Below are 230686 nucleotides of genomic sequence, written 5' to 3' on the forward strand. Positions count from 1 at the left end.
TCAGGCCTTCTAACTGAACGCTCAACGGCTCAGTATCATTGAACGGATTGGGGAACAGTAACAGGGGGATGGTTCCCGGATCAACTGCCAGTGGACCAAGTGATTTGGCAATGGTTGATGCCCGGTCGAAATTAGGAATGCCATAGCCCAACTCATTGTTGGGACTGCTGAACTGACTGCCCGACCGACGTAGCACGTCAGTTACCTGAGCGGCCGTTAAGGTTGGATTTGCCTGCCAGAAGCCTGCCACTAAACCGGCTATCAGAGGAGAGGCAATCGACGTACCGTTCTCCAGCCCAATCGTGCCGTTCGGTTTCCCAACTACGTCTCCCTGGCCACGTGCCGCTAAATCGGGTTTTACGCGCCCATCCGCCGAGGGGCCAAACGAACTGAACGAGGCCCGCTGACCCGTCTGCGTAACGGCTCCGATGGCCAGCACCGACGCTGCATCGGCTGGCGCATCGATGTAACGCCAGGCTGAACTTCCCTCGTTGCCGGCTGCAACAACCACAATCATACCCGTTTCGGTGGCGATCTGAGCGGCTCGCGTGCAGAGGGCTGTTTTCCCATCCATGTTTTGATACGTGTAATTGGTCGACGCATCGTCAAATTCAAAATAACCCAGCGACGAGTTGATGACATCTACGCCAGCACTATCGGCATATTCTGCTCCGAAAAGCCAGTTGGCTTCCTCAATCTGTTTTTCCGTCGGTGCGTCTTCGGTACGTAGCAGAATGAACGAAGATTTGTAGGCCGTGCCGTAAAGCTGCTTATCAGTCGTGGCCGCTATGGCTGAAAGGACTTCCAGGCCGTGACTATCGTCTTCGTATACACTGGTTTCTTTATTGACGAAATCGTAGGTAGACAGTATGCGTTTTTCGTCAAAGAGCGGTTTTAGAAAGCTTACTTTATCGGCGTTCAGAAAGCCGGCATCCAGCACGCCAATCAATATGTTTTCACCGTGGTAGCCTTGCTGGTGCATCTTGTCGACACCAATCTGCGTGATCTGGTCAACGGAAACGCCATAATCCAATGGCGGATCGGCAGCCACCGTTTTTTGCGTACTGTAGGTCTTAACAGAATTAACCCGTGGCTCTGAAACAGCCTGGGTTTTGCTGAGTGCCCGGTTGAACTCAAGCCCTTTAACAAACGACAGTTTCTGTACAGCCGACAGGGTTGCATCGCTGGCTTCGATCAATACGGCGTTCAGCCAGCGTGACGTATACCAGATTTTAGCGCCAGCCTGCTGAAGTTGCGTTACGTAGGAAGGGTTTACGGGTAGGTCGCGTTCCAAAACAGCGATATTCTGCTTTTGGCGACGCTGTATTGACCGCGTTGATAAAAATTGATCGGGCTTACTGACGCTATAGGGAGAATTTGCCTTGTCACGTAGTAAAACCAGGTACTTCCCGACCTGACTGAATCCGGTCGTTTGAACGCATAAAAATACGATCAACAGCCAGCCTATTTTATTCTTTCCCATACGTATTGATGCGATAAACTTGTCGAATGCCATACTCAATTTGTGAACGTCCTGTACAGGCGGGTGTTGCCTTGCAAAACTGGAGTTGAGTTCGTTCTTTATAAATCAATCCAATTTGTCGGGCGTAGACGTCAATGCGTTTGTCCTGCCCGATAAGGGTTGAATCATCCTGCTCGACTACCGTTACCGTTTGGTCGAACTGCCTTCCCTGTACGTAATAAACCTGCCCGACGTTGCACATTTTATAGTCATCTGAATCGGCTGCGTTACGTTGGTTCCCATCCCAGGTAAGCAAATTCTGTACGGGGAATAACAACTTAACGAAATCCAGGCCATTTTCAGCGCGGATAGCTTCGTTATTAACCAGGCGGGCTGACCAACTGGAATCGGCCTGCCAGGGCTGGTTTACGGCTGACCGGCGGTAGCGCATAAGCCGAAAAGCCGTTTGACCCGTTACGTCGGTGTAGGCTTTTCCTGCAACTTCCTTAAGTTGATACGTTCGCTGAATCGGAGATGTGTTAATTAGGTACTGCTGCTCCTGTACGTCATAAACAACGTAACGGCCGGTTTCCAGAGGAAAGTAATCGTAGCCAGATGCCATGGGTTCCGTTGTTGCCGATTGACAACCCAATAGCAGAAACAGATTTACCAGACCAACACTAAGCGAGTACAAACGTAGCGGCATACGAGAACTAAAATAGCCTTGACAATAAAGGGCTTATACTACAAGGTTAATTGAGTTTCTTCAACGGAGCAAGCGTAACCGTCCAGATCTTTCATGTAGCACGCCAGTTGCTTGATGAAAGCGGTTGTATACGGTTGTTGTTCTTTACTCTTCAGGGTTGCCGCAAACCAGGTCCGTAAGATTCGTTTTTCCGTAATACGTACCGTTGCCAGTTGACCTGTCTGAAGATACGGTCGAACCACCCATGTAGGCATTACGGCTACTCCCAAGCCTGCCTTTACCATCTCCAGAATAGCTTCGGTTAATGTGATTTTATAGACTTTTGATGGACGACGGTTTTTGAAAATCATCATGAAATTTTCGCTTTCCTCATCAGGAATATTGTACATGATGTAATTGTGGGCAGTAAACTCCTCCAGTTCCACCCAGCAACGACCAACCCAGGGATGATCGGGCGCGACAATGGCCACAAACTCATCCTGGAAAAGGGGTGTATACGAAAACTTCGGATTTTCGTCGCCTTCTGTAATCGCTACATCGATGGTATTGGTTAACAGATGTTTATCGGCGTCATGCGTAGCGGCTTCCAATTCGACCTTAACATCTACTTTAGGGTAAAGTCCCTGGAACTCCCGCAGAAAACCAGCCAGCCAGTGATACGAGGTGTAGCACTGGGTACAAAGTCGGACTTCGCCCGCTTCCTTATCCGTAAGGCATCGGACTTTGGCCCGCGTTTCGGCTACTTCCTGAAGAATCTTCTCAGCCGCCTGTAGGACCACTTCACCCGCCTGGGTCAGCAGCATCTGCTTTTTATCACGAATGAAGAGTTGTGTATTGAAATAACTTTCTATTTCTTTCAACTGATGGCTCAGTGCGGATTGAGTCAAAAATAGCTGGTCGGCGGCTCTAGTCAGATTACCACTGTTTGCGACCTCTCTCACCATTTGAAGATGCCGAATTTCCATGATGAATAATTTTCATGATTTTGACAAAAATAATTCGCTTTACTAATATATCAAAATGCGCCACCTTTGTCTCGGTCATAAACAACACATACTATGAAAACACTAGCACACCAAGTAATGAACGTATTGCTCATGGGACTGCTGCTGTCAGCTCCGGCCGTGAACGCGCAATCTACCACTCCTGAATCCACCGACTTGCAGGCGAACACACGCTCGTTTGAAGTAGGTACGTATATGGGGAATAACTGGACGATGAATCTGATGCTGGCTGTCCATCAGCCACAGGGCGCTACGATTACCATTAGAGACGCAAATAAAGAGATATTACTGACACGATATCTGAAAAAATCGCCGACCGTTTACCATCAGAAGCTAAAGTTTGACGAGTGTAAACCAGGCGTTTACCAGGTGGAAATCAGCGATGGCCAACAGACCATTGTTCGTCGGGTAGAGGTAGTAACCATTCCGGCTATTGAATCCCAACGATACATTACATACAGTTTACCAACCAGCCTATAACTGTGTTTGGCTACCTTTACCAGCGATTACCCGATTACACCTGAAAAACAAAAATCTTATGGACCAGATCAACAAAAAAGCGGCTTCACCGATACTGGTTATCAGTGCGTTTGCTGTAGTTTATATTGTATGGGGCTCTACGTATTTCTTTATACAGATGGCCATTCAGGACTTTCCGCCAATGCTATTGGGTGCCATGCGTTTTTTTGCAGCGGGTATGCTCATGCTGGTCTGGGCCCTCTTAAAAGGCGAGTCTATCTTCAATAAAAGCAGTATCATCACGTCGGCCGTAGTAGGCATCTTGCTATTGGTCGTAGGGAACGGCGTAGTGATCTGGGCTGAACAAACGCTGCCCAGTGCGCTGGTGGCCATCTTAGTATCGTCGGCGCCGATCTGGTTTGTGCTGCTCGATAAGCCCAATTGGGGGGTCAACTTTAAAAGCAAATCGACGCTGGCCGGACTGGCCATTGGTTTTATTGGTGTGGTTCTCCTGTTTGGCGAGCAGTTAAGCAGTATGCTGGCAGACAATGCCGACCGGTCAAAAATTGTAGGCATGTTGTTGTTAATTGTGGGCGCAATGGCCTGGTCGTCAGGTTCGCTGTATTCAAAACACCACCCGTCCGAAGGGTCGCCCACGGCCAACGTAGCTTGGCAAATGATTATCGCCAGTCTGGTATTTTTGCCGGGCAGTTTGCTCAATCATGAATTTGACAAAATTCAATGGGCACAAATTTCGGTTCAGGCGTGGCTGGCGCTGGCTTACCTTATTTTGTTTGGGTCAATACTAGCTTACAGCGCTTATGTCTGGCTGCTTCAGGTACGTCCGGCCACGCAGGTTAGTACGTATGCGTATGTAAATCCCGTCATTGCGGTACTGCTTGGAATTCTATTTGCCCATGAACACATTTCGGCTTTACAGATCACCGGACTGGTTGTTATATTGGGAAGTGTGTTGCTCATCAATCTCTCAAAATACCGTGGCGAAAAAGCGCCGGAGCCACAAGAGGATGAGAATCCAGTGGCTAAGCCAGAAAAGAGACTGTTTAGTAAAGCGCGGGCCGCTGTTTAGCCGATACGTATTAAAACCCCTAAATCCACTGAAGGGGACTTTGTTTATTCGTAGACAAAGTCCCCTTCAGTGGATTTAGGGGTTCTAAGTGCTAATCCCGTAGGGATGAAATCATTGTAGAAATAAGCAGGGTAACCCCTACCAAAACCCCGTAGGGGTGAAATGATGTCACCCCTACGGGGTTCTAGCTCTATTGGCGGTTACTTTCTCTACAAAGATTACACCCTTTCAGGGTTAAAAATCAGAACTTAACAGCCCTGCCCTTCAGGGGATTTAGGGGTTTTTAAACGGGATAACTGTAAAATCTAAAGCCCCAATTCTTTTAAAAAATCGTCGCGATAATTACTGCCGATTGGAATTTCCTGTTTGTCGATAAAAATCCGATTCCCTTCAATGTGGGTGATTTTTGATTTATTGACGATAAACGAACGGTGTACGCGTAAGAAAAGGGCTTTAGGTAGCAAATCGGCAAATCCCGAAAACGTAATGCTGGGCATTAATCTACCGTGAGTCGTATGGATTTTTGTATAGTTGCCATTTGCCTCTGCGAAAAACAAATCTTCATGTAAGATTTTATAGATTTTTCCATCGGCTTTCACGAAGGTATACGCGTCTGATTTAGCGTCGGTATTTGGTTGAGTTGGCGCTGGAACGGGCTGTAATCGTTCCAGCGCTTTGTCTACGGCGACGATGAAGCGTTCCAGCGAAAACGGTTTTAATAAATAATCACAGGCCGATAAATCAAAAGCATCTAACGCGTATTCTTTGTAGGCGGTTGTGAAAATAACCTGTGGCTGATTTTTGAGTGTTTTCAAAAACGCAATACCGTTCAGCACAGGCATATTAATGTCTAAAAAAAGAATATCAACGGGCTGTTTTTGTAGTGCTGTTTTCGCGTCCAACGCATTATCGCAGGAAGCAACGACCGTCAATACCGGTAAATGCCTGCAATACGTTTGGATAATTTCCCGGGCAATGGGTTCATCATCGACAATCAGGCACGTAACGTTTCGCATATCACTTTATTCGGAGCTGTAATTGTACACTGTAAAACCCATCCGCATCCTGAATCGCCAGATCATACGCGTTTGGATATAGTAAATCAAGCCGCTTCTGAACATTTGCCAGACCCAGGCCGCTGCTTTTTTCCAGCGTGTTACGTTTATCTTCGAGTGTTGTGTACGAGTTTTTTACGGAAAACAGAATTGAATTTCCCCAGAGTTTCAACGTAATGTCAATGGCTATTTTGTGATCGGTTGTATTCTTCGAATGCTTGAAGGCATTTTCAATAAAAACAATTAACAGCATCGGTGCAATCTTAACATCAGTATTGATTACGTTTTCAATCGACGTTGTTAACCCCAGTTTATTACCGATACGTATCGTCTCGAATTCAATATAATTATCGATATACGCCAACTCGTCTTTTAACGGAACAAACAATTCTTTTGCCTCATACACCGAATAGCGTAACAAATCGGAAAGCTTCAGCAAAAGCGCGGGCGTTTTTTCGGGTTGAGAAATCGATAGTCCGTACAGATTATTCAACGTATTGAACAGAAAATGGGGGCTTAATTGTGATTGAAGCAGATGCAATTCGCTTTGACTTTGCTCGGTCAGTGCTTTTGCTTCCTGCAATTGATTTTGTACGGATAACCGACTCAGTTTAATCAGCATACCTGTCGTTACACTCAGAATAAAAACGGGTAATTCAAACAGAAGCAGGTTCAGATAGACTCGATCACGTAACGGAAATTCAGCATGCACGAAAAGCCAGACTAAAGCCGACACATTAATGATTGACAGCAGCGCTATAAGCCAGCTCGGGATAGGTTTCGACTGCCAGACCTGAGAAAAATACCGACCGATGTAAATGCCCCCCAGGCAGAGAACCGTTGCTATCAGGGCTGCTTCTTCATCATCTTTTGTTGTCACGGTTTTCGTATACGTAACCGAAAGAATATAGATTGGAAGCGCAGCAAGCAGGCAAATAAGAATATACTTTCTGGGGCCAGCTAGTTCGGAGGGTGCGTTTTGTTGTTTTTTCACGAGCACTGTTTTGATTGTGATTCACAAAACTGAGCAGTCAAATCTACACCGATAAACTTTCAGGATGAACAGTTAGAAAGGGATGACAAAATCCCGCTGAACGCTTACGAACGCGTTCGACACGCCGAACCCTCATTCTGTCAGGCAGATTAACCGGTATGGCACAATTCCTTTAAGGGCCCATCCACCCCATCAATATTTGCTCAGAAGTATTGATTCGGACTCTTAATCGACATGCCATGCGCCCTGTTTTCTTATTTATTCTCCTGATTCTTGCCACACCCTCAACCTTCGCTCAGGAGTCGGCGAAGAGCATTACTGGATTGGTCAAAGACGCACGGAACGAACCGTTGCCCGGCGCTACGGTTCGTTTGTTCAGAGCAGTCGACTCAACGCTGGTTCGGGGCGAACTAACAAACAGTACCGGGACATTTGACTTTAAAAATCTCAGAAATGATATGTACCGTCTCTACGTAACGAGTGTTGGAAACGCCGATTACCGAAGCGGAACGATAACAATTGATGACCAGCATACCGTGTTGATATTGCCCGTATTCATTGTAAAACCGTCAAAAACGACGCTGAACGAAGTCACGGTTGTAGCCAAAAAGCCGTTGATCGAGCAGGATATTAACAAAACCATCGTAAACGTAGACGCGATGATTGGTAGTGAGGGCAGTAATACGCTGGAAGTGCTGGAAAAAACGCCCGGCGTCAGTGTCAGTACGGAGGGCGAGATCAGTTTGAACGGTAAAGCGGGCGTACTGGTCCTGATCGACGGGCGGCAAACGTACATGTCGGGGCCGGATTTGGCGGCTTACTTGAAATCGTTGCCGGGTGGCTCGTTGGATAAACTTGAATTAATGACCAATCCGCCCGCCAAATACGATGCGGCTGGCAGCTCGATCATCAATATCCGGCTAAAACGTACGACGATTCAGGGGTTTACCGGAAACGTAACGGCGAGTTACAGCCAGGGCGTAACGAGCCGGAGCAACGATGTGGTTAACGTGAACTACAATCACAAAAAGATAAACCTGTTCGGGAGCCTGGGGTATAACAAGGATGGCAATTATTCAGATGATTTTTCGGACCGCAGGTTTTATGATGCCAATTCATCCCTGGTTTCATCCGTGCAGTTGCAAAATCATTACCAGTATACCAGTCATGGCGTAATGGGCAGGCTAGGCATGGATTTCGCGGCTTCGCCAAATACGGTTTATGGGTTTGTTATAAACATCCAAAGTCGACCCCGCCAGGATCGGCTCGATTACATTAGCAGGCGTTTTAACGAACGCTACGTAGTCGATTCCGTAGGAACTGGTTATACGGATGGTCAGTATCAGTGGCTGAATACAGGCGTGAATGTTAACATTCAGCATAAGTTCGGGAATACGAGTCGTGAACTAACGGCTGATTTGAATTACCTCAACTACACTTCCAGGGGTGAGCAGGCGCTGCAAAATAGAGTAAACCTGCCTGATGGCACACTCTTTAATAGGCATCAGTTTCTGTACAGGCTGCCTTCCGATATAACGATTTATACGGCCAAAGCGGATTATTCACACCCACTCGGCAATAAAGCAAAGTTTGACGCTGGTTTTAAATCGAGCGTCGTGTCGAATGATAATGACTCGCAGTATTTTACGCAGACGGGATTGAGTCAAACGCCCGATTACGGCAGGTCCAATCATTTTCTATACCGGGAAAGTATTCATGCAGCTTATATCAACACGCGGAAAGAATGGAAGCGACTAGCCGCGCAAGGTGGTTTTCAAGTAGAAAATACGCAGATAAACGGACGTCAGTTGGGCAATTCGGACGTAGCAGAAACGTCATTCAATAGAACCTATACGAGTCTGTTTCCCACGGTGTTTGTCAGTTACAAATTAGATAGCACCGGTAGCAATACCCTGACTGCCAGTATTGCCCGTCGAATTAACAGACCCAACTATCAACTGCTGAATCCCTTTTTGTTCTATCAGGATCAGTATTCCTTTACGACCGGAAATCCATACCTCAGACCCCAGTATCATTATCAGTATGAGTTGAAATATCAGCACAAGCAGTACGTAGGGATCGGCATTCAATACAATCGATTTACGGACGTGATTTTCCAGATGACCGAGGCTAGAGACGATGTTTTTATTACCCGCCCCGATAACGTTGCCCGTGGATACATTCTGGCCTTAGTGAGTAACGTATCGTTCTCGCCCGCGAAATGGTGGACGGTTAATGCCAACGTAACGGCTGCACGTATGGCGCTCAACGGAACGGTCTACTCCGAAGCGTTGAATCCGGGTATATACCACGCGCGAGTGAACCTACTTAACCAATTCAAATTCAACAAGGGCTGGAATGGCGAGTTGAATGGCTTCTATGCTACCAAAGATCTGGCCGGACAACGAATAACAAACCCGCGCTACCGGGTTGCCGCTGCTGTACAAAAGAAAGTTTTTCAGGATAAAGCCAGCATCCGACTCACGTTTGAGGATATTTTTCATTCCTGGCAAACAAACGACAGATTCGTAAGCCTGAAACAAGCCGAATCGGTTCGCACCAATGAATCCGATACGCAAAGGATTGGTTTAGCATTCACGTATCGCTTTGGAAAAGAGACCTTCGCGCGTAAACGCACACATACCGATAATGCCGCCGATGCCGAGAAGGGGAGAGTTGATTGAGAAAAAGGACAACGTCAAACCGGGTAGGCGTGGGGGAAAAAGGAGGAGGGGGACGAAGGGGATATAAATGATCGAAACCATTCTCCCTTTCGTCCCCCTCCTTCCTATTCTCCTCTTATTTCAACGTCAGCAAATAGCCAATTGTGAAGTTCGCATCCCAGTCGAAAACGAACTGATTACAGCCGGTTGCTTCGGCGATGGCTTTGTAGATGTTCAGACCGGCTTTCGACTTGGCATTTTCAAGTTTGTAAGCCGATGGCGCATCAAGAACTGTATACCGTTCTTTACCTTTTCGAACTGATTTAGCCAATTCGAACGGAACACCACCGATAATAAAGCACGTATTGCGATGATCGGAAGGCACTTGTTTGGCTTTCGCTTTCACCTCAGTGGCAACGGTCTCATCGCTGGTGTTATTCTGGAAATACTTGGCGCCGTAGGTTTCCAGTGCTTTCGTGGAGCCGCCTTCTTTCCACGAAATTTTGGTGTTTCCTGACCCAATATCAACCACAAATGAATTGTCGTAGAAATCAGCAGGAAGAACGGACCGCAAACCCAATGAACCTTCCTGTTCGGGCGTAACGGTATTCACTACGTAGTTCAGCGATTTCAGCGCTTTTATAATCTTCAGCGTACCCTCGGCTTTTACTGCCCCGGAGCTAACCACAAACTGAATATCACGACCACCCACGCCAAAGTCGAGCATTTTGCCAATGTAGCTTTTCAGACCCGACCGGATGTCGTCGTCACTGGCCATGTTTTCCATAACAAGGCTGTTGCCAAATTCAGCTTTTTCGAGTTTCCAGCGTTTCTGATCGTCAATCCGAACGATGAACGAATTAAATCCACTGGCTCCCATTTCCACGACGCCCTTAAGCTTCCCGTTTTGGGGTTCAGGTGCCGTATACGTGAATGGTTTCTGAGGTCCATTGCTCGTTGCTTCATTCGACGTAGTACCGCCATCCGATGCACTGGATTCTTCTACGGCGGCTTCAGCGGTTTTGTCGTCCGCGCGGGGTAACGTTTGCGACTCCGAGTATTCTTTGTCTTTCGGCTGGAGTTTACGTAACGCTTCGTTGCCACCGAAGTAGCGGAAAGCGAAGAAGATAGCGGCCAGCACCAGGGCCGTGATGAGCAGCCGACCGGCCACGGTTAAACGTTGCATAGTGTTTAAAGAGTGAAAGAGTGAATGAGCGAAAGAGTAAAGAAAAGAGCTTGAGTCAGCTTTACGCTCTTTCGCTCTTTAAAAATTTAATCGAGCAAATTCTTATACCCGGCGTCTTTCGCCGGAGCAGGACCGAGATTGACAGGTTGAGCCGGTGCATCTAACTGTACCATTTTGAACTCACCTTTATTATAGGCGTCAAGTAACGCTTCACCTTTATCGGACAGGATTCCGTTCTGGATATCGACACCGTTGATAAAGTCCATCGAGAGATCCATAGCCCGTTTCATTTCACCGAGTTTCATACTCATGTCATCCTGGATATATTCCATCGACTGATCGAAGTAAAACTTCTTGTCAGGATCACCTTTGAAGATGCTGACCGCCGTTTTGAGGGCGTTCGAGCTGTCTTTAACAATCTGATATTCCGTTTCTTTCAGCCGAACTTTAATTTCAGTTTCCTTGATGATGTAGTCGGCGCTCTGATTTACTTTTTCCATGAAAGCCAGTACGTTTTTCATGTTTCGTTGAAGCGGCAGTAGCTTTTCGTTCATTTCCTGTAAGCCCGCGCCCTCAATGGTCGCCAACTGAGCCGTTTCGCGCATACCGGGCTTATCGCTCAGTGAATTGGCTTTATTGGCTTCCGCGAATTTTTGCTTGATGGATTCGTTGTTCTCATTGATTTTTTTGTTCAGTTTCACCAACTGTCCAGCCAGAATATTGATCTGCCCCTGCATTTTTTCGCGCTTCTCTTTCAAATCCTGAATGTAGATTTTCATGATCGCGATCGGGTTCAGCTGAATCACCGTTCCGGTAATGCTCCGCATCAGCGATTTGAACAGGAAGAATACGGCGGTGCGAACATCTTTACTCGTGAACAGGAAGATCAGAACGCCTAACGCGCCCAGCAACAACGCTAGTTCGAGAATATTCGACGTAGCACGAATCAGGAATTCAACGATTCGGTTGAAGTAGACTAAGCCAAAGCCAGCTACACCGGCCAGCACAACCATGCCCAGAACACCTTCGGGGCGGCTCCAGAACGAACGCTTCTCAGGTTCTGAACCACTGCCAAGTTGAGAAAAATCAGGAGTTGCCATTTGTTTAGTTTAAGATTTTGGAAGTCAATTTATGATTTGGTAATGCTGGTCGATAAGTCTAAATCAGCCTTTGTCCATCATTTCAGGTACTGTGCCATTTTAGCGAGATCGCCCTTGATCTGGTCGGTAAAGTGCGCGAACGTAGTATCGTAATTTTGTCGATTCTGCGTGATCTTCGTGCTTTGTTCGTTGATGTCGCCCGTAATGGCCGCAAGTCGGTTTTTATTGGCGTCGATCTGCTTTTGTATCTCAACCAACTGGTTTGCCAGCGAATCGTTTTCAGTCTGCAGGCGTTTCTGCTCGGTCTGCAAACCGCCAACTCGTTCAGCCAAAGCGGCTTCAACACTTTTTCCGAAGGCATCGCGGTCTTTGTTCAGCGCGGCAAGATACCCATTTGCGGTATTGGTCAGCGTCGCTACGTCACCCGGACCACCTAGTGCTTTAAAGCTGGCCCAGGCCGCCTGAAACTGTTTGTCTTCGGGCAGTCCCAGATTCGTCAAACTACGTAGCGTTTCCCTAAACTCAAAGTAATCGGGACCGGGCGGATTATTCTGAGCCAGTACGTTCGCGAAATGTTCGGCAAACTTTTGATCGACTGCCCCCGACGATGCCACGGGTTGTGGAGTTGAAGACGGAGCAGATACGTTCGCGTCGGACGGATTAGCAGCCGGACGGGGCGTAGAAACCGGTGTTGCCGGGGGCGTACCCGTAGAGACAGTTGCCGAAGGGTCTTCGTCTTTCACGAAGAAACTCAGGATTTTGCGACCAAGCGATTTGTCTGTTTCTGGCATAGTTGTCAGTCATTTTGAAAGACTAAGCAATGTTACGAGGTTCTGGCCGATCCCACAATATGCGTTTAAGCCGAACGGTTACGGGACTTGACAAAATGTCGCAGGACGTGCCGAACTATTTCAGCTTACCCTCCATCCGATCCCGAAATTTGTCCACTTTGGGCTCCGAAACCAGGTGGATATACATATTGTAAGGATTGTGGCGATAATAATCCTGATGATACATCTCGGCTGGATAGAAAGCGCTGAACGGGACAAGCTGCGTAACAACAGGCGCTTTGTGCTCAGTTTGATTACGTTTTAGAGCTGCTTCAGCGCGCGCTTTTTCGTCGGGTGTCCGATAAAAAATAGCTGAGCGATAATGCTTTCCAACATCGGGTCCCTGCCGGTTAAGCTGCGTTGCATCGTGACCGGAAAAAAAAGCGTCCATCAGTACGTCGTACGAAATGACCTTCGGGTCATAATAGATCTGTACCGTTTCAGCATGACCCGTCTGGTCTGTTCCGACCTGTTCATACGTTGGAAATTCCAGATCACCGCCCGCATACCCCGAAACCGCTTCCCGAACGCCTTTTAATGATTTCATTTCTTCCTGTACAGCCCAGAAACAACCGCCCGCTACTGTGGCCACGGCCTCGCCGGAACGTAGCACGGGCAGTTTTGCGGGATTGATATCAATAGTAGTAGCAGTCGGTTTATCGGATGGCTGCTGGTTGCAACGCATCAACAACCCGATGGAAAGACATGAGAAGAAAATGTAAGCAATTAATTTCATAGGGTGACCGCTACGTTCAGATAACACAAAATCGGACCGAGAGGTTATAAAACAGCCAATGAGCAAGTATATGGCTAACTTTGCCTTCGACTATTGCCTTACGACTCCATACTATGTCGCTTACTACGTTAGGCCTCGAACTACCGACCGATCCACGATGGGTCAATATTGCTGAAATGAACATCGGTGCGATTCTGATCGACCATGCGTGGTGTGAACAGAAAGCAGCATCGTCGTGCATCTCGCTCATTGTCATGTATACCGATAAAGTAAAACTGGTGGAAGTATTAACTCCCATCGTGGCCGAAGAGTGGGGCCATTTTCAACGGGTGCTAAAAGAACTCCGCAAACGTAATATCCCACTGGGTCGTCAGCGGAAGGACGAATACGTGAATCAGCTTCGCACCCGGATTCGCCGGACAAGTGGCGATCATCAGGGGCAGATGCTGGACAACCTGCTGATAAACGCCCTGATCGAAGCCCGAAGCTGCGAACGCTTCAAGCTCCTCTCCGAACATCTCGCCGACGAAAGCCTGCGGAAATTCTACCATGAGCTAATGATTTCAGAAGCAGGTCATTATCGCACGTTTATCGAACTCGCCGAAGCGTATTTGCCCCCTGAGCGTGTTCGGGCCCGGTGGAAGGAGTTTCTGGCCATCGAAGCCGACATTATGGCCAGTCTGGACGTTCGTGGCGACCGGATGCACTGATCGTCGGGGTGACTCTTTTCGTTACATTTGAGTTAGGGTACTACACAAAATATAGTATGGAAATGCAGTTGCTTCCCTGGATAGAAGATGATATTGTGATTGAAATTATTGGTAAGATGATTTCATTTCAAATGCGGGCACTACATCATATAACAGATGCTTACAGAAATGCCGGTTTGGGTGAAAATAGCCAGGAGGTTCAAGCCAACACTGATTATAAATATCATTGCCAACGCATTTCAGAATTACAAGCTGAAATACAGCGGATATATAATGGAGAGAACAGAAGTGCTGTCATTGAAAAAGCATACAATGAATATGCTCCTTATGTAAAAGGTAAATACCAGGCTATGCGGGACGAACGTGAGTCCCTTTAAGTTACTCCAGCTTTGCTACGTCTTTTTACCGTGCGCAATGGCTTGTTCTTGGCGAATTAGCTCGGCAACGTAGCGAATCCAATGAAACCTATCCGAATTAGATTGACGAATTTATCCAATCGTTTAGCCCGGATTGACTGAGGAGAAGGTTAACTTTACTGATCGGCTGAACAACAGTCCGACTGATTAAGTGTTTAATGACTTTTCTTCAACAAACGGCCCAACGTATTTTCGAGGCTCACGGTCCTAGCCTGAGCGACGTTTGGGTAATTTTGCCGACGCGCCGGGCCGTATCCGTTTTTCTGGACGAACTGGCTGCCCTCTCTGATCGACCTTTCCTGGCTCCGCACACGATGGCGGTTGACGACTTTATAACGCAGGCCGCTGGTGTACAATTGATTGACTCCGTTAGTTTGCTGTTCGAGCTTTACGATGTTTTCCGGGAAATTGATCCGCTGGTTGAGTTCGAGCAGTTCATCGGCTGGGCGTCGGTGCTACTGACTGATTTTGATCGTATTGATCAGTATCTGGTGAATACGAGTGAACTGTTTAGCTACCTGACAGCCGCTAAAGCGCTCGAGCGCTGGCAGGTCGATAGGCCCTCATCGGCCAAACCGATTACTGAGACAGCCGGTACCTTGCGTTATTTCAAACTGTTCGAGAATCTGCATACAACGTATGATGCCCTGCATCAACGCCTGACTGAGCAGGGACTAGCGTATCGGGGTATGGCGTACCGACTGCTGGCCCAAAATGTTGAATCCCTCATTCGGGATAATCTGGCCTATGAACGTGTCTATTTTGTGGGATTCAATGCCCTTAGCCGCGCCGAAGAGCAAATTATTCGGGTATTGGTTGATGCGCAGAAAGCAGAATTGATTTGGGATGCCGACCAGTATTACATCAACGACTGGCGACAGGAGGCTGGTGAGTTCCTACGCCGATACCGGGATAACGGCTGGTTTTTCTCGAAACAAAATCATGAAGACCTGGCGCAGATGTCTAATAATCTGCTGGGCACTGAAAAAAATATCCGCGTTGTGGGCGTGCCGAACGCCAGTATGCAGGCGAAGGTAGCCGGAAAGATTTATAGTGAATGGCAGCGGGAAGCGGGTAGGGGGCAGGAAGTGAATAGGAAAGAAGAACGAGGCCAACTATCCCTGTTCTCGCAACCATCATCCCCACGCCCAAAAACGGCTATCGTTCTCGCCGACGAAACGCTACTCGTACCTGTGCTCTACGCACTTGATGAGAACGTAACAGATTTGAACGTAACGATGGGTTTATCGTTACGGTCGTCGTTGCTGTTTACGCTGGTTGATACGTTGTTTGAGATGCAGCGAACCGTTCACGAATTTCGGACAAAGGATGGCCGCGATCTGAAGATTCCGAAGTTCCACCATCGGCACGTAGCGAAGGTTCTCAATCACCCGTTCGTAAAACAGTACGAGCGTATTCGGGAATTACAATGGCCCGGAGAGATGCTGCCATCAGGCGAGATTTTGCCGCCGGAACCGCTATTTCAGTGGATTGCCAAAGTAATCGTGCAGGAGCAGCGTGTTTATCTGACTGAGCTGGAAATCCAGGAACTAGGGCAGAATGATCCACTGGTTCGGGTGTTGTTTTCGCGCTGGCCCGATGAATCTCCCATGAAGGCCATTCGTACATTCTACGACCTGATTGACTTGCTACGTGATGTGTACCGAACCAGTCAGGATGCCATTGAGATCGAGTATCTCTATCTGTTCTATACGCTACTCCGGCAACTCGAAGCAACGTTAGAGCGGCAGGAAAGCACGGAGCAAGGGACACCGAGCAGGGATGGAAGAGCGCAGGGAGTAAGCCAGACGAATGAGCTATTTGCGGACGACCCCCAGGCACCACGCACCACGCACCATGCCAACGTTACGGTACGTAGTTTTCGGCAGTTTTTGTACGAGCTGATTCGGCAGACGAGTATTCCGTTTACGAGTGAAGGAAAGAGTCAGTTACAGATTATGGGGATGCTTGAAACGCGGGCATTAGACTTTGATCGCGTTATTATTCTGTCGGTTAATGAAGGTGTTTTGCCGCAGTCGAGAAAATTGAACTCCCTGATTCCCTTTGATATAGCTTCAGAACTAAACCTACCAACGTATCGCGATCAGGAAGCTGTAATGGCTTACCACTTCTACCGACTGTTGCAACGCGCCAGCGACATTGTGTTGCTGCACACTACGTCGACAGATGCGTATGGTAACAGCAAAGGTGAGCCGAGTCGATTCGTTCGCCAAATTGAGCATGAACTAGTACCGCGCGCTAAAGGACTCATCCGAATAAGTTATCCAACCGTGCGATTTGGTCAGTCCAGAACTGACAAATTTGCTGACCTGACTGGCTTAACGGTGCCAAAAACTCAGGAGATACGTAGCAAACTGATTACCCTGCTAACCACTCGGGGGTTGTATCCATCGTATCTGAACCAGTTTGTCAGTTGCTCCATGCGGTTTTATTTCAGCCGGATTGTCAACATCAGCGAAGAAGAGGATATTGAGGAAAAAATGGGCGCGGCTGAGTTCGGGAGCTGGTTACACAAAGTAATGGAGCGCCTGGATGTCGATTATCGGTTAAAAAACGCACCGATTGATGAAACCATTATCAAAAACTTACTGGAAGAAGAATTTGCCAAATCAATGAAGGGGCGGGTCATTGAATCGGGTATGAACCTGCTGCTCTATGAACTGGCTCAAAAACTGATGCTTGACTTTCAGCAACAGCAAAATGCGCTCGTTGGATTGACCGTGATCGGCTCTGAACAAACGCTTGAAACTACACTAGACGTACCATTAGACGGAAATAAAACGATTCACGTACGTATTGCCGGGAAGATTGATCGTATCGAAAAATTTGGCGATCAAATACGTATCGTCGATTATAAGACCGGTAAGGTCGATCTGTCGGATAAAACGCCTAAAGATTTACCGGAAAAGCTACTGAGAGACGGTCGGGAAGACAAGATGCGGCAACTGTGGCTTTACCGATACCTGACCATTAAAAACATTCGTGATTACGGCGGCCTCCCTCGTGATAAAGCCAAGCAGGATATTTTCCCAGCGAAAGGACTTCCGGTAGAAGCAGGCTTTTATTCGTTTCGTGATATTTCGGGGGGCTTCAAAACCAACCCTGTACGCTTCGGTGACGACGACGATCCAGAGCAATACATCGCCAATTCAGAAGAATTATTACGCCAGTTAATACGTCAAATTCTTGATCCAGATGTACCCTTTAAGAAGACAGAACAGATAGAAATCTGCCAATACTGCGATTTTAAAGGAATTTGTGGGCGGTAATGTGGCAGAGGGTATGGAGGTAAGGGCAGAGGGAAAGTTAATTTACCCTCTGCCCTTTCAAATAAAAAAGGCTGGTCGTAGCGCGACCAGCCTTTCCTGTTTGAATACAACCTGAATTGAAAAAAGCAATGATAGATGTTTCTCTGCCTGAGTAACAAGTGAGTCAAAATTGGTAAATAAAAAGAATTAATACAACTTTTTTGCTAAATATTAATCGCCAAAGGCCAAATAATTTGATAGACGGATTATTTGAAAATGAAGTTATAGGCTAATGACACGATGGGCGCTGCGAAAATCTGTAGCTTATACGCATTCGTCTTACCGTTTTCAGTCTTAAAAAAGATAGAGTACGCGTTTTTTTGCCCGTAGAGATTGTAAATCGTGAAAGCCCACCGGCCTTCCCACCGTCGGTTACGCATGCCCGGATTGTAAATGTTCCAGGTAAAATCGAATCGATGGTAGTCGGGTAGGCGTTCGTTATTTCGTACACCATAGTAAGGATATTGAGCGCCGTCGATAGTTACGTAACCCGTTGGAGCCGAATAGGGACGCCCAGTGCTGTAAGCAAATGTGAAGCCAAAACTGTTATGGCGATCGACGTCAATGGTCATATTGGCGTTAACCGTGTGTGGACGATCATAATTTGCCCGGTACCATGCACCATTATTTACGCTTTGCTCAATAGTTGAGCCCTCGTAAACCTGATTAAGGGTTCGGGCATAGGTGTAATTAATCCAGCCGGTCAGTTCGCCTTTCTTTTTCGAAATCATCGTTTCGATGCCGTACGCTTTACTACGTCCCTGCAATAATTGTGTTTCGGGGTAGGGCTGTAGCAGAAAATCAGCACCGGGTCGGTAATCAATGATATGTTCTGTTAATCGCCAATAGCCTTCAACGGTTAGCTCGTAGATATTATCTTTAAAATTTAGAAAATAGCCCGCTGTTACTAACTGACTGACCTGCGGCTTTATGTTGATATCGGACGTTTTCCAGCGCGAAGTGGGCAGTGGCGTTGTTGTGTTTGTAACGACCTGTAAATACTGCCGCATGAGGTTATACCCAAACTTAAGCGACGAATTTTGGCCAAGTGTATAACGAATGCCCAGTCGGGGTTCAGGGCCGCCATACTGCTGAATAATCTGACCGTTTCCGTAGCGGGTAGAGTCAATTACCGAGAAATCATCGCGGGTTTCGCCGGAAGCATAGCGCCTGATCAGCGCTGGCCCTAACGACAGAAACTGCGAATACCGTAGTCCAACTGAAACGGCCAGCTTATCGCCCAGGCTCCGTTCATAATCGCCGTGGAGGGCCAGTTCGAGGGCATTTTCAGTAGGCGTTGTTACGGGATTAACACTGTCGCTCTGGCCAGGGAGCAGGGATCCGGGCTCGATGCGATAGTGGGTTCCACTAATGCCAATCTCCAGTTTCTGATTCGTCAGCTGAAAGTTTAGATTTGACTTGATCTGCCGTTGTAGTACCGACGAACGTAACGTGACTAGGTTCCCACTTAATTCCGGTGACAGAATGCGCGGAACGTAGTGAACATACACGCCTGTGGTTTGCAGATTAACCCGGGACGACAGGGTTCGGAACCAGCGGGCCATGACATTGACTGTTTGATGATCGTACCGCGTGCTTACGCCATTCACGTTTGGTAGATTCGCTAACAGATCGGTCTGAAATAAGTCTTTGCTGAAATAACCCGTCGCCGTCAGCGTATTCCGGTTGTCGATGCGCCAGAACGCCTTCAGCACGGCGTCGCCAAATTTGGCTTTGATATTAGCCAGCCGGTCTGAAACAATCGGCAGGAGAAAATCATTAAAAGCCCCACGTCCGGCAACTACAATACCGAACTTCCCTTTTACAATGGGAATGTCGGCCGTGAGTTTGTTGGAAACGACGCTGACGCCCCCCGATAGACTGAACTTGTCGAGGTTCGGATTACGTAGCGTTACGTCCAGTACGGACGCGGCCCGGCCTCCGAACCGCGCTGGTACGTTGCCTTTGTAAAGGTCGACCGTATTGAGCACATCGGGCAGAAACACCGAAAAGAGACCGAACATATGCGTTGGATTAAAGATCGGCGTATCGTCCAGCAGAATTAAATTCTGGTCAGTAGTACCTCCGCGAATGTTGACACCATTACTGGCCTCACCTACGCTCGACACGCCCGGAAGCATCTGTAAACCACGTAGTAAATCCACTTCACCAAGTGCGGCCGGTAATTTTTTTAATGCATTCACATTTAACTGGTTGACGCCCAGCAATGGTTGACGTACTGTTTGATCGAATCCTTTGGTTGTTACAACAACTTCTTCTAACTGGCTTTCGACAGTAACCATTTTAATATTTACCGTTAGATCGTCAGTCAGGCGAAAGGCTTTTCTGACTGGCGTATAACCAACTAAGCGAGCAATTAAAATGTGGTCGCCGGTGGGGAGGTCAATAGCGTAATGTCCCTGCTCATTTGTATTGGTGCCTGTAATATTTTTGCGGTAATCAATTACAATGGCGACGCCTGCTAATGGACGACCTGTGGCAGAATCGCGAACTACACCACTCAGGTGAAGCAAGAGCCCTGAATTTGTGAGTGGGGTTTTTCGAATGCTGATTCGCTCTTCTTTAGGCTGGGCGGGTGGTAACGATTTACGGGTAACTTCATTTTGTGCTGGCTTGGTTTCACCGATCTGTGGTGAGTCAGTACGTTGAACAACTGTAACAGCACTGTCTTTTCGGACGGATAAGCTTGGTAGGCTAACAGATTGCTTAGTCAGGTAGCCCTGAGCGTTCATCCAATTCTTTAATTGCTCCATCCATCCGTCGGCAGGAAACCCTTGTTGTACTGGGAAGTCGTTTCGTTTATTTGCGTATAGGTGGAATTCGACAGACTTACCAGCCGCTAGCCAATTGGTGTATAACTGAGCAAACTGAGCTGCCGATTGAAGTGAGCTATCTTTAGCTGAATAAATAAACAAAGGCGGAGCGTCAGCGGGTACATTTTTTGTAACTACAGCGCCAGGATATGGATAAATTGAAACCAGAAAATCGGGCCGGCTGGCTTCGGTATAACTCTGGCCAACTGCCAGGGCAAGCGCCCCGCCCGTTGATAAGCCCATTAAGCCGATCCGATCCTGCTGAATTCCCAACACGGATGCTCGTTGTCGAACGTATTCTATGGCTTTTCTACCATCAGCAATGGCCATGGGTAAACTGATTGCTAGATCAGTTTGACTAACTTCTGCCCGGCGATCCGTCAAAGATGATCCGGCGCTATGGACCAGCCTATATGTTAGTACAAAAGCAGCTATGCCTTTGTCACGAAGTTGTTTGGCTATGTCAATTCCTTCCTTATCAAGTAAAAGCGTATTCCAGCCTCCACCTGGGCAGATGACAATTGCTGTACCAAGAGCTACGTCTGGAGATGGTAGAAAAGCTGTTAGTGTGGGCGTAGTTACGTCATAAATAATACGCTCTTTTGTTAAGCTATCTGTGAGCACAACTTCATTCCATGTCCAGTTTTCAGAGCCGGGGGCTTTTCCTGCATATAGTTGGCTAACTGCCTGCCCAAAAGCTATCCGATAACTTAGCAGACCCAGAAAAATGAAGAATAGAAATCGGTTCATCAGTTCATGAATTAGAAATCGCGTATTTAGAAAAGGACTCGGCCAGAGCCGGTTATAAACCCTCTGGCGGTATATCTGTACGCGTCCGGCTGGGAATACAGATAGCTGAGGGCACTGTATAACCAAAAATGCCACCTCGGTTGATGCGCTCATCTTTTGACTCCGGTCTGGGGCGTCGGTGAGATAGTCCCCGAAACAGGCCAATAAATTTATTGAATGGCAGATTATCCCGGGTGATTTTATGCCGATAAGTGGCTACCGAGGCTGCCGAAAAATAGCCCACTACATTCTCCTGGGGGTTGGCCAGATTTTTGATATTTCCCGAAATAGGAGCGGGGGGCGAGTCGGCCAGCGTACCCGTATTCTGGGTCTGTTCGGCAAACAGTTTATAATACCGATAAGCGTTAGCCGATAAAGACAGTTGCTCAATCACAATAAGGGCCGGATTGCGCTGGTAGATAGGCAAAAAGGCTATTTTATGACCAAACTGAGGTTTACCATTGGTATAGACGTCAGAAAACACATTGATCGATGTACTATAAAGAATATCCCAGCATTGAGTTCGGCAAACATAATCATACAACGAATAACTCCTCATGGCCGTGTCGTTTACACAGCCCAGCACCTTAATTTCTCCATTGCCAACCGGGCCAACATCCTGTACGACGTAACGACCATGCAGACAACTGGCACACCAGTCCTGGGGTTCATATTCGCGCCATCGCCACAGGTAAAAATTAGCCTGCCCTGGTGGGTCCTGGTAGTCAATGTATACCTCACTTGCCGGAACAGTGGTGTCGCCGATGTCAACAGCGAGCGTGGCTGACTTCGTGCTAAGCTGATCGTATGCCCTGCTAATGGGTGGAACTGCCACCATTGTTTCGACGGACGATTCGTAGGTGATCCCATCAGATGTCTGGAAGCGAAGCTGATACGTGTTACCAATCTGGCCTTTAAAATCTCCAGGAAGCTGGTAGGTCCCCGATTGTGTCTCACTCAGTGGAATTGTTGTGGTCCCATTAACGATCAGGTTAACAGAAGCTTTCGTAACGGGCGTGGTGGCACTGGAGTCCGCGTTGGGTCGACTCCGACTAATAGTAATGGTCTGTGGTTCAGCTAAATCGGTAATAATCCCATTCATAACCATCAGGTTAGAGTTAAGTTGTAGGTGGGCGTCATAGGTATCTACGCAGGCATAGAGACCCACTACAAACAGCAGTAAAATCCTATAGTGAAGATGTCGTTCCATGTATATTGATAGTGGATAAGCATCAAATAAACGTCAGATTCGTCATGCTTACTGATTCCATCCTGGCGGCAATTGATCGGTTCGGGTACGACCTGGAACACAGACAGACGAAGCAGAACTGGTACCAAATGGACTGGGATTACCGGGTAATGAGGACTCCAGCCTTGGCGTTCGACCATTAATAGCGTAAAAGAGTCCCTGAAAAATACCCGTTGTTACGTCCTGCCGATTAATTTTATGACTACTGGCGGCCACGGATGCGGCTGAAAAGTACCCCACTACGTTCTCCGAACTATTGGCGGTATTCTTTACATTCCCTGAGATAGGCGCCGGGGGTGAATCCGCTAATGTACCCGTATTCTGAACCTGATCGGCGAATAATTTATAGTATCGATAAGCATTGGCTGATAAAGCCAGCTGCTCAACAACAATCAAGGCTGGATCGCGCTGGTAAATCGGAATGCTGGCTATTTTATGACCGATCTGCGTCTGCCCGTTCGTATAAACATCCGAGAAAATCGTAACATCGGTATTGTAGAAGATATCCCAGCAGAGACCACGGCAAGGATAATCAAGCAGTAAGGTTGAACTCAAGGTTGTATCCCGAACACAACCCAACACATCGAGCGGGCCGCTTCCGACGGGCCCCACATCAACAACAACGTAGCGCCCCTGCTGGCACGTAGCACACCATACCTGCTGCTCGTAAAGACGCCAGCGCCAGAGGTAGAAATTACGTTCGCCGACGGGGTCCTGAAAGTCTACGTAGATATCGTTCGCCGGTACGTTTGTTCCATTGGCGGTTTTCTTTGGACCTTGTGGATTGAACTGATCATACGTTTTTAGAATGGCTGGGACGGAGGCCATTGTTTCAACGGATGACTCATAGCTGACACCTTCCTGCGTCTGGAAACGAAGTTGATACGTATTGCCTGTTTTCCCCCGAAAATCAGCGGGACAGCTATAGACGCCGGGCTGGGTTTCCAGCAGGGAAATCGGTGTTGTTCCATTGACAACGATTGATACGCTGGCGCGCTGAATCGGTGTGCTTACATTCGCACTATCGGCAGAGGAACGGGAACGACTCAGACTAACCGTTTGTGTTTCATTGAGATCGGTTATGATACTACTGACGACAACTAAATTTGCGTTTAGAGAAAGGCTTGGATCATAGGCGTCAATACACTGTTGGCAACCAATCAGTATGCCGAGAAGAACACACCAGCGAATGGATCGCGAAAAAAAGAATTTGTGCATTACGTTCATCAGGGTTATTTATTTACGGCCTCCACTAACGGTTGGGTAAATGCCCGTTATAACACTTCGCTGAGCCACAACAGGACTGGCCACTATAACGCCCCCCGTCTGAAAACTCCAGCGTTGCCGGCCTGTAGCGGCATTAATTGCGTAAAGATTGTTGTCGTTACTACCAATATAGACTGTTCCATTCGCGACCATCGGGGTTGAATAAATATCATAATTCGTCCGAAATCCCCAGCGTTGTTGCCCCGTGGCCGCATCAACGGCGTAGAGCGTATGATCCCGGCTTCCCACATAAACGACCCCATTCGCCACAACAGGGCTTCCATACACAACCCCGTTTGTTTTAAACGCCCAGCGTTGCTGCCCCGATGTTGCGTCGATGGCATACAATCGGGTGTCGGCGCTTCCCACATAAACGATCCCATTCGCCACAACAGGGCTTGAATCAATAGCGCTACCGGCTTTGAATAACCACTTCAGCTTGCCCGTCAGGGCATCGATCGCGTAGAGATTGGCATCCTGACTGCCTATGTACAGCACGCCATTGGCAACGACAGGACTGGATAAAACAAAATACTGGGTTTTAAAACGCCAGCGCAGACGACCAGTAGCCGCATCTAATCCATAAACCTGATTGTCCTGCCCACCAATATAAACCATGTCATTGGAAACCGCCGGACTGGAATAAAGGCCGAACGAGGAACTGAAAAGCCAAAGAAGTCCACCCGTCGTTGCATCAAGGGCATAAAGTTTACCGTCTTGACTTCCTACATAGATAACGCCATTGTTGATCACCGGGCTGGAGTAAACGACTCCTCCAGTCTTAAAAGCCCAGCGTTTGGTGCCTGTCGTTGCATCAATGGCGTAGAGATTGTAATCACTACTTCCTACGTAGACCATTCCATAAGCAACAAGGGGGCTGGACTGAATGGACGTATCGGCTCGGAACGCCCAGCGTTTGGTCCCTGTAGCCGTATCAAGTGCGTAAAGATTGTTGTCGAAACTTGCTGCGTAGACAACAGGTGTGGTAACAGTAACGGATGGGGGCGTAGTGACCGTACCCGCAGTGGGAATGGTAGTAATTGGGGTCGTATCCGTCACAGAGGATCGATCACAGCCCGATAACATAATGACCAGCAGGCCAATCCAAACGCTGGAGATACCGACCAGACATATACGTAGCCATAACCAATTATAATAGCTTTCCATGCGAAGAGTAATCACTTTTCGCGGAAAAGATACTAGAAAAAGTGGATAAAGTGATATAGTCTACGCACTCAATGGTACGAAATGCTTTTGATTCAATGGTAAGTTCTCCGCCGTCCATTCTACATCGTGAATGAAGGCCGAACCACGTACGGGGCAATCAGCAACCCGGCAGTAATGGCAGCAGGCTTTCTCGCAGGGGTCGGTATGAACGAAGATTTCGACTTCAGCCTGAAACCCTTCTTTCAGCGTATCCTCGAAATGGTGGACCTCATCATGCACCTTGTTCAGTTCCCAGTAATAGGGCAGAGTCAAATGGCAATCGACGTGCAGATCAGCACCGTATTTCTGGACGCGCAAATTATGGACGTCAATCCAGTTACGGTCTTTGCGGGCATTTAATAAATCGACCACCCGGTGAAGCGTCGGGATATCGGCTTCATCCATTAGTCGGGCCACCGACTGGCGGGTAATGGTAAATCCGTTGTAAATAATAACGAGCGCTATTCCCAGTGATAACGCACTGTCGATCCAATGCTTACCCGTCAACCAAACCAGGGCAACGCCGATCATGACAACGATACTGCTGAACGTATCGGTGAGCAAATGTTTGCCGTCGGCAGTCAGCGCGGCCGAATCTGCCTGGCGACCGGTGCGTATAAGCATCCAGCCCACAAAGGCATTGGCCACAGCCGTTAGACCAACCAGCGCAAAACCCCAGTCGAGGTTGCTTAATTGGGCGGGTTCAAAAAAACTTAGAATAGCTTGCCAGATAATGACCAGGCCAGCCGACAGAATCATCGCTCCTTCGAATCCAGACGACAGAAATTCGATTTTGCCGTGTCCATACGGGTGGTTCAGATCGGCGGGCTGCCCAGCTAAATAAATACTGTAGAATGCGAAACCACTGGCGATTACGTTCACAATGGATTCAACGGCATCGGAAAGGATGGCGGTTGAATAGGTTAAAAAATAAGCTGTGAATTTGAGAATCAGCAGGACAATGCTCAGGCCCAGTGAGATGCCCATCCAGCGGTACTTCGTTTGTTGACTGGCACTCATGTGGCCCTTTGGAAAGCGTTACGAGTCGCAAAGGTAAGAATTCATGAGGGGATTGTTGGCCTGTCACTGCGTTGAATATGTTTTTCCTATAGCTCATTATCGATTATGGAGTCATGTATTCCCACGTAGCAGTGGTGTAATGAAAGGCTGCGTTTCTGGCTGGACTCCAGGTGCCAGCTAACTCGCCTTTTTTATTCTTTTTGACGGCCAGGCGCGTCCAGGAATACGTACTGCGCTCGTAATCAAATGTTTCGCCATCGTCATCGTATAAAGCCCAGCTTGTTTCCGACTTCCCATAATGGCGGATCGTTAACGGGAGTTTTTCCTCGTTGACGGGCGTATGCAACACAGGAGGAATCATGGGTATAATGCCCCCTTCTTTGACGAACAACGGAATTTTAGACAGTCCGGGTGTAATCTCGATCACTTTAGCCTCGCCTACCAGCTTGCCCGTGTAAAAATCATACCATTTGCCGGGAGGGAGTACCACCTTCCGCGTCGTTGAGCCAGCGAACATGGGCGCTACCAACAAAAAATCACCGACCATAAACTGATCACTCAGATCCTTTCGAGCGGCTATCGCATACGGGTTTTCGGTTGAATTCAGCTGACCTTCCGTTGTTTTTGTATCAAAAGAAAAGCCCTCAACCAGATTCATAGCTCGGATAGGTGGCTTGCCTTCGAAATGATATTGTGCGAAGGTTGTATACAGGTAGGGCAGTAGTTGCATCCTCAGCAACATTACGTCTTTAACGTCCTGGGCAACGTCAGGAAATGTCCAGGGTTTGGTCCCATCCGCCCAGGCATTCAGCATCGCCATTGGCGAAAAACAAACCGATTGCATCCGACGTAACCATTCTTCCGACGTTTTGGACGAACGCGCTTCCGGCGTCCATAATACGCCAATAAAGCTGCTGGTACAGAGGGCCGTTATAAAATCCCGGTGATCGTAGTAATCGTTATAAATCACATATGGTAAAGCAGATGAACCGGCATTAGAACCGCGCACCAGACCGTAGGTTCGCTGGTTACGTTGCCGGAACCACGTATCGGTCATTTTCTGAACTTGTAGCCCGTAAATCTGCCGCATCTGCTCGGCACTCAATCCCGACGGGAACGTTGCTACGTCCGGCCAGAGCCAGTTGTCGTAACCGTCCACTTCATCCACTTTGTAGCCAGAAATCCCAATAGAAAGGTGCTGTTTGGTAAAGAGGTCTTTATATAAATTCCGGGCCGGGGCCATCGTGAAATCGGGGACGCGGCCAACCCAAACCAGGTGCGAACCTGTGTAGGGTAAAACATCCTTGAAAATGGGTGAATGCGACGACACATACGGATTGATCCACAGATTCGCCCGTATATTTTTCTGCAAAAGCCTGTCGAGAAACAGCTTTGGCTTCGGAAACCGGGTACTGTCCCAAACAAAGCTGTTCGGGTAGGCGTGTGACTGCCAGCCGGGTTCCAGGCCCACAAAACTCAACGGATACCCCTTGGCTTCAAAATCAGCGACCTCGGTCAAAACCTGTTCATCCGTAAATAACGTTGGTGTACGGTGCGTAAAACCCAGACCCCATTTTGGCGGTAACGTACCTCCTCCGCAATACAGATTGTAGCGCTGTACGACTTCCATTGGGTTATTTCCCGCGAATACGTAAACCTCCGTACCTGGAGCTGGCACAACCATTTCGACGGCATCGGAATACGGTTGTGCGCTCCAGTCGCGCTGCGTATTGCGGTTTTGTTCCGGGGGCATGTCTTTGCTGTCTGTTCGAACACCCGTACCGGCATACACCGTTATGTACCGTGCCGAATTGATCAGTACGCCATAACCCCGACTGGAAACGTAGAACGGAACGGGTGCGTGCGTACGACCGTTATCTTTGCCATTGTAGTGATCGACATGAAGCGTTTTGATCGATCCCCGCTGTTGAACAGATTTGAAATTAAGCCCCAGGCCAAAGAGTTGTTCGCCTTTTTGGAGGGGAAAGTGCAGGTACGTTTTTCCATCCGTTTGCTGATAAGTGCTTCCGGTCAATACGTTAGGAAAAGTGGGTTCGCCTAATTTTTTCAAACCGTCCAGACGTGGATTTATTTCAGCTACGGCCAGAGGTGTGATTTTGTCAGACGCACCCACCACGGATTTCCAGACACCCGGCGCAATTAATTCCCAGCGAAAACCCGTTTGTTGGGCCAAAGCAGAGGTCGAGAGGGAGAGTATCAACCCGATAAAAGCTGGTATTCGATAAAAACGATCAGTCATATTGGCGAGGTAAATGAGCGGCATTTAATCGCAATAATCCGATTTTATTTGACAGCTTTTGCGCCCAGCCAGTTATCCCGAAATTTCTGCATCTCCGGTGTAAGCGAAAGTCCCGCGTTTTCGTACAACTGAACCGATAAGGCTGGATTTTCAATTAACGTTACCGGCACCGTTTTGGCTTCGCCCCGATGGGTATACCCGACTTGAATGACATCACCAGGTTTGTGTTGCCCCAGCCGTGTCTGTAGAGACGTAACGGACGTAACGGTCTGACTGTCAATAGTTGTGACAATATCGTCAATATCTAATCCGGCTTTGTACATGGGGGTTTCCCGAATTGTGTTTCCTGTAATTGTCAGCCCTTTATCGGTTTCTGAGTAGCGAACGGTGCCCATCCAGGCTTTACCTTCCTGTACTTTTTTGAGGGTAAGTCCAGCCTTCGTCAGCAACGTAGCGTAGTCGATTAGCTCATGACCGTAGATATACTTGCTGAAGAAAGAACGGGCAAAGTCGGGTGTAGTGACCTGAGCCAGCACGGTTTGCAAGCCGTCAACCGTATAGGGCTGTTCCGTTTTGCCAAAGCGTTTCCAGACCGCCTGCATATACGTATCGAGCGATTGATTCCGTTGCCGTAATTCCAGATCTAACGCCAGGGCTACCGCTGCTCCATACGTATAATAGGAGGTGAACATATTGACGTAATTAGACCGGTCGATGGATACGCCCGCGTCGACAAAAACCGCATGGCAACTCGCATCAATGGGGGAGTAGTAGGTTCCTCCCGGCGTCGATTGTTTGGCCGATACGATCCCCGTTAGTGTATTCATGTAATCGGGAACGGCAGTAAAACCAGCTCGCGTCAGGAGAAGCTCACCATAATATTGCGTAAACCCTTCGGCAAACCAGAGCTCGTAACTCATGTTGCTTTTCTCGAAATTGAACGGTTCCAGTGTTTTCGGACGAATCCGTTCAACGTTCCAGCAGTGAAAAAATTCATGCGCAAATACACCCAATACGCGCTCCGGACCCGTAAATGCAATCGGTACGGCTATCATCGTCGAGTTCCGGTGTTCCATACCGTCGCCCCGAACGTATGGATTTAGACTGGCCAGAAATGTATAACTGCCGTAATCATAAGTCGGAAATTCGCCATAGACGGCTTTGGCCTGATCAACAATCCGCTCAATTTTCTTTGCAAAACCATCGGCGCTCGAATCGGCAACATCCGCTTCGAGCGCTACCCGGAACGTAACGGGCTTGCCATCGGTATTAGTCCGTTTCCATTCCTTAATGTTCAGCTTCCCGATCTTTGTGGGAGAATCCATGAAGTACTGCAAGCCGGGAGCCGTATACGTAAACCGGTCGGCTGTAGGTACCAACTGCGTAGCAACAACGCCCATATTTTCACTCGGCAAATTAAACCGGACTTCAATAGGCCGTTGGTCGAATCCTTTGATCCACATGAACGTAGCGGGCATGTTCAGGTGAATACTCTGCGGATCGATGCCCATGTACGTACCGTCGGGATAGTTTCCGAACAGTGTATAACTAAGCTTGATCGTACCCTTGTGCGCAGGCACCGTATAGACATCGCCATCCGTCCGGTTAAGTAGCAGCGGTTTGTTCTGGCCATCATACGCCTTTACATCATACACATTCTTCCCGAACTCATGCGTAGCGTAGCGTCCCGGAGACGAACGACTCATCCGAAAAACAGCCGCTTGATTCGGTAACTGCGAAACGGTTAGGCTGATCTGCGCTTCATGATGAATGGCATTCGGGAACGACATCTCGTACCGAATAGTCTGCGCACCTACTGACTGAGGTATCAGAAAGGAAAGGTAAAGGAGAACGGTGTTTTTCATAGTGGTAATCGAACAGTACTTTAAGACGCTATCGGCTAGTACTTGGCCATTTTACTGGTTGGAGAAAAAGGTACCACGGGTTTTAACCCGTTCGGGAATTGGCTCAAAAAACGAGTCAAAACCCGTGGTACCGGCAATTAAGAATTAAATTGGAGTAATTTTAATGCTCTTTGAAACGCTCAAATGCTTTATACACAGCCAGGTGAAAAATAGTGGCGTGGTTTTCATCGGCAAAGTAATGGAAATCAGAACGTACTGTGGCAGGACTAGCTTTTTTCACTACGTCCCGCAAATGCCTGGCATCGGTTTCCATGATCTTACCTTCTTTGCCAACGGCGATGAAGACGTCTGTTTTCTGATTAAAACCGGACTCTAAAAACACTGGCTTTAGCGCGAGCAACGATTCATTATCCCACCATAAGCTTAAACTCACAATAACGTACTGACTAAATAAGGTAGGCTTTTTAATCAGAATTTCGGTAGCCAGGAGTCCACCCAGCGATTGCCCAATGATCATTTTCCTGGGATTGGTGCTGTACGTTTTTTGAATATAGGGTTGCAGCTCCTTCTCAAGAAACCGGATGAATTTTTCTGAATGACCGGTAGTTGGATAGTCTCTTTTATCCTTCTCAATCGTGGTCGGGTACGTAAAGTCCCGCCTTCGATCGACGTTGGCAATGCCGACAACAATTGACTTTGGCAGTAGATTAATCCAGGAAAAATTAGCAAACTGGATTAAACCAGCGATGTGAATAAAGTCTTCATCGGCTGAACCATCCAGTAGGTAAATAACCGGATACCTGGCAATTGAGTCTCTCGAATAGCCTTCTGGTAAGTAGATATTCAGGGTTCTGGTTTCACCCAGTTCTTTGGAAGGAATGGAATCAATAAGCCCTAAGACAAAGGGCCTGGTGGCCAAGGTAGTTTGGCTAAACGAAGTGACAGACAAACAGGTCAAAAACCAGAGACTAGAAAAAAAAGTAACGTACGTTGTTCTTACCATGTCAATCAACATGTAACGATGGCTCGTGCCACTAACCAAATTTTAGTAACACGAGCCATGCGTCAATGAAATAATCTTAACGGGCGGCCTGCGCCACGGCGGTCTTTCGCGGTAGTTTCTGATCCCGCATAGCGGCATTGTAGACGAAGCTGGCAACAACCGTGGCGGCCTGTTTCAAATCGTCGGGTTGCAGGTGGTCGTAGGTGTCCATGTTCGTATGGTGCGTCCGAGAACCGTACTCGATTGGGTCCTGGATAAACTGGAAACCGGCCAAACCGACCCGGTCGAACGAGAGGTGGTCGGTTCCCCCCGTGTTTCTGGGCGTTACGGTCGTTGCACCCAGATCGTTGAACGGTTTCAGCCATTGCGAAAAAATGGAGCCGACGGCCTGATTTTCCTGTAAATAAACGCCCCGGATTTTGCCCGTTCCGTTATCGACATTGAAATACGCGGCTATGTTGTCGCCCTCCTTGTTCAGTTTCTGAGTAGCCGCATCGACCAAGTGGTTATTGACGTAATTTTTGGACCCATGCAAACCTTGCTCCTCGCCACTCCAAAGCGCGATACGTATGGTACGACGTGGTTTTGCGCCAATCGTTTTCAGAATCCGCACCGCTTCCATCATGACCGAACTACCCGCTGCATTATCCGTAGCGCCGGTAGCGGCATGCCAGGAGTCGAAGTGAGCGCCCAGCATAACGACTTCATCTTTCAGCTTAGGATCAGTACCCGGAATTTCGGCCAGTACGTTGTAGCCTTTGATATCGTCCGTATAGAATTTAGTTTTTACGTTCAGCTCTAACTTAACCGGCACGCCCGCTTTCATGAGTCGGCATAAAGTCAAATAGTCTTCCACCGCGATCGCCAGATCAGCCAGGTCGTCCGGGGTAGAACCCAGGGACGCATTGGCGTAGTCGCCACTCACGAACAACGTACCATCGACGCTGTTCTGGGTCGTATTGAGAATGCCCAACGCGCCTTCCTGCTTCGCCAGTTTCCGCATTTTCTGATTAAACGCATTCCGGGTACGCATGGCCTGAATCATGCTCCGATACGTAGTGTCACGCCCTGACTGCGGATTTGGCGCTTCGCTGGCCATTTTTTGTAAGGCTTCGTCGGTGTAGCGGGTAGCATCCGCTTTGAACGTAGGCGTAATCTTATCGAACGATTGATCCAGCAAAATTACCTTATTTTTGAGCTGGCTCCGGTAATTTTCCAACGCGGTTGTATCCGACGCGCTGATGTAAAGAATGTCGGCGGCTTGTAGTTTACCTGTGCTGCCGCTCCAGGCTCTGGGAACGGCGATAATCGTTTTGTAGTAAGGAGCCGTCATGGCCAGATAACACTGCTCTACCTGCCAGCCTTTGCCCCACTCGCCCCAGGATTCTAGCCGGGAATTCTGCAAGCCCCAGCTAGTCAGTTTGTTTTTAGCCCAATTGGCGGCTTTCGTGAAACCAGGTCCCTGTAGGCGAGGACCGTTTACGTCAGTCAGGTAGAAAGCCGTTTCCATGACCTGCGAATGTTGTAAACCTTCCTCGCGAATTTTCTGGATCGTGGCCATATCCAGTTTTTCATCTTGTCCATACGTTAGGAGAGCGCCACCGAGGAACAGGCTGGTTAATAGAAGTTTTTTATGCATGAGCTTGACGTGATTGGGTAGTAGCCCGAAGTTACCGATTTATAAAAACGTTACTGGTTACCACCGCGTATCTTTTGGCTTGGTGACTATAAATTCTTGACATTGTACCACGTTGCTTTTGTCGAACACTTGTCTGTAAGAATATACGGAAACTGAAATGCCACTCGCACTCACAAAGGATAAACGAAAGGTGATAACTTAGCGGCTTTTCTGAAGGACTTTACCCCACATGGATACAACTGAAAATCCCTGGCAGACACTTAATTCGTCGGTCAAATATGAAAACCCCTGGCTTTCCATTCGACACGAAGACGTAGTGACCCCTGCCGGTACGCCCGGAATTTATGGTGTCGTTAGTTTCAAAAACAAAGCGGTTGGCGTGATTCCGATCGATGCCGATGGCAACACGTATCTCGTTGGTCAATATCGCTATCCGCTGAACGAATACTCGTGGGAAATCCCGGAAGGTGGCTCCCCGTTGGGTATTGAACCACTCGAATCGGCACGGCGTGAACTGAAAGAAGAAACGGGTCTGGAAGCGCGTACATGGACGAAGATCGCCCGCATTCATACGTCCAATTCGGCGACCGACGAAGAAGGGTTTCTGTACATCGCTGAAGACCTGGTTCAGGGAGAACATGCTCCCGAAGAAACCGAAGACCTGCGGGTTTGGAAGCTGCCCCTGGCCGAAGCCGTTGAGATGGCCATGACCAGCCGAATCACGGATTCCCTAAGCGTCAGTGGCCTTTTGATCGTAGCTCGGCTCCGGGGAATTTAAACTTAGTTTTATAGTTTGTAGTTGTCATTTGTAGTTTGCTGGCTGGCGTTCTGCAACGCATCGGCGAACAACAGACTTTACTCCACAAATCGCAAACGGTAACTGCTTGTGTTCTTACCCATTCTGTTTGGTTTTTTATTAGGCGTGGGCCTTTGTTTGACGTTTGGAACCGTGTTTTTTGCACTGATTCAGAACAGCGTTGACAACGGCTTTCGCTCAGGATTTAAAATGGTGCTAGGCGTTATTGCCGGCGATATCATCTTCGTGATTGCGGCTTTGGTTGGTACGTCGTTTATTCCTAAGGTTCAGGGGTTTGAGAATATTATGGCCTTGATTGGCGTGATCTTTCTGGTGGCCTTAGGTATTGTGAATATCGTCAAAGGAACGCCTAAACTGGCCTACCCCAAAACACGCTTTGGCAATTTCGTCTATTACTTTACGACAGGTTTTTTTCTGAATGCGCTTAACCCGGTCAATTTTGTTGCGTGGGTAGCTATCGTCGCCTATATTCGTTCGCACCTGCATTATTCAAATCCTCAGCAGTATGGATTTATGATTGCTGCATTGGTAGGCATATTCGTCACGGAGAACGCGCTGGCCTATTACGCCAATCGGCTCAAACGTCTGTTTACCCCTCGCGTCGTCAAGATTTTCAACCGCACAACGGGCGTCGTCTTCCTGATCGGAGCTGCTAACATCGCCTACAATCGCCTGCTGGAGCCACTATCAAAAGCGATAGACTGGTGATAATTGAATGAAGAGTGAAGAATAGAAAGTCACTCAGACTTATTCTTCACTCTTCACTTAGAAAGAAAGGCTTCCCACTCTTGAATCAGGCCCTTCTTCAGTACTCTTGGGAATTTGTGCTGACCGCCCATTTTTCCCCTTGACTCCATCCAGTTGTAGAACGTTTTAGTAGGGAGTACGGTAACCGTAATGTCTTTCAGCGCGTGGCGCCGTTCGACGGCGTAATCATCATTGAGTTCTTTAAGCCTGGCATCGATCCGATCGCGGAGGTCGTCGGCATCTACCTTGTCATCCGTACCAACGTACCAGTGGTGCGCAAATAGCGTACCGTGCGTAACCCCTGCAACGGTGAACTCACGTATCGAAATGCCCAGCTCTTCAGAGACCATCTCGATGGCCTTGTTCATGTTATCGACGGAAAGGTGTTCGCCACATAGGCTCAGAAAATGCTTGGTACGACCTGTAATTACGATTTCAGCCCGTTTTATGTCGACAAATCGGACTGTATCGCCAATGAGATAGCGCCAGGCACCCGAGCAGGTTGATAGCAGCAGCGCATATTCTTTGCCTTCTTCTACTTCGTCAATCATGAGCGTTTGCGGCTTCTCGACCAGCTCACCATCGGGCGAAAAATTCTGTTCGTTAAACGGGATAAATTCGAAAAACAGGCCGTTGTTCAGCACTAACTGCATGCCTTCCGCATTCGGATGAGTCTGGTAAGCGATAAACCCTTCGGAGGCCAGATAGGTCTCAATATACGTAATGGGGTGGGCGAGGAGCTTCTCAAAACCCGCCCGATACGGCTCGAAGGACACGCCCCCATGCCCGAAGACCATCAGATTGGGCCAGACATCATGAATGGTTTTGACCTGATAGCGGGCAATGATTTTTTCCATCAGCAACTGAATCCAGGCTGGCACGCCCACGATGTAGCCAATATCCCAGTTGCCCGCCTGTTCCGTAATTTCGTCCAGTTTCACCGCCCAGTCGCGCTCCTGAGCAATATCTCGACCGGGCTTATAAAACCGCTGAAACCAGAATGGAATCTGGCTGGCAGTAATGCCGCTCAAATCGCCTTCGTAATGTCCCTGACGAGCATTCAGATTGGTACTACCCCCCAGCATCAGAAACCCTTTTTCATACAGCGTACCTGGTAAATTCTGGTATTTTCCGAGGGTCAGAATCTGCCGGATACTAGTGCGCCGAATGGCTTTCGACATTGATTTCGTCACGGGAATGTATTTCGTGGCCGCTTCCGACGTACCGGAACTCAGCGCGAAATACTTCACCCGGCCGGGCCAGGTTATGTTCTTTTCGCCCGCCAGGGTTTGTTTCCACCAGCCATCGAACATCTTGTTGTAGTCGTGGATGGGGACGTACTGTTTGAACTTTTCGTAGAATTCGCGGTCGTTACCAAACTCAACCGCCCGAAGTAATTCGTTGAAATGATACGTAGTGCCAAACCTGGTAAACTGCGCTTTTTGGATCAGCTTACGGAAAGCTTTACGTTGCTGCCGAAGGGCGTTAAACTTCCGTAACCGAACGGCGTTCGTCAGGCGAATCCCACTTTTGAGCAAACTTCCTAAAAGAGCCATAGTTTCTTAATGAAGAGTGAAGCGTGTGGAGTGAAAAATAAATAGTGTACATTTTTCACTCCACACGCTTCATTTATAATTACAACCGCCAATTCTTCAATTCGTCAATCATGCTGTAAGCGGTCAGGTCGAATTGACAGGGCACAACGGAGGTGTAATTGTTGGTCAGCGCATATTCGTCGGTATCTTCGGCGTGGGTGTCAAAGTTGACAAAATCGCCCGCCAGCCAGAAATACCGGCGACCGTGCGGATCGCGTCGTTCGTCGAACACCTCCTGCCATTTCGCATTGGCCTGACGGCAGATACGGATGCCTTTCAACGGCTCGGCGGCACGGGCGGGAAAGTTGACGTTCAGAGCTGTTCCGCGCTTCACACCTTTTTCCAGTACGTTGCGGGTGATGGCCAGAATGTGTTCGTGAGTATGCGAAAAATCGGCTTGTCGGGTAAAGTCGCCGAGGGAGAAACCAATCGCCGGAATCCCTTCAATAGCCGCTTCGATAGCCGCCGACATGGTGCCCGAATACAAAATGCTGATGGACGAGTTACTGCCGTGATTGATCCCACTTACGACCAAATCCGGAGCACGATCTTTCAACACGTGATGCTTGGCTAATTTGACACAGTCGGCTGGGGTGCCGGAGCATTCATAAGCCGGAATGTCGCCGTAAATATCAGATGGGTACAGTCGAATCGGGTTGGCAATCGTAATCGCGTGACCCATACCCGATTGCGGGCTATTTGGCGCTACGACCACAACTGATCCGAGTTGGTTCATTAACTCAACGAGCGTCCGAATGCCGGGGGCCGTGATGCCATCATCATTCGTTACTAAAATCAGAGGTTTCTGCTCAGACATAAAAAGTCGTCAGTTGACAGTCGATCGTCAGGAAGGTATCGTACCGAAAATTACAATCGTTTCCTGGCTAATGACAGTCGTCTTTTTTCTGCAATACTACACAAATACGGTGGCTGTAGGCTGATTTGCCAGTCAGACATACGTAAAATTCACAAAACCCTAATCCTGACAAAAGCTTATGAATACGTACTGATCAATGGATTAATGCAGAAAGGTAGGGTATTTACGTCCTATAGTTAACAGACTTGAATTACGGCAACACCCAGCAACTGCCCGAGCTTTTTTAGCCTACGTCCAATATGGCCAACCCCAACGGCGCAATGGTGGGCGGGGCCGTGACTGTTCCAGTCGTTTACAAACTGGCGGGCGCCAATCGGGAAACGATACCGACTGTTGGTATTGCCGATTTCCAGAATTGGCCCTGCTATGGATTCCCCCTCTGCCATCAGCAACTGAATCGCACCGTCGACCGTTTCGACTACTGACAGCAACGTAACGGGTCCGTGTTTCACCGACATCTCTACCGACAATCCGCTACCCACTTTACCATGGTACACGTAGAGCGGACGTACTTTGGTTTTGCCCTCAGCGATAGCAATATGGCCGGGGCCGTCGTGCCCCATCAGTACGACGTCGTCCGTAAAATCCATGGCGTAATATTCCGTGAAGGAGCCGCCTACGCCGAACGAATCCATGATTTTCATGGCCTGTACGTTCTTCACTTCGTATTCACCAGCGACTGGTACACCCCTGGCGGTCAATAAAGAATTGCCCAGAATCACCGAACTCATTGTGTCTTCGTTGGGGGTTGGACCGGCGTTTGGGTTGCCTGTGCCTTTGTAGTAATAGGCCAGCGATCCCAGGTTCAGCTCCGACACCAGCCGATCCAGCGCAACCGACGTGCGAGCGGCCCGTTCAAGTTCCGCTACGGTGCAGTCGGCCTGAATGTCGAAGGTTTCGGCAAACAGGGCTACCCGCTGTTGAATTTCCTCAGCCGTTACGTCCTGCCGAATAGCCGAAAGCTGATCCACTTCAACCATCTCAATGTGTCCACCGAACGTAGCGCTATGGAGCGTCAGGTTGGAATAGATGTCGAGCATACCCCCGTAGTAATTGCCCATAACGCCCAGTCGGTTGTGAGCCATGATATTAGCTACGCGTGCTGCTTCGATCCACTCGTCAATGTCGGTCCAGGCTACCGGGTCGTTGGTCAGCATACCTGTCACCTGATAAAAAGGAATATTGGATCGCTTGAAAACGGACGCAATTTCGGGTACCGGACACGCTGAACAGTAAGCAAGCCACTCACCGGTCATGCGCGTTCGGTCGCCGAGGTTGTTAAACCAGGTGTAGTTGAGGGCTGGTTCGGGTGCCAGATTCAGTACAATAACCGGCACTTTCGCCCGGCGAACCACAGGCAGGACCGTTGAGGAAAGGGCGTAAGTCGTTACGTATAAAAAGATAATGTCAACGTCGGCCTGGCGAAATTGGTGTCCGGCCAGCGTGGCTTTCTCGGGCGTGTCGATCAGGCCAAGGTTTGTAATCTCGATACCAGGCCGTTGCATAGTAGCTGATAGCTCGCCGAGATAGCCTTCCAGTCGGGCCTGTAATCCGTCGAACTGAGTCCAGTAGGCTTCGAGTCCAATCCCAAATAAGCCGAGCTTCAGCGGGAAGGAATTTGACGAACGGTTCGCATTGAATGAATCAGTCGATAACATATCGAAATTGGCTTGCATACTAGGAAAGAAGAGTACTAAACAGTAAAAGAAAGCTTGGGCTAGTAAGTACTTTTCTAAGCGGATTTAACCACAAAGCACAAAGACACGAAGAAGTATTGGTTCAGTTGTTAGGTGATTGTGTCGGCATGTTCTCTGTACTTCTGTCGTCAACTAATACAATGGGCCTTCGTCTACCGATAAAAATGCGTAACTCGTGCAGCTAAGTCGTTATACGTTATTCGTTATGCTTTCGTTTCGGCATCAGATCTTTATGGAAGTGGCTCGTTTGCTAAGCTTTACCAAAGCCAGCCACACGTTGTTTCTGAGTCAGTCAGCGATTAGTAAGCACATTAAATCCCTGGAATATTTTTACAAAACTGGTCTTTTTGAACGACATGGTACCAGCATAAGCTTAACGCATACCGGGCAAACGCTATACAACAAACTGCTGGAAGCGAACCAATTACAGGACGAACTTCATCAGGAACTTCAGCAGATTAACGAGAATTTTCTACCGCCAACCCGATTGGCTATGGGCGCTAGTACTACCATTAGTTTATACGTTCTGCCGCCGGTTTTATCGGCTTATCTGCAACGTTACCCGACGATTCAGATCAATGTACTGAACCGCAATTCGAATAATATTCAGAATGCCTTACTCGCTCATGAGATCGATCTGGGTATTGTTGAGGAGTTACCCCGACTCAATACGCTGACTTACACGCCGTTTATAACCGATGATGTGCTGGCGGTTTGTTCGGCAAAAAGCTCTTTAGGCGATCGGTCACTTAGCCTTACGGATTTGCCTGCTATTCCGCTGGCTCTACGGGAAAATGGCTCAGGAACGCTGGCGGTGGTTGAGGAGGGCCTGCGTCAGAAAGGAATCAGTATGGCATCGTTACGTGTCCTGATACGTCTGGGCGGTACCGAAGCGCTGAAAAATTTTGTTCTGGCTGATACGTGTTTAGCGTTTCTGCCGAAGCGGGCGATTCTGAAAGAATTAGCTACCGGCGAGTTGGTCGAAGTGCCGATTCATGATTTGGTTCTTCAGCGCACCTTCTATTTTATCCAGCGAAAAGGAACCGAAAACAACCGGTTGGTAAGCACGTTTATTCGGTTTACGCAACAGCAATATTCCCAAATGGAATAACTCATCTCAAAACGGTATTTGCTTCGTGGACGGTTAACCGGGACTTTTCGGAAAAATACAACCATGAGCTTAACCATCACTTCATCACGTTTAACCGATCTGCACTGTTCACGGTGTGGCTCGATATATAATCCGCTTATTCGGCAGACGTTGTCAGATTGCTGTCAGGCTCCGTTACTTTGCCAGTACGTTCTTGAGCCGGGGAGTGTTCGGAAAGAAGACCTGCTGACACGCGCTAAGTCGCTATGGCGATACGAAGCGCTTTTGCCCGTTATTCAGCCTGAAAATCAGATCAGCTTAGGCGAAGGCTATACACCGATTCTTTCCCTCAAACGATTAGCCGACCACAATGATTTGCGCCATCTTAGCGTAAAAGATGAAGGGCTCAATCCGACTGGATCGTTTAAAGCGAGAGGACTATGCATGGCCATTTCGAAGGCTAAAGAAAACGGCGAGCAGGCTTGTATTATTCCAACGGCCGGGAATGCGGGCGTAGCGATGGCTGCGTACTGCGCCAGGGCCGGGCTGGAAGCTGTAGTCGTTATGCCGCGTCACACACCGGATGCGTTTAAGGAAGAATGCATTGGCTACAACGCTCAACTAATTGAGGTCGATGGCTTAATTAACGACTGTGCCGCTAAAGTGCAGGCGTTGAATCAGAACGGAACGTATTTCGACGTATCGACGCTGAAGGAACCGTATCGGCTGGAAGGCAAGAAAACGATGGGGTTTGAAATTGCCGAACAGTTGAACTGGCAATTGCCCGATGTGATTATGTACCCAACCGGCGGAGGAACCGGGTTGATTGGGATCTGGAAGGCTTTTCACGAAATGAAAGCGCTGGGTTGGTTGTCAAAACAGCAACCGCTCCCTCGCATGGTGGCTGTACAGGCAGAGAATTGCGCACCCATTGTCGATACGTATCTGGGTAAACAAGCCAACAGTAAATACTACGTTGGTAAACCGACACTCGCGAATGGGTTAGCCGTACCTCGACCCATTGGCGAGCCGCTGATGCTGAATGTACTACGTGAATCGAACGGTACTGCCATTGCCGTTTCAGAGAATGAAATGCTGGAAGGCTTAAGCGAATTAGCTAGGTACGAAGGTATTTTTGCGGCCCCTGAAGGCGGGGCTATCTGGGTTGCTACCAAAAAACTGCTACGTCAGGGCTGGATTCAGCCACACGAACACGTACTTCTGCTGAATACAGGCTCGGGCCAGAAATATCTGGATAATATAAAAGGCAAGTGGCACCGGAAGTAGTTACCGGAGAGCTAGCCTTCAAACGTTATCAATGGTCAGATCCAGCCGTTGCCCTTTACGACTTTTAAAGCCCTGATCAGGCGAGTAGCTCAGTGTTTGCTTCCCGTAATAGCCTGTACCGTTGTACTCGCGAAGATTTGGGTCGTTCTTGCAGTCGTCCGTGCAGGTGCCCTGATGCTCGAAGCCGCATGCTTCACACATGGTAACATGGTTGTTGCAGACTGGGCTGGCGCAGTTCACCATTCGGCTGGTTGGCGTACCGCAACGGTAACAGGTCGAGATAACAGCTGGGTTGACGTGGTTGACAGGTACCGTAACGCGATTGTCGAATACGTAGCATTCCCCATCAAAATCTTCGCCACCCGCTTCCATACCGTATTTAATAATGCCGCCGTGAAGCTGATAAACATTATCAAAACCCTGCGCGAGTAAATACGCGGATGCTTTTTCACACTTGATACCGCCCGTACAATACGTAATGATTTTCTTCCCGGAATTTTTCAGGTGTTCAATTTCGGCCACATGATCCGGCAATTCACGCAGGTTTTCCATATCAAACGTAATGGCGCCTTTGAACCGGCCAACTTCGTGTTCGTAATTGGAACGCATATCGACCAACACAACATCCGGATCGTTTTTTAGCTGCCGAAACTCGTCTGGTTCAAGGTGAATACCGGTTTGCTGGAGCGGATCGACGGGTAAATCAGAATGAACAATTTCAGGTTTTACACGGACATGCAATTTCTGGAATGTATGCCCCTCGGCTTCATCTACCTTGAACTCAATATCCGTAAACCGTGGGTCGGCATGGAGGGCGGCCATGTACGCTTCGCAGTCTGCCGTTAGGCCCGAAACAGTTCCGTTCAAGCCTTCTGGAGCCACAATGATACGTCCCAGCAGATTCAGGCGTAGGCAGAGCAGATGGTGCTCCTGACGATACTGCTCCGGACTTTCAATAGGAGAATAAATGTAGTATAAAAGAACGCGGTACGGTTTCATACGACAAAATTAAACCAAAACAGTCATTAGTCGATAGTCGTTAGTCAATAGTCGTTCATTGCGAACCTGTTCACTATTGATTTACGATTATCGACTGAAAAATGCACATTGCTATTACTGGGAATATTGGGGCCGGTAAGACAACACTGGCCGAAATGCTGGCCGCTCATTACGGCTGGGAAGTTCTATACGAAGCGGTAGATGGAAATCCGTATCTGGCTGATTTTTACGAGAATATGCCCCGCTGGTCGTTCAATCTGCAAATCTATTTCCTGAACAGCCGTTTCGTGCAGATGAAAAAAATCATGGACAGTCAACTGACCGATCCTGGAAAGTCTGCTCATTCTCATACGATGGTGCAGGATCGAACGATTTACGAAGATGCCGCCATTTTTGCCCGAAACCTCTACAAGCGCGGGGACATGGCAGAACGGGATTATTTCACCTATCGGCAGGTATTTGAAAACATGATGACCCTCGTTCGTCCACCCGATCTGATGATTTACCTTCGTGCCGATCTGTCAAAACTACGCAGACAGATACAGAAGCGGGGTCGATCGTTCGAGCAGGCCATTAGCGATGATTATCTGAGCAGCCTGAATCAGCTATATGAAGAATTTGTGGGATCGTACAAACTAGGACCATTACTGATTCTGAACGTTAACGAATTGGACTATGCAACACGCCCCGAGAATTTTGAGGACGTAGTGCTCCAGATTGATTCACTGCTGACTACCAAGAAGCCATAAATTCTCATGGCCGCTGCTAGTATGGATAAACGTAACTGCTCCTGCTAAGCTTTTTAAAAAGAAAATTTAGCTAAAATTATATCTGCGTACAACAGGGGATAACGTATACTGACTCAGTTAGTATACGTTATCCCCTGTTGTACGTATTGGAGAATGTTGGTAGGCTTTTCGCTTAGAACGGGTAGCGAGTTGTCGTGGCCGGCTATGGCAACCAACTAGGTATCGTATTTGTTTATATTTATTTTGAAAATTTTCTGAATCAGTAAATAAAAAGTTTATATGATACAATTGTATGTATTTATAATATACTCATTATCAGTAGAAAAGAGATAGTTTAATGTCATATTTTTTAAGTAATAACTGTAGAGTTATCCCGAAAATAAATGATAGCTCTTGTCAATATTTAATTTGATACTAATTTATGATAGTTGTTAATGTTATTTATAAAAAATTATATTTGTGAATAAAGTTAGTTAAAGTATGAACAGATTAAGATTGTTTCATCCTTATTCAAGGTCATCTTTTCGCTAACCAATAACTATTATCCAACTATATTTTATGAGAAAACGATTTCTTCAACGACACCCGTTGTACGGGTGTGCAGCACGTCTTTGTGCTTTTGCGGATCTAGTCGCTGGAAGTGTGTTAATGGTGACGTTGTTAGGCGCACAACCTGCACTTGCACAGATCAAAATTACCTTTCCCGTCAGTCGCCAGATTGTCCAGCGCGATAACAGTAACCAGGCAACCGTGCAGATCGCCGGGAGCTACGGGCAAGCGCTGGATGTAGTTGAAGCTCGTGTTGTGGCCCGTGCTGTTGGGCAGGGCACCACATCAGATTGGTTTACCATTCAAACCCGACCAACGAATGGACAATTCAGTGGCACAATGGTCGTAAAAGGCGGATGGTATAACGTTGAAGTGCGGGGACGTAGCGGTGGCGTTATCGTAGCTACCGATGTGCTGGATCGTTTCGGCGTAGGAGAAGTATTTGCCATTATGGGGCACTCAAACGCGCAGGGATCAGGCTGTACCATTAACGGAGAGAACAAATGCCCAACTCTTGAGGGACCTGGTGACGATCGGATAAACATTGTCACTATTGATCAGAACAGTGCCAGCTTTAATCAATACCTGTCCACACCTGACGGTTCGAATACAGCCGATTCAAGATATTTACCTGGCCTGGCCTTTAGTAAATTGACAACCACTAGCGGGATGTCGCCATTTGCCAAAATGCCCTGGTTGTGGGGACCCATGGGGGACAGGCTGGTCTCGCGTATCAATGTACCTATACTGCTGTATAACGCTGGTTTCGGGGGAACAAACATGCAGCAAACGTATTGGGCTGCCTATAACATTCCTTTTGAGCACTCGTTTGTCCGTTATGATTTACGAATGCCATACGCAAACGTACGTAACCTGATGAACCTCTACGTACCGACAACCGGCCTGCGGGCGGTGCTTGTTCAGCATGGCGCCAATGACCGGAACAATCCAACTGACTCCACAAAAAAGTATTATATCGGCGTTATCGATAAAATGCGAACGGAGTTCAATAAACCCAATCTGGGCTTTATCATTGCGTTGGATTCCTACCTGTTTGGGCCAAATCAGGAAACTCGTTCAGCTCAGTTTCAGGTAATCAATCCGGGGTATAAAACCTTTCAGGGGCCTGACTTGGATCAAATTTCCGGCGTAGATGTAAGCACATTTGAGTTATACCGTCCCGATGATACCCACTTTTCTCAATCAGGTCAGCGACGGGCCGGGCAAATGTGGGCAGACGCCATCACCGACGCTTATTTAGGAGCGATTACACCTTATCCGGCAGAGATGCAACCCTTGACGAGCCTGAACTGTGCGGGTAATAATAGACTAACGATCACGCAACCCGATGGATACCAGCCTATCTGGAGTTCGGGGAGTACTGAAAATAGTTTAACCGTAGGCACGGGTACGTATTCTGCCCGGATCAAAAACCCACAAAACAAGGTTCTGTTTCCGCCAGCCGTTGTTGTGCCAGACTCCGTTCAGCCCGCAACACCGTTCATTAGTAGCAATACCGGAAAGTTTACGATCTGTCAGAGTGGGGGTGTTAGACTTACGTCGTCCTACGCTGGAATAAACAACTGGACAACAGCGAATAATGCTACGTCTGGTATTGGTAGAACGATTCCGGCTACAAAGACAGGCGTTTATACATTACAGGCTAAAAACCCCGTTTATGGTTGTCTGTCTGACGTTGTTAGCAGGAACATTAGTCTGGGGGCTACTGATGTGAGTCTATATATTCAGCCTGGCCGTAAAGTGGTTGCCCTCGGTGATACGGTTAGCTATCAATTGATCGTGCAAAATAACAGCAGCTGCGACGCCGGACGAATCACATTACAGAATCGGCTGCCAGCCAATCTGACAGTTGAATCAGTCGGCAATAATCTGAGCCTGGTAGATGCCGATCCGTCTGGAATGAGTAAGATGATCAACGGAGTGGTTGATCAGATACCAGCCTGGCAGTCGGTTAGTTACAAATACGTAGCCCGTCCAACGGCTGCCGGTAAGTATATTAATGCGGCTGAAGTCATGACGATGACTAATCCTGACGTAAATGCAACGCCGGGCAATGGTACGGCGAGTGGGGAGAAGGATGAAGCGCGCACCGAATTGCAGACAAGCACAAGTTCATCGAACGTGTTCATATCACCGAATCCGAATGATGTGCCACCGAAGTCGAATGAAGCCGATCTGAGTCTGATAATGACGCCCAGCAGTCGGACAGCCACAATTGGTCAAATTATATCCTTTACGCTTACGGTAACCAACCGGGGTGCGTTAACGGTCAACTATGTCGGGCTTCGTAATTTGTTACCGGCTGGTCTCCAGTTTGTTAATTCAGCTTCAGGAATGAATCCTAATCAGAGTCTGGTTAGTGTCGGAATCGGCAGAATTTCACCGGGTCAGTCGGTTAGCGCAGAGTTTACGGCTAAAGTAATCAGCCAGGTTGATCTATTCAACAAAGCCCAGATCGACTTCTCGGGTCAGCCTGATTTTGACTCAAAACCAAACAATGGTTATTTGAACGGAGAAGATGATCAGGCGAGTAACGAGCTACGCTGGATGGAAAACCGATGACCAGCTCTGCAAATTGACTGAACGAATTATTTCAAAAAAGACTATAATCATGAAAAATCTTATCATTTTCTTAGGTTGGGTGTTGCTGACTTCGTGCAGTCAGGCTCAATCAATCGACGTACCAACCCCGGATATGCCAACTGGTTATCTGTATAAAATAGAGCCTGGGATTCCGGGTAAAGAGATTTATATATGTGGCGAGCATCCATTTAATAAAAAAGGAGAGGTGGTAGCAAGCGGTGATCTGAACGGACAGACACGGCAGGTGTTCGAAAATATAAAAACGTCGCTGGCAACGGTCAATATGACCTTTAAAGACGTAACGCAGATTACCTATTCAATTAAGGGCACCTCCACCAAAGTTCGGGAGGATACGGCAGCGCTGCTTAGCAACGTGGGTGCGTTGTACTTTACACAACCGCCTAAGCTGGTTGAATTAAAAAGTGTTCCTAAGATTGTGCGAGACGAGGTGCTGATCGAAGTAGAGGTGATTGCCATGAAATAGGGACTGCACGTCCTCCTTATAAAACAAAAACGCCCATTGATCAGTGGGCGTTTTTGTTGGTAAAACTTCTGGACTGATAGTTCTAAGTTTTACCCACTGAAAGTCTTTTTTTGACAATCCTTTTTATTTGGGCAAGTTCTCGGCTAGCTTATGATAATACGTTACCATAGCTGCTTCCTTAGTATCTCCTTCATCAGCAAGGCAGGTTAAGGTGATAGCATGCGATGGATGTTTTGCCGTCTAGTTTCACGTTGGCTGTTGTCCTGTTGATGAAACGATAAGCACTAACACCTATAAGAAAGCCCCGCTAACTTTTTAGCGGGGCTTTCTTATAGATAGTATATGTATAGGCTGTAACTATGGCCATGAGATTTGTAGTGGACCATTGACTATGCAGGTAACCATAAGCCAAGCAGCAGCAAGTAAAGCAACACTAACAGCCACAACAAAGGCAGGTAAAGCGATATAGAGGGCAGTGTTCGAAACTCGTCGCATAGTTGTAAACTTTAAAAAATGGTGTGGAAAAGTTAAATGGATGTCTCTAACATCCGTATTGTTATTGGCATCTATTTACTTACCAGGTACTGACAGCAACGCTAGCTGGTTTGATCGACAACTGGACTGTGGGCGAATCGATCGCTAATTGGTTCAACGCTTTGTAGATCACCTTAACTGCTTCTTCGATACGTTGCCAGCCATCTTCACTACGTAAGTCAAGACCGATCATAGGACGGTTGATCTGAGCCTGTATCGTTAAGTAGGACAAAGCACCAAGAATGATCGCTGAAGTGGCCTGGTGATCACCGCCTTTAATAAAGGCTAACTGATTAACCAGATTAGTGAGTTCGGCATCCTGTGCTTTGCTAACTGCGTCGGCTAAGGGGTCATTGTCTTTAACCGTTGCTTTGAGGACTTCACGTGCTGCACGTGAGGTGCGGAACTGACGGAAGAGTTGTAGGGCCTGGCCTGACCAAATGGAAGCAAGGTCACGGGGTTGAGTTGGTTGAATTTGCTTCAGCCAGGCGGGTGTATAATGAGGAATAAGCCGACCCATACTTACGTAATGTTCTAATAAGCCCTCTAATCCTCCGAAGTAACGATAAATGAGGACCTTACTGACGGCGGCTCTTTCGGCAATTGCATTAATACCAGTTCCCTCCAATCCGCGTTCAGTTAGTATTTCTTCCAGAGCATCTATAATGCGCTCGATAGTGGCCGCTCGATTACGTTTATTCTTTTCCATAATTGGTTTCAGGATATCGTTAACATTTTACAGTTAGACGAATTAATAACCATAAAGTCACTTTGAATGATAGTTGATTTTAGAAAATCTGTTATTTGTCAACACGCAGCTTATGGAAATGCTATATAGTCTACCAATATGAACCCTACCAATCCGGAACAGTCAGATTCCCGATTGTTACTATACTTATTGTTTCTGACGGATTATAGTGAGATCGTAGTGCGTATCATCAAAGGGTAAAAAATAAACCCCGCCTATGCTGACGGGGTTTTTGATGCTTGACATTTCAATTCGTCATAGGTTTCAATTCACCTTGTTACGCTTCGCCTTCCGCTCCTTTCGTTTAGACGAGTTTGGTTGATTTGCCTTATTAGCCGGATCATCATTTTGCATACCATAGGACGTACCATTCGCCGATCCGACTGCTCCTGTAAGCGAGTCGGAGGTACCCTTTGAAGCAGGTGATCCATTACTGGCGTTACCCGTGCCACTGTTCTTTGTCGTGCCATCGGTTGTTGGGGTTGTATTTTGCGTACTGTTTGTGGTCTGGGCATACGTGCTACCAAGCGTGGCAAGAAGCATACCACCCATCATGATTAGTTTTTTCATAACCTGAAAAGAATTTACATACGTACTAGTCTATTAAACTCATAGCTAAATAAAAGGTTAACAAAATGTTGACCTGCCAAAGTGCGTATTTCCACCGTTTCTGCTCAAGAACAGAAACGGTGGAAATAGACGCCTTCGAGTAGCCTACTGCTGAAAGTAGTCGATCTGATCAGCACCGGTATTATTGGTCAACTTGATCTGCCCAGGACCACCCAGCAACACCGAGCTGTGGTCAGTTGCCCCCAGTATCAATTGACCTGTTAAGCCCACCGGGGTATGGTGCATGGATTATTCATTATCTCCAGGATTCAAGTTGTCGATTAGATCTTAATTATTACCGCTCAGTAAATATAGAGCGTACTGCTAGTAACTGCCTGATAGTATGCTCCTGTGAAAATGCGTTTATTTGTTGGCAATCCATTTTTACGACTGATAGGCTGCTATCGGTTCATTTGTCTTGGGATCAACATTATTCATTGCCCTAACAATATTGGTTCAACTATTCGTGGCCAGCACCTTTGTTCGGGAGGCAGTTAAAATAGGACCGATCTACTTACGGATAAAGGCTATACTAGGCGCATTACTATTTAGTAGCGTAGCATTGCTAGTACTCTGGCTTTATACCACGGACTAATAGAAATCGACATGATTCTTAGAAGAAGCCTACCTGGAGTCAGTTAGATGAATAGCCTTGTAACTAGTGAAACAGCCTATTTGAAAACAGGTCATTGATGGTAGCAATTGGATCGGCGCTGGCTAATGGGTAATATCCCAGCACCCGCCTAGCACCCACATTGGCTGCTCTTGGCTATTGGATTTGACAACCCCTTTGATTTTAATAATAGCCTCGTCTCCGTATCGCCTGATTCGTAGCGTTTCCTCAAAAGGTAGAGTTTCCCGTTGCAGCTTGTCTACAAACCGCAAGGCTACTGGCTGGTCGGCTTCAAGGACATTATTTACATACGTCTGAAGGGAGATAGGCGTACCTAACTCAAGGCCAAACAAGCGGTACATACCCTCCGACCAGAAGAATTGATCCGTAGACCGGTCATAGTCCCAACTGCCCATTGAGGCCAGTTCTTCAGTGTGCTGAAGCAGGGTGAGGTTCTTGATCAGTTCCTGCTCAGCGAGAACCCGATCAGTAATGTTGGTAAAGAAACAAAGTAGGGTTTCCTGGACTTGCTCAGTAATAAATACCTCGAACCATCGTCCATCTGTGGGTAATTGATATTCCACGCGCAGGTTCTGACCACTAACGGCCACTTGTTGGTAATACATACGCAGCTCGTCCCCTTGAGGGAACACTTCCTTACAACTCTTGCCGTGTAAATCTTCTGGGCAGGCACCCAACAGGATAGCGGCAGCGGGGTTAACCAATTGATAGAGAAAATCAATTGGTTTTCCAGCTTCGTTACGGACAACTTGGTAAAGAATCAAGCCATTGAGTGAATCTTTTAACAGCGCCTGTAATAAGGCATCTTCGGATAAAATAGGGGAATACGTCATATAACTTAAGAGGAAGATAGTAACGAAGAGTAACGGTTTGCTTACTCATGCTTATATAAAATTGCATATTTTTATTAGGTCCAGCGTTCCAGATCAGATTAAAAGTGAAGAAACAAAATCAAGAAGATAACCCCCGTCATGTAGAAGCTGACCTTAAGCTACAGGTTAAGTTGCGTCTGGCTTCTCAGCTATACTATCTAACGGATTGGCTTACGATGCAGCTTTCTTATTAATTTCCATGCAACAAAGCCCATGAAGATCAGGACCAACAATGGTAGATTAATGATGCCTTTGTAAATCACTCCATAATAATCTCTGTTCTCGTTTGTCTTGCTCTTCCTATTTACGGTAAATGGTCATTATTGCCAATATCTAGCCCCAGGGCTAATATGAGTAGTATTATTCGAAGCACACATCTACTCATAGTTTGGTAGCTCGGACGCTTTTATCAGCCGCTGCCAGGAAGTGCCATCATACTAATAAAATCCTTTAGGCTCGGATGTTTGGCAAATAATTAATCTTTCAGTTAAGGTGCCGATACAGATGTGGTACTGGTAACTTAGGGAATGAGTATTTCTTTGTCAGTCGATTACACTTCAAGCTGAGCCGATGGCGCGAATCCTACCTGAGCCAAGATTACGATGCTAAATGAAAATATGAGGCAGACAGACGTAGGAAACGGGTTAAATGAAGAGAGAAAGTCAATCCAGTAATTTTACTGGTATTTCCCCAATCTAGAAACGTAAGTTAGTAATCAGTAGATAGAAAGGGAGAGAATAGGCTGTTTTCTCAAGCTTAACCTTCGGATCAAAACAAGTATATCGTTTACTTTACTAGTTGCTCACAAAATATAGTAAGCTGCGGTAATACACAAAACAAGGCTGCTAAAAGTATGGAGTTCAACTCGTACTTGGCAATTAACTGCCTCAAGTTTGTTTTTATTTGGCTGGCCAGTCAGCTACAGGCGTAGACGAGTCCACCGGTGACCAACAATACGACGGTTACGCCGATAAGCCAATACGTACGTTTGAATTTATAGAGCTCCTGGTCCAATGATTTTAAGTAAGTATAGGTTGCTCGCAGGCCGGATCGCTTGAAGATGAACCGGGCTTCCTTGGGTACAAGCCGCCGGGCCTGGCTCAAATGGCCCGCTTCTACTTCGGTATAAAACGATTCTTTTCGTTTGTCAAAATCCAGCGCATCCGCCTGGGCTTGATCCTCCAAAGCCTGCTCGATTTGATCAACCGGTTTCCAGACGTTACCGCAGCTAAGGCATTCGACATTCCCATCCAGGGCGATGAGCAGGCTTTCGCTTCCAGTTGTTGTAGGTAATACATCGCTAGTACCTACCGGTTGGAGCGCTACCTGCTGGGAGCCGCATTTGGGACATTGTAAGGCATTGGCCATAGGTATGTTGGATAGAGGTTCTACCAATCAATGCTTTTTTAAGGGAAGATGTTTAAACAGCAACGATTAAGCCATTAGCATCAACGCTTTATAAGCAACTATCTGTTAAACCTTGCCTTCTAATCTGTTTGTGTCGTATACTCATGCTGATGGCCATCTGATTAAGCCAGTTGTCCATATCCTTAGGCTTACTAGCAAATTTGTCTTTCCTGATGTAGACAGCATTCAGCCTGGAAAAAGTGGTAAGGAGAAATTAATAATGGACTAACGAATGCAAACTGAGTCGTGTTCACTGTTGAAAAAAACGACCAAAATGGTCGCGGAAAGGGGTTAGTTCCGTGGAGGAGCTTTAGAGCATTGCAATTGCCGTTGTACTCAGGCTTACATACTAGCTAATATGTTTACATGTTGATTGAAATATGAGCCATTACGCTATTAACCTACTTGTGCACCGTCTGCTTCAATGCCCGTAGCCCAAAAGTGACCCTGGTGGCATTATCCGGACTGTTAGAAATGAATGTTCCCGACGCTATTTGGGATTGCAACCAAACCAAATTGGTTGTCAGTGTATAATACCCATCATTGGTCCTGCTCAACTGCCAGGGAGATAGGGGCTTTCCCGGTGGATGCTGGATCTGAACTAAGTGGATGATTACAGCGTATGTCAATCCTCAATATTTACCTTATCGGCTATAAACAAAAACTGTTTCCCTAAGATCCACCACACAAAAGGCATCGATAGATAGAGTTTTACGAGTAATGGATGGACTGGCAAGCCGCCCCGGAAAGATAACGGCAGAAAGCGGGGATGCGACTTAACGACTTTAAAGCCAGCCCCGTATAGATGTTCAGCAACCCCTAGTTCCGACAGAACAACCGTATGATCAGCAAAATCAAAATACTCTCGGTAACAATACTTGAAGTTAGGGCCAATCACTCCAAGTTTACCCCCTGGTTTTAGACAACGGTGCATTCGCTCCAAAAAAAACGCGACCTCTTCCTGACTGCGAAGGTGCTCCAGAAAATTAGAAATAAATACTGCATCAAAATAATTATCGGGTAGTTTAACCGTCAGTACATCGCCAATAACCAGGTTGACTTCGGGGGAAGCAAACGTCTTCACCTCCTCTACAATATCAACTGTCCAGCGCTCCTCACTGGGAACAGCATTAATAAACTCACACATCCCACCAGCGGAGTCGAGTATGCGTTTGGGGCGACCAAGCAGTTGGTAGAAATAATTGGCAATAATAGTCCAGATCAGTTGTTTTTTTTCATGCGAAACTTGCTGAAAACGGTACTGATAAATTCGGTCGTATCTCATGATGAACTTTGTAAGTAAGTTTTGATTACTAGGATACTATGCTATTGCTTGCAAAGTAATCAAGTTTTGGATAGAGTATATCCCGCTTGTTTAAATTCAATTGGTCTGGATCTGATAGTGCAGTTCATGCAGGTAATAGAAGATGGCAGGCTATAACTGCAGCTAAAGCCTGGTTGATTACGCTCAACAAATACCTGAATAGGTTTGCCATTAATTAAAGGGTACCTTTGGCTATGAGCCAACCCATATATACCGCTATTCCTGATACGTCTGATACCAATTACTGGACTACAAAGCCTGAGACTGGCAATGTTCGCAGCACAACATTTGTGCCTAAGGACAAGGAATTACACCAGCAACTACGAGTTAAAGCCTGGGCTGTTATTCAAGCTTCTCTTACGCGAAAAAATAGAAAAGGGCACTATTAATCTGAGCTTTTGCTTTGTTGTCTGTAACCTTGTCTGTAACCTTATAGACCAGATACTTTCGAAATAAATTAAACCAGTAACTTAAGACCGAACGGCAGTATCAGGCTCTGGTGCGAAAGCAACTGGTCCAGTTAGATGATCTGCAGCAAAGTAACCAGGAACTGAGCGAGGAGAATGTAGCCGTGCGTGGGCAGTACCTCTGCATTCGGATTCAGCGGAAAAAAACTACTAGCTAGCCTGAATGAACGAATCTTACTCTATACCTTGTTACGTAACGCCATCTAAACCGACGCTAACCATCGAGTACGGCACGGCTACGTAAAGCCTCTGACGACTTACCATACCGATGAACTGCTCACTCGCTACTGGGGGTATTCGACATATAATATTTCAATAATGTAAGTACCTAGGAATGTGCATACTTACACTGTGCAACATGTAGCGGTTTTAGCCGTTGGGATGTTGCAGTTATAAAACGGCTAGGTTTTGAACCATTCCTTTCTATGTAGTGCTAAGCTTATTGAGAAATATCTTTCTTATTGCAGTAACTAAACTAATGATCCCTTTACCATGAGACAATATGAAGTTTGCGAAGGTAATACAGCCGATGAGCTGGAGCGTGCTGTACGAGGAAGATTAAGCGCAGGCTTTGTTCTACATGGCAGTATGGTGGTCGTTTATGACCATTCAACTGGTACACTTCGGTTCTTTCAGTCGCTGGTTAAATTATAACCTTATCGGAATTGATCCTTAGTCCCCCAGCCTAGAACCAATTTTAAAGCAAAAACGGGTACCGTTGAGGTACCCGTTTTTGCTTTAATTTACCACATATAGGTTGTTCCTGCATTATCTAACTTTTTCAAGTCCATCTGCCAATTTTCCTGCCTTAGTTCGACTAAATCTCAATCTATGGAAGCTATAAATTTATATTTGTAAAAGTAAATATAACCCATGATCCAGGGCCTGCATTTGGAATAATACTTACCGCTGCATCTTCAACAAAAGCACCCTAAAATGATTGATTCTGATTCACCCCCTTCATCCATATTTATTTGACTAAAACCGGTTTCAGTTCAAATTACTTGAATACGGAGCTACGGCCCTTATCTCATGATACGTATTCTGCATCACATACTGGTAATTGCGCAACCTATGGATTGAAGCCGAACGAGAGTAGAACTTCGTGTGTAGTTTCCATATTAGTGTAGATTGGGGGCAGCTAATCAATACAGACATACAGCTGTTAACAGAGGTTGCCTTGAACAGAAAACAAATAACAGTTTCAGTGCTGTTTCAGCATAGAAAAATAAGTCTCAGTAATCTATTGATTTACTGAGACTTATAGTATTGCCTTTGTGACCACGGGGAGACTCGAACTCCCATGCCGTGAAGCACCACCCCCTCAAGATGGCGTGTCTACCAGTTTCACCACGTGGCCAATTCGCTCATTGAGGGTGCAAATATAGCCGGTTAGGTTTTTTCTGCCAAACGGAGTTATAAATCTTTCGCTTTTTAAGGGAAAACGGCCCAAAAATGAAGATAATTTCGTACTTTTATCTTTCTAAATTAACAGAAAAAGACCACATAAAATGGCACTTGAATTAGTCGGAAAACTCATAAAAGTCTTACCTGAGGTAACAGGTCAGGGCAAAAATGGTCCCTGGAATAAACAGGAATTTGTTATCGAAACCGCTGATAGCCAGTTTCCTAAAAAAGTATGCATGACAGCCTGGGGAGACAAAGCCAATGATTTGAAGCAGTTTGCCGATGGCGATACGTTGAAAGCCACGTTCAGTGCTGAGTCACGTGAATACAACGAACGCTGGTATACTGAATTACGGGCCTTTCGTATCGAATTAGTTGACGGTGACAGTGGTGTAGGAACGCCCGCTCCGGCTCGTCCAGCTGGAGCGCAACAAGCGCAGGCGCGCCCAGCTCAGCAGAACCAACCCGCTGCCGTGACGTTTAATTCGGCGTTTGACGAAGAGAGCAACGATTTGCCTTTTTAAATAACCGGGGCCACGCTCGGGAGAAAGAAGGGAAGAAAGAGAGAATGGATGAAACCACTGACTCGCTTTCTTCCCTTCTTTCTTATCATGTAACAAGCCTGTATTCGCTCGTTGAGAAACCTTCGTTTTAAAATTAGCTTCTTGCTTTGGTTTGTATCGATGGCTACATTGGCACAGACTATGTCAACGGATTCGATTCGGCGGGCCGATTCGCTGTTTGCTAGTGGCGATCAACTAAATGCTGTCCGTTTGTACGAAACCGCCTTGGCTGAAGGACATACAGCCACTGACCCCATGCTGTTGAAGCTGGCGAGTGCCTACGAACAGCAAAATGACGTACCTAGACAACTGTATTATTTAGACGTTTATTTTGAACGCCACCCCGACGATGCTGTACTACGTCGGATGAATGACATTGCCCGTGCTAATAACCTGAGTGGTTACGAAACCGACGATCTCAATTATTTTTATCTTTTCTATCGCAAGTATGGGATTTACTTCCTGCTGTTTCTGCTTATTCCGGCTGGTTACGTTTTCAGCGTACTTATGCTCAAGCGGCTTCGAAAAGAGGATGTTCCCCAACGACAGAAATGGATTGTATTTGTCTATTTATTGCTTCTGCTGGTTTTTACAAACTTACCCGAAGGAGTAGAGTCAGGGATCACGAGCCAGGACCGTGTGCTGCTACGTACTGATCCATCAGCGGCCGCGCCTGTTGTTGAAGTCATCGGTCGCGGTCATAAAGTGAATATTCTGGGGGCCAAAGACATTTATCTCCGGGTGCTGTGGCACAACGAACTATATTTCATTCGCCGGGATAATGTTTGGATAATTTAAGTAGCCAACGAGTTGATCAGTAATTCGATCGTTCTGTCATTCCCTCTGGCGCTCATTTTTTCAGTGGCGAATCTTTCTCTTTGGCTAGTGTATTGTAAACCAGTCTATCAGCTAAACTTGAAAGCCATTTATTGATAAATACCGTTAATTTCCCCTGCGCTGTTAATATAAGTTCACGTTTGCGGTCTTTTACGGCCTGCAGAATATACCCGGCGCATTCGTCAGCACTCATCATATTAGTTTCATCACGCATGGTTTCGCCCTTCGCCTGCCCGTGCGCATCCAGCGCGGATACACGGATATTAGAGGTTGTAAAACCTGGGCAGGCCGTTAGCACATGCACACCCGTATGAAGTAACTCCGTCCGTACTGCTTCCAGAAAACCGTTCATGGCAAACTTTGAGGCCGAATAGCCGCTACGTACTGGTAACCCCCGATAACCCGCGATGGAGGAAATACCCACAATAGAACCTTTCGTTTGCTGAATATAGGGAAGGGCGTACCGGGTGGCATACACGGTCCCCATGAAGTTGATATCCATGACTTTCTGAATAACAGCCGGATCAGTATCAATCAGCATGGATCGCATGGAAATACCGGCATTGTTAATGAGAATATCCAGTCGCCCGAAGTGCTCTACCGTTTGTTCGATAAACTGTTTAACATCCTGTTCAATGCTAACGTCAGCAGTCAGCGCGAAAACGTCGATACCTGCCTGACTGAGTTCATCGCTAACAACGTTCATCGCATCGGCTTTACGACCACAGATCGCAATTCGAGCCCCTTCGCGACCGAAAGCGAAGGCCAGCGCCCGACCAATGCCCGATGAGGCACCGGTAATGAGTACAACTTTATCTTTCATGAGAAAGCGCAAAGGTAGCGCAATTTAACGACAGTGCTTTGTCGGTGTAGAAGGAGAAACGTAGCAGGTTAGTCATCAACAGTCAAAAATGACCAGTAAACAAGGGCGCTCCATCTGGCCAGTTGATTCATTACCTCTACCTTACCGCATAATAGTTACCGGGCCCTTGAAGGTTCGTGCCGTTGTTAAGATAAGATAATAATAGGTGCCTACGGGTGAGTTATTACCATACCAGCGAAACCTCGGATCGGTTGACTTAAAAATCGGCTGACCCCATCGGTTTGAAATCTCAACGGATTTAAACTGCTCGGCACAGGAGTTTTCCGGCATGTCTTTTATGGCAAAATAGTCGTTGAGGCCATCGCCATTGGGCGTAAACACATTTGGAACTTTGATGTCGTATTCTGTTGTCGGGTTTTTAACGTGGAACGTAACGGTAGTTGTATCCAAATGATTGGGTTGGCAGGAACGGTCGTCCACTAAAAAATCAACAACGAAGGTGGCTTCTGCTCGTCCGGCCATCAATTCACAGGTTGGCCGCCAGCTAAACAGCGATTGAAGACTTGGCAACCCAGCTTTGTTGGTGAATTCCATCCCTACTGCTCCAACATCGAAGTCCCGGCCCACGCCTGTGAGCCGGATTGTATCGCGGTCGGGATCATTACCAAGGACATCGAACGTAGTATGACCCGTTGAGTCACTCGGACTGACAGTTAGTTCAACGACCGGCTGAGTAAGTGTAGTTCGCACTGTTGGAGGCTGGCTGGGCTTACCTAATGCCGCCAGATTTACCGTGACCGTATCGCGGAGATTTCGATTGCAGCGCGTGTCGGTCACAATGAAATCGACCAAATATTCTGACTGTGTCGCCTGCGTACAGGATGGCTTCCACGTAAACGTCGATGATACTTTGCCCACACCCGAAGCCGATCCGAAACTCATCCCTGCCTGCGCCAGGGAGAACCCCCGCCCAACAGCCTGAATCGTTACGTTATCATTATCGGGATCGACGCCAATGCCTGTAAAGGTTAGCGAAGAACCTACGGAGACAATGGCTTTATTATTGGCTAAATCAGTACTGGCTTTCGGTTTATTATTAGCTGAGGGAATGATGTTTAAACGAACGTTGAGGGTGTCGCTAAGACCTTGCGGACAACCATCGTCGGTGGCCCGGATAATCAATGTAAAGGGTTTACCATCACCGACGCATCGGCCGAAGCAGAACCTGGCCTGTAACGTATCCCGACCTGTACGGCTCGATAATTCGCCTGGTGTAAGGGTCAGGCCTGGTAACGAACCACTCATGTTGGTGATGGTGATTCGCTGGTTGGGATTGATATCGGTGATGTACAAATTCAGACAGTTCGTATCTTTTTCGGCAATAGTCAGCACGGTATTTTCCTGATAAAAGCCTTTCTGACCTTCAGGACGGAACAACAGCTGGGGTGCGTTATTGTTGGGGCAGTCAACCACTAAAACCTGGTAGTCGCGCCGGACGCGGCCAATCACTTTTCCTGCCCGATATTCACTTACTTCGACCGAAAACACAAATAACCCCGCCCGATCGGGCGTTACGCTAAGCAGGCCTGACGTAGGATTTACGCGTAAAGGCACCTTGCCGGGAATTTCATTCGCTTCAGAAATACCACTGGCCCAGCGAATGGGTTGATAAGGACCAGAATAAAAAACAGGTTGCACCGGGCGATTTATAGCGCCTGGATTCGGAACCAACGACGTACTAAAGCCATTAAAAGGGGTTACTAAGGCATACGATAAGCTATCGCCATCGCTATCTTTTGCACTGAAATCGAGTGTAAAGGGCTGCCCGATGCAGGCATAATCGCCTTTGGGAATTGTAAACACCGGCGACGAGTTATTAAACCGGGTCTGACCAGTAGCTACAGCCGGAAATTCCAGATAGAAGGTTGAGCCAGCTGCTCCCGGATTAATGATATTGGTGATCGTTCCGTTCCGGCAGCAGCGCTCCCAGGATAGGTAATAGCCACCGGGATCGTTGAATATGTTTGGGTCGAGGGTTAGGTCGACACTATGTCGAATAAGGCGGGTACTTAGGTTGGCGTTTGTACAGGCTGGCCGTGTATACGGTACAACTTCACTGCTGATCCGGTTAAGCGGTACGAAGCCAACATACTGGTTTGTACGTTTTGAAAAAATACCCACGCTAACCAGCCCGTCGTCGGCCCCGTTATCACCATTGACGACGTCGAAATAAAGATTCAGATTGATGCGGTGGGAATAGGGGCTCTGGGGGCCTAAATAACGAAGTTCCAATTCGCCCCCGACAATGTGAGTGGCTTTAGCTAAATGGCTTATAACCAGTAACAGACTGATTGAAATTATTGAAAGATACTTTTTACGGTACAAGTTTAACATACGCAGAAACGGTTCGATATTGGGTCCGTCCGAAAACGGATGCTTAAATTAGCAGTTTTTTAGGACTTATGCGTAGGAAGATTCATAAAACACCCGAACGGTTGGCAAGCGTTCGAATTGATGCGGTAGCTGCCGAGGGAAAGTGCATCGTTCGCACAGACGAGGGTGTCATTTTTGTAGAAAATCCCACTGGTGGACCAGGTGTGGCACCGGGCGACGTAGTGGATCTGCGCATTACAAATCGCAAAAAGCAATACCGTGAGGCCGTAGCCGAACACATACATGAGTGGTCCCCCGTGCGAACGGAGCCTTTCTGTGAGCATTTCGGTACGTGTGGCGGCTGTAAGTGGCAACACATTCAATATAGCGAACAGCTGGGTTTCAAACACCAGCAGGTGATCGATCATCTGACCCGTATCGGTAAAATTGCGCTGCCCGTTATTCAGCCGATCATGGCTGCTCATCCTACGCAATATTATCGGAATAAACTGGAGTTTACCTGTGCCGAAGGGCGATGGCTGACCTCGGCCGAAGTACGCACCGATCAGCCAATGGACCCGCGAGCAGTCGGTTTTCACGTGCCCGGTCGGTTCGATAAAGTATTGCCTATTCATCATTGCTATCTCCAACCCGACCCCTCCAACGCGATCCGACTGGTCGTTGATGAGTACGTTTTCCGGCACGATCTGACCCTTTATAACCTGAAAATGCATACGGGTTTTCTGCGGACGCTGATTATCCGTACTGCTGACACTACGCAGCAGGTGATGGTAACGTTGCAGGTAGCCCAGGATAACCCCGACCTATTGAATGGGCTACTGAATGAGTTGCAGCAACAGTTTCCGCAGATAACATCGTTGAATTACATTCTGAACACGAAGAAGAACGACAGCTATCAGGATCAGGAAGTCATTAATTGGGGTGGTAAGCCGTACATTGAAGAGCAGATGGAAGATTTGACGTTCCGTATTGGTCCCAAATCGTTCTACCAAACCAATGCGCAACAGGCGTATAATCTGTACAAAGTTGCCCGCGACTGGGCTGGGCTTACAGGCCAAGAACGGGTTTATGATCTGTATACCGGCACAGGAACAATTGCTCTTTTTGTCGCCCGGCAAGCGCAACAGGTCGTTGGTGTAGAGTACGTCGAAGCATCGGTGGCCGATGCACGCATCAACGCCGACGTGAACGGCATCACAAATACATCTTTCGTTGCCGGTGATATGAAAGATATTTTAACCGACGGCTTTTTCGATCAGCATGGACGCCCGGATGTCGTAATCACCGATCCACCCCGTGCGGGCATGGATGAGGCCGTAACGCGCCAACTTCTCAAAGCCTCTCCTGAACGTATTGTGTATGTAAGTTGTAACACAGCAACGCAAGCCCGTGATCTGGGAATTTTAGATGAAGATTATACGGTAGCCGACGTACAACCCGTCGATATGTTTCCCCACACGCATCACGTCGAGAATGTGGTTCTGTTAAAGAGAAGGTAAGAAAGGGAGTAGAAGGAGGAAGGGGGAGAAAAAAAAGTGTCGAGTTCTTTCTTCGCTCTTTCTCAAAACTCCAGATACGGCGCAATCTTTTCAATGGTCTTCGCATCGAGAATACGAATCGGCTTGAGCGATTCAACAGACGTATAGGCGCCGTGTTGCTGGCGATAATTCACGATAATCTGAGCTTGCCGACGCGATAAAAATGGATGCCGATCCAGCTCTTCAGCCGTGGCTGTATTAACCGCAATCTTACGTACCGCCGACCGAATCTTGCCGAACTTCTCCAACTCTTCTCGGGCAGTCGAGTCCAGCCCATAAATATCCCGAAACTGATCGGTTGAGACGAAGCCTCCGAGTGCATCGCGAAACTTCACGATACGTCCAGCCAACGTAGCGCCAATACCGCGTAGCGCAATCAACTGCGACGTATCAGCGGTGTTAATATCGAAGGGTTGAAGAACTGCTTTCGCTGGACGTTCAGATATTGAATGTTCGTTACGGTCCTCATACACTGGTCGCTTGCTATTGGTATAAGATTCCTGAGAAGGGTAGGGCTTGCCCGAAAATCGATCAGATGGTGATGACGCTTTCAGCGTAATGTAGGGTTCAAGCTGCTCATATAGCTCGGGAGGAAAGTCGTAGATACGTAGTAAATCTTCTTTCTTGCGAAACTGTCCGCCTTTGTTCCGGTATTTTTTGATACGTTCAGCCAGCCAAGGTGGGAGCCCCAATTGCTGCCATCCAGCCACGCTAACTGTATTGGGATCAAAGTTGAACAGTTTGGGTTCGCTGAATCGCTCGGCGGTGGTTTTGTCTTTATTAGATCGATCACCGAACCGGGGCTGTTTGGCTTCCTCCGCCTGCATCAGCGCCACAAGGCTATCAAGTTTGTGCTGATCAGCAGCAGACGTATCAACGGGTTTTCGATCAGATAAAAAGCGATAGACAAACGGAATAAGTAAACAAAGCAGCGTCAGAAAAATCAGAATGATAAATCCTCTGGCTTCTTTATGAGAAATACCAAAATAGTCGCGAACGAGGGCATGGAAGCGTTTGAACATGCTTCCTTAGACGCGTGAAGCATCACTTGAGTAACTAAAGTTGGATGAATCGTATAATTGTGGACGTGAAAGTGATGAATTAGAATTGGTAAGTAGGCACTTGCGCATAAAAACGTATTTTTGCGCCCACGTATGAACACTACACAAGCACCGGCGACCTCTTTGCAGGATATCATCGCCCACGCCAAAGAATATGGTTTCGTTTTTCCATCGTCTGAGATTTACGATGGGCTACAGGCTGTTTATGATTACGGTCAGAACGGCGTTGAACTGAAAAATAACCTCAAAACGCTGTGGTGGAAGGCTATGACGCAACTCCACGACAACGTAGTGGGGATCGATGCGTCGATCTTTATGCATCCGCTAACCTGGAAAGCGTCGGGCCACGTCGACTCGTTTAACGACCCGATGATCGACAACAAAGACTCGAAAAAACGCTACCGGGCCGATCAACTTCTCGAACTAAAAGCGGAAGCCTACGCCAATGCGGGCGATGAAGAAAAAAGTACGGCCTTGTTGCAGGAAATGGGACGTTTACTGGGCAATAACGATCTTGAAGGCGTTCGTAACCTCATCATTGCTGAGGGCATCAAAGACCCCGTATCGGGCACCGATAACTGGACGGAAGTTCGGCAGTTTAATCTGATGTTTTCGACGCAGGTGGGTTCACTGGCCGAAGACGCCAGCCTGATTTACCTTCGTCCCGAAACGGCGCAGGGCATTTTCGTGAACTTTCTGAACGTCCAGAAAACGGGCCGGATGAAGATTCCGTTTGGCATCGCCCAGATCGGGAAAGCGTTCCGGAATGAGATTGTTGCCCGTCAGTTTACGTTCCGGATGCGCGAGTTCGAGCAGATGGAAATGCAGTTTTTCGTACGTCCCGGTACTGAAATGGAATGGTACGAACGCTGGCGCGATACGCGAATGAAATTTCACCAGGCGGCTGGATTGCCCGCCGAGAAACTTAAATTTCATATTCATGAAAAACTGGCGCACTACGCTAACGCTGCCGTGGATATTGAATATAAGTTTCCGTTTGGTTTCCGTGAGATGGAAGGCATTCACTCACGTACCGATTTCGACCTAAAATCACACCAGGAACTGAGCCGCAAAAAACAACAGTATTTTGATAACGACATTGACGAAGCAACCGGCAAACCCTACGGAAATTATATTCCATACGTAGTAGAAACGTCAGTGGGCGCCGACCGTTTGTTTCTAGCCGTGTTCTGCAACGCATTTACGAAAGAGACAGTAGGCGAAGGCGATCAGCAGAAAGAACGGACGTATTTGAAACTACATCCCGCACTGGCTCCCGTTAAAGCAGCGGTGTTCCCACTGGTACGCAAAGACGGCCTGCCTGAGAAAGCGGAAGAAATCGTAAAAAGCCTTCGCTCAGAGTTTCGGGTGGTTTACGAAGAGCGCGATGCTATCGGTAAACGGTATACCCGACAGGATTTGATTGGTACACCGTTCTGTATCGCCGTCGATTACCAGACACTCGAAGACGACACTGTCACGATCCGTTACCGCGATACGACTGAGCAGATCCGTGTTCCGATTGGTGAATTAAAAGCACGTATTGGCCAAGAGGTGTCGATGGAGCGTATATTAGAGCAATTGTAAGCGATTCGTTCATTACGAGAATAAAAAAGACCCGGAGAGTTATTTCCGGGTCTTTTTTATTATACGGCTGTTTACAGCTAACTATCTTAATCCCGGATTAATCTGTTACTCACTGTGGATCAGTAGTTTTATTGTTGAATTTCTGTTCGCAGAAATAATTTATCTTTTTCAAATCCATAACCAGCTTTTAGTATGAAACGAAATGCACTTCTAGTAGTCTACCTTTTATTTACTATGTCTACCGCCTTTGGCCAAACGAAACCAGCCTCACGCCTGATGGCTAAAACCGGCGAGGAAGTGTGGGTGTGGACCTATCCCGTAAAGGCCGACAAACGTAAACAGTACGAACATTTTGTACACGACATATTCTGGCCTGGTGCCAGCAAACTGTCGCCAGCCGAGCAGCGTGTATTTCGTCTGACGCGTGTGATGCACCCCGCTCAAGCCAACCCGAATGGCTCATACACTTATATGTTCATCATGGACCCGTTAATCAAAGGAGCTGATTACGATATTCAATCACTTACCCGGAAGATGTATGGAACAAAGCAGGGGAACGAATATTTAAAACTGTTTGATGGATCGCTTGCTGGAAAAGATGTTGGCTATAAAGTGATACAGTCAAAGGATTAATCGATACGTAAAAGATTAGAGATGAATAGGTTAAAGTCTTTTTGGTAAATAAAAAAATAGTCTACCGTAACTTACGATAGACTATTTTTTATAGGTAGATAAATCAGGTTCGACTACGCTTCGCCCACAAGCATTAGGGCACCTACCGTTACATTCGATGTTTCGTCAATCAGAATGGCTCCGCCGGTTGCGCGGTTTTTCTGATACGGGTCGAAACTGATGGGTTGGGCGGTGCGTAGTACGACTTTAGCCAGATCGTTTAACCGCAGGCTGTCAACATCTTCAATTTCTTCGTACGTATTGACGTTCAGTTGATAAGCAATTTCCCGCACAGAGCAGCGCGTTCGGAACGTACCAACCTGTAGCACGTACTTATTGCCTACTTTAAACTCTTTCGTGTCCATCCAGCAAAGCATCGCTTCAACGGTCTGACTACTAACTGGCTGGCTATTAGAACGCACAATCAAATCGCCCCGGCTAATGTCGACATCAGTCGCTAAGTGCAAAACAACCGACATTGGCGTGGCCGCTACGTCTAACTGTGTCTCAGCAATTTCGATAGCGTCGATAGTTGAGGTTTCGCCAGAGGGAAGGACTGTAATCGCATCGCCTTTACGAAATAGACCACTGGTGATTTTACCCGCGTATCCTCGATAATCGTGTAGTTCAGCCGTTTGGGGTCGGATTACATATTGCACCGGAAAACGAGCCGGATGATGGTCTTCCGTCTCGCCATTCACGTCATCGTCAATCGTTACCGTTTCCAGATGCTCCAACAACGTAGGCCCTTCGTACCACGGCATTGCTGCTGATCGATCCACTACGTTATCGCCATTAAGCGCACTCATTGGAATATAAGAAACCTGATGAACGTTCAGCTTCTTGGCTAACTCCGCGTAGTGAATGCAGATATCAGAAAACACATCCTGCGAATAATTTATAAGGTCCATTTTGTTGATAGCCACCACGATGTGTGGAATCCCCAGTAGCGACGCAATCAGCGAATGCCGACGTGTCTGTTCCGCTACGCCATGTCGGGCATCGACCAGAACAATCGCCAGCTGGCAGTTTGACGCGCCCGTAACCATGTTACGTGTATACTGAATATGCCCCGGCGCATCGACAATGATAAACTTGCGCTTTGGCGTCTGGAAATAGCGATAGGCTACGTCGATGGTAATACCCTGTTCGCGTTCGGAACGTAGGCCGTCGGTCAGAAGGGCAAGGTCGATTTCACCGTCGTCGCGACTTTTGCTGGCCCGTTCAATCGCTTCGAGCTGATCGGCCAGAATGGATTTGGAATCGTAGAGGAGCCGCCCAATAAGCGTGCTTTTGCCGTCGTCAACCGAACCGGCGGTAATAAAACGTAAGAGATCCATCAATCAAATTATGACCGGGTCGCCGGTACGATGATGAATGATAAATGATAAATGATGGATCAGAGAGCTAATTCACCATTCATCATTATCGCTCATAATTTTAAAAGTATCTACCGAACTGAATTAGTGAACGGGTTCTTTAGCTACTTTGACAATTAAACTACTTTCTGCAAACAAAACATCAGGATCTAAATCTAATGGTTGCAATCCCATATCGCCTGTATCTACCAATATACCTGCAAAAGCAATCGTACCACTCTGAGCAAATGCCGTTTTAAACTTGGCTGGATCGGCAAGCTGAGCCAATTCCTGATTGCGACTTTTCTGCCAACGCCTTACTTCCTGAGTCAGATCGTTGACACGTATCTCACCATTTGACCAACGGCATGTTAGCTGAAAATTCTGAATATCAAGCAACTCTCGAATTCTTATCAATTCTGGTTGTATTGTTCCCATCGTGATAGAAGTTTATTCTGATGAGTACTAACGTACTGCTGCACCTGTTTTAGTTGTTTCGCTGGTAGATAGCCAGCATATACTCTTATTTCCTGAATCGTTATCAGCACTTCATGCTCAGCATATTTGGCGTGAACATGAGGAGGGGCATGGTCGTTAAAATACATTTCAAGTTTAATACCATCGAATAAAGAAATAACGGGCATGTGATTCGGTACTGTTACGGCAGGTAAAACCGTAAATATACACAATATCAAAAATAGCCGCCTTTCTTGCGGTCTTCCATAGCAGCTTCGGAGAGCTGATCATCCATGCGGGTTTCGCCCCGTTCGGAGATACGCGTGGCCTGAATTTCGTCGATAACGGCATCTAACGTATCGGCTTGGGATTCAGAAGCTGCCGTGCAGGAAATATCGCCAACGGTGCGGAAACGTACCCGACGCGTTACGAGCTGGTCGTCGGCTTCGGGTTTGATAACACCACCGGCTGTCGCCATTAGTTTACCGTCGCGGATAATCAGATCGCGTTCATGCGCGAAGTAAATGCTGGGTAATTCGATTTTTTCCCGGCGGATGTAATTCCAAACGTCGAGTTCGGTCCAGTTCGAAATCGGGAATACGCGAACGTTTTCGCCTTTGTGAATCCGGCCGTTATAGAGATTCCAGAGTTCAGGACGCTGGCGTTTGGGGTCCCAGGAACCAAATTCGTCACGAACTGAAAAGACACGTTCTTTCGCGCGTGCTTTCTCCTCATCCCGACGGGCGCCACCGATGCAGGCGTCGAATTCGAATTCTTCGATAGCATCTAATAACGTGAAAGTTTGCAGGCCGTTACGGGTTGCGTTACGTCCGGTTGGTTCTTTTAGTTTCTTTTCCCGAATGGTGTCTTCAACGTAGCGGACAATGAGTTTCTCGCCAATACGTTCGGCCAGATTATCCCGATAATCAAGTGCCTCCTGAAAGTTGTGACCGGTATCAATGTGTACCAGTGGGAATGGAAATTTGCCCGGACGAAAGGCTTTCAGGGCGAGATGTACCAACGTAATGGAATCTTTTCCGCCCGAAAACAGCAGTGCGGGGCGCTCAAATTGCCCAGCCACCTCCCGCATAATGTGGATGGCTTCGGATTCGAGCTGGTCTAAATAATCTAACTTCATTGTAATGAGTGAAAGAGCGAAAGAGTGATTAGCTACCAACGGTCTATCACTCTTTCGCTCATTATGGTTTAAAAGCTTCCTCATGCGTGTGTAGTCCGCACTCTTTCTTCGAGTTGTCCTCCCACCACCAACGACCGGCGCGGAAATCTTCACCCTCCTGAATGGCGCGGGTGCAAGGCTGGCAACCGATACTAACGAAGCCCCGGTCATGAAGCGGATTATACGGTACGTTGTTATCTTTTACGTACTGTTTTACCTCTTCAAACGTCCAGTCCATCAGTGGATGGAATTTGAAAAGGGTATGCGCTTCGTCCCACTCAAGTTGGGGCATCGACTGGCGGTTGGCTGATTGCTCGGCACGGATACCCGTTACCCAGATTTTCTGCCCCTTCAAGGCCCGGTTTAAGGGAACCACTTTACGGATACCACAGCATTCTTTCCGATTCTCAACCGAGTCGTAAAAGCTATAGGGCCCTTTCGTGGTCATTAGTTGCTCAACAGCTTCAGCGTCCGGAAAATACGTTTCGATTTTGGTAGCGTAGCGGTCGTTGGTCTTCTTCCAGACCGAATACGTTTCCGAAAACATCCGGCCCGTATCGAGCGTAAAAATCTTGATCGGAATATCGTTCGCGAGAATCAGGTCGGTAATCACCTGATCTTCGTAGCCCAGACTAGTGGAGAAAACAACTTCGCCGGGAAACAATTCGGCCAGTGTACGTAGCGCTTCTACGTTGCTCAGACCATGCAGTTGCTCGGTCAAACTTTCGAGCGTGTGTGAGGTAGGTTCGGCAATCATAATTTCTGTTTTAATAAAACTGCCTTCCCAGTTTTAGCCGACTGGCGGGCAGCGTCCAGAATTTCCATGACGATTACGTTATTTTCTAATGACGTTAATTCGTCGGGTTTAGTTTCGCCGTGAATGAGTTTTGCCAGATAGGCAAACGGGTCAGCAGCAGGCGCATCGGCTTGCGTGGCTTCAGCGTTACGTTCACTTTTCTCATCCTTAAGTCGGATGCGCATCCGGGTTCCATCTACGGTAAAAACGTAGCCTGTCTGCCCATACACTTCCATATCTTTTCGAGCGAAGGGCCAATTCCAGGAAGCCTGGATAATCGTCTGGGTTTTTGGGTACGTCAGAATAATCGTTCCTTCGTCGTCAACCTTAGGGTAGATGTCCGGCTTGATCTGCTGCGTAACGGCCATCACCGACAACGGACGTTGGTTGTGCATGAGCCAGGTCGACAGATTGGCACCGTAACAACCGAAATCGAACAACGCACCTGCGCCATTTGTAACGGGGTCAGTCAGCCAATCCAGAAATTCTTTGTTGACACCAATTTCTTTCGGTCCCTGATGCCCGTCGTGCACCACAATCTTGCGCAAATCGCCAATGGCTTTTTCTTTATCGGCCATAGCGTACGCTTTGTGGTTACTGCCGTACCAGGTGGTTTCGTAGTTTGTCAGTAGCTGGATATTGTTCTTTTTCGCGAGCGCTTCCATCTGCTTCGCGTCAGCGAAACTAGTTGCCAATGGTTTCTCAACCATAACATGAATACCGCGTGGTGCACAAGCCTCAACCGTTTTCTTATGATCGACAATCCGGCCAAAATCCGTAGCAGCTTCGGGCTTGGTTTTGTCCAGCATCTCCGCTATGGTCGGATACACCAGACTCATAGGATAGCCGTATTGCTTCGAGAAGCGCTCGGCCAACTCACGGTTCGGCTCAGCAATGCCTACAATTTCAATATCAGTTTGCCCCGTTTGTCTGAACGCTTTATTCAGAATGCCATGAACATGCGAATGGACCAATCCAACGACACCGACACGTAGTGGTTTTTTAGCACTCTGAGCATTTGCCAACTGAGTCAGAAAAAGTAGAGCGGTACAAAAAGCGATACGTATCATAAGGCGGATTCTGAGTTAGCGGGGCCTATTCGATTTAGCTTATTGTAATAGAATTTCTCTTTGTAAATCAACTCATTACGCCAGTGCTGTACAGAGACTTCTGTCACAGAGAATCGTTTTCCTGACAAATATGTGGCTTCCATGTACCACTCACTGAACACAACACCCGTTGTCTCATTAATGGCCTGATGTAGAAGCTTCGCTTTCAGTTCTATTAAGCCTGACAGATTATAGCGTTCATGCTGAAGGCAAATGGCTTTCCCAATTCGAAGCGGATCTTCGTTCTCTTGCATGGTTACATCGTCGGCGTAGAAACGCTCCATTGCTTTAATCGTTTGATTGGCTTCAATTAGCTCAGCTAACGTAACAGCTAACTCGGATAGGCTAGCCATACGCTAGGCTACTTTCTCTTTAACGACTTCGGCCGATTTTTCTACTGCTTGCGTGAAGTCTTCGATCAGATCTTCGATGGCTTCCAGACCAACCGAAATACGTATCAGGCCCGGTGTGATACCCAGGGCGGCTTTCTCATCGGGTTTCAGTTTCGCGTGAGTCGTTGTGTTCGGGTTGGTTACGATGGTACGAGAATCGCCGAGATTAGAGGAAAGGGTAGGAATCGTCAAGGCATCGAAAAAAGCTTTTACGCGCTCGAAACCACCTTCCAGTTCAATCGTTACGATGGCTCCGCCCGCACTCATTTGCCGCTTAGCCAGATCATACTGCGGATGGGAGGGAAGAAACGGATACAGCACGCGCTCAACGTCTGTGTGCGTATCTAATGCTTCGGCGAGTTGTAAGGCGTTGCGGCAATGGCGTTCCATGCGCAAATCCAGCGTCTCCAGGCTTTTTGATAAAACCCAGGCATTGAAGGGCGATAACGATGGCCCCGTATGCCGGGCAAAAAACCGGATGGGCTGAATCAAATCGGCCCGGCCTACGACAATGCCGCCCAATACACGTCCCTGCCCATCCATGTATTTCGTGGCTGAGTGCACAGACAAATCAGCGCCAAAATCAAGTGGTGTTTGCAGAATGGGCGTAGCAAAACAATTATCTACGTTCAGAATAAAACCGTATTTCTGTTTCAAACGCACCAGCATGTCCAGGTCAACCAGTTCCAGACCGGGGTTAGATGGCGTTTCGAGATACACCATTTTGGCGGCCGGCCGGTCCGCCGATGCGGTTCCGGTGTTCGGCTGTATAGCCGCTTCCCACTCAGCTTCGGTAGCGGTAGCGTCTACATACGTATGCGTGATGCCCCACTTGCTCAGAATCTGCGTAATAATCTGGTGCGCCGATCCGAACAATGCCCGGCAAGCCACAATATGATCCCCCGATTTTAACAAAGCGGCCATACTGGCAAACACCGCAGCCATTCCTGTTCCCGTCGCAATACCATCTTCGGCATTTTCCAGCATGCAAACCTTCTCGACGAACTCCGATACGTTAGGGTTTGAAAAGCGGGAGTAGATGTTGCCTTCCTCGGTTTCATCAAACAGCGCTTTGCCTTGCTCGGCGCTTTCAAACGCAAAACTTGAAGTCAGATAGAGCGGTACAGAGTGTTCGCGATTTTGCGATTTCTCTGTTTGGATGCGAATGGCTTTGGTTTGTTTCTTCATATTGTCTGTGGTGTCGGTTTCTCAAAAGCGACACTATTGCTGACGCGAAATGTCGGTTTCTCAAAACCGACACCACATCATAGCTTAAAAGAACTTAATAATCTTCCGCAAACTTACGATGATGATGACAATACTGACTAAAATCATCATGGTTTTAATGGGTAGTTTTTGTGCCAGGCGGGCGGCAATGGGTGCCGCAATCATTCCCCCCAGAATCAAGCCCAGAATGACCATCCCATAATTATCCAGACCCGCAAAAAGGGCAAAGACCACTGATGAAGCAAAGGACACAAAAAACTCAGCCAGATTGACCGAACCGATTGTATACCGTGGATGCCGTCCGGCAGCAATTAAGGTCGAGTTGACAATAGGTCCCCAGCCACCTCCCCCAATGGCATCAACAAAACCGCCAAACCAGGCAAGTAATCCAATTTGACGGACGGGCTTCTTCTTCTGATGTTTTACTAACGCTTTTTTGAGAATTAACACACCTAATATAGCCGTATATACTGATATGGCAGGACTTAAGTAGTTGGCAACCACTTCCATATCCGCAAGTTTTGTGATCAGAAAAGCGCCTAGCGCAGCTCCAATAACGCCCGGAATCAGAACCACTTTAAACAGCCGACTGTTAACATTACCAAATTTAAGGTGCATATACCCCGATACACCCGACGTAAAAATCTCTGAACTGTGAACGCTCGCCGTTGCAAACACGGGACTAATACCTACGCTTGTCAGGAACGTAGTGGCCGTTACGCCATAGGCCATTCCTAAAGCTCCATCAATCATTTGCGCCACGAACCCAGCCATGATAAAGTAAAAAATGTCTGGTGTAATGTCGACCGTGCTGGCAATGAGCGTCAGGCGATCCAGGGTAAAGTAACTGAACAGCAGATGCCCAACAACCATTAGAGCCAGAGCTGCAAAGATGTAAATGGCAATCTCGGTGCGGGTCCGACGGCGAAGTATGGGCCGGGATACAAGAGTTCGTACAGTTGCCGTTGGAAAAGCTGCGCGTATGGCATCAGCCTGTTCGGCTGCTTTTGCTCCCTGAATGTTGATCGTAAGTCCGCTAAGATCGATCTCCGGTTGTGAAGGAGTCAATGTAGGAGTAGCCGGGTTGGTGGATGGGGCTATCGGTTCTTGCACAAGGTTTAATGTCTATCGACTTAATGGATTATTTCTTTCATGAAAAACGGCACATTGGTGTGCCGCTTGCCTGTAGGCCATTTTAGACCAGTAACGTCTGTACCAGACCAAAAGTGCAACAAAGATAAGCTTCGTAAGCGAAAAGATGCAAGGCAAGCACCAAACTACTTTTCAAAACACGTTGCTAACTCTCTGTGAATAACGTGAATTCGGGATTACATTGCTCCGCAAACTGCCAAATACCAAACTCCAGATAACTCAATAAAAAACGGACGACATATGCTGTGTCGTCCGTTTTTTATTGAGTTATCTGGAGGCTTATAAAAAGCAGAGTATCGGATTAATTAACTTCACTATCAACCAATTGCGACTGGCCAACAGTTACCTGCTTTTTCTCTTCGGCAATTTTGACCGGACTACCGAAAATGAAAAACAGCTTACGACGAAGTCCTTTTGCCGATCGTACATCGTGGAAAATGTCGATGAACTCGTGGAAGTTGATAATTAAAGGATTCGCCTTGTTTTCAATATTTGTCGTAATCCCGTAGATAACCTGCTCTTCCTCTGGCTGAAACGTACCAAACAACCGATCCCAGAAAATGAATGTAGCGCCGAAGTTTTTATCGATGTATTTTTCCTGAGAGCCATGATGCACCCGATGATTCGAGGGGGTTGCAAAAACGTATTCAACCCAGGCGGGCATCCGACGGATGTATTCGGTATGTACCCAGAACTGGAACAACACGGCGATTTGATTGGTCACAAAAAAGATGATGGGGTGAAAGCCGATTAAGGCCACGGGCATAAAGAAGATAAGCTTCAAATGCTGTACCCAGCTCAGTCGGTACGAAACCGTCAGGTTATAGTGTTCTCCCGTATGATGCACTACGTGGGTTGCCCACCAGAACCGTTGTTCGTGCGACACCCGGTGTGCCCAGTAACTGAAAAAATCATAAATAACGTAGCAGGGCAGGAGCGTCCACCAGGTAAATTCCATCCGCCAGGGTAACTGATTATAGACCCAGATAAACAGATAAACCAGACTAAGTTTAAGAATTGCATTCACGATCAGACTCCCGATACCCACAAGAATCGAGCCTATCGTTTCTTTTTTCTCGTAATAATCTCTTTCCTGATAATAGGTCACCACCATCTCAATGACCGTGAAAAACAACATGACCGGTACTGCCCAAAGGATAATGTTGGGTATGTCTTTTTCGAGTAAATGAAGGTTATGAAGCGGAATTTCTGGGGCACCAAATAGGGAGTCTAGCATAAGTTGAGGCAGTCGCAGAAAGCGTATTATGGATAAAACTAATAGGTTTTTACTTTTCCAGTTTGATAATCTGAAATGAATACAGAAAAATCAAGGAGTTATTCTATAAGGAAAGCTTGAACTAGTCACTTTCTCATTACTAGCTCGTCCTTCAGCCTAAAGCCGCATACCAGATCCAGAGTATATAGACCGGCTGAAACAAAAGTCTCGACCATACGTACCAGGGTTTGGCTGGTAGGCCACCGGGGGGGGGAAGGTTGTTAACCGCTACGTTAATGTTCGCCGGGAAGATCGCAATCAACAGTAAAATAAGTCCCCAGGCGGCCCAGAACCGGGTTACCAGAAACAATAAGCCGATGCCCAAACCAATTTCCGCTACGCCCGAAAGCAGAACGAGTAGCCGCGCATTCGGCATAAATTTGGGAACCATATACGTCAGTTGTTCAGGTTTGCGGAGGTGTGACACGCCAATCAGTACGAACATCGTTGTGGCCGCTAAAAGCGCGTCCTGATGCAGATCAAGTAGATAAGGCGTCTGGGTGAACCAACCAATTCCATACAACAGCGCCCCAATTGATAGTAAGCCAAAAAAGAAAGCCATGTCAGTAATACCCGTTGATTGATAGGCCAAAGTTCCGGCAACGCCAATCCCTATCCACTAACATTTGTTAGGAAATCAAACCTCCCGGCGAATGCGGCTCAAACTTTCCGGTTCAATACCCAGATACGAAGCCAGGTGGCGAATCGAAATTTTCTGAACCAGAATGGGGTTTTGTTCCAGTAACTGAACGTAACGCTGTTTGGCGTTACTGGTCAGAAATTGGACTTCCCGCCTGGTTTTTCGCAGAAATGCCTGCTCGGCAATCATCCGGCCGATACGTTCCGCTTTGTGCGACTGCTCGTATAAAGTCAGCAGGTTCGTGCGGCTGAACCGTAATGTCTGAACGTCCGTCAGCGCCTGAACGGTAAACACGGTCGGCTGGCTACTCAGAAAGGATGAGTATGCGGAAACGAAGTCGTCGCTAAAAACAAAATCGAGCGAAATGTCTTTTCCATCATCATTCAGAAAAAGCCGCACCACGCCCTCAACGACGTAGTAAATGTAGTTTTCAACCTGACCTGCCTGAAGTAGAAAATCATTCTTCTCATAGTCCACAGACTCGACAACAGGCACAAATTGGCTCCATTCTTCGTCAGTTTGTGACGCTAATGTATCGAATCGCTGACGTAGTCGGTCGAGGTTGTTCATGCGGTAAATAAACAAAAAAACGGGCGTCAGGACCAATGCTGACGCCCGTTTGCCTGCCAATGATAAGTTGAACTACTCGCCCGCCATTGGGTCAGGCGTACCGTCGGGATCGCCGGTTACCGTGCCGTGTTTAGGAAACGTATTGCCCCGGATGAAGAGTAAACCCGCTACGTGAGGAGCGGCCATCGACGTGCCGCTTAACGTAGCGTACCTGCCATCTTTGTAGGTCGACGTAATGCGAACGCCATAGGCACAGACGTCTACGCTACTGCCAAAATTCGAAAAGGACGCAAACGCATTCTGGCTGTTCATCGCCGAAACCGTAAACACATTGGCATGATTCACCCGCGCTGGCGAGATGTTATCACTGCTGACGCCTTCGTTGCCCGCGGCAATGGCGAATAAAATACCGGCATTAGCGGCCTGGGTAATGGCGCGGTCGAGGGTAGTCGACGTGCCTTCGCCACCCAAGCTCAGGTTGACAACATCGCCTGTCTTCCCGTTTTGTGTTACGTAATTTACCGCCTGAATAATCCCCGACAGCTTGCCTTCACCATCTTCGTCCAGCACTCTCAGTGCGACTAACGTAGCGCCAGAAGCAATGCCGGTTAAGCCGACATTATTGTTTTTTGCCCCGATGATGCCCGCTACGTGTGTACCATGTCCATTTTGATCATCGGCTGACGTTTCTCCACTAACGAATGATTTACTGCGCTGGGTGTCTACGTTCAAATCAGGATGATCCAGATCAATGCCCGTGTCAATAATCCAGGCCGTTTTGGTGGTCTGTAAATCGCCCCGGCCGTAACCTGTCTGCTTTACGTTCCAGGTGAGCGTTGAGGTAGTCGTTACGTCGACGCAATTGCACATAGACATAATCCGGTCGGGCTCGATTAAGGCAACGGATGGGTCCTGTTGTAATGTTGCCGATTCGCTTTCGGTCAGGTGCGCCAGAAAGCTGGTTTGTTCGCCCGCTACCAGAACCTCTGCTTTGGGATCCGCAACGGCATAATCTGTCAGCAATTGCTCCACAAGCACTTCGGCGGCAGCCACACGTGCACCAGACGCTACGGGAAGCGACTGCGTTGGCTGATACGTAACGATATAGGAACCCGCAATAGCTACGCCTGTATTGCTGGAGGCTTTCACTAAACAGTCGGTTTCAATACTGGTCGGTTCGATACTGCTGTCAGACTGACAACCCAGCAATCCAAAACCGATTAAAGCGACATTGGTAAGCGTCGCGAACGGGAGAAAACGTCGCATAAACTACGTACGAAAACGATATGTGGAGAAAGAATAAATCGTACAGGTTATGCCATGCGCCCTCTCAAATTTGGTATCTACTTAGCTGTACGCTATAAACGAATTAGACGTTGCATTTCGTAGACGTAGCAGTTACTTTTTGAGTGGAATAAAGACAACTCGCCCCGCGGCTGGAAAGCGGGTTTCGGCAATTGGCGAACCGTAGCGTTGGTAAAATTCAGATACCTGTTGAGGAGATAACAAATCGGGGTACAGGTTGATGCCCGCGAAGTTATTTTTGCGTAAAAACGCATCCATGAATTGCCAGTCCTGTTCCGTGAACGGGCGATTGGGTGTTAACAGCTGAGGCCATCCATCGCGTAGAAACGGCTTGATCTGGTCGGGATGCAGGCGCCCAAAATACTGCCCAACGCCACTTTTGTCGTAAAAGCGTCGGAACGTAAAGACGGCATTCTGCTGATCATAGTATGGGCAAAGTCCTTCAGCTTTGCCTACACCATCGCCCCCAACGGTGCAGAACGGCCAGTCGAGCACGGCCTCGCCGGGTTGCTGACGGATCACGGCGCAATACCGTAACACGCTATCCGACGCTACGCTGGTTCCCTGAAATAACCGTAACGAATAGCCTGTATGCCATTCTTTTAACATCAGTCCCAACAGAAGAAGTATCCCAATCTGGCTTATCCATTGCCGGGGCCATTTAATAGGTAAAGCAAGCAGACAGAACAGCACCGGATACACTAGACTGGACCGGCCACCGTGACGGTTGAAACTAAACCAGGGAAACAGTTTCAGCGTCGGAAACGCCACGGGATGATAAAACAGACAAAACGCCAGCGTCAGAACAATCGGTAGCCAGATGGCCACCCGACGTCGGGTTTGCCAAAGTCCAATGACGGCCAACAAGACCAAATATAATCCTGGGCTCGTCTGCCCATATCCTTCGAACGTATCGTGCAGCCAGCGTTCATAGTGGATGGCATAGCCATCCAGACCAGGCCAGAACGGAATCAACAACCGCGCCGGATGCGACCAGGCCCGTATCTCCGGTACTGCGCCAAAATCAAATTCCCAGGCCGTTAAGGCGACTTGCAGCGTTAGCGGTAGATACAGATACAGGCTAACCAGCAGCAACAGCAAACAGAACAGAATGGCGGGCTTGTGCTGATTCCATTCATCCTTCAGATAGTCAGTTGATTGCTGCACCGGGTTTAAACCCGGTGCAGCCACAGCAGAGAAATATTGGCGGTATAAAACGACCGCTAAAACGGGTAAGGTTAACGTAGTAAACGTCAGCGCGAAACCGGCAACGTAACCCAGTTCCTGCCCAAGTATCTGTATGTGCAGCCATATCCACAGCAGTACGTACGCCAGTGAAACCGTTTTTTTTTCGACTATATCATACAGCAATCGATACGTAGCAACGATGCACAGCGTTGTCCAATGACCAATGCAGACGTTCATGTGTACGGGAAATTTCCACAAGCCGTAGAAATTGAAAACAGAAACGATCAGACCAGCGGTTAGCGCTTTTGCGACGCCAAATCGTGGTTGCAGCAGGACATATGTACCGACTGCGGCAACGACCAGCGTATACACGTAATAATACTGGAGATAGGGGCCGGGACCGTCGAGCAGGTGATAGCAAAGTCGGTACCAGTAGTCACGCTCGAATCCCCAGTCCAGAAATACCTGATTGAGTCCATACGGATAAAACGTCTGCGTATTAACCAGGTTAAGGTGTGGGAACGGGTTGAACGAGAGGTTTTTAGTGAAGAAGTATCCTACGTATTCAAACTGGTCGGTATCGTTGCCGTCGGAGAGCGGATGGCTAAAATTATGCACGACGCGGCTGCCTAGAAACCCCGTCACAAGCGCTAAAATAAGTGGCCATAGCCAGTTTATCCGACGGTTATTCGCTTGAAAATCATTTGTTAGAGAGAAGTTGGCAGGCGGACTAAGCTGGCTCATTCGCGGAGTTTACCGGTTGATCGATGGTGCGGATAGGCAAAAGTCTTTGTAAACGGCTATTTTTGCAAGAAATTAAGTAATGCGGCTGGAATCGGATCACCGAACCGGCCGAAAAGAATATCGGCGACTTCTCCGTCGCGCTAAAATTATGGCTGACTACAACCACCGCGAAACCGAAAAATACTGGCAACAGTTTTGGGACGATCATGATACGTACAAACCTGAAACGCAAACGGATAAACCTAAATACTACGTACTGGACATGTTTCCGTATCCGTCGGGAGCAGGGCTACACGTGGGACATCCGCTGGGATACATTGCGTCGGACATCGTTGCGCGGTACAAGCGTCTGAAAGGATACAACGTACTGCATCCAATGGGTTTCGATTCATTTGGCTTACCTGCCGAGCAGTACGCGATCCAGACGGGACAACACCCGGCCATCACGACGGAACAGAATCGCGAACGGTACATCGAGCAGCTAAAAAATATCGGCTTTAGTTTCGACTGGACCCGCGAAGTCCGCACGTCCGACCCGAATTATTACAAATGGACGCAGTGGATTTTCATGGAACTGTTCCGTTCATGGTACAACAAGGATACCGACCGGGCCGAACCCATCGAAACACTGCTGGATAAATTTGCCAGGAACGGCACAACCGATGCTAATGCTGTCTGTGACGAAGATGCGCCTACATTCACGGCTGCTGAGTGGAACGCGATGTCGGCGCGGGAGTCGTATGAAATCACGCTAAAATACCGACTGACGTATTTGGCTGATGCGGTCGTGAACTGGTGTCCGGCGCTCGGTACGGTGTTGGCCAACGACGAAGTGAAAGATGGCGTATCAGAGCGGGGTGGCTATCCGGTTGAGCAAAAGCTGATGCGTCAATGGATGATGCGTATCACCGCTTACGCTGATCGTTTATTAACGGGTTTAGACACCATCGACTGGACCGAATCGCTAAAAGAGCAGCAACGGAACTGGATCGGAAAATCAGTGGGAGCGAGTGTGAAGTTTCCAATATTGGAGAAAGAACAGGAAGTAGGGAAGGGATATAATCCTTCCTCCCCCTCGTCCCTTTCCTCCCCTTCTTCCTTCATCGAAGTCTTCACTACCCGCGTCGATACCATTTACGGTGTTACGTTCATGGTGTTGGCACCCGAACATGAACTGGTGTCGCAGTTGACGACACCCGAACAGCGGGAAGCCGTAGAAGCCTACGTGAGCGCAGCTAAAATGCGATCCGAGCGCGACCGCATGGCCGATACGAAAGCTGTGTCGGGTGTGTTTACGGGAAGCTACTGCATCAATCCGCTCAACAACGAGAAGGTACCCATCTATCTGGCTGATTACGTATTGGCGGGTTATGGTACGGGTGCCGTCATGGCCGTTCCCTCGGGTGACCAACGTGACTGGAATTTTGCTACCCATTTCGGATTGCCGATTATTCCGATTCTGGATGCGCAGAAGGATATCGATCAGCAAGCTGATAATACGAAAGAAGGGCGGTATATCAATTCAGGCATCATCGATGGCATGACGTATCAGCAAGCTACGCCAGCGCTGATTGATTGGCTGGAGGGAGGTGGCTTGGGTCGGGGCAAAATCAACTACCGCATGCGCGATGCCGTGTTCAGTCGCCAGCGGTATTGGGGTGAGCCCGTACCGGTGTATTTCAAAGACGGCCTGCCTTATCTGATTGACGAAAGTGATCTGCCACTCGAGTTGCCCGCCATTGACAAATATTTGCCCACCGAAACCGGCGAACCGCCATTAGGCCGCGCTGAGGACTGGAAATACAAAGGCCAGAGCGACGGCTCCCGATATGAGTACGAACTCTCCACCATGCCCGGCTGGGCGGGTTCCTCGTGGTATTGGTACCGGTACATGGACCCAAACAACGACGCAGCGTTTGCGAGCAAAGACGCCATTAACTACTGGCAAAATGTAGACCTCTACATCGGCGGTACAGAACACGCGACGGGCCACTTGCTCTACAGCCGTTTCTGGAATAAGTTCATGAAAGATCGGGGCTACGTACCGCAGGAGGAACCCTTCAAAAAGCTCATCAACCAGGGCATGATTCAGGGTCGGTCGAATTTCGTATATCGTGTAAAAGGAACAGGAACCGAAAGCATTGCTCCAGTCCTTGTCTCTCTGAATCAAATCAATGAGAGGGAAGTAACGCCACTACATGTTGATGTCAATATTGTTGAAAATGACGTATTAGATATTGAAGCGTTCAAAGTATCACGACCTGATCTGACGGAAAATGCTGAGTTTATTGTTGAATCAGATGGCCGCTACGTAGTCGGAACGGAAGTTGAGAAGATGTCGAAGTCGAAGTTCAACGTCGTAAATCCCGATATGATCGTGGAAAAATACGGCGCGGACGTACTGCGGCTTTATGAAATGTTCCTGGGACCACTGGAACAGGCGAAACCCTGGAACACCAATGGCATCGACGGCGTATATCGTTTCATTCGCAAGTTCTGGCGGTTATTTTATAAGGATAACGTTGACGGAACCAGCACATGGATTGTGACGGACGACGAACTAACACCCGCTGAACTGAAAATTTTGCACAAAACTATTCAGAAAGCAGAGAGCGATATTGAAGCCTATTCATTTAATACGTCGGTGAGTTCATTCATGATCTGCGTGAACGAACTGGCTACGCTGAATTGCCACAAGCGGGCCATTTTGCAGGATCTGGTGCTGATTCTGTCGCCCTACGCGCCACATATTACGGAAGAATTATGGGCGGCTCTGGGTAACGAAGCGGGTTCAATCTCAAAAGCGCAATTTCCGACATTCAACCCAGCGTATCTGGTCGAAGATGCGTTCGAATACCCGATTCAGATCAACGGGAAAGTACGTACCACCATCAGCTTCGCCATAGACCGCGCCCCGACCGAAATTGAGCGCGAAGTACTGGCTGACGAAATCGTTCAGAAGTGGCTGGATGGCAAATCGCCGAAGAAGGTCGTGGTCGTGCCGAAACGGATTGTGAACGTAGTGATTTAGGATGTCGGAAAAACGGTAAATTTGAAATAAACCAAGAGATGCTGTTATGTATACCGCTGTAAATGGCATTTACGAAAATGGCCAATTAACCCTGACGGAACGTCCACCAACAACCCGTCGGACAAAAGTTGTGATATTATTCCTGGATGAATCAGCGCCTGATAATGCTGCTTCAAGTTCGTCAGCAGGTGTGCGTTTAGGGAGTTTGGAAGGTAAATACAATATACCCTATGATTTCAATGCACCTTTAGATGATCTTAAAGAGTATATGTGATGGAGCAAATCTATTTGGCTGATACGCAGATTGTTATCTGGAGTATTATTAGCCCATCGAAGATTACTCCTTCTGTGCAGACGATTTTACGGGATAATCCGATATTGGTAAGCGAAGTAAGCTTACTGGAAATTACGATCAAACAAAAAATTGGTCGTCTTCCTGAGTTTTCTTTATCCGTTGAGAATCTGACTACTCAACTGATTAACGATGGCTTTCAGCTATTACCTATTGAGAGAAAATATATCGCGGCATACGAACAAATTCCTCTGTTCGACAACCACCGCGACCCTTTTGATCGGTTGCTGTTAGCTACGGCTTTTTCTGAAAATATTCCGATTATTTCAGCAGATAAAAATTTTCGGCTTTACGTTCCAACAATTCGTTTAGTTGAAGTCTAAATCCTAGCCACTGAATATGTGTCTGAGCGATTTTAGACTTCGGGTTGGGCAAACAACGTATTGACACTGATCGTAAAATTCGGCAAAACGGGTGTTGCAGAGCAAATGTCATCTTCGAGGCAGATCGTTACGTGTTTGCGCGATGTATACACGTACACGACTTGTTGTTCTGGGTTAATGTTCCAGATTATCTGAACACCAGCCTTAAAGTACTCAGTGATTTTCTCTTCAATTCGATAGGCCTGGTCCGTTTCCGACAAAATCTCAATTACAAAGGCGGGAATGACGTCCTCGCCCTTCCGACCACGTTCAGCTTGCTCATACGTGAAATAGGCTATGTCAGGTCGGCGCATTTGTATAGGCGTGAGCATCACGTCTGGCTCAGCCATAAGCATTCCCTGTTCATAATATCCTTTTTTACTAAATAACCGGTTTAGAATACCATAAATAAAGTACTGCTTTTTCTTCATGCCTGAAAACCGTATGATTTCCCCACCGTTCCACTCGTATTTGAACCCATCTGTGGGCTCCCAATCAATAAATGCTTCGAGCGTTTGAGGAAGTATAAGGCCGGACGCTTGTACCATGGCGTTTGTTGTTTGGGTGAATATACGACCAGGACATTAAGAAATTGTCACACGTTGTGAATCAAATTGGCATCCGATTCCTGAGCCGCCAGCGCGTTACGTACCTGGGTGGTAAGTGTGAGCGAATACTTGCGGGCTTCGTGATCGAAAATAGGCGCAGAGACAATCAGTTCATCGGCCTGCGTTTGCTCGATAATAGTTGCCAGTTTACGCTGTACCGTTTTGGGTGAACCGACAGCGGAGAAACGTAGCGCCTGATCGACACCAGCCAGCTCATACTCTGACCAGTTTGAACGGATGTCATCGATGGGGGGCTGCATTTGCCGGGCCCGGCCGCTTCGAATGTAAAGAAACTGTTGTTGTACGGAAGTGAACAGGCGTTCGGCTTCTTGATCGGTGTCAGCAGCGATTACGTTGACGGCTACCATGGCGTAGGGTTTTTCTAATTGCTCCGACGGTTTGAATCTAGCTCTGTACACCGCCAGCGCCTGCATCAGATCGTTTGGCGCAAAGTGCGATGCAAACGCATACGGAAGCCCAAGCATCGCGGCTAATTGCGCACCGAATAAACTTGACCCCAGAATCCAGATCGGAATATTTAGCCCAGTACCCGGCACCGCCTGAATAAATTGGTTTGTCTCATCGGGTTGAAAATACTGCTGCAACTCAACCACATCCTGCGGGAACGTATCGGGTCCGGTCGTGTTCCGATGTAACGCCCGCGCCGTTGCCTGATCGGAGCCGGGGGCACGGCCTAAACCCAGGTCAATCCGGCCAGGATAGAGCGATTCCAGCGTACCGAACTGCTCGGCAATGACCAACGGCGAATGGTTCGGCAACATAATTCCGCCCGATCCAACCCGAATTGTTTTTGTGCCACCTGCGACGTACCCAATCACTACCGACGTAGCGGCACTGGCCACGCCCGGCATGTTGTGGTGTTCGGCCAGCCAGTATCGATTATAGCCCAATTGTTCAGCGTGTTGCGCCAGATTGAGTGTATTACGTAGCGCCTGGGTAGCGGTATTCCCGGCTACAATAGGCGATAAATCCAGAATTGAAAAGGGAATCATAATCTAGTATTTTTACTGCTTAGTCAACAAAAGGACTTGCCAGATCGGTTCCTGCCTGAAAATTACTTCCAACTACACAGTTGGTACATACTCCTCGTTATGCGCCTGAAAACGTTTATTTTAGTCGGTTTAAGTCTTTGCTTTGCTGCTTGTTCCCCCAAAACGTACACGAATCGCTCGGCTGTCAGGGCAACGGAGTACTTCCGGTATTCACCGAATCAGCAACCGAAAATTTCGTTTCACCGGGGCGGGGGCGACCTGAAAGGGTATCCCGAAAATTGCATCGAGTCGTTTGCCTACGCAGCCAAACAGATTGGTACGCCAACGCGGCCCATTATCATTGAGTGCGACATTGACCTGACGAAAGACAGCGTGATGGTGATGATGCACGACGTCACCCTCGACCGCACGACCACCGGAACCGGCAAACTCATCGATAAAACCTACGCCGAACTGGCCCCGTATCGGCTGGAAGATAACCTGGGGGACGTAACGCCCTACAAAATTCCGACCTTGGAAGACGTACTGCGCTGGGGTAAAAACCGGGTAACGTTTACCCTCGACGTGAAACGGAACGTATCGTTTGCGAAGGTGGTAGACATGGTTCACAAAACCGGTGCCGACGACTACGTAGTGGTGATTACGTACAACGCCCAGGATGCGGCCAAAGTCAATCAACTCGACCCGAACCTGATGATTTCCGTGACAATTCGTAACCACGCCGAGTACGACCGTCTGCATGAGCTGGGCGTTCCCGACAACCGCATGGTGGCGTTTGTGGGTGTGAAAGAACCCGACGCCGAACTATACCAGTTTTTGCATCAGAAAGGCATTGCCACCATCCTCGGTACGTTGGGGAACCTGGACAAACAGGCAGCCGCCAAAGGTGATCAGATCTATAAAACCTTTGCCCAAAATGGCGCCGACATCATGAGCACCGACCGACCGCTGGAAATGGCGAAGGTACTGTATAAATAAAAGATGCATGGCGTCGGCTTCCTTGATTCGACGCCATACTAATAAATCAATACCCCACTGTAAACCGCTTCTGAATGAATTGCGGTTGCTCGATTTCGTTCAGAATGGCAACGGCCAGGTCGGATACGGAAATTTTGCTTTCGCCTTTTTCGTCAAAAACGGGCTGCTCGGTGCCGATGCGGAACGTACCGGTACGTTCGCCGGGCTCCAGCATGATGGCCGGGCTCAGGAAGGTCCAGTCCAGCGTCGTGTTCTTACGTAAAACGTTAAGGTAATCCCGCGCCGATGTAGCGCCTTCTTTCCACTCCGCTGGAAACTGGGGCGTATCGACCAACTGAACACCCGGAGCCGCTTCCAGACTACCCGCTCCACCAACAACTAAGAGCCGCTTAACACCCGCCTGTTCGGTTCCTTTTTCGATAGACTCGCAGCCCTTCAGGAAATCTGTATACAGGTTAGGGTTTGCCCAGCCAGCGTTGAAAGCGCTCAGAACGGCATCTTGACCCGCTACGAGTTCCGCTACTGCCTCGGCATCCTGCGCATCACCTTGTTTGATTGTTAAGTTGGGATTCGTGATCGTTATTTTTTCGGGATGGCGAACAATCGCCGTTACGTTATGTCCGCGTTGTAATGCTTCATCCAGGAGGGCCGATCCTACAAAACCCGAGGCTCCAATAATTGCCAGTTTCATATGCGTATTTGGTTGATTAAAAAAATATTGTAATAAAATTTGTTACAGTTTTGGGTAAAAAAATTAGTCAAACCGTCGGCTAAACTCATCAAGCGTGCTATCGCCCAATTTTTGGATGAGTGCTACTTCGGCTTCCTGGTACAGATTGTCTAAGTGCTTGTTAATTTGGCGACCAACCGGGCAGGCAGGATTGGGCGTATTGCGGGATGATCCCAGAAACGGTCCCTGACGCGTTGCCAGAAATACATCCGATACCTGAATCTGGCTGGCTGGTTTGGCTAATGCGCTGCCGCCGTTCTTCCCTTCTCGACTAACTACCAGGCCCCTGTTACGTAGGTTACTGATTTCTTTCCGTACCAATACCGGGTTAATGTTGATACTACCCGCAATGAACTCAGACGTCAGCCATTCACCGTTGGCTTTCGCCAGCAGTGTAAGAATGTGCATCGATATAGCGAATCGTCCGTTCATACTGTAGTATTTATTGTTACAGATTAAAAGCAAAAAAGATTCCCGGATTGAAAAAAGTTTAAGTTTTTGACAATAGATCTTTCGCACGTCGCGCAGTTTTTGTGTACGACTATAAATTCAGGATTACATTCGCTTTTGTAAGAGGGAAGATAAATTGCCATAACCTAACAAAATGCTTGTATTTAATCGAAGCCGAATTGTTTATGGACTACTGATGATCAGTGTCGTACTGATGGGGTTAGCGTCCAGGTCTTTTTTCGGAGAAATCGCATTTATCAAAACTTATGTCGGGGATGCACTATGGTCGCTGATGGTCTTTTTCGGTTTCGCTGCTACCTTCAGGCAGTGGTCTACGAAAACCGTTACATTGGCAGCTATGCTGTTCTCATTTGGCATTGAGATCAGCCAATTGTACCACGCTCCCTGGATCGATAGCTTGCGGGCAACGCGGTTGGGTGGCTTGGTTCTGGGTTTTTCGTTTGTATGGAGCGATTTACTTTGTTACAGCCTGGGCATTGCAGTTGGCGTGTTCGTTGAAACGTATCTGATTCCCGGTCGTTATAAGAGCAGACCGAAACCGAGTCTTCAGATAAGCAAGGTGGACAGCTAAAGGCTTTCGAACACAATTAACGGAAGGAAGTTAAGCGAAAAGGACATAAAAAAATGCCACAGTTTTGAGGCTGTGGCATCGAATAAAGTACCCAACTAATCCGCTACTACAATCACAGGAGCTACTTCTTCTGGATCGTTATCGGGCGATGCTTTCTTTTGTTTCAGGGCTTTTTTAGCCGCTTTTTTCAGCGTTACGTCGTACAGGTCTGTTCGGCGATCTTTCAATACCTGCACCGAGCCATGCTCGTGTAATTCTTTGAGTAAGCTCAAATCAACGTCGGCAATGAGCACCATTTCGGTGTTGGCGGTGGCTTCGGCTTTCACGGCATTGGTGGGGAACTGGAAGTCGGAGGGCGTAAATACCGCCGACTGTGCGTAGTTGATGTCCATATTCTGAACGCGCGGCAAGTTGCCGACACAGCCCGAAATCGCTACGTAACACTCGTTCTCGATAGCCCGCGCTTGTGCACAATGGCGCACCCGTGAGTAGCCATTCTGCGTATCGGTCAGGAATGGAACAAACAGAATTTGCATGCCCTGCTGCGCCAGAATCCGGCCTAGTTCCGGAAACTCGACGTCGTAGCAGATCAGCATCCCGATTTTTCCGCAGTCCGTATCGAACGCCCGAATCTCATAGCCGCCGACCATACCGTAGTGTTTTACTTCGTTCGGCGTGATGTGGATCTTGCGGTATTCTTCAAACGAACCGTCGCGTCGACAGAGGTAGGCTACGTTGTAAAGCTTCCCATCTTCATCAACGAGGGGCATGCTGCCACCCACAATATTGACGTTGTAGGCAATGGCCAGTTCGCAGAGTTTATCACGTACTGGTTCGGTAAAGTCGGCCAGTTTTCGGATGGCAACTGGCTCTGGCAGATCGTTGAAATCGGCCATTAGGGGTGTATTGAAAAACTCCGGCAGCACCATAAAGTCGGCCCGGTAATCGCTGACGGCGTTCACGAAAAATTCGACCTGTTCCAGAAACGCGTTGAGGTTTTTGAACAACCGCATCTGCCACTGAATTACGCCCAGCCGGATAATGGAGTCCGTGTGCGGTTTTTTATCTTTCTCCGCTACGTAGTAAATGTTGATCCACTCCAGTAACGTAGCGTATTCCTTCGATTCCGAGTCGCCGGGCAAATAACCACGTAACACTTTGCGAACGTGGAAATCATTCGAGAGCTGGAAAGTCAGCGTCGAATCATAGATTTCCTTCTGTTTTACTTTCGAGATATACTCACGAGGGGTCAGTTCGTCGGCGTATTTGTTGTAGCTTGGAATACGTCCTCCGGCCAGAATACCCTTCAGGTTCAATTGCTCGCAGAGTTCCTTACGGGCGTCGTATAGCCGCCGACCCAACCGCAGATCTCGGTAGTCGGGATGGACAAAAACCTCAATTCCGTAGAGATAATCGCCTTCGTCGTTGTGCGTTTTGAAGGTGTAGCCGCCCGTAATTTCGTAGTACGTATGGTTGTCGCCAAAATCATCGTATTTCACCCGAATAGCTAGGGCAATGGCCACCGCCTTGCCGTCTACTTCGACGCAAAACTGACCTTCGGGGAAGATGTTAAGCAGTTTTGTTATTGAGCTTTTGGGCCAGTAATCGCCACCAATGCCGCTATATACCTCGATCATGGTCTCTTTCAGATCATGATAGTCGGATTTCTGTAAAGTTCTCGTTTGTATATGCATAATTATTCTTTTTTGTCACGCCGTTGTCTATAATACATAAAAAGAAAAGCAGCGCCGACGCCAGTAAAGGCGATCATTCCTTTTAGCAGGAAGCCAAACATCACGAAGAAAATCCCCAGAATTAAATAAACGTATGACGTAGGTTGGTCTGGTGTTTTTTCCATCAAATCAGGTCGTTAACAGCGAGGCCATTTTTTCGACGTGTTCGTCAGTGAAGTCTAAGTGCGTAACAAACCGCACCAGGTGCTTGCCAAATGAGATGCCGCGAATGCCCTTGGCGTCTAATTGAGTAACATAATCCGCAGCCAGTATTGTTTCAGGAAGTCGAAAAATGACAATATTGGTATCAATCGGGTAGATTTCCTGCACTTCAGGCAGTTGGTTAAGAATAGCTCCGATTTTGCGGGCACGGGAGTGATCCTGTTTCAGCCGGTCAACGTGATGATCGAGGGCATAAATGCCCGCAGCGGCCAGAAAACCCGCCTGACGCCAGCCGCCACCCATCAGTTTCCGGAATCGTCGCGCTTGCCGAATGAAATCAGCTTTACCAAGCAGGAGAGATCCTACCGGACAGCCCAGTCCTTTCGACAGACAAATGCTGATTGAATTGAAGAGTTTTCCGTATGCTTCGGTTGGTTCGCCGGTTTCGACAAGGGCATTGAACAATCGGGCGCCGTCTAAGTGAAGAATTAAGCCCTGTTCGTTGCAAAGCTGTCGAATGGCCGAGATTTCGGGAATCGTATAATAACAACCTCCACCTTTGTTAACGGTGTTTTCAAGTACAACCAATCGCGAGACGGGTTTGTGGCTGTCGTTCGGATTATAAATATGTTCGCGTATCAGGTCGGGTGTGAGTTTACCACGTTCGCCGTGGGCCAGACTGACCGACGCCAGTGCATTCACCGAAATACCCCCGCCTTCGTATTGATAGACATGGGAAAGGTAGTCGCAGATCACATCATTGCCGGGACGGGTATGGGTACGTATCGCAAGCTGGTTTGTCATCGTACCCGACGCGCAAAATAAGGCGGCCTCCATGCCAAACATCGCTGCTGCTTTCGCTTCAAGTGCATTAACGGTCGGGTCGTCGCCTAATACGTCATCGCCGAGCGGGGCAGAAAACATAGCCTCGCGCATAGCGGGCGTGGGTTGCGTGATGGTATCACTGCGCAGATCAATAATCATTGAGTAGTACGGACGGGCCGCTGTTACGTGGAAAGCCACGGGTTGTATCTACTGGCAAGTTAGCGAGAGACGATCCTTATACGTGAAATAACGTGTATTTTTTGAGCGATTAACGTAATGAATTACTTTGTGGATTCTCTTCCTGCAATCATATAATGAGACAACTAGTGGTTATCGAAGCGCCTAGTAATCTGGGTTTGAAAGCGTCCAGCCATCATCGGGAGCCGGGTGTCAACAGGCTACCTGACTGGGTACGACAACAAGGTTTGTACACTCATCTGGGAGAAGACACGCAGACAATTACTGTATTACCAGCCTCATACTCTGGTAAACTCGATTCGAAAACAGGAATTCGTCAGGCAGATGATATTGCGTTGTATTCTCAACAACTAGCTCGAACTGTTAAACAGACTATTGATCAACAGTCTGTTACGTTGGTGATAGGAGGAGATTGTAGTATTTTACTAGGTTGTCTACTGGGTTTATCGCAACGCGGACGATACGGATTGTTCTTCCTGGATGGTCACACAGATTTTGCCTGGCCAGGATTATCACAGACCGGTGGCGCTGCGGGGATGGACCTGGCTCTTGTTACAGGACATGGGCCGTTGAAATTGACTAATATCAATGGGCGTAAGCCATACGTTCGTGAAGAACATGTCTGGAGCGTTGGAAATCGGGACGAAGACCCTGACTACGTAGCAGCAATCCGGTCCTCGCAAATTCAATATCGGGATTTGAATCGATTACGTGATGATGGCCCGGAAACGTGTGTAAGTGGTTTTTTACAGATGAGTGATCAGCACAAGCTAGATGGTTTCTGGATTCATCTGGATGTTGATGTCCTGAATGATGAACTGATGCCCGCTGTTGATTCCCGTCAATCGGGTGGATTAACGTACGCAGAATTGCTATCCTTACTAATTCCTTTGCTGGACTCAGGTAAGGCCATTGGCCTGGATATTACCATTCTCGACCCTGATCTGGACCCCACAGGTTTGTATACGTACCAATTTATCGCCCAACTGGACGAGGTTTGGGGTTTATTGAAGCGAAAATGACGTAGACGAGGTTATTGTCAAGGCGAATTAAGCAGACAAAACGTAGTTAAAACGGTTATATGAACTAAAGCGATCTATCAGGAGCGGATTCCTCCTGATAAGATAAACTGATTTACAGGGATAAATCATGAAATTACTTGGTCGAACTATTGATAATCTTGGATTTATACAGCTTGCCCGTAATTTTGAGCAACCTTTTCAGGCAAGTCCCTCTTACTTAAAGAATCCATTATAAGGTTAGTTAAAACCGCAAGCCCCTCCTATGACAAGTAAAACTCCCTGGATTATTCTGCTCATTCTCTGGATGATCGGATCGACCTGGTGGCATGTCTGCAAAATCAAACATCTGTGTCCCGATGCTTCTCAATCGAACGTAACGTCGGGTGATACGACCTTCTTGACAACGCCAGCTGGTGCCGATGGGTATACCATTGCCGACGGAAACCGTTTCCGACTCGAATTGCCGGGACATTTCAGTTTTTCTACGTCGGGTGCCAATGCGAACATGAATACATTGGGCCCATCCAGGCGGGGCGGTTCATTGGAGCCGATGATCAAATACCTTAAAAACAACTCAGGACGTACACTTGAAGTCGTTGGCTATTATTCACCGGCTGAAGTCAACAAAACTGATTTCCCGAATTTGGGCTTGGCACGTGCTGAAGGAATCAAGCAGTATTTAGTGCAGCAAGGTCTTTCGGCCGAGTCGATCACAACGAAAGGAGAGGAGCGAAATTTGCCGTTTGCAGCCAAAGGCGATTCCCTCTACGGAGGAATTGATTTTGCTTTCGGCGGTAACGAATCAACGGAGACAGAGCTTACCACCACACCTTCCACTACGTCATTAGTGGTTATGGATGAACCCATTACGGAAAAAGAGCTGGCCGAAACACAAAAGTACACGTCCGTATTCGAACCGATTGATCTGTATTTTCCACTGGGCGAGGCTAACTACATCAAAACTGACGAGACGAAGAAGTTTTTTGACGAAGCGGTTAAATACTTGTCTTCTCATAAAGACAAAAAACTTTTACTCACTGGTCATACGGATAATACTGGCCCTGAAGAGGCCAACATGCGCCTGTCGCGTGATCGGGCTAACGACGTAAAAAGCAAATTGCGCAAGTCCGGAATTGAATCGGATCAGATTGAGGTCAGCGCTAAAGGTGAAAGCGAACCTAAGGCTGATAATAAAACAATGTCGGGTCGTAAAGCCAATCGGCGCGTAACAGTTGTCGTTCGATAAAAAACAGTTGTCAGATTCACATTTCAGGCTGAATCACAGGGAGTTGAAACAGTGAACGTACCAATAGTAACCATTAATAATCATGTTTGAACTGAACCCGCTTAACTTACCCGATGCGCAAATGCAGCATGTACTGATGCTGGTTGTGGCTGGCGTGTTGGGTTTTATAATCGGTTATGTTTCCCGCCAGAACGTAATCAGCCAGCTCGAGAGCGAACTGACCAGCGTTGGTCATGCCGTCGATGATTGTCAGCGGGCTCGGCTTGTTCCGGATGCATCCAATGAAGAAACGATTATTCTAAATCGCATTCGTGCACGGGCTGGCGAAGTCAATTTTACACGTATCGGTCTGGCATCCGTTGACGAAGCCGACGACCTGAAAGACATTGTCGGTATTGGTCCCTTTCTGGAGCGGAAACTGCATGCGATTGATATTTATACCTTCCGTCAGATTGCCAACTTCAATCAGGATGATATCGAGAAAGTGAACGATATTATTGAGTTCTTCCCCGGACGTATCGAACGCGACCGCTGGGTGAGTCAGGCAAAAGAATTAGCGAAAAAGAAATAAACTGTAAGGTTCAGAGCTTCTCTTGCGTTCTGAAATCTGGAACGTAAAAACTTTAATAACACATGTTTGGATTAGATCCTTTTAGTCGCCCGGTGGCCATTGCCGAAATCCTGCTGTTGCTGGGATTGGCAGCTTTTATTGGCTGGTTGCTGGGACGGTTGGTCCGGTCGGGTCGCGTCAGTACGTTACGTTCAGCAGTGGCCGATAAAAAAGCTGAGCTCGAAAACTGCCGTGCTGAATTAGGGAGTGGTCGTTCGTCGGTTGACGTAGTAATAACTAAGCCTGACACTACGTTCGTTTCGGAAGAAACTCAGCCCGAACCCGTTATCGAAACGCCCCAGTTCTTCGTATCCACCGATCCTCTTTTGCCCGCGTATTCACATGATGATACGCCCGCGCCTATCATTGCTGAACCACTACCTTCGCTGGATGAACCCGTAACGCCAATTGATGAGACAATACCATCCATTAGTTCAACCCTTGAATTCCCATTAATTGAAGAAGCCTTACTCGGCAAAGAGTCGCCGGTCATCGTAACACCGGCTGCGACTACACCGGCCCAGGATCGCGAAACAGAAGTGTTGAATCGGATTGCCGCTCGCGCATCAGAACTCAATTTCGACCGTATTGGTCTGGCTGTCGCTTCGGAAGCCGATGATCTGAAGGATATTGTCGGTGTAGGACCTTTTCTGGAACGAAAGCTGCATAGCCTGGGCATCTACACGTTCCGGCAGATCGCGAACTTCACGAAGGAAGATGTTCACAAGGTTAATGAGATTGTCGAATTCTTTCCCGGACGTATCGAACGCGACAATTGGGTTGGTCAAGCGAAGAGCTTTTATGAACGGAAATATGGTAAAAAGAGCTAACAATCCTTAGTCAACCTTGTAAAAAAATCCCCACTGATACGTTAGTTAGCGGGGATTTTTCTTTGATAATTATGCTCGGAAAGAAGAAGGAGTCATGTTGGTATGCTTCTTAAAAAAATGGTTGAAGTGAGCCGGATCTTCAAACCCCAGCGAGTAACTGATTTCGGAAACGTTCCAGGATGTGTGTTTCAGCAACGCTTTGGCTTCGTTCGACAGTCGTTCGAAAATATGATCGGTGGTGGTTCGGCCAGTGGTCAGACGTATGGCGCGGTTCAGGTGGTTGACATGTACAGCCAGTTGCTCAGCAAAATCCCGGGCAGAACGTAGCGAAAAACGCTGAGTAGGCGACTCAATCGGGAACTGTCTCTCAAGAAGTTCCGTAAAAACGGCCGTGATTCGCGCGTTGGCGTCTATGTGCTGATAGAGCGTTTCAGTAGGTTTGCTTTTTAAGGCGTAGTGGATCAGTTCCGTAATGTAATTGCGGAGGAGATCGTATTTATAAACATAGTCCGAACCAATCTCCTCCAGCATTTTCTCAAATATCCCACTTACGTGCTTATCCTGGCTTTCGGTCAGTACGTAACCGGGCTTACCACCGGGCGCAAACATGGGTAATTCCCGAATTCCACCCCGAACATGATTGGTGAAAAAGGCTTCCTTAAAAATGCAGAAACAGCCCGATGAATCGTCGGATAGGGGTTCAAACGCATAAGGAACATCCGGATTGAAGAACAACAACGTAGCGCCGGACACTTCGATGCTTTTATCCGCGTAGTGATAGGCATGCCGTCCCCGCATGAGGGTAATTTTATAAAACTCCCGGCGACTATACTGCACGGGCGTTTTTCCGGCTCCCATACAATCTTCCAGCCTGAAGACGTTGAAATGCCCGATATCCTTTTTTAAATTCTCCGGCATCCAGTTGAGTTTTTCCCGGTAGAAATCTTCCAGTGTTTGCTGCCCAAGCATTATCGTGTAAGCTAAATCAAAATAGACATAAAGAAGGAATAACGCAATCTACATCGTTAATCCCATTTTTTCAACATTGATTACGCTTGTGGGATTCAAACAATGGAGCTGTTTAGGATTGACAAAAACACCTTAAAAACGAAATCCTAAACAGCTTCAATGAGGAAAATACGTTTTTCTGGAGGAAGCGTTGCCAGGAACTATTTACTGGCAACGCTTTTCTTTCGGTTATCTATTCAGTGAACCCCGTTGCTGTAGCCTTATCCCGTACGTCGTTCATGTCGCTTTGTACAGATTTAATTTTTGCCTCAGCCAGCTCATACGCATCCTGTCCCAGAAATAAATGCAGGGGAGGTTCGGGCTGTTCCGCGATGTCAATTAACAGTTCGGCTGCTTTTTCCGGGTCGCCCGGCTGGTTGCCATTGTAGCTATTTTGGTGAGTGGCCTGCGTATCCCGCACGTTCTGGTATGCGTCGATTGGATTTTTAGGAACGCTCAGCGAGCTATCCTTCAGGAAGTTCGTACGGAAATAGCCCGGGTAAACAACGGTAGCCTTAATGCCAAATGGTTTCACTTCGTCAGACAACGATTCTGTGAAGCCTTGCATGGCAAACTTGGTGGCGCAATAAATACCAAATCCGGCGAATGCCCCTGTAAAGCCACCAATCGAAGAAATGTTAAAAATATGTCCCGACTGCTGTTGCCGTAAATGAGGCAATACGTGGCGAATTACGTTTAACGAACCAAATACGTTGATGTCAAAATTTTGTCGGGCTTCGGCATCGCTGAGTTCCTCCAGAGCGCCAACCAATCCATAACCAGCGTTGTTGACGACGACATCAATTCTGCCAAAATGTTCTATAGTCTGACGAATGGCCTGCCCGACGCTTACTTCATCAGTTAGATTCATCGTCAGCGGTAGAAATACGTCGGAGCCAGCGTTTACGGCTTGGCTCAGTTCATTCCCATTGCGGGAGGTTGCTGCCACTTTATAGCCTGCTGATACTAATTTTTTTACTAAGGTGAGTCCTAAACCTTGCGATGCCCCGGTTACAAACCATACTTGGGTTTTCATTGTGTTTGTGTTTTTAAACGGATATTTCTGTTAGTTGTCGACGGGACAAAGGTAGAGGCACAGCAAATTTTGTTTCGTGTGCGTTTCAAACGAATCCTTGTCAAATTCAAACAATGAAGAAGGAGAGGGAAAGCAAGAGTAGTTGTTAAGGTCGGTTTTGAGAAACCGACCTCACATCAAAAAACTGTTATCTGGACTGCTTTCGACTAGGTGTACTGCTCAAGACAGTTGTGCGACCTGATTCGTAAAAATCACACATGGAACGTAGCACGCATTCACCGCACTTCGGGTAATACCACGTACAGACTCGCTGGCCGTGCCAGTAAAAATGCTTGTGGAAGTTGAACAGTGCCGTAGCATCCTGCGGTAAGTAGGCCAGTAATAGACCATGCGCTTTCTCAGCACTGACTTTTGGCCCAATCAATCCTAATCGCTGCGTAACGCGGAAAACATGCGTATCGACTGGTAAAACGGGCTTACGAAAATTGAAAAGCAGCAGGAGCGTAGCCGTTTTTAGACCGATACCAGGGAGATCAGTCAGCCACTTCATGGCGTCTTCGGTAGAAAGATCAGCCAGAAAATCAACGTTTGCTTTGCCCGTTTCCCGGAAAAGATGTGCCAGCAGATTCTGAATATACGGCGCTTTAACTTCGGGGTAATTCGCCGTTTTGATGGCGTCAATCAACTCGGTGAGTGGCGCGTCGCGAACCTGTTCCCAAGTCGGAAATCGTTCACGCATGGTACGATAAGCCGTCACCTCATTGTCGTGCGTTGTCCGGTGCGACAGAATCGTGCCGACTAATTCATGCATGGGATCGGCCCGTCCGTAAACGTCCTGAACGCCGTAGTACTCGTTAAGGCGTTCGTGGGCCTCAAGGGTTTTAGTCGCTAAAGAGGAAGCTGATTCCATAGAAAAACAAAGGCAACTGAAATGTCAGCCGCCTTTGTTTGTACTTGAACCCGTGTTCAATAGTAATGTTTATGACGAGGCAACTTAGGGCTCTGTTGTTACAGCACCATCTGTTGCGAAGGAGCATAGTATTTTAAGTCAATACAGTCGCTTGGAATCGGATGCTCGTTCCAGTGGCGATGGATGGCCAGGGCCGCTCCTAAAGCGGTAGCCTGCGCGACGGAAGCGGCAAACACTTCCATTTCGGGAAAAGCAGCAGCCAGCAGATTCATGTAGATCGGGTTTTTGCTGAAACCGCCATCCACAAAAATTCGCTTCACGGCATGCTGGCTATTCGATGAATTGGCCAGGACTAGATTCGTAGAAATAAGCTGCTGGGCAATAATGTCGAGTATCAACTGGTGATACGCTTCTTCATACGTAGTGAAATCCGCCAGATTGCGGTGCCCAAACAACGATTCCTGTAGGGGAGGAGCCTTTACCTCGTGAAAGTCACCTCCTGATCGATAATTACGTAGTTGCTGGATAATCTCGGGGTCGAACGCAACGGTCCGATAGTAGTTTAAGTCGGTCTGAAAATGCTCGGCCAGACGTTTGGTCTGTTGTTCATGTTCGTAACCCGCAAACAAACGCGACGCTTTGACGGGCTTTCCTTTGTAGTGCAAAAAGCAGAGAGAATCGTACTGTAATTCCTCCACCGTCAATGGATTTTCATTAAACGGATTCAAGCTTATACACCAGGTTCCGGTGGAGATCAGCACAAACGGTTCCCGGAACGAAGCCAGATACGGAATCAAAGCCGCTGAACTATCGTGTAATCCTCCGCCAACTTTCAGCGAATGCCCTTGCCACGTAACATCCGTAACACTATCGGACGGGGAGAGCGGCCCTAATACCTGATCAAGCCCTTCTGACGTAACCCAGGAATGGTATTGATTTCTGGAAAAGTCCCACAACATGGTATGGCACCCAATGCTCGTTACGTCGGAAACGACCTGGCGCGTAATCAGAAAACTTACGTATTGGGGTAAATGTAGGGCATAACGGATTTGCTCAAATAACTGCGGTTTATCGTACTTGATCCGGTACAACATCAACCCTGAATTGAGACTATCCAGAGCAGGCGATGATGTTTCCAGGCACATCGTCGCTTCTGTACCGTATTGCTCATAAAACTGCGTTCGGACTGACGTAGGAAACGGTTTCAGGTAATTATACAGAAAACCAACGGGCTGGTTGGCTTCATTGAGATAAACCAGGCTGGCACCGTAGGTGGAAAAATTCAGCGCCCGGACGTCATAATTAGGGTGCGTTACTACCTGTTCCAGCGAAGTCGTAATCCACCGAGTCAGTTTTGTTAAATCTTCGCAGGGATAACCGTCATCGTCGATACTCTCGTCGAACTGCTCTGTTTTCTCCCAGACAATCTCGTATCGCTCATTAAAGAGAAACAACTTTTTATTCGTCTTCCCAATATCGAAGATGGCAATGACAGGCGTCATATGGTGAAAGAGTGAATGGGCGAAAGAGCGAAAGAGTGGTTGGTGTATCAACTTTCACTCATTCACTCTTTTGCTCTTTAATTATAGTCCCGTTGCTATGGTTTTGGCACCCCGTTCGCCGATGAGTTGCTGGCGAACATTTAATTGACGATACAAGGCCAGTGGTTGTAAGGCACCGCCCGCCCGCCGACGTGCTTCGGCAACCAATGGTCGAACATCCGTGCGGAAGGCATCCTGCAGAATTTCCTGTGCCTGCGCTACGTCGTTGGCTTCGCGGGCTTCTTCCAGCGCCTGCCGATCAACTAATAAGGCCTGAGCATAAGCCAATTGAATGGCTTCGACGGATTGCAATAAATCTTCCAGCGGATCTTTTACGTTATGGCTGGCATCAATCATCCAGCCTAAACTTGTCGCGTGATTCATGCCGCGCGCATCCATGCCATCAACCAGTTCGTTGAAGATCAGGAATAATTGATAAGGCTTGATGCTACCCGCCGTTAGGTCATCATCGCCATATTTAGAGTCGTTGAAGTGGAAACCGCCGAGTTTACCTTCGTTCAGCAGAATGGATACAATCTGTTCGATGTTGGCATTCGGTAGGTGGTGACCCAGATCGACGAGTGTATACGCTTTTGGGCCGAGTTTGCTGGCGTAGAGGAAGCTGCTGCCCCAGTCGCCAACGGTCATCGAATAGAAATTAGGTTCGAACGCTTTGTACTCCACAAATAACTTCCAGTCTTCCGGAAGGGCGGCATAAATTTCACCCAGACTGTCGAGGGTACGTCCGAACGCTTTGCGGAAATTCAGTTGACCGGGGAAACAGGAACCGTCGGACAGCCAGACTGTCAGCGCTTTGGAGCCAAGCGCTTCGCCATGACGTATCACATCGATGTTATGATCAATCGCCTGCTGACGTACCGCTGCGTCAACGTGTTGCAACGAGCCGAATTTATAGCTTAGTTCCTGCTCAGGCTGATCCTGGAACGTATTGGAATTAACCGCATCGAAGGCAAGGCTATAACTCGCAGCCAATCCTTTAATCGCATCGTAATCCGTTGGGATATCCCAGGGAATGTGCAGGGAAATAGCTCCGCTGGCCTGGTTCAGAGCATGAAGTAAACCTACGTCGGCCATTTTCTCTTCCAGACTTCGGGGTTCACCGCCACCAGCGAAACGGCCAAAGCGCGTCCCCCCCGTGCCCAGTGCCCAGCTCGGAATGGCAATCTGAAAATCAATTAATTTTCGAATAATAGGTTCGGCCGTGGCTACCTCCTGCGTCCAGTAAGATAGTTTGCGCTGATGTCCTTCCAATTGGCTCTGGTTGTAATCAGCTATAGCGTTTGGGTCGAGTTGCATAAGAAGTAAGGGAAGTAAGGAGGAGAGGGAGGAAGGGGACGAGAGGGAAGAAAAGAACTGACGCGAAAGCAATACCTTTACTCCCTCTCGTCCCTTCCCTCCTTCCTGCCTCTTAAATTTTTTATCGAACAAACGCCATGGCTACACCGCCGTCTACGTTCAATACGTTGCCGGTTGATTTATTGAGGAGACCACCGACGAAAGCGAAACAGGCATTCGCAATATCGTCGGGAAGAATGATTTCATTCAATAAGGTACGTTTAGCGTAGTAAGCAGGAAGTTCTGCTACCGTAATGCCATAAGCTTTCGCACGGCCTTCAGCCCAGCCACCAGCCCAAATGTTTGAGTCAGAGATAACCGCATCCGGATTGACCGTATTGACCCGGATATGATCACCGCCAAGTTCGGCTGCATTCAGACGGCTTAAGTGCAGTTGAGCCGCTTTCGCTGAGCCATAACCGGCATTGTTTGGTCCGGCAACAAGTGCATTTTTCGAGACGATGTTAATGATGTCGCCCCCCATATCTTGCTTACGCATTACGTCTACGGCCGCTTTCGTGACCATAAACTGACCTTTCACCAGGATGTCGTACAGGCGGTCCCATTCTTCAATCGAATGCTCGGCGATGGGTTTGGAAATGCTGATACCGGCATTATTGATAACGATATCGACTCCACCGAAGGCTAACGCGGTTGCTTTGTAGGCGTCCTCAATACTGGCCCAATCTGTTACGTTCAGAATCGTTGTCGCTACAGAATCTTTTCCGAACGCGCTAACGAACCCTTCTTTGGCTCCATCCAGCCGTTCCTGATTGATGTCGTTCAGAATAACGCAGGCGCCTTCCTCCACGAATTTCTTAGCAATGGCTTTGCCAATACCTCCGGCACTACCCGTGATGAGGGCAATCTTGCCCGTTAGTGGTTTTGGCTTCGGCATCCGCTGAAGCTTTGCTTCTTCCAGCAGCCAGTATTCAATGTTGAACGCTTCCTGACGAGGTAATGAGGTATACTCTGAAATGGCTTCAGAGCCTTTCATGACGTTGATGGCGTTGATATAAAACTCAGCCGCTACCCGCGCCGTTTGCTTATCCTTGGCAAAAGTGAACATACCAACGCCGGGATACAGAATCACGACCGGATTAGAGTCACGGATAGCCGGGCTGTTCGGATGCTTACAGGTCTCGTAGTACGCTTTGTACATATCCCGGTAGTCTTCAAACGCCGGATTGAGTTTGGCTTTCAGCGCTGCTACGTCGGTCAGGTCTTCGTCAGGAGTTAATTCCAGAACCAGCGGGCTGATTTTAGTACGTAAGAAGTGATCAGGGCAGGAGGTGCCGAGGGGAGCCAACCGTTCAAGATCATTGGAATTGATGTATTCCAGTACGCGGGCGTCATCCGTGAAATGGCCAATCATACGGTTCTGACCCGAGGCTAAACCACGTAGCACCGGAGCCAGTTTAGCCGCCTGAGACAATCGGTCATTTTGGGGTAAACTTTCCAGTTTCGCCCCACCGAAAGCCGGGCCTTTTTTGCCGTAATTTTCTTCCAGGTATTCAGCGCACCGTTCGATTACTTCCAGCGTATTAACGTAGCTCTCGTAAGCCGTGTCGCCCCAGGTAAACAAACCGTGTGAGCCAAGCATGATTCCACGAATACCCGGATTTTCGTTCAGGCACTGCTCCAGCTGGAGGCCAAGATCAAACCCTGGTTTCTGCCAGTCGACCCAGCCTAACTGCCCATCAAATAATTCCTGTGTAATACGTTTCCCGTCTTTGGCCGCGGCAATGGCAATAGCCGCATCGGGGTGTAAATGGTCAATGTGTTTGAAGGGAAGGAAGCCGTGCAGAGGTGTATCGATCGATGGGGCTTTTGATGCTAGATCATAAATGGAGTGGTTAAATAATTCTACCATTTCGTCCTCAAAGGCCAGACCCCGGTAGCGTTTCTTGAGCGCCCGCAGCCTATCGACGTACAGTGCCGCCAAACCACTACGTTTGAGCGTACCGATGTCGCCCCCGGAACCTTTCACCCACATTACTTCGGTTAGTTCGCCTGTAATTGGATCTTCGGCCATAGCCTTACAGGACGTGTTGCCACCGCCGTAATTAGTCAGTCGCAAATCAGCTCCTAATAGGTTCGAGCGGTAGATCAAAAGACCTACTTCATCGCCCTCTAACTGAGCGGCTTTGGCGTCGTCCCAGAGATAGCTAACGTGCCGAAATGATTCTGCCTTGGGTGTGTTGGTCGTACTAAGCATATGATTTAGTCTAGTTGAAATCTTGATTTAATACCATTATTCTTTTAATTCTTAACAAAAATAAGTAGACAAGTTCAGATTACTTTCCTCTACTTACCCTGTCAGGATAACTATTGTGCACTTTTCTAATATAGAAACGCTAAGTTAATCGTCTACTTTTCTCTCAAATCGCTACCAGTTGAAAAAAGAGAGAAAAACGCAGCATTGCCTGAGGTCTTTAAATACAGCGGATAAAAGGACAGACTCAACCTAGCCGGCACCAGAAGTTTAGAATCGCTTTATGAAATCCGTTTGCGAGTAAATGAAAATGTCCCGAGTTGATCAACTCGGGACATTGGCGTATCAGAAAAATTTGTAAATGAATTTTAATTCAGTTGGGATTTGTGGCTTGATAACTGACGACGGACCATGCTCCAGCGCCGACGCGAAACAGGTAGTGTCTCACCCGTCGACAGATGAACCAATCCACCAGCGTCCGTACGTTCCAGGCGTTCCACGAACTTACGATTAACGACGCAGTTGCGATGAAGCCGGATAAACAATTCGGTTGGTAACTTGGGTGCGTAATATTTTAGGGTGCGTGGCATGAGCATGCGCCGACCATCTACCCAGTTAAGCCAACTATAATTTGCAAGCGCCTGTAAATAAACCAAGTCATCTACGGCAAAAACCTGACGTCCAGATTCGCGTAGATAGAGTTTAAGAGGAGGCCATTCTGTAGGCGCGGTGCGGACTGAAAAAGAGAGGAATGACATGAGCTTGTTGTAGTTGGTTAAGTCTTGATGGTACAATACTAACCTGACTAGTTGCTCATGCCTTGTTCATTCGTAACAAGGACTATAAAATTTGTAACATGAGGACTATTTATCGACTGAGAAAATCAATAAGTAGGCAAATTCTAGAAAAAAGTAAAGTAAACTATTGGATTTTTTATGTTTGAAAGTAGTATAAGATAAAAAGTATGCCGTTGCTAACCGTATAATACAATATGGTCAGACCATCTCATGACGGTTTTTCTCAATGTATTCAGACGGTGTAAGACGGTATTGATCCTTAAAAACCTTTGAAAAATAAGCGGGTGTATCAAAGCCTACACGGTCTGCAACTTCAGAAATAGAGGCACCTGTAAGGAGCAACTCAGCTGCTCGTTTTAGTCGGATCATACGAATCAGTTCATTGGGAGTAAGGCCTGTCATGGCCTTCGTTTTTCGACTTAAATGCATGCGGCTCATACCAACGGCGTCGGCCAGCGGCTCAACCCCAAAGGTTTGATCGTCTAATCGCGCTTCGAGTATGGTATAGATCTTATTCATGAACTCATCTTCGGGGGCCTGACTGGTTTGGGGAAGATGGCCTTCGCGCAAAAACTGTGTTCGGTAGTATTGCCGGATCCGTTGTTGATGCTCAAGACGATTCCGAATGCGTGCACGTAATTCATCGACCTGAAAAGGCTTGGCTAAATAATCATCAGCGCCAGCTGTTAAGCCTTCCAAACGACTTTCGATCGCTACTTTAGCTGTCAGCAGTAAAATTGGAATATGATTCGTGATCGAATTTGTCTTGAGCTGGCGGCAAAGTTCGAATCCGTTCATTTCTGGCATCAATACGTCACTGATAATCAGGTCTGGCCCATTCGCAATAGCCGCTTCTACACCTGACCGACCATTATTGACTCGCTGAACATGCCATTCTGTGCTAAGAACACTGGTGACGTATTCGGCTATATCATTATCATCTTCCACAAGCAGAATACGGGGAACACTTTCATCAACAGATGAATTCTTTGCTATGGTCTGACTTGGGTCTGTAGTCGAAGGAAATAAGTTTATGGCTGTGTCTGCCGTGGACGTAGCACGGGCCTGATGGCAAGGGAGTGTGACCGTAAAGATGGTACCCAGGCTAGAATTGCTTTCCACCGAGATCGTCCCCTGCATCATTTCAACTAATTCTTTAACTAAGGAGAGCCCAATACCAGAACCATTTACCGATGTTTCGCTCAGGGGAGTAGCCTGATAAAATCGATCGAATACGTACGGAAGATTTTGTACGGGAATACCTGCCCCCGTGTTATGCACCGACATACGAATGAGGTCGGTCGGAACAGGATTCTCTGGGTTAGGGGCAATAGGTTCAGCCTGAAGCGCAACCGTTATCGAACCATTTGGATCCGTGAACTTGAGGGCATTGGACAAGAGGTTGGTCAGTATTTTTTCGACCTTATCCGAATCGAACCAATACGTATGCTGACTGATCTGGTTTATGAGTTGCAACTGAATTTGCCTGCGTTCAGCCTCTTCGGTGAACACCAGGACTGTGCGATGAATAAACTCCGGCAGATTAGCAGGCGTAGGCGTAACCGTAAGGCTTCCAGCTTCCAGCTTTGCCAGATCGAGCAACTCGTTGATCAGCCGTAGGAGTCGATTCGCATTCCGATAGACCAGGCCCAGACGCTTATGATAAGGAGATTCCGTGGTCTCTTTCAGTAGCTGCTCCAGTGGGCTTATGATCAGGGTTAATGGCGTGCGGAATTCATGGGTGATATTGGCGAAGAATCGAGACTTCACTTCGTCGAGATGTTTTAGCTGTATGGCTTCCTGCTCTCGTAATTCCATCTGGCTTTTCTGATGCATACGCCGGAAACGCACCCGAATGTAGCCGATAAGCATACCCAGCAGGAGTAAGGCATAAGCCGAATAAGCCCACCACGTTGCCCACAGAGGAGGAGCTATTGTCAGTTGAAGCTGGTGAACATAGGGACTCCAGATACCGGACGTATTGGAGGCATTGACAACGAATGTATACGTTTTTGGTGGAAGGTTCGTGTACGTCGCTGTCGCCTGATTTCCGCTATAAATCCAGTCGTTATCTAAACCAATTAGTTTATACCGATACTGATTTTTACGGCTTTGATTGAATTGAAGAGCGGCAAAGTCAATGGACAGGAAGTTTTGTTCATGGGTTAATTCGATGTTGCTGGTTTCGTTAATATCCCGCTGAATGGGTGAGTCTGGAGTTAAAGCGCTAACGAGCTGGTTATTGATACGTAGTGCTGTAAGCGCTACGACCGGCTTATACGGATCTTCCCGAATTCGCTGCGGATCAAAAATGGTGTAGCCGTTGATTCCTCCGAAAATCAATCGCCCATCAGGTAGTGCTACGTCATGAAACAGATTGAATTCATCGCTGGGCAGGCCATCGTCGGCAGTGTAGTTTCTGACTTCGCTCGTTCGGGTATCAAAGCGGCAGAGTCCTCGATTCGTGCTGAGCCACAGGTGACCATTTTTGTCGGGGCGGATGGCGTAGATAACGTTATTGGGCAGCCCCTGACTCATGGTAAACTGCTGAATCTTACCCGTTAGTTTATCGAGCCGACATAACCCACGGCCGAAAGTGCCGATCCAGAGGTGATTGTAATGAATCGGGTCCTGTGCCAAGGATAAAAGCGCATCATCGGGCAACATGCCTGGTTCAGTACCTCCACTTTGCCAGCGAATCAGTCGTTTGGTCGATAAGTCAGCCTGAAGTAGCCCCTGGTTTTTAGTAGCCAGATAAATCCGCCCTCCATCGACGAGCATGGCCCGAATGACGAACGAGTTATTTTTGGGTAAAGGCAACGGAAAGGCAGTAAAGTTTTTTAGGCTGGCATTATACCGAACAACCGCCTGATTATGAGGGGCTAGTAATCCCCAAATGTCGCCCTGAGCGCCGATCGCTATGGTAGTCAGACGAAACGGCTCGCCGGGTGGTAACCAGTGCGCTTCAATACCTGTTGGCTGGACGGCTATAAATGTTCGCTGACTGGCATCATATCGGTACGGCACGGCTCTGGCGCTGCTGATCCATAACGCATTTGTCCCATCGAATTGATGATGCATCTCATAATCCGTTTGTTGTCGGAGTGAGGCTGGAATCGCATCGAGTGGTACGTTAAACTGTTGCGTTAACCAATCCGTCTGAAACGTATTAACGTAAGGCCAGGTCTGGAATAGCTTTTTGTTTAAGTCGTACTTGATGACACCATTCCCATTCAGACCAAGCCAGAGCACGTTTGTTCGATCGACCAGAAGTGATATAGCTGAGAACTGGCCCAACTTTGAGCCAGTAAGGCTGGAGTTGCCGATAGGTAATACGGAAACTAACCCCTCTTTGTCCGTGTACCGATTTTGGTTAACGTAGTCAATTTGCCTGGAGTCGCGCGTGAACAGCGGTAGTTCAGTCGGGTTACCCGGGACAGTAACTACTTTTCGAACGCGACCATCAGCAGGATTGAATAGGGCAAATCGGCCAGGGAATCCAAGCATCAACTCACCGTTTGCCCGTTCATGCAGGCTATGCACGTCATTTTGTGGCAACCCCTGCGCTGTACGATAGCCTGAAAACTTACCGGATGCGATATCGTAGCTGAATAATCCGTCGTGGGCAGCCAGCCAGAGCCGGTTATGCTGATCGAGCAGCATGGTATGGAACGCTCGCTGAACGGTATCGCCCCGCATCTCCCAATGCCGATGTGAAATAGACCCATTGGCATTCAGCCGAAAAAAACCGTTAGTTTGGGTAATTACCCATACATTGCCCAGCCGATCGGGGTAGATACCGGCAAGCTGGTCGCGGCCAAGTGCCTGTCGGAACTGGTTTGTGTTAGAAAGACGCTTTGATTGTTCGGTAACCGGATCGAAACAGTCTACATTGTTGTTCTCCGTGCGGACCCAGATATTGCCCCGGTTATCTTCCCGAATTTCGTAAAGGCTGCTGAAGGATAGCGATTTTTTCTGCTGCGGATCGTGTGAGTAAATCCGGAATCGAATGCCATCGTACCGACAGAGTCCGTCTCGTGTAGACAACCAGATAAAACCATGCTGGTCCTGAAGCATGGAATTAACAAAACCTTGTGGCAGACCATTACGTACCGTAAGGTACTCCGGTTCAGGGGGATTGGCCAACGAAGGTAGGCTTACGCTGAGCAAGCCGCCAAGTAACCCAAGAGCTAACCACCTGGTAAATCGATGCATAAGCCTAGAGGAAGTTTGCCCAATCCAGCCCGCATGAAGCTGAAAACGGGGAGTTAAATTCGCCCTCTTTCCTGAATTTATCAATTTTACGGTAGTTTTTTTTCGCAAAAGGTAAAAATCCCGCTCGTTTCATCATTCTCCTGCTTATTTATCTGCCATGCGTCTTTGCCTTAAAACACGTGTTGACCAATCCTTACCGGCTGTCTGGGCGGGTTTCGACCAAGACTTATTTGAGCGGCTCAGTCCGCCCTTTCCGCCGGTTCAGGTGATCCGTTTCGACGGCTGTCGGAGGGATGATGTGGTTCATATTCGCCTAAATTTTTTTCTGTTTCGGCAAGATTGGATCAGCCAGATTGTAGACCAGAAAACTGAAGAAAACGAAATTTATTTTGTCGATCAGGGGACTAAACTGCCTTTTTTTCTGACGTACTGGCATCATCGCCATCGATTATTACGTGTTCCTGCCGATGGCGTGAGTGGGCAAACCCTGCTTGTTGATGATGTTACGTTCCGAACGCCTTTTTTGCTGACCGACTATTTGTTTTATCCTGTGCTGTGGTTACAGTTTGCGTATCGAAAGCCCATTTATCGGCGCTGGTTTAGCCGATCTTAATTTCTACTAAACCCATAGGTCACGGTAGGGAGACTGTTTATATGAACTGAAAATGCCCACATAAAAGTGGACTGATACGTATATTTACCCACAGATTATTTCAATTTGCTGGTTTATGGCCGTCTAATCTAAACATATGACTTTTCTGAACTGACGGGTTTCCGTTACATTTGTTCAATAAGGTTCTTTTATTCTCATTGCATGAAACTTCCCAACCTGACAACACGTATTTTTCTGGGCATGGTGCTCGGTATTGCCATTGGTTATTTTTTCCCAGCTACCACCTCCGGTTTCTCGGGAACTGACCTGAACATCCTGTCCAAAATTTTCCTGCGACTCATCAAAATGATTATTGGGCCGCTCGTCTTTGCTACGTTGGTGGTTGGTATTGCCAAACTTGGGGATTTTGGTACAGTGGGACGCATCGGCCTGAAAACACTGGCTTACTTTTATTTTGCTACGATTTTATCGTTGGTCGTTGGTCTATTGGTGGTTAACATCATGAGACCGGGCGAAGTGATGAACATAACCCAGTTGCCCGCAAAAGGTACTGATGTTGGGGTAGAAGTTCAGAAAATGTCGTTCGAGAATTTCATTACTCATATTGTTCCGACAAGTTTTATCGAAGCGCTGGCAACCAACGAAATTCTTCAGATTGTCGTATTCAGTATCTTTTTCGGGATTGCCGTTGGTGCCGTTGGGGAGCAGGGGAAAATCATGATCAAGGCTCTCGATGCGCTTTCGCATATTATGTTCAAGATCACTAGTTACGTTATGGCGTTTGCGCCGTTTGGCGTATTGGGCGCCATTGCCGCGATTGTAGCCCAACAGGGGTTAGGTATTCTGGGAGGCTATGTCTACCTGATTCTGTGTTTCTTCGGAGGGTTGTTATTTTTTATATTCGTAGTACTGGCGGCCATTTGTTTAGTCGTAGGCATACCCTACATCGCCCTGCTGAAAGAAATTCGTTCGGCCGTTATTCTGTCATTCAGTACGGCCAGTTCAGAAGCGTCGTTCCCACAGACGATCGAAGCACTACGTCGGTTTGGTTGTTCCGAGCGGATTATCTCGTTTGTGTTACCACTGGGTTATTCGTTCAATCTCGATGGCTCGATGCTGTACATGACCTTTGCCACGGCTTTCATCGCGCAGGCATACCACGTACCACTCAGCATAGAACAACAAATTACGATGATGCTCACGCTGATGATTACGTCTAAAGGCATTGCCGGCGTACCCCGGGCATCGCTGGTCGTCATTGCCGGAACAATGTCTCTGTTTAATTTACCTATCGAAGGACTTGCCCTATTACTGGGCATCGATCAGGTACTCGATATGGGACGTTCTGCCACGAGTGTTGCTGGCAATGCGGTAGCTACCTGCGTTATATCCAAATGGGAAGGCGAATTCAGAACGCAACCCGTGCAAACGGACGAGGTTACCGTTTGATAAAGCAATTCGGGTTGGTTGAGGATATTCCAGAGAATCAGTGCTTTCAGGTAGTACCAATAGGTCTACCTTTTACTCCTAAATCGCTGTAGTTTATGAACCAACCCGCCTTATTAGAAACCGAACTGGCTCCTTATTTTACGACGAAAGCTCCCTTTCAATTTCCGGTTGATTTTCGGGCAGGCTTTGTTAAATACTGGCCGATTGTCACGCTGGTGTTCCTGATTTTAGCTGCTCCCGGCATTTTAGTCTTTCTGGGTATTGGAGCGGCTTTCATGCCTGTTTCGTTTATGGGTGGCGTGAGTGCTGGTTTTGGGTACACAATTAGCATGATTCTTTCGCTTGCTGGGTTGGTACTGGGTATATTGGCTTTACCGGGTCTGTTTAATCGAAAGCGATCAGGTTGGGTATTTAGCTACTATGCCCAGTTAATCAGCGTATTTAGTAGTCTGGTTGGGTTTCATTTACTTACTTTGCTAATCGGCCTGCTCTTCCTGATGTTACTGTTTCAGGTGAGAGACTATTACAGTTAAGAACTTAATTCTCAGTCAATTCCTTATCAGGCCACACGTCGACGCGTTGTGGCCTTTTGTATGACCGTTTATGGGCCTGAATCGGCGTTCATCCGTAATTTAATTGGCGTTCTGTTACAAAAGGCGGAAGTTTGGGCAATCGAACGTTGTCAACGTATTACCTGAACTACATGAATATTCTTGAAACCCACCACATTGTTAAACAGTACGCTCAACATCGTGCCTTAGATGACGTGAGTCTATCCGTGCCCAAAGGCAGTATTTTTGGTTTGCTGGGGCCAAACGGTGCCGGAAAAACCTCGCTGATTCGCATCATCAATCAGATTACAGCTCCTGATTCGGGTGAGGTCATTCTGGATGGTGAACGCCTGAAACCGGATCACATTAAACGGATTGGCTACCTGCCCGAAGAGCGGGGCCTGTACAAAAAAATGAAAGTTGGCGAACAACTGCTGTATCTGGCCCAGCTCAAGGGATTGACGGAGAAGCAGGCGATGGAAAAGCTAAAGATTTGGTTTGTGAAGTTCGACATCAAAACGTGGTGGTCTAAACAGGTGGAAGATCTCTCCAAAGGCATGCAACAGAAGATTCAGTTTGTGGCAACGGTTTTGCACGAACCCGATCTGATTATTCTGGATGAGCCTTTTTCGGGATTCGATCCGATCAATGCCAACCTCATTAAAGATGAAATTCTGGAACTGCGCGACAGCGGCAAGACGGTCATATTTTCGACCCACCGAATGGAATCCGTTGAGGAACTTTGCGACCACATTGCACTCATCAACCGATCGCACAAAGTCCTTGATGGTCCGAAACGAGCGATTAAAGAGCAATTCAAAACGCATACGTACCATGTAGAATATCAGGGAAGTCTGGAGGATCTGCCCGCTGCCTTCGACGTACTGACTACACGCACCACCGACGATGGTTTTCTGCGAACCGATATTAAGATTCCACCGGATGCATCGGTTAATGACCTTGTTCGGCAACTGCTCGATCGGGTGGCTATTCGGTCGTTCGGCGAGAACATTCCCAGTATGAATGATATTTTTATTAAAACCGTAGGAGAAGCCAGTGAGTGAATGATTGAACCAAGGACAGGTAATACCTATTCGTGCATTCACCCAGTCTAGTATTCACTTAATCACTCATTGAAACTATGCATACAATCTTTCTCATCATTAAGCGTGAATACCTGGTGCGGGTACGCAAAAAATCGTTCATCGTCATGACGATTCTTGGACCTGTACTCATTTTTGGTTTCTATGCCATCATTGGCTGGGCCGCCGTCAGTTCAATTAATCAGAAGAAAATCGCTGTGGTCGACGAGAGCGGGCGGTTTAGCGGGAAGTTTAAAAACGACGACGAAACATTGTTTTCGTACCCCAAAACATCGCTGGCCTCGGCCAAAAAAGCGTTTGTCAAACAAGGCTACGACGCGCTGGTTTTTATTCCGAAAGATGTAATCGAATACCCCAAAACCGTTCAGATTTTTGCTGAAAAAAGCGTCAGCCTGGCCTTGCAGAGCAATATCGAACGAGCTATTTCGAAAGAGATTGAAACCATCAAGCTGGAGCAGGCGGGGATCACGCAACGAATTATTGAAGATGCCAAGGTCAACGTCGATGCGCAGACGATCAGTATGAGCGAAACGGGTGAAAAAAGCAGTAACGGAATCGCTACGACCATCATTAGTGGTTTCTGCGCACTGCTGATCTATATATCCGTACTGATATATGGCACCCAGGTGATGCGGGGCGTTATGGAAGAAAAAACCAACCGGATTGTCGAGGTTATCATCTCGTCGGTGAAGCCGTTTCAGTTGATGCTGGGTAAAATTATCGGCGTAGCGCTGGTGGGTCTGACCCAGTTTATGCTCTGGATTATTCTGACTACTGGGCTGATAACCGTTGGTTCATCCGTTATGGGGCAGAAAGAAACGGCTCAGTCGGCCATGACCGCCCGTATGAACGGGATGCCCGGCCAGCAGGAGGTTCAGCGAAAAATGGCTACTGCGAAAAATCCCGTTGCCGACGTAATGAAGGCGATCGAAACGCTCAATATTTCGATGATTGTGGCTTGTTTTCTGTTCTATTTTTTAGGCGGTTACCTGCTGTACAGTGCCTTGTTCGGAGCGGTCGGTGCCGCTGTCGATAGCGAGACCGAGACGCAGCAATTTATGTTTCCGATCATGATGCCCATAATTGCGGCCATTGCGTTTGCCCAGATTGCCGTTCGGGACCCCGACGGGCCACTGGCTTTCTGGACATCCATCATCCCATTCACCTCGCCGGTAGTCATGATGGTCCGGATTCCGTTTGGCGTACCCGGCTGGCAACTGGCGCTGTCGATGGTGCTGTTAGTAGTCGGCTTCGTTGGAACCACCTGGATAGCCGCCCGGATTTACCGCGTCGGTATTCTGATGTATGGCAAGAAAACCTCCTTCCGCGAACTCTCGAAGTGGGTGTTTTATAAAGATTAGGGCATAGGGTAAGGGGCATGGGGATTTTCTTTACTGATCCTGTGTCCTTTCCCCCATGCCCTATGCCACTAAAACCCAATATCGATCACCAACGGCTGCACGAGCCACTGCTGATTGGTGAGGTTATAGACTGAGCGTAAGCCGACCTCGAATGAGTTGCGAAGGCGAAGGGCGTTGAACACAAATGATACGTCGAGGCCTGTAGTTTGATACATATGCTTTACAGTATCGAAGCCATTCAGTCGACCGTATATATCGCGCACATCCACAGCACTTTGCCCTTGAGCCACGTCGTAAAAACCAGCCGCTTTCACGCGTTGTATATACAGCCATCGCCCGAGCGACCAGTGCATATCGGCCACGGGTAGTCGATATTCTATACTACCTGCCTGAATCTTATCATCGGCGATATACGACTGACCACGCGGATAAAATACAACGGCGCTGAATTGATACGTGCGCTGTGCCTGCTGCTGATAACCCGCCCTCAATCGGAGTGAATGATGTTTCGCTAAGCCGGGGAAAAATAAATTACCCTGCACACCCCACTGTTCGCCGGTTATGGCCCCACCAAAGGGTGTATTCCGATACGTAGCGGAGAGCGTCTGACCCCAGCGTGGTGCTACGTCGCGTTTGCTCTGCCGGAGTAATCGGGAATAACTAACGCCATACGTCATCGCATTCAGCGACCCACCTGACCCCACTTCCGTTACGTAGCGACCTGGCAGATCGTAATCCGTTACTTGTAGGTAATTATAATAGGCTGATAAACTGATACTCTGACCATATTTGGAATGCGTGAGTTGCAGAGGCAGCCGAATACCCGCCGTTAGTTGGTCGTACTGCCATCGATCGGTGCGAAGGCTATCGTAGGGGAGCGCTCTATCGATGTAAAGCGATGTCTGGCGGTTACCATGCTGAAAACTCAGGTCAAGAATGGGGAAAAGTCCCTGATAACTTAGCAGGGCATAGGCATTGCCGACCCGTTCGGATTGATTGTACGTATAGCCTACACCAACCTGCGTCGTACCGAGTAAATCCTGCGAATTCAGTCCGATCGATAGAGTTTGGCCCGTACTGGCTACGGTTGGACCCCAACTGTAAATGTTGAGCGCATGAGCCAGACGCCGGAAACGGCCAGGCGTGTAGGGGGTAATACGTAGTGAATCCGTTGCGAGGATCTGACGTCCGAGCACAGCGCCTGGTTCCAGTTTAGCCAGCGGCCCAAAATAACGTATCGTTTGGTCTTGAGCGGGTTCCGTGACGGGTTTCCAGTTGCCAGGATCAAGGGGCATATCGGCAATACGATAACCTGTAGTGGCAAAATCCTCAAAGGCAAGCCGAGTGCCCGATGGCGAAACCGTCGCATGGTAAGCGGCCAGCGGACGGGATGTTACCTGGAACACCTGCTTCGAACGAACGTCGACGGCATACACATTGTCGATGCCAGAACGGGGCGAGTTGTAGAGAACATAATTGCCCCACGGCTGTGGATGACTGATGTTCTCATTAGCCCGAGGCAGTAACTCAATACGTGTATTTTCATCCGTATCAATCTGCTGGATAGTTTTCTGACCGTCTTTTAATACCACCGCTACGATACGTCGATTATCGGACTGCCAACGCGGGTGCTGGAAGAAGTTGTTCTCAGGATTGGCGATCTCTTTTAGTTGCTTACCCGTCTGGGCGTCAAGTATCAGCAACCGGATTTTATAACGATCCGTATTGTCAACAACGACCAATTTTGTGTTGTCGGGCGAGAGGGCAGCGGCCGTGTACCGGGCACGACGGGTTAGGCGAGTCAGTTTTCCGGTTTTCAGATCGAGCAAGCGAATGTTGGAGTACACACGTTGTCCCCAGCGGGGATCGTAGCCAAACTCGATCCAGCAGGCTTTGGCAGGTGTGGCCGATAAATAATCAGGGTCGTTGGTGAAACCCTGCACAAACACCTGCTTTTCCCGGCGATCTTTTCCCAGAATCACCAATCGGGGCGTATCACCCAAGCCACTCTTCACGCACAATGCCGTCGAGTCAGTTAGAAACTGTGGATGCTGATAATTTGTGAAGACTGGGCGCCGTGGATTCGGCCGCCGTGGACTCGGCTGTTTTGATTGCTGTTTTTCAGCGTTAACGGGAAAGGTCGTCGCGGGCGTAACGGTTAGACCTTGCAGTTGTTTCTGCCAGGTCTCGGTCAGATCGTTCATCGCCTGGCTGTATAAATCCTCCGTTCGCAACTTGGTTTCATCCTTAATACTCGCCGACAGCGCAAAGGGCCACGGGAAACGCCGATAATTGCGACCAAGCACTCTACTCCAGACGTCAGGTCCATACGTACGTTTAAGATACGTAGTCAGCAGATAACCCAGTACGTAGTGATTCGGTACATTATCCCGGTACGAACCACAGACGGCTTTCGGATAATCAAATCGATTTCCCGAAAGCAGATTCGCTCGCATGCCTAAATCGAAATTAGGGATTCGTCCGCGGCCGCTGTTGCTCAGGAGCGTTTCATTACTGACGGCATCCCCTTCGGCAAACCAGTCGGGTACGGTTAACAGTGGAAGCTGTAGGCCTGTATTCCCCAGCAGTGTATAGAGCACCCGTCCATAGCCCTGTAAGGCTTTGTCGTTTTGAACGATATGCCGGTATTCATGCACCGCCAGTAAGTCGAGCCAGTTAAAGGTGCCCAGCAAATTCGGATCCTGGGGTGTCACGGCGAAAAACTCCGACCGTCGCGGAAACAGCGTAACGAATCCGTTGCTGTTTGTAGTCTGATTCTGAAGCAGTACCGAAATAGGCCGGGGCGGCTTCCCGAGTGAAGCACTGGCGGGTTCATACAGGCTTTCGAGTCGGTTAGCCGTTCGCTGAGCTGTTGAGTCTAAACCCATCGGATAGAGCACTCGAAAATGGGGTGTCGTTAACCGATACCAGCGGAGGCTTGTCGGGTTCTGATCGAGAATAGGCAATGTTTGCGCCCTGGCGGTGAGTACGGCCAGTAGGAGTAAGGCCGAAGAGAAATGTCGTCGTAACATGCAGTACCAATGATACGAAGTTTTTTTTATAAGCTGATGATCGTGATAAGCTACTTTATGTACTAAATAGGCTTTTTTAAAGTATATAGGCTAAATAGATAAAAGATCGAAACTGGTATTATGCGCAGATTTTTATTGATTATAAGGAGTAATTCGATCTTTCGCTTGCCAAGATTAAAAAGGATTTACGAATTGTTAATTGGAATATACTCAGAATGATTGAATGTTAAGTAATATTGTATGCCACCGTTTGCCTGGCATATATGAAAAACTTCTGTTTAGGGAAACTGGCCATTTATTAATCCTATAAACCAAATCTCTATGTCTGTTTTGCTACCCGATTATGTCAGAAATGGATACCGACAATGGGTGCTGTTCAGCCTGTTGTTTGCTGTAGCTCATTTTGGCTATGCCCAATCAACCATCACTGGTACGGTGACGGATGCTGCCAACAACGACGCGCTGGCTGGTACAACGGTTCAGGTCAAAGGAACCAACGTTGGGGCTACCAGCGATGCGCAGGGCAAGTATCAACTTAATCTGCCCGCTGGTGCCAAAACGCTTGTTTTCTCGTTTATCGGCTATCAGCCCACTGAAGTTGCTATTGGTAATCGTAGCGTAGTCGATGCTCGTTTAACCGCTACCGACAATGCGTTGAGTGAAGTGGTGGTGGTGGGTTACGGTGTTCAGAATCGTCGTGACATCACGACTGCCATCGGCTCAGTTAAAGCGCGGGACCTGGCTAATCAGCCGGTCACCAGTTTTGATCAGGCACTGGCGGCCAAAATTGCGGGGGTTCAGGTGTCGCAAACGTCGGGGGCACCGGGTGCCGCTCTGTCCATCCGCGTGCGCGGAACCGGATCGATCAGTGCCGGGAACGACCCGCTTTACGTAATCGACGGGATTCCACTCTCCCGTGATACCAAGTTTGCCACGGGCAGCACGAACACGCAGTTTCCTGACAATCCGATTAACGTACTGAGCACCATCAATACCGATGATATCGAAAGTATCGAGGTGCTGAAAGACGCGTCGGCGGCCGCCATTTATGGTTCGCGAGGGTCAAACGGCGTCGTACTGCTGACGACTAAACGGGGTAAAGAAGGGAAAACCGTAATCAATTATGATGGGTATACGGGCGTTCAGCAGGTATCGAAAAAGATTGATCTGCTCAACGCCTATGAGTATGCGCAACTAAGCTACGAGGCAAAAAACAATGCGTATCTGGACCGGAATCCAACGGGGAAAGCGACGGACTCCAACGACATTCGGAATAGGGGAGTAGGGGCACCCAGTACGTTGATTCAGCCCGAAATTGTGCCGTATCTCTCCGGGCAGGCTGGACTGACGGATACCGACTGGCAGAACGAGATTTTTCGCTCCGCTCCGATTCAGAACCATACCCTTTCCATATCAGGGGGTAAGGATAATGTCAAGTTCTACGTATCGGGTAATTACATGGATCAGCGGGGCGTGGTGATCAACTCGGGATTTAAACGCTACAGTGCCCGCGCCAACGTCGATGTGAAAAGTGGGCGACTAACGGTGGGCGCTAACCTCAATCCAACGTACTCATATCACGATCTGATCAAGGCCGAAGGTCCATACCTGGGTGAAGGGGTTGTGGGTCTTGCTCTGCAAATGCCTCCCCTGTTTCCAGTTTACAATGCCGATGGATCGTATAATTTTGGGGGAAACGCCTGGGGTTATGGGGCTACGTCAATCCTGAATCCGGTCGCCATTGCGAACCAGGTAAACGATAAGCTGAGCCAGCTGCGGGTGCTCGGTAATGTATACGCCCAGTATGAGATTACGAAGGACTTATCGTACCGGTTAAGCGTTGGGGCAGACGTCAATAGTTTCCAGCGCGATTACTACCGGCCCTCAACTCTCGAAATCCGGGATCGCAAAGGGGCTTCAACGCCAACGGGATTCTCGCGGGCGCAAAACTTTGTTGACTGGCTTGTCGAAAATACGCTGAACTACAATCATTCATTCGGGCTGCATACCATCTCAGGCCTGGCGGGGTTCACGGCCCAGAAAGATCGTCGGACGTCCAACGAGCTGACCGCTACCAATTTTCCGAACGATTTAGTGACTACCCTCAACGCTGGACAGGTGTCGTCGGGTGCTTCCGATATTCAGGAATGGTCATTACTATCGTATCTGGGTCGGGTGCAGTACGATTACAATGGGAAGTACCTCTTGTCGGCTGCGATTCGGGCCGATGGTTCGTCGCGGTTTGGGCGCGACAATCGCTACGGTACGTTCCCGTCTGTGTCGGCGGGCTGGAACGTATCACAGGAATCGTTTTTGAAGCCTGTTACGTGGCTGAGCGATTTGAAGATACGCGCCAGCTACGGTCTGACGGGTAATTTCCAGATTCCGAATTACGGCTCGATCAGTTTGCTCAATTACCAGAATTACATCCTCGGTAATGAAGTTGTCGTAAGTGGATTGGCTCCCGGTAATTCGGCCAACGACAAGCTGAAGTGGGAAAAAACGGCGATGTTCGACATTGGCTTCGACGTAAGTTTCTTTCGCAATCGCCTGAACCTGACCGTCGATTATTACAACGCCAATACCTCAGATCTGCTGTTGAACGTACCGGTACCGCGGGCATCAGGTTTCAGTACCGAGTTGCAGAACATCGGTAAAGTAAACAACCAGGGATTTGAATTTACCCTCAGTACCCGGCAAACCTTTGGGCGTTTACGCTGGGATGCGAGTGCGAACCTGGCGACTAACCGCAACGAAGTAAAAGCACTCGGACCCTCCGGCGATCCAATCATTGTGGCCGGTGGGGTAGCCGGAGCGCAGTTTATCACGCAGATCGGTCACCCCATTGGTGAATACTATACGTATATTAACGACGGAGTCTACAAGAATCAGGCTGAAATAGACGCCAGTCCAGGGCTTCACGTTTCTACAACCCGGCCTGGTGACTTTAAATTTCGGGACGTTAGTGGTGGGCCTAATGGACAGCCAGACGGAAAGTTTGATCTGAGCAGCGACCGGACCGTTACGGGCAGCTATTTCCCGAAATTCACGTTTGGGTTTACCAATAATTTCGCTTACCGTGGCTTCGATCTGGGATTCGCCGTTCAGGGTGTTCAGGGACACAAAATTCTGAATCTACTTCGACGCTACGTCTACAACATGGAAGGAAACGGAAACCTGTTCCGGGGAGCTCTTGACCGCTGGCAGTCGCCCGAGAATCCGGGGAATGGTGTGGTGAATCGTGCGAACCGCCTGGCGTCGGGTTCGAATGGCGAAATCTCGACTTGGCACATTGAAAGCGGCTCCTACGTTCGCATACGTACCATTACGCTGGGCTACACGCTGCCCACAACCCTACTGCAACGGATACGCGTGACCCGCGCCCGCATTTACGTGACGACGCAGAATCCATTTACGTTCACGAAATACCTGGGGTATAATCCGGAGGTGAACAGCCGTCCCGACAGTGCCCTGTCTTCCGGCGAAGATTACGGTACGTATCCACTGCCCCGCACGACGTCGGTTGGTATCAATTTATCCTTCTAATCAGCCATGAAAAAAGTAGCTATAATTTTTACTGCCCTTGTGAGTCTGACCGCTTGTCAGAAAGATTTTCTGGAACTAAAGCCATTGTCGCAACCTAACGTAGATAACTTTTACAAAACGGCCAATGACTTCAACAATGCCGTCAACGGCGCGTATGATGCCTTGCAGAGTTCGACCCAGTATGGGGGCGATTACAATACCGTCATCGAAACCCGAAGCGATAATGTCCTCGATAATGATCCGTCGTCGGGCTCGGGGCTGCGCTACAACATCGATCGCTTTATTGAGCCAACCACGAACAGCGTTTTGCGCGATACGTGGGGAAGTCTGTATACCGGCATCAACCGCTGTAATCTGATTCTCGACAAGATTGACGCCGTAACGATGGATGCTACGTTGAAAAACCGGTATAAAGGCGAAGCGCAGTTTATCCGGGCGTTGTCGTACTTTAATCTGGTCCGCTTATGGGGGAAAGTACCGCTCGTGCTGACCGCTGGTTCGACAACCGATGCCCGTTCGTATGTCCGGAACGAGATTGCCGATGTGTATGCGTCCATCGAAAAAGATCTGACGGCGGCAGCGGCTGGTTTACCCGCTACCTATACAGGCAACGACATTGGCCGGGCAACGTCGGGGGCGGCTAAGGGATTACTTGGTAAAGTGTATGTAACGGAAAAGAAATATGATCTGGCCGTTACTACGTTGAAGGACCTGGTGACTGGAACAACGTATCAGTTACTGTCCAATATTGCCGATGTATTTGCGGTTAATAACAAGAACAATGCGGAGCTTTTGTTCTCTGTTAAGTTTAAGAAAGGAGGTTCATTGGGCGAAGGGCACGGTTCGTGGTTCGGCACCAGCATTGGCGACAACATCGAACCGTCGTTACGAGCGGCTTATTCTACTGGCGACAAGCGGCTTCCGTTAACCGTGCAGATACCGGTGCCAACGAGTATCAATGGTGTGCCGAGGAAGTTTTATGACGAACTGTCGACGACGAACGATGTGGGTAACGATTTCCCGGTATTACGGTTTGCGGACGTACTGCTGCTGTATGCTGAAGCGCTGAACGAAGTAAGTTACCAGGCCAACGGCGATGCATTTACCGTTCTGAATCGGGTACGTACCAGGGCAGGCGTGGCGACTTATACGGCTGCGCAACTGGCCACCAAGGAAGCGTTTCGGACGGCAATCATTAGCGAACGCCGACTGGAGCTGGCCCTGGAAAGCGACCGCTGGTTCGATCTGATCCGCACAGGTACGGCGGTTGACGCCCTTAAAGTGACAGGCATCACCATGCCAGCCTATCGCATGTACTATCCAATTCCGCAATCGGAGATCGATGTGTATAACAACAGGACAACATTCCCGCAGAACGACGGGTATTAATTGTTTGACAATACAGGCGTTTCTTTTTATAAAAAACCACCAGAGAACTTAAAAATTCCTGGTGGTTTTTTATGTATTATTTTTCAAGTGTATTGTGTAGAAAAGTCGGTTTTTAGAGTAGCATATCCTATTGTCTAATCGCTAAAATACGGGAAAATCCCCATTGTGATTTGCACCAATATTGGTTTGTTTTGTCTCTGGAAAATGCCTCATGTCTTTCTCTACATAACAATAGTCATTAAGTGATTTTATCCTATGGAGACGACTAATTTACAGATGAATAAGAGACGCCCAAAAGTGTTTATTGGTTCTTCGTCTAAAGGATTACCTGTCGCCAGCGCAATACAGGAAGGACTCTATGATTATTACGAAGTTGATGTATGGAATCAAGGTGTATTTGGCCTAATGCAAGTCAATATTGATGCGCTTATCGAAGCTGGTAACGACTTCGATTATGCTATATTGATTTTAACACCTGATGACGAAGTCACGTCTAATAGCGCTACTACACCTTCACCTAGAGATAATGTGATTTTTGAGATTGGTTTCTTTCTTGGGGCGTTGGGTAAAGAGAAAACATTTATAGTACACGATAGAACAGCCAATATAAAAATACCAACAGATCTTGCTGGTTTAAGCTTTGCGAAGTTTGCTCCTGTAAATAATGGAAATTATACCGCTGCATTAGGCCCTGCCTGTAACAAGATAAAACTTAAAATCGATGAAATTGAAAACAGGCAAGGCCCCATTGATGGCGTCCATCTACTTGTTCAGAGCGCGTTGCAGTTGGTGTCTAAAGCACTGACAGCTCCCGTTGATATCAATGTGTCAAAGTTGAGAGCCTTTATATTCAAGAAAGAAGATTCGATATTAGTCTGTACTCACTTTTGGGCTCCATATCCAGTCATAGAAGTAGTAGGTGATCTTAAATTTGATATAAACCCGTTAACTGTCGAGCAGGTGGCTGTTGTAAAAGCCGCTAACAAAAAGAGAGTTATTGGCGTACCCGTTTCGCCCCTGTCTACCGAAATAGATGGGGTTGAGGGCGATGTAGACGAAGGGCTTTGTTTTGTTCTAGCAGCTCCTATTCTTGGTCCTAGAGGTGAAGTTTGGGGAACTGTAGACTTTGATGCTTCAAGTGAAGAAGGCGCAAATCTTTTGCGTCAGCCGATGGCACAAAACGTAATATTTGAATTAGGAAAGCATCTGTACATGACTTTGGTCAACCAAAAGTCGTAATAAATCAATGTATGTTATGGAAACCATAAATGATTTTGTCAGGGAGGTTAAGAATTTCTCGAAATCTAACTGGTGGATATATGTTATCTATGTACTATCACTTACTATCATACTATTCACGCATACTGGAAGTATTACGATTATACTTGTAAGTACACTTTTTCACTTTGTCGCTGATATATTCATAATGATGATGTTTAGCGCATATGCCAGCAAAAAATACAACAAAGGCTCTCACTTTCAAGTAGCATCAATGCTGATTTTCCTGTCGATAAAAATATTTACAGGCTTAAATAATGGAGGGTGGCATTATCTTGCGGCTGATCCAATCTATGCGTTAGCCGCTATAAAAAACTGGAAGCTGGATGTGAAAAAGATTAATATTCAAAGTATCAACTGGATTACCATGTCTGTGCTTAGTCTTGTTCTAATATTCGGGATATTTTATCCACTTATTCGAAATGGATACATTTCAATTTCCTGGGCGAGGTGGGTTCAGACAACCGGTATATTCCTGTTTGCAATTGCCCTTTCCACAACTGAAAATGAGCGATTACGTTATATGTTATCAATAGTAGCGCTGGGCATTATGATCGGGGGGTCAGCTTGGGAAACCATCAATTCTATTATTTATACTGGAACTAGTCCGAACACAGGTCTTTCATTATCCTACACGCTCCTGCCACTTTCAGTATTTGTTTTTTATATCAAGAAGTGGCCACTGATTATGAAGTGACCAGACAACGATTTAGGAGTCAGCCAATTTAAATCTAGTCGTTCTTCTCACACGTACTTCAGAATGTACTTGATCAATTTCTTGACCTTGTCGGTATAGGGCGGATAGATGAACTTAAGCGTACCGAATTCCCGCTGCATGATACCGCGCTGATTGGAAAACGCCTGAAAGCCGAAAAAGCCATTCGATTTACCTAATCCACTGTGATTGACCCCACCAAAGGGAAGTTCGATATTGCCGAAATGAACCATCGTGTCGTTCACGACGGTGTTGCCTGCCGAGGTCCGGTCCAGAATATACTGGGTAGTCTGCCGGTTTCGGCTTTGAATATACAGGGCCAGCGGCTTCTCGCGCTGGTTGATGATCTGTAGCGCATCGTCGAGGTTCGTATACGTCAGGACGGGAAGTACCGGACCAAAAATCTCTTCCTGCATGACCCGCATGGTATCCGTAACACCCTCCAGTACAGTTGGTTCAATGAATTTCTGTCCGGCATTCAGGTTGCCCCCCAACGTAACGGTTGCGCCTTTCGCAACAGCATCATCGATTAAAGCACGAATACGCTCAAAGTGCTGCGTATTCACGATGCGGGCATAACTGTCCGACGTATCAACTGGTTTTCCATCGGGGCTATACATGGCGGTTACGTTCGCCTGCAGCGCCTGTACAAACGGTTGTTTAATCGACTCATGGACAAGCACATAATCCGGTGCTATGCAGGTTTGGCCGTTGTTGAGGCATTTACCCCAGGCCACTTGGGCAGCAGCCAGTTTCACATTAGCCGAAGCGTCGATAAGAGCCGGAGATTTGCCGCCTAATTCTAACGTAACGGAGGCCAAATGCGTCGCAGCGGCAGCCATCACGATGCGTCCAACCGCTGAGCTTCCGGTAAAGAAAATATGGTTGAACGGCAACGCTAACAACGATTGGGCTACGTCGGCATCTCCTTCAAAAACCATCACTTCTTCGGGTAGAAACAGATCCGTAAGCATCCGTTTGATCAGGCCGGACGTATGGGGCGTCAGTTCGGAAGGTTTTACCATCGCTACGTTCCCGGCAGCGATGGCTGATAGCAACGGTTTTATGGCCAGAACGAACGGGTAATTCCAGGGAGCTATAATCAGTACGTTGCCTTTGGGTTCGTAGCGTATATAGCTCTTCGTGCCCAGCAAGGCCAACGGCGTTGGAAGCGGCTGCGCCTTCATCCACTGTTTCAGATGCTGAATGATGTGCTTGATCTCCGCGTGGAGTGGCATTAATTCGCCTATGCTAACCTCAGAAGCCGGCTTTCGGAAATCATCATACAGCGCCTTCTGAATGGCCGATTCGTTCGTTATAACCCACGTTTGAATACGACGGATTCGTTCGATACGCTGATCGGCGGTTGTCAGGGCCATCTGGGGGGCCTGTCGATGTTGCGTATCGAAAGCCGTCTGTAAATCACTACGTAAATCGGGTTTGGCGAAGGGCGTTGTCATACGGCCATTGAAATACTATCAGGCTTGGGAAATTGGATAACACCCAGAGCCTGAAACGTTAAAAAGTTTATGTCAAAAGTACTAAAAACGAGTTGAACTGTCGGGGATTGGTATTTAAACCCTGAATCGTCTATCTTAGCTGAAACTTTAGCCAACCCCGAACCGGATGACGCTCGTTAGTGATAACATCCGCTATCTGCGTAAGCTGAATGGTCTGACGCAGGAGCAGTTTTCTCGTAAAATAAACATAAAGCGTTCGTTATTAGGAGCCTACGAAGAGGGGCGTGCCAATCCGAACCAGCAAAATATACAAGCCATTGCCAAAGCGTTTAACACGACCGTTGAACTATTAACCCGCCAGGACCTTCGCAAACTGCGCGAAACGCCGAATCTTAGTATTCCGCTAGGGCAGTCAAACAAGGCAGCAGACACGTATTTTAGTCGTTCAGAACGGCATATTGAAACTGGGCCAGCGATTCGATCCGACGGAAAGTTAACGACGGACGACGACCCGTTTCAGCACCCGGATTTTCCGGATATTTTTGCGCAGCCCGCAGCTCCGGTGCCTGAACCGCAGCCTTTATCGTCGGTCCTGAATAAATACTATAAAACGCAGGAAGAACCGCGTCGACCAGCCACCATTGCGCCGGTGCATCGGGATAATTCGGCACTCATTCCACCAGTCATTACGTCGCCGGTACGGCCCGGTCAGGAACGCCCATCAGCCGACCACCTGTTCGACGCTTCTGATTATCGACCTGGTCCGCAACAGTCTGGTCGTCAGGCGGAGTCGTTGACGTTCAACAATGTCTATGAGGAACCCGCTTCGAATACCCGATCCAGTCAGACCCCACAATCGGTTGCGCCAACGATTCCGGTTGTGATGCAGCGCCAGTTTACGGAATACGGACAGCGGCATCAGCAGGCCGACTTTCTGCACCGCCTTCCGGCCATGCATTTGCCAACCCTACCCGAAGGACACTATCGGGCTTTCGAGGCTGGCGACGACTTCGCATTTCCAGGCGCTCTGCTGGTTGGGAAGTTTATACGCAACTGGTTCGATATTGCCGACGGGAAATTATACGTCTTGCTGCTTCAGCCGCAGCGGACTGATCGGTCCGATAATTCAGGGATTTTTTGTCGGCGGGTGTATAATCAGGTGAAAGTGAAGGGTACATTGTTGTTAACCGCCGACCGTACGGACATTCCCAATCGCGAAATCGCGTTGAAAGATGTGCTTGAGGTGTGGGAAATATGCGCTTTTGTCAGCCAGCAACTGCCTGCTCCAGCGCCCAATACTGACCGGTTACGTCAGTTGGTGGATGAATTGAAATTCGAAGTCGAGCGTTTTTAACGGAAACGTCGGAAAATGGTCAACCCTTTTCTTGAAAAGAATCAGGCTGTAATAGTCTGTTTTAACAAGATTGCAGTACTATTATTCAGAGTGGAGTAAACGGAATCCTCTCGAAGATTGATTGTCAGTGCGAATCTGACGCCAGTACGTTCGGCTCTTTTCGCGCCTTTCTCTTTAATGTTGGGGGCTTTGGCAACAGGAAGTGTTTTCCTGAAACCAAAGCCCCCTGTTGTTTTACGGAAGCCGACAAACTGTACTTTTGCCGGTATTATGCGTTATTTTCTTCAATTAGCGTATCGGGGCACAACGTATCACGGCTGGCAGCGTCAACCGAATGGGCTAAGTGTACAGGAAGTACTCGAAACAGCCTTGACAACCATACTGCGTCAGCCGATTGCAATCGTAGGCAGCGGGCGGACAGACGCGGGGGTTCATGCGGGTGAGCAATTTGCTCATTTCGAGACCGATGCTACGTTGCCTGACCAATTGCTTCGGTCGCTCAACAGCCTGATTCCGCCAGACATTGCTGTGTATGATTGCTTCCCCGTCCGAGCCGACGACCACGCCCGCTATACCGCTACGTATCGCTATTACCAGTACCAGATCATTCGTCGGAAAGATCCGTTTCGGGAAGGACTTGCCTATCTATTCAACCCATCGTTGAACGTAGCACGCATGAATGAAGCTGCCGGTAAATTGCTGGAACACATCGATTTTGAGAGTTTTAGCAAAGTAAAAACAGATGTGCGGACGTTCAACTGCCAGATTGACTGGGCTTATTGGGAGGAGAAGCCGAACCATGATCTGGTTTTTCATATCCGCGCCAATCGCTTTCTCCACGGTATGGTACGGGCGATTGTTGGAACGCTGTTGGCGGTAGGACAGGAGCGGTTGAGCGTCGATGAATTTGAAAACATTATTCTGGCCAGAAATCGTAAACAAGCTGGGCGGGCAGCTCCGGCCGAGGGACTGTCGCTGGTCGAAGTCGGTTATCCAGATGCTGTATTTAACGAACGAAGAAGTGCGTGAAGAGTGAAGAATAGTTTGTATTAGCTTTTTATTCTTCACTCTTCATTCTACAGTCTTCACTCATTTTTTTCGCTAACTTTCATCAAAAAAGAATTCTCTTGAAACTAGGAACGATCATATTGGCAGCTGGAGACTCCTCACGCATGGGTGGTGAGCCGAAACAGTTGCTCACGTATAAAGGGCAGTCGCTGATCCGTCGGACTACTGAGAGTGCACTGGCTTTACAAGATGGCCCGGTTGTGGTTGTATTGGGCGCCCATCGCGCTCGAATTGTGCCGGAACTGACCGGTTTACCCGTTACCATCATTGATAACCCGAGCTGGTCAACTGGACAGGCTTCGTCACTTAAAACGGGGTTGGCGGCACTCTATCTGACGCATAAAGACATCGACGCGGTACTGGTATTGCATATCGATCAGCCGCTGGTATCGCTCGGGTTGCTGCTGCACATGCTGGAAGTCAGGAAGGATGAAGGAAAAGGCATTGTTGCCTGTCGATACGGTACCCAGGTTGGCGTTCCGGCTCTTTTCGATCGCGACTATATCGACGAGCTGCTACAATTGGCAGGAGACAAAGGATTGCAGTGGGTAATTGTTCGCCATCGCGACGACTGCTCGGAAGTGCCGTTCGAAGCGGGCGCCATTGACCTGAACTTCAAACGTGACGTCGAACAATTCCAGCAGGCACAAATGCAGGCTCAGTAATAAAAATTTTTGAAAGCCAGCTTTGATGTTCTAAACCACAGAGGCACGGAGAACACAAAGACAGTCGATAAAAAAAACGTGTTCTCCGTGCCTCTGTGGTTAAAAAATGCAGAAACTCGATACTGCCCGCGATTTGCAACATCGCCTTTCCATTGTTCTGGAAACGGTTCAACAGGAGTTTGCGAGCCTGACCGACGAACAGCTTCGCTGGAAACCCGCGCCCGATCGCTGGAGTATTGTGGAGTGTTTGCAGCACCTGAATCTGGCCGAACGGTTTTACATCCGCAACATTCAGCACAAAGTCGATAAACTGGGGTTATTGCAGACAAATCCAACGGACCAGAACGTTGAAAGCGACTGGATTGGGAAAGCCATGTTATTTGCCGTTGATCCACAGGTGAAAATCAAACTACCCGCGCCGGGTATGATTCGGCCACGACCGGCCGCTGAACTGGTTCCCGCCGACGTAATCGGGCAGTTTCTTGATCTGCAAACGTTGTTACGTTCGCTTCTGGACAAAGCCGTTTATCTCGACTGGAACCAGGAGAAAGTGATGACGCTGTTCGGTAACTGGCTTAAAATCCGGTTAGGCGACGCGTTCCGCATGTTAATCGCGCATACAGAACGGCACATGAAACAGGCGATGCGGGTAAAGGCGGAAATGGGTACATTTGCTTCGTTATAAACTAAACGACGCGCCTTTTTTTGATGTGTAAAGCCCCTCTGTTCCTGTTTTTTTGCCTCCTAACTCATCTTACAGTTGCCCAGGATATTGTCGAATGGTCGCCAACGTATCAGCTGACGAAGCGTGACTTTCAGCTCAAAGCGCCCAATTCCGGCAATAGCCAGCGATATTATGCCGCTTGTCAGATGGATTTTAGTTATCAGATGAGTGGGTATGAGTTTATGTTTACAAAAAATTTCAATCGCTTTGCACGGGCTATTTTCAATCGAAAAGCGTCCTGGCTAGACGAAGGCCCTTTAGCAGATCGGTTGATTGACATGGCGCAGCTTGATTTTGATCTGGTTGAATTGTATACCCGTAAAATTCGCAAACGGATGTACGAAGAGAAGCGGGCTTTTTCAAACATGGATTTTTATAAACAAGCCGTCAGCGAAACCCAGAAGCTGTATGCCGAACGACTTGCGGAAATTGTCCGACTGACAGACGGTGGGCAGTCAGAAACCCGAACGAGGGAAATTCGTGAACAGATTGTCCGTGAAATCAATGAGTTAAACGAATATTGCAAAGAATGTAAACCCGCGAAGAAAAAGACGGATCGGAAGTAAGTTCTTTTGATAGATTGACCAATAACCTATGCGTTAAATGAAACACTATTTACAACACGACCCCTGGAATATTGTTGAAGAAGGTTTTCACCGTGATTTTAATGAAGTAACCGAAAGCGTGATGTCGCTGGGTAACGGCCGACTCGGTGGGCGTGGTTCGTTTGAAGAGAAATATTCGGGCAAAACTATGCTGGGTAACTACGTAGCGGGCGTGTATTACCCCGACAAAACCCGCGTAGGCTGGTGGAAGAATGGGTACCCCCAGTATTTTGCCAAAGTGCTGAATGCCGCCAACTGGATCGGTATCGACATTGACATTGAGTACGAAACCCTCGATCTGAACCACTGCGAGGTCCGTGATTTTCGGCGGGTACTGAACATGGAGGAAGGTTACCTCGAACGCTCCTTCGTGGCCCGGCTGAAAAGTGGGAAAGAAGTACAGGTGAATGCCAAGCGGTTCTGCTCCATTGTCGATGATGAAGCGGGCGCGATCCGGTACGCCATCAAACCCCTTAATTTCGACGCCAAAATTACCATTACCCCTTACATCGACGGCGACATCCGTAATCGAGACGCTAATTACGACGAAACCTTCTGGGATGAAGTTCGCAAGGAAACGGCTTATGGAGAAGCGTACATTGAACTCCGTACCCGCAAAACCGGCTTCCACGTAGCAACGGGCATGTGCGTTTCCATTGAGCAGGATGGCCTGTCGATTGACTACCAGTCGCAGCCAATTAAATACGAAAAATACGTAGCGAACCGGATTACACTCGACTGTCGGCAGGGGCAGGAAACGGTTGTGTATAAATATGCTGTCAACCTGTCGTCGCTGAACTACGACCCGGATACGATCATCAAAGAAGCCCATCAGTATATCCAGCGGATTACGCGGAAGGGTTTCGACAAGATGCTGTTCGAACAGAAGCAGGCCTGGGCCGATAAATGGAAGATGAACGACATCGTTATCGATGGCGACATTGCGGCTCAGCAAGGTATCCGCTTTACTATTTTCCAGTTGAACCAGACGTATACTGGCGAAGATGAGCGGCTGAATATCGGTCCGAAAGGCTTTACAGGTGAGAAATACGGCGGATCGACCTACTGGGATACCGAAGCCTATTGCTTACCGTTCTACCTTTCGACGGCCGACCAGAAAGTAGCCCGTAATCTCCTGATCTATCGCTACAAGCAACTTGGAAAAGCCATTGAAAATGCCCAGAAACTTGGGTTTCGGGCCGGAGCTGCGCTGTATCCGATGGTAACGATGAACGGTGAAGAATGCCATAACGAATGGGAAATCACTTTTGAAGAAATTCACCGGAACGGCGCCATTGCCTACGCCATTTACGACTACGTTCGCTATACGGGCGATGAACAATATCTGGTCGATTATGGACTGGAAGTACTCATTTCAATCAGCCGGTTCTGGAGCCAGCGTGTCAACTGGTCGAAATCAAAAGAGCAGTACGTCATGCTGGGCGTAACAGGACCGAACGAATACGAAAACAACGTTAACAACAACTGGTACACGAACTACATTGCCGCCTGGACGTTACGCTACACGACGGAAGCTGTGGCCAAAGTCAAAGCCCTGAATCCTGAAAAATACGCTGAACTGATCGACCGGATTCACTTCCGGGAGGAGAAAGAACTGGCTACCGCCCGGCAGATCATCGATAAGATGTATTTGCCTCAGGATGACCAATTAGGGGTTTTTCTACAGCAGGAAGGATTTCTGGACAAAGACCTGATGCCGGTTTCCGACATTCCGAAAGGGCAACGGCCGATCAATCAGCACTGGTCATGGGATCGGATTTTGCGGTCCTGTTTCATCAAGCAGGCCGACGTATTGCAGGGATTGTATTTCTTCGAGGACGAGTTCGACGTGGATACACTACGTCGCAATTTTGATTTCTATGAACCCATGACTGTTCATGAGTCATCACTGTCGCCCTGCGTTCACTCCATTCAGGCATCGAAATTGGGGATGAAAGAAAAAGCCTACGAAATGTACCTCCGCACCGCCCGACTGGATCTTGATGATTATAACAACGACACGGAAGATGGTTGCCACATTACATCGATGGCTGGTACGTGGCTGGCCGTTGTGAAAGGATTTGGCGGCCTGCGAGTTGAGGATGAGAAATTGGTGCTGAGTCCATACTGCCCCGATAACTGGCAGGCGCTGGCCTTCAAGATTCGGTTCCGGGATATGTTGGTGCAAGTCACGACCACGCAGCGGGACGTAACAGTGCAAAATTTCTCAACAATGCCCATTACCATCAACCTGCACGACAAGGACGTAACGATTAAAGCCGAAAGTCAGAAGACGATAAGCAGTAAAGTGACAGCTTAATAGCGTCCGATTTTAGAAGTTATCTGAATTGGTGCGGACATGTTTACGAAACCGCCCGCATGGAACGAGCTGAATGAATTCAAGCAGCTTTTTACTGGCAACGTCGAAGTGACTAATGAATTTCGGCGTTGCTATTTTGCGTAAGCAGGCTTACCACTTAGTCGCTCGATTCAGGGGCAAGTATAGCTTGATTTAACTCTCTTATGGCGATTACAGCAAAGGCAAGCTTGTCTGATTTTCGGTATTGCCCAACTTGTATAGCACCAGAAGGGGGCTCGAAAGAGTGTTTCACTTTCTGACAAGCTATACCTATGGCGGGATTCAATCTGAGTTTGAACTGACGAATAGGTGTATCCGCACCAAACCAGAGATTTATGATATTTTTAACTGTCGGTTTCATAACGCTTCATAGTAATTGTTATAAACTCAACAACGTCCTGCTAGTAATGTTTTGCTAATTGCCTCATTATTAGGGAATTTGATTAATATCAGGAAGCCCCCAAAATTAGCTTATCAGTAGACTGTGCAGCATTTGCTGAGTTCTCTTCCGCTCCTGTTTTGCATTCTAAGCTATCGTAACCTCACAACCACAACCTTCACACTGAACTGTTAATTTATTTCAGAAACAGAGTGTGATATGATGTTTAGAAACGAAAGTATCTTACCAACTAAAATCGCTCAAAAAACAGTTTCTACAGTTTTTGAGCGATTTTAGTTGGTAAGATACAGGATATGCTGTAGTTATTTCTAGGCTTAAATTAGCGGGATTTTTCGCTGGATTTTGTGGGCTTATCAGCCTGTTTGTTTTCGATAAGCAGAACGTTTTGCACTTTACGTTTCGGTTTGATCGTTGTTGACGACTGTTTGTAAATCTCAGGAATATTTTTACTCATACGATTGACTTCCTGAGTCCTACTGTTGTTGGTTTCCCGTAAAATAGCTTCATCATTCAACCGATCTTCAGTTTGTTGGGCTTGCCGTTTCAGAAACTCCTCTTTATATAAGATCACTTCCAGTTGATTGGCGTCCATTGTGACTGCTTCCAGTTCATTCGTGGCCTGAGTAACATTAACCTGAGCCAAAGAGTAAGGGGAGGTAATGATGTAGCTAACTGAAAATAATGCAAAAATGATAATTTTGATTTTCATACTGATTCCACCATTTGAGGGAGGATACTAGACTAACCATCGTACTTAGTCTAAAGTTGCAAAGTGCTGATAATTAAAAAATTATATTTAGTGGTTGAAGCTTTTGAAAAAAAGCAAATAAGTATTATTCATTGATTTACGGCTACTTAAATTAAAAATAACTATAGATTGTAAAGTAATAATTATATAAATAATGCAAATTTTTTTGTTTTATATCTCGGCAGATTTTTCCAATATTGGCTATACTAAATTGATCGTTAGTCTATGGGGTGTTTTTTATTGGAGCCTTGAAATTTGTCTGAATAGTAATTTCGAAAACTAAAATTCAGCAGCCCTGTACCATCCTTGTTTGGTTTTAATCTAGGGCGACTATTTCTACCAATGAGGTGCGGATTGATACGTTAAATTGACGGAATCAGGCTGTTACTATTCAACAACAGCCTGGTGTGGCTCGAACGTATAGTAAGACATGTACGTTGTATCTCCCGGAAGGTCTAAACAACAAAACTCAATGACTATCAGTCAAATAAATCAACTACAACAAGGAAATAAGGTCAATCACAAACGATACGGATCTTGTACCGTTGATGGCGTTATACGGGGCTATGGCCCGTTGCTGCTTCCCGACACGATCGCTGGACGGGTCTTACTTAGTGCAGACTCTAGAATTCCAGTTGGTACGTCAGTTGTTGAACCTTTGTTTCACTTATTGACCAGCCTGGCTCTGCCAACCGTTAAAGTGAGATCAGACGACCCAAGCCAATTAACAGGAACGTTGCCTAAGTTCTAAGAGTGGACTGAGTGCATAAATAAATCCTGTGAAGAAAGCCAAGGGATAATTACCTGCTCATTTCAACCGCTGATTAAGGGCTAAATGCTCACTCGTATGGCGTTTTAGTATGTCCATTCGGAGCTCTCGATCCTGATGCTTTAATGCTTTCAGCTCATCCAAATGTTGCCTTACCAGAGCTTCTCGTTGATGAAAATTAATTTCTTCCTGGTTCAAGCGAGTCCTTTCCTGCTCGTGTTTAGTCGATAAAGCAGAGCGATTCACTGTTTCAAAAGCGAGTTGCTCCTTCCACTCTATACGTTGTTGGTAAGTCAATTGAGTCCGCTGTTCACTTTTCTCCCTTTCTGTGTTCATAGTTTATCTATAACAATCCCGGCGCAGTTTATGTGGTAGTTTAAAGTAAAAAATATCACTACCCACAATGTCGATGAGCTCAGCGACCCCACGTGTAGACGAAAACCGATCAGTGCGAGGTGGAGGTATAACTGCATAATTACGCTGGCTGTCATTGTAACTGAATGAGACGGTCAGACTCTGTCGGGAAGCTACGTAGCGTTCAGGCTGAACTAACTGATTCTGAGTGTAGATAAAGCCAACAGGCGAGATAGAGAACTCCTGCCGTTGTCCAAACGACGATGCCGTTGTCAGTAAAAGCAATCCGGTAAAAAGCCTATAAATCACGTCCTTGTCTTTGCATACATAATTGAGTAACTAGTGTGGGCTAAAGGTACAGGTGGGTCTTTTAATGTGCAATGCATTTTGTTCTGGTTACAAGACTATCATTGAAATACCCAACGTAATACAGCCTGTAAGAAAAGCTTAGACCTAAAAAACTTGCTATGCTATTCAGAGCGCTTTGGTTTCTCTTGCTTTTTTTGAGTGTAGGTTATACTACCAGCTACGGACAGTCGGCACTCAGTCCGACCGATACCAGCTACATTATGAACTTACTAAAAAAAGGTGAAGCGGTTGAAACCAGCCAACCCGCGATGGCTCTGAATAATTACCAGAAAGCTCATGCATTCTCCGGGAAAATAAACTTCACCAAAGGCTACTTCGAAAGCTTGCGACTGCTGGCCTACCAGCTCAACAACATGGGGCGGCACGACGAAGCCCGGAAAATTGCGCTGGCGGCCGTTCAGAAAGCCAGGCAGGACACGTCGAAGCGGCATCTGGCACTAAGCTATTTTGCTGTGGCCAATACAGCCCTGTTTATGGGACGATATCAGGAGGCCATTCCCAATTACCAGAAGGCTGTTCTGTACATGCGCCAGATCGGGAACATGAAAAACGTAGCGGTTGTCAATCAGAACCTCGGTTACATATTCAGGAAACAGAAAATGTATGCTAAAGCGCTCGATTATTATGGCAGAGCGCTTGCCCTCGATACGACCTGGACGAAGGATAACGCCGACCGCCGGTCCATTGCATCCGATTATTTTAGCATTGGCGTTGTGTACAGCGATCTGGAAAAATCCCGCAAAACCCTGGAATATTATCGGAAAGCAAAACAATGGATCGATCCGAAAAACGATCTCGATTTCATGGTCAATCTATACAGTAATATCGGTTATGAACATGGACTCGCCCAGCGCTACGATTCGGCGCTGTATTACCGACGCGAAGCTCTGCGCGTTAGCCGTTTGCTGGGAAATGATCGCCATGAACTTCATTCACTGATGACACTGGCGGAAACCTACAACCAGATGCAGAAATATACCACAGCCAAAAAGCTGCTGGACGAATCGCATGCCCTCGCCCGGAAAACAAAGGCCAGCTTAACCGAATTTCAGAGTATTTATCACGGATATGCCCTGGCCAATGATGGCCTGGGAAAGTATGAGGCTACGGTTCAATGGCTCGACAAGTACATCGTTGCCACCGATTCGCTGAATAATCAGGAAACCAAAAGCTTGTTGCAGGACTATGAAGTGAAACTCAAACAGGCTGAATCTAGACAGCAATTAGCTGAAAGACAGCGTAGTATCGATCAGTTGCGGGAGCAGCAAAAACGTCAGAATTTGTGGCTTCTGGTTGCGGGGCTTGTTGCATTCGGAACCGTCAGTGCTCTGGTATTTACGTATCTGTACACCCGTCAACGGCAACGTACCGCCGATAACGCATTGCTAGCCTCCCAACGAGAGCGCGAACTGGCCGTCGTTCAATCGGAATTACAGGGACAGCAGAAAGAGCGGCTGCGAATTTCCAAAGAGATGCATGATGATCTGGGCGCGTCCCTTACGGCTATTGGCTTGCTGAGCGAAGTCGTAAAAACGCGCATGGGGCCAAATACTACGCCCGAAGTAGAGAAAATTTCGAGCATCTCTGCCGATATGGTCACGGCCATGAACGAGATTATCTGGTCGCTGAATACCAAAAATGACAGTCTGAACGGACTAATTGCCTATACTCGTTCCTACGCCAGCGAGTTTATCGATAACACGTCCCTTACATTACGAACCGAAGTCGAAGAATCTGCCCAGGAAATTCCTATGCGCGGTATCGACCGTCGGAATGTCTTCCTAACCGTCAAAGAAGCGCTGAATAACGTAGTGAAACACGCACAGGCGACACGCATAACGCTACGTATGCAACCCGAAGCCGACCAGTTGGCGATCGAAGTTTGCGACAATGGGCGCGGTTTTACACCCAACGGAACGACCAGCTTACGGAATGGATTGGGCAATATGCAGAATCGAATGATCGAATCGGGTGGACGATGCGAAATTATACCATCGTCGACGGGTACTTGTGTGAAAATAACCTATCCTTATTCAACTGTGCCCGCTCCAAAAATACTGCAAACGTAGTATAGCATTGAAGTAAAAAAACGGTCAATATTGCCGGATGAAAACCGCCATTACCGTCGCCATCGTTGAAGACAAAGAACCCATCCGGCAGTCGCTGGCCATTCTGGTCGACGGGGCCGACGGATTCAGTTGCCAGGCTACGTTCGAAACGGCCGAAGCGGCCCTTGAGTATCTGCCCAGTCACTGTGTCGACGTAGTGCTAATGGACATTGACCTACCCGGCATGAATGGTATCGACTGCGTGCGGCACCTGAAATTGCTCTGTCCTGGTACCCAGTTCATGATGTGTACGATGTATGACGAAGACGAAACCGTCTTTGATGCCCTCAAAGCAGGCGCTAACTCGTACCTTCTCAAGCGGAGTCCACCCCATAAACTCCTTGAAGCCATTACCGAACTCTACGAAGGCGGTGCTCCCATGAGCAGTACCATTGCCCGTAAAATTGCCAGCTCCTTTCACATCAATACGTCTGCGCCCAACGAACTCGACGTACTAACGCCCCGTGAGCGCGAAATTCTGGATCGGTTATCGAAAGGATACAGCCACAAGGAAGTGGCAAATGAACTGTTTGTTAGTCCCACGACCGTCCGTAAACACATCTTCAATATTTACGAAAAACTCCAGGTCCACTCGAAAGTTGAGGCCGTGAACAAATACCTGGGGCGTCGTTAGGAGTGAAAAATGAAGATGGGCGGCCCCGTCTTCATTTTTCACCCATCAAAATCATACAAATGCGGTATTGATGCCCCTGAATCTGGCCGGTAGTTTTGCCTCGGTGATTGACGAAAATCACCAACGAAACGACCAAAGGCCATGAAAAAACTCATTCTTTTCCTGTTCGTCGCGCTGACCTTCAGTGCTTGTAAAAAAGGGGATGAGGACATTGCTCCAAAGAATCCAGCCGACGTAGTAGCTGGCCGTTACAAACTCTCTTCATTCAGTCTTCAGCAAGGTTCCCAAGGAATAAGTCTGCCCGGTAACGGCGTAGCGCTGAGTGGTACGGCCGAACTGAGTAAAACATCGCAGGACGGGTATGTCAAACTCCTGCTCACCGTTAACAACAACGTAGTATTTGGCGATGCCGATGATGTGCAGCTGGAAGTTCGCAAAACCAGCGAAGCGTACGGCCTCTTTGACGGAAATGACCAGTACGGCGATGTCGATGGGAACAACATTATCTTCAGCTTGTCGGGAACAGACGGTAACAATCAGCAAATCGCACTATCCTTCGTTGGTAAAAAATAATCCGCCATGAACCGCTCTAGTCAAACCATTTTCTTTGCCTTGCTAGTGACTGGTATCCTACAGACGCAGGTCTACGCGCAGGGCCGCAACCAGATTCTTTTTGTCGGTACGCCACTGGCCGTAGGCGTTGGTCGGTATAATGCCGTTGGTTTTCAACCGAGTTTCGACATTCGTTACCAGCATCCGTTAGGATCAAACTTTACCGTCACAGCAAAGACGGGATTGGACATTTTCCTGGTCAAAAGTAAATACAGGGAATATTTTCGCTACTACTACAATACCACAACGGGTATTTCCATTCCCATTACCGTCGGACCACGAGTTTATATCGTTGATGGCTTGTATGCCGGACTCAATCTGGGTGTCGATATCGGCGTCAACTCGATCGCGCTCACGTCGTTTCGATTTGAACCGGGGTTTGGCTATGCCATCCGGTTAGCCAACAAAAATTATGTGGACATGGGCACCAGTTTTATAACCAGTTTCAGCGAAGGTAGTGGCGCTTTTTCCTTCAACTTCGCCTATGGAGTGAACCTCGGGCGATAAGTACTCACATAAATTACTTTGAACACAGAGCCACAGAATACACAAAGCAGTAAATCTTTGTGTACTCTATGGCTCTGTGTTCAAAAATCTTCTTTACACGGGTTGCGTGGCTACGGTGCCTGGATAGCCTTGCGTTGCCAGCATTTTGCCCATCTCCGTATAAGCCGCCGGATCTTCGGGCGCCCAGGTAGCCAGCCCATCCACGTAGCGGTTGAACATACAGAAAGCAGCCGCAATCAACACGGTATCGTGAATATCCCGGTCGGTCGCACCTTGTTCGCGGGCATCGTCAATTTGTTCGGGCGTTACGTACTGACCACCGATCCGAACACTTTCTGCAATGGCGAGCAACGTTTTCAATTTGGCGGAGATTGGCGCCGTGCCGGGTTCGATCCAGGTTTGCGCAACGACTTTATTCTCCAAGCCAAATAAGTAGTCGGCTACAGCACCATGACAGTTCGAACAAAAATTGCAATCGTTTCGCCTGGATGTGTAGGACGCAATCAGTTCGCGTTCGGCCTGGGTAAGCGAATCGCTGGCGTTGGTGCGCAGCAGCACCTCAGCTAGAGCATTCAGGGGTTTGGTCGTTTCGGGACTGTAGGTCATTGGGCCGACAATACCGGGCAATCCTTCGGGTAATGAAATGTGTGGCATTTAGTTGTAGGGCTTAGTAAGAGATGAATCCTTTTTACTGGCAACTCGTTGGTAGTCAATGGTTCTGCAAATATTGATAATTCAAGTTATCTATCATTTTTAGGATAAACAACCCCCATTTTACTTGAGAAAGCAATTTATAAACGTGCCTACCTGAATTTGCTAACCTTTTGTATATAACCAAGTTATTTATGTAATTTATTTGTATGAGTATTAATCCAACTATTGGTAACAAAATGAGATACCTGTATGAAACGCTTTTTATTGATTCAAGGAATTGGTTGGTGCTTGTGTGCACTAACTATGTCGCTGTCATTGGCACAGCCGGGCGTTACGATGAACGTCAGTGGCCGTAATCTGTATTCGGCGGCAGGGGAGAAGGTCGTTTTTCGGGGCGTGAACGAAATGTTTATTTACTCAGGCGATAAACAGGGTGTTTCGACCTTACCGCAGATTGCACAGACGGGTGCGAACGTAGTACGTATCTGCTGGAACACAAGTGGATCGGCAAACGATCTGGATGCGCTGCTGGGGAATGCCATCGCCAACAAAATCATTCCTGTTGTTCAACTAGACAACATTACAGGCAATCTCTATGGTCTCCAAACCTGCCTCGATTACTGGAAACGAGCCGATATTTTGACGGCGATGAACAAATACAAGAAATGGGTATTGCTCAACATCGCCAACGAAGCCGGGGATAACTACACAACCGATTCGCAATTTCAGACCGCCTACATCGACGCCGTGTCACAGCTTCGGAACGCTGGCTACACAATCCCCTTCGTGATTGATGCGCCGGGATATGGTCAGAACGAAACGGTCATCATCAATACGTGGAGCGCCATTCTGCAAAGTGATCCGCAACACAATTTGGTGTTTTCGGTCCATCCGTACTGGAAAGATTCGAATACGCAAACCATTCAAACCCGTTTCTCGAACCTGATCAATGCCGTTGTCAGTCAGAATATTCCGTTTATTTTCGGTGAAGGACCCCAGCAAACGGGTTACGATTGCAGCACGCAGATTCCCTACAGTTGGGTCATGCAGCAATGTCAGACGAACCAGATTGGCTGGATGGTCTGGACCTGGGGCAAAGTGCAGGACGGAACCAGTGGCTGCGGCACTACCTTCGATGTAACGACCAATGGAAATTACGGCAGTTGGTCGAATACCTGGGGGCAGGCCATCGCCGTTAGTGACCCGAACAGCATCCAGAATACTTCCGTTCGGCCACTATCCATCTACGGAAGCACTACGCCTGACACGCAGGCACCCAGCGCTCCGACCGGCCTGGTGGTTTCGAACGTAACGGCAACGGGCGCTACGTTAAACTGGAACGCAGCGACGGACAATGTAGGCGTTACAGGCTATAACGTTTACGTGGGAACAACCTTACTAAATACCTCATCCACTACGTCCATTACGCTAAGTGGGTTGTCGTGCGGAACGGGGTATTCGTTCACGGTTAAAGCCAGAGATGGAGCGGGCAACGTATCAGCAGCCAGCAATACGGCCAATGCAACGACAGGTACCTGCCCGGCTGGTGAAGTCGTTTATGGCGATGCGTTGAACAGCAATTGGGAAGACTGGACCTGGAGTGCGTACCGCTATTTCAACAACACAAGCCCCGTGCAGCAGGGCACTAATTCCATCAAGGTCGATTACGGTGGTTATGGCGGATTTTCAGTACGTCGGAACAACGCGATTACGCCCTCACCCAACACGATCATTAAGTTTTGGGTTTACAGTGGTGGCGCTAATAACCTGAAGGTTTACACGCAGGCGGCCGATAGCGGGGGCGAAAGCAATGTTGTTACGTTCACAACGAACGCGAATCAGTGGAAAGAAATTACGCTGACCATGACCGCACTCGGCAATCCATCGGCCATTAAACGGATTAATATCCAGGAGAATGCCGGTAATAGCCCAACCGTTTTTTACGATTACATCCGCTTCGATACCAGTACGCCAACACCGGATACACAAGCGCCTACGGCACCAGCCAGCCTGGCGGCTTCGTCCATCAACGCCACCGGTTTAACCCTAACCTGGAACGCGTCGACCGACAACGTAGGGGTTACGGCTTATCAGGTTTATCGGGGCACTACGTTGCTGAGTGGCAACGTAACGAATACGAGCTATACCGTCTCTGGCCTGGCGTGTGCTACGGCTTATAGCTTTACGGTGAAGGCCAAAGACGCAGCCGGCAACACCTCATCGGCAAGCAATGTACTCAACGCGATAACCTCCAGCTGCCCCGATACGCAGGCCCCAACCGCGCCAACAAACCTGGTAACTTCGTCGGTCACCTCCAGCGGATTATCGCTGGCCTGGTCAGCTTCGACCGATAACGTAGGGGTTACTGGCTATCAGGTGTATCAGGGTGCTACGTTGCTGAACGGAAATGTGACGGGCACTACGTATGCGGTTGCGGGATTGTCGTGCGGAACGGGGTATACGTTCACCGTCAAAGCGAAAGATGCGGCTGGGAACGTATCGGCAGCCAGTACTACGGCCAATGCCACTACGTCGGCCTGCGCAGCCAATCAGGTTGTTGTTTACGACGAAACACCCGGCAACGATTGGCAGGACTGGTCCTGGAATACGTCGAACAATCTCGGCAATACCAATCCTGTTCAGGTCGGGAGTAAGTCGGCTAAAGTCGATTATTATTCCTGGGGCGGTTTTTCATTTCGGAAAGGAACTAGTCTGACAACAACCAGTAGCACCATGCTTAAATTCTGGGTTCGGAGTACGGGCAGTAATCCGATCAGTGTTTACACGACAAATGCCGACAGCGGTGGAGATACGCCCGGGTATGTATTCACGACGCCCACAAATCAATGGCAGGAAATGACCGTGACGATGAGCCAGCTGGGTAATCCGGCGCAGATCAAGCGGTTAAATTTTCAGAACTACAGCTCGAACAACGTAACGGTTTATTTCGATAATATTCGGCTTGAATCCGTTAGTGGTGCCCGTGAAGCTGTCGAAACGTCAGAAGGTATTGCTGAATTGCTGGTGTTCCCAAATCCATCGGTCGGATTAGTGACGGTACGATACGTAGCGCAAAGAACAGAACCCATACAGATTCGGGTCGTCAACGTCAACGGAACCATTTTACAGCATCAGGATGAACAGGCGAAACCAGGTGAGAATGCATTTCAACTAGATATGCGGGAACGTAGTGTGGGCGCTTATCTGATCCAACTCCAGGGAACAGAAGGTACTCACGTGCGAAAAATGCTGATTCAGCGATAAAATAGAACGCAGATTTTTATGATTGGTTATGATTTTGATTTATGCAGATCATAGCCAATCATAAAAATCTGCGTTCTATTTTGGCCTTATGAAACGAGTAAAAAGCGGTATTGTCTTTTTGTTGCTTTGGGTGGGATTATCGACCTGCCAATCCTCAGAGCGCCAATCGCCGGATGCACCCAAACAAATTACAACCGCTTTTTATCACTGGAAATCAACCTACAATCCCACCCATTCGGAGAGTGCCGAGCTGAAGAGCCTGACGATCAATAAGCTGTACCTGCATGTCTTCGATGTAGACTGGGATGAGAAAACGCGGCAGCCCGTGCCAAAAGCGCTGATTCGATTTGGGCAAAAACCTGTTGGCAACGTAGTACCCGTGGTCTTCATTACGAATCGGACCCTGGCCAACCTTTCTCCGGCTGCGCTGCCTGACCTGTCGACGCACATTGCCCAGGCTATTCTACGGATCAGTCGGCAGAATGCCATTTCGTTTCGTGAAGTGCAGGTTGATTGCGACTGGAGTATGGCTACGCGTGACCGTTATTTTCGGCTGCTGACGTTGTTGAAAAATAAACTACGACTACCACTCTCGGCCACCATTCGGTTGCACCAGATCAAGTACACCGACCAGACGGGGATTCCGCCCGTGGCGCGGGGCATGCTAATGCTCTACAACGTAGCAGACTGGAAACGAATCGGAACCCGAAATTCCATTTATGATGCCGACGTTGCCAATCAATATATATCGTTTGTATCGACTTATCCGCTACCGCTTGATTTGGTGCTACCTCTTTTCCGCTGGACGGTGGTTTATCGAAACAATCGGTTTCTGACATTTTTAAATAACGTTGACCGAAAAACGCTGGTGAACGCTACGTTTCTGCTTGCTCAAGCCGACAGTGCCCGGTTTATGGCGAGTCGGGATACGGTGGCGTTTGGGTTTTCTATTCGACGTAACGATCTGTTTCGGGCCGAATCGGTTTCGGCCGAAACGTTGCTCCATGAAAAAAAACGCCTGCTCGAACAGATTAGTAATAAGCAACTAACGTTTGCTTTATACCACCTCGATTCTACAGTTTTGTCCATATATTCCCGTGAAACCATCCATGCTCTCCTCCGGCCGCTTCCGTAAAATAGCCCTATCTGTTGCCGTCCTGTTCGCGTTTGCCTGTGGCCCCTCGTTTGATCCAAATGAGTTTATGAGCTTCTTTCTGCCCGAGGCTGCCAACAGCCCGTCCGAATACAGCCGCTATATTTTTACCCCTCAGCTTTATGCCGATGGCGATATGGGCGGGTATACGGACGATACGGTCACGATTGACGAGAATGTGCGGGCCTGGGTCGATTATGCGGGCGGTACGTTGTCCGAAACGGTAGTCAGTAAAGCATTGTATAACGAAAATGCGCAGGCTGTAGCCGCAGTAACGTCCGTGCTGAAACGTACCAAAGCTCCTGTTGTTACGTATTTGAAGTTTGCCTGGGCTACCGACAATGGGCCTAGTAATCCGTGGCCCGCTGACCCTACGCCCATTGACAGTACAAAATTACCCGGACAACTCAACGAAGCGAAAGCCGCTTATCAGTCCGCTACTGATCCATTTTTGAAAGAGCGCTACGCCTTTCAGGCCGTAAAGCTGGCCAGCGAAACCGGGGATTATGGGCAAGCGCGGCAATTGTACGATCAGTTGGTGAAACCGCTCCCGAAAAAGACGTTCATCAGCGACTGGGCCTTGTGTCGTCGGGCGGGCGCTTCGCTGGCATTGAAAGATACGGCAATGGCTATTTATGAATTTGCGCAGGTGTTTGATCGGTGTCCGTCGCGTCGGAAAGCGGCTGAACTGAGCTTACGCCGGTATCGGATTAAGTTTCGGGAAGAGGCGCTTCAATATGCGAAAACGGATCGTGAACGGGCAGCGGTCTATGCGATCTGTGCGATTCAACCGGGTCAGGATGGGCTGGATTTACTGAAAGCACTGGTTCATTTAGCGCCTAACAATCCACTTGTTGAGCTGGTGATGGCGCGGGAAATCAACCGGAATGAATACTATTTCTTCACGTCGGGTCCGGAATACGTAAACGATGGATTGCTGGCTAAGCCCGATTCGTCAGCGTTCGAAGGGCGCAAAACTGAATCCGTTTCGTATTTCGATAAGTTGCGGACGTTTGCGCTCGAATCGGCGGAGAATAAGGCTTTGGGTAATGGCGCGTTCTGGTATACGGCCGGTGCTTATTTAGACTACTTGGGGAAAGAATATACAGCCGCTCAAACGCACCTGGACCAGGCTGCTCAATTACCAACGACGAACAAAAACCTGAAATCGCAGATTGCCGTGCAGCGCATGTTGCTGCTGGCTGCACAAACGGAATCGGTTACGCCCGAGACGGAAAAACAACTCATCGGCTACCTGGAAGCCTTTGATAAAACGACGAACTTCCGCTTGAACAACGCGTTTGTTGACGTATGTAAAACGTTTGCTGCTACGTATCAGCACAAGACAGAAGGTAAAAGTGGCTGGTTATCAGGTTGTACGCGTTCGAAAGAAGAGCCAGTGGACGGAGCAATTCGGGCGAAGGCGTATTTGCTATCGATGCTCACAACGCAGGCACACCCTGATACCTATTTCGCCAGCACAACTGACCCACATGTAATTGAGGATACCCTTGCGTCTGTAATCGTGCAGCAAACCATTGCCTACGCCAGCCAGACCAAACTGACTGATTTCGATAAACGCCTGCTGAAACTATCTGGACTAACCGGCGACGTTCTGAATCTTTTACTGGGGCGTCGGCTAATGACCGAACACCGCTATGCTGAAGCGGCAGACGCGTTTGAGAAAGTAAATCCTAAAACCTGGAAGCAGGAAGCCTTTGCCACATACTTTCAGAAAAATCCGTTTGCGGTGAAAATGCCCCGGCTGGCTGCTCCGGTGAATTTTCCGGCAGAGCCCAAACCCAATCCGTACACACCCGTTACGTTCGCCCGACGCATGGCCGAACTGGAACAGCAAGCCAAAACGGCCACTGGCGACTATGCTGCCCAATTGTATTATGAACTAGGCTGTGGTGCCTGGAACCTCAGCTGGTATGGTAATTCGTGGCTATTGGTAAAATCATATTGGAGCGCTGGCGAACCGCCCGTTTACAACGTACCGACCGACCCAACAGCAAAGCAAAAGCGATTCGATACGTTGCTGAAGACGGATTATTACACGACGGCTCATGCAGGAAATTACTTCGATAAGTCGGTGAAAGCGGCTAAAACGTCTACGCTGGCAGATCGCTCGGCCTACATGGCGGCCCGTTGCGAAACTAATGCGTTTGCCGTGCGCAAGAATATTGAACAAGTACGTAATGGCTATGTATATGAGGAAGATTCGACGTTTGTAAAAAACATGCGGGCGTTGCGTACAAGTAAATACGCCACTATGTACAATGATTTCTACCGGAACCACCGCCAAAGCCAATTTAACCAGGAGATGATCCGTGAGTGTGCGATGTACAGGGACTTTCTGTCGTTTGGCGAGCAGACGAATGAGTAGACTATGCTGATCATGAAAGACAACGTGAATGTAGGTGGAAATTTCAATGGCATTGCTCCCCTGTATGATACACTTGCATTCGTTGTCTTTGGCCGACGGTTACAGCAGGCACAAGTCGTTTGGCTGAATCAGATACCGGCCAATGCTGTGGTGCTGATTGTTGGCGGGGGAACTGGCTGGCTCCTCGAACAGGTGTTGGAACGCCGTAAGCCAAAGCGGGTTGTCTATCTTGAAGCCTCCGCGAAGATGGTCGCACGGGCCAGTCGACGAATGATCAGGCGGGCGGTGCTGGGTTCGGTAGACTTTCGGGTAGGTGATGAAACAGACTTAAAGCCAGAGGAACACTTCGACGCCATCCTGACGCCTTTTGTACTGGATCTCTTCACCGAGCAAACGTTACGATCCCACTTTATTCCCCAGCTACATAACGCCTTAAAACCAAATGGTCTGTGGCTCGTTACCGATTTTGTGCAGCCCCACATCTGGTGGCAAAAAGCATTGCTATGGACTATGATTCGTTTTTTTGGGATCACGGCCGGCATCGAAGCACAACAACTGGCCAATTGGCAGCAATCGCTGGCCGAAGCGGGTCTTGTTCGTCAGAAACAGCAGCAGCAGGTAGGAGGGATGGTTTCGACGGAGGTTTGGGAATTGGAGCAGATAAGTAACAGGCAAAGAAAAATTGATTAATCCCATCGGACTGGCTTCGCTTCGGCAGTCCAATGGGGTTGTGATTATTTGCCGATGCCTGGTATCAGGGTTAGCAGGCTTCGCCCTTTTGTTGCCACAGCCTCTTCAACCTGGCTCTTGATCACGTTTTTAATGATCTCATACCGATCTTCTTCACCGCGAACGAGCGATTTGGCAAATTCCATCGCCTGATTCGTCGTGATTTTTCCCGGCATCGGGGGCTCATTCTGATCCACGATGGCATCGACAATCACGGGACCGTCGTGAGCCAGCGCCTTCCGAATCACGTCGGGGGCATCCTTGGGATCGTCAATCGTAAAGCCAGTCGCTCCGCAGGCTCGTGCATAAGCCGCAAAGTCAATTGGTTGAAGCTCAACGCCAAACTCCGGATTACCTTCCATAACGATCTGCTCCCATTTGATCTGGCCATAGGAATTATTGTGGAAGATAAACACCTTAATGGGAAGCTTGTACTTAACAGCCGTAGCGATTTCGCCCATCAGCATCGTAAAGCCACCATCACCAACCAGAGCTACCACCTGCCGATTGGGGAACGCGATCGATGCCGAAATAGCGTAGGGTAGACCAGAGCCCATGGTTGCCAGCAGACCGGATGTCGAAAACTGCATCTCGTCCCGTAGCTGGATATGGCGTGCCGCCCAGGTTGTATTGTTCCCACAGTCGCACGTAATGATGGCGTTGGAGTCCAGCAATGGACTGATCAGGTGCGGAATTACCTGAGGCTTCATGGGGATGTCGGTCTGCGTTCCCCGCGTTGTCATCAGCTCACGCCAGAAATTCATTCGCTCCTGGGCTTTTTCCAGAAAACTGCGATCCTGTTTGGGTTTAATTAGTGGTAGAAGTCCCGTTAATACAGTTTTACTATCGCCAATCAGGCCAATTTCTACCGGAGTCCGCAGGCCGATATGCGTGGGATCAAGGTCAATCTGCACCGTACGTACCTTTCCCGGTTTGGGAAAATATTCCGTATACGGAAAATGCGTACCGATCATGATCAGTGTATCGCACTCTTCGATTGCATCCTGCGAAGGGGCGGTTCCCAACAAGCCAATCCCCCCCGTTGTATAAGGACTATCGTCGGGCACAACGGCTTTACCCAAAAGCGCTTTGATAATCGGCCCCGCAACCAGATCGGCCAGCTGAGTGACCTCATCGCGCGCATCCAAACAACCCCGACCAGCCAGGATCGCTACTTTTTCGCCCGCATTAATGACGTCGGCGGCCCGTTGCAACTGCGCCAGCGAAGGCGAAATTTCGGTGCTGACTTTCAATACGCTCGTGTGGTTTGGGATGTTTGGCATCGAGCGCGTATCATCGCCGGCCGTCCAGTCCTGAAGGTCTTTCGGAAAGGATATATGTGAAACAGTACGTTGCCCGAGGGCCGTGCGGATGGCCTGGTCAACAACATTCACTACGTGGTCTGGACCCATGATCCGCTCGTTGTACGCGGCCAGATCCATAAATACTTTTACTAAATCGGCATCCTGTTGATAAAGCGAGCCACTAATGTCGTGGAAAGTGTGTCCGGTGATGGCGAGAACGGGTTGACCGTCATATTTCGCGTCGTAAAGCCCGTTCATTAAGTGAAAACCACCACAACCGGATGTCGCCATACAGACACCTAGTTTGCCGGTAAATTTGGCGTATCCGGCCGCCATGAATGCTGCGGATTCTTCATGCCGTACCTGAACAAAGCGAATCTGGTCCTGGTGGGTACGTAGTGATTCAAAAAGACCATTAATACCATCGCCGGGTAGACCGAAAATGGTGTCAACGCCCCACTCAATCAGGCGTTCAATCAATAAATCTGCTCCTGTTTTTGCCATAACGTTCTGAACCGACGTTGATCGCTGTCGGATAGATGGATAAGTACGTTGGCGTTGGAATTGTTAATTAAAAAAAGATTGAAATAGCCGAAGCTGCCCGCTAGCAGCCGTAAATCTCATTTTACAGGAGTCAATACCTCACTGTTTTGATGAACCGGTCAACCTGCCCAAACGGTATTGGCTGGGTCACATAGATTCAACATACTGAAAGGCGAGCAGCCGCCATCTGGTGATCAGAGATGGCGGTTTTAGTTCTTTAGTTTACCACGTTTGACAAACCTGAAGGACTGAGTCTGAATGGTTGTTTCTCGCTCCTGACGGTTTTTTTTAGTTTAACGGTCCATTACCTCACAATTTGAGCAGAACCCCCCCTTCCTGATCGTGCTGAGCAACCATACCCACCAAGCTCAGGTTAATCCCTCGTTTACCGAAGTGAATCTGTCCATAGACTTGTTATAGTGAGTAATTTACGTTTACTCGTGACTAAGGCAACGGAATCTCAACGGATAAGCATCTATAACCGATAAATCAGTAGAACAGGGTTGAGGAGCTCCCTGTTCTGTTTACATTCCCACCTTATCGAACATGAGCGTAATAAAACCGGCTCTGCAACACCCAGAACTGATTGCTTACTTTTCGGGGGCCAACAACTACAGCTGGCTTTACTTTCGGAACGGCGAAAAGCGACTGCTAGCCAAACCGATCAGCTATCTGGAAACGAAGCTGCCTGATTTTATTCGGGTTCATAAAACCATCCTGATCAACCCGTCTTACGTAAAGAGTTTGCATCAGCCCCCTCGCCAGAAAATGGCTGGTGAGATCCGGTTAGATAGTGGCGAGGTGTTTCCGGTCAGTCGCCGACGGTGGCAACAGGTGGCTGAATTTCTACAGGACCGACTTGGACCGAAAAAGCAGGAGGCTGAGGTAGCTTCAGAAAAAGTGAACGTAGCCCCGCCGTTGCTAATTGCCCAGCAGGAAGAAGAAAAGGCACTGTCGATTATTGTTAGTACGGAAGACGAACAAAATGCCTTATTGAGTAAACACGCTATTGAAAAGAAATGGCCGGCGTATCAGGTTCATACGATCTTACACAGCAATCACCTGCCTGATATGCTCAAACAGTTACCTCAACCGAATTATCCGAGTTTACTCATTTTAGATGCCCGAACGGATACGCTGGAGCGAATGAACACTGTTCAGCGTTTGAAGGAAGACCCCCAATTGGGAGCTATACCCGTTGTGTTGTTGGTAAGCCCGACAGATCAATCGGTTACCGATGGGTATAAGCATCAAGCCAATTCAGTGATATCGATGCCCGATGGATATATGTTGTTTGCAAACATCATCGAGCGCGTTTGTCAGTTCTGGTTACGTACCGTTGCCTTGCCAGGATCTGGTGAATGAAAAATGATGGGTTACCCGAAGGGGACAATCATAAGGAAAACTGAATGGGAGGTAAGGTAACCGTTTCCCACCAATAAGCCCGTAACTCCTGGAAAAACGCATGCCACCCCTCATAATTAGTAGGCTTTACGAGATAGGAAGAACTCCCGCGTCGATAAGCTTCTTCAATATCCTTGCGGGCATTCGATGAACTCAGCACGACGACTGGGATGCGGTTACAGGGCGATGGCATAGCCTTGATCTGATCCAGCAAATACCAACCGTCTGCCCGGTCTGGTAAGTACAAATCCTGTAAAATCAGTTTCGGTATTTCCCATTCCTGAGTAGTCCAGGAATGGAGTAATATTAGCGCTTTGTCTGGCGTATCGACACGAACGGGAACGACTTCAGGGAGGCATTGCTGCATCACGTTTTTAATCAGCATCCAGTGATCATTACTATCCTCAATGATTAGTACTTTCGCTCGTTTGAAGTTAGCGCGGATTGTTTCGTGATTGTTGATAAGAAGCATGCGTTGAAAAAAGTTTTTCCAACGCTAATGTACTCAATAATCCTATGGTAAACTACTTAATCTATACAAAAACAAGAGAGTATTTTTATTCGTGTTTATACCAGGAGATCGTAAAAAAAGAGGGAGCCCCATGCCCCCTCCAAAGACGAGATATTCGCTTTTTCACTTCGTGAGCCGACGAACACCTCTCGTTGAGTAAATCAGAAAAAATTGTATTCGGAGTAAGCGCTTGGTTTCCTTCGTTGACCAAGCTTTATCCTAACCAGTTTGTGTATATAGTACCCGTGGGGTTGATCGAAAAATGAGGGAATGGGCTTGCTGGCTACGGAAAACACAATGCTCGGTATACGAGCATCTGTCATAACATCAGGAAAGCCTGCTGAAGGGATGGTTACGGTTTTGGGGTGAACGGTAACGTTTCTTTTTTCTCCAGCTGACGGAGAATCGCTGGCTTATCCAGTAAAGCTTCTCGTAGTTGCTTATCAGACATGCGTTTCCAGTTGTCACCGTTGTGCTTGTGACCAGGCTGGCTCGCGTTACCATAGCTTAGGGAAACCTGCGCCCGCACCTTCTCGCCAAATTCCGTCACCGCTACGTACGTATCGCCAGCGACTGCCTGGTTCCGTTGCGGTTGCTTGGGGTCCGGCGCAAAATAAATGGTTCGGTAGATGCCGTATTGTTCAGAACCTCCATTGGCTGGGTAGTCGTGTCCAACTGGGCCAAATCGGTTCACTTCACCCCAGGTAATATCCAGTCGACCATACCGCTGATGCACCTGTACCGCTGCGCTACGTAGTAATTCGACGGCTTTTTTAGGGTCCTTTAAGCCATCGGGTGTACTGACAGGGCGTTGCGGGTCCCAGCCTACGGCGACCATACCGGGATTGAACTGATCGAACCAGGCCGTAAATAAAACGGCTCCTTTGCTGTCTCGATTGGTCGACTTGTCCCATGCCTTGAGTAGCGAAGCCGCCTGTTGCGTGAGGGTGTCGGGATCATGTTCAACGGCAGCCAGTAGATCATCCAGAAAACGGTCGGCCGCTTCCAGACCCGTATTCAGTTTATAGCCCGCCAATTCCTCAAAACTAATCGACGGGTCGTCTTTAACCAGATTGATCGACCGTTGGGGACGTAACCGCAAGGATGTACCTGCCGGCGACATGTAACCCGGAAATGTCTTCGGGTTTAAAACGGCTGGATACGTACAGCTCCAGGGTGCGTCATTGGCGTTCTGGACAAAACCCGAGGGTGGGTTTAACACGCGCGGCAGGTCCCGATACGGATGCGTTTGGGTCCAGATGTATTTTGCCGACGACCCGTCAATGGCACCTTGCCAGAAAGCCCAGTCGCCTTCGCTGCGGATCGGTACGTTGCCGTTGAACAGGTACAGAATATTACCTGCTCCATCCGCATAAATGACGTTGAACATGGGCAATTGCATTCGCTGGAGAGCCGTTTCGAACTCCGCCAGGTTTTTGGCTTTGGCCATAGCATGATGCTGGGCCGCAATGGCGGGATTCGTCAACCCGGCAAACCGAAAGGCGTAGGTCTTCCCATCTTTGGTTTCCATCACCGGCCCGTGCCTGGTATACCGATACGTGAGCTGCTGGGGCTTGAGCTGCCCATCCGGCTGACGAACCTGAAGAGTAACGGCTTTCGTCTCAAAGGCTTGTTTAACGCCGTCCAGTACGTAACCTCCATCCTGTACCGTTAGGGCGTAGCGATCAGCCGCGTCGATGGTGTTTACCGTGTGGGTCCAGCCCAGATGCTGATTGAAGGCAATGTTGAGCACCGGCTGACCCACTAAGGAAGCGCCGTAGGCCATAAAATCGGGCCCGTTCAGATGGGCTTCAAAAAATAGAAAAAAACCTTCCCAGGGTAGGTGCGGATTCGCCATCAACAGTGCTTTTTTCGAAGCCGACCGGGTGGGTGCAATGGCGTACGCATTCGAACCGGGTGGCATGACACGAGCCGCTCCGGCTTCTGATCCGCCAGTAAATTCCAGACAAATTACCCGGCTGATGTGGGCCAGTACGTCCTGGGGTGTGATGGGCAGCACTTGGTTGAATTCGGCTCCAATGGCCTCCGGATGGGCTTTGGCGTAGGCATTTAGACCACTGACGAAGCTATCCAGGAAGAGCTTGTAATCCGCTGGCTGCTGAGTATACTGCTTCTGTGCCTGCCCGGGCACGCCAAACAACGTCACGATCTTATCTGAGTCCAGATAGTGGGGACCCCAGTACTCGGCTGCCCGACCCCGAGCTTGTCCATATAACTGAAGGAGCAGGTTCGCATGATTCTGCATCTGGGCGTAGCCAAATCCATAATACATCGCTTCCAGGGTTTGTCCATAGATGTGGGGCACTCCAGCGGAATCCCACAGAATGTCGACAGTCGACGGAACGGACTGACTCGCTTTTAAACGCTCACGCGTAGTGGATTGAGCACTGGCGATCAGTTGTATGAGAAACAAACAAATGGTCAGGAATTTCATGAGCAGGGAAAAGAGATAGGTGAATGAGACTACGGACGAACGCTACGTATCAACAAGCTTTGAGAATACGCATGGAATAGACTACTCGCTTTTTAGGTACTGAATCGGATTAGTTCTGGCGGCTTTTAGTGCCTGCCGGAAGACGGTCAGGGCGGTGATCAGTCCAGTCAGAATCAGAGTTCCTGCCAGTAGCCAGCCGTTTACCGAAATCCGGTACGTATACTGTTGTAACCAATCGGATAAAACCCATGCCCCAACTGGTGCTGCTACAAGGAAGCCCAGGCCAAGCAATTTACCAAATTCCCGGCCTAACAGCCAAAGCAATTGCCCGGTGCGGGCTCCCAATACCCGACGAACGCCAATTTCTTTAGCTTTAGCCTCGCTCAGGAACGTAACCAGCCCGTACAGACCCAGGCAGCTCAGGCCAATGGCTACCAGCGCAAATGCCTGGACCAAGCCCGCCAGTAAACGCTCGGTTTCCGTAAAGCTTCGCATCAGATTAGTTAGATTTTCAGCGTGGTAGACCTGATCCGGTAATAACTTGTCCCAGACCTGCTGAATGGCTTGGTGGGTTTGATCGGAGTGCGTCGGATTCAGGCGCAGCATGGCTACCCGGCTGTGCGGGAGATCATGGATCAGCGTTATCGGTAAAATGGGCTGGTGTAAATCTCCGCTGCGAAAGTCCCGCACGACGCCGACAATCACCCGGTCGGCATCTTTTACCCGCATGGGTTTGCCCACCACCGCAGCCGGTGAGGAAACGCCTAATTGCTTCACCAGCGTTTCATTGACCAATATGTCGCGACCGATTGTATCAGTAGACCGGACGTTTCGACCTGCCACCAGCGATAAATCAAAAACCGACAGGTAATGTTCATCAACCGCCCGCACCCGGGTTTCGAAGGGTTCGGGCTGGGTTGTTGTATGATAGCTGAACGGACTGGGGTGGTTGTAGGGCGATGCGGGAAGATCGCTGCCAAAGGTCACCTGCTCAACGCCCGGTACTTGCAGCCACCGCTCACGCAGGTGTGTCAGGGGGATGGATTGCTGTTGAGGTAAGAAAACGACCCGAGTCGATTCGTAGTGAAATCCCCATTCGGCTCGTTGCATGTGCTGAAGCTGCGTCGTAATGACCAGTACGCTCAGAACAAATAAGTGCATTAGCACAAACTGACTCCAAATAAGTCCCTGTCGAACGGTTAGGCTACCTGCGAGCCGTGTTGACGATTGGTTCGCGAGCGCCGTTGCCGGATTGAAACGAGCCAGCATGAGTGCTGGATATAGGCCCGAAAGGACGATCACGCCAATGGCCAGACCCAGAAACCAACCCATTGCCCGGTGTTGAATCACATCCCCAATGGATAGATTCGGACGTAGCATTTCAATGTGCGCAGCCAGGGTCTGATTGACTAAAGGAAGGCTCAGTTGTGTTAGCATAAGGGCGACGAACATAGCCAGTATCACCAGCAAAGCAGTTTCCAGCATAAACTGACCAATCAACTGCCATCGCGAACTGCCCATCACTTTGCGGACACCCACTTCGCGAGCCCGTTTGAGCGCCCGGGCCGTCGCCAGATTAATAAAGTTGATACAACCCGCCATCACCAGGAGCACCCCTACACCAATCAGGGCATAGAGGACCGGTCGCGGAGCTGTACCACTACGCTGGTGATTGAGTTCGGCCAGTGGCAAAACCTGGTAATCGAACTGTTTGGCTTCCTGAGCAGATAGATACGTACGCCGAATAGTTGATAAGCTTTGGCTAAGTAGATCCGGATCGGTGCCTTCCCGTAGCCGCACGAAGCACATGGCCTGTAGACCCTGCCAGTCGGCTAAGGCAGTCGGCCCTTCCAATACCGGAATGGTCGCGTAAGAAACAAAGGCGTCGTAGCGAAGCTGGGTATTCGCTGGCGGATCGTTCACAATACCAGTAACTGTCAGGTCGGTTCGGTTATCTAACCGTATTGTTCGACCCATAGCTGGTTCTGTGTCGAAATATTTTTGGGCGTAGCGTTTACTCAGCACGATCGCATTAGGAGCCGCCAGCGCCGTTTTGGGGTTACCACTTACCCATTCCACGCCGAATAGTTCGAAATAATGCGGCTCGGTAAAGCAGACGGTACGCGCTTCAGCGAACTTTTTCACCCAGCCACCCTTACCATTTGGGACACTAAGAGTACGACCAAAGAAGGTTTCTAATCGAACCGCACTTTCTACAAACGCATAGTCGCGCCGAAGTATCTCGGCTAACGGGCGGGGGGCCGCATCGGTCGCCATTATGCGTTCACGCCTGATGTCAGTAACAACCCAGTAGGTACGATCCAGATGCGGATGATAGCGGTCAAAGCTAAACATATAGTTGACCACTAAAAAAATGATCAGACCGCTGGTTAGCCCTACTGCCAGACCCAGTACGCTAATAAAATTGACATGCCAATTTTGCCACAAGTGGCGTCGAGCCACCGTTAGATAGTGAACAAGCATCGGAAAAGGGATTTGGTTGGAAGGGACATTAGCCGGTCTGTCGGTAAACCCGAAGTCAGGCGGTCAGTAATCGTTTCGGTCTATGACGACTGCGAGACAGCCACCATCGAACGAAGAATACGCTCATCAATCCGGCTAGTCCCGCTCCCCAGGCAGTCTGGAATGCTCCTATTGGTACAGCCAGCGGCCGACTGACTATGATCAGGAAGCCCATCAATAGCAGAAAGGTAAGTATACTGGAGAGCAGCATGTACTGAAAAGGTCTGGTCGCCGGACGCCGTTTGGACCGTAATCTAACCCGAGAGACCGTCAACGTAGCGGATGAAAACCTGACGCTAAATTCCCGGAGATAGAGTTCTTTCAATTGAGCCAGGACCTGCGGATTTGCCCGCTGCATAACCTGATCGAAAGCAACGGGAAAAGGATGCCCCTGGTCCATCCGCTGCTCAATCAGGGACGCTATGTGGTCTAACAGTTCGGCCTGCAACGCCTGATGCGGGTTGGTTTTCTGGATATGCTGCTCTAAGTGGTTGAGTTGATCGCGAGACAGTTTGTTCATAAATACGTGAAGGAGCGAATGAGTGAAGGAAGAAGAGTCATGAATTATTGCCCGAAGGCCACATCCGGAGAAGGCCTGATGAGCAGTTGCATCAATTGAATAAACCGCTCAAATTCACTGGCTTTCCGAATAGCTGTCGCACTTCCTGTTGGAGTAAGCCGATAATATTTACGAAGTCGCCCGTCGACCTCCTGGCTTTGCGTAATCAGTAAGCCTTCGGCTTCCAGCTTGTGAAGCACCGGGTAGAGGGCGCCAAACGTGAGGGTCAGTTCGCCCCCGGTACGTTCTTCAACGGCCTGCGTGATCTCGTAACCGTACATTCGTCCTTGCTGAGCCAGCAACTGGAGCACAATCGTTTTCAGTGTTCCCCGTAAAAATTCCTGATTGGCTGAGTCCATAGAATTTGATTGATCATTAGTAGTAATTTTGAAACAAAAATATATAAGAAAATTATATATACAAATAAGATTGCTCCTATATTTTTAAACAGGACTAACAACCGGCTACTGTTACCTTATTGCCTTAAGGACAGCTGGTAGTGGCTGGCTCAGCGCTAACGCACAACTACTCAATAAGTAACGAGTGAACTAGTTAATCGATCTAACAACTGATTCTGCACTCCAAATGAGAGCATTCGGGAACGTAGGAGAGGGGGGCTGATCCTCCAGAACCCGCATCAGTATGTCGATGGATTCTCAGAGATTATAGAACCCAGGCTATAAAAGCCAATTTTCTGCCCCTCTTTTTGCTCATCATTATACTGACGGAGCCAGGCTTCAGAGCCGCAAACTTTCGAAGTTTGCTGATGTAGCCAGCAAGATGATTCGTGCCAAACAACTTTTCGCTGGGTTCCGTTATGCGAGCCCGGTTAAAAGCGTATCCGGAAATGTCTCGGGTGCGTCGTCAGGGAAATAATCAGCCGCAGACCGAACCGAATTCGATTGACGAAGTGCCTGCTTAGCGAGAAGGTAAAACTAGCCGGTCAGAAAAACCTGAGCGGTCAGCCCCGCGAGTTACGTCAAATAATTTCTCTTTCGATGGCTAAACGCTTCCTGTCGCTGGATACGTCTCGTCTTTGGTTTCGTCCCCCCGTTAATACGTTGACCTCATGCCGAATTTTGTCAATAACCGTTTTGCGTTTCATACATGCTTCCGAAAAGTGAAAAAGCAGCAGTGAAGCTTATTGCAGATTGAATACGCGTTCAGGTGTTCCTGGCTGTCCAACTGAATAACCGGCAAGAAATTTGGCAGGCAGGAAGTAAGCAAAATGACCGACTGGCTATGACGTGAAGGCGTCGACTTTGGGTGGAATTAATGGTATGCCGACCAGAAACGTTTTTTCATCAAAATAAACCTCCACGTTCGAGTAGTCGAGCAGTTTGTATTTCATAATGATGTTCTGCAAACCAATCTGATTCGAGGCCACGGTGATCTTCTTCTTCTGTAAATTATTCGCTACGTAAAGCATATCCTCATCCGTGTAAAGTCGGATACGTAGCGGCCGATTTGCCGAAATGATGTTATGCTTAATGGCGTTTTCAAACAGCAATTGAAGCGTCAGGGGCGGAATCAGGAATTTGGTATAACGGGGTTCGACGTCAATCTCGAGCGAAATTCCTTCCCCAAACCGGGTTTTGAGCAAATGAAAATACGCTTTGATAAACTGCATTTCCTCTGACAAAGGGCAAAGATCCTGGGTATTCTGCCGAAGCAGGTAGCGATATACGGCTGATAGTTCGTCCAGAAAGCGTTCGGCACGCTCGGCGTCGCTGGTAATCAGCGAGGAAAGGGAGTTGAGGTTGTTGAACAGAAAATGGGGGTTGATCTGCGTTTTCAGCGAATCGAGCTGGCTTTGCAGATTGACTTTTTTTAGCTCTTGGGTTTCACTATACGACACCCGCCAGCGCTGGTACAAATAAAATCCTTCGAAAACAGCCGCGATCTGAACCGTGCCGACAACCGAGACAAGGGTATTGAAAAAATACGGCTTGAACTCAAAAATCTGAGCCGATTGCCACAAACCAATCAGTTGATAAATAAGGGTTTGTGATATACGAATGACGCTGGAAAAGACAACGAACCAGACCAGTTGGTACAAAACCCGCTCCCGCGTTTGGGCCAGTTCTGGATAGCGTCGGCGCGAAAGAATGATTCCCCAGCGATTGGTTTCCCAGACCACTACGCTGCCCAGCACGAAAAAGAAGGGAATGCGCCAATCGTTCGGAAACGGTGCGTTTGTATAGCCATACATCGCCCACTGCCCTGCCAGCGACAGCAGAGGGACGCCTATGATGCGCATCCACCTATCGTTCAATTTCTGCATGTACCTATTGAATCAATCACGTGAGGAAACGGTGCGTTTTGGCTTGTCGCCCAGGGAATGCAAGTTATAAGTCCTGAAACAATTTTGTTAACGCGCGTAAGTTACTCACGTCATACCATTCCTCGCCACCCAGGTTCAGCCATCGCCCATCACGTTTCGGGCGTTTAAGCTGCGTATCGTCGGGGCTGAAGTCATGTTCGTACACCCGGCTCATCAACTGCTGAAGAGTGGACCAGGGGAGCGTTTGAGACCGTTCGCGCCGATTTTGTCGAATCAATACGTTAACCGAACGTTCGGCGAACGAAGCGGTCAAATGCACTTCATAGTCTTCCTGCTGGGGGTTCAGATTCAGGTACGTGAGTTCGAAAGGTCGCTCACGGCCAATGGATTCGTAGGCGGCCTGGATCAGCTCCTGAATCAGATACTGCCAATCGTCCGCATTGGTGGGGTTTCCCTGTTTGGTGTTTCCGTTAGCTTCGATTGTCATGGCCCAGAAATCATCGTCTTCGGCCAACGTATCTTCTTCGAGTGGTTGTAGCCGGGTTTTAGCCGTCAGATTTGCTACGGTGTCCAGCCAGGCTTTGGGTAATTTGCCCGACCAACTGAAATCATCGTCGCGGGTGTAGCCTTCCGCAATCAGTTCGTCATCGTCAATGTCGTCGCGGTCGGGATACGTAATGGCGAGGTCGATCTGTAAGGCATTGTTGGCGACTGGCTGGACGGCCAGGGTATAAAAATAAGAATAGGGCGCGGGCAAAGACCGGGCTGTCTGGAAGCGAATCTGAAGGCGTTTGAACGACATACAAGTGAAACACGGAACGAATCTGTCCCAAAGTTAGCGGATTCGGGCTATTGTCGCTTTCTGATCTACTTTACCGGTAGCTGTCTCCACGAACGTATCAATCGGAATCAGTTCTTTCGGGACAAAATAAGGGCCCAATTTCTCCCGAATCACTTCCTGAATGGCTTGCCACTCTCCACCAAATACGTCCGTCTTTACCCCATGCCCACTGCCCGCTGCCCGCTGCTCAACCACCACCACTACCCGTTGCCCCAATCGGTCGTCGGGCAAACCCGTGACAAACAGACGGGGTACGACTCCATTTGATTCCTGCACAAGCTGAAGCAATTCGGTCTGAATAATCTGTTCAACGAGTTCGGGCTGAATCTTGACGCCACCGCTATTGATGACTCGATCGGCGCGACCCAGCAGGCGAAAATGGAGTGGGTCGGGAAGGGTAACAACGTCGTTGGTCTGGATACGCTCAAAATTTGTGGCCGCCGACGTAACGTGCAGGCAATTACGTTCGTCGACCCCGAGCGTGACCCCATCGAGGGCCGTAAACAAATCGCTTTTCTGCAAACCGTTTAACCGGCGGAGCGCAATGTGCGAAACGGTTTCAGTCATGCCATACGTCGCGTAAACGGGCGATGTGATGATTTGTAACGCCTGTTCCAGCGCTGGACTGGTAGCCGCTCCTCCAATTAGAATGGCTTTCATTCGGTTCAGACTCGGAAGTCTATCGGGCGTTGTCTCCAGAATGGTTTGCAGTTGCAGCGGCACGAAGGCCGTAAACGCAAAGCGGGATTCGTTCGGCGTAAAATTGACTAATGGGTTTCCGGCTGGCTCAATGATGGTCATCGGCAGACCAAGTTCCAGCCCGCGTACGAGCATCATGACGCCCGCTACGTAGTGGATGTTCAGGCAAACTAAGGCCCAGTCGCCCGGCTCTAGTCCGAGTGTCTGGCCGGTCAGGTGGGCGCTGGCCTGCATCTGCGCCCGCGTGAGCTGAATGGGTTTAGGCGTACCCGTCGAGCCGGATGTATGAAGTGTGAATTCGGTTTGCCCGCTCAGCCACGCCCGGCAAAACCGCAACGTATCGGCTTCGTAAGGCGTTCGAGGAGTAGGCCAGTTTGTAGGGGTGCTAGGATCGAGAAACAAGGTGGTGCTGGTTAAAATGTATTTATGAGAAGGAAAATCCATCCGTTCCTGACAAAATTTCAGGCTTCGTTAGACCTTGATTGAACAGGTAGATTTTCGATTGGGGCTACTTACCCAACTACAAACAAATCGAGAAAAAGAGTTCTGCTATGACTACGCTACGTCGACGTGTCCTGTTACTAATCTGTGGTTTTTTTATCTTCCTGACGGGTGCTATTTCTGCCGATCCGCCTATTTTTTCACCCGATTACATCAAAAGTATGATGAAAAAGACGGTGGACTGGCAGTTGAAACACCCGAAGCATAAACCGACCGATTGGACCAATGGCGCTTTCTATTCGGGTGTATTTGCGGCATACGAAACCACTAAATCAAAAGAGATTCTGGATTCGCTGATGGCTATGGGCGAACGTACCGGCTGGCAACCCGGCTCCCGCTACGACCATGCCGATGATATTGCCATCTGCCAAACGTACATCAATCTGTACCGGCTGAAAAAAGACCGGCGCATGATTCAGGCAACCATCGATACGGTCCAGAAAATGAGCCGGGTACCGGGTCGGGAAGTAAAGAATCACGGCATTACGTGGTGGTGGTGCGATGCCCTGTTCATGGCTCCGCCGGTGCTGGGTCAGTTGGGGAAAACCCTGAACGATCCATCGTATTACGCCCTGAATGATTCGCTTTTTAAACAAACCTATAAGCTCTTATACAATGAGGAGGAACACCTGTTTGCCCGCGATGCTATGTATCTGGTGAATGCGAATGGGGAAGGAAAACGGGAGGGTAACGGCAAAAAGATTTTCTGGTCGCGGGGGAATGGCTGGGTTATGGGCGGCCTTGTGCAACTGCTAAATGAATTACCCAAAAATCATCCCTCACGTAACTGGTACGTAACGCTATACAAGCAGATGAGTGAACGTCTGCTTTCGCTGCAACAGGCCGATGGGTTATGGCGGTCGAGTCTGCTCGATCCTGACGCGTTTCCAGGCGGTGAAGGGAGTGGTTCGGGCTTTGATTGCTACGCGCTGGCCTGGGGAATCAATCAGGGTATTCTGGACAAGAAAACTTATTTGCCTGCCGTACGAAAAGCCTGGACGGGCTTGAACATGCTGGTTTCACCCGAAGGACGGGTAGGGTGGGTGCAACCCATCGGCGCCGATCCGCGCCGTAACTTTAACCCCGATAGTTGGGAAGTTTACGGAACGGGCGCTTATCTGCTGGCCGGCTCCGAGGTCATCAAGCTCCCGAAAAAATAAGGTTTAGTAACCACGGAGATTACAGAGCTATTTTTGAAATCTCTGTGCCGTAATGACGGACCGCTCTGTGGTTACTAAAAACTGTTCTGCCAACACTACAAGTAGATACGTAGTGTATCAGCGGATTTGCCGGTGCCGGTCTGGTATTTAACCAGCGGTTGCGTAGCGGGTCCCACAATAACTTTTCCAGCACTGTCATACCGGGAGAGGTGCTGCGGGCAATAGAATTGATTATCTGCCGGTTTATAGGCTAACAGCGTTCCCTGAGTTGCACACGTACAAGTAGCCGATACGGCAATAAATTGCCCATCTTTCGTCTGCGCAATGATAATGTTGTTTGCCACGATGTACCCACCCTTAATGCGTAAGTTCTCGTTTATCTGATCTGACAGGCGAAGCGTGAAGTCAATGTTTTGGTCAACCGGCTCCGGATCGCCACCGCTTTGGTTCGAGCAACCCATGGAAGAGTTCGATAAGAGAATCACGCCAACGCTGGTGCCGACCAGTCGAAAAAAATCATGTCGGGAGATTGTTTCCGTTTTCATAAGGTGTCAAGCGACTTTTCAGTGCGGTTTTTAACGTATTTTTGTGCCGGTGTACCGGATTTCACGGTATAAATATCATCATTTTTTGTCATTCAACGACAGTGAACAAACATGTTCACCGGGCGGTTACCCAAGAATAACTATGGAAGAAGCGAAAGTTTTTATTAATCCAATTTCGCCGGACAAAGTCGCCGAAGCGCCGGGCTTACTGGAATACGCTCATACGGCAGGAGGGGCAGTTATTCGCCCCGAAGACAAAGGTAAAATTACCGGTCGTGCCGTGGCGGCCATGCGCGAACAAACCGACATGCAGCTCAGTCAACTGTATAAGCAAATGCAGTTGCTGGCCGAGCAGGCTACGGCCATCCGAAACCGGGTCGAAATATCGGAGCGGATCTATTCAGCTCATATGAGCTTCGAACCAGTCGTTGGTCATACCTATCATTTTTACCAACGCAAAAACGGTACGGATCTTCTGTCTATGGTTGGGCCAACGGAATGGGGGCGCAAGTTTCCGTTCGAGCGCTGCCTCGCCACCGTCCGCATGATGGCCGACCATACCTGGGACGTACACTATCACGAAACTGAATTTTCAATGAGCGAATGATGGAATGAGTGAATAAGACAGTGCGAACTATTCACTCATTCCATCATTCACTAATCGCACCGGCGACCCGGTCTATCATTATTCATGCAAAGCAACTACCCTTGGCAACCCATTAAAGAATACCAGGAAATTTTATTCAGCTATTACAACGGGATTGCTAAAATCAGTATCAACCGGCCTCACAAGCGGAACGCGTTCACACCCCAGACCGTCAAGGAGATGTCGGAAGCGATGGAACTGGCTCGTCAGGATGAGCGCGTTGGCGTTATTATCCTGACCGGCGAAGGTGGCGAAGCGTTCTGTTCAGGTGGTGATCAATCGATTCGCGGACATGGCGGTTACGTGGGCGAAGATAAAGTGCCCCGTTTGAATGTACTGGATCTGCAAATGCAGATTCGCCGGATTCCGAAACCCGTGATTGCGATGGTTGCGGGGTATGCGATCGGCGGGGGGCACGTACTGCACGTTGTCTGCGACCTGAGTATCGCAGCCGAAAACGCTCGTTTTGGACAGACCGGTCCCAAGGTTGGCTCGTTCGATGGTGGGTTCGGGGCATCGTATCTGGCTCGGGTCGTGGGACAGAAAAAAGCCCGCGAAATCTGGTTTCTCTGTGACCAGTACGACGCGCAGGAAGCTCTGGACATGGGTTTGGTCAACAAAGTAGTGCCGCTTGAGCAGCTCGAAGAAGTAACCATTGCCTGGTGTCAGAAAATCCTCGAAAAAAGCCCGATTGCGCTACGTATGCTCAAAGCTTCCTTCAATGCGGAGTTAGACGGGCAGGCTGGCATTCAACAACTGGCAGGCGACGCTACGTTGCTTTATTACCTGTCGGAAGAAGCCAAAGAAGGAAAAGACGCCTTTCTGGAAAAGCGCAAACCCGATTTCAGTAAATTTCCCAAATTCCCGTAAACAGGAGAATCCGTTTAGGTCCTTCATTTTTGCTGAAAACGTACCCAAAGCCGTCTGTTAGACTGTTGTGGGTACGTTTTGCTTTTCGAAGACGTATCAAAAGCGGGTACCTGGATTTCATTTCAATACGTCGGCGAGTTCAACCACGTCGAAATAAGGATGCATCTGAAAATAATGCCGCAAGGGTAGCATGTGTGACGAGCCAAACAAGACGATGTGGAATGTATCGGTCGGTTCGGCACTCCGCAAAATGTTCGTCAAAATCTTTGCGTTACGATCGTACCAGCTCGTGATGAACTCAACCCCGGTATAGTCGTTATCGTAGCCGGACGAAGGCGCGTACACAAAATAATCGGCTCGATTGCCCGCGTCATAGTCCGCTGAATTAACGCAAAGAAGGTAGTCTCTGAGCGAAGAACCGGCTAACGTTTTGGTTTTCTTCGGATAGGGGTATGGCGCACTCAGGAGTTTATAGGTAGCCATCTTCCGCAACGCGAGAGAATCTTTACTGGTCCGCTTCTCAAACGCTTCGAGTTTGTCATACGGAAGCGGCTGATGATGGTCAACGCAGATCACACGTGATAACCCTGCTTTACGCGCCGTACGTAGCGCGACCTGGAAAATTTCGTTACGTATGGTCGTTGTATCGAGCTTCCCCTGTCGATACTGCGTGTAAACACTATCCCAGTGCGCTTGCCGATCGGGTTCGTTTTCAACGAAAATTTTATCGGGCTTAAGTCGCGCCAGTACGTTTGTCAATTGTTGCAACTCCTGCTGACGCTTCGCTGAAAATAAGTCGTCGAAAGCTATTTTGCCCTTGTCGCTGGTTTCGCCAAAGTGGAACGTACCCAGCAGCAGGACTTTAATTTTAGGCGTTTGTTGAGCCTGCACAGACGCAACGAACAGGAGAACGCTCAGAAAGTTAAAACAGAGAAATCGATTCATGGGTAAATCAGAGATGGCATTAAGCCCTTTCCTGCATAGATAAGTAGAAAAGATGGCCGACAAAAATGGGTAAGTTATTTAAGTAAAAATCTTCTCCCGGTATGAACGCTATCCGCCTTACGACAACGGCTATTATCGTTACCATACTGCTCTGCTTATCCGCGAATATATCTGGGCAGAATCTCCCCCAAGGGCAAACGTTTACGAATCCGCTATTAGCCGCCGGAGCCGATCCATGGGTTGTTTTTAAGGACGGCTATTACTATTACACCAACACAACCGGCCGTGATCTGACGCTTTGGCGCACCAAAGATTTTACGGATTTAGCCCAGTCTGAGAAAAAGATCGTCTGGACACCGCCTGCTTCAGGGCCTAATTCGAAGGATATCTGGGCTCCCGAACTGCACAGTCTGAATGGCAAATGGTATCTGTACTATACCGCAACAGACAAAGCGAAACCCGGCGACCACAATCGATACGTTTTTGTGCTGGAGAACGTATCGACCAATCCATTGCTGGGAAACTGGATCGACAAAGGCAGGATTAACACGACCTATACCGGCCTCGACGGATCGGTTTTTGAGCATAAGGGCAAACACTATTTTTTGTATTCAGGATACGTAGGTCCGCAAAGTAATCTGTTCATCGCCGAGATGGTTAATCCCTGGACGATCAGTACCAAACAAGTAGAAATTGCCCGGCCCACCTTACCGTGGGAAAAATATGATGGCCGGGAAATCTGCGAAGGACCGGAAATTTTGAAGGGAAAACGAGGGCAACTTTTTATTGTCTACTCAGCCAGCGCCTGTTGGGACGACAATTACTCACTAGGTATGCTGACAGCGTCTGAAACAAGTGATTTGCTCGATCCAGCCTCCTGGACGAAATCAAGCCAGCCCGTTTTTGCCAAGTCAACAACCAATAACGTGTTTGGGCCCGGACATAACTGCTTCACGAAATCGCCCGATGGCAAGGAGGACTGGATTGTATATCATGCCAAAACCGAAGCGAACAAGGCCTGTAAAGATAGATCCCCACGAGCACAGCGGTTTACCTGGAAACCAGATGGTAGCCCGGATTTTGGTATTCCAATTGCCGCCGGAAATCCCGAGCCAAAACCCTCATCCGTAAATAAATAGCGGTGCGTTTTTGGGTAGCCATTTCGTTTCTGATGCTGCTGGGGTACGGCCTGCCTGACAATACCGCTGAGGAGTTCGTTATTTTCGCGTTAAAAACAGGTCAGATTATATGGGATCAAAAAACTCTACGTAAGGTTTCGTCTGGTTCTACGGTTCGGTACAGTGGTTACGCCCGGCTGATTCAGTTGCACGATCAATCGCTGCTGACAGTCTATGAGGCAGGTGGAAGCGTAGTGGCTGTAAAAAGCACAGATTCAGGGAATAGCTGGTCATTACCAATACCCATAGCGCCCCGGCAAGATGGCATCAATATGGCTGTTCCTGACGTAGTGGAATTGAACGATCATTCCATTTTAGTATGCTACAATCCCCGGCCTTACCAAATTGACCCATCCCGGCGGTTCGGCATACGAACCAAAAAAAGTTATGATGGTGGCCAAAGCTGGCAGGATGAACGGCTGCTCTACGAAGCGGGTTCTGAATTCAAGAATGGCTGTTGGGAACCCGCTGCCATTCAACTACCCACTGGCGAGATTCAGTTGTTCTTCGCCAATGAAGGCATTTATCCGACTTCCAATGAGCAAAACATTTCGCTGCTCCGCTCAACAGACAACGGATTGAGCTGGACGGAAAAACCCGCAGATTGTTAGCTTTCGGGCGGGTAGCCGGGATGGTATGCCTGCGCCGTTATTGCTCAGGAATGGTCGTGATATTGTGTTTGCTATTGAAGATAATGGTTTCCGTAATTTCAAACCCTACCTTATCCATTCGACCATCGGACAAAACTGGCGTCAACTTGTAACCGGCAATAGTCCTGACCGCTGGTATGCGCTGTCTGAACCGATCCCTGATACACTTTACGCCGGTGCGCCTTACCTTCGACAGTTACCAACGGGAGAAACGGTACTCTCGTATCAGGGAACCGAGAACCGAATCAATCGGATGAGCAATGCTGAAATGAAAGTCGTTATTAGCGATCGTAATGCGCGGAATTTTGGTCAGAAAAGTGTCCCCTTTATCCTTCCTGCCGGGAAGTCCGGATTATGGAATAGCCTGAGCGTTCTTGCCGGTTCGACCCTTATCGCCTTGACCAGTACGAATGGCTATTCAACAAAGGGCGACGTTGAGGTTTGGATGATAAAAGGTCGACTAATGCAGTAAGCGCGGGAAAAAAAACGCTAAATCGTGACGGAAATAGATCGGATAGGTACTGATTGACATGGCTAAACGCTCGGTTTGAGAGTGAACAACCGATAACCCACTGTGAGCAAGGCTATCAGAACCAGAGTTGAGTAGATTTCTTTGTTAGATCGGGCCTACTCGTGCTTGATCAGAGGCACATCGTTAAGCCGAAACGTCGATGCTGATTCGTGCTTAACGTGAACCGTACCGATCAGCCAGATAGGTTTCCCAGGTTTTTGAATCAAACGCTTTTTCGGGGCAGGTATGCTCTCCCCTCGCAAAACTTTTCATCAGGCTGCCAAGGATAGGAATGGGGATGATTGGCTTTGAAATTTTCCGGTATCTCATCCACTGTTTAACCAGCGTTCCTGCGTCCAACACCTGCGGCCCACCCAGATTAATAATGGTTTGTTGAGGTCCAGTCTGAGTGAGTTGGTATAACTTCTGCGCCACCGAACCAACGTCAATGGGTTGATCGAGCAGTTTCTTCGGAATAAATCCAATTGGTAAACTCATCAGCTTACCGAGAGCTGCATCGACCAAATCGTGGAATTGTGTCGCCCGCAGAATCGTGTAGGGAAGCTGACTTTCCTGAATCAGTAGTTCTGCCTCCCGTTTGGCCCGGTAATAACTGTACTGAATTTTATCGACTCCAACAATTGAGCTGTAAATCAGATGCTTTACAGTCGACTGCTTCAGAGCGCTCAGTAAGTTTCGGGTAATGACGGTTTCGAAGAATTCGTGACCAATCTTTCCGGGAGCACTGGCCAGATGCAAAACCGTATCGACACCGATGAGTGCTTTGGGTAAGCCTTCTCCCGTAACCAGGTCAACACGTGTCCAGGGAATTTCGGTAGACTGATTGACCGTGCTGTACGAATCTTTTTTGAGTTGATTACGACTTCCGGTAAGGAAATCGATACGTTCTGTTTGTAGCGTATGAACGACAGCCGAGCCTAAAACGCCCGAACCCCCAATGATTAAGATTTTATTCATGGTAATGATGGTACGTCTAGAAAAGAACCTGGGATCGTTCGTAAACGGGTCGGTAGAATAAGAGCAGGGTACTAAGCAATACGCTCATAGATAGAGTTACTACGTTCCCGACCTGATCAATCATTGGCAGCATGTGCAGGTGATTCAGATGGTAGAGTAGGTGAGGAGCATTGAAGACGAGCAGGCAGATGGCCGTAGCCCGTACCGTAATCAGACGAGGAGCGACCAGCGTTAATAAACACAACGTAGCAAGCGCCACAAAGAAAGCGCCTACATCCCGGATCAGATGTTCGTTATACGGTCCATCGACGGCAACCCAGGTTCGCCCGAAACCGGGGAAAGAATCATAAAAATCGCGGGGCATGAACAACGCCCAGATGCCAGGTACGCTGTTAGCAATGAGTAAATAAAGAAGAATGGCCTGTATCCAACGAGGTTGTTTGGTTTGCATATGCATGAAAAATTAAGAAAACTGAAAAATTTCATGCAAGACAAACTGGCCCTGACTTTTGTGACAGGCCTATCGAAAAATTTAGTCAATAGTGATGTTTTTAACGCAAAGACGCAAACGCAAAGGTAGCGCAGAGATTACCTGCTGTAGCCTGTAATCTTTCTCTGGATATAGGCCAAGCTTGTTTAGATTTTTTGCTCGCTAGGTGACCAGTACGACCCCAGCCGGGGTCGAACATTTATAGAAATCTGTTGACTTTAAATAGTCGACCCTAGCCGGGGTCGTACCGGAGGACTTATTCTACACGAGTTTTGGCGGTTAAATTACCTTGAAGATGAGCCAGTTTATCCGGATTGCGTATTGTATAAATACCATTGATGCCGGTTTCGTCCATGCCCAGAATCATCACTGTGCTAAGCTGTTGCGTATCGTTTTGGGTAAATAATAAGGCAAGTTCGCCATTGATCAACGCCGGTTTTAGGCTAAGTTGATTACCAAATTTAGCATCCACTGCCACCAGAAATTGTTCAACAACGGCCCGACCAAACAGCGGCTTGATAGCGGCAGGGACTTTTCCGCCCCCGTCGGAGTAGAGCATTACGTCTGTTTTTAGTAACTGAATCAGACTAGTGAGATCGCCGGTTTCGCTCCCTTTAACAAACGCGTCTAAAAGCAGCTGTTGCTGCTGAGGATCAAGACGAAACCGCCGATTTGCGCCCGAGATTTTCTCTTTTGCCCGATGATAAAGCTGCCGACTATTTGTCTCCGTCGTGTCGAAGAGTTCGGCTAGTTCAGGATACGTAACGTCGAAACTTTCTTTAAGGACGAAAACAGCCCGCTCCAGGGGTGAAAGCTTTTCCAACAGGAGCATAAATCCGTACGAAATATCCAGTCTGGCATCGACTGCGTGCTGACTGGTCAAAACCGGCTCGGGTAACCAAACCCCTTTATACGCTTCCCGCTGGCGTTTTACCTGAGCCAGATGATTCAGCGACGAGTTCATGACACTCTTCGCCAGATAAGCCTTTGCATCCTGAATTTCCTCCGACGAGCGGTTCATCCAGTTCAGCAATACGTCCTGTACGATGTCTTCGCTAACCATAATTTCGCCAGTCATACGGTAAGCGATTGACAATAAAGTGGGACGGTATGTAGCGGTAATTTCGGAGGTGGTCATAGCAGGTATAGCTTTGGCGCTGTAATATTAACGCATAATTTCGCGCGAAATCGACCATTCCTTATGATCAGATACGTACTACTTCTCATTACACTTTTGCTGCCAGCATCGTTGTATGCTCAGCCCAGCCTACCCCAGTCAGGTACAGATAAATCCGTTACCAACCTTCGGGACCAGATTGAAAAAATTGCACAGGCTGCACAGGGGCGGGTAGGCGTGTCGGCCACTGTGATCGAAACTGGTGAATCCGTTGCCCTGCGTGGCGACGAGCAATTCCCGATGCAGAGCGTTTATAAATTTCCGATTGGTATGACGGCCCTGCATCTGGTCGATCAGGGAAAGCTGTCGTTAACGCAAACAATTCACGTTAAACCGGCTGAATACGTATCAGAGCGGCAACACAGTCCGCTTCGGGACAAAAATCCCCATGGTGCCGACGTAACACTGGATGAGTTGTTACGGTATGCCGTGTCTGAGAGTGACGGTTCGGCCAGTGACGTACTCATGCGATTGGTTGGCGGGCCGCAGGTAATTATGAATTATCTGAAATCGTTTGGCGTCACGGGGATTATCGTTGCCAATACGGAGAAAGAGATCGGCGGTGATAATGCCGTGCAGTATCGCAACTGGGCTAAACCAAACGAGATCGTAGAGTTACTGAAAGCGCTACAAAACGGTCTGGGCTTATCGACTTCCAGCCGGGCGCGTTTGTTCCGTTTGATGACGAATACGCAAACGGGACTGAAGCGGTTGAAAGGGCTGTTGCCCGCTGGAACCGTAGTTGCCCATAAAACCGGTACCTCCTGGACCATTGACGGCGTAACGGCGGCCACAAACGATGTCGGGCTTATTACACTACCCAACGGACACCACATGGCAATTGCCGTGTTTGTATCCGACGCCAAAGCCGATGAGTCAACTCGTGAAGGGGTTATTGCTAAAATTGCTCAGGCTGCGTGGAATACATGGAATAATCCCTAGCGTATATTACTCAAGGCACAGAAAGTCGCTCATTAATTAATTGGGCTGCTGATCGTAATTCGAATTCAATTTCTTTTTGGCGACCCGTGCTGCAGCGAATCTCCGGTACGAATATACTTAAGCTGGCAATCACCAGATTTTGACGACGGATGGGTACAGCCAGCCCAATAATGTGCGTTTGAGAACGAGTCCTTGATAGCTCCTTTGTCCGAATTTCAGCTAACTCAGCGTCTAACCCCTGGGGTGAAGTAGCATCCGGCCAAATGTCTGAGCTAGGATATCCAATTGCGTTAATTAGACTTTCACGCTCTTTAGTGGACATGAAGGCCAGTAATAGTCGCCCTGATGCGGTTTCATAAATATTCCGTTCGGTGCGGCTTCGGGCCTGGAGGTCCTGATCACTATTGACTAAATGGACAATGAATCGTTTCTGATTCCGAATAATTCCCAGAATAGACGTTTCGTTGAGCCGATGGGTCAAGTCTTGCATAATATCTTTTGCCACCAGCACCAAATCCTGGCTGTACGATAGATTGTTCGTCAGGTTGTAAGCCATCGGTCCCAATCGATACCCTTTCTTTCGGCCCAAATGTTCCAGGTAGTTTTTTTCAACTAGTGTTTTCAGAATGTTAACGCAGGTTGCCTGGTTCATCTGCAGCGTTTCGGCAATCTCAGTGAGCGAATGTGCCCGGCTAGGATCCTGAGCAACAAGCTCCAGAATATCCAGTGCTTTAACAATAACTAATACCATATTGATGTGTAATTACCAATGAAGTATGATTTATGACGTAGGAAAGTATAGTATAATTCATATAGCCACTTGTTGTCGACCTATTCATCTACCCACCCAGTTATTTGTTGCGATATAGCCTGGTGCAATGGCGTTTGCATTACTATTTTTTGACACCCATTCGTTGACGAAGGCTTTTACCAAACGGCCAACGACTTTTTTAGTAGCCGCGTAGCCCTGTACGGTAATACTGCCCAGAAATGCCAGCAGTGAAGCCGTGAAAATGATCTTGCCAGAACCGCGCTCAACTATACCCCGACCAATTTCTCGAGTCAGAATAAAGGGGGCGCTTAGGTTGGTATTGGTTACGGTATTCCAATAGGCATCGAAGTGTTCGGCGGCTTGTCCAATTCCTCGTTTACAGCCTGTTGCTAATGTCGTCTTACCGGTTAAATCAAAAGCTTGCAAAATGGCTATACTGTATCATTGTGATAGTAAATGCAAGTTTACATGATTAAAGTAGAATTACAAGGAATAGAACCTATTCCATAAAGCTTATTTTGTACTTTTCCAATTTGAATTTATTGCTGATCTCAGTGAAAACAGACAAGATTATAATTATTCGCTTAAATATAAAAATGAGAATAGTTCTATAAAAAAATTAATTAGTGAAAATAGTTGACAAATAGTGCTGTGGATAATAGTATTGCATTGATAAATTCTAATTTATCAATGATAAATAATGACTAAACTCTCATGAATAACCTTTCAATCTACCAAAGTCGAGCCTGGCTATTAGGATTGAGCTGGCTTCTGACAATAAGCCAATTACTAGGCCAATCCAATAACACGGTTACGGGGCGGATATCCGACGAATCGGGGCAACCCCTGCCGGGTGTCACTGTACTTGTCAAGAATACCGCATCGGCGGACCGTAATAACGGTACTACCACCGATGCCAAAGGTGACTATCGTCTGTCGGTACCGATTGGAAATACAACGCTGGTTATTTCGTATGTTGGGTATGCGAGTCAGGAGGTTGCCATAGATAAGCGTTCGGTCATTAATGTTCAATTGGCGCTTGATAATAAAGCCCTGAACGAAGTAGTCGTGATCGGCTACGGTACGCAGCAGAAAAAAGACCTGACTGGGGCTGTGGCTTCGGTAACTGCGAAAGATATTCAGCGACTGCCTGTTTCAGGATTGGATCAGGCTTTGCAGGGTCAGGTACCTGGCTTACAGATTTCATCTACATCAGGTGCACCGGGCGGTAACACCAATATCTTGGTACGTGGTATCGGTTCGGTGTCTGGTGGTAATGATCCTTTGTTTGTCGTCGATGGATTTCCAATCAACAATGCTGGCGTGGGTAATCCGCTGAATACCATCAATCCGGGTGATATTGAATCCATCGAAGTTCTGAAAGATGCATCAGCCACAGCTATTTATGGGTCACGGGGCTCTAACGGCGTCGTTATTGTGACGACTAAGCGTGGGAAATCAGGCAAGGCACAGATTACAGTGGATGCCTACGCAGGTGTTCAGGAGCCTGCCCGACTACTAAAGATGATGAACACCCGCCAATTCGCTGAATTCGTCATCGAAGGCCATAATAATGGTTGGCTCGACAACGGCGGTCCTAGTGCGAAAATCACCGATCCTAACAGCGTACGCTCCACCTCATACCGGATACCGGAAGAATGGCAGGATTTGAACAATCTCCCAAAAGTGGATACCGACTGGCAGAAGGTCATTTTTCGGACAGCCCCCATCCAGAATTATCAGATCAGCGCTGTGGGTGGTAATGACAAGTTGCGGTATGCCATGTCAGGGGGGTATTTCAATCAGAAAGGCATCCTTATCAGCTCGGGTTTTGAACGGTATTCAGCCCGGATCAATCTTGACGGTCAGCTTAGTAGCCGATTAAAGGTCAGTATGAATTTAGCGCCTACCTATACCGCCACCGACAACGTACCATCGACGGGTCACTATAGCGATTTTAATATTGTGGCTGAGGCCTTGTCTATGCCTCCGATGATTCCGGTTTACAATCCAGACGGTACATATGGCAATACCAATGCGCTAACAAATGTGGGAATGGGGGCTATCCCGAATCCGGTTCAAACCGCCAACGAGTACAAAAGCTCCAACTCGCAATTCAGAATACTGGGTAATCTATTCGGGGAATACGAAATTATCGATGGTCTGAAGTTCAGAGTGAGCGTTGGGACTGACTTTAACTACTTCACGACGAATATGTTCAAGCCGTCGACCTTATCAACGAGTGCTTCCGTATCGCCGGCCACTGCCAACATCGTCAATTCATCGGATGTAAACTGGCTGAATGAAAATACGCTCAATTATCGGCGGAACGTTGGCGCTCACTCCCTCGATGCACTTGGTGGCTTCACCATTCAGAAATCAACCTCAACTGCAACGACTACGAATGCCACGAACTTCGCCGACGACCTCCTCGAAAACATTAACGGTGGACAGATTACAGGTGGTGGATATAGTGTGGGGCAGTGGTCGCTGATGTCCTACCTCGGCCGGGTCAACTATGCCTATAATGACCGCTATCTGGTGACCGCGACCGTTCGATCGGACGGCTCATCTCGGTTCGGTTCGGCGAATCGCTGGGGAACATTCCCTTCGTTCTCCGTTGGCTGGCGCTTATCGGAAGAGCCTTTTTTGAAAAGTCTGAATCTATTCGACGATTTTAAAATTCGGGCCGGTTATGGGCTTTCCGGTAATAATTCCATTGGCAACTATCGCTACCTGGGCCTACTGTCGGCAACTAATTATGTGCTGGGCAATACGCAGGTTCCGGGTCTAGCGCAAAGTAGTTTCACAAACAATAATCTGGGTTGGGAGACCAGCAAGCAGGTGGATATTGGTGTTGATCTGGCCTTTTTCAATAGTCGTCTGCAATTCACCGGCGATTACTACAACCGCCGTAACACGGATATGCTCCTCAATAAAGCCATTCCGTCTGCAACGGGCTATACCTCTGCCTGGGTCAATATCGGCGAACTGGAAAATAAAGGCGTCGAGTTGGCGCTGTCGGGCAAACCGGTGGCTACGCGGGACTTCCAGTGGACCACTAGCTTCAACATCACCTTCAATCGTAATAAAGTCCTCCGACTCGGTACGGAAGGCGAACAACTCTTCTCCGACGGTGGCCGGGGCGATGTCAGCATCACGCAGGTAGGACAACCCATCGGCAGTTTCTACGGCCACCAGGTTGAAGGTATTTTCACTACGCAGGAACAGTTGGCTACTCATGCTAAACAAACGGGGGCTAAGCTCGGCGATTTTATGTATAAAGACATCGACGGGAACGGAGTAATCAGCGATGCCGACCGAACCATTCTGGGAAATCCACAGGCCAGAGCGTATTACGGTTTCAACAATACGTTCACCTATAAAAACTGGTCGTTGAACATTCTGATGAATGGCGTCCAGGGGAAAGACGTATTCTGGGCCGGCGCTGTGTTTGTACGTGGGTATCATGGCGTACAGAACAATCTGGCCGAAGTCATCGAAAACTACTACAAATCGCCTTCGCAACCCGGCGATGGCAACTCTCCCCGAATTATTCGGGGCGCCCTAAACAACAACCTGCGTTACAGCTCTTTTTTCAACTTCGACGGTTCATATCTGCGGATTCGGAACGTAACGCTGAATTACAATCTGCCGCAAAATCTGTCGAAACGGATTGGGATGCAGGGTGGACGGGTTTATTTGACCACTAACAACCTGTACACATTCACGAAATACCCTGGCTACGATCCCGAAATCAGTAACTCAGGTGATAATATGCTGGCGTCCGGTATTGATTACCTGGGCTATCCGCCAGCTCGTTCGTACACGCTTGGTTTAAGTCTAACCTTCTGATCAGACTAGTTCTCATGAAAGCCAAACACCTTTTTATTCCTCTATTCAGTCTGTTGTCGCTGGCCAGTTGTAACGACGATTTTCTAGCGCTTACGCCCGAAACGGACCGAAACACCACCAATTTTTATCAGACGGCCGCCGACTTTAACAATGCCGTTGTTGGCACTTATAATGCGCTCAAGCAGTCGGGCGTATACGGTACATCGCTATACTGGATGGGCGAAGTTTCGACCGACAACACAGACTATGGCGTAACAACCCGGCAAGCTGTTAACGTCGACAATTTTCAGTTCGTCGATCATACATACACCTCGCTGAATGACATTATCTTCGCGGCCTGGCGAGATCACTACAGAGCTATTAGTCGTGCCAATGCCATTTTGACTCGGATTGAGGGGGCCAGTATTGCTGATAATCTGAAGATGCAGTACAAAGGCGAAGCACAGTTCTTACGCGCTTTGTTCTATTTCGATCTGGTCCGCCTGTTTGGTGACGTTCCACTGATCACAACCGAAATTACAACCCCGGATGGAGCCAGTAGTTTGAGCCGGACTCCAGCCGAGGATGTGTATAAGCTGATCATCAGCGATCTGCAAAGTGCGGAGCAAGCGCTACCCGTTTCGTATGGAACAGCGGATATCGGGCGCGTACCACAGGGAGCGGCTAAAGCCCTGTTAGGCAAGGTATATCTGACGCGCAAAGACTGGGCTACGGCGGCTGCGAAGTTAAAAGAGGTGATTACGTCCGCGAAGTACCAACTGTTGCCTAAATACGCTGATGTGTTCAGCTATGCAACGCCAACGAACGCCGAAATTCTGTTCAACGTCCAATATAAATCGGGCAATACAGGTCAGGGGAGCGGTTTCGGACCTGTACAGGCTAGTGAAGGTGCCCGCATTACTGGCGGTAGTATGCGTTACCCAACGGCGGATATGGAAACGGCTTACGAGGCTGGGGATCAGCGCAAAAGCTTCTCGATGAAATCGTCCTATATCGACGCCACCGGGCAATCGGTTAATCAGCGTTACGTCAGCAAGTACGTTCAATTCGGTGCATTAGCCAGCGATTCAGATATCGACTTCCCCGTGCTTCGGTACGCCGATGTACTGCTTATGTATGCGGAAGCGCTCAACGAAGTGGGCTTTAATCCGGAGGCCGTAACCTATTTGAATCAGGTGCGTAAACGGGCCGGGCTGGCAGACACCAAAGCCACAAATCAGGCTAGTTTTCGACTATCTATTGAGCAGGAACGCCGGGTTGAGTTTGCCTTCGAGAATCAGCGCTGGTTCGATCTGATTCGGACGGGTCGGTACGTAACGGTTATGAACGCTAAAAGCCTTAAAGTTCAGGACTTTAATACGCTATATCTTATTCCTCAGCGCGAGATTGATTTAAATAAAAGCCTGAAGCAGAATCCAGGTTACTGAGTTCATGCTCAATCAGGCCGCAGTCGACTACAATTTTAACGCTTTTGGTCCATGAAACTTTCCCAAACCTTACCCATTGTCCTGCTTGCTTATTTACTCTTGGGTACCGCTCCGTCGTTGCCGAAGTTGTACGTCATTGGCGACAGTATTTCGATGCGGTACGGGCCGTTTCTGGAAAAGTATGTACAAGGCGTTTGGCAGTACGACCGAAAAAGTGATGATGGACAGGCTGCCAAAAATCTGGACGTACCGGTCGGAGCCAATGGAGGGGATTCCCGTATGGTACTGGAATATTTGAAATTGAAAGCACCCGACAAAACGTTTCAACCGGATGTATTGCTCCTGAATTGCGGCCTGCACGACATTAAACGAAACCCAGAAACCAATGCGATTCAGGTAGATTCAGCCAGTTATCGCAAAAATCTGGAAGCCATTTACCAACTGCTTCATAAGCGGAATATCCGGCTGGTCTGGATGCGCACAACATCCGTAGAGGACGAACGGCACAACACCCGCTCGAAAGCCTTTAAGCGGTATGCCCGTGACCTGGATGCGTACAATGCTATTGCTGACGAGGTGATGCACAAACATGGGGTTTCCATCGTCGATTTGTACACCTTCACCCGGAGTCTGGGTAGCGAGCATTTTGTCGATCACGTACACTACGACGATGCTGCAATGCAACTACAGGCAGGCTACATCGCTGGTTTTTTACAAGGTCTGCTTCCCTTAACTCAAAAACGAAAATGAGCGCATTCACTCAGGCATTTCTGGCTGTTAGCTTACTCAGCGTAAGCCTCTCAGATACGTTCGGGCAAGCTCCCCCAGAACCAAAAGGTCTCCGGGAGATCGGGCAGTTGCGGCCGCGATCAGCAAAAGAAATCAAAGCGTCAACCTGGTCCATTGGGGGCGAAACCCTCGACCGGGATTATACCGATTATCAATCTTACAAGTCTCATCTAGGCCCCTTGGGCGCTAAACGCATTCGGTTGCAGGGTGGCTGGTCGAAGTGCGAAAAGGTAAAAGGTGAGTATGATTTTGCCTGGCTCGATGCCGTTATTCCGGATGCGCATTCTCGGGGTGTATCGCCCTGGGTGGAATTGTCATACGGCAACCCAATCTACAACGGAGGTGGTGAAGCAAAGCTGGGAGGCCGGATTCCAACGTCGGAAGAAGGACTGGCGGCCTGGGACAATTGGGTGCGGGCGATGGTGAATCGGTACAAGAATCAGGTGCCTGCCTGGGAAATCTGGAACGAGCCCGATCTGAATAAATTAAACACTGGCGAAGAAGTAGCGGCTTTCTACATCCGAACCGCAAAACTAGTACGCTCCATTCAGCCCAATGCACAACTGATTGCCCTCGGCGTGGATGGTGTACCTGCAACGGCTTTTATGCGCCCATTTCTTGATCACCTGAAAAAAGAAAATGCCCTCGACCTGATCGACATTCTGACCTACCACGGCTACGCGCCGGTTCCCGAGACCTCTTATCCGAAGGTTGAAGAAATGCGGCAACTGGTTTGGAGTTACAATCCAAAAATCACCTTCATGCAGGGTGAGAACGGCGCACCCTCAACCGCAAGCGCTGTTACCATCGGGGCGCTACGACAATACGACTGGACCGAACTTAGCCAGGCCAAGTGGGATTTGCGTCGGATGCTGGGCGACCACGGACGCGGCATCGCAACCAACCTGTTCACCATCAGCGATATTCATTACGCGGCTGGCGATCACATGACGGGAGTGAACACAAAAGGCCTGCTAAAAACCAATCCTGACAAAACCATCGACCGGCCTAAGCTGGCCTACAAAGCCGCTCAACATGTATTTACCACCTTCGATGACCAGATTGAATTGCTCGACAAAGCCAAACCAACTGTCAGCCAGACGACAGTTTCCGCTTTTCAGTATCGTCATAAAAAGAACGGCGGCAGCCTGGTAACGGTATGGAGTGGTGAAGCGCGACCTGCTGAAACCTACGACCCAAAACCCACCGATGTAACGATAGAAGGGAAATTCACCACGCCCGTTTATGTTGATTTGGTTTCGGGAAAGGTATACGAGATACCGAAAAACAGCTGGAAAAAATCAGACAATTGCTACACGTTCACGGCTCTTGCCGTACCGGACTATCCGGTTCTGATTGCTGAGAAAACTGCCTTGCCGCTGACAACCCCTGCGGGTCAATCGGCGAATCCGAGCTTTAAATACCTGGGAAAACTAGCACCGAAGAACTCGCGGGATATTCGTTCATCCAACTGGTCGGTGGGAGCTGAATACATGGACCGGGATTATACGGTCTACGCCAATTGGAAAGAGTATCTGGGTAAACTGGGTGTCAAAAAAGCCCGGATTCAATCGGGATGGGCCAAGTGCGAAAAGATTAAGAATCAGTATGACTTTGCCTGGCTGGATGAGATTGTCAATGACATGGTACGCCAGGGCGTTACGCCCTGGATCAATCTGTCGTATGGCAATCCCGTTTATTCGGGTGGGGGAGGAACCACGCTCAATGCGGCTATTCCCTATTCCGGTGAAGCCTTGGAAGGCTGGAAGAAGTACGTAACCGCCATCGTGACCCGCTACGGCGATAAGGTAAATGAATGGGAAATCTGGAACGAACCGAATTATAAAATCGCCATTCCCGACTACGCCAACTTCTTTATCACCACAGCTGAAACCGTTCGGTCGGCCCAACCAAAGGCCAAAATCATTGCCTTCGCCCTTGGTAGTGGCGTCGACTACAAATTTGCCGACAATGTGCTTCAACGCATCAAGGAAAAAGGCAAGCTTGGACTGGTTGATGAAATCACCCACCATCGGCATATTCCCAATCCTGATAATCGTGCGTCGGAGGAAGAGCTGGAAAAGGTAGTGGCAAAATATGACCGGGGTAGTGGTCTTTCCAAAATTAAGATTCGGCAGGGTGAAGCAGGTTGCCCATCGGCCTGGAGTGATCACTTCGCACTGAGCAAATACCCCTGGACGGAACTCACTCAATCGAAGCATATCCTCCGCCGACTACTGACGGACTTGGGCCATGATAAAGAGTCGTGTTGCTTCACGATCATGGATGCCAAAACGCCCGAAGAATGGAATCATAAGGGGTTATTGCAAGCGAAGGAGGATATGACCGTAGCCTATGCCAAACCGGCCTACTACGCATTTCAGAACCTAATTTCGGTATTCGATGATCGGCTGGGGCGGCTGGAAACGTATCCGTATTCGGTTAAAAAAGAAGACACCAGTACACTATCGTTGTATGCTTTTTCTGATAAATCGAGTCAGCTTCAGGCCGTAACGGTCTGGATCAAAGACAATGTGCCTTCCAACGACAACGAGCAAACCCTGTACGATTTTACGTTTGCCAACGCTCGGTTTAAAAACCCCGTCTGGGTGGATTTGATGGCCGGAACGGTATATGAAATCCCCAAGGATAGCTGGCAGAAAAAAGACAACCTGTTTCGCCAGATTCCCCTCTATGATTCGCCGATTCTGATTGCGGATAAGTCGCTTATCACGCTATCGGAAAATCAATAGCAATTGACGCAATCCTCATTACGTAACAATAAAACAAGTAGCAGAATGCAAATGAACTGGGTCCTAACCACTAGCCTACTGATAGCAGGAACTCTGCTAAGTGGGCCTGGTATGGCCCAGTCGGAGCCGGAAGTGCCTTTGTATTCCAATGGTGTTCCGAACGCTGTTGCCAGTTCGCAACCGGAAAAACGGACGTATGATGCCGCAGGCCGATTAACGGCTTTGTCGCATGTGATTAGTCCGCGATTGATCGTATTCAAGTCAGCTTCGCCAAATGGAACGGGGGTCATTATTTGTCCGGGTGGTGGGTACCGAAATCTGAATACCGAAAATGCCCGATTCATTGCCAAACGGCTCAATAAATGGGGCATAATGGCCTTCGTGCTTACCTATCGTTTACCCGCCGATGGGCTGATGCAGGACCGATCAATAGGGGTGTTTCAGGATGTACAGCAGGCGTTTCGTGTGGTTCGTCAACGAGCTTCGGAATGGGGAATCCGGCCAAATCGCCTTGGTGTTCTGGGTTCCTCCGCGGGTGGACACGTAGCGGCCATGGCGGCTACGCAGTTTACAAAAGCCTTCGAATCAGGAAAAGATACAACGGGTTTGCGCCCTGATTTTCTGATTCTGTGCTGGCCTGTCGTCAGTTTCCGGCCCGACATTGGGCATCAAGGTTCCGTCAAAAATTTGCTGGGCGATCACCCAACGGAGAGTCAACTGGCGGCTTACTCACCTGAAGAGCACGTAACCGCCACTACGCCACCAACCTTCCTGGTTCACGCGGGTGATGATCCGACAGTGAATTTCAGCAACAGCATTCGCTTTTATCAAGCCGTGAAAAAAGCCGGTATTCCCGCCGAACTTCACCTCTACGAAAAAGGTGGACACGGCTTTGGCATCAAACCCGATCTAACCGACTCCTGGATGACGCAACTGGAAATCTGGCTGCGTAACCGGGGGTTTTTAACCCGATCCTGATCGGTAAAAGACTTCGTTAAATATAGCCCAATACAACCAATAGCATGATAGAAACATTCGGATATCAACGCATTAAACAAACATCGCTGAACTTCGTAGACGCCATGAAAATTGGCGATAAGCCCGGTATTTACCGCAAGGAACAGGGCGAAGGTGAAAGTTTTTACGGCTCCTACCATGCCGCCCACGTGCTGGATTTGTTTGGTGAACTACATAATCGCCCGGCGGCTGATCTGGACATCTGGGCCGAGCAGTTTCAGCGTCGACAAACGGAACAAGGTTATTTCTCGGGCAATACGGCCAATGGTAGTCGTATTCGAACGCTCGACGAACTGGAACCCATCTGGCACTACACGCGGGGGAACATCTGGGCGTTGCGAATGCTCGATCGTAAGCCGGAGCGCGAATTGAGTTTTCTGGAACCTCTGCTCGATGCTGATCGGCTGTATCGCTGGGTGAAGCACTACGACTGGCGCAATTCATGGGCGGCCGGAAATCAGGTACTAGCTGCGGCTACTGCCCTGTTTGCGCTGCGGGATTGGTTTGGGGCGTCGGAAGTGGATTCGCTGATGGAAAAAGCGATGTTTCCCGCGCTCGAAGAATTACAGGATAGCAAGACGGGCTATTGGGGAACGCAATATGGCGCGGATCTGCCCAATGGCCTGTTTGGTACCATCCACGTAATTCCTATTTATTTCGCCTTAGGTTGGCCACTTCGGCATCTCGAACGTTCCATCGACTCAACACTGGCTTGCCAGTTACCCGATGGTTCGTTCTGGCCGGGTGGCTCCGATTGCCCCGATTTCGATGGGGCCTATCAGTTAGCGAATCTGGCTAGTCTAACAGATTATCGCCGGGAGGATGTCGAAAAAGCCTGCCGACGGTATCTGGCTCATGCGCTTCAGCACGAAAGTCCCGATGGCGTTGGCTGGTTATTACACCGAAAAGACAGCCAGCCCAGCGACTGGGTGCCCCGTCCGCACTGGATCTGGAAAGAGGGCGAAACAACCGCCACCGCCGAACTGCGCGACGAAGATCCGAATCGGACGCACATCATGCTCGGCTCCTGGTTTTATCCGCTTTCGATTGCACTCGTAAGCCATCTGCTTGGCGACACAGGGTACGAAGGTCCCTATCATTTCAACAGCCATTCACTACACGTCTGCAATGTGTTCAATGAACCGTTGGAGCAAAATCAGTAAGTAGCCGTTGTCGGATGACAAAAGAAAAACAACGTATGGAAAACAACCGCCGTAATTTTTTAAAAACCCTGTCGGTACTCCCACTATCGACTTCGTTAACGGATCTAAAATCAGATTCAGTAAATCCTATCGGTCTTTTGGCTGACGGTCAAGCGGTTGCACCCTTGAAGAAAATTGGTAATGTTCGACTAAAAAAACCGACTGAAATCAAAAACTCACCCTTCGGCATTGGCTGCGAAACGCTGGATCGGGACTTGTGGAAACCAAAAGAGGTGTATCCTTGGGTTGATAGTTTGCCGATCAAATGGGGACGGCTGCAAACGGGTTGGGGGCGTGTGGAACGGGAGAAGGGCAAATACGATTGGGGGTGGCTGGACGAGAGCGTCGATGGGCTGGTGAGCCGGGGGGTAAAGCCGTTCTTCAATGTTAGCTATGGCAACACCAACTATATGGCCGGGGAAGTTGGCTATCATCCGCTGGATTCGCCTGAAGCGAACGAGGCCTGGAAACGCTACGTGACTGCCCTGACCAAACGCTATAAACATAAAATCAAGCATTACGAAATCTGGAACGAACCAAATCTGGCAGGCTTCTGGAGCCCCGACAAACCCAATCCCCAAAAGTATGTACAGTTGGTCCGGGAAACCGCGCCGATTATTCGAAAAAACTGTCCTGATGCCGTGATCGTGGGTGGGGTGGTTTCGCAAATGCCGACGTACTACATCCAGGAAATGTTGAAAGTCGGCCTCACTGATCTGATCGACATTTTTTCCTTCCATCCGTACACCACCATTCCGGAAGCCTACTCGGAGCGAACGGTGGCGTTGCGTAAACTACTTGACCAGCACAATCCGAAAATCAAAATCTGGCAGGGCGAGAATGGCTTCCCATCCGACCCTAACAGCACGGGCTATGGGGGCGAAGGTCCTTGGACAGAAACCATTCAGGCCAAGATCATGCTGCGCCGACTGCTGACGGACTGTTCCCTGGATATTGACATGACGCTGTGGTTCCTGATCGTCGATCTGCACGATTATCCGAAAGGATCGGGCAAGGTGAATTACAAAGGCATTTTGCGGCAAAAACCAGAAGTCAAGCCTAAAATTGCCTACAAAGCGTTGCAACATCTGGGCAGTCTGGTTCACGGCGACGTACGTACCCGCAGCTCAATTGTTCACGCGGTGGGGGGAAGTGAACCCGCTACGGAAAAAGAGTATCGTTTGTTTGGTAATGGCCTGAAAAAGAGTCTGGATGGCATTTGTTCAGCCGTTTTGAATACCGACAATGGGACCGTTTTTGCTTACTGGTCGGGAGCCAAAGCGGCCGACCAACCAGCCGCCAACACCATTCACGCGTTTTTCTGGGACTGGGAAGGCCGGGGTTTCAACGAACCGGTTCTGATCGATCCACTAACGGGCGATATTCGCGAACTAACGGATCACGAAAAGATATACGATAAAGACAAATGGCGGGTAGATGCCGAAGCGCAGGTATTTCGCCAGCTTCCGTTGCAGGATTACCCGATGCTGATCATGGAAAAAAGTAAAGTGATGTAACCGCCTTGTACTGAATCGAAACCAACTTATGGAAAACCACCGCCGTAACTTTTTAAAAACCCTATCGGTACTCCCGCTATCGGCCTCGCTCGATCAACTGGACACGAACGTACCGGAACTAATTGCTCCGCTACGTGTCGATTCATCGGCTGCACCGTTGAAGAAAATCGGTACTGTTCGATTAAAAAAACCGACTGAAATCAAAAGCTCGCCCTTCGGCATTGGCTGTGAAACGCTTGACCGGGACTTGTGGAAACCCAAAGAAGTCTATCCCTGGATCGATAATCTACCCGTCAAATGGGGCCGTTTGCAGACGGGTTGGGCGCGGGTGGAGCGCGAAAAGGGCAAGTACGACTGGGCCTGGTTAGACGAGAGCGTGGATGGACTGGTGAGTCGGGGTGTAAAGCCGTTTTTTAACGTCGGTTATGGCAACACGAACTATCAGGAAGGCGAAGTTGGCTTCTATCCATCAACGGCGAATCCGGTGGCTAATGCCGCCTGGCAGAAATTTGTGGTTGCTGTCGCCAAACGCTACAAAGGCAAGGTTCAGCATTATGAAATCTGGAACGAGCCGAACCTGTCGGGCTTCTGGAAACCGGATAAACCCGATCCTAAAAAATACGTACAGTTGGTACGGGAGACGGCTCCCTTGATCCGGAAAAATAACCCAAATGCAATCATCGTTGGGGGCGTGGTTTCGCGAATGCCGATCCTCTACATTCAGGAGTTGTTTAAAGAAGGATTAGCTGATTTGATCGACATTTTTTCCTTCCACCCGTACACGACGCTGCCCGAAGCCTACACCGAGCGAACTAAAGGTCTGCGGCAGCTTATTGATCGCTATAACCCAAAAATCAAAATCTGGCAAGGTGAAAACGGCTTCCCATCCCTTCCAAATAGCACGGGGTTTTCGGGCGAAGGTCCCTGGACAGAAACCATTCAGGCCAAAGTCATGCTACGTCGGTTGATCACCGATTGCTCGCTGAACTTGCCGATGACGTTGTGGTTTCTGATCGTCGATCTACACGATTATCCGAAAGGATCGGGTAACACGAATTACAAGGGTATTCTGCGGCAGAAACCGGAAATCAAACCCAAAATTGCCTATAAAGCGCTGCAACATTTGGGCAGTCTGGTGCATGGCGATGTGCATACCCGCAGTGCTACGGTCAATACGTTGTCGGGTAAGGAATCGGCGACAGAAAAAGAATATCAGGCGTTTGGCAACGGAACGAAAAAGAACCTGGAAGGCGTCTGTACCACTACACTGAACACCGATAACGGCCTCGTACTGGCCTACTGGTCCGACCAAAAAGCATCCGACAATCCACCGGCCGATAGTCTTAACCTATTCCTTTGGGACTGGGAAGCTCGTGGCTTTACGGAACCCGTTCTGGTCGATCCACTAACGGGCGAAATTCTCGAAATCCCGAATCAGGAGAAGATGTACGACAACGATAAGTGGCGAGTTGGTGCCGAAGCTCAGATTTTCCGTCAGCTTCCCTTGCACGACTACCCGATGCTGATCATGGAAAAAAGTAAAGTGGTGTGATTATTTAAGCCCTAAAATTAGCAAACCCATCATGTCACACGTAAAGCACTTCCTGTTCTGCTTGCTTCTTGCAACCAGCGTCTTCGCTCAGCAACCGTCTGGCGTGTGGGATGTGCTGGCGTATGGGGCCAAAGGGGATGGCAAAACAATGGATACCAAGGCCATTCAGACGGCTATCGACCAATGCCATGCAGCCGGGGGCGGTCGGGTGTATTTGCACAACGGGACGTTTCTGTCGGGGACAATCTACCTGAAAAGCAACGTAACGCTTTCCGTTGAAGCGGGCGCGACATTATTGGGTAGCCCGAAAGCAGCTGACTATCCCGACCAAACGTCGGAGTATCCAACGTACGATGAACATCCACTGACCAGCAAAGCCTTAGTCTACGCGGAAAACTGTCGGAACATCAGTATCGAAGGGCGGGGGACGATTGATGGACGCGGGGATATGCTAGACAATCGTGGTCCCAAGGATCCGTACATGCGGCCTTCTTTCAAATATCGCCCGCGCATCCTTCATATACGAGGCTGTGAGAATGTCCTGATCAAAGGCGTGACACTACAGAATTCGGCGTCCTGGGTGCAAACGTATCAGGGTTGTAAAAACATGGTTATTGACGGTATTACAGTCGACAGCCGCGAGAACAAAGATGTCGAGAATCCGAATCGCGAACACGCCGTTAAGCATCGCAATACGGACGGTATGGATTTAGTCGATTGCGAGGTCGTCCGCGTGAGCAACTGCTTCATTACGAGTGGCGACGACGGCATCTGTATCAAAAGTTTCTCGCCCGATAAAGTATGCCGGAATATTAACATCACCAATTGTCATGTCAGTTCCGGGGCTAGTGGTATCAAAATAGGTACTGAAACCGCTGGCCGATTCGAAGATATTGTAATTCAAAATTGCACCGTATTCGATACCTGGGGCGATGGGCTGGCGATTATGACTGTGGATGGCGCTCGAATAAAGCGGGTCACGATTTCAGACATTAGCCTGCGAAACATCAAACGCGCCGGGATTTTCGTCCGACTGAATACCCGAAACAAGAAGTATGGTACGAACACAACTACCAATAAACCGGCTTTACTGGATATACTTATTGCCAATCTTCAGGGGAGCCGACTGGCCGCTCTGGGCTGTTCGATAACGGGCCTAACTGACTATCCGGTCGAGAATGTGATCCTACGTAACCTAAACTTCGAGTTCGAAGGCGGCATCACCGATGTCAAACCCACTTCGGTACCCGAAAAAGCGGATGTCTACCCGGTCGGAACGATGTTCGGTGCTACGTTACCCGCGTATGGTTTTTATGTTCGGCACGTCCGAAACATCACCTTCGACCAGGTACAGTTGCGCTTCGTGAAAGAAGATCAACGTCCGGCGATGGTGTTTGACGATACCGAAGATTTGGAAATTCGGGGCTTTAAAGCGCAAAGTGTAGTACAAACTCCGGAACTGATCCGGCTGATAAACACCCGTAAAACCATTATTGCCGATTCACGGCCAACGGCGACTGTTGCCGCATTCCTGTCGGTTTACGGCGACAAATCATCGGCCATCACCTTAATCAATAACCAGTTGGGACAGTCCAAACAAACTTATTTTTTTGAAACGCCATCCCTAAAAGCATCCGTCAAAGAATCTGGAACGATCCAGTAATTGGTCAAATTATTACCATGAATAAGCTAGCCACCATTCTTTTTCTCTGCCTGGCGCTCACTACGGCCGGTTTTTGCCATAAACCCACCGGTGTATGGGATGCGTTTGCGTATGGGGCCAAAGGGGATGGCAAAACGATGGATACCCAGGCCATTCAGACGGCCATTGACCAATGCCATGCATCCGGGGGCGGTCGGGTGTATTTGCACAACGGGACGTTTCTATCGCGAACAATCTACCTAAAAAGCAACGTAACGCTCTTTGTCGAAGCAGGCACTACGCTGTTGGGGAGTGCCAACGTGAATGATTACCCAAGTACGGCCTCAAAATACCCGGCTTACGGAGGTGAATTGGTGACGGAGAAAATGTTCATCTACGCCGAAGACGCTCGCAACATTTCCATTGCCGGACGCGGAACGATCGACGGTCGGGGAGATGATTTCAACGGCCCTTATCTGTCCCCCTCGTTCAGTGGCCGCCCCCGAATTCTCCATTTTCGAAACTGCGAGAACGTGCAGGTTCGGGATATTACGTTACGTAACTCGGGATCGTGGGTGCAGTTTTACCAGTCGTGCCGGAACATGGTCATTGACGGAATTACAGTCGATAGCCGGGAAAATAAAGACATCGAGAAGTCCCGTCATGCTGATGCCAAAGGGCGCAACACCGATGGCATGGATCTGGTCGATTGTCAGATTGTTCGTGTGTCTAACTGCTTCATTAATAGTGGTGACGACGCCATTTGCCTGAAAAGTTTATCGCCTGGCGAAAGCTGCCGGGACATTACCATCACCAATTGCATCGTCAGTTCCAATGCGTCGGGTATCAAGATCGGTACCGAAACGAGTGGAGCGGTTGAAGACATTACCGTTCAAAATTGCACCGTATTTGATACGCGCGTCGATGCGATCAGTGTAATGACCGTGGACGGTGCCCGCATTGAACGGATCAACATCTCGAACATATCGGTTCGCAACGTGAAAGGCACCGCCATTTTCGTCCGGTTGGGTGCCCGAAACCGGACGTACCGAAAAAATACCAAAGCCAATACGGGCTTTTTAAAAGATGTTTTGATCGAGAATGTGCAGGGGACCCGGATTGGTGGCTATGGTTGTTCCATCACTGGAATTCCGGGCTTCCCCGTCGAAAATATAACCCTGAAGCAAATCCGACTCCGGTTTGATGGGAGTAACAAACCCTTGCTGAGCGACGACGATACCCGAAAACCCGTACCAATCGCTCCACCGCCTGCCAATCCGCTAGTTCCTGAAAAAATCGACGCTTATCCGCGTGGTGAAATGTTCGGTCGATTACCGGCTTATGGGTTTTACATCCGGCACGGCAAGAACATAGTGCTGGACAATCTGTCCCTCGATTATGCGGACGAAGAAAACCGTCCGGCCATTGTTGCAGATGATGTCGATGCCTTAGAAATCAATCAGTTAAAAGCGAAGCCCAGTCCGAATGTCCCGGCATTAGTGCAGCTTAAAAACGTTCGAAATTCACCTAACATGCCTAAATCAAACTAACGTGCAAACCCTACAACAACTAGACTACTGGGCCATTGCCATTTACATGCTCCTGATGGCGGGCATCGGGCTGTTCCTGGGCAAATTCGTCAAGAATATCGGCGATTATTTCAAAGGGGGGAACGCCATTCCGTGGGTGTCGGGAGCCATCAGCAACTTCATGACGAAGTTCAGTACGTTTATCTTCGTAGCCTACGCGGGGATTGCTTACCAGCATGGATTCGTGGCCCTGACGCTGATCTGGAGTACCGTTTTACCCGCCTTGCTGGGCGTGGCCATCTTTGCCAAACGCTGGCGCCGGGCGGGGATTATGACCCCCATGGAGTTTCTGGAGACCCGGTTCAATTCATCCGTTCGTCAGACGTTTTCCTGGATGGGCGTCCTCTTCAAAATTCTGGACAACATGGTTCGGTTGTACGCGCTGGGGCTGTTTGTGAAAGCCGCCACGGGCCTATCGCTGGAAAGCTCCATTCTGGCTTGCGGAATCATCGTTGCGTTGTACACCGTAGTCGGTGGATTGTGGGCGGTGGTCGTGACGGACGTAGTGCAGTTCATTATCCTCATCGTGGCCACGTTGATTCTGGTACCGCTAACGATTCAGGCGGCTGGTGGCTTACCCAGCATGATGGCCGCTATTCCCGATCATTTCACCTGGTTCAACGGGCCAAAAGGAATGCCGCTGTATCTGATGGTCTATTACCTGATGATTCTGGTCAAATACAGCGGCAATTGGACGTTTATTCAGCGGTTTTACAGCGTTCGCGATGAGCGTGCCAGTCAGAAACAAGGCTTATTGACGGCCGTCTTTTTCTTTCTGTTTCCCATTATTTTTCTGTTCCCATCCATTGCCGCAAAAGCCCTGATACCGAATCTCGAAAACCCGGAAATGGCCTATGTCAGTGTCTGCCTGAAACTGTTGCCCGAAGGGATTATGGGCCTGATGGTAGCCGCCATGTTTGCCGCTACCATGTCGGTGTTGAGTGGCGAATACAACGTAACGGCGGGCGTTCTGACGCGTGATATTTATCAGCGACTATTTAACCCCAAAGCGGCTGATAAAGAAATGCTTTGGGTGGGCCGGTTCATGACACTGGTGCTGGGGGCACTGGTCACGATAGGGGCGTTGTATGTAGGCGGCTTTGGTGGTGCCTTTGAAGCCAACAAATTGTTTACCGGGTTATTTGCCATTCCAATGACGTTGCCGCTGGTGCTGGGCATTGTCTTGAAACGACCGCAGCCCTGGGGCGCGTTTGCTACGTTGGTCGTCGGAATGGGACTTGGCCTGATTCTGAATACCATGCCTCAGGTATCCTGGGAGTGGGCAACCCTCATCGAAATCGTTTCCTGCGTGTTGGTGTTCCTGCTTTCGGGCGCGCTTTTATCCCCATCAGCGCTGTATCAGCAACGTGTCGAAGCCTTCTTTCGGCGCTTGCGCACGCCATTGACCGAAGCTGAGAAACCCGCCGAAAATCCGGTATTCATGCAGATTATGAATCGGTTATATGCCGTCGCGCTGGTTGTGACGGGGGCTTTATTCATTGTCATGAGCTTGCCGTCAATCGAAGAAACCAGCGGTCGGGTAGCACTAGGTGCCGGTTGTCTCTGTCTGGTGCTTTCTGCGTTGATGTGGTACCGCACCCGAAAAACGATCCTTGTTTCTGAACCCGTAGAACACCATAAAACGCAGCAAACCATAGAAAACTAAAATCACGCTATGAACAACCTTCAGGATAAAATTATTTTCGTAACCGGCGCGTCCAGTGGGATTGGTAAAGCTACTGCTCTGGCACTGCTCGAAGAGGGCGCTAACGTATTCGACTTCAGCCGAACCCATCAACTAACCGATGAAGTCAGCCACGAAAACCTGCGCTCGTTTCGGGGCGACGTTAGCCAGGAAGCCGATGTGCAGGCCGGATTTGCCGCTTGCGTAGCGGCCTTCGGAACGGTAGATGTACTGATCAACAACGCGGGTATTGGCCTGATAACACCGGACCTCTCGGTGGCGGAGCTGGATACGTTCGAGCAAATGATGAGCATCAATGTGCGGGGCGTTTTTCTGTGCAACCGGGAAGCGCTTAAGCTCATGAAACCCCGACAAACGGGTCATATCGTGACGGTTATCTCCATGGGTGGCCAACGCACAAACCCAACAGCGCCTGTTTACTGTGCCTCCAAATTTGGCGCACGTGGACTCAGCAGTGGTTTAGCCGATCAGGTTTTGAAAGAAGGCATCCGGGTGACGGATGTGAACCCAGGTCCAACCGATAGCAACTATTGGGGCGACCGAAAAGTGGCCCGTGAGAAGTTTCTGAAGGTTGAGGACGTAGCACGCGTCATTGTATTTGTACTCAACCAACCGGAATACATCATCATTCGGGAAATCAATTTTGACAACATGAAATTTCTGGCATAATAATGAAATCCAACGGAAAACACCATCCTGACGGCAAACAGCCTGTCCCTCCCTTCCCGATTCCGGTGTCGGAAATGCGGATGCGATACCTGCAACTTTTTACCGGAGCCATTAATGATGTACTTCGGTTTAACTACAATATGCATGCGTCCAGCCTGCCAGCTGCGTTTGCGCCACTCCGGGAGGAAATGAAAATGGCGGGCATGGCCTTCACGGTGAAAGGTGGCCCCGACATTACAACCGATGGCGAGTTTGAAATGCGGGCACAAATGCTGGAAGATCTGCACCAGGATTCGGTCGTTATCTGGGATTGTACGGGCGATACGGTTACCTCACAATGGGGCGAGGTGATGACGATGGCAGCACTCAAAGCGGGTTGTCGGGGAGCTCTTATTAACGGCATTCGGGATACGAAAGCTATTCTGACGCTGGATTTTCCGGTTTTCCATAAGTACAAAACCAGCACCGGAATGCTCGGCCGATTCCGTATGTATTATTACCAGAAACCCATCCAGATTGGTGAAGTGATTATACATCCCGGCGACTGGATTTTTGGAGACATTGACGGAGCCATTGCTATCCCGCAGGCCATCGCGTATGATGTATTGGTAGCTGCCGAAAAGATCGTGCACAAAGAAGAAGGCATCAAGGAAATGGTCGAAAGCGGGATGACGCCTACGGAGGTGGTCAAAAACGGCGGCTATTTCTGATGGAAGCCATTGCCACATCAAATCTATTTCTGACGGTTGCCGAAAAGAAAGCCATCCTATCGAGCCACGACCCAGTGATGATGAAATTCCGTCAGGCACTGCGGGCGCGGGTCATCGAGCGGCTATCGACACTGGGTGTACAGGTAGAAAACCCTGCTTTAGGGTGGTGGTATCCGTGTGCAGAACACTTGGCTGATGCTGCTATGCAGTACGCCCTCGAACCAACCGATGCACTGGCAACCTGGCTGCGGAATACAACGCTGGATATCGTCCGTTTACCAACCTCCGATTGGGTCGGACCGTGGTTTCGGGATCATGCTGAACCGTTCACTGGCCATCTGGAAACGGCCCATGTGTGCTGGGGTATTTCCGCCGTGTTGAGCCTGGCGGGTGATGTGTTTACCGACGAGGAAGGTGTGGAGGTACGAGAGTATCTGTACAAAAAAGGTGTGGTCTTATGTCGCCGTTGGCTGCTGAAAAATAGTCATTTGGGTAACTGGCGGGGCATTATGGCATCGGGAGCTGTTGTTGCATCGGCGGCTTTGGGCGACGAAGCACTAGTCGCTGAGTTTACGCCCGAAGTTGCTCGAATGGCTCAGGCTTTTCAGCCGGATGGTTCGTATGGTGAGTCGCTCCAGTATGGAAATTACCTGGCCAATGCCCTGATGCTGGCGTATGAATCGCTGATTCGGCAATACCCTGATCAGGCTCGGCAACTGGATATTAGTGCGTATGGGCGGGGTATGGCTTGGATGGCACAAAGTATGTTGTACCGTAAACCAATGGGCAATTCATGGGGCCAGGAACCACGAGCCAGAGCAGTCAACTTCAATGATTCGGCGGCTCTGTTCCGGCCTTCGGGTGATTTACTGCTTCATGTTGCGGCTCGGTATGACGATTCCATACAAGCCGGACTTGCCCGCTGGTTATTTCAGGAATACTACGAACCTGTGCCAACGCAGGGCCCACATGATCTGGCTACGTTTGGCATGCTGAATGACTGGGGGTTTCTGACGTTGCCGTTACTGACAAGGGCCTGTAAACCCATTTCGCCAGAAGCCGCTACGTTGCCCTTGACAGTTGCGTTTTCGAATGGAAATACGTTCGTGCGTGACGGTTGGGATGGAAAATCAATACTGGCCATTCAGGGTGGCAATAACGATGGTGTATATGCGCCTGGCCACTTACAGGGCGATTTAAACAGCTTTATGCTGGCCTACAATCAGGAGCGATTGCTGGTAGATCCTGGCCATAGTTGCTACCGAAACCTGATTCACGGATTGGAAAGCGCCACCCAGACGCATAACACCTGCACATTTCTGATAGAGCAGGATATGCTGGGTTTACAGGAAGACCTGGCAAAAATCAAACTGCTGGAGCAGAAAAACGTACTATCCCGACGACTTATTCACGCCGATGGAACCATGGGCTCACCCGTTGAGCGGGGAGGGCGATTGGAAGCTGTTCAGCGGGTGGATGAAATCTCGCTGGTTGTTTCGGAAGTGGGCCATTCCTATGGCTATCCCATTCAGGAATTTGCCCGGTGCTGGATTCATATTGGGGCGCACGTCACACTGGTGATCGATCGGATTCAGGCCAGCGAGCCCGTGCGGACAGTCTGGAACTGGCTGATTAACAACCGGGATGGTAAATCAATCAGTCAAATTCAGGGCAATACGCTCACGATACGTCGCCATCAGGCCGGATTAAAACTATGGCATTTCGGAGAAGCAGCCTTGGCTGGACCCGTGTACGCGTATCTGCACGATGCCTATCATCCCGAACCCGATCAGCCAGGGGAGGGTAGACCCGGCAGTGGATTACTGTTTCGCCATACAGATGCTAAAAATTCGATGACTATCAGTCGTTTACATTTGATCGTGGCGGATGATGTAGTGCATATTGATGACTGGAAGGCCACACACAAAGAGCAGGCATTGGCAATCAGCAAGCCGGGTATCAACATTCAACTAACGGGTACTTACGATGACAAGCTATCGATCAAGCTGGAAACTGGTGGAATAACCTACCTAATCACGGATTGCAATCTAACAACCAAATCATGACCGACTCTTTGTTTCTGGGCGTAGATCACCCTGCCGTAGCTGCCGACGATGTGGAAACATTGGCTGATTGGTATTGCCGCGTGCTGGGGTATCAACGATGGTTTCGCCATGAAAAACCCGTCTGGATGTTACGGGCACCCGATCAAACTCTGTTAGAAATCATGCCTAGAGACCAAACCGCTCGTCCTGAGCGTACAACCTGGACACCCGGCTGGTCGCATGTGGCGTTACGGGTAGCTGACATTGAGAAAGCCATTGCTCATTTAGATGAGCAATGCATTGTCTGGGGTGGCGAGTTGACCAATGCCATTGGCGGAGGTCGCGTCCGGAACTTCTTCGATCCTGAAGGCAACATGCTTCAGATTCTCGAACGAGGTTCGCTAACCCATTAAATCGCCCGGTTCGCATTGCCTCAAATTGGCAACCCACTGCCCTTTTACTATTCACTAATTCATCGCACCGGCGACCCGGTCAATCGTTCATTCGCTCTTTAAACTATGAAAGCAGCCTATTATACCGGAAATCAGCAATTTGAATTAAAGGAAGCTACCCCAGAAACACTCCATCCGGGTATGGTCCGGTTGAAAGTTGCGTACTGTGGCGTCTGTGGAACCGACGTACATATTTATCACGGCAAAATGGATCAGCGAGTGCGTATGCCGCAGGTGATTGGCCATGAGGTTTCGGGGGAAATTGCCGAAATCGGAGAGGGTGTCACGGGCTGGAAAGTTGGTGATCGGGTGGCGGTTCGGCCGTTGCAGCCGGGTGCCGAAGACCCATCCGATAATGGCCAGCAGCATATTGGCAAAAATCTAAAATTTATTGGTATCGATACCTCAGGTGGCATGCAAACCTACTGGAACGTACCTGCGTATACACTTCATCGTTTACCGGAAAATATGCCGCTGGAGCTAGGCGCGTTGACCGAACCACTGGCCGTAGCCTGTCATGATGTTCGGTTAAGTCGCTTGCAACCCGGCGAACATGCGGTTGTGATTGGTGGAGGACCCATTGGGGTATTGATTGCGCTCGTTGCCCGACACAAAGGTGCCAGTGTGCTGATCTCTGAGCCGAATCAAACTCGGCTGGCGCTGTGTCAAACACTAGATCTGCCAGCCGTAAATCCAATGGCGACCGATTTGGTAAACGAGGTAGAAGCTTTTACCAATGGGGCTATGGCCGATGTGGTTTTCGAAGTATCCGGTGTAGCTGCGGGCGTTCAGGCGATGACGCAGTTGGCGAGGGCACGGGGTCGAATTGTTATGGTTGCCATTCACAGTGAGCCTAAACCGGTCGATTTATTCCGCTTTTTCTGGCGGGAACTGCAACTCATTGGTACGCGTGTGTACGAACCAGAAGATTTCGACGAAGCTATCAGACTGGCAGCTTCCGGTAAACTTCCGCTCGATCAGCTTATCACACAAATTTCTCCCCTGGAAGATATTCAAGCAGTTTTTGAGACCATCGACAATAACCCGGCGGGTATGAAATATTTGCTTCAATGCACTACCTAGAGAAAAAGCTTTTAAACCAGATAGATAAGCGTATTAGCCTATGGCTTAACCTGATATGAGCTGACCGTATAGCTGATCCTGGGATTAGGTTTGTAGCTAGTCTTATTTTTAGCTCATTGGGACGTTTTTTGAACCACCGGTGATTAACGTGACTTTCATAAGTTGCTGTGTTGAACTATTGACCAGCACAATAGACGGTAAACCTACACCGGGACACGTAGCCAAATCACAGATCATGGTAGGCAAAAAAAGAAGCTGGTTTAGATGTAAGGGTGATCGACTTCTCGCTACAACGAATGGTATTCTAAAGAGAAGATTATTTTGCGTTTCCTTGATTTTTCTTCCAATACATAACGCCTGTGCATAAAATGCAGGCTAATCGATTGGTTTATAAGTGAAAACGCGTAGTTTTACCGTACGTCCATTGCTCATCCTCGCGTACCTAAACGATCATGTCTACTCGCAGAACCTTCTTTCGCCAAAGCGCAGCCGCAGCAACCGGTGCCCTGACACTTCCCTCGTTTCTTCCTGAAACATTCGCCAGTCCTATTGCGACCGCTGATGCTAAACTGAAATCGGCTGCTCAGTGGGCGCAGGATGAGGATTTTTGGTCGTGGGTGAAATCAGAATATACCGTATCGCCCAACCTGCTGAACTTGAACAACGGGGGCGTTTGTCCTCAGCCAAAGGTCGTGCAGGACGCGCACATTCGGTTTTATCAATACTGCAACGAAGCGCCATCGTATTACATGTGGCGCATTCTGGATCAGGGACGCGAATCGTTACGTAGTAAACTGGCCGATCTGGCAGGCTGCTCGGCTGAAGAACTCGCCATTAATCGCAATGCAACCGAAGGATTAAACACGGTTATTTTTGGCCTGAATCTGAAAGCGGGGGATGAGGTTGTGCTGACCAGGCAGGATTATCCGAACATGCTCAACGCCTGGAAACAACGCGAAAAGCGGGATGGGGTTAAACTGGTGTATCTGAATCTGGAACTGCCCAGCGAAAACGAAGATGCGCTGGTTCAGCAGTACGTGAAGGCGTTTACGCCAAAAACAAAAGTTGTGCACATCACCCATATGATCAACTGGATCGGGCAGGTGATGCCGGTACGTAAAATTGCTGACGAAGCCCACAAACGCGGTATTGAAGTCATTGCCGATGGCGCTCACTCATTCGCGCTGTTCGATTTCAAAATCCCTGATCTCGGCGCCGATTATTACGCGACCAGCCTGCACAAATGGCTTTGCGCACCGTTCGGCAGCGGCATGCTCTACATTAAGCAAAACAAGATACGTAACGTCTGGGCGCTGCTCTCCAATAACGAACCCGACGGACCCGACATTCGCAAATTTGAGAGTCTGGGTACACGTTCGTTTGCCTCCGAAATGGCGATTGGTACGGCCATCGATTTTCATAACAGCATCGGCTCGGCGCGTAAGTTCGCCCGGGCGCATTATCTCAAAAACTATTGGATGGAACGGGTCAAAGACTTGCCAGGCGTAAAAATCCATACGTCGTTTAAACCCGACTATGCCGGAGCCGTTGGCCTGTTTTCCATCGACGGTATGAAACCCGGCGAAATCGACGGCCAATTGCTCAATACGTATAAAATTCACACGGTCGGCATCGACTGGGAAAACATTCATGGTGTACGCGTAACGCCACATGTGTATCACTCGCCCAAAGACCTGGACCGACTCGTAACGGCCATTACGGCCATGTCGGAAAAACAGGCCGTAGCCAGCAAGAAGAAAAGCTGATCGTCTAAAAACTTGAAGGACAGTTAAGTTTTGATCCCGTAGGGATCGCATGTTTATAGCAGTTTTCTAGATATCTATAGCATGCCGTAGGTATGCCACCATCGTTGTTGCATACCTACGGCATGCAGGACTAAAGCGAGTCCATTTTTTCTATAAACATGCGATCCCTACGGGATCAGAATTAAAAGGTAGGGCAACAACGAAACTTAACAGCCCTGTTCTTTGATTCAGCGTCAGCCTTGACCCCCCAGAATTTCCCTTCAGGGTGTGCGACAGTTTCATAGGAAAATCTACTCCGCCGTACAACCCGTTATCTTGTAGATTTTACCGTCGGTTTTGGTGTACAGATAAAAGTCGCCGTTGGGGCCGACGCCAAAGCGGAGATCGGTTTTCGGATGGTTCGTCAGCTGCTGGAAGGTGGTCGGTTTACCAGCAATGCGAAGGGTTAATTCCTGTGGGGTTGCCTGTTGACCTGCCCGTAACGTACTGGCATCTACGCAGTAAACCCGCCCGTTCACGACATCGCCGAAGATGTACTTACCTCGTAGCAACGGAGCCGCCGAACCCGTATAGACAAAACCCGCCGAGATAGCATTGCCTTCATCGTGATCGTACTGCACAACCGGATACGTATACCCCGAATCGTTAGTGGGGCGGGCATAAACCCGATCCATTTGCCCCTGGTGATTCATCACGAACGTTCCTTCGCGCTCAGGCCAGCCGTAGTCGGCTCCGGCTACGCCAACGTTTAATTCTTCCATCTGAGCCTGCCCGATATCGGATATGATCATCGTGCCGTCGGGCGTCCACGTTATCCGGTTTGGATTCCGAAAACCCCGGCAAAAAACTTCCCGAAGCGTGCCTGGATCGGTGGCATTAGCGTAGGGATTATTGGCTGGAATACCGTAACGGCCATTTTCACTGTTCTTACCTGCCGGGTCAATACGTAGCACTTTTCCCCAAACCCGATTCGGATCTTTACAGAGGAAATACGCTTTGTTTTCGGTTGAACCGCCGTCGCCAACGCCAATGTATAAGTTTCCATAGTCAGGACTACCTGGTTTCGCCGTCGGATTGAACGTAATCTCCTGCACGCCATGCATGGGAGCGACCATGTTGATCCGTAGTAATTCGCGACCGCTCCCGGAAAAGGTTGGCGCAGCGGGGTTGGTCTGTTTCCACTCGGTCAGCACCCACTGGAGTGATACCCGAAGCGAATCGGCGTACGCAAAATCAGCGGGGGCGGTATTCGCCTTTTCGGTATGGGTCGTGTAGAATAGCCCATTCTGCTGAAAGTCAGGGTGAAATGCATAGCTACCCAAGCCCGTGCCGAGCCCCGGTGTGTTGATGAAGTTAGGCCGCTCGCCGGGCATTGACATAAAAACACGTAGTGAATTGCCCACCATTTCGTAGAGCGTACCCCGTATGTCCTGCAAAAACAGGCGATTGTTCGAGCCGGGCATTCCCTCCATTTTGTTGATACGGGCCAGCGGGATTTTCTGGGCAGTGGCCGGGGCCGTCATCACTTCGGTGAGGTCGACTCGTAGACCCGCCGGCAGAATACCGGCCGCAATCGGATTCTTCTGTGGAGGCCCTAGGCGTTCATCCGTAACGCCGATCGCCTTTCGTTGCTGGGAGTAAATATACGCCAGTAGTGCATCCAGGTCCGTGTTTTTCAGATGCTCGAACGAAGGCATGGCCTGTTTGTATTCGTCAAACAACTGATTTGCCCGGATATCGCCACGGTCAATCGCATCGGGGGCATTATGAATAAAGTCTTTGATCCACTGAGCCGGTACATCAGACGTTACCGTAGCCAGATTAGGGCCTATTCCTTTCTGGGAGAAGTTATGACAGGCTGAGCAATTTTGCTGAAACAGTTGCTTCCCGACGGCAATTGTCTGACTATTGGTTGAGTAGGCCGTTTGGGATGATTGAGCAAGTGCATCCTCCTGGAATAGACATAGGCCTACAAGCCAACCGATTAGATAAGTCATTCGGCGGGGAATGAGGGCTACAAAAACAGTAAACGATGAGGGTTGAGAGAAAACGAACGTATCACTTGCCATAGAAAAACGACTGACTGCGATGATTCAATAACGTGTAAATCTGATGATAAAAGAGCTATTGACAGGAAGTTACCTATCCAACGCAGAGAATTGTCGCGCTGAGCGGAATACGTTTAGCGAGGAGTATGGTTATACACAGTTGGTTTTGCGCTTTCTAAAAGAGTACAGCCCTGAATGCTTTGGGTAGTAAATCGCAATCTTTATGGATCAAATAAACTGGGGGATTATTGGTTGCGGAGACGTAACGGAAGTGAAAAGTGGTCCGGCATTTAACAAAGTACCGCATTCGCGATTAGTAGCCGTTATGCGCCGGGATGCCGAAAAAGCTGCTGATTACGCCAAACGGCATAATGTACCGAAGTGGTACACCGATGCGGATGCGCTGATCAATGATCCGAATATTAACGCCATCTACGTAGCAACACCGCCCGATTCCCACGAGGATTATGCCATCCGGGCGATGCGGGCGGGAAAACCCGTATACGTAGAGAAACCGATGGCACGTAACTCGGCTGAATGCGACGCCATGAATCAGGTGAGTCGGGAAACGGGTATGCCTTTGTTCGTTGCGTTTTATCGGCGGGCGCTTCCGTATTTTCTGAAAATAAAAGAGCTGGTTGAACATAAAGTGATTGGTGATGTTCGCTACGTTCAGATTCAGTTGAACTGGCAGCCAGCGGACAGAGAATTGGGCAAAGCACCCGAACCGAACTGGCGAGTCTCTCCCGCCATATCGGGAGGAGGACTTTTGCATGATTTAGCTTCTCATCAGTTCGATTTTCTGGAATACGTATTCGGTCCCATTAAAACCGCCAGCGGTATCGCCCGGAATCAGGCAGGTTTATATGAAGCCGACGACATCGTTGCCGCTACGTTCGAATTTGAATCCGGCGTATTAGGAACGGGCAACTGGTGCTGGACCGTGAACAAAGAACAACGTATCGAAGAAACGCAGTTTATCGGCTCCAAAGGGAAAATTTCCTTCTCGTATTTCGAAAAATACCACATTACGGTAGAAACCGAAGCAGGCGTCGAAGAACACAACGTCCCCTTTCCAGAGCACGTACAGCAACCTCTGATTGAACAGATTGTGAATGAACTTCGAGGCAATGGAAAATCGCCAAGTACGGGCGAAACGGGCGCGCGGGCGAATCAACTTATCGACTGGATAACGGCGAAATAACACTAGCCCACTACGTCGAACGTCAATCCAGCAAAGCTTTGTAAACGCTCGATTAACCGGTGGCCAAATAGCACGGCAGGTGTATAAAAACCACCTGGCTTATCCGTTTTTGCTATATCCTGAGCTAAGCATAAGCCAGCCTGGGAAATCATTTTCGCGGTAGAGCCATAACCCGGATCGCGGTCGCCCGAAACGCGTACGGTCAGGCTTTGTCCCGATTCGGTTTGTCCATACACCTCGTGTACAAAATAACCGGTACGTTGCGCTTCCGGACTGGGACCTTCACCGGGTTTCGGTAAGAACAGGTGTATAAACCCCCGGATCGGCGGAATGGCAACGGCTACCATAAACCCACCCGTTGCCATCGTAACAGCGGCTGCGCCCATGAAACCCAGCGGCCCTTTGCCCGTACGCACGGCCTCATTGTACGTAAAGTTTTTGTGGTAGTGCAACAGCGCATTGGACCGCTGAACTACGCGTTCGTTTACGGCCGCCATGACAAACGGGGCCACCCATGCCTTCGCATCAGTATCGTAGACCACCGACATAATGGGTTTCTGTTTAGGCCGAACATACTCAACGGGTGGGCAAATGGAGTAGGGGTTAGCGAGTTCCTTCCGTAACGTAGCGTCGCCAGAGGCTTTTTTCACCAAATTTAACATGCTGGCAATCGTGCCACCCGATACACCCCCTTTGGCGGCTTTCACGCGCATTTTCACCGTTGAACAATACTGTCCGAAGCGTTCTTTCGCCTGCTGTTGTAGAAAATAAACGCCCATATCAGACGGAATGGAATCGTAGCCGCAACTGTGCACGATACGCGCCCCGGTTTGCTGGGCAGTCGCTTCATATTTTTCGATCATGCGCTTTATCCAGGGGGCTTCGCCGGTCAGGTCGCAATAATCGGTGCCGGTTTCCGCGCAGGCTTTTATTAGTGGTTCCCCATACAAAGCGTACGGGCCAACTGTAGACATGACTACTTTCGTTTTCGTACACAGGTTCCTGAGTGCGTCTGCCGATTGCGCATCCGCTACGACGATTGGCAACGGATCAGCCGACTTGCCCAACGTAGTACGCAACGCCAGAAGCTTACTTTCTGACCGACCCGCAATGGCCCAGTTTACAGGACCGTCAACACCGTACTGGTCAAACAGATAGCGGGTAATAATCTGGCCCACAAAACTGGTGGCGCCAAAGACAACAATATCGAACGCAGGGGAAGTAGGCATACAGTGAACTATAACAACGCTAACCGAAAAAATATTTTACATACAAGTACTGAATTAATAAAAGCAATTTTACATACATTTGGTGAATTAATAGATTCTGAACTGCAACAACGCATAAACCTATGAAAGGGACCAACCTGGGGGAATTTGAAGAACTGGTGTTGCTGACCATTGCCGCACTGGTGAACGACGCGTATAGCGTAGCCGTTTGCGACGAACTGGAAAAACACACCGGGCGAGCCGCCAAACTAGGTGTCGTGCATGCCGTGCTGAATCGGCTGGAAGAGAAGGGACTGGTGAAAAGCAGAATGGGCGAATCGACCAGTGCGCGGGGAGGAAAACGTAAGCGCTATTACGAGGTAACCCACGCCGGGAAAGTAGCGCTGACCAAAGCCAAAGAAGTGCGCGAATCACTCTGGAATATCATTCCCGGATTCAATCTGGAAGGCTCGCTATGAACCGATTTGACAGCCAGAATGATCGATTCGAAAACCAACCCGACGTACCGCAACCACCCCGCTGGGCGCAGCGTTTGCTATGTTGGTATTGTCGGCCCGACTTGCTCGAAGATTTGCAGGGCGACCTGAATGAGTATTTTGAGCGTAACGTAAAAGCCAAAGGAGCCAGACGTGCCCGACTGATTTACTGCCTCGATGCCCTGAAGTTTTTCAGACCGTACACCGTTCGTAAACCCGATTTCATAAACCTTTTCATTCACTGGATCATGATTGGCAGCTACCTCAAAACGTCCCGACGCAGTCTGGTACGTAACAAACTCTTTTCCTTCATCAACATCTTCGGGCTGGCCGTGAGCATGTCGGTTGGTTTACTGGTCATTGCCTTTGTTTCTGACCTGCGTTCCTACGACGATTTCCACGAGAAGAAAGATCGGACTTACCGCGTCATCACTACGTATCAAACGCCGGAACAACCCAGCATGGATCTGGCGTCGACATCGGTGAAAGTGGGTAAAAAAATTCGGGAAGCTGTTACGGGAGTGGAGGACGTAGCGATTCTGCGGAATGGCTTTGGCGGAGATGCAACGGTTGGCGAGACCAACGTACCGCTAGACGGGTTATGGGCGGATGCCTCTTTTTTCAAGGTCTTCACCTTCCCCTTGCTGGAAGGCGATCCGGCCACAGCTCTGAAAGAACCGTACTCGCTGGTACTGACCGAAAAAACGGCGAAGAAACTCTTTGGCGACGTTGATCCGCTGGGGAAATCGGTCCGAATGGATACGCTGACGTATAAAGTGACGGGCTTACTGAAAGACGTTCCTAAGCTATCCCATCTTCAGTTTGAGGCTCTTGCTTCGTTTTCAACAACGGATGCGCAATTTGCCAGAAAAGACCCCAATTTTTACAACTGGGACAATATCTGGCAGAATTACGTGTACCTTGTGTTACCGAAAAACGGTGATCCGCAGGTTGTGCAGACTACGCTGGATAAGCTGAATAAACAGGAAAATACCCAGCTGGCGAGTAAAAAGATTTCCATTTCAGCATCGCTTCAACCGCTTAAAACGATTGCATTAGGGAGACGGATGGACAATCCCATTGGTCCTACCATGACGCCGATTGTCGTATGGGTTTTGAGCGGTCTTGCCTTTGTCATTATTCTGTCGGCCTGTTTCAATTACACCAATCTTTCCATTGCCCGGTCCCTTCGTCGTTCGCGGGAGGTGGGCATTCGTAAAATTATCGGTGCCTTGAAAAGTCACGTACTGGGGCAGTTTATGGCTGAATCGGTGATCATTTCCCTGCTGGCGCTCGTGTTCTCCTTTGCTCTGTTTCTATTTTTGCGAACGGAATTCCTCAGTCTCAGCCCATTTATTGAACGGGTAGTTTCCCTTCAGCTTTCCGTTCAGCTTATTTTCTACTTTATTGGACTTGCTACGTTGGTGGGGCTGGCCGCGGGTTTTCTGCCTGCCTTATTCCTGGCCCGGATTAACCCGGTCCAGGTGCTGAAAGACGTATCAGGACTAAAACTGTTCCGGCACATCACCATGCGCAAGGTCTTGATTGTCATGCAGTATACGTTTTCGCTGATCTTTATCGCCACGACACTCATTAGTTATAAGCAGTACCGTGGGTTTCTGACGCTCGACCTGGGTTTTAAGACCGAGAACATCCTGAATATCCGGTTGCAGGGTAACAAAGGAGACGTATTGGCGAAAGAATTGGCCGAAATTCCAACCGTACGCGAAATGTCTAAATCGATGATGATTACCAGTTTGGGGAGTATTCATGGTACGTCGATGAAGTATAAAAATCCGCAGGACTCAGCGATGGTCTGGCTCAACCTTGTCGATGAGCATTATCTGCCCGTTCATCAGCATAAGATGGTTGCCGGTACCAATTTTACGCTACGTCCCAAAAAAGGCGAGGAAAGCGAAATCATTGTCAATGAGCAGGTGCTGAAACGCTTCAGCATTGCCAGACGGAATCCGCTGAAAGCCCTTGGCGAACAAGTAGTTGTCGATAAAAAGAACCTTACAATTGTCGGGGTGCTCAAAGACTTTCATTACGGAACCGTGGAGAAAAAAATTGAACCCGTGATGTTCCGCTATTCTGCCGATGAACCCGGCGGGTTTCTCAACGTGAAGATCAGCGCTACCGATCTGCCAGCCACAATGGAACGTATCGAGACAGCCTGGCAGAAGGTTGATAAAGTGCATCCATTAGATGCTAAATTCTATGATGACCAGATTGAGGAAGCATACAGTCAGTTTTCGGTCATGATCAAGGTCATTGGCTTCATTACGTTCCTGGCCATTTGTATTGCATCGCTGGGTTTATTCGGCATGGTGGTCTTTACCACCGAAACCCGGTTAAAGGAAATTAGTATCCGAAAAGTGCTGGGCGCCAGCGAACGTAGTTTGGTGTACCAGTTAAGCAAAGGATTTCTGGCCCTGCTTGTGGTCGCTACGCTGGTGGCGCTTCCAGCAACGTATTTCTTCTTCGACGGCGTTGTTCTGACCAACTTCGCCTACCATCAGCCGATTGGTTTAGGAGAATTATTGACCAGCGTTCTGATCATTATGCTGCTGGCCTTTGTACTGATTGGCTCCCAAACCCTAAAAGCCGCCCGAAAGAATCCGGCGAACGTATTGAAAAGTGAGTAATTACTTCGGGTCGTTGTAACCGTTGGCGACGCGCTGAAACTCGGTAATGATGTCGTGAATGTGTGGGTTATACAGGCTGGTAATGAGGGTGATGTAATACGCCTGTCCGTCAGTCAGATCGTGAATCATATAATCGAAGCGGACCATTGTTCCCGGATTGTAAGTCTGAAACCAACTGGCAAATTTGCGTTCCCGAGACTTTTGTCGCCCGTCGGATGAGTCGCAGATGTAAATGGTGATTGCCAGGCTAGTGCGGGTATAGAAATCCCGGATGATTGCGGCAAGGGTGGCCGGAACGACAAGATCCAATGGCGGTTGTTTCCCTGTTGGATTATCGACCAGGTCGATTACTAATTCGTAAACATCTTTATGAAAAGCCCACTCCTCACTAATAATGTACGGAGTGGGCTTGAATCGAACCAGGTAGGCTATACCCGTTGAAGTTGTAAATGCGTAAATATTGTCATTACCCCCTTCGAAGCGAAAAGGATAATTAGTTGGTGGATTCGTTGGTTCCACTCAGCTTCCTGAGTTCGGCGATCGTTTCCTGCAAATGGGGATCGTTTTTATAGCGTTCGGCAGCAGTTTTTCGCTCCTCTTCTTTCTCGGCGACCATCCGCTTGACACCCTTGAGGAAACGTTCATACGCTTCCCGATCTTTGGTTGTTGGCTGTTGCGTTTCCATCGTTGTCGTAATTAATGCTCATCGAAGATACAATTTTTTTGCCAGAAAAGTTGATCATCACGTTAGGCTGCGTGTGGTAAACGACCTATACCAGCATCCAACGGCTCCCAGCCAACCCAACACTAACCACGCCCCAACGGGTAAGCCGAACATAATCGTAAGTAAGCCAATGACGAAAGCGGCTATGACGCCCGTGAGCCAACCTTCGGGCATCACATCATATTTATAGGCGAGGCTGTGCATCAGCATGATCCAGCCCCAGCCCGTTAACCAGAGCCAGACAACATAATCAAGCCGAATTTCAGCTGGGCAATTACGGATCAGAATCAACAGTTCGGGGAGCCAGAGTAGGCCATACGTTACTACGTATCGGCCAAAACGCTGTAACCATGATAAGGGCAGGTTTTGCAGGAATAGCAAATACTGTCGCTCAAAAGCGCTGACTTGTCCACCTACCTGCGAATGTCCCAGAACGGCCAGCAGCAGACCGATGAGCAGTAAGCGCTGGTCGTAGTCGTCAGTAGGGTAGAGCCGACAGACGCCTGCCAGCAGCAAGCCCGAAAAGGCTTTTGTCAGTACGAATGAGAGAGGTTCGTGCCGGAGCCAATACGTTGGGAAAAAGAGTTCGTATGGTAATTTGAACGTAAAGTTTGGTAATCGGAACGTATCGGGGCTGGGGTGGCGAAGTCGATGGTCGTTCATGGCAGCGCCCACGCCAACCAGGATCATTACGTAAATAACAATCGCACTCAGCGAATCCCATTTCTGGTAGGTTGTGGCAATCTGAACCATCCAGCCTGCATACGCAATGATGGGAAACAACAACGCTATTTGTATCGCCAGCCACAGCACGTAGCGTGTTACATTCGGTACGAGCCAGAAGGATTGAAGAAACAAATGCTCGGGTGCGCTTAACGCCTGCCGGACGAACGAGGTGGTTTTTAGCAAATACAAACCCCACAAAACAAACACAATCGCCAATAGAAACGGCGAACCGAGGGCCGCGGTAATCAGCGCTTTGTGTTCACGGGCGCTTAGAAAACCAAACGCCAACAGAACAATGACCAGAAACGTACCGGCGTTTCTGGCGTAGAATGGTCCGACGAAAATTCGATTCAGAAACGTCAACATCAGACTTGTTCGGTTACGGCTGTAATGACGCCCTCGCCAACTTGCCAGGTGCCCGTCAGATCAAGGCCCGTCAGGCTGATGTCCTGATGTGAGGTGAGCAGAAACGATACGTTCTGTTCGGCGCGGAGTTGCCGAATGTAATCGAACAGACGGGCGGCTGTCGCTATGTCTAATGTCGTCAAGGGTTCGTCCAGCAGCACGAGTTGGGGCGTTCCGAGTAAGGCCAGCAGCAGGGATAATTTCTTGAGCATACCGCTTGAGAACGTACCGGTTGTCTGCGTCCAGAATTTATTTACGCCCAGTGTTTCCAGTAACGTATCAACTTGACCCGCCGGTGATTGCTTGGCCTTTCCAACAAAGCCGACCAGATCGCGGGGTGTCAGAAACGAAGGATAAAGGGGTTCGGCTTCCGCGTAGTTTACGCGCATCCGGTACGCTACCGGGTCGCGGTTGATTTCGAACTGATTATCCAGAAGAATCTCTCCCGAAAAGGGTAACAAACCCGCTACGGTACGGAAAAAAGTAGTTTTACCGGAGCCATTGCCTCCCCGAAAGTAGTGGATACCCGACGGCAGGTGCAGTGCCGGTACGGTCAGTACGGTACGACCGTTATAAGCTTTGGTCAGGTTTGATACGGTGAGCAAGGAGTGTGGGTTGTATGTGAAGTTTGTGGTTTGAGGTACCTACGGGCTTCAGCCCGTATTTAGCCTGGAATAACTTACGGGCTGAAGCCCGTAGGTATCTCATGCCACAAACTTCAGCCTATGATCTGTAAACTACAAACCGCTCATCACTTAACGGGGGCTGCGGGCTGTTTTTGCTGCCTGCTGCCAATTGTTGAGCGGAGCAATAGGATCGAGATGAACAAAAAAAACACCGGGATAACAATCTTCAGGTAATCAGGGGGGTAATCGACCGACATAAAATCGTTGACGGATGCCTCGTAATAGGCCTTCAGCGTATCCTTTGGCTTTAGCGTCTCATACTCATCTTCACTGATCGGAATGACGCGTTCCTGCTGCTGATACTGGATGGTTGCTTCGTAGGTATATAAAGGTGAATGATTGTTTCTCCCCGAGCTATTTCCGACGGCTCGTCGATGCGTATCCAGCACCTGAACGGCGACCTCATGCCCGTTCGCTTTCAGATGCTGGTAATACTGAAAATACTGATACGTATCGTATGTAAAGAAAATAGCGGCAAGCAGGAGTTCAACGGTAAGAACGAGCCGGGCAATGTCCTGAAGAAATCCGAGCGGGACAATCGTCACGATAACCCCTGTCAGTAAAAAGAACGAAACGGAAGTAAGCAGTAAACAGAAGAACAACAGCTTATTTTCACCCGTGAACGAACGAACCGTCGACCACTCGACCAGGCGCGATTTTCGGTTCGACTGATCGTAACGAACCTCATTACGGGGTTGCCTGAACGCATCGTAGGTCGGGTGGTAAAGCAAGTGAACCCGATCGCCTGATCCTACATAGCCCGAATCCATAACGAACCGGGTTGTATAGGCTTTGCCCCGATACTGGAACGTCAGATACGTGCTGTTGCCTAGTATATCCCGCCAGGATCGCTGCTTTTGTTCCCCCTTGTCGACAAGTACGGAAATGCGCTGGCCTTCCAGCATAAACTGCTTCTGTAGCCTTGCGTCCTGATAGTATTCCCAAAATCCCCAGGTAATCACGCACAGGATCGCTGTAATAATCAGCGACATAACAAAACTATAGATGCGGCCTAACGAACTGAGCAATTGCTTGAGCATCCCTAAAAGTCCGCTGGTCAATAGTGGCGGATACGCTAAAAATAAACGATTTGAACCAGCAACGAACGTAACAGTTCGTAAACGGCAGAAGAAAGTCGCCGTTTATTACCACTTCACGCTCAGGCGTATACCTCCCAGCACATTCCGGGCGGGCGATGCATTGTAGTAACGGTTGCCCACGGCATTCAGATCGTAGCCAAGTGAGTAGGTCTGATCAAGCAGATTATCGCCACTCGCGTAGAGGTCGAGCGTCCAGTGCTGACCCAGACTGTGCCGGAAGCCGAGCGTCGCCTGCAAAAGCCGGGTTGGGTCCGACATAACGGTGTTCCCATCGTTAAGCGGGAAATCATTCAGGTACTGGAACGTAACGTGGGCATACAGTCCGAGACGCGTTTCAGCGTCGATACCCGTCACGAGGGTTGTTGGCGCTACACCCGGTACGCGGTTGTTTGAGAGATCGGTTGTTCCCTGCTGATAGTCCCGGAACCGATAATCGGTCAACGTCATGCTATACCACAGGCGCAGGAGGTTAAAAAGCTGCGGAGACGTAGCCGAAGGAAGGATGAACGAATACGATAACTGCGTTTCCAGACCTTGCTGATCAATATGACCGCCATTCACAAAATACTCCGCGCCAGCTGCGTCGGACCGTCGGACGATCGTTTCGGTAAGTTGCAGATCATAAGCCGATACGTCGAACTGAAATCGCCCATTTGCAGCTGATCCACGCAGGCCAACTTCATAACTCGTTCCGCGTTCAGGGTTGAGGGTCGTATTGAAACCACCGGCTGATGGGCGTATTTCCTGACTCGATGGTGCTGAATAGCCCGTGCTGACACTCACAAAAGCAGAAAGGTTCTGGCCGAAGGTGCGCAGTAAGGCGACACGGGGCAACCAAACCGGCGAAAAATTACGATTCAGCAACGTAGCAGGCACCGCTCCAGCCGACCGTACTGGAAACCGAGTGAAACCATACCGAACATCGTTGCGACTCAAACCTGCTGTCAGTCGAAAACGGGCGGGCAATTCGGTTTCGGCCTGAGCGAAGACGGTTGACTGACGTGCAATCAGTTCTTCATCGGTCTGGATGGTATCGGCAACACCCCCCCGGTTCCCGAAATTGCGGTCGACGGTGAAGGTACGCAGCAACTCCGCGCCAACGGTAAAGGTGGTTGGCAATGGACCGTTGGGCAGTCGAATTTGCGTAATGGTACGTCCGCCAAGCCCCTGATCCGTACGTCGTTCATAATTTGTGATGAATGGGTTCGCAAAGTCGGTACTCGAGCCGTAAACAACCGTTGTGTTCTGAATCCGGTCGTTCCAGCGGTACTCATGCGAAAGTCCCAGATAGCCTACTTTCTGATAAATACCTGCCTGCTGAGCCGCACTACTGGGCAGCGTCGCCGTGGCGGGTCGCGATGCACGTGGATTTGCCTGATACTGAGCCAGCGTGAGTCCCCCCGGTGTTTGATAGTGCAGATCCGAATATAAACCCAAGACAGAAATTGTCCGTTTGGGACTAACGCTAAAGGAGCCGGTTAAGCTCAGATTGTCGCGGACAACGGCACTCTGGTCGCGGTATCCATCCGATTGTAAATGGTTGTAGTTAAGTGATATAGCTGAATTGTTTTTGCCCGTTTGCACCGAAAGGCCATTGCCATACAAACCATAGCTGCCTGTCAGAGCCGAGACTTCAACAAGGCTTTTATTGGCCGGAACAGCCAGGCCACTAAACAAAACTGTACCCCCTGTGCCCGCTCCGTATAAACTTCCGGACGGCCCTTTGATGACCTCGATACGTCCTAACGCCCGCACATCCAGCGCATTTAACGGCGTATTGCCACCTGCATCTGTGAGCGGCAATTCATTCCAGTACGTCTTGATATTCCGAACCCCAAACGGCGACCGAATAGCGCTCCCCCGAATAGCCAGCCGGTAACTCCCCGGCGACCGTTCATCGGCCCGCACACCCGGTAATGTATTGAGCGCCGGTACGAGCGTTGGCGTTCCAAACCGCTGATTCAAATCCCGTCGGGTCAGCAAACCTACCGAAGCGGGCGTTTCCAGTAATCGCCGATTCGTCGCATACCCCCGCACAACGACTTCGTTAAGTTGAAGGGTATCGTCTAAGGAAGTAGGCGTTGGTGCGGTTTGGGCCTGGAGAACAGATATACTTAAGCCGTAAACGAAAATAGCCGTTGAGAAGTAACGTGGTAGCATCTATAATGGAATATAATGTAAAAGTACAACGTAACCAGGGAACAAAAGGGTTTCTATTTCTTTCGAACAAGTAGAACAGATTTCCGGCAAAGGCCTAGTAGACCCACATTTATTTATTCGTACAGTTTGCCAATTGTCCTTATTATATTTCCAGTACAAACCGTTTTCACGGATTAGTTTCGCTTATAGATTTACGGACGAAGCCAGCGCTTCGGTGTTACTAGCCATAGTTCATAATAAAAGAGGTGCTTCAACAAATATGATTCTGACTGTAGAGACACAAGTTGATTATGAACAGGCTATGGAAGGTATAGAAACCTACTTAGCTAAGGGATCTGCCAGTCTGTTAGAAACAGATTTGGCTGAATTACAGCGGCTGTCGTTGTTGGTTGAACGGTATGAGGAGTAACATTACCCAATGCATGTCGAGCCTGCAACGCTACCCGAAATGATACGTCTGAGGATGTTTCAGGAGAATCTAAAACAACGCGACACCGCCAACGTATTGGGAATTACAAAAACGCGCCTTTCAGAAGTGCTGCCGGGTAAACGGAAAGTGAATATGGACTTAGCAATACGCTTACACGATAAGCTCCACATCCGGGCCGAGTATATTCTGAAGACAGCTTAATTAGGTAACTTCATCCGATACAGTCGGAACGGATACTCTACTTTATCCTGGCCATCGTTGTATTTTTTCGTGCGGTGAATCTGAGCCGCCGTCATGTAAAGATAACCGTCTGGCCCAATGGCGAAACTGTCGGGCCACAGAAAACGGCTGTCTCGGGCAAGCGTTTCGAGTTTACGGTCAGGCGTTACGTAGCGTACCGCTTTGCTGGGTGAATCAGTCAGGTACACGTTTCCTTTGGCGTCCGAAATCATACCGTGCGAAATGCCCGTTTCGGCAACTACTTCGACGTGCGAAGCAACCTCCGCCGGACTCAGTGCCGGGTTACGCAGGTACTCAGTTTCAATCCGGTATAATTTGGTCTGGTTAATGGCCCGGTAATAGAAATACTTGAAATCGTCCGTCAGCGCGATGCCATTGACGTTACTGCTGAACGGTTTGCCGTCTTTGTCTTTTACTTCTTTTCCATCAATTTTCAACATAAAACCTGGCTCGGCTTTGGTTGATTTATCGTCTTTAAGCAGATCACGGCTTTTCCCCGTTTTCAAATCCAGCACGACGATCGTCGCTCGTTTCGGATCAGACAAATAAGCAACCTGATGCTGCGTATCGACCCGTACGTCGTTGAGAGCCGTTTTCTCACGGGGTAAATCTTCAAAGCGGTAGATCTTCTCGACCTGATTCGTCGCCAGATTAATTTTCAGCAGTTTAACACCATCTGGTATCGTCGCTTCTTCACCGGGGTTGCCCGGGTCAAGCACCCAAAGCGCGTTGGTCTGGTCGACAAACAACGCCTGTACATTCATGAACCGCTCTTTCGGCTTGAGCGAATCCCACTGATTCCATTCGGCGTTGGGGTAGGGCTTCCGTTGTCCCGGTCCGTCGCCACGGTTGACGATCTCGGCCAGCGCATAGTCGTAATTCTCTGGCTTTTTCGGGAACGTAATGAAAATGCGTTTTTCTTTGGAAACGCCTACGCCAATGGGTTGATGTTTCCCAAATTCAGCTACTGTTTCTACGTTCGGTGCCTGACCCGAAGGACCTTGTGAGGTAGGTGACTGGGCATTAGCTAAAGAGCTGCACATGAGAAGAAATAAGGTGAAAAGTGGCGTTTTCATACGTTGGGCACAGTAAATAAGACTACTACGTACTAACGACTGCCAGGAACGATGGTTTAGAAAAAGTGACCTGAGTTGTTCGATAACCAAAAACTCATCTTTTGAGATTTTGATAACCGTAGGAAGCCACAACCGGTTAGACGTTGTAAGTACGAACGCTCATTAATGGTATGAAACTTTCTTTTCGGTGTCTGTCTTTCCTTATTCTGTTGACTGGTTGCTACGTAGTGAAAGCGCAGGCGACGCAGTACGCTACCATTGGTCAGGTCGTACGTAATGATTCTAAACTAAATCAATTGATTCCGGCCGACGCGAAAATTGAGATTATTGCAGCCGGTTTTGGGCATCTGGAAGGCCCTGTCTGGATTCGTGATAGTAGCTATTTGCTCGTCAACGACACCAAGGCGCAGACAACTTACAAATGGTCACCACAAACAGGGTTATCGAAGTTTATTGAGCATAATGGCTACACAGGACGAATGCCCTATAGTGAGGAACCTGGTAGCAATGGCATGACCGTTGATAAGCAGGGGCGGCTGATTATCTGCGACCATGGCGACCGACGTATTGCCGCTTTGCCACTACGTGAAAAAGGGGGTAAGCGCACGTTGACCGATAATTTTCAGGGGAAGCGATTTAGCAGCCCGAACGACGTCGTAGCTCATTCAAGCGGTAGTTTGTATTTCTCAGATCCACCGTATGGTTTGCCATTGAAAGACAAAGACCCTACCCGTGAAATGACTGTTAACGGCGTTTATCGGCTTGCAGCCAACGGAACTGCTACGTTACTGGTTAGCGACATGACCCTGCCAAACGGACTGGCATTTTCGCCGGATGAAAAAACGCTGTATGTAACGCAGTCCGATTCGCTAAAGCCCGTTATCAACGCCTATTCAGTACTGGCCGACGGTTCGCTGAGCAAAGGGAAATTGTTTTTTGATGGGAAAACTGTTCCCAAACTTCGGTATAAAGAAGTGCCGGATGGCATCAAGGTCGATACCCAGGGAAATTGCTGGGTCGCGGGTCCAGGCGGCTTACTGATTATTTCTCCGGCGGGTAAGTTGCTTGGACGTATCGATACCGGCGAAGTGATTGCCAACTGTGCCTGGGGCGACGATGGAAGCACGCTCTACATCGCATCGGGTATGTTTTTATGCCGGATAAAAACGAGTGTAAAAGGGATTCTGCCAGGCAACTAATAGTGGTTAGATAATTGGCCGATTCGGGAAAAAACGGATGTTGTACATAGCTATATCGTGTGCTTTACTATGCTCAAGTATAGTGCTATATAAAAGTATAGTACTATAAAATATATAGTTAATTTGGGTAGCTTTGTGTAGGGAATGACGAATACCTTTTGCCGGAACAAGAGGCTGTTCGAGCACCCAATAACGTACAACATCATGGAATCGATCGTAGAACAACAAATAGCTAGTAAAAGAAGAGTCGTCACTATTCACACCCCTCCCGCACAACAGGGATTTCTGGGGCCTGGCCACACTGCCCGCGCCGTTATACAAACTGATTTTACGCAAAGTGATCCGTTTATTGTGCTGATGGATGACCGGCTCGATAAACAGGATGGTGAACCCGTGGGTGGTCCACATCCACACGCTGGATTTGAAACGGTTTCCTTATTGCTGGAAGGAGAAATGGGGGACTCCGCTCACCAGATGAAAGGCGGAGATTTCCAGATCATGACGGCAGGAAGCGGTATTGTTCATACCGAAACCATTGAGCGGGAAGCAACGATGCGGCTTTTGCAGATGTGGCTAAATCTGCCCAAACAAGATCGGTGGGCTACGCCACGGGTACAGGATCTTCCGTTAGCGCATGTTCCCAAACGAATCGAAAAAGGAGTAGAAATTCGGGTTTATAGCGGTTCATTTGCTGGCATTACGTCACCCATCCAGAATTACGTACCGCTCATCATCGCCGACATTCACCTGCAGCCGGGAACCAGTACTACACAACTGATCCCCGATTCGTTTAACGCGTTTCTCTACGTGATTGAAGGCAGTATAACCATTGGAGACGATCATACTACGTTACAGCAAGACCAGGTCGGATGGCTCAACAAACTGTCTGGAAATAGCCAAAGTGAACTACAACTAGAAGCAGGCGAAGCCGGAGGACGGGTTATTTTATATGCCGGACAGCCTCAGCAGGATCCGATTGTCTCGTACGGTCCATTCATCGCTGATAACCAGGACGAGATAAGAGGATTATATCGGGATTTTCGCCAGGGCAAGATGAGGCACGTATCAAATCTTCCTCAAAGCCAGCGGCTGGTGTATTAAGTTGGCAGTTAGTGATTGGGTATCTGTGCTCTTTAGGTAGATTGAACATGTCAGATGCCATACGCCAAGCAGATCTGGAAATCAGTTAGACGTTACGTTCAGCTGATTTTCAGATCTGCTTACTGTTTACGAGACTTGTATGGAGAAACTATCTATGATGTCTGGAAGCAAGTAGTAACAAATAGTGAAAGGTGAAAAAACAAACATTACCTAGAAACGGGCTTGCTGAATAAAGTCCTGATTTTTCGTTATATTTGTTTCAAATCATGCGGTTTGCTGACTGGAAAAGTAAGGTCAGCGGTTTTTCAACATCACTATCGGCTGTTACCTTGACATTTTCCGAATTTAATCTTCACGACGACCTGCTGGCTGGCGTGGATGCGATGAACTACTTAAAAGCCACGCCCATTCAGGAGATGGCTATTCCAAAAATCCTCGAAGGGCGCGACCTCATTGCCAGCGCTCAGACCGGAACAGGAAAAACGGCGGCTTACCTAATCCCCCTTCTCGATCGTATTTCGCATACCAACCACGATCATACCAGTACGCTCATTCTGGTACCGACCCGCGAACTGGCCAAGCAAATCGACGAGCAGGTAGAAGGGTTTGGGTACTTTGTTCAAGCCAATAGCATTGCTATTTACGGTGGTGGCAAAGGTGATGATTGGGATAAACAGCGGAAGGCGCTCGAAACCGGCGCCGATATCATTATTGCCACGCCGGGTCGGTTGATTGCCCATATGCAGCTGGGCTACGTTAAGTTTGATAAGATCGATTACCTGGTGCTTGATGAAGCCGACAAAATGCTCGACATGGGCTTTTCGGACGACATCCTGAACATCGTAGCGAAACTACCGACCAAACGCCAAACGCTGTTGTTTTCGGCCACGATGCCCAACAAAATCCGCGAGTTCTCGAAGAAATTGCTGACCGATCCGGAAGAGATTCGGCTGGCTGTTTCGAAGCCTGCGGCCGGGATTGATCAGCAATTTTATCTGGCCTACGATAATCAAAAGCTGCCTCTGCTGGCTCATCTGATTAAAAACAGCCCGACACCCGTGCAAAGCATGGTGCTATTCACCTCAAAAAAGGCGGAAGTAAACGGGATTGTGCGGGCACTGAGTAAACTCGGGTACGAATCGCGTGGAATCAGCTCCGATCTGGAACAGGATGATCGCGAGGTCGTGCTACGTGACTTTAAAAATAAAGCGTTCCCTATTCTGGTCGCTACCGACGTACTGTCGCGGGGGATCGATATTGATAACCTGACCCACGTAGTCAATTACGACATACCGCGTGATGCCGAAGATTACGTGCACCGCATTGGTCGAACGGCGCGGGCGGCTACAACTGGTACGGCTATTACGTTCATCAGCGATCAGGACCAGAATCGAATTGTCAATATCGAGCGACTGATCGAGCGTGAAATTGAAAAACGGTCAATCACGGAAGAATTGGATATGGGCAAATCGCCCGTGTTCGATCCGAAGCGGTTCAGTGGTTTGCGTGGAAAAGGACCTCGCGGAAACAATGGTAGTGGTGCTGGTCGGGGAGGACGCGAGGGTAGAAGTTCTGGCAAGGATGGTCGTGATAATCGTCGGGGCTCTGATCGACGTCGACCTGAAAACGGGAATGCACCCGCTGGCGAACAACCTAAGCCTACTGATTCAGGAGTTAATTCACGGCCGGAAGGAACTGAAACGCCTGGCAATGGCTCGTCCCAGCCTCAGTCAATGGCCGTTGATGGTCAAGCCTCTGACAAACCCAAACGCCGGAAAAAACGCCGTCGGGGTCCACGGGGAGAAGGTCATTCTGCCGAACCAACCCAACCCACGGTTCCCGTTGGGGAGTAAATACGTGCTTTTCCTATGCAGATAGCCTGGTTTTAATCCGGGCTTTTTTTTGCTATCTTTTGTCTGTCATACAAACGTAGCCATTTATTTCTATGCCTATTTCCCGCCGAATGTCGATCCAGACTCTTGCCTTAACAGCGGGTGGGTTACTAACTCAGTCGGGTGATCTGTTTTCAAGCCAACAACCTAGCCCCAAAAAGTTAGGTATTGCTTTGGTTGGACTGGGTAATTACGCAACCAGCCAACTGGCTCCGGCGCTGCTCGAAACGCAAAATTGCTACCTGGCCGGTATTGTGACGGGTTCGCCTGATAAAGCGAAAACATGGGCGGCTACGTACAACATCCCCGCGAAGAATATCTACACTTACCAGACCTTCGACCAGATACGTAATAACCCCGATATTGATATCATTTACGTCGTATTGCCTAATTTCCTGCATGCTGAATACACAATTCGGGCGGCTCAGGCGGGTAAACACGTCATTTGCGAGAAACCGATGGCCATGAATGCCAGCGAAGCCCGGCAGATGATTACGGCTTGCGATAAAGCGGGGGTTCAACTATCCGTTGGGTATCGATTGTATTTCGAACCACATCATCTGGAGATGCGCCGGCTGGCGGCAGAGAACACGTTTGGACATAGTAAGGTGATTGAGTCGGCACTTGGTTTCACCGTGCCTGGGCCAGGTTCATGGCGACTTGATAAGAAAATCGGTGGGGGAGGAGCCATAATGGATTTGGGTGTTTACGCCATTCAGGGGGCTCGACGGACCCTCAATCTGGACCCAATTAGCGTAACAGCGCAGGCCTTCACGTTCGATAAAGAGCATTTCAAAGATGTCCATGAGATGGTTTTCTGGCAGTTTGAATTTCCGGGCGGAACAATTGCCGACTGTCGCACTACGTACTCATCATACATTGATCGGCTCTATGCTACGTGCGAACGCGGCTGGTTCAAACTCGAACCGTCTTACAATGCGACCGGGGCGCAGGGAATCACCAGCCGGGGGCCGATGGACGTATCATCCCCTCACTACCAGCAAATTGCACAGATGGACGCGTTTGTTCACTCCATTCGGACGAAAACCAAACCCGAAGCCTCGGGCGAAGAAGGCTGGAAAGATATGAAGCTGATTGGTGCGATCTTACAAGCGGTTGAAACCGGACGCAAAATTCAGATTTACTGGTAGAGGTTAAGGGAGTTTATCCCTACAAAATGATCAGGCCTGGGTCATAACATGACCCAGGCCTGATAAACAAGACCATTACTTACGACTCACCCGATAAATAACTCCGTTGTTGTCGTCCGTGAAGAGTAATGAGCCATCGGGCAAGGTAGCGATCCCGACTGGTCGCCCAAATTGAGCCTGGTTGTTGTTGACCAGAAAGCCCGTCACAAAATCATCAACCCGAACGGGCTTGTTGTTTTCGAAATGGACGCGAACAACGCTGTAGCCCGAAGGTTGCGTACGGTTCCACGAACCTCGCATGGTAGCAAACGCATCATTTTTATACTCAGCCGGGAAGTTAGACGTTCCGGTACTGCCCGCATAAAAAATCATTCCCAACGGAGCGGCATGAGCCTGGTATAATAAAACCGGTAAGGTTGTCTTGGCTAAGTATTCAGCATACGTCATTCCCTCGGGGCGTGGGTGCGGGTTGTATTTTCCATCCGCATAAATATGTGGCCAGCCATAGTCGGCACCTTCTTTAATGCTATTCAGTTCCTCCCGCTGATCTTCATCGCCTAGCCAGTCGATGCCGTGATCGAATCCGAAAAGTTCTTTCGTTTCCGGATGCCAGCCGAAACCAATCGTATTCCGTAGCCCTTTTGCAAAAACCGTACGTCCTGTACCATCCGGATTGGCGCGAAGAACCGTTGCACTTTCCTTGTTTGGTTCAATACAGGCATTACACGTACTACCAACTGTAATGTATAGCTTCCCGTCCGGTCCGAAGGCAATGGTCCGGTTTGGATGCTGGCCACCGTCGGGCAGATCGTTAATCAACTGCTGAGGTGCCCCGAGTGCCCCATCACCACTTATATCGGCTACGTATAACTCCTTAATGGCTATCAAATACATTTTCGTGCCATTAATCGCTAATCCGTGAACGTCTTTAATGTTGGCAACGATCCGTTTGTTATCAACCTTCCCATCGTTATTGGTATCCTGTAGCAACGTAACGGTACCTGCGGACCGGTCGCTCACATAAACGTTGCCGGACGAGCTTATTGCCAGCATTCTGGGTTTTCCCAATTGATCGGCAAACTTGGCAATGGCAAACCCAGCTGGTACCTTGAGTTGGGCGATCCGATCATCGGTGGCGGGCACCAGTGCAGGCTCAAACACATTTCCCTGAATACTTGCCGAAGTAGGTTCGGTATTCGTCTCCGGGACGGTGGCCTGAATGAGGTGATCGTTGTTGCAGGACCCAAGCAGGGCTGCTATGGTAATGCCGGATAACAAGGCCTTTGTACGTAAAGTTTTCATCGAATCTGAAAAATAATCGTTGAGAAAAAGGTATAAATTATACTCCAGTTTTATTACAGAATAAGTAGAGTATGAGTATTGATATAACTGACAAATAAGCGTAGAGTTTAGTGAATCCTGATAAACTTAATTAACATACTTTTCTGCATACGATCAATAATTTATCATTAACTAATTAGATAGTTAACATACGTCTGTATAGTAAGTCCCTTATTTACTCCTGTAGTTATAAGATGAGTAGGGTAGTAGCTATCTTATGGTTTTTTCTGTTGTATTTAAGTCAAAATCTATATACCATTCTTTATTTAATTAACTATTTGATTATCAATGAAATTATTTAAAGTACAGCTTGTTTTCTCTATATTTTTAGTGGAATTTATTCGGTGATCAGGAGAGAAGAACTACACACGCATTCGTGGCTTTTTGTTTGTTAATATTGCTAGTTGAAAAGGAATAGTTGTATTACCCCCACCGAAATGACATTTGCCCAACACATTCGTTTGGTTTCCTTCGATGACCTGCTGTTATTGACGGATATTGTTCAAACAGAAACGACTCGCCGGAAAACATTTATTGATTGTTTGTCGGATATACAACTACAGGGATTGAGTTTGACGATTAACACCCGCGATTTATTGTATCGGGTTATCAATAGCCGTTTAAATGGCCCGGCTTCAAAAAAGAATGGTGATCTGACTATTAAAAATTTATTCACCTTGCTCAAGAAGGAGGACTGGCTATACATTGAATACGTTAACAGCCGGGCATTCTTAGAAATTAAGGATACGCTGATTCGACATGACGCTCCCCTGGAAGAATATTATGGTGTATTCAATGAAAAGAACGAGGCATCCCTGAATCGGCGGATGGTGCAGATTATTGAAGCGGGTACATATAAATAAGGCCGACGAATTACTGGTGCAAATTAGGTTTCCGTTCGGATTTCTTTCCCGCTGACTGATGGGGCGTTGATGTTGATTGGGGAGTAGACGGACCTGTCGTTGAACTGTCGGAGCCATCGGGAGAAGCTGATTGGTTTTTCGCCTTAGCAGCAGGTACAGGGGGTACATACATATACGCCCGTGAGGCACCTTCGTCGGCGATGGTCATACTGGCGGCACTGGTTTCAGCCGGGCGTTTTCCCGGCGTCAGGTATCCCGCACCGGTCGACGCTGTTGAACCGCCACTTCGCCCACCCGTGGTAGATTGCGCCAGGCCAGACTGGGCGAGGCAAAGTAGGAGAATAAAGCCGATAATTTCTGGAATTCCTTTCATATTCATAGCGTGCACGTACTTGATCAAAAAATTAGGTATTGTCAAACATGAACCAGTACGGTTCTACTAGCATGCTGACAATACCTGATGGTCTGAGGCTATACTTGATTAATCCATTTTTTTGTCAATAGCCGTAATCGCATCCATATGCTTCTGGAGTGTCGGTAACGTCTTTGACGCAAAGGCTTTTACTTCGGCGTCTGTCTTATCGTCTTCAGCAGTCTTTTTAAACAGGTCGATGTCTTCTTTATGGTCATCAACCATCATGCTGACGTACTTCTTGTCAAACTCCTTACCGGATAATTTCGCCAGATCATTGACATGCTTCTGCTCGTCTTCGCCCAAGGTAGCAGGCAACGTAATGTTTTTAAGCGTGGCAATGGATTTGAGTTCATCATTCGCTTTGGAGTGATCTTTTACCATCATGGCGCCAAAATCTTTTACGTCCTGGCTCATTCCTTTCTCCTGAGCCAGTCGGCCCATTTCTACTTCCAGCATACCGCCATTAGCTGCTTTCACTGCAAACTCATTCGTGTTTTCTGACTCACCCAAGCCCGCGTCTGCTTTGGCTTCATTTGTACTGTCAGCGTTTTCGACACTGTCTGTCGTTTCGGTCTTTTTACTGCTACAAGCCTGAAAACTCAGCACACTGACAGCTAATAACAGAAGTAAGCTTATCTTTTTCATAACGTGATTAATTAATTAGTGAATTAGTACTACAACGATTAACGAGCCGTTAGGTTTTCCAAACTTGCTTCCGCAGAATTATTGGACAAAATTCTGTCTTTACCAGACAAAATTCTTATCTTTGCGCCATGATTATACCAAACCGCACAGCTCTTGTCTTTTTAGCTCTGAAAGGGGTATCGGCGACTCGCTTTTTCGAGATTGCCGACCTGACGGGGTATAAGCGTGAACAACTGGCCGAAGTGTTTGATACCTCCCTGAAAACCTTTCAGCGGTACGAGCGCGAGCAGAAAAAACTGAATCCGCAGGATAGTGAAAAAGTGCTTAAAATAATGGCCCTGTTCCAGACCGGAGAGTCTGTGTTTGGTTCGCCAGAATCCTTCCGGAGGTGGATGGATAAACCCGCTTTTGGATTAGGTAATCAGATTCCGTTTGATTTACTCCATACGTCAGGCGGTATTGACCTGGTGATGGATGAAGTAACCCGCATCGAATACGGCGATCTTGCCTAGTAGCAATGATCGGTCAGCATACCGCATCGGCCTGATGCGGAATCGTTAGTCCAATGTTTGTTTATCGAATTACGAAAGTTGCTTATGCCGATCGGCTGGTTGCATCAGGTGGAGCAGCCCGCTGGAATGAGCGCGGACAATTTGTTATTTACACTGCCGCTACACGGGCACTTGCCTGTCTGGAAAACGTTGTACACCGAAGCGGGGAAGGGTTGCTGGAAAACTTCCGGGTAATGGTGATTGAAATTCCGGATGAGCTACCGATCGACGCTATTGCTATCGATACGTTACCAACCGACTGGTTCGATTTTGGTCAATACGATACGTGTCAGCAGATAGGAGGGGAGTGGCTGCGAACTGGGCAGTCGGTTATCCTGAAAGTACCTTCGGCGATCATCAGCAACGAATACAATTACCTGCTTAACCCAATTCACCATGATTTTTCGCGGATTACATTACACCATACGGAACCCTTTGCATTTGACCCCCGAATTAAAGACTGACCGACGTATAAGATGACCGTAAGCGCTGGCTTATCGACTAGGTTTCATCTAAAATTGAATTGTATTTCAGTTGGATTATAGGCAGTAGGACTACCACCTAAATTTTCGGTTTAAAAAGGGTATTTTATCGCCCATCTAGCGCATTTTGGTGCCTATTTACGGGATTAATTCTGTTTTCTCCTAAAAATTTTGTATATTTGTCTATAGAGCGGTTTACAGGTAATGCGTAAGCCGGAATAGTAATTTTCTGTGAAACTCCTTTAAAACATGGCGGAAGAAAATCCCGACCTCGAATCTCCCAGTAACATCATTCCTATCAACATTGAGGACGAAATGCGTGGCGCCTACATTGACTATTCAATGTCGGTTATTATTTCGCGCGCTCTGCCTGATGTACGTGATGGGTTGAAGCCCGTTCACCGCCGGGTGCTGTTTGGAATGGCTGAACTGGGGGTGAATTATAACAAACCTCACAAGAAATCGGCACGTATCGTTGGAGAAGTATTGGGTAAATACCACCCGCACGGCGATTCGTCCGTCTACGATACGATGGTCCGTATGGCCCAGGATTGGTCATTACGGTATCCACTCGTTGACGGTCAGGGCAACTTTGGCTCGATTGATGGCGACTCACCAGCCGCAATGCGGTATACGGAAGCCCGGTTGAAACGAATCGCGGATGAATTGTTGACCGATATCTACAAAGAAACGGTTGACTTTCAACCCAACTTTGATGATTCGCTACAGGAGCCGACGGTTATGCCGGCCAAGTTGCCGAATTTGTTGCTCAATGGCTCATCGGGGATCGCGGTGGGGATGGCCACGAACATGGCGCCCCACAATCTGACCGAAGTCGTCGATGGTATTATCGCCTATCTGGATAACAATGACATTACCGTTGAGGAATTGATGCAGTATGTGAAAGCGCCCGATTTTCCGACGGGAGCTACAATCTACGGCATGGAAGGAGTAAAGTCGGCGTTTAAGACGGGACGTGGCCGTGTTGTGATGCGAGCCAATGCAACCATCGAAGAAAACCGGGGCAAAACCCAGATCATCGTAACGGACGTACCGTACATGGTCAACAAAGCGGTGATGCTTGAAAAAACGGCGGAACTCATCAATGATAAGAAAATCGAAGGGATTTCGGCTTTCCGGGATGAATCCGATCGCGACGGTCTTCGGGTCGTCTATGACCTGCGTAAGGACGCCATTGCCAACGTAGTACTGAATAATCTGTACAAGCATACTGCCTTACAATCGTCGTTTAGCATTAACAACGTAGCGCTCGTGAAAGGGCGGCCGATGTTGCTGAATCTGAAAGATATGATGAAGTACTACGTCGAGCACCGGTTCGAAGTAGTTACCCGTCGGACGCAGTATGAACTGAGGGAGGCCGAGAAACGGGCGCATATCCTGGAAGGTCTGCTGATTGCCTTAGATAATATTGATGCTGTAATTAATCTGATCCGTTCATCGCGTGATCCGGAAATTGCCCGAACCGGGTTGATGGAGCAGTTTTCGCTGAGCGATGTGCAGGCGAAAGCCATTCTTGAGATGCGTTTGCAACGGCTGACGGGTCTGGAGCGCGATAAACTCCAGGCAGAATATGACGAGTTGATGCAGGAGATTAACGGACTGCGGGAAATTCTGGCCAGCGAAGAACGGAAGCAGCAAGTCATTAAAGAGGAGTTGATCGATATCCGGGCGCGCTATGGCGACGAACGCCGGACGCAGATCAACGCGCTTGGGGATGGAAACATCAGTGATCTGTCGTTGATTGCCGATGAGGATATGGTGATCACGATCTCGCACGAAGGGTACATTAAACGTACTCCGACAACTGAGTATCGTTCCCAAAGTCGGGGAGGAGTCGGAGCGAAGGCTGCATCCACAAAGGAAGAAGATTTTACGGAGCATCTGTTTACGGCTACCATGCATAATACCCTGCTGGCCTTTACTCAGAAGGGACGGTTGTACTGGTTGCCGGTATACGAATTGCCAGAAGGGTCGCGAACGTCGAAAGGCCGGCCTTTAGCCAACTTTATCAACATTGAATCGGATGATAAAGTACGGGCAGTCATCAATGTATCGGATCTGAAGAACGAGGATTATATCAATAATAATTACCTCGTAATGTGCACGCGACAGGGTACGATCAAGAAAACTATGCTCGAAGCTTTCTCGCGCCCACGCCAGAGTGGAATCATCGCTATTACCATTGATGAGAGCGATCAGCTGATCGGCGTTTGCATGACCAATGGCGATAACGATATTGTTATTGCTTCGAGTGCAGGTAAAGCCGTTCGGTTCCACGAAAGTCGCGTTCGCCCGATGGGACGCACGGCTGCTGGCGTACGGGGTATCTCGCTTGATGACGAAGACACGACAGATCATGTTATTGGTATGGTCTGTATTGCTTCACCCGATGCACAACTGCTGGTCGTTTCGCAGAATGGTTACGGTAAACGCTCGGAAATAGATGGGTATCGAATCACGAACCGGGGGGCGAAAGGCGTTGGTACGTTGAAAGTAACGGAAAAAGTGGGTCGGTTAGTAGCCGTACTAGACGTAGCGGATAACGATGATCTGATGATTATCAATAAATCGGGGATCGCCATTCGAACCCCCGTAGGAAGCATCAGCGTCATTGGCCGGAATACACAGGGCGTTCGGTTAATTAGCCTGCGCGACGGCGATGAGATATCATCTGTAACAAAGATCAAGCAGGAGGAAGTTGGCGAAGAGGGTAGTCCTGCAGAGCCGGAATCGACTGAATTATAGTTCTGATAGAGAGGAAATTGAGCCGCTTAGTTGATAATTTTTCAGCTAGGCGGCTCAAACATTTTAATGCCGTTCATGCTTATACAGACAGATTCCGTACTTTCGTTCGTTAAAATAAACACAACCCATATTTACACATGAAACCAATTTATTTAGCACTTGTCGCATGTTGCCTATCGACGGGCGTGTATGCGCAACAAGGCGGGAACGTTTTGGAGGCTGCTCAGGGGGAAGCGCTTAAAAAGGACAAAGAAAAAAGTGACAAAGATATTACGGATGCTAAGGCTTCAGCGAAAGCCAGTACTTGGATGGATCGTGCGAAAACCTATCAGAGTATCGCAGCGGGTGGTAATATTAAACTGGATTCTGCTGCCGCTACCACAGCCTACGATGCTTATAAGAAAGTCGTTGAGCTGGATAAAGACAAAAAAGGTGGCCCTGGTAAATTAGCCAAAGAGGCAGAAGAGGCCCTGAAAAGCCCGAATATGTATACTGCTTTTATGCAGCAGGGAGTAGCCAAATTCCAGGCAAAGAACTATCCGGATGCTATTAAGGCAATGATGGTAGCGGGTGATATCAACCCAAAAGATACGCTGGCTCCGTTGTATACAGCTATTGCTGCTCAGCAGGTGAAAGATAACGCAACGGCTAAAACCCAACTGGAGAAATACATTGCGGGTGGCGGAAAAGACGCTGCTATCTATGGGTCGCTAGCGATGTTATATCGGGCCGATAATGAAGTTGATAAAGCCATTGCTGCTCTGGATAAAGGTATTGCACTGGCACCAGCCAATAAAGATCTGGCTAACGAGAAAATCAACCTTATGCTGACATCGAACCGAATGGACGAGGCTATTGCCGGGATGAAGCAAATGGTAGAGAAGGACCCCAACAATGTTCAGAATCTGGTTAATCTGTCAATCGTTTATAATAACATTGCCAGTAAGACAGGTGAAGAGGTTAAGAAGCTGGAAGGCGAAACAAAAAAAGGGGGAAATACGGCGAAGCAGCTTACGGATGCTAAAAGCATTGTCGATGCGTATAATGCGGAAATAGCCCGGTTAAGTGCTGCCATCAAAAAATCGCCCAAGCCTGAGTTGAAGCGACAATTAGCAGATGTTCAGAAAAAACTGACTGAGCAAAAAGCAGAAGTTGCCAAATTGGAAGGAGAGGCTAAGGAAGCGGCGGCTGGTGCATCGGCAACAGCCGATTCTGAAAAACGATTAACGGAACTAAAAGCGAAGCGGGCTGAGCAGAAAGGTATGGAGAAGCAATATCTGGAAAAAGCTTTAGCCGTTGAGCCGAATAGCTATGACGCTAACTTCAATATGGGCGTTTTTGTATTCAACGAAGCCGTTGAGCTGAAACAGTCTGTTGACAAGATGGATATGGCCGAGTACGCTAAATCTGGTAAAGAAGCGGACGGACGGGTATGTGGAAAATTCAAACAGGCATTACCATACTTCACGAAAGCCAAATCTGTAAAAGAAGAACCAGATTTAGTGGAGAACCTGACGAATACACAGAACATCTTAAAACAGTACGAAGAGAAAAAGATCGTCTGCGTTGATAGCAAATAAAAGAGGATAGGGTCGGGCTCACTAGAGAACGACCCTATTTAATAACAACTTTACTTAACATAATATAAATTATATAACAAAATAAACGATTTAGTTCATAAGCATATTAACAAGTTATCCACGTGGAACACTAAAGCGTTGCTTTACAGTGAGTTAGGACATTATCAGTATAAAAACGCCTTATACGCAGTAGGAAGAGGCTTTTTTGTGAAACTATAAATTATCGTTTGAGAGTAAATGCGGCTAGTTATTTAAATGAATAATGATTTTATTTTAGAAATATGCCGCGATAAATAAGCGCTTGGTTTTTGACTATGATATGAATCAATAAGGCATTTATCAGAATACTCAAACGTCAAAAATCAGCGTAGGAAAAACTGTATCATTCCAGTTAGCGCTAGTGTCGATTGCGTAAAAATACATCTCGACTTTTACGGGTGAATGACTAGTCGAATAGGCATGCTTAAACAAATAATCTACCTACGCAGTTGGCGTGAATTCTCTGAAGGAACCATCCGCATAAAAAACCAGAATTCGTTCAACCTTTTTTTCTGAGGTTGTAGCTTGGGTTTGTTCAGATGCAATGGCTGTAGCTTGTTCTGCAGGTGATGCTGGATTTGGTGTCACTGGTGGAATTTCATTACGTTGACTACGTATACCATTTGGTACGTAGGAAAGATCAGGAGATTTATAACGATCCGAACTCAAACGCGATACGTTTCCCCGGCTTGGATAGCCATTCATGACAGTTGTATTATTCACTTGATTATCTTCTTCCATAATCCAATCATAGCCTAGTTCTGGAAAGCGACGAATTATTTTCTGAATAATGTCAAAACTGGGACGATTTCGTCCTGATAAAATGTGGGAAATACTGGAGCGTTGCACACCGATCTCATCAGCAAAATAGGATGGGGTAAAATTCTTGTCGATGAGTATCTGTTTGATTTTGTCATTTATAGTCATGAAATAAACTGTATATTGTTTAATACAACAAATATAAACGTAAATAATTTACATATACTATATTAACTTTTTTAGTTTACGTGTAAAAAAGACAATGCTACATTATACAATTGTGTAATGTAGCATTGTTAATAATACTCATGTATATTGACGTTGTTAACTATAGTGGTATGTAAATCACATTAATTGTTCAATTTACACGGAAACACTATTTTCACGCAGTGCATCATTCAATGATGTTTTCAGATCAGTAGACGATTTTCGCTGGCCTATAATGATGGCACAGGGTACATGAAATTCGCCAGCTGGAAATTGTTTAGCATAACTACCAGGGATTACAACGGAGTTAGCAGGAACGTAACCTTTATATTCCACCGGGTTAGCACCTGTTACGTCAATGATTTTAGAAGACCCAGTGATAGTAACGCCTGCTCCTAATACCGCTCGTTTGCCAATTCGAGCCCCCTCAACAACAATACAACGAGAACCTATAAAGGCACCATCTTCAATAATTACGGGCGCAGCTTGTGGTGGTTCAAGAACGCCACCAATACCTACTCCCCCACTCAAATGAACATCTTTGCCAATCTGTGCGCAGCTACCGACCGTTGCCCAGGTGTCAATCATTGTACGCTCATCAATGTAAGCTCCAATGTTTACATAAGAAGGCATAAGGATTACTCCTGGGGCCTGGTATGATCCGTACCGTGCTACGGCTGGTGGAACAGCTCTGACTCCTGCTTCAGCGAAACTAGCTTTTAGAGGGATTTTATCATTAAAGGTGAAAATGCCAACTTTCTCCGTTTTCATTTGCTGACTAACGAAGTAGAGCAATATTGCTTTTTTTACCCATTCATTGACTGTCCATTCGCTGGTGTTATCAGTCGGTGGTGTAGCTACCCGGAGAACTCCCCTATCTAATTGACTAATAACATCCCGAACAATCTGTAGAGACTCGGGTTTAGTTAATAAGTCCCGGTTAGCCCATAAATTCTCAATTTCGCTGTTCATTTAAATAAAGTAATAGTTTTAAAAATAGCATATAACTATCTGGCTAATAATCAATTATATATATAGTCCAAATATTATTTTGTGAGCTATACTTAATTGAATTATGTGTTAGTTCTATGAATCAAAGGTAAGCATCTGACGTGTACAGTTGAAATATAGGAACACAAAAATATTTTTAAATAGAGTAAGCTTATTGAGTACTGTAGATTAAAAACTCGACTACTATTTTTTTCAAAGCGAGCCATCTCTAGTAACCTCCCTTCTAGATGTTTAGTTTATAGTTAGATGATGAGTACTCTTCCTTTTTATATTAACCTTCGAACAAAAGGGAAATCTCGCTAAAACTAAATATAGTTGAAGAAGTCCGGCCGGGTGATCAATCACGTCTGGTCGTAGTATCAATAAAATGAATACTATGGAATTGGTATGTTTCTAGCATCAAAGAACCGCTAACTAGTAAGCTTTTTGATGCTAGATGACTGTTGATATTTTTGATACAATTATTATCTCTGATCGACTAAGAAGCTGGTTTGAGTAAGCTAATTCTTATCTCTTACTCTGAAAATATAAGCATGTTAGTGTTATGGTTTGAATTATCAAGTGACACAATAATTCTTTCTCCAAATATGAGTGGTTGAACAAAATGGCATTATTTTACTAGAAAGCCTCTCTCCTACTATTTGGCTAATACAATGTATTGGAATCAATTGATACAGCATTAGTAATCGGCATATTGCACTTTTAGTAAAATTAGTAAGCATAGTTAGTATCTGGTAGAAATATTTAGTAAAATAGCAACTATATACTATAAACAACTAAAAATGTTGGCAATATAAGCGATAAAAGCTAAAATTTATAGCATAATACTACATATATACTAATATTATGCTAAAATATGTATTTATATTACTAAAAAACTCTTATATTTTGCTAAACAGACATTTTTAGTCCTGCCAATATTAATCAGTATATTTGACCCCTGAAAACAAACCAATTTTCTTTGTTCATGGAAAAAATACGTGTTGCAATTAATGGATTTGGCCGGATTGGTCGATTGTCCTTTAGAAGACTACTCGAAAAAGAAAACATTGAGGTTGTTGCTATAAACGATCTTACTGATAACGCAACCTTAGCCCACTTACTAAAATACGATTCAGTTCACGGTAAATTCGCTGGTGAAGTTTCTTCAGACAACGACAGCCTAACAGTAAACGGACAACGTATAAATGCTTACGCGGAACGGGATCCTAAAAACCTACCATGGAAAGACTTAAGTGTCGATGTTGTGTTAGAATCGACTGGCCGTTTTGTTGATGAAGCCGGTGCTGGCATGCACCTGACCGCCGGCGCTAAAAAAGTAGTTATTTCTGCACCTGCTAAAGGAAACATTCCTACCGTAGTATTAGGTGTAAATGACGACACACTGACAGGAGAAGAAACCATTGTTTCTAATGCTTCCTGTACAACGAACTGCCTGGCTCCAATGGCTAAAGTTCTGGACGATGTTTTCGGTATCGAAAAAGGATACATGACAACAATCCATGCTTATACTGCCGACCAGAATCTTCAGGATGCTCCTCACTCAGATCTCCGCCGTGCACGGGCTGCTGCCTTATCTATTGTTCCTACCTCAACGGGAGCCGCCAAAGCTGTTGGCTTAGTTTTGCCACAACTAAAAGGAAAATTAGATGGCTATGCATTACGGGTACCAACACCAGATGGCTCACTAACGGATCTAACGGTTATCTTAAAGAAGCAGGCAACAGTTGAGGAAATAAACAATGCGATTAAAGAGGCCTCCGAAACAACATTAAAAGGCTTGTTGGAATACACAACTGATGAAATCGTTTCGATTGATATCGTTGGTAATCCACACTCGTGCATTTTTGATTCCAAGCTAACAACGGTAAATGGCACACTGGCTAAGGTTGTTGGCTGGTATGATAATGAGTTTGGTTACTCTAGTCGTGTTGCTGATTTAATTACAAAATTATTCAAGTAAGGTTTGTTAACAATGTAATCAATACTTATGTAAAAATACATTGTTAAACAGTTAGAGCTAATTTAATTAGTTAAACTAACGGGTGCGATAAATGTTATATCGCACCCGTTTTGCATTGTAAATAGTTAATTGTAAATCCTTTGTTGTAAAATAGCTCCTCGTACTTTGTTTTAATCCCTAAATGAATTGTATTCAATTGTGAATTGTATAGATCATATGTAAATTGTAAATTCACAAACCCGAACTCCTCAATCCTCTCTACACTGTACGCAAATAATTCGGGATTATCGGTTTTTAAATGAAGTGTACCATTCTGAGCCAGAAGCGTTTTATAAATAGTTAGAAAGCGCGGATGCGTCAAGCGATGCTTTTCTTGTCTGGGACGTGGCTGTGGATCGGGAAACGTAATCCAGATCTCGTTTACTTCAGCTGGCTGGAAGAATTCCGTCAGAAAATTGATGTCTGTTCGTAAGAATGCTACGTTCGTCAGACCCAGATTTTGAGCCGCTTTAGAGCCACGAGCAATGCGATCGCCTTTAATATCTACACCAATAAAGTTAGTGTCAGGAAACGCCTGCGCAAGGCCAATTGTGTATTCACCCTTCCCACAGGCTAACTCAAGAACAATTGGATTATCGTTACCAAAATAGTCCTGTCGCCAGCGACCTCGAATCGTTTTATACAGGGGCTTACCTACTTCAATAACATTAGCACTTCCGGCATTGTGCAGAAACCGGTGGGTTTTACGACGCGTCACTATAAATTGGTTAATTCAGCAATGGTATAATTACTTCCCGTAATGAGGATCAGATCACTCGATGAAGCCTCCTGTAAGGAAGTTGCCAGAGCCTCATTGACATCAACGAAAGCTTCGCCAACTCGCCCCAGTTGGGCTGCTTCTCGCTGCAATTCATCAACGGGCAATGATCGGGGCGTTTGCGCCTGACAGAAATAATAAACGGCCGATTGAGGCAATACCTCCAGCACGTTCGTACGATCTTTATCGGCCACCATCCCGATGACAATCCGCAACGTATCATAAGACAGCGTTCGAACCGTTTCGAATAAGGCGACTAAACCCGCCTGATTGTGGGCGGTATCGGCAATAACACGGGGATACTCCTGTAAGATTTGAAAACGTCCCTTCAGACCAGTCAACGACGTGACGGAAGCTAAGGCAGATCGTTCGTCAGTAGTCGATACCGGATAGGTTGATTGCAGTTCCTCTACTGTGGCCAGAACAGCGGGTAAGTTACGTAGTTGGTAACTTCCCAGCAGGTCTAAACTAAACGGTTGTAAAGGCGCCTTATCGTGTGCTACAAGAACGTGTCGACGTCCCTGCACCACGCCACCATCCTGGATGGAATACTGTTGATCAGCCTGGATAATCGGTGCCTGGACAGACTTCGCTACGTTCAGAAAAACATCCAGGGTTTCAGCCTGCGTTTCGCCAATAATAGCGAGGATTCCGGGTTTGATTATGCCTGCTTTTTCACTGGCAATCTGTGGTAGCGTATCGCCTAATATATCGGTATGATCAAGGCCAATATTCGTGATGACCGAGGCTACGGGCGTAATGACATTCGTTGAATCTAACCGGCCTCCCAGCCCTACTTCAATGATGGCTAAATCAACGGACTGCCGGGCGAAAAAATCAAACGCCATAGCGACGGTTACCTCAAAAAACGATGGCTCAATCGATTCGATCAGGTTCTGATTTTGGGTCACAAACCGGGCAACTTCCTCTTCTGAGATGGGTTGCCCATTCAGTCGAATCCGTTCCGTAAATGCTTTCAGATGGGGTGATGTATACAACCCAACCCGGTACCCTGCCGACTGATAAATGGCCGCCAGCATGTGCGATGTACTCCCTTTTCCATTCGTTCCCGCCACATGAATGCTGCGAAATTTCTGGTGCGGATTGTCAAGCGCTTCGCATAAAGCGAGCGTATTGCCTAATCCGGGCTTAATCGCTTTGGCACCGATTCGATGAAAAACGGGGAGCCGACTATATAAATAATCGATCGCTTCCGGGTACTGCATTTACTTAGAGGTAATGATGAATGAAATGGTTCCGGTTGCCGTCGGCGGGGTCGCTCCTCCTTTTGGGCGAAGCCGAAGCTTCTGTACGGCTCTTTTATAAACCTCAACAACCGATGGACTCACTGTAGTTTGACGAGTCTGAACACTAGTAATTTCGCCATCAGCGTCTACAGTTATTTTAAAGACAATTTTGCCCGTTTCATCTGAATCATCATTGACACTCGGCCGATTCGCCAGTGACCAACCCGATACGTCGAAGGCTACGCCTGTTGCCGCGCCCCCGGGTGTACCATAAAATTCCTTTGCATTAATTTTGCCATTGGGATTTCCCTTGTCACCTACCCCATTGGCATCATCCCCGTTGTTGTTGCCTCCGGTGCCGGAGGCTTTCCCTATGGTGCCGTTCGAGCCCCCCCCGCCCGACGACTTTTTGAAGAGTGCATCATTATTTACAGTTTCCACCTTTTTCGCCGGAGCTGGTGGAGCTGGCTTTTCTACCGGCGCCGTTGCTTTGGGCGATTCGACTCGCTTCGGTTCTGGTCGCTCCGGCGTGGTAACCGGGCTCTCGGCTTTACTGGCAATAATTGGTTTTTCCGTCGCTGTTTTCGCCGGTTTCGCATCCTCCACCTTAGGAGTGGGGGTTACGCGCGCCCGCTCAACACGAGGGGGCGTATTTTCCTTAGGATTAGGTCGCTTTTCAGCTGGTTTCTTTTCTTCCGCGTCAAGGGATGGAGACGGTTTGTTGTGCGTCTGAATCCGTCCACTACCGCGATTATCGGTACCAAAGTTCACCTCCACGAACTGAATCGGGGGTGGATTTGGAATCGTTTGCGAGAGATGTACCAGGAGCAGGATCGCCACGATCACCACGTTGATGATAACGGCTCCAGCCAGGGATTTTACCCGAATGTCGTCCTCGTTCTCGAACAGAATACGGTTCATGGATCAGGGATAATTGGTATATGAGTTAATACTATAACGTTGCGGTAAGCCGCTTCGTTTATACGTACCTAATTCGCTTGCTCACTCTTTTTAGCAAAGTAACGCAAAATACTAACTAGTTGCCCGGCAAGACATTCGCTTTCCGAATTATGTTTGCATACTAATCGTTTATTTATTGTATGCCTGTTCTCCAACCCATCGTCAATCTGGCTGAACTTCTGTATCAGAAAGGAATTGCCGACATCATCGTTTGCCCCGGTTCCCGCTCGGCTCCGTTAACCCTGGCAGTTGCCCGACATCCGAAGTTACGGGTACGGGTTATGGCCGACGAACGATCAGCGGGTTTCGTTGCCTTGGGTATCGCTCAACAAAGTCAAAATACCGTAGCCATTATCTGTACGTCGGGAAGTGCTACGTATAATCTGTCTCCCGCCGTAGTGGAAGCGTTTTTTCAGCAGGTTCCACTCCTACTCTTAACGGCCGATCGACCGCACGAATGGCTGCATCAACAGGATGGTCAGACAATCAATCAGATAGACCTCTTCGGACCTCACGTTAAACGCAGTTTTGATTTACCCGCTGATTATGCCCATTCCGATTCCCGCTGGTATATCGAACGCTCGATCAACGAAGCTGTTACGTTGAGTCGATTGGCTCCAGTCGGTCCTGTACACATAAACGTACCCGTACGGGAGCCGTTTTACCCAGCGGCTGATGAACCGTTTCAGTACGGCCCTGTCCGTGTCATCGATACGTTGTCGGCTATGCCTGCACTGCCGACGGAAACCTGGCATGCTCTACTAGGCGAATGGGATGAGAGCGAACGGACGTTAATCGCCGTTGGGCAGATCCCCAGACACCCTGATTTATTGAACGTACTGCAAAAAATAAGCGATGAGTTCGGCATACCCATAGTTGGCGAGATAATCAGCAATCTCCCTGTTAATGAGACCTTTATTACCCATAGCGATACGTTCCTAACACTGTTAGATGAAGAAAACGGAAAGCGGTTACGCCCTGATTTACTGATCACCATTGGGAATTCGTTCCTGACCCGAAACCTGAAAACGTTTTTTCGTACCTACCCCGCTCGTCGCCACTGGCACATTCAACCAACCGTCGATCGGATCAATGATTCGTTCCAGAGTTTGACAACGCTTATTCCGGCAGACCCGTTACAATTCCTGGAAAAACTGTTTGCGGATGTCGATTATCAGCGGTTTTTACAAGGCGATGATGACAATGATGCGAATGAGTTTCTGTCCCGCTGGCAACAGGCAGACCGTCAGGCAACCCGGCTCGTCGAGA

At 48.4% G+C, this 230686-nt stretch carries 192 protein-coding genes, 1 tRNA gene and 1 pseudogene (2 of these 194 cut by a window edge); 92 read left to right on the forward strand and 102 right to left on the reverse strand.

The window, feature by feature from the left end:
* The 3 genes in view from IC230_RS15005 to IC230_RS15015 are tightly spaced (at most 38 nt apart) and all read right to left on the reverse strand, a layout consistent with a single transcriptional unit that may run on beyond the window.
* Window positions 1-1483, reverse strand: the 5' portion of a protein-coding gene (locus tag IC230_RS15005) for a S8 family serine peptidase (RefSeq protein ID WP_223860665.1). The gene continues 185 nt to the left of window position 1, outside the view; the window shows 1483 of its 1668 coding nt (coding positions 1-1483); the start codon lies at window positions 1481-1483; the stop codon falls past the left edge of the window.
* Window positions 1470-2168 carry a hypothetical protein gene (locus IC230_RS15010; RefSeq protein ID WP_191039857.1) on the reverse strand — a complete coding sequence of 233 codons (699 nt, stop codon included), beginning with the start codon at window positions 2166-2168 and terminating at the stop codon, window positions 1470-1472. Before IC230_RS15010 ends, IC230_RS15005 begins: the two co-directional genes overlap by 14 nt.
* Before the next feature lie 38 nt (window positions 2169-2206).
* Window positions 2207-3133, reverse strand: coding sequence for a LysR family transcriptional regulator (locus IC230_RS15015; protein ID WP_191039858.1), 927 nt, complete (start codon window positions 3131-3133; stop codon window positions 2207-2209).
* A 93-nt stretch (window positions 3134-3226) separates the two neighbouring features.
* On the opposite strand from IC230_RS15015, the gene IC230_RS15020 reads away from it, so the two are divergent.
* Window positions 3227-3652: a hypothetical protein gene (locus tag IC230_RS15020; protein ID WP_191039859.1), complete on the forward strand. Its 426-nt coding sequence runs from the start codon at window positions 3227-3229 to the stop codon at window positions 3650-3652.
* 58 nt (window positions 3653-3710) lie between these two features.
* Window positions 3711-4721 carry an EamA family transporter gene (locus tag IC230_RS15025; protein ID WP_191039860.1) on the forward strand — a complete coding sequence of 337 codons (1011 nt, stop codon included), beginning with the start codon at window positions 3711-3713 and terminating at the stop codon, window positions 4719-4721.
* Window positions 4722-5026: 305 nt separating this feature from the next.
* Here IC230_RS15025 and IC230_RS15030 read toward each other — a convergent pair whose 3' ends face one another.
* Together IC230_RS15030 and IC230_RS34645 are read right to left on the reverse strand one after the other, a co-directional pair.
* Window positions 5027-5737, reverse strand: coding sequence for a LytR/AlgR family response regulator transcription factor (locus tag IC230_RS15030; RefSeq protein ID WP_191039861.1), 711 nt, complete (start codon window positions 5735-5737; stop codon window positions 5027-5029).
* 1 nt (window position 5738) lies between these two features.
* Window positions 5739-6770 carry a sensor histidine kinase gene (locus IC230_RS34645; RefSeq protein WP_191039862.1) on the reverse strand — a complete coding sequence of 344 codons (1032 nt, stop codon included), beginning with the start codon at window positions 6768-6770 and terminating at the stop codon, window positions 5739-5741.
* A 239-nt stretch (window positions 6771-7009) separates the two neighbouring features.
* Here IC230_RS34645 and IC230_RS15040 point away from each other — a divergent pair, with 239 nt between their 5' ends.
* Window positions 7010-9454, forward strand: a complete 2445-nt coding sequence (locus IC230_RS15040) for an outer membrane beta-barrel family protein (RefSeq protein ID WP_191039863.1) — start codon at window positions 7010-7012, stop codon at window positions 9452-9454.
* Window positions 9455-9569: 115 nt separating this feature from the next.
* Here IC230_RS15040 and IC230_RS15045 read toward each other — a convergent pair whose 3' ends face one another.
* The 4 genes from IC230_RS15045 to msrA form a co-directional block, all read right to left on the reverse strand.
* Window positions 9570-10619 (reverse strand): acetate and sugar kinases/Hsc70/actin family protein, encoded by a 1050-nt coding sequence (locus IC230_RS15045; RefSeq protein ID WP_191039864.1) that lies wholly within the window; start codon window positions 10617-10619, stop codon window positions 9570-9572.
* Between the two features lie 86 nt (window positions 10620-10705).
* Entirely contained in the window at window positions 10706-11719 is a 1014-nt protein-coding gene (locus IC230_RS15050; protein WP_191039865.1) for a hypothetical protein, read from the reverse strand.
* Between the two features lie 77 nt (window positions 11720-11796).
* The gene (locus tag IC230_RS15055) at window positions 11797-12510 is read right to left on the reverse strand and encodes a hypothetical protein (protein WP_191039866.1); all 714 of its coding nucleotides are present in this window, start codon (window positions 12508-12510) and stop codon (window positions 11797-11799) included.
* 115 nt (window positions 12511-12625) lie between these two features.
* Window positions 12626-13285, reverse strand: coding sequence for a peptide-methionine (S)-S-oxide reductase MsrA (gene msrA, locus IC230_RS15060; protein ID WP_191039867.1), 660 nt, complete (start codon window positions 13283-13285; stop codon window positions 12626-12628).
* Between the two features lie 113 nt (window positions 13286-13398).
* Between msrA and miaE the strand changes: the two genes are divergently transcribed.
* The 3 genes from miaE (at window position 13399) to IC230_RS15075 (ending at window position 17701) form a co-directional block, all read left to right on the forward strand.
* The gene (gene miaE, locus IC230_RS15065) at window positions 13399-13995 is read left to right on the forward strand and encodes a tRNA-(ms[2]io[6]A)-hydroxylase (RefSeq protein ID WP_191039868.1); all 597 of its coding nucleotides are present in this window, start codon (window positions 13399-13401) and stop codon (window positions 13993-13995) included.
* Window positions 13996-14051: 56 nt separating this feature from the next.
* Window positions 14052-14372 carry a hypothetical protein gene (locus IC230_RS15070; RefSeq protein ID WP_191039869.1) on the forward strand — a complete coding sequence of 107 codons (321 nt, stop codon included), beginning with the start codon at window positions 14052-14054 and terminating at the stop codon, window positions 14370-14372.
* 197 nt (window positions 14373-14569) lie between these two features.
* Window positions 14570-17701 (forward strand): PD-(D/E)XK nuclease family protein, encoded by a 3132-nt coding sequence (locus IC230_RS15075; RefSeq protein ID WP_191039870.1) that lies wholly within the window; start codon window positions 14570-14572, stop codon window positions 17699-17701.
* 245 nt (window positions 17702-17946) lie between these two features.
* Here the strand turns inward: IC230_RS15075 and IC230_RS15080 are convergent, their stop codons facing one another.
* The 9 genes from IC230_RS15080 to IC230_RS15120 all read right to left on the reverse strand — a co-directional run bounded on the left by IC230_RS15080 (window position 17947) and on the right by IC230_RS15120 (window position 32871).
* Window positions 17947-21324, reverse strand: a complete 3378-nt coding sequence (locus tag IC230_RS15080) for a carboxypeptidase-like regulatory domain-containing protein (RefSeq protein ID WP_191039871.1) — start codon at window positions 21322-21324, stop codon at window positions 17947-17949.
* Between the two features lie 52 nt (window positions 21325-21376).
* A complete protein-coding gene (locus IC230_RS15085) occupies window positions 21377-22573 on the reverse strand; it encodes a DUF4249 domain-containing protein (protein ID WP_191039872.1) in 1197 nt (398 codons plus the stop codon).
* A 48-nt stretch (window positions 22574-22621) separates the two neighbouring features.
* Entirely contained in the window at window positions 22622-23830 is a 1209-nt protein-coding gene (locus IC230_RS15090; RefSeq protein ID WP_191039873.1) for a DUF4249 domain-containing protein, read from the reverse strand.
* An 18-nt stretch (window positions 23831-23848) separates the two neighbouring features.
* Window positions 23849-25045: a beta-alanine-activating enzyme beta-propeller domain-containing protein gene (locus IC230_RS15095; RefSeq protein WP_191039874.1), complete on the reverse strand. Its 1197-nt coding sequence runs from the start codon at window positions 25043-25045 to the stop codon at window positions 23849-23851.
* Window positions 25046-25105: 60 nt separating this feature from the next.
* Window positions 25106-26104 (reverse strand): cation diffusion facilitator family transporter, encoded by a 999-nt coding sequence (locus IC230_RS15100; protein WP_191039875.1) that lies wholly within the window; start codon window positions 26102-26104, stop codon window positions 25106-25108.
* 103 nt (window positions 26105-26207) lie between these two features.
* The gene (locus IC230_RS15105; protein ID WP_223860666.1) at window positions 26208-28364 is read right to left on the reverse strand and encodes a TIM-barrel domain-containing protein; all 2157 of its coding nucleotides are present in this window, start codon (window positions 28362-28364) and stop codon (window positions 26208-26210) included.
* Between the two features lie 44 nt (window positions 28365-28408).
* Window positions 28409-30229, reverse strand: coding sequence for a M61 family metallopeptidase (locus IC230_RS15110; RefSeq protein ID WP_191039877.1), 1821 nt, complete (start codon window positions 30227-30229; stop codon window positions 28409-28411).
* Window positions 30230-30389: 160 nt separating this feature from the next.
* Window positions 30390-31148 carry an alpha/beta hydrolase gene (locus IC230_RS15115; RefSeq protein ID WP_223860667.1) on the reverse strand — a complete coding sequence of 253 codons (759 nt, stop codon included), beginning with the start codon at window positions 31146-31148 and terminating at the stop codon, window positions 30390-30392.
* Between the two features lie 160 nt (window positions 31149-31308).
* Entirely contained in the window at window positions 31309-32871 is a 1563-nt protein-coding gene (locus IC230_RS15120; RefSeq protein WP_191039879.1) for a M28 family metallopeptidase, read from the reverse strand.
* 229 nt (window positions 32872-33100) lie between these two features.
* On the opposite strand from IC230_RS15120, the gene IC230_RS15125 reads away from it, so the two are divergent.
* Both IC230_RS15125 and IC230_RS15130 read left to right on the forward strand, forming a co-directional pair.
* Window positions 33101-33649 carry an NUDIX domain-containing protein gene (locus IC230_RS15125; protein ID WP_191039880.1) on the forward strand — a complete coding sequence of 183 codons (549 nt, stop codon included), beginning with the start codon at window positions 33101-33103 and terminating at the stop codon, window positions 33647-33649.
* A 108-nt stretch (window positions 33650-33757) separates the two neighbouring features.
* Window positions 33758-34396: a LysE family translocator gene (locus IC230_RS15130; RefSeq protein ID WP_191039881.1), complete on the forward strand. Its 639-nt coding sequence runs from the start codon at window positions 33758-33760 to the stop codon at window positions 34394-34396.
* Window positions 34397-34449: 53 nt separating this feature from the next.
* Here the strand turns inward: IC230_RS15130 and IC230_RS15135 are convergent, their stop codons facing one another.
* From IC230_RS15135 to IC230_RS15145, 3 genes are all read right to left on the reverse strand, one after another.
* A complete protein-coding gene (locus IC230_RS15135; protein ID WP_191039882.1) occupies window positions 34450-35991 on the reverse strand; it encodes a GH3 family domain-containing protein in 1542 nt (513 codons plus the stop codon).
* A 79-nt stretch (window positions 35992-36070) separates the two neighbouring features.
* Window positions 36071-36847 (reverse strand): 5'/3'-nucleotidase SurE, encoded by a 777-nt coding sequence (gene surE / locus IC230_RS15140; protein WP_191039883.1) that lies wholly within the window; start codon window positions 36845-36847, stop codon window positions 36071-36073.
* 236 nt (window positions 36848-37083) lie between these two features.
* Window positions 37084-38583, reverse strand: coding sequence for an arabinose isomerase (locus tag IC230_RS15145; protein ID WP_223860668.1), 1500 nt, complete (start codon window positions 38581-38583; stop codon window positions 37084-37086).
* Between the two features lie 226 nt (window positions 38584-38809).
* On the opposite strand from IC230_RS15145, the gene IC230_RS15150 reads away from it, so the two are divergent.
* Together IC230_RS15150 and IC230_RS15155 are read left to right on the forward strand one after the other, a co-directional pair.
* Window positions 38810-39715 (forward strand): LysR substrate-binding domain-containing protein, encoded by a 906-nt coding sequence (locus IC230_RS15150; protein WP_191039884.1) that lies wholly within the window; start codon window positions 38810-38812, stop codon window positions 39713-39715.
* A 63-nt stretch (window positions 39716-39778) separates the two neighbouring features.
* On the forward strand, window positions 39779-40981 hold the full coding sequence (locus IC230_RS15155) for a threonine synthase (RefSeq protein WP_191039885.1): 1203 nt from the start codon (window positions 39779-39781) through the stop codon (window positions 40979-40981).
* Between the two features lie 18 nt (window positions 40982-40999).
* On the opposite strand, the gene trhO is transcribed toward IC230_RS15155, so the two are convergent.
* Window positions 41000-41980, reverse strand: a complete 981-nt coding sequence (gene trhO / locus IC230_RS15160; RefSeq protein WP_191039886.1) for an oxygen-dependent tRNA uridine(34) hydroxylase TrhO — start codon at window positions 41978-41980, stop codon at window positions 41000-41002.
* Between the two features lie 101 nt (window positions 41981-42081).
* Between trhO and IC230_RS15165 the strand changes: the two genes are divergently transcribed.
* From IC230_RS15165 to IC230_RS15175, 3 genes are all read left to right on the forward strand, one after another.
* On the forward strand, window positions 42082-42729 hold the full coding sequence (locus IC230_RS15165; RefSeq protein WP_191039887.1) for a deoxynucleoside kinase: 648 nt from the start codon (window positions 42082-42084) through the stop codon (window positions 42727-42729).
* 558 nt (window positions 42730-43287) lie between these two features.
* Window positions 43288-45861 carry a sialate O-acetylesterase gene (locus IC230_RS15170; RefSeq protein WP_223860669.1) on the forward strand — a complete coding sequence of 858 codons (2574 nt, stop codon included), beginning with the start codon at window positions 43288-43290 and terminating at the stop codon, window positions 45859-45861.
* A gap of 49 nt (window positions 45862-45910) precedes the next feature.
* Window positions 45911-46366 (forward strand): RidA family protein, encoded by a 456-nt coding sequence (locus IC230_RS15175; RefSeq protein WP_191039888.1) that lies wholly within the window; start codon window positions 45911-45913, stop codon window positions 46364-46366.
* Window positions 46367-46940: 574 nt separating this feature from the next.
* Here the strand turns inward: IC230_RS15175 and IC230_RS15180 are convergent.
* From IC230_RS15180 to IC230_RS15205, 6 genes are all read right to left on the reverse strand, one after another.
* On the reverse strand, window positions 46941-47609 hold the full coding sequence (locus IC230_RS15180) for a TetR/AcrR family transcriptional regulator (RefSeq protein WP_191039889.1): 669 nt from the start codon (window positions 47607-47609) through the stop codon (window positions 46941-46943).
* Window positions 47610-47912: 303 nt separating this feature from the next.
* Entirely contained in the window at window positions 47913-48218 is a 306-nt protein-coding gene (locus IC230_RS15185) for a hypothetical protein (RefSeq protein ID WP_191039890.1), read from the reverse strand.
* A 144-nt stretch (window positions 48219-48362) separates the two neighbouring features.
* Window positions 48363-48503 (reverse strand): hypothetical protein, encoded by a 141-nt coding sequence (locus IC230_RS15190; protein WP_191039891.1) that lies wholly within the window; start codon window positions 48501-48503, stop codon window positions 48363-48365.
* Window positions 48504-48974: 471 nt separating this feature from the next.
* Entirely contained in the window at window positions 48975-49724 is a 750-nt protein-coding gene (locus tag IC230_RS15195) for a PAS domain-containing protein (RefSeq protein WP_191039892.1), read from the reverse strand.
* A gap of 954 nt (window positions 49725-50678) precedes the next feature.
* Window positions 50679-51131: a hypothetical protein gene (locus IC230_RS15200; RefSeq protein WP_191039893.1), complete on the reverse strand. Its 453-nt coding sequence runs from the start codon at window positions 51129-51131 to the stop codon at window positions 50679-50681.
* Between the two features lie 664 nt (window positions 51132-51795).
* A complete protein-coding gene (locus IC230_RS15205) occupies window positions 51796-52455 on the reverse strand; it encodes a class I SAM-dependent methyltransferase (protein ID WP_191039894.1) in 660 nt (219 codons plus the stop codon).
* 998 nt (window positions 52456-53453) lie between these two features.
* Here IC230_RS15205 and IC230_RS15210 point away from each other — a divergent pair.
* Window positions 53454-53615 (forward strand): DUF1737 domain-containing protein, encoded by a 162-nt coding sequence (locus tag IC230_RS15210; RefSeq protein WP_191039895.1) that lies wholly within the window; start codon window positions 53454-53456, stop codon window positions 53613-53615.
* Between the two features lie 624 nt (window positions 53616-54239).
* Here IC230_RS15210 and IC230_RS15215 read toward each other — a convergent pair.
* Window positions 54240-54321: transfer RNA gene (locus tag IC230_RS15215), tRNA-Leu, on the reverse strand.
* A gap of 151 nt (window positions 54322-54472) precedes the next feature.
* On the opposite strand from IC230_RS15215, the gene IC230_RS15220 reads away from it, so the two are divergent.
* Window positions 54473-54892: a DUF3127 domain-containing protein gene (locus tag IC230_RS15220; protein WP_191039896.1), complete on the forward strand. Its 420-nt coding sequence runs from the start codon at window positions 54473-54475 to the stop codon at window positions 54890-54892.
* A gap of 180 nt (window positions 54893-55072) precedes the next feature.
* Window positions 55073-55729, forward strand: coding sequence for a tetratricopeptide repeat protein (locus IC230_RS15225; protein WP_223860670.1), 657 nt, complete (start codon window positions 55073-55075; stop codon window positions 55727-55729).
* Window positions 55730-55781: 52 nt separating this feature from the next.
* On the opposite strand, the gene IC230_RS15230 is transcribed toward IC230_RS15225, so the two are convergent.
* Both IC230_RS15230 and IC230_RS15235 read right to left on the reverse strand, forming a co-directional pair.
* Window positions 55782-56591, reverse strand: a complete 810-nt coding sequence (locus IC230_RS15230; protein WP_191039898.1) for an SDR family oxidoreductase — start codon at window positions 56589-56591, stop codon at window positions 55782-55784.
* A 141-nt stretch (window positions 56592-56732) separates the two neighbouring features.
* Window positions 56733-58985 carry a T9SS type B sorting domain-containing protein gene (locus IC230_RS15235; RefSeq protein ID WP_191039899.1) on the reverse strand — a complete coding sequence of 751 codons (2253 nt, stop codon included), beginning with the start codon at window positions 58983-58985 and terminating at the stop codon, window positions 56733-56735.
* Window positions 58986-59053: 68 nt separating this feature from the next.
* Here IC230_RS15235 and rlmD point away from each other — a divergent pair, with 68 nt between their 5' ends.
* On the forward strand, window positions 59054-60484 hold the full coding sequence (rlmD, locus tag IC230_RS15240) for a 23S rRNA (uracil(1939)-C(5))-methyltransferase RlmD (protein WP_191039900.1): 1431 nt from the start codon (window positions 59054-59056) through the stop codon (window positions 60482-60484).
* A gap of 62 nt (window positions 60485-60546) precedes the next feature.
* Here the strand turns inward: rlmD and IC230_RS15245 are convergent, their stop codons facing one another.
* A complete protein-coding gene (locus IC230_RS15245) occupies window positions 60547-61545 on the reverse strand; it encodes a ComEA family DNA-binding protein (protein WP_191039901.1) in 999 nt (332 codons plus the stop codon).
* Between the two features lie 132 nt (window positions 61546-61677).
* On the opposite strand from IC230_RS15245, the gene IC230_RS15250 reads away from it, so the two are divergent.
* Together IC230_RS15250 and IC230_RS15255 are read left to right on the forward strand one after the other, a co-directional pair.
* On the forward strand, window positions 61678-63171 hold the full coding sequence (locus IC230_RS15250; RefSeq protein ID WP_191039902.1) for a glycine--tRNA ligase: 1494 nt from the start codon (window positions 61678-61680) through the stop codon (window positions 63169-63171).
* A 234-nt stretch (window positions 63172-63405) separates the two neighbouring features.
* Window positions 63406-63804: a hypothetical protein gene (locus IC230_RS15255; protein WP_223860671.1), complete on the forward strand. Its 399-nt coding sequence runs from the start codon at window positions 63406-63408 to the stop codon at window positions 63802-63804.
* Between the two features lie 113 nt (window positions 63805-63917).
* Here the strand turns inward: IC230_RS15255 and IC230_RS15260 are convergent, their stop codons facing one another.
* The 14 genes from IC230_RS15260 to IC230_RS15325 all read right to left on the reverse strand — a co-directional run bounded on the left by IC230_RS15260 (window position 63918) and on the right by IC230_RS15325 (window position 77233).
* Window positions 63918-65183: a sulfate adenylyltransferase subunit 1 gene (locus tag IC230_RS15260; protein ID WP_191039904.1), complete on the reverse strand. Its 1266-nt coding sequence runs from the start codon at window positions 65181-65183 to the stop codon at window positions 63918-63920.
* 123 nt (window positions 65184-65306) lie between these two features.
* Window positions 65307-65639 (reverse strand): hypothetical protein, encoded by a 333-nt coding sequence (locus IC230_RS15265; protein ID WP_191039905.1) that lies wholly within the window; start codon window positions 65637-65639, stop codon window positions 65307-65309.
* Window positions 65615-65845: a DUF4160 domain-containing protein gene (locus IC230_RS15270; RefSeq protein ID WP_191039906.1), complete on the reverse strand. Its 231-nt coding sequence runs from the start codon at window positions 65843-65845 to the stop codon at window positions 65615-65617. The genes IC230_RS15265 and IC230_RS15270 overlap by 25 nt, the downstream gene beginning before the upstream one ends.
* A gap of 47 nt (window positions 65846-65892) precedes the next feature.
* Window positions 65893-66795 carry a sulfate adenylyltransferase subunit CysD gene (cysD, locus tag IC230_RS15275; protein ID WP_191039907.1) on the reverse strand — a complete coding sequence of 301 codons (903 nt, stop codon included), beginning with the start codon at window positions 66793-66795 and terminating at the stop codon, window positions 65893-65895.
* Window positions 66796-66856: 61 nt separating this feature from the next.
* The gene (locus IC230_RS15280; RefSeq protein WP_191039908.1) at window positions 66857-67591 is read right to left on the reverse strand and encodes a phosphoadenylyl-sulfate reductase; all 735 of its coding nucleotides are present in this window, start codon (window positions 67589-67591) and stop codon (window positions 66857-66859) included.
* Complete coding sequence (locus IC230_RS15285) at window positions 67588-68700, reverse strand: Gfo/Idh/MocA family protein (RefSeq protein WP_191039909.1); 1113 nt, start codon at window positions 68698-68700, stop codon at window positions 67588-67590. The genes IC230_RS15280 and IC230_RS15285 overlap by 4 nt, the downstream gene beginning before the upstream one ends.
* Window positions 68697-69092 (reverse strand): nuclear transport factor 2-like protein, encoded by a 396-nt coding sequence (locus IC230_RS15290; RefSeq protein ID WP_191039910.1) that lies wholly within the window; start codon window positions 69090-69092, stop codon window positions 68697-68699. The genes IC230_RS15285 and IC230_RS15290 overlap by 4 nt, the downstream gene beginning before the upstream one ends.
* Before the next feature lie 3 nt (window positions 69093-69095).
* Window positions 69096-70319 (reverse strand): trans-sulfuration enzyme family protein, encoded by a 1224-nt coding sequence (locus IC230_RS15295; protein WP_191039911.1) that lies wholly within the window; start codon window positions 70317-70319, stop codon window positions 69096-69098.
* A gap of 84 nt (window positions 70320-70403) precedes the next feature.
* A complete protein-coding gene (locus IC230_RS15300; RefSeq protein ID WP_191039912.1) occupies window positions 70404-71471 on the reverse strand; it encodes a sulfite exporter TauE/SafE family protein in 1068 nt (355 codons plus the stop codon).
* Window positions 71472-71811: 340 nt separating this feature from the next.
* On the reverse strand, window positions 71812-72747 hold the full coding sequence (locus tag IC230_RS15305; protein WP_191039913.1) for a sterol desaturase family protein: 936 nt from the start codon (window positions 72745-72747) through the stop codon (window positions 71812-71814).
* A gap of 151 nt (window positions 72748-72898) precedes the next feature.
* Window positions 72899-73348, reverse strand: coding sequence for a DoxX family protein (locus IC230_RS15310; protein ID WP_191039914.1), 450 nt, complete (start codon window positions 73346-73348; stop codon window positions 72899-72901).
* Between the two features lie 75 nt (window positions 73349-73423).
* The gene (locus IC230_RS15315) at window positions 73424-73996 is read right to left on the reverse strand and encodes a Crp/Fnr family transcriptional regulator (RefSeq protein WP_191039915.1); all 573 of its coding nucleotides are present in this window, start codon (window positions 73994-73996) and stop codon (window positions 73424-73426) included.
* Between the two features lie 72 nt (window positions 73997-74068).
* The gene (locus IC230_RS15320) at window positions 74069-75262 is read right to left on the reverse strand and encodes a S8 family peptidase (protein WP_191039916.1); all 1194 of its coding nucleotides are present in this window, start codon (window positions 75260-75262) and stop codon (window positions 74069-74071) included.
* Between the two features lie 132 nt (window positions 75263-75394).
* On the reverse strand, window positions 75395-77233 hold the full coding sequence (locus IC230_RS15325) for a hypothetical protein (RefSeq protein ID WP_191039917.1): 1839 nt from the start codon (window positions 77231-77233) through the stop codon (window positions 75395-75397).
* Window positions 77234-77381: 148 nt separating this feature from the next.
* On the opposite strand from IC230_RS15325, the gene leuS reads away from it, so the two are divergent.
* The 3 genes from leuS to IC230_RS15340 are packed head-to-tail and all read left to right on the forward strand — an operon-like array spanning window position 77382 to window position 80939.
* A complete protein-coding gene (gene leuS / locus IC230_RS15330; protein ID WP_191040150.1) occupies window positions 77382-80264 on the forward strand; it encodes a leucine--tRNA ligase in 2883 nt (960 codons plus the stop codon).
* 46 nt (window positions 80265-80310) lie between these two features.
* Window positions 80311-80538: a hypothetical protein gene (locus IC230_RS15335; protein WP_191039918.1), complete on the forward strand. Its 228-nt coding sequence runs from the start codon at window positions 80311-80313 to the stop codon at window positions 80536-80538.
* Entirely contained in the window at window positions 80538-80939 is a 402-nt protein-coding gene (locus IC230_RS15340; protein WP_191039919.1) for a type II toxin-antitoxin system VapC family toxin, read from the forward strand. The genes IC230_RS15335 and IC230_RS15340 overlap by 1 nt, the downstream gene beginning before the upstream one ends.
* A 32-nt stretch (window positions 80940-80971) precedes the next feature.
* Here the strand turns inward: IC230_RS15340 and IC230_RS15345 are convergent, their stop codons facing one another.
* Together IC230_RS15345 and IC230_RS15350 are read right to left on the reverse strand one after the other, a co-directional pair.
* Entirely contained in the window at window positions 80972-81526 is a 555-nt protein-coding gene (locus IC230_RS15345; RefSeq protein WP_191039920.1) for a Uma2 family endonuclease, read from the reverse strand.
* Window positions 81527-81573: 47 nt separating this feature from the next.
* Window positions 81574-82599, reverse strand: coding sequence for an LLM class flavin-dependent oxidoreductase (locus tag IC230_RS15350; protein WP_191039921.1), 1026 nt, complete (start codon window positions 82597-82599; stop codon window positions 81574-81576).
* A gap of 99 nt (window positions 82600-82698) precedes the next feature.
* Between IC230_RS15350 and IC230_RS15355 the strand changes: the two genes are divergently transcribed.
* The gene (locus IC230_RS15355) at window positions 82699-83577 is read left to right on the forward strand and encodes a glycerophosphodiester phosphodiesterase family protein (RefSeq protein ID WP_191039922.1); all 879 of its coding nucleotides are present in this window, start codon (window positions 82699-82701) and stop codon (window positions 83575-83577) included.
* A 46-nt stretch (window positions 83578-83623) separates the two neighbouring features.
* On the opposite strand, the gene IC230_RS15360 is transcribed toward IC230_RS15355, so the two are convergent.
* Window positions 83624-84268 (reverse strand): NAD(P)-dependent oxidoreductase, encoded by a 645-nt coding sequence (locus IC230_RS15360; protein WP_191039923.1) that lies wholly within the window; start codon window positions 84266-84268, stop codon window positions 83624-83626.
* Between the two features lie 63 nt (window positions 84269-84331).
* Complete coding sequence (locus tag IC230_RS15365; protein WP_191039924.1) at window positions 84332-84739, reverse strand: RrF2 family transcriptional regulator; 408 nt, start codon at window positions 84737-84739, stop codon at window positions 84332-84334.
* A gap of 172 nt (window positions 84740-84911) precedes the next feature.
* Between IC230_RS15365 and IC230_RS15370 the strand changes: the two genes are divergently transcribed.
* Window positions 84912-85349 (forward strand): ribosomal maturation YjgA family protein, encoded by a 438-nt coding sequence (locus IC230_RS15370; RefSeq protein ID WP_191039925.1) that lies wholly within the window; start codon window positions 84912-84914, stop codon window positions 85347-85349.
* A gap of 95 nt (window positions 85350-85444) precedes the next feature.
* Here IC230_RS15370 and IC230_RS15375 read toward each other — a convergent pair whose 3' ends face one another.
* From IC230_RS15375 to IC230_RS15385, 3 genes are read right to left on the reverse strand one after another with little or no spacing between them, the layout of a single operon-like run.
* Entirely contained in the window at window positions 85445-87043 is a 1599-nt protein-coding gene (locus IC230_RS15375; RefSeq protein ID WP_191039926.1) for a bifunctional GNAT family N-acetyltransferase/carbon-nitrogen hydrolase family protein, read from the reverse strand.
* Window positions 87044-87045: 2 nt separating this feature from the next.
* Entirely contained in the window at window positions 87046-87207 is a 162-nt protein-coding gene (locus IC230_RS15380; RefSeq protein ID WP_191039927.1) for a hypothetical protein, read from the reverse strand.
* A gap of 4 nt (window positions 87208-87211) precedes the next feature.
* A complete protein-coding gene (locus IC230_RS15385; RefSeq protein ID WP_191040151.1) occupies window positions 87212-88228 on the reverse strand; it encodes a threonine aldolase family protein in 1017 nt (338 codons plus the stop codon).
* 155 nt (window positions 88229-88383) lie between these two features.
* Between IC230_RS15385 and IC230_RS15390 the strand changes: the two genes are divergently transcribed.
* From IC230_RS15390 to IC230_RS15405, 4 genes are all read left to right on the forward strand, one after another.
* Window positions 88384-89289 (forward strand): arginase family protein, encoded by a 906-nt coding sequence (locus IC230_RS15390; RefSeq protein ID WP_191039928.1) that lies wholly within the window; start codon window positions 88384-88386, stop codon window positions 89287-89289.
* Between the two features lie 262 nt (window positions 89290-89551).
* Window positions 89552-90535 (forward strand): OmpA family protein, encoded by a 984-nt coding sequence (locus tag IC230_RS15395; RefSeq protein ID WP_191039929.1) that lies wholly within the window; start codon window positions 89552-89554, stop codon window positions 90533-90535.
* Window positions 90536-90617: 82 nt separating this feature from the next.
* A complete protein-coding gene (locus tag IC230_RS15400) occupies window positions 90618-91106 on the forward strand; it encodes a hypothetical protein (protein WP_191039930.1) in 489 nt (162 codons plus the stop codon).
* Between the two features lie 62 nt (window positions 91107-91168).
* On the forward strand, window positions 91169-91975 hold the full coding sequence (locus tag IC230_RS15405; RefSeq protein ID WP_191039931.1) for a hypothetical protein: 807 nt from the start codon (window positions 91169-91171) through the stop codon (window positions 91973-91975).
* Between the two features lie 69 nt (window positions 91976-92044).
* On the opposite strand, the gene IC230_RS15410 is transcribed toward IC230_RS15405, so the two are convergent.
* The 8 genes from IC230_RS15410 to IC230_RS15445 form a co-directional block, all read right to left on the reverse strand.
* Window positions 92045-92944, reverse strand: a complete 900-nt coding sequence (locus IC230_RS15410) for a helix-turn-helix domain-containing protein (RefSeq protein WP_191039932.1) — start codon at window positions 92942-92944, stop codon at window positions 92045-92047.
* Between the two features lie 232 nt (window positions 92945-93176).
* Window positions 93177-94019 carry an SDR family oxidoreductase gene (locus IC230_RS15415; RefSeq protein ID WP_191039933.1) on the reverse strand — a complete coding sequence of 281 codons (843 nt, stop codon included), beginning with the start codon at window positions 94017-94019 and terminating at the stop codon, window positions 93177-93179.
* 187 nt (window positions 94020-94206) lie between these two features.
* Entirely contained in the window at window positions 94207-94929 is a 723-nt protein-coding gene (locus tag IC230_RS15420) for an endonuclease III domain-containing protein (RefSeq protein ID WP_191039934.1), read from the reverse strand.
* A 98-nt stretch (window positions 94930-95027) separates the two neighbouring features.
* On the reverse strand, window positions 95028-96431 hold the full coding sequence (locus IC230_RS15425) for an FGGY-family carbohydrate kinase (RefSeq protein ID WP_191039935.1): 1404 nt from the start codon (window positions 96429-96431) through the stop codon (window positions 95028-95030).
* 81 nt (window positions 96432-96512) lie between these two features.
* Complete coding sequence (locus tag IC230_RS15430; protein WP_191039936.1) at window positions 96513-97787, reverse strand: TIM barrel protein; 1275 nt, start codon at window positions 97785-97787, stop codon at window positions 96513-96515.
* A gap of 121 nt (window positions 97788-97908) precedes the next feature.
* Window positions 97909-100044 (reverse strand): bifunctional aldolase/short-chain dehydrogenase, encoded by a 2136-nt coding sequence (locus IC230_RS15435; RefSeq protein WP_191039937.1) that lies wholly within the window; start codon window positions 100042-100044, stop codon window positions 97909-97911.
* A gap of 365 nt (window positions 100045-100409) precedes the next feature.
* Window positions 100410-100799, reverse strand: coding sequence for a LytR/AlgR family response regulator transcription factor (locus IC230_RS15440; protein WP_191039938.1), 390 nt, complete (start codon window positions 100797-100799; stop codon window positions 100410-100412).
* 237 nt (window positions 100800-101036) lie between these two features.
* Window positions 101037-105053 (reverse strand): response regulator, encoded by a 4017-nt coding sequence (locus tag IC230_RS15445; protein WP_191039939.1) that lies wholly within the window; start codon window positions 105051-105053, stop codon window positions 101037-101039.
* 157 nt (window positions 105054-105210) lie between these two features.
* Here IC230_RS15445 and IC230_RS15450 point away from each other — a divergent pair, with 157 nt between their 5' ends.
* From IC230_RS15450 to IC230_RS15470, 5 genes are all read left to right on the forward strand, one after another.
* Window positions 105211-105666 (forward strand): SRPBCC family protein, encoded by a 456-nt coding sequence (locus IC230_RS15450; protein WP_191039940.1) that lies wholly within the window; start codon window positions 105211-105213, stop codon window positions 105664-105666.
* Window positions 105667-105867: 201 nt separating this feature from the next.
* Window positions 105868-107115, forward strand: a complete 1248-nt coding sequence (locus IC230_RS15455; protein WP_191039941.1) for a dicarboxylate/amino acid:cation symporter — start codon at window positions 105868-105870, stop codon at window positions 107113-107115.
* A gap of 95 nt (window positions 107116-107210) precedes the next feature.
* Window positions 107211-107648, forward strand: coding sequence for a chromate transporter (locus tag IC230_RS15460; RefSeq protein WP_191039942.1), 438 nt, complete (start codon window positions 107211-107213; stop codon window positions 107646-107648).
* Between the two features lie 170 nt (window positions 107649-107818).
* Window positions 107819-108730, forward strand: coding sequence for an ABC transporter ATP-binding protein (locus tag IC230_RS15465; RefSeq protein WP_191039943.1), 912 nt, complete (start codon window positions 107819-107821; stop codon window positions 108728-108730).
* Window positions 108731-108807: 77 nt separating this feature from the next.
* Complete coding sequence (locus IC230_RS15470; RefSeq protein WP_191039944.1) at window positions 108808-110130, forward strand: ABC transporter permease; 1323 nt, start codon at window positions 108808-108810, stop codon at window positions 110128-110130.
* A gap of 68 nt (window positions 110131-110198) precedes the next feature.
* Here IC230_RS15470 and IC230_RS15475 read toward each other — a convergent pair whose 3' ends face one another.
* Window positions 110199-113162, reverse strand: a complete 2964-nt coding sequence (locus IC230_RS15475) for a TolB-like translocation protein (protein WP_191039945.1) — start codon at window positions 113160-113162, stop codon at window positions 110199-110201.
* 321 nt (window positions 113163-113483) lie between these two features.
* Between IC230_RS15475 and IC230_RS15480 the strand changes: the two genes are divergently transcribed.
* The 4 genes from IC230_RS15480 to IC230_RS15495 all read left to right on the forward strand — a co-directional run bounded on the left by IC230_RS15480 (window position 113484) and on the right by IC230_RS15495 (window position 120072).
* The gene (locus tag IC230_RS15480; RefSeq protein ID WP_191039946.1) at window positions 113484-116708 is read left to right on the forward strand and encodes a SusC/RagA family TonB-linked outer membrane protein; all 3225 of its coding nucleotides are present in this window, start codon (window positions 113484-113486) and stop codon (window positions 116706-116708) included.
* Between the two features lie 6 nt (window positions 116709-116714).
* Window positions 116715-118097 carry a RagB/SusD family nutrient uptake outer membrane protein gene (locus IC230_RS15485; RefSeq protein WP_191039947.1) on the forward strand — a complete coding sequence of 461 codons (1383 nt, stop codon included), beginning with the start codon at window positions 116715-116717 and terminating at the stop codon, window positions 118095-118097.
* A 255-nt stretch (window positions 118098-118352) separates the two neighbouring features.
* Window positions 118353-119336 carry a TIR domain-containing protein gene (locus IC230_RS15490; protein ID WP_191039948.1) on the forward strand — a complete coding sequence of 328 codons (984 nt, stop codon included), beginning with the start codon at window positions 118353-118355 and terminating at the stop codon, window positions 119334-119336.
* A gap of 16 nt (window positions 119337-119352) precedes the next feature.
* Window positions 119353-120072, forward strand: a complete 720-nt coding sequence (locus IC230_RS15495) for a hypothetical protein (protein ID WP_191039949.1) — start codon at window positions 119353-119355, stop codon at window positions 120070-120072.
* Between the two features lie 47 nt (window positions 120073-120119).
* Here the strand turns inward: IC230_RS15495 and IC230_RS15500 are convergent, their stop codons facing one another.
* Window positions 120120-121550 (reverse strand): aldehyde dehydrogenase family protein, encoded by a 1431-nt coding sequence (locus IC230_RS15500; RefSeq protein ID WP_191039950.1) that lies wholly within the window; start codon window positions 121548-121550, stop codon window positions 120120-120122.
* A gap of 166 nt (window positions 121551-121716) precedes the next feature.
* Between IC230_RS15500 and IC230_RS15505 the strand changes: the two genes are divergently transcribed.
* From IC230_RS15505 to IC230_RS15530, 6 genes are all read left to right on the forward strand, one after another.
* On the forward strand, window positions 121717-122904 hold the full coding sequence (locus tag IC230_RS15505; RefSeq protein ID WP_191039951.1) for a helix-turn-helix domain-containing protein: 1188 nt from the start codon (window positions 121717-121719) through the stop codon (window positions 122902-122904).
* Between the two features lie 270 nt (window positions 122905-123174).
* A complete protein-coding gene (gene truA / locus IC230_RS15510; protein ID WP_191039952.1) occupies window positions 123175-123933 on the forward strand; it encodes a tRNA pseudouridine(38-40) synthase TruA in 759 nt (252 codons plus the stop codon).
* Window positions 123934-124031: 98 nt separating this feature from the next.
* On the forward strand, window positions 124032-124637 hold the full coding sequence (locus tag IC230_RS15515; protein ID WP_191039953.1) for a nucleotidyltransferase family protein: 606 nt from the start codon (window positions 124032-124034) through the stop codon (window positions 124635-124637).
* A gap of 106 nt (window positions 124638-124743) precedes the next feature.
* The gene (locus tag IC230_RS15520) at window positions 124744-125322 is read left to right on the forward strand and encodes a DinB family protein (protein ID WP_191039954.1); all 579 of its coding nucleotides are present in this window, start codon (window positions 124744-124746) and stop codon (window positions 125320-125322) included.
* Window positions 125323-125345: 23 nt separating this feature from the next.
* Entirely contained in the window at window positions 125346-125927 is a 582-nt protein-coding gene (locus tag IC230_RS15525) for a hypothetical protein (RefSeq protein ID WP_191039955.1), read from the forward strand.
* Between the two features lie 37 nt (window positions 125928-125964).
* On the forward strand, window positions 125965-128286 hold the full coding sequence (locus tag IC230_RS15530) for a glycoside hydrolase family 65 protein (protein WP_191039956.1): 2322 nt from the start codon (window positions 125965-125967) through the stop codon (window positions 128284-128286).
* A 157-nt stretch (window positions 128287-128443) separates the two neighbouring features.
* Here IC230_RS15530 and IC230_RS15535 read toward each other — a convergent pair whose 3' ends face one another.
* From IC230_RS15535 to IC230_RS15550, 4 genes are all read right to left on the reverse strand, one after another.
* Window positions 128444-128686 (reverse strand): hypothetical protein, encoded by a 243-nt coding sequence (locus IC230_RS15535; RefSeq protein ID WP_191039957.1) that lies wholly within the window; start codon window positions 128684-128686, stop codon window positions 128444-128446.
* 358 nt (window positions 128687-129044) lie between these two features.
* Window positions 129045-129434 (reverse strand): hypothetical protein, encoded by a 390-nt coding sequence (locus IC230_RS15540; protein WP_191039958.1) that lies wholly within the window; start codon window positions 129432-129434, stop codon window positions 129045-129047.
* Window positions 129435-130281: 847 nt separating this feature from the next.
* The gene (locus IC230_RS15545; RefSeq protein ID WP_191039959.1) at window positions 130282-130578 is read right to left on the reverse strand and encodes a hypothetical protein; all 297 of its coding nucleotides are present in this window, start codon (window positions 130576-130578) and stop codon (window positions 130282-130284) included.
* Window positions 130579-130581: 3 nt separating this feature from the next.
* A complete protein-coding gene (locus IC230_RS15550; RefSeq protein WP_191039960.1) occupies window positions 130582-130905 on the reverse strand; it encodes a hypothetical protein in 324 nt (107 codons plus the stop codon).
* 260 nt (window positions 130906-131165) lie between these two features.
* Between IC230_RS15550 and IC230_RS15555 the strand changes: the two genes are divergently transcribed.
* From IC230_RS15555 to IC230_RS15570, 4 genes are all read left to right on the forward strand, one after another.
* On the forward strand, window positions 131166-133034 hold the full coding sequence (locus IC230_RS15555; protein ID WP_191039961.1) for a tetratricopeptide repeat-containing sensor histidine kinase: 1869 nt from the start codon (window positions 131166-131168) through the stop codon (window positions 133032-133034).
* 37 nt (window positions 133035-133071) lie between these two features.
* The gene (locus IC230_RS15560) at window positions 133072-133707 is read left to right on the forward strand and encodes a response regulator (protein ID WP_191039962.1); all 636 of its coding nucleotides are present in this window, start codon (window positions 133072-133074) and stop codon (window positions 133705-133707) included.
* 141 nt (window positions 133708-133848) lie between these two features.
* Window positions 133849-134280 carry a hypothetical protein gene (locus tag IC230_RS15565; RefSeq protein WP_191039963.1) on the forward strand — a complete coding sequence of 144 codons (432 nt, stop codon included), beginning with the start codon at window positions 133849-133851 and terminating at the stop codon, window positions 134278-134280.
* Window positions 134281-134286: 6 nt separating this feature from the next.
* Entirely contained in the window at window positions 134287-134826 is a 540-nt protein-coding gene (locus IC230_RS15570; RefSeq protein WP_191039964.1) for a hypothetical protein, read from the forward strand.
* A 93-nt stretch (window positions 134827-134919) separates the two neighbouring features.
* Here the strand turns inward: IC230_RS15570 and IC230_RS15575 are convergent, their stop codons facing one another.
* The gene (locus IC230_RS15575; RefSeq protein WP_191039965.1) at window positions 134920-135480 is read right to left on the reverse strand and encodes a carboxymuconolactone decarboxylase family protein; all 561 of its coding nucleotides are present in this window, start codon (window positions 135478-135480) and stop codon (window positions 134920-134922) included.
* Between the two features lie 249 nt (window positions 135481-135729).
* On the opposite strand from IC230_RS15575, the gene IC230_RS34020 reads away from it, so the two are divergent.
* The 4 genes from IC230_RS34020 to IC230_RS15605 all read left to right on the forward strand — a co-directional run bounded on the left by IC230_RS34020 (window position 135730) and on the right by IC230_RS15605 (window position 142976).
* Window positions 135730-138744 (forward strand): fibronectin type III domain-containing protein, encoded by a 3015-nt coding sequence (locus IC230_RS34020; protein ID WP_223860672.1) that lies wholly within the window; start codon window positions 135730-135732, stop codon window positions 138742-138744.
* 88 nt (window positions 138745-138832) lie between these two features.
* Complete coding sequence (locus tag IC230_RS15595) at window positions 138833-139879, forward strand: hypothetical protein (RefSeq protein ID WP_191039966.1); 1047 nt, start codon at window positions 138833-138835, stop codon at window positions 139877-139879.
* Entirely contained in the window at window positions 139842-142286 is a 2445-nt protein-coding gene (locus IC230_RS15600; protein ID WP_191039967.1) for a hypothetical protein, read from the forward strand. The genes IC230_RS15595 and IC230_RS15600 overlap by 38 nt, the downstream gene beginning before the upstream one ends.
* A gap of 12 nt (window positions 142287-142298) precedes the next feature.
* A complete protein-coding gene (locus tag IC230_RS15605; RefSeq protein ID WP_191039968.1) occupies window positions 142299-142976 on the forward strand; it encodes a class I SAM-dependent methyltransferase in 678 nt (225 codons plus the stop codon).
* Between the two features lie 44 nt (window positions 142977-143020).
* Here the strand turns inward: IC230_RS15605 and IC230_RS15610 are convergent, their stop codons facing one another.
* Entirely contained in the window at window positions 143021-144823 is a 1803-nt protein-coding gene (locus tag IC230_RS15610; RefSeq protein ID WP_191039969.1) for a thiamine pyrophosphate-dependent enzyme, read from the reverse strand.
* Window positions 144824-145408: 585 nt separating this feature from the next.
* On the opposite strand from IC230_RS15610, the gene IC230_RS15615 reads away from it, so the two are divergent.
* On the forward strand, window positions 145409-146227 hold the full coding sequence (locus IC230_RS15615; RefSeq protein ID WP_191039970.1) for a response regulator transcription factor: 819 nt from the start codon (window positions 145409-145411) through the stop codon (window positions 146225-146227).
* Between the two features lie 28 nt (window positions 146228-146255).
* Here the strand turns inward: IC230_RS15615 and IC230_RS15620 are convergent, their stop codons facing one another.
* The 5 genes from IC230_RS15620 to IC230_RS15640 all read right to left on the reverse strand — a co-directional run bounded on the left by IC230_RS15620 (window position 146256) and on the right by IC230_RS15640 (window position 152673).
* Window positions 146256-146738, reverse strand: a complete 483-nt coding sequence (locus IC230_RS15620; protein ID WP_191039971.1) for a response regulator — start codon at window positions 146736-146738, stop codon at window positions 146256-146258.
* A gap of 391 nt (window positions 146739-147129) precedes the next feature.
* Window positions 147130-149232 carry an acylase gene (locus IC230_RS15625; RefSeq protein WP_191039972.1) on the reverse strand — a complete coding sequence of 701 codons (2103 nt, stop codon included), beginning with the start codon at window positions 149230-149232 and terminating at the stop codon, window positions 147130-147132.
* Window positions 149233-149313: 81 nt separating this feature from the next.
* Window positions 149314-151716, reverse strand: a complete 2403-nt coding sequence (locus IC230_RS15630) for an ABC transporter permease (RefSeq protein WP_191039973.1) — start codon at window positions 151714-151716, stop codon at window positions 149314-149316.
* A 55-nt stretch (window positions 151717-151771) separates the two neighbouring features.
* Window positions 151772-152275: a hypothetical protein gene (locus IC230_RS15635; RefSeq protein WP_191039974.1), complete on the reverse strand. Its 504-nt coding sequence runs from the start codon at window positions 152273-152275 to the stop codon at window positions 151772-151774.
* 44 nt (window positions 152276-152319) lie between these two features.
* Window positions 152320-152673 (reverse strand): PadR family transcriptional regulator, encoded by a 354-nt coding sequence (locus IC230_RS15640; protein WP_191039975.1) that lies wholly within the window; start codon window positions 152671-152673, stop codon window positions 152320-152322.
* Window positions 152674-153101: 428 nt separating this feature from the next.
* On the opposite strand from IC230_RS15640, the gene IC230_RS34490 reads away from it, so the two are divergent.
* Window positions 153102-153236 (forward strand): hypothetical protein, encoded by a 135-nt coding sequence (locus IC230_RS34490; RefSeq protein ID WP_262893166.1) that lies wholly within the window; start codon window positions 153102-153104, stop codon window positions 153234-153236.
* Window positions 153237-153293: 57 nt separating this feature from the next.
* Here IC230_RS34490 and IC230_RS34495 read toward each other — a convergent pair whose 3' ends face one another.
* The 4 genes from IC230_RS34495 to IC230_RS15655 form a co-directional block, all read right to left on the reverse strand.
* Window positions 153294-153419 (reverse strand): hypothetical protein, encoded by a 126-nt coding sequence (locus IC230_RS34495; protein ID WP_262893167.1) that lies wholly within the window; start codon window positions 153417-153419, stop codon window positions 153294-153296.
* A gap of 135 nt (window positions 153420-153554) precedes the next feature.
* Complete coding sequence (locus IC230_RS15645) at window positions 153555-154598, reverse strand: sensor histidine kinase (protein ID WP_191039976.1); 1044 nt, start codon at window positions 154596-154598, stop codon at window positions 153555-153557.
* A 64-nt stretch (window positions 154599-154662) separates the two neighbouring features.
* Window positions 154663-155400 (reverse strand): hypothetical protein, encoded by a 738-nt coding sequence (locus tag IC230_RS15650; protein ID WP_191039977.1) that lies wholly within the window; start codon window positions 155398-155400, stop codon window positions 154663-154665.
* 33 nt (window positions 155401-155433) lie between these two features.
* Window positions 155434-156540, reverse strand: coding sequence for an AMP-binding protein (locus IC230_RS15655; protein WP_394355491.1), 1107 nt, complete (start codon window positions 156538-156540; stop codon window positions 155434-155436).
* Window positions 156541-156689: 149 nt separating this feature from the next.
* Between IC230_RS15655 and IC230_RS15660 the strand changes: the two genes are divergently transcribed.
* Window positions 156690-157799 (forward strand): glycoside hydrolase family 88/105 protein, encoded by a 1110-nt coding sequence (locus tag IC230_RS15660; RefSeq protein WP_191039979.1) that lies wholly within the window; start codon window positions 156690-156692, stop codon window positions 157797-157799.
* A gap of 95 nt (window positions 157800-157894) precedes the next feature.
* Here IC230_RS15660 and IC230_RS15665 read toward each other — a convergent pair whose 3' ends face one another.
* Window positions 157895-158344 (reverse strand): QcrA and Rieske domain-containing protein, encoded by a 450-nt coding sequence (locus IC230_RS15665; RefSeq protein ID WP_191039980.1) that lies wholly within the window; start codon window positions 158342-158344, stop codon window positions 157895-157897.
* A 142-nt stretch (window positions 158345-158486) separates the two neighbouring features.
* Here IC230_RS15665 and IC230_RS15670 point away from each other — a divergent pair, with 142 nt between their 5' ends.
* Together IC230_RS15670 and menB are read left to right on the forward strand one after the other, a co-directional pair.
* Window positions 158487-158951, forward strand: coding sequence for a DUF2452 domain-containing protein (locus IC230_RS15670; protein ID WP_191039981.1), 465 nt, complete (start codon window positions 158487-158489; stop codon window positions 158949-158951).
* A gap of 84 nt (window positions 158952-159035) precedes the next feature.
* The gene (gene menB / locus IC230_RS15675) at window positions 159036-159860 is read left to right on the forward strand and encodes a 1,4-dihydroxy-2-naphthoyl-CoA synthase (RefSeq protein WP_191039982.1); all 825 of its coding nucleotides are present in this window, start codon (window positions 159036-159038) and stop codon (window positions 159858-159860) included.
* A 117-nt stretch (window positions 159861-159977) separates the two neighbouring features.
* On the opposite strand, the gene IC230_RS15680 is transcribed toward menB, so the two are convergent.
* Complete coding sequence (locus IC230_RS15680) at window positions 159978-160805, reverse strand: DUF5694 domain-containing protein (protein ID WP_191039983.1); 828 nt, start codon at window positions 160803-160805, stop codon at window positions 159978-159980.
* A 101-nt stretch (window positions 160806-160906) separates the two neighbouring features.
* Here IC230_RS15680 and IC230_RS15685 point away from each other — a divergent pair, with 101 nt between their 5' ends.
* The 3 genes from IC230_RS15685 to IC230_RS15695 are packed head-to-tail and all read left to right on the forward strand — an operon-like array spanning window position 160907 to window position 163105.
* Window positions 160907-161944, forward strand: coding sequence for a glycoside hydrolase family 43 protein (locus IC230_RS15685; protein WP_191039984.1), 1038 nt, complete (start codon window positions 160907-160909; stop codon window positions 161942-161944).
* Between the two features lie 2 nt (window positions 161945-161946).
* Complete coding sequence (locus IC230_RS34650; RefSeq protein ID WP_191039985.1) at window positions 161947-162594, forward strand: sialidase family protein; 648 nt, start codon at window positions 161947-161949, stop codon at window positions 162592-162594.
* A 25-nt stretch (window positions 162595-162619) separates the two neighbouring features.
* Complete coding sequence (locus IC230_RS15695; protein ID WP_191039986.1) at window positions 162620-163105, forward strand: hypothetical protein; 486 nt, start codon at window positions 162620-162622, stop codon at window positions 163103-163105.
* 213 nt (window positions 163106-163318) lie between these two features.
* Here the strand turns inward: IC230_RS15695 and IC230_RS15700 are convergent, their stop codons facing one another.
* The 3 genes from IC230_RS15700 to sigJ all read right to left on the reverse strand — a co-directional run bounded on the left by IC230_RS15700 (window position 163319) and on the right by sigJ (window position 165750).
* The gene (locus tag IC230_RS15700; protein ID WP_191039987.1) at window positions 163319-164122 is read right to left on the reverse strand and encodes an SDR family oxidoreductase; all 804 of its coding nucleotides are present in this window, start codon (window positions 164120-164122) and stop codon (window positions 163319-163321) included.
* 16 nt (window positions 164123-164138) lie between these two features.
* Window positions 164139-164573 carry a hypothetical protein gene (locus IC230_RS15705; protein WP_191039988.1) on the reverse strand — a complete coding sequence of 145 codons (435 nt, stop codon included), beginning with the start codon at window positions 164571-164573 and terminating at the stop codon, window positions 164139-164141.
* Window positions 164574-164868: 295 nt separating this feature from the next.
* Window positions 164869-165750: an RNA polymerase sigma factor SigJ gene (gene sigJ, locus IC230_RS15710; protein WP_191039989.1), complete on the reverse strand. Its 882-nt coding sequence runs from the start codon at window positions 165748-165750 to the stop codon at window positions 164869-164871.
* Between the two features lie 63 nt (window positions 165751-165813).
* Here sigJ and bla point away from each other — a divergent pair, with 63 nt between their 5' ends.
* Window positions 165814-166731, forward strand: coding sequence for a class A beta-lactamase (gene bla, locus IC230_RS15715; protein ID WP_191039990.1), 918 nt, complete (start codon window positions 165814-165816; stop codon window positions 166729-166731).
* A gap of 10 nt (window positions 166732-166741) precedes the next feature.
* Here the strand turns inward: bla and IC230_RS15720 are convergent, their stop codons facing one another.
* Both IC230_RS15720 and IC230_RS15725 read right to left on the reverse strand, forming a co-directional pair.
* Window positions 166742-167482 (reverse strand): IclR family transcriptional regulator, encoded by a 741-nt coding sequence (locus IC230_RS15720; protein WP_191039991.1) that lies wholly within the window; start codon window positions 167480-167482, stop codon window positions 166742-166744.
* A 99-nt stretch (window positions 167483-167581) separates the two neighbouring features.
* Window positions 167582-167863: pseudogene (locus IC230_RS15725) on the reverse strand (SDR family NAD(P)-dependent oxidoreductase); the annotation flags it as partial.
* A gap of 354 nt (window positions 167864-168217) precedes the next feature.
* Here IC230_RS15725 and IC230_RS15730 point away from each other — a divergent pair.
* The 17 genes from IC230_RS15730 (at window position 168218) to IC230_RS15810 (ending at window position 193276) form a co-directional block, all read left to right on the forward strand.
* Window positions 168218-171358, forward strand: a complete 3141-nt coding sequence (locus IC230_RS15730) for a SusC/RagA family TonB-linked outer membrane protein (protein ID WP_191039992.1) — start codon at window positions 168218-168220, stop codon at window positions 171356-171358.
* Between the two features lie 14 nt (window positions 171359-171372).
* The gene (locus tag IC230_RS15735; protein ID WP_191039993.1) at window positions 171373-172785 is read left to right on the forward strand and encodes a RagB/SusD family nutrient uptake outer membrane protein; all 1413 of its coding nucleotides are present in this window, start codon (window positions 171373-171375) and stop codon (window positions 172783-172785) included.
* A 51-nt stretch (window positions 172786-172836) separates the two neighbouring features.
* Window positions 172837-173535 (forward strand): SGNH/GDSL hydrolase family protein, encoded by a 699-nt coding sequence (locus tag IC230_RS15740; RefSeq protein WP_191039994.1) that lies wholly within the window; start codon window positions 172837-172839, stop codon window positions 173533-173535.
* Entirely contained in the window at window positions 173532-176327 is a 2796-nt protein-coding gene (locus tag IC230_RS15745) for a GH39 family glycosyl hydrolase (protein WP_191039995.1), read from the forward strand. Before IC230_RS15740 ends, IC230_RS15745 begins: the two co-directional genes overlap by 4 nt.
* 51 nt (window positions 176328-176378) lie before the next feature.
* Entirely contained in the window at window positions 176379-177305 is a 927-nt protein-coding gene (locus IC230_RS15750; RefSeq protein ID WP_191039996.1) for an alpha/beta hydrolase, read from the forward strand.
* 44 nt (window positions 177306-177349) lie between these two features.
* A complete protein-coding gene (locus tag IC230_RS15755; protein WP_191039997.1) occupies window positions 177350-178507 on the forward strand; it encodes a hypothetical protein in 1158 nt (385 codons plus the stop codon).
* Between the two features lie 35 nt (window positions 178508-178542).
* Entirely contained in the window at window positions 178543-180063 is a 1521-nt protein-coding gene (locus IC230_RS15760; protein ID WP_191039998.1) for a GH39 family glycosyl hydrolase, read from the forward strand.
* 28 nt (window positions 180064-180091) lie between these two features.
* The gene (locus tag IC230_RS15765; RefSeq protein ID WP_191039999.1) at window positions 180092-181615 is read left to right on the forward strand and encodes a GH39 family glycosyl hydrolase; all 1524 of its coding nucleotides are present in this window, start codon (window positions 180092-180094) and stop codon (window positions 181613-181615) included.
* A 31-nt stretch (window positions 181616-181646) separates the two neighbouring features.
* Complete coding sequence (locus IC230_RS15770; protein ID WP_191040000.1) at window positions 181647-183278, forward strand: glycoside hydrolase family 28 protein; 1632 nt, start codon at window positions 181647-181649, stop codon at window positions 183276-183278.
* Between the two features lie 17 nt (window positions 183279-183295).
* Window positions 183296-184807, forward strand: a complete 1512-nt coding sequence (locus IC230_RS15775) for a glycoside hydrolase family 28 protein (RefSeq protein WP_191040001.1) — start codon at window positions 183296-183298, stop codon at window positions 184805-184807.
* A gap of 1 nt (window position 184808) precedes the next feature.
* On the forward strand, window positions 184809-186512 hold the full coding sequence (locus IC230_RS15780; protein ID WP_191040002.1) for a sodium:solute symporter family protein: 1704 nt from the start codon (window positions 184809-184811) through the stop codon (window positions 186510-186512).
* Between the two features lie 9 nt (window positions 186513-186521).
* The gene (locus IC230_RS15785; RefSeq protein ID WP_191040003.1) at window positions 186522-187220 is read left to right on the forward strand and encodes an SDR family oxidoreductase; all 699 of its coding nucleotides are present in this window, start codon (window positions 186522-186524) and stop codon (window positions 187218-187220) included.
* A 2-nt stretch (window positions 187221-187222) separates the two neighbouring features.
* Window positions 187223-187930 carry an RraA family protein gene (locus tag IC230_RS15790; protein WP_191040004.1) on the forward strand — a complete coding sequence of 236 codons (708 nt, stop codon included), beginning with the start codon at window positions 187223-187225 and terminating at the stop codon, window positions 187928-187930.
* On the forward strand, window positions 187930-189996 hold the full coding sequence (locus IC230_RS15795) for a heparinase II/III family protein (protein ID WP_191040005.1): 2067 nt from the start codon (window positions 187930-187932) through the stop codon (window positions 189994-189996). Before IC230_RS15790 ends, IC230_RS15795 begins: the two co-directional genes overlap by 1 nt.
* Window positions 189993-190388 (forward strand): VOC family protein, encoded by a 396-nt coding sequence (locus IC230_RS15800; protein ID WP_191040006.1) that lies wholly within the window; start codon window positions 189993-189995, stop codon window positions 190386-190388. Before IC230_RS15795 ends, IC230_RS15800 begins: the two co-directional genes overlap by 4 nt.
* A gap of 105 nt (window positions 190389-190493) precedes the next feature.
* Window positions 190494-191510, forward strand: a complete 1017-nt coding sequence (locus IC230_RS15805; RefSeq protein WP_191040007.1) for a zinc-dependent alcohol dehydrogenase — start codon at window positions 190494-190496, stop codon at window positions 191508-191510.
* 452 nt (window positions 191511-191962) lie between these two features.
* Window positions 191963-193276, forward strand: a complete 1314-nt coding sequence (locus tag IC230_RS15810) for an aminotransferase class V-fold PLP-dependent enzyme (RefSeq protein ID WP_191040008.1) — start codon at window positions 191963-191965, stop codon at window positions 193274-193276.
* 290 nt (window positions 193277-193566) lie between these two features.
* Here the strand turns inward: IC230_RS15810 and IC230_RS15815 are convergent, their stop codons facing one another.
* Window positions 193567-195273 (reverse strand): PQQ-dependent sugar dehydrogenase, encoded by a 1707-nt coding sequence (locus IC230_RS15815; protein ID WP_223860673.1) that lies wholly within the window; start codon window positions 195271-195273, stop codon window positions 193567-193569.
* Between the two features lie 274 nt (window positions 195274-195547).
* Here IC230_RS15815 and IC230_RS15820 point away from each other — a divergent pair, with 274 nt between their 5' ends.
* Entirely contained in the window at window positions 195548-196528 is a 981-nt protein-coding gene (locus IC230_RS15820) for a Gfo/Idh/MocA family protein (protein WP_191040010.1), read from the forward strand.
* A gap of 2 nt (window positions 196529-196530) precedes the next feature.
* On the opposite strand, the gene IC230_RS15825 is transcribed toward IC230_RS15820, so the two are convergent.
* Window positions 196531-197757, reverse strand: a complete 1227-nt coding sequence (locus tag IC230_RS15825; RefSeq protein ID WP_191040011.1) for a saccharopine dehydrogenase family protein — start codon at window positions 197755-197757, stop codon at window positions 196531-196533.
* Between the two features lie 122 nt (window positions 197758-197879).
* Here IC230_RS15825 and IC230_RS15830 point away from each other — a divergent pair, with 122 nt between their 5' ends.
* Together IC230_RS15830 and IC230_RS15835 are read left to right on the forward strand one after the other, a co-directional pair.
* Window positions 197880-198215, forward strand: a complete 336-nt coding sequence (locus tag IC230_RS15830; RefSeq protein ID WP_191040012.1) for a PadR family transcriptional regulator — start codon at window positions 197880-197882, stop codon at window positions 198213-198215.
* Complete coding sequence (locus IC230_RS15835) at window positions 198212-200881, forward strand: ABC transporter permease (RefSeq protein ID WP_223860674.1); 2670 nt, start codon at window positions 198212-198214, stop codon at window positions 200879-200881. The genes IC230_RS15830 and IC230_RS15835 overlap by 4 nt, the downstream gene beginning before the upstream one ends.
* On the opposite strand, the gene IC230_RS34655 is transcribed toward IC230_RS15835, so the two are convergent.
* The 6 genes from IC230_RS34655 to IC230_RS15865 form a co-directional block, all read right to left on the reverse strand.
* Window positions 200882-201400, reverse strand: coding sequence for a DUF6169 family protein (locus IC230_RS34655; protein ID WP_191040013.1), 519 nt, complete (start codon window positions 201398-201400; stop codon window positions 200882-200884).
* Window positions 201375-201566 carry a hypothetical protein gene (locus IC230_RS15845; protein WP_191040014.1) on the reverse strand — a complete coding sequence of 64 codons (192 nt, stop codon included), beginning with the start codon at window positions 201564-201566 and terminating at the stop codon, window positions 201375-201377. Before IC230_RS15845 ends, IC230_RS34655 begins: the two co-directional genes overlap by 26 nt.
* Window positions 201567-201623: 57 nt before the next feature.
* Complete coding sequence (locus IC230_RS15850; RefSeq protein WP_191040015.1) at window positions 201624-202697, reverse strand: hypothetical protein; 1074 nt, start codon at window positions 202695-202697, stop codon at window positions 201624-201626.
* A complete protein-coding gene (locus IC230_RS15855) occupies window positions 202697-203341 on the reverse strand; it encodes an ABC transporter ATP-binding protein (protein ID WP_191040016.1) in 645 nt (214 codons plus the stop codon). Before IC230_RS15855 ends, IC230_RS15850 begins: the two co-directional genes overlap by 1 nt.
* A 146-nt stretch (window positions 203342-203487) precedes the next feature.
* Window positions 203488-204462: a hypothetical protein gene (locus IC230_RS15860; protein WP_191040017.1), complete on the reverse strand. Its 975-nt coding sequence runs from the start codon at window positions 204460-204462 to the stop codon at window positions 203488-203490.
* 105 nt (window positions 204463-204567) lie between these two features.
* Window positions 204568-206682 (reverse strand): TonB-dependent receptor, encoded by a 2115-nt coding sequence (locus IC230_RS15865; protein WP_191040018.1) that lies wholly within the window; start codon window positions 206680-206682, stop codon window positions 204568-204570.
* Window positions 206683-207100: 418 nt separating this feature from the next.
* Between IC230_RS15865 and IC230_RS15870 the strand changes: the two genes are divergently transcribed.
* Entirely contained in the window at window positions 207101-207313 is a 213-nt protein-coding gene (locus IC230_RS15870) for a helix-turn-helix domain-containing protein (protein WP_191040019.1), read from the forward strand.
* Here the strand turns inward: IC230_RS15870 and IC230_RS15875 are convergent.
* Window positions 207310-208428, reverse strand: coding sequence for an SMP-30/gluconolactonase/LRE family protein (locus IC230_RS15875; RefSeq protein ID WP_191040020.1), 1119 nt, complete (start codon window positions 208426-208428; stop codon window positions 207310-207312). The genes IC230_RS15870 and IC230_RS15875 overlap by 4 nt on opposite strands.
* 170 nt (window positions 208429-208598) lie before the next feature.
* Between IC230_RS15875 and IC230_RS15880 the strand changes: the two genes are divergently transcribed.
* From IC230_RS15880 to IC230_RS15895, 4 genes are all read left to right on the forward strand, one after another.
* Window positions 208599-209627 (forward strand): SMP-30/gluconolactonase/LRE family protein, encoded by a 1029-nt coding sequence (locus tag IC230_RS15880; RefSeq protein ID WP_191040021.1) that lies wholly within the window; start codon window positions 208599-208601, stop codon window positions 209625-209627.
* A gap of 204 nt (window positions 209628-209831) precedes the next feature.
* Complete coding sequence (locus IC230_RS15885) at window positions 209832-210728, forward strand: pirin family protein (RefSeq protein WP_191040022.1); 897 nt, start codon at window positions 209832-209834, stop codon at window positions 210726-210728.
* 383 nt (window positions 210729-211111) lie between these two features.
* The gene (locus tag IC230_RS15890) at window positions 211112-212581 is read left to right on the forward strand and encodes a DEAD/DEAH box helicase (RefSeq protein WP_223860688.1); all 1470 of its coding nucleotides are present in this window, start codon (window positions 211112-211114) and stop codon (window positions 212579-212581) included.
* A gap of 92 nt (window positions 212582-212673) precedes the next feature.
* Window positions 212674-213771, forward strand: a complete 1098-nt coding sequence (locus IC230_RS15895; protein ID WP_191040024.1) for a Gfo/Idh/MocA family protein — start codon at window positions 212674-212676, stop codon at window positions 213769-213771.
* A 75-nt stretch (window positions 213772-213846) separates the two neighbouring features.
* Here IC230_RS15895 and IC230_RS15900 read toward each other — a convergent pair whose 3' ends face one another.
* Window positions 213847-215073: a PQQ-dependent sugar dehydrogenase gene (locus IC230_RS15900; RefSeq protein WP_191040025.1), complete on the reverse strand. Its 1227-nt coding sequence runs from the start codon at window positions 215071-215073 to the stop codon at window positions 213847-213849.
* Between the two features lie 476 nt (window positions 215074-215549).
* Between IC230_RS15900 and IC230_RS15905 the strand changes: the two genes are divergently transcribed.
* On the forward strand, window positions 215550-215975 hold the full coding sequence (locus IC230_RS15905) for a hypothetical protein (RefSeq protein WP_191040026.1): 426 nt from the start codon (window positions 215550-215552) through the stop codon (window positions 215973-215975).
* A 10-nt stretch (window positions 215976-215985) separates the two neighbouring features.
* On the opposite strand, the gene IC230_RS15910 is transcribed toward IC230_RS15905, so the two are convergent.
* Complete coding sequence (locus IC230_RS15910; RefSeq protein WP_223860675.1) at window positions 215986-216354, reverse strand: hypothetical protein; 369 nt, start codon at window positions 216352-216354, stop codon at window positions 215986-215988.
* A gap of 102 nt (window positions 216355-216456) precedes the next feature.
* A complete protein-coding gene (locus IC230_RS15915) occupies window positions 216457-217035 on the reverse strand; it encodes a DUF4142 domain-containing protein (RefSeq protein WP_191040027.1) in 579 nt (192 codons plus the stop codon).
* A 128-nt stretch (window positions 217036-217163) separates the two neighbouring features.
* Here IC230_RS15915 and parS point away from each other — a divergent pair, with 128 nt between their 5' ends.
* From parS to IC230_RS15935, 4 genes are all read left to right on the forward strand, one after another.
* Complete coding sequence (parS, locus tag IC230_RS15920; protein WP_191040028.1) at window positions 217164-217547, forward strand: type II RES/Xre toxin-antitoxin system antitoxin; 384 nt, start codon at window positions 217164-217166, stop codon at window positions 217545-217547.
* A 53-nt stretch (window positions 217548-217600) separates the two neighbouring features.
* Entirely contained in the window at window positions 217601-218050 is a 450-nt protein-coding gene (locus IC230_RS15925) for an RES family NAD+ phosphorylase (protein ID WP_191040029.1), read from the forward strand.
* A 267-nt stretch (window positions 218051-218317) separates the two neighbouring features.
* Complete coding sequence (gene gyrA, locus IC230_RS15930; RefSeq protein WP_191040030.1) at window positions 218318-220834, forward strand: DNA gyrase subunit A; 2517 nt, start codon at window positions 218318-218320, stop codon at window positions 220832-220834.
* A 137-nt stretch (window positions 220835-220971) separates the two neighbouring features.
* Window positions 220972-222414 (forward strand): tetratricopeptide repeat protein, encoded by a 1443-nt coding sequence (locus IC230_RS15935; protein WP_191040031.1) that lies wholly within the window; start codon window positions 220972-220974, stop codon window positions 222412-222414.
* 480 nt (window positions 222415-222894) lie between these two features.
* On the opposite strand, the gene IC230_RS15940 is transcribed toward IC230_RS15935, so the two are convergent.
* Together IC230_RS15940 and IC230_RS15945 are read right to left on the reverse strand one after the other, a co-directional pair.
* Window positions 222895-223380 (reverse strand): helix-turn-helix transcriptional regulator, encoded by a 486-nt coding sequence (locus tag IC230_RS15940; protein ID WP_191040032.1) that lies wholly within the window; start codon window positions 223378-223380, stop codon window positions 222895-222897.
* Between the two features lie 195 nt (window positions 223381-223575).
* Entirely contained in the window at window positions 223576-224391 is an 816-nt protein-coding gene (locus IC230_RS15945) for a 2,3,4,5-tetrahydropyridine-2,6-dicarboxylate N-succinyltransferase (RefSeq protein ID WP_191040033.1), read from the reverse strand.
* Between the two features lie 1006 nt (window positions 224392-225397).
* Here IC230_RS15945 and gap point away from each other — a divergent pair.
* Window positions 225398-226393 carry a type I glyceraldehyde-3-phosphate dehydrogenase gene (gene gap, locus IC230_RS15950; protein ID WP_191040034.1) on the forward strand — a complete coding sequence of 332 codons (996 nt, stop codon included), beginning with the start codon at window positions 225398-225400 and terminating at the stop codon, window positions 226391-226393.
* A 94-nt stretch (window positions 226394-226487) separates the two neighbouring features.
* Here gap and trmB read toward each other — a convergent pair whose 3' ends face one another.
* Genes trmB through IC230_RS15965 form a run of 3 tightly spaced genes read right to left on the reverse strand, consistent with a single transcriptional unit; the run spans window position 226488 to window position 229378 of the window.
* Window positions 226488-227150: a tRNA (guanosine(46)-N7)-methyltransferase TrmB gene (gene trmB / locus IC230_RS15955; protein ID WP_191040035.1), complete on the reverse strand. Its 663-nt coding sequence runs from the start codon at window positions 227148-227150 to the stop codon at window positions 226488-226490.
* Window positions 227150-228436, reverse strand: coding sequence for a bifunctional folylpolyglutamate synthase/dihydrofolate synthase (locus IC230_RS15960; RefSeq protein ID WP_191040036.1), 1287 nt, complete (start codon window positions 228434-228436; stop codon window positions 227150-227152). The genes trmB and IC230_RS15960 overlap by 1 nt, the downstream gene beginning before the upstream one ends.
* Window positions 228437-229378, reverse strand: coding sequence for an energy transducer TonB (locus tag IC230_RS15965; RefSeq protein WP_191040037.1), 942 nt, complete (start codon window positions 229376-229378; stop codon window positions 228437-228439).
* 179 nt (window positions 229379-229557) lie between these two features.
* Between IC230_RS15965 and menD the strand changes: the two genes are divergently transcribed.
* Window positions 229558-230686 carry the 5' portion of a 2-succinyl-5-enolpyruvyl-6-hydroxy-3-cyclohexene-1-carboxylic-acid synthase gene (gene menD, locus IC230_RS15970; RefSeq protein ID WP_191040038.1) on the forward strand. 626 nt of this gene lie beyond the right edge of the window, so only the first 1129 of its 1755 coding nucleotides appear in the window; the start codon lies at window positions 229558-229560; its stop codon lies off the right edge, out of view.

The sequence above is a fragment of the Spirosoma validum genome (assembly GCF_014699035.1).
GTDB classification, from domain to species: Bacteria; Bacteroidota; Bacteroidia; order Cytophagales; family Spirosomataceae; genus Spirosoma; species Spirosoma validum.

Bases quoted from the DNA above. Each gene is read 5' to 3' on its own strand.
- gap (WP_191040034.1), top strand. From the start codon at position 225,398: ATGGAAAAAATACGTGTTGCAATTAATGGATTTGGCCGGATTGGTCGA.
- IC230_RS15205 (WP_191039894.1), bottom strand. From the start codon at position 52,455: ATGAGATACGACCGAATTTATCAGTACCGTTTTCAGCAAGTTTCGCAT.
- IC230_RS15895 (WP_191040024.1), top strand. From the start codon at position 212,674: ATGCCTATTTCCCGCCGAATGTCGATCCAGACTCTTGCCTTAACAGCG.
- IC230_RS15760 (WP_191039998.1), top strand. From the start codon at position 178,543: ATGGAAAACAACCGCCGTAATTTTTTAAAAACCCTGTCGGTACTCCCA.
- IC230_RS15735 (WP_191039993.1), top strand. From the start codon at position 171,373: ATGAAAGCCAAACACCTTTTTATTCCTCTATTCAGTCTGTTGTCGCTG.
- IC230_RS15575 (WP_191039965.1), bottom strand. From the start codon at position 135,480: ATGCCACACATTTCATTACCCGAAGGATTGCCCGGTATTGTCGGCCCA.
- IC230_RS15050 (WP_191039865.1), bottom strand. From the start codon at position 11,719: ATGGCAACTCCTGATTTTTCTCAACTTGGCAGTGGTTCAGAACCTGAG.
- IC230_RS15045 (WP_191039864.1), bottom strand. From the start codon at position 10,619: ATGCAACGTTTAACCGTGGCCGGTCGGCTGCTCATCACGGCCCTGGTG.
- IC230_RS15030 (WP_191039861.1), bottom strand. From the start codon at position 5,737: ATGCGAAACGTTACGTGCCTGATTGTCGATGATGAACCCATTGCCCGG.
- IC230_RS15105 (WP_223860666.1), bottom strand. From the start codon at position 28,364: ATGACTGATCGTTTTTATCGAATACCAGCTTTTATCGGGTTGATACTC.
- IC230_RS15075 (WP_191039870.1), top strand. From the start codon at position 14,570: ATGACTTTTCTTCAACAAACGGCCCAACGTATTTTCGAGGCTCACGGT.
- IC230_RS15530 (WP_191039956.1), top strand. From the start codon at position 125,965: ATGAAACACTATTTACAACACGACCCCTGGAATATTGTTGAAGAAGGT.
- IC230_RS15010 (WP_191039857.1), bottom strand. From the start codon at position 2,168: ATGCCGCTACGTTTGTACTCGCTTAGTGTTGGTCTGGTAAATCTGTTT.
- IC230_RS15155 (WP_191039885.1), top strand. From the start codon at position 39,779: ATGAGCTTAACCATCACTTCATCACGTTTAACCGATCTGCACTGTTCA.
- IC230_RS15190 (WP_191039891.1), bottom strand. From the start codon at position 48,503: ATGCACCATACCCCGGTGGGCTTAACAGGTCAATTGATACTGGGGGCA.
- truA (WP_191039952.1), top strand. From the start codon at position 123,175: ATGCGTTATTTTCTTCAATTAGCGTATCGGGGCACAACGTATCACGGC.
- IC230_RS15595 (WP_191039966.1), top strand. From the start codon at position 138,833: ATGAAACGAGTAAAAAGCGGTATTGTCTTTTTGTTGCTTTGGGTGGGA.
- IC230_RS15325 (WP_191039917.1), bottom strand. From the start codon at position 77,233: ATGAGCCAGCTTAGTCCGCCTGCCAACTTCTCTCTAACAAATGATTTT.
- IC230_RS15290 (WP_191039910.1), bottom strand. From the start codon at position 69,092: ATGGCTAGCCTATCCGAGTTAGCTGTTACGTTAGCTGAGCTAATTGAA.
- IC230_RS15700 (WP_191039987.1), bottom strand. From the start codon at position 164,122: ATGAATAAAATCTTAATCATTGGGGGTTCGGGCGTTTTAGGCTCGGCT.
- IC230_RS15870 (WP_191040019.1), top strand. From the start codon at position 207,101: ATGCATGTCGAGCCTGCAACGCTACCCGAAATGATACGTCTGAGGATG.
- IC230_RS15470 (WP_191039944.1), top strand. From the start codon at position 108,808: ATGCATACAATCTTTCTCATCATTAAGCGTGAATACCTGGTGCGGGTA.
- IC230_RS15480 (WP_191039946.1), top strand. From the start codon at position 113,484: ATGTCTGTTTTGCTACCCGATTATGTCAGAAATGGATACCGACAATGG.
- IC230_RS15360 (WP_191039923.1), bottom strand. From the start codon at position 84,268: ATGAAACTGGCAATTATTGGAGCCTCGGGTTTTGTAGGATCGGCCCTC.
- IC230_RS15255 (WP_223860671.1), top strand. From the start codon at position 63,406: ATGTCTACCGCCTTTGGCCAAACGAAACCAGCCTCACGCCTGATGGCT.
- IC230_RS15625 (WP_191039972.1), bottom strand. From the start codon at position 149,232: ATGAAATTCCTGACCATTTGTTTGTTTCTCATACAACTGATCGCCAGT.
- IC230_RS15555 (WP_191039961.1), top strand. From the start codon at position 131,166: ATGAACTTACTAAAAAAAGGTGAAGCGGTTGAAACCAGCCAACCCGCG.
- IC230_RS15455 (WP_191039941.1), top strand. From the start codon at position 105,868: ATGAAACTTCCCAACCTGACAACACGTATTTTTCTGGGCATGGTGCTC.
- bla (WP_191039990.1), top strand. From the start codon at position 165,814: ATGATCAGATACGTACTACTTCTCATTACACTTTTGCTGCCAGCATCG.
- IC230_RS15900 (WP_191040025.1), bottom strand. From the start codon at position 215,073: ATGAAAACTTTACGTACAAAGGCCTTGTTATCCGGCATTACCATAGCA.
- IC230_RS15910 (WP_223860675.1), bottom strand. From the start codon at position 216,354: ATGAATATGAAAGGAATTCCAGAAATTATCGGCTTTATTCTCCTACTT.
- IC230_RS15375 (WP_191039926.1), bottom strand. From the start codon at position 87,043: ATGCATATACAAACGAGAACTTTACAGAAATCCGACTATCATGATCTG.
- IC230_RS15475 (WP_191039945.1), bottom strand. From the start codon at position 113,162: ATGTTACGACGACATTTCTCTTCGGCCTTACTCCTACTGGCCGTACTC.
- IC230_RS15885 (WP_191040022.1), top strand. From the start codon at position 209,832: ATGGAATCGATCGTAGAACAACAAATAGCTAGTAAAAGAAGAGTCGTC.
- IC230_RS15395 (WP_191039929.1), top strand. From the start codon at position 89,552: ATGACAAGTAAAACTCCCTGGATTATTCTGCTCATTCTCTGGATGATC.
- IC230_RS15305 (WP_191039913.1), bottom strand. From the start codon at position 72,747: ATGCTAGACTCCCTATTTGGTGCCCCAGAAATTCCGCTTCATAACCTT.
- IC230_RS15420 (WP_191039934.1), bottom strand. From the start codon at position 94,929: ATGGAATCAGCTTCCTCTTTAGCGACTAAAACCCTTGAGGCCCACGAA.
- IC230_RS15125 (WP_191039880.1), top strand. From the start codon at position 33,101: ATGGATACAACTGAAAATCCCTGGCAGACACTTAATTCGTCGGTCAAA.
- IC230_RS15235 (WP_191039899.1), bottom strand. From the start codon at position 58,985: ATGTTAAACTTGTACCGTAAAAAGTATCTTTCAATAATTTCAATCAGT.
- IC230_RS15280 (WP_191039908.1), bottom strand. From the start codon at position 67,591: ATGATTGCCGAACCTACCTCACACACGCTCGAAAGTTTGACCGAGCAA.
- IC230_RS15210 (WP_191039895.1), top strand. From the start codon at position 53,454: ATGAGACAATATGAAGTTTGCGAAGGTAATACAGCCGATGAGCTGGAG.
- IC230_RS15650 (WP_191039977.1), bottom strand. From the start codon at position 155,400: ATGTCGTTCAAACGCCTTCAGATTCGCTTCCAGACAGCCCGGTCTTTG.
- IC230_RS15175 (WP_191039888.1), top strand. From the start codon at position 45,911: ATGAAAAATCTTATCATTTTCTTAGGTTGGGTGTTGCTGACTTCGTGC.
- IC230_RS15925 (WP_191040029.1), top strand. From the start codon at position 217,601: ATGTTTGTTTATCGAATTACGAAAGTTGCTTATGCCGATCGGCTGGTT.
- IC230_RS15080 (WP_191039871.1), bottom strand. From the start codon at position 21,324: ATGAACCGATTTCTATTCTTCATTTTTCTGGGTCTGCTAAGTTATCGG.
- rlmD (WP_191039900.1), top strand. From the start codon at position 59,054: ATGCGTAGGAAGATTCATAAAACACCCGAACGGTTGGCAAGCGTTCGA.
- IC230_RS15800 (WP_191040006.1), top strand. From the start codon at position 189,993: ATGACCGACTCTTTGTTTCTGGGCGTAGATCACCCTGCCGTAGCTGCC.
- IC230_RS15345 (WP_191039920.1), bottom strand. From the start codon at position 81,526: ATGGTACAAGCGTCCGGCCTTATACTTCCTCAAACGCTCGAAGCATTT.
- IC230_RS15200 (WP_191039893.1), bottom strand. From the start codon at position 51,131: ATGGCCAATGCCTTACAATGTCCCAAATGCGGCTCCCAGCAGGTAGCG.
- IC230_RS15610 (WP_191039969.1), bottom strand. From the start codon at position 144,823: ATGGCAAAAACAGGAGCAGATTTATTGATTGAACGCCTGATTGAGTGG.
- IC230_RS15620 (WP_191039971.1), bottom strand. From the start codon at position 146,738: ATGCTTCTTATCAACAATCACGAAACAATCCGCGCTAACTTCAAACGA.
- IC230_RS15070 (WP_191039869.1), top strand. From the start codon at position 14,052: ATGGAAATGCAGTTGCTTCCCTGGATAGAAGATGATATTGTGATTGAA.
- IC230_RS15295 (WP_191039911.1), bottom strand. From the start codon at position 70,319: ATGAAGAAACAAACCAAAGCCATTCGCATCCAAACAGAGAAATCGCAA.
- IC230_RS15820 (WP_191040010.1), top strand. From the start codon at position 195,548: ATGGATCAAATAAACTGGGGGATTATTGGTTGCGGAGACGTAACGGAA.
- IC230_RS15265 (WP_191039905.1), bottom strand. From the start codon at position 65,639: ATGGGAACAATACAACCAGAATTGATAAGAATTCGAGAGTTGCTTGAT.
- IC230_RS15560 (WP_191039962.1), top strand. From the start codon at position 133,072: ATGAAAACCGCCATTACCGTCGCCATCGTTGAAGACAAAGAACCCATC.
- IC230_RS15040 (WP_191039863.1), top strand. From the start codon at position 7,010: ATGCGCCCTGTTTTCTTATTTATTCTCCTGATTCTTGCCACACCCTCA.
- IC230_RS15615 (WP_191039970.1), top strand. From the start codon at position 145,409: ATGAGCGTAATAAAACCGGCTCTGCAACACCCAGAACTGATTGCTTAC.
- IC230_RS15320 (WP_191039916.1), bottom strand. From the start codon at position 75,262: ATGCGACGTTTTCTCCCGTTCGCGACGCTTACCAATGTCGCTTTAATC.
- IC230_RS15110 (WP_191039877.1), bottom strand. From the start codon at position 30,229: ATGAAAAACACCGTTCTCCTTTACCTTTCCTTTCTGATACCTCAGTCA.
- IC230_RS15495 (WP_191039949.1), top strand. From the start codon at position 119,353: ATGGAAACCATAAATGATTTTGTCAGGGAGGTTAAGAATTTCTCGAAA.
- IC230_RS15225 (WP_223860670.1), top strand. From the start codon at position 55,073: ATGTCAACGGATTCGATTCGGCGGGCCGATTCGCTGTTTGCTAGTGGC.
- IC230_RS15850 (WP_191040015.1), bottom strand. From the start codon at position 202,697: ATGTTGACGTTTCTGAATCGAATTTTCGTCGGACCATTCTACGCCAGA.
- IC230_RS15745 (WP_191039995.1), top strand. From the start codon at position 173,532: ATGAGCGCATTCACTCAGGCATTTCTGGCTGTTAGCTTACTCAGCGTA.
- IC230_RS15630 (WP_191039973.1), bottom strand. From the start codon at position 151,716: ATGCTTGTTCACTATCTAACGGTGGCTCGACGCCACTTGTGGCAAAAT.
- IC230_RS15425 (WP_191039935.1), bottom strand. From the start codon at position 96,431: ATGACGCCTGTCATTGCCATCTTCGATATTGGGAAGACGAATAAAAAG.
- IC230_RS15025 (WP_191039860.1), top strand. From the start codon at position 3,711: ATGGACCAGATCAACAAAAAAGCGGCTTCACCGATACTGGTTATCAGT.
- IC230_RS15085 (WP_191039872.1), bottom strand. From the start codon at position 22,573: ATGGAACGACATCTTCACTATAGGATTTTACTGCTGTTTGTAGTGGGT.
- leuS (WP_191040150.1), top strand. From the start codon at position 77,382: ATGGCTGACTACAACCACCGCGAAACCGAAAAATACTGGCAACAGTTT.
- parS (WP_191040028.1), top strand. From the start codon at position 217,164: ATGATTATACCAAACCGCACAGCTCTTGTCTTTTTAGCTCTGAAAGGG.
- IC230_RS15440 (WP_191039938.1), bottom strand. From the start codon at position 100,799: ATGTCATTCCTCTCTTTTTCAGTCCGCACCGCGCCTACAGAATGGCCT.
- IC230_RS15750 (WP_191039996.1), top strand. From the start codon at position 176,379: ATGAACTGGGTCCTAACCACTAGCCTACTGATAGCAGGAACTCTGCTA.
- IC230_RS15860 (WP_191040017.1), bottom strand. From the start codon at position 204,462: ATGCTCAAGCAATTGCTCAGTTCGTTAGGCCGCATCTATAGTTTTGTT.
- IC230_RS15775 (WP_191040001.1), top strand. From the start codon at position 183,296: ATGAATAAGCTAGCCACCATTCTTTTTCTCTGCCTGGCGCTCACTACG.
- IC230_RS15805 (WP_191040007.1), top strand. From the start codon at position 190,494: ATGAAAGCAGCCTATTATACCGGAAATCAGCAATTTGAATTAAAGGAA.
- IC230_RS15405 (WP_191039931.1), top strand. From the start codon at position 91,169: ATGTTTGGATTAGATCCTTTTAGTCGCCCGGTGGCCATTGCCGAAATC.
- IC230_RS15765 (WP_191039999.1), top strand. From the start codon at position 180,092: ATGGAAAACCACCGCCGTAACTTTTTAAAAACCCTATCGGTACTCCCG.
- IC230_RS15100 (WP_191039875.1), bottom strand. From the start codon at position 26,104: ATGAGTGCCAGTCAACAAACGAAGTACCGCTGGATGGGCATCTCACTG.
- surE (WP_191039883.1), bottom strand. From the start codon at position 36,847: ATGTCTGAGCAGAAACCTCTGATTTTAGTAACGAATGATGATGGCATC.
- IC230_RS15830 (WP_191040012.1), top strand. From the start codon at position 197,880: ATGAAAGGGACCAACCTGGGGGAATTTGAAGAACTGGTGTTGCTGACC.
- IC230_RS15965 (WP_191040037.1), bottom strand. From the start codon at position 229,378: ATGAACCGTATTCTGTTCGAGAACGAGGACGACATTCGGGTAAAATCC.
- IC230_RS15945 (WP_191040033.1), bottom strand. From the start codon at position 224,391: ATGAACAGCGAAATTGAGAATTTATGGGCTAACCGGGACTTATTAACT.
- IC230_RS15695 (WP_191039986.1), top strand. From the start codon at position 162,620: ATGCCTGCGCCGTTATTGCTCAGGAATGGTCGTGATATTGTGTTTGCT.
- IC230_RS15845 (WP_191040014.1), bottom strand. From the start codon at position 201,566: ATGGAAACGCAACAGCCAACAACCAAAGATCGGGAAGCGTATGAACGT.
- IC230_RS15315 (WP_191039915.1), bottom strand. From the start codon at position 73,996: ATGAACAACCTCGACCGACTACGTCAGCGATTCGATACATTAGCGTCA.
- IC230_RS15465 (WP_191039943.1), top strand. From the start codon at position 107,819: ATGAATATTCTTGAAACCCACCACATTGTTAAACAGTACGCTCAACAT.
- IC230_RS15145 (WP_223860668.1), bottom strand. From the start codon at position 38,583: ATGCAAGCCAATTTCGATATGTTATCGACTGATTCATTCAATGCGAAC.
- IC230_RS15905 (WP_191040026.1), top strand. From the start codon at position 215,550: ATGACATTTGCCCAACACATTCGTTTGGTTTCCTTCGATGACCTGCTG.
- IC230_RS15490 (WP_191039948.1), top strand. From the start codon at position 118,353: ATGGAGACGACTAATTTACAGATGAATAAGAGACGCCCAAAAGTGTTT.
- IC230_RS15435 (WP_191039937.1), bottom strand. From the start codon at position 100,044: ATGCTTAGTACGACCAACACACCCAAGGCAGAATCATTTCGGCACGTT.
- IC230_RS15450 (WP_191039940.1), top strand. From the start codon at position 105,211: ATGCGTCTTTGCCTTAAAACACGTGTTGACCAATCCTTACCGGCTGTC.
- IC230_RS15875 (WP_191040020.1), bottom strand. From the start codon at position 208,428: ATGAAAACGCCACTTTTCACCTTATTTCTTCTCATGTGCAGCTCTTTA.
- IC230_RS15795 (WP_191040005.1), top strand. From the start codon at position 187,930: ATGGAAGCCATTGCCACATCAAATCTATTTCTGACGGTTGCCGAAAAG.
- IC230_RS15825 (WP_191040011.1), bottom strand. From the start codon at position 197,757: ATGCCTACTTCCCCTGCGTTCGATATTGTTGTCTTTGGCGCCACCAGT.
- IC230_RS15230 (WP_191039898.1), bottom strand. From the start codon at position 56,591: ATGAAAGATAAAGTTGTACTCATTACCGGTGCCTCATCGGGCATTGGT.
- IC230_RS15770 (WP_191040000.1), top strand. From the start codon at position 181,647: ATGTCACACGTAAAGCACTTCCTGTTCTGCTTGCTTCTTGCAACCAGC.
- IC230_RS15415 (WP_191039933.1), bottom strand. From the start codon at position 94,019: ATGAAAACCCAAGTATGGTTTGTAACCGGGGCATCGCAAGGTTTAGGA.
- IC230_RS15525 (WP_191039955.1), top strand. From the start codon at position 125,346: ATGTGTAAAGCCCCTCTGTTCCTGTTTTTTTGCCTCCTAACTCATCTT.
- IC230_RS15485 (WP_191039947.1), top strand. From the start codon at position 116,715: ATGAAAAAAGTAGCTATAATTTTTACTGCCCTTGTGAGTCTGACCGCT.
- IC230_RS15685 (WP_191039984.1), top strand. From the start codon at position 160,907: ATGAACGCTATCCGCCTTACGACAACGGCTATTATCGTTACCATACTG.
- IC230_RS15890 (WP_223860688.1), top strand. From the start codon at position 211,112: ATGAACTACTTAAAAGCCACGCCCATTCAGGAGATGGCTATTCCAAAA.
- IC230_RS15350 (WP_191039921.1), bottom strand. From the start codon at position 82,599: ATGATTCCCTTTTCAATTCTGGATTTATCGCCTATTGTAGCCGGGAAT.
- IC230_RS15055 (WP_191039866.1), bottom strand. From the start codon at position 12,510: ATGCCAGAAACAGACAAATCGCTTGGTCGCAAAATCCTGAGTTTCTTC.
- IC230_RS15785 (WP_191040003.1), top strand. From the start codon at position 186,522: ATGAACAACCTTCAGGATAAAATTATTTTCGTAACCGGCGCGTCCAGT.
- IC230_RS15635 (WP_191039974.1), bottom strand. From the start codon at position 152,275: ATGAACAAACTGTCTCGCGATCAACTCAACCACTTAGAGCAGCATATC.
- IC230_RS15245 (WP_191039901.1), bottom strand. From the start codon at position 61,545: ATGTTCAAACGCTTCCATGCCCTCGTTCGCGACTATTTTGGTATTTCT.
- IC230_RS15385 (WP_191040151.1), bottom strand. From the start codon at position 88,228: ATGATTATTGATCTGCGCAGTGATACCATCACGCAACCCACGCCCGCT.
- IC230_RS15535 (WP_191039957.1), bottom strand. From the start codon at position 128,686: ATGAAACCGACAGTTAAAAATATCATAAATCTCTGGTTTGGTGCGGAT.
- IC230_RS15810 (WP_191040008.1), top strand. From the start codon at position 191,963: ATGTCTACTCGCAGAACCTTCTTTCGCCAAAGCGCAGCCGCAGCAACC.
- IC230_RS15605 (WP_191039968.1), top strand. From the start codon at position 142,299: ATGAAAGACAACGTGAATGTAGGTGGAAATTTCAATGGCATTGCTCCC.
- IC230_RS15665 (WP_191039980.1), bottom strand. From the start codon at position 158,344: ATGAAAACGGAAACAATCTCCCGACATGATTTTTTTCGACTGGTCGGC.
- IC230_RS15645 (WP_191039976.1), bottom strand. From the start codon at position 154,598: ATGCAGAAATTGAACGATAGGTGGATGCGCATCATAGGCGTCCCTCTG.
- IC230_RS34020 (WP_223860672.1), top strand. From the start codon at position 135,730: ATGAAACGCTTTTTATTGATTCAAGGAATTGGTTGGTGCTTGTGTGCA.
- IC230_RS15740 (WP_191039994.1), top strand. From the start codon at position 172,837: ATGAAACTTTCCCAAACCTTACCCATTGTCCTGCTTGCTTATTTACTC.
- IC230_RS15935 (WP_191040031.1), top strand. From the start codon at position 220,972: ATGAAACCAATTTATTTAGCACTTGTCGCATGTTGCCTATCGACGGGC.
- IC230_RS15285 (WP_191039909.1), bottom strand. From the start codon at position 68,700: ATGATACGTATCGCTTTTTGTACCGCTCTACTTTTTCTGACTCAGTTG.
- IC230_RS15430 (WP_191039936.1), bottom strand. From the start codon at position 97,787: ATGCAACTCGACCCAAACGCTATAGCTGATTACAACCAGAGCCAATTG.
- IC230_RS15410 (WP_191039932.1), bottom strand. From the start codon at position 92,944: ATGCTTGGGCAGCAAACACTGGAAGATTTCTACCGGGAAAAACTCAAC.
- IC230_RS15135 (WP_191039882.1), bottom strand. From the start codon at position 35,991: ATGGCTCTTTTAGGAAGTTTGCTCAAAAGTGGGATTCGCCTGACGAAC.
- IC230_RS15540 (WP_191039958.1), bottom strand. From the start codon at position 129,434: ATGAAAATCAAAATTATCATTTTTGCATTATTTTCAGTTAGCTACATC.
- IC230_RS15670 (WP_191039981.1), top strand. From the start codon at position 158,487: ATGGAAGAAGCGAAAGTTTTTATTAATCCAATTTCGCCGGACAAAGTC.
- sigJ (WP_191039989.1), bottom strand. From the start codon at position 165,750: ATGACCACCTCCGAAATTACCGCTACATACCGTCCCACTTTATTGTCA.
- IC230_RS15815 (WP_223860673.1), bottom strand. From the start codon at position 195,273: ATGACTTATCTAATCGGTTGGCTTGTAGGCCTATGTCTATTCCAGGAG.
- IC230_RS15865 (WP_191040018.1), bottom strand. From the start codon at position 206,682: ATGCTACCACGTTACTTCTCAACGGCTATTTTCGTTTACGGCTTAAGT.
- miaE (WP_191039868.1), top strand. From the start codon at position 13,399: ATGTCGCTTACTACGTTAGGCCTCGAACTACCGACCGATCCACGATGG.
- IC230_RS15120 (WP_191039879.1), bottom strand. From the start codon at position 32,871: ATGCATAAAAAACTTCTATTAACCAGCCTGTTCCTCGGTGGCGCTCTC.
- IC230_RS15355 (WP_191039922.1), top strand. From the start codon at position 82,699: ATGCGCCTGAAAACGTTTATTTTAGTCGGTTTAAGTCTTTGCTTTGCT.
- IC230_RS15095 (WP_191039874.1), bottom strand. From the start codon at position 25,045: ATGGAAAGCTATTATAATTGGTTATGGCTACGTATATGTCTGGTCGGT.
- IC230_RS15570 (WP_191039964.1), top strand. From the start codon at position 134,287: ATGAACCGCTCTAGTCAAACCATTTTCTTTGCCTTGCTAGTGACTGGT.
- IC230_RS15180 (WP_191039889.1), bottom strand. From the start codon at position 47,609: ATGGAAAAGAATAAACGTAATCGAGCGGCCACTATCGAGCGCATTATA.
- IC230_RS15400 (WP_191039930.1), top strand. From the start codon at position 90,618: ATGTTTGAACTGAACCCGCTTAACTTACCCGATGCGCAAATGCAGCAT.
- gyrA (WP_191040030.1), top strand. From the start codon at position 218,318: ATGGCGGAAGAAAATCCCGACCTCGAATCTCCCAGTAACATCATTCCT.
- IC230_RS15165 (WP_191039887.1), top strand. From the start codon at position 42,082: ATGCACATTGCTATTACTGGGAATATTGGGGCCGGTAAGACAACACTG.
- IC230_RS15185 (WP_191039890.1), bottom strand. From the start codon at position 48,218: ATGAAAAAACTAATCATGATGGGTGGTATGCTTCTTGCCACGCTTGGT.
- IC230_RS15545 (WP_191039959.1), bottom strand. From the start codon at position 130,578: ATGAACACAGAAAGGGAGAAAAGTGAACAGCGGACTCAATTGACTTAC.
- msrA (WP_191039867.1), bottom strand. From the start codon at position 13,285: ATGAAATTAATTGCTTACATTTTCTTCTCATGTCTTTCCATCGGGTTG.
- IC230_RS15835 (WP_223860674.1), top strand. From the start codon at position 198,212: ATGAACCGATTTGACAGCCAGAATGATCGATTCGAAAACCAACCCGAC.
- menB (WP_191039982.1), top strand. From the start codon at position 159,036: ATGCAAAGCAACTACCCTTGGCAACCCATTAAAGAATACCAGGAAATT.
- IC230_RS15195 (WP_191039892.1), bottom strand. From the start codon at position 49,724: ATGACGTATTCCCCTATTTTATCCGAAGATGCCTTATTACAGGCGCTG.
- IC230_RS15755 (WP_191039997.1), top strand. From the start codon at position 177,350: ATGATAGAAACATTCGGATATCAACGCATTAAACAAACATCGCTGAAC.
- IC230_RS15020 (WP_191039859.1), top strand. From the start codon at position 3,227: ATGAAAACACTAGCACACCAAGTAATGAACGTATTGCTCATGGGACTG.
- IC230_RS15335 (WP_191039918.1), top strand. From the start codon at position 80,311: ATGTATACCGCTGTAAATGGCATTTACGAAAATGGCCAATTAACCCTG.
- IC230_RS15150 (WP_191039884.1), top strand. From the start codon at position 38,810: ATGCTTTCGTTTCGGCATCAGATCTTTATGGAAGTGGCTCGTTTGCTA.
- IC230_RS15720 (WP_191039991.1), bottom strand. From the start codon at position 167,482: ATGGTATTAGTTATTGTTAAAGCACTGGATATTCTGGAGCTTGTTGCT.
- cysD (WP_191039907.1), bottom strand. From the start codon at position 66,795: ATGAAGTTAGATTATTTAGACCAGCTCGAATCCGAAGCCATCCACATT.
- IC230_RS15270 (WP_191039906.1), bottom strand. From the start codon at position 65,845: ATGCCCGTTATTTCTTTATTCGATGGTATTAAACTTGAAATGTATTTT.
- IC230_RS15015 (WP_191039858.1), bottom strand. From the start codon at position 3,133: ATGGAAATTCGGCATCTTCAAATGGTGAGAGAGGTCGCAAACAGTGGT.
- IC230_RS15730 (WP_191039992.1), top strand. From the start codon at position 168,218: ATGAATAACCTTTCAATCTACCAAAGTCGAGCCTGGCTATTAGGATTG.
- IC230_RS15960 (WP_191040036.1), bottom strand. From the start codon at position 228,436: ATGCAGTACCCGGAAGCGATCGATTATTTATATAGTCGGCTCCCCGTT.
- IC230_RS15505 (WP_191039951.1), top strand. From the start codon at position 121,717: ATGACGCTCGTTAGTGATAACATCCGCTATCTGCGTAAGCTGAATGGT.
- IC230_RS15170 (WP_223860669.1), top strand. From the start codon at position 43,288: ATGAGAAAACGATTTCTTCAACGACACCCGTTGTACGGGTGTGCAGCA.
- IC230_RS15680 (WP_191039983.1), bottom strand. From the start codon at position 160,805: ATGAATCGATTTCTCTGTTTTAACTTTCTGAGCGTTCTCCTGTTCGTT.
- IC230_RS34495 (WP_262893167.1), bottom strand. From the start codon at position 153,419: ATGAAACGCAAAACGGTTATTGACAAAATTCGGCATGAGGTCAACGTA.
- IC230_RS15365 (WP_191039924.1), bottom strand. From the start codon at position 84,739: ATGAACGGACGATTCGCTATATCGATGCACATTCTTACACTGCTGGCG.
- IC230_RS15250 (WP_191039902.1), top strand. From the start codon at position 61,678: ATGAACACTACACAAGCACCGGCGACCTCTTTGCAGGATATCATCGCC.
- IC230_RS15500 (WP_191039950.1), bottom strand. From the start codon at position 121,550: ATGACAACGCCCTTCGCCAAACCCGATTTACGTAGTGATTTACAGACG.
- IC230_RS15660 (WP_191039979.1), top strand. From the start codon at position 156,690: ATGACTACGCTACGTCGACGTGTCCTGTTACTAATCTGTGGTTTTTTT.
- IC230_RS15260 (WP_191039904.1), bottom strand. From the start codon at position 65,183: ATGGATCTCTTACGTTTTATTACCGCCGGTTCGGTTGACGACGGCAAA.
- trhO (WP_191039886.1), bottom strand. From the start codon at position 41,980: ATGAAACCGTACCGCGTTCTTTTATACTACATTTATTCTCCTATTGAA.
- IC230_RS15340 (WP_191039919.1), top strand. From the start codon at position 80,538: ATGGAGCAAATCTATTTGGCTGATACGCAGATTGTTATCTGGAGTATT.
- IC230_RS15520 (WP_191039954.1), top strand. From the start codon at position 124,744: ATGCAGAAACTCGATACTGCCCGCGATTTGCAACATCGCCTTTCCATT.
- IC230_RS15790 (WP_191040004.1), top strand. From the start codon at position 187,223: ATGAAATCCAACGGAAAACACCATCCTGACGGCAAACAGCCTGTCCCT.
- IC230_RS15565 (WP_191039963.1), top strand. From the start codon at position 133,849: ATGAAAAAACTCATTCTTTTCCTGTTCGTCGCGCTGACCTTCAGTGCT.
- IC230_RS15705 (WP_191039988.1), bottom strand. From the start codon at position 164,573: ATGCAAACCAAACAACCTCGTTGGATACAGGCCATTCTTCTTTATTTA.
- IC230_RS15915 (WP_191040027.1), bottom strand. From the start codon at position 217,035: ATGAAAAAGATAAGCTTACTTCTGTTATTAGCTGTCAGTGTGCTGAGT.
- IC230_RS15940 (WP_191040032.1), bottom strand. From the start codon at position 223,380: ATGACTATAAATGACAAAATCAAACAGATACTCATCGACAAGAATTTT.
- IC230_RS15220 (WP_191039896.1), top strand. From the start codon at position 54,473: ATGGCACTTGAATTAGTCGGAAAACTCATAAAAGTCTTACCTGAGGTA.
- IC230_RS15445 (WP_191039939.1), bottom strand. From the start codon at position 105,053: ATGCATCGATTTACCAGGTGGTTAGCTCTTGGGTTACTTGGCGGCTTG.
- IC230_RS15880 (WP_191040021.1), top strand. From the start codon at position 208,599: ATGAAACTTTCTTTTCGGTGTCTGTCTTTCCTTATTCTGTTGACTGGT.
- IC230_RS15370 (WP_191039925.1), top strand. From the start codon at position 84,912: ATGCTTGTATTTAATCGAAGCCGAATTGTTTATGGACTACTGATGATC.
- IC230_RS15640 (WP_191039975.1), bottom strand. From the start codon at position 152,673: ATGGACTCAGCCAATCAGGAATTTTTACGGGGAACACTGAAAACGATT.
- IC230_RS15380 (WP_191039927.1), bottom strand. From the start codon at position 87,207: ATGGAAAAAACACCAGACCAACCTACGTCATACGTTTATTTAATTCTG.
- IC230_RS15310 (WP_191039914.1), bottom strand. From the start codon at position 73,348: ATGGCTTTCTTTTTTGGCTTACTATCAATTGGGGCGCTGTTGTATGGA.
- IC230_RS15090 (WP_191039873.1), bottom strand. From the start codon at position 23,830: ATGCACAAATTCTTTTTTTCGCGATCCATTCGCTGGTGTGTTCTTCTC.
- IC230_RS15460 (WP_191039942.1), top strand. From the start codon at position 107,211: ATGAACCAACCCGCCTTATTAGAAACCGAACTGGCTCCTTATTTTACG.
- IC230_RS15390 (WP_191039928.1), top strand. From the start codon at position 88,384: ATGAGACAACTAGTGGTTATCGAAGCGCCTAGTAATCTGGGTTTGAAA.